166 protein-coding genes, 3 tRNA genes and 5 pseudogenes are annotated in these 221,712 nt (G+C 68.9%); 103 read left to right on the top strand and 71 right to left on the bottom strand.

The window, feature by feature from the left end:
- Positions 1-313: pseudogene (locus tag NM961_RS12040) on the top strand (ABC transporter ATP-binding protein); the annotation flags it as partial.
- Positions 314-328: 15 nt separating this feature from the next.
- On the opposite strand, the gene NM961_RS12035 reads toward NM961_RS12040, so the two are convergent.
- Positions 329-877: a TfoX/Sxy family protein gene (locus tag NM961_RS12035; RefSeq protein ID WP_255914620.1), complete on the bottom strand. Its 549-nt coding sequence runs from the start codon at positions 875-877 to the stop codon at positions 329-331.
- 160 nt (positions 878-1,037) lie between these two features.
- On the opposite strand from NM961_RS12035, the gene NM961_RS12030 reads away from it, so the two are divergent.
- Complete coding sequence (locus tag NM961_RS12030; RefSeq protein WP_255914618.1) at positions 1,038-2,189, top strand: GGDEF domain-containing protein; 1,152 nt, start codon at positions 1,038-1,040, stop codon at positions 2,187-2,189.
- A 125-nt stretch (positions 2,190-2,314) separates the two neighbouring features.
- Here the strand turns inward: NM961_RS12030 and NM961_RS12025 are convergent, their stop codons facing one another.
- From NM961_RS12025 to rpsB, 4 genes are all read right to left on the bottom strand, one after another.
- Positions 2,315-3,445 carry a hypothetical protein gene (locus NM961_RS12025; RefSeq protein WP_255914617.1) on the bottom strand — a complete coding sequence of 377 codons (1,131 nt, stop codon included), beginning with the start codon at positions 3,443-3,445 and terminating at the stop codon, positions 2,315-2,317.
- Between the two features lie 267 nt (positions 3,446-3,712).
- A complete protein-coding gene (locus NM961_RS12020) occupies positions 3,713-4,864 on the bottom strand; it encodes a hypothetical protein (RefSeq protein ID WP_255914615.1) in 1,152 nt (383 codons plus the stop codon).
- A gap of 532 nt (positions 4,865-5,396) precedes the next feature.
- Positions 5,397-6,275, bottom strand: coding sequence for a translation elongation factor Ts (tsf, locus tag NM961_RS12015; protein ID WP_255914614.1), 879 nt, complete (start codon positions 6,273-6,275; stop codon positions 5,397-5,399).
- Positions 6,276-6,399: 124 nt separating this feature from the next.
- Complete coding sequence (rpsB, locus tag NM961_RS12010) at positions 6,400-7,284, bottom strand: 30S ribosomal protein S2 (RefSeq protein WP_255914613.1); 885 nt, start codon at positions 7,282-7,284, stop codon at positions 6,400-6,402.
- Positions 7,285-7,663: 379 nt separating this feature from the next.
- On the opposite strand from rpsB, the gene NM961_RS12005 reads away from it, so the two are divergent.
- The 13 genes and pseudogenes from NM961_RS12005 (at position 7,664) to NM961_RS11945 (ending at position 28,477) form a co-directional block, all read left to right on the top strand.
- Complete coding sequence (locus tag NM961_RS12005) at positions 7,664-10,186, top strand: hypothetical protein (RefSeq protein ID WP_255914609.1); 2,523 nt, start codon at positions 7,664-7,666, stop codon at positions 10,184-10,186.
- Between the two features lie 125 nt (positions 10,187-10,311).
- On the top strand, positions 10,312-11,079 hold the full coding sequence (gene map, locus NM961_RS12000) for a type I methionyl aminopeptidase (protein ID WP_255914608.1): 768 nt from the start codon (positions 10,312-10,314) through the stop codon (positions 11,077-11,079).
- A gap of 198 nt (positions 11,080-11,277) precedes the next feature.
- Positions 11,278-13,860 (top strand): annotated as a pseudogene (glnD, locus tag NM961_RS11995) ([protein-PII] uridylyltransferase); the annotation flags it as partial.
- Complete coding sequence (gene dapD / locus NM961_RS11990; RefSeq protein ID WP_439334210.1) at positions 13,799-14,776, top strand: 2,3,4,5-tetrahydropyridine-2,6-dicarboxylate N-succinyltransferase; 978 nt, start codon at positions 13,799-13,801, stop codon at positions 14,774-14,776. The pseudogene glnD and the gene dapD, both read left to right, overlap by 62 nt.
- A 1-nt stretch (position 14,777) precedes the next feature.
- Positions 14,778-15,134 carry a Spx/MgsR family RNA polymerase-binding regulatory protein gene (locus NM961_RS11985; protein ID WP_255914601.1) on the top strand — a complete coding sequence of 119 codons (357 nt, stop codon included), beginning with the start codon at positions 14,778-14,780 and terminating at the stop codon, positions 15,132-15,134.
- 4 nt (positions 15,135-15,138) lie between these two features.
- A complete protein-coding gene (gene dapE / locus NM961_RS11980) occupies positions 15,139-16,272 on the top strand; it encodes a succinyl-diaminopimelate desuccinylase (RefSeq protein ID WP_255914600.1) in 1,134 nt (377 codons plus the stop codon).
- On the top strand, positions 16,265-18,238 hold the full coding sequence (locus NM961_RS11975) for a hypothetical protein (protein ID WP_255914598.1): 1,974 nt from the start codon (positions 16,265-16,267) through the stop codon (positions 18,236-18,238). Before dapE ends, NM961_RS11975 begins: the two co-directional genes overlap by 8 nt.
- Positions 18,239-18,369: 131 nt before the next feature.
- On the top strand, positions 18,370-20,295 hold the full coding sequence (locus tag NM961_RS11970) for a hypothetical protein (RefSeq protein WP_255914596.1): 1,926 nt from the start codon (positions 18,370-18,372) through the stop codon (positions 20,293-20,295).
- Positions 20,296-20,388: 93 nt separating this feature from the next.
- On the top strand, positions 20,389-22,260 hold the full coding sequence (locus NM961_RS11965; protein WP_255914595.1) for a hypothetical protein: 1,872 nt from the start codon (positions 20,389-20,391) through the stop codon (positions 22,258-22,260).
- Complete coding sequence (locus NM961_RS11960) at positions 22,260-22,940, top strand: hypothetical protein (RefSeq protein WP_255914594.1); 681 nt, start codon at positions 22,260-22,262, stop codon at positions 22,938-22,940. The genes NM961_RS11965 and NM961_RS11960 overlap by 1 nt, the downstream gene beginning before the upstream one ends.
- A 50-nt stretch (positions 22,941-22,990) precedes the next feature.
- Complete coding sequence (locus NM961_RS11955; protein ID WP_255914593.1) at positions 22,991-24,184, top strand: hypothetical protein; 1,194 nt, start codon at positions 22,991-22,993, stop codon at positions 24,182-24,184.
- Positions 24,185-24,311: 127 nt separating this feature from the next.
- Complete coding sequence (locus NM961_RS11950) at positions 24,312-26,384, top strand: hypothetical protein (RefSeq protein WP_255914591.1); 2,073 nt, start codon at positions 24,312-24,314, stop codon at positions 26,382-26,384.
- Positions 26,385-26,443: 59 nt separating this feature from the next.
- Positions 26,444-28,477 carry a hypothetical protein gene (locus NM961_RS11945; RefSeq protein WP_255914590.1) on the top strand — a complete coding sequence of 678 codons (2,034 nt, stop codon included), beginning with the start codon at positions 26,444-26,446 and terminating at the stop codon, positions 28,475-28,477.
- Between the two features lie 381 nt (positions 28,478-28,858).
- Here NM961_RS11945 and NM961_RS11940 read toward each other — a convergent pair whose 3' ends face one another.
- Positions 28,859-31,246 carry a penicillin acylase family protein gene (locus NM961_RS11940; RefSeq protein ID WP_255914589.1) on the bottom strand — a complete coding sequence of 796 codons (2,388 nt, stop codon included), beginning with the start codon at positions 31,244-31,246 and terminating at the stop codon, positions 28,859-28,861.
- A 52-nt stretch (positions 31,247-31,298) separates the two neighbouring features.
- Complete coding sequence (locus NM961_RS11935; RefSeq protein ID WP_255914588.1) at positions 31,299-32,255, bottom strand: LysR family transcriptional regulator; 957 nt, start codon at positions 32,253-32,255, stop codon at positions 31,299-31,301.
- 133 nt (positions 32,256-32,388) lie between these two features.
- On the opposite strand from NM961_RS11935, the gene NM961_RS11930 reads away from it, so the two are divergent.
- The 3 genes from NM961_RS11930 to NM961_RS11920 all read left to right on the top strand — a co-directional run bounded on the left by NM961_RS11930 (position 32,389) and on the right by NM961_RS11920 (position 37,896).
- Positions 32,389-33,021 (top strand): RNA polymerase sigma factor, encoded by a 633-nt coding sequence (locus tag NM961_RS11930; RefSeq protein WP_255914587.1) that lies wholly within the window; start codon positions 32,389-32,391, stop codon positions 33,019-33,021.
- A gap of 174 nt (positions 33,022-33,195) precedes the next feature.
- Positions 33,196-34,809: a serine/threonine protein kinase gene (locus NM961_RS11925; RefSeq protein WP_255914586.1), complete on the top strand. Its 1,614-nt coding sequence runs from the start codon at positions 33,196-33,198 to the stop codon at positions 34,807-34,809.
- Between the two features lie 90 nt (positions 34,810-34,899).
- Positions 34,900-37,896, top strand: a complete 2,997-nt coding sequence (locus tag NM961_RS11920) for a CHAT domain-containing protein (protein WP_255914585.1) — start codon at positions 34,900-34,902, stop codon at positions 37,894-37,896.
- 597 nt (positions 37,897-38,493) lie between these two features.
- Here the strand turns inward: NM961_RS11920 and parC are convergent.
- Positions 38,494-40,734 (bottom strand): DNA topoisomerase IV subunit A, encoded by a 2,241-nt coding sequence (gene parC, locus NM961_RS11915; RefSeq protein ID WP_255914584.1) that lies wholly within the window; start codon positions 40,732-40,734, stop codon positions 38,494-38,496.
- A 135-nt stretch (positions 40,735-40,869) separates the two neighbouring features.
- Positions 40,870-41,262, bottom strand: coding sequence for a fluoride efflux transporter CrcB (crcB, locus tag NM961_RS11910; RefSeq protein ID WP_255914583.1), 393 nt, complete (start codon positions 41,260-41,262; stop codon positions 40,870-40,872).
- A 171-nt stretch (positions 41,263-41,433) separates the two neighbouring features.
- On the opposite strand from crcB, the gene NM961_RS11905 reads away from it, so the two are divergent.
- Both NM961_RS11905 and NM961_RS11895 read left to right on the top strand, forming a co-directional pair.
- A complete protein-coding gene (locus NM961_RS11905; protein ID WP_439334209.1) occupies positions 41,434-42,147 on the top strand; it encodes a UPF0149 family protein in 714 nt (237 codons plus the stop codon).
- 80 nt (positions 42,148-42,227) lie between these two features.
- On the top strand, positions 42,228-43,454 hold the full coding sequence (locus NM961_RS11895; protein ID WP_255914582.1) for a multidrug effflux MFS transporter: 1,227 nt from the start codon (positions 42,228-42,230) through the stop codon (positions 43,452-43,454).
- 43 nt (positions 43,455-43,497) lie between these two features.
- Here the strand turns inward: NM961_RS11895 and NM961_RS11890 are convergent, their stop codons facing one another.
- On the bottom strand, positions 43,498-43,740 hold the full coding sequence (locus tag NM961_RS11890; RefSeq protein ID WP_255914581.1) for a hypothetical protein: 243 nt from the start codon (positions 43,738-43,740) through the stop codon (positions 43,498-43,500).
- Between the two features lie 146 nt (positions 43,741-43,886).
- Positions 43,887-45,692: a M2 family metallopeptidase gene (locus NM961_RS11885; RefSeq protein WP_439334208.1), complete on the bottom strand. Its 1,806-nt coding sequence runs from the start codon at positions 45,690-45,692 to the stop codon at positions 43,887-43,889.
- Positions 45,693-45,840: 148 nt separating this feature from the next.
- Here NM961_RS11885 and NM961_RS11880 point away from each other — a divergent pair, with 148 nt between their 5' ends.
- From NM961_RS11880 to NM961_RS11870, 3 genes are all read left to right on the top strand, one after another.
- A complete protein-coding gene (locus NM961_RS11880) occupies positions 45,841-46,047 on the top strand; it encodes a hypothetical protein (RefSeq protein ID WP_255914580.1) in 207 nt (68 codons plus the stop codon).
- A 37-nt stretch (positions 46,048-46,084) separates the two neighbouring features.
- On the top strand, positions 46,085-46,669 hold the full coding sequence (locus NM961_RS11875; RefSeq protein WP_255914579.1) for a rhomboid family intramembrane serine protease: 585 nt from the start codon (positions 46,085-46,087) through the stop codon (positions 46,667-46,669).
- 328 nt (positions 46,670-46,997) lie between these two features.
- Positions 46,998-47,501, top strand: coding sequence for a response regulator (locus NM961_RS11870; protein WP_255914578.1), 504 nt, complete (start codon positions 46,998-47,000; stop codon positions 47,499-47,501).
- Between the two features lie 126 nt (positions 47,502-47,627).
- Here the strand turns inward: NM961_RS11870 and NM961_RS11865 are convergent, their stop codons facing one another.
- Positions 47,628-49,784 (bottom strand): M3 family metallopeptidase, encoded by a 2,157-nt coding sequence (locus NM961_RS11865; protein ID WP_255914577.1) that lies wholly within the window; start codon positions 49,782-49,784, stop codon positions 47,628-47,630.
- Positions 49,785-50,257: 473 nt separating this feature from the next.
- Between NM961_RS11865 and NM961_RS11860 the strand changes: the two genes are divergently transcribed.
- A complete protein-coding gene (locus NM961_RS11860) occupies positions 50,258-51,355 on the top strand; it encodes a heparan-alpha-glucosaminide N-acetyltransferase domain-containing protein (protein WP_255914576.1) in 1,098 nt (365 codons plus the stop codon).
- Between the two features lie 462 nt (positions 51,356-51,817).
- Here the strand turns inward: NM961_RS11860 and NM961_RS11855 are convergent, their stop codons facing one another.
- On the bottom strand, positions 51,818-53,170 hold the full coding sequence (locus tag NM961_RS11855) for a DEAD/DEAH box helicase (protein WP_255914575.1): 1,353 nt from the start codon (positions 53,168-53,170) through the stop codon (positions 51,818-51,820).
- Between the two features lie 474 nt (positions 53,171-53,644).
- Here NM961_RS11855 and hisS point away from each other — a divergent pair, with 474 nt between their 5' ends.
- The 4 genes from hisS to NM961_RS11835 all read left to right on the top strand — a co-directional run bounded on the left by hisS (position 53,645) and on the right by NM961_RS11835 (position 58,114).
- Positions 53,645-55,018, top strand: a complete 1,374-nt coding sequence (hisS, locus tag NM961_RS11850) for a histidine--tRNA ligase (RefSeq protein ID WP_255914574.1) — start codon at positions 53,645-53,647, stop codon at positions 55,016-55,018.
- 28 nt (positions 55,019-55,046) lie between these two features.
- Positions 55,047-56,939 (top strand): HAL/PAL/TAL family ammonia-lyase, encoded by a 1,893-nt coding sequence (locus NM961_RS11845; protein ID WP_255914573.1) that lies wholly within the window; start codon positions 55,047-55,049, stop codon positions 56,937-56,939.
- A 315-nt stretch (positions 56,940-57,254) separates the two neighbouring features.
- Positions 57,255-57,566 carry an ArsR/SmtB family transcription factor gene (locus NM961_RS11840; RefSeq protein WP_255914572.1) on the top strand — a complete coding sequence of 104 codons (312 nt, stop codon included), beginning with the start codon at positions 57,255-57,257 and terminating at the stop codon, positions 57,564-57,566.
- Positions 57,567-57,586: 20 nt separating this feature from the next.
- Positions 57,587-58,114, top strand: coding sequence for a rhodanese family protein (locus NM961_RS11835; protein WP_255914571.1), 528 nt, complete (start codon positions 57,587-57,589; stop codon positions 58,112-58,114).
- 64 nt (positions 58,115-58,178) lie between these two features.
- Here NM961_RS11835 and NM961_RS11830 read toward each other — a convergent pair whose 3' ends face one another.
- On the bottom strand, positions 58,179-60,578 hold the full coding sequence (locus tag NM961_RS11830) for a M14 family zinc carboxypeptidase (RefSeq protein ID WP_255914570.1): 2,400 nt from the start codon (positions 60,576-60,578) through the stop codon (positions 58,179-58,181).
- Positions 60,579-60,883: 305 nt separating this feature from the next.
- A complete protein-coding gene (locus tag NM961_RS11825) occupies positions 60,884-62,710 on the bottom strand; it encodes a 7TM diverse intracellular signaling domain-containing protein (protein ID WP_255914569.1) in 1,827 nt (608 codons plus the stop codon).
- Between the two features lie 1,082 nt (positions 62,711-63,792).
- Between NM961_RS11825 and NM961_RS11820 the strand changes: the two genes are divergently transcribed.
- The 11 genes from NM961_RS11820 to NM961_RS11770 all read left to right on the top strand — a co-directional run bounded on the left by NM961_RS11820 (position 63,793) and on the right by NM961_RS11770 (position 73,986).
- A complete protein-coding gene (locus tag NM961_RS11820) occupies positions 63,793-64,194 on the top strand; it encodes a YerC/YecD family TrpR-related protein (RefSeq protein ID WP_255914568.1) in 402 nt (133 codons plus the stop codon).
- Positions 64,191-65,090, top strand: a complete 900-nt coding sequence (hisG, locus tag NM961_RS11815) for an ATP phosphoribosyltransferase (protein ID WP_255914567.1) — start codon at positions 64,191-64,193, stop codon at positions 65,088-65,090. Before NM961_RS11820 ends, hisG begins: the two co-directional genes overlap by 4 nt.
- Positions 65,087-66,397 carry a histidinol dehydrogenase gene (gene hisD / locus NM961_RS11810; RefSeq protein WP_255914566.1) on the top strand — a complete coding sequence of 437 codons (1,311 nt, stop codon included), beginning with the start codon at positions 65,087-65,089 and terminating at the stop codon, positions 66,395-66,397. The genes hisG and hisD overlap by 4 nt, the downstream gene beginning before the upstream one ends.
- On the top strand, positions 66,394-67,455 hold the full coding sequence (gene hisC, locus NM961_RS11805) for a histidinol-phosphate transaminase (protein ID WP_255914565.1): 1,062 nt from the start codon (positions 66,394-66,396) through the stop codon (positions 67,453-67,455). Before hisD ends, hisC begins: the two co-directional genes overlap by 4 nt.
- The gene (gene hisB, locus NM961_RS11800) at positions 67,455-68,549 is read left to right on the top strand and encodes a bifunctional histidinol-phosphatase/imidazoleglycerol-phosphate dehydratase HisB (protein WP_255914563.1); all 1,095 of its coding nucleotides are present in this window, start codon (positions 67,455-67,457) and stop codon (positions 68,547-68,549) included. The genes hisC and hisB overlap by 1 nt, the downstream gene beginning before the upstream one ends.
- Positions 68,546-69,139, top strand: coding sequence for an imidazole glycerol phosphate synthase subunit HisH (gene hisH, locus NM961_RS11795; RefSeq protein ID WP_255914562.1), 594 nt, complete (start codon positions 68,546-68,548; stop codon positions 69,137-69,139). Before hisB ends, hisH begins: the two co-directional genes overlap by 4 nt.
- Entirely contained in the window at positions 69,136-69,864 is a 729-nt protein-coding gene (locus tag NM961_RS11790; RefSeq protein WP_255914561.1) for a 1-(5-phosphoribosyl)-5-[(5-phosphoribosylamino)methylideneamino]imidazole-4-carboxamide isomerase, read from the top strand. Before hisH ends, NM961_RS11790 begins: the two co-directional genes overlap by 4 nt.
- Positions 69,858-70,628, top strand: coding sequence for an imidazole glycerol phosphate synthase subunit HisF (hisF, locus tag NM961_RS11785; RefSeq protein ID WP_255914560.1), 771 nt, complete (start codon positions 69,858-69,860; stop codon positions 70,626-70,628). The genes NM961_RS11790 and hisF overlap by 7 nt, the downstream gene beginning before the upstream one ends.
- Positions 70,625-71,233 carry a bifunctional phosphoribosyl-AMP cyclohydrolase/phosphoribosyl-ATP diphosphatase HisIE gene (gene hisIE, locus NM961_RS11780; RefSeq protein WP_255914559.1) on the top strand — a complete coding sequence of 203 codons (609 nt, stop codon included), beginning with the start codon at positions 70,625-70,627 and terminating at the stop codon, positions 71,231-71,233. Before hisF ends, hisIE begins: the two co-directional genes overlap by 4 nt.
- Before the next feature lie 227 nt (positions 71,234-71,460).
- Positions 71,461-73,125 (top strand): sensor domain-containing diguanylate cyclase, encoded by a 1,665-nt coding sequence (locus NM961_RS11775; protein WP_255914557.1) that lies wholly within the window; start codon positions 71,461-71,463, stop codon positions 73,123-73,125.
- A 204-nt stretch (positions 73,126-73,329) separates the two neighbouring features.
- Positions 73,330-73,986 carry a Dph6-related ATP pyrophosphatase gene (locus NM961_RS11770; RefSeq protein WP_255914556.1) on the top strand — a complete coding sequence of 219 codons (657 nt, stop codon included), beginning with the start codon at positions 73,330-73,332 and terminating at the stop codon, positions 73,984-73,986.
- On the opposite strand, the gene NM961_RS11765 is transcribed toward NM961_RS11770, so the two are convergent.
- From NM961_RS11765 to NM961_RS11750, 4 genes are read right to left on the bottom strand one after another with little or no spacing between them, the layout of a single operon-like run.
- Positions 73,956-75,089: a C13 family peptidase gene (locus NM961_RS11765; RefSeq protein WP_255914555.1), complete on the bottom strand. Its 1,134-nt coding sequence runs from the start codon at positions 75,087-75,089 to the stop codon at positions 73,956-73,958. The genes NM961_RS11770 and NM961_RS11765 overlap by 31 nt on opposite strands.
- Positions 75,090-75,091: 2 nt before the next feature.
- Positions 75,092-75,772 (bottom strand): acireductone synthase, encoded by a 681-nt coding sequence (mtnC, locus tag NM961_RS11760; RefSeq protein ID WP_255914553.1) that lies wholly within the window; start codon positions 75,770-75,772, stop codon positions 75,092-75,094.
- A gap of 51 nt (positions 75,773-75,823) precedes the next feature.
- A complete protein-coding gene (locus NM961_RS11755) occupies positions 75,824-76,369 on the bottom strand; it encodes a 1,2-dihydroxy-3-keto-5-methylthiopentene dioxygenase (protein ID WP_255914551.1) in 546 nt (181 codons plus the stop codon).
- Positions 76,366-77,007, bottom strand: a complete 642-nt coding sequence (locus tag NM961_RS11750; protein WP_255914549.1) for a methylthioribulose 1-phosphate dehydratase — start codon at positions 77,005-77,007, stop codon at positions 76,366-76,368. The genes NM961_RS11755 and NM961_RS11750 overlap by 4 nt, the downstream gene beginning before the upstream one ends.
- A gap of 160 nt (positions 77,008-77,167) precedes the next feature.
- On the opposite strand from NM961_RS11750, the gene NM961_RS11745 reads away from it, so the two are divergent.
- Positions 77,168-77,491, top strand: coding sequence for a high-potential iron-sulfur protein (locus tag NM961_RS11745; RefSeq protein ID WP_255914547.1), 324 nt, complete (start codon positions 77,168-77,170; stop codon positions 77,489-77,491).
- A 648-nt stretch (positions 77,492-78,139) separates the two neighbouring features.
- Here the strand turns inward: NM961_RS11745 and NM961_RS11740 are convergent.
- Positions 78,140-79,615: an amino acid permease gene (locus tag NM961_RS11740; protein WP_255914546.1), complete on the bottom strand. Its 1,476-nt coding sequence runs from the start codon at positions 79,613-79,615 to the stop codon at positions 78,140-78,142.
- A gap of 277 nt (positions 79,616-79,892) precedes the next feature.
- Here NM961_RS11740 and NM961_RS11735 point away from each other — a divergent pair, with 277 nt between their 5' ends.
- Positions 79,893-80,345, top strand: a complete 453-nt coding sequence (locus NM961_RS11735) for an NUDIX hydrolase (protein WP_439334213.1) — start codon at positions 79,893-79,895, stop codon at positions 80,343-80,345.
- Positions 80,346-80,995: 650 nt separating this feature from the next.
- Here NM961_RS11735 and efpL read toward each other — a convergent pair.
- From efpL to NM961_RS11715, 4 genes are all read right to left on the bottom strand, one after another.
- Complete coding sequence (efpL, locus tag NM961_RS11730; RefSeq protein WP_255914543.1) at positions 80,996-81,559, bottom strand: elongation factor P-like protein EfpL; 564 nt, start codon at positions 81,557-81,559, stop codon at positions 80,996-80,998.
- A 126-nt stretch (positions 81,560-81,685) separates the two neighbouring features.
- Positions 81,686-82,453 (bottom strand): SDR family NAD(P)-dependent oxidoreductase, encoded by a 768-nt coding sequence (locus NM961_RS11725; RefSeq protein ID WP_255914541.1) that lies wholly within the window; start codon positions 82,451-82,453, stop codon positions 81,686-81,688.
- Positions 82,454-82,535: 82 nt separating this feature from the next.
- Positions 82,536-83,018, bottom strand: coding sequence for a GNAT family N-acetyltransferase (locus NM961_RS11720; RefSeq protein ID WP_255914540.1), 483 nt, complete (start codon positions 83,016-83,018; stop codon positions 82,536-82,538).
- A gap of 46 nt (positions 83,019-83,064) precedes the next feature.
- Positions 83,065-83,874 carry a cyanophycinase gene (locus tag NM961_RS11715; RefSeq protein ID WP_255914538.1) on the bottom strand — a complete coding sequence of 270 codons (810 nt, stop codon included), beginning with the start codon at positions 83,872-83,874 and terminating at the stop codon, positions 83,065-83,067.
- Positions 83,875-84,047: 173 nt separating this feature from the next.
- On the opposite strand from NM961_RS11715, the gene NM961_RS24180 reads away from it, so the two are divergent.
- A complete protein-coding gene (locus tag NM961_RS24180; protein ID WP_255914537.1) occupies positions 84,048-87,692 on the top strand; it encodes a DUF4132 domain-containing protein in 3,645 nt (1,214 codons plus the stop codon).
- 230 nt (positions 87,693-87,922) lie between these two features.
- Here the strand turns inward: NM961_RS24180 and NM961_RS11705 are convergent, their stop codons facing one another.
- The 5 genes from NM961_RS11705 to NM961_RS11685 all read right to left on the bottom strand — a co-directional run bounded on the left by NM961_RS11705 (position 87,923) and on the right by NM961_RS11685 (position 92,854).
- Positions 87,923-88,816: a hydroxymethylglutaryl-CoA lyase gene (locus tag NM961_RS11705; RefSeq protein ID WP_255914536.1), complete on the bottom strand. Its 894-nt coding sequence runs from the start codon at positions 88,814-88,816 to the stop codon at positions 87,923-87,925.
- Complete coding sequence (locus NM961_RS11700) at positions 88,813-89,463, bottom strand: hypothetical protein (protein WP_255914535.1); 651 nt, start codon at positions 89,461-89,463, stop codon at positions 88,813-88,815. Before NM961_RS11700 ends, NM961_RS11705 begins: the two co-directional genes overlap by 4 nt.
- Positions 89,463-91,469, bottom strand: a complete 2,007-nt coding sequence (locus tag NM961_RS11695; protein ID WP_305119144.1) for an acetyl/propionyl/methylcrotonyl-CoA carboxylase subunit alpha — start codon at positions 91,467-91,469, stop codon at positions 89,463-89,465. The genes NM961_RS11700 and NM961_RS11695 overlap by 1 nt, the downstream gene beginning before the upstream one ends.
- A gap of 109 nt (positions 91,470-91,578) precedes the next feature.
- Positions 91,579-91,968, bottom strand: a complete 390-nt coding sequence (locus NM961_RS11690) for a VOC family protein (protein WP_255914532.1) — start codon at positions 91,966-91,968, stop codon at positions 91,579-91,581.
- 85 nt (positions 91,969-92,053) lie between these two features.
- Positions 92,054-92,854, bottom strand: coding sequence for an enoyl-CoA hydratase-related protein (locus NM961_RS11685; RefSeq protein WP_255914531.1), 801 nt, complete (start codon positions 92,852-92,854; stop codon positions 92,054-92,056).
- 224 nt (positions 92,855-93,078) lie between these two features.
- Here NM961_RS11685 and NM961_RS11680 point away from each other — a divergent pair, with 224 nt between their 5' ends.
- The 3 genes from NM961_RS11680 to NM961_RS11670 are packed head-to-tail and all read left to right on the top strand — an operon-like array spanning position 93,079 to position 95,494.
- Positions 93,079-93,327 (top strand): FeoA family protein, encoded by a 249-nt coding sequence (locus NM961_RS11680; protein ID WP_255914529.1) that lies wholly within the window; start codon positions 93,079-93,081, stop codon positions 93,325-93,327.
- Positions 93,324-95,159, top strand: a complete 1,836-nt coding sequence (feoB, locus tag NM961_RS11675; RefSeq protein ID WP_255914528.1) for a ferrous iron transport protein B — start codon at positions 93,324-93,326, stop codon at positions 95,157-95,159. The genes NM961_RS11680 and feoB overlap by 4 nt, the downstream gene beginning before the upstream one ends.
- Positions 95,156-95,494, top strand: a complete 339-nt coding sequence (locus NM961_RS11670; RefSeq protein WP_255914527.1) for a DUF6587 family protein — start codon at positions 95,156-95,158, stop codon at positions 95,492-95,494. The genes feoB and NM961_RS11670 overlap by 4 nt, the downstream gene beginning before the upstream one ends.
- Positions 95,495-95,620: 126 nt before the next feature.
- Here the strand turns inward: NM961_RS11670 and pbpC are convergent, their stop codons facing one another.
- Positions 95,621-97,981, bottom strand: coding sequence for a penicillin-binding protein 1C (pbpC, locus tag NM961_RS11665; RefSeq protein ID WP_439334207.1), 2,361 nt, complete (start codon positions 97,979-97,981; stop codon positions 95,621-95,623).
- A 106-nt stretch (positions 97,982-98,087) separates the two neighbouring features.
- Entirely contained in the window at positions 98,088-103,019 is a 4,932-nt protein-coding gene (locus NM961_RS11660; RefSeq protein ID WP_255914525.1) for an alpha-2-macroglobulin family protein, read from the bottom strand.
- 240 nt (positions 103,020-103,259) lie between these two features.
- Here NM961_RS11660 and NM961_RS11655 point away from each other — a divergent pair, with 240 nt between their 5' ends.
- The 3 genes from NM961_RS11655 (at position 103,260) to dbpA (ending at position 108,504) form a co-directional block, all read left to right on the top strand.
- Positions 103,260-104,681 (top strand): cryptochrome/photolyase family protein, encoded by a 1,422-nt coding sequence (locus tag NM961_RS11655; protein ID WP_255914524.1) that lies wholly within the window; start codon positions 103,260-103,262, stop codon positions 104,679-104,681.
- 294 nt (positions 104,682-104,975) lie between these two features.
- Complete coding sequence (locus tag NM961_RS11650) at positions 104,976-106,781, top strand: WS/DGAT/MGAT family O-acyltransferase (protein ID WP_255914523.1); 1,806 nt, start codon at positions 104,976-104,978, stop codon at positions 106,779-106,781.
- A gap of 349 nt (positions 106,782-107,130) precedes the next feature.
- Positions 107,131-108,504: an ATP-dependent RNA helicase DbpA gene (dbpA, locus tag NM961_RS11645; RefSeq protein WP_255914522.1), complete on the top strand. Its 1,374-nt coding sequence runs from the start codon at positions 107,131-107,133 to the stop codon at positions 108,502-108,504.
- Positions 108,505-108,729: 225 nt separating this feature from the next.
- On the opposite strand, the gene NM961_RS11640 is transcribed toward dbpA, so the two are convergent.
- Positions 108,730-109,041, bottom strand: coding sequence for a hypothetical protein (locus tag NM961_RS11640; protein ID WP_255914521.1), 312 nt, complete (start codon positions 109,039-109,041; stop codon positions 108,730-108,732).
- Positions 109,042-109,170: 129 nt separating this feature from the next.
- On the opposite strand from NM961_RS11640, the gene kdsB reads away from it, so the two are divergent.
- Both kdsB and NM961_RS11630 read left to right on the top strand, forming a co-directional pair.
- Positions 109,171-109,929, top strand: coding sequence for a 3-deoxy-manno-octulosonate cytidylyltransferase (gene kdsB, locus NM961_RS11635; RefSeq protein WP_255914519.1), 759 nt, complete (start codon positions 109,171-109,173; stop codon positions 109,927-109,929).
- Positions 109,926-110,378, top strand: a complete 453-nt coding sequence (locus NM961_RS11630; protein ID WP_255914518.1) for a low molecular weight protein-tyrosine-phosphatase — start codon at positions 109,926-109,928, stop codon at positions 110,376-110,378. The genes kdsB and NM961_RS11630 overlap by 4 nt, the downstream gene beginning before the upstream one ends.
- A gap of 124 nt (positions 110,379-110,502) precedes the next feature.
- Here the strand turns inward: NM961_RS11630 and NM961_RS11625 are convergent, their stop codons facing one another.
- Positions 110,503-110,673, bottom strand: a complete 171-nt coding sequence (locus NM961_RS11625; RefSeq protein WP_255914517.1) for an Lrp/AsnC ligand binding domain-containing protein — start codon at positions 110,671-110,673, stop codon at positions 110,503-110,505.
- Positions 110,674-110,875: 202 nt separating this feature from the next.
- Here NM961_RS11625 and NM961_RS11620 point away from each other — a divergent pair, with 202 nt between their 5' ends.
- The 12 genes from NM961_RS11620 (at position 110,876) to NM961_RS11565 (ending at position 132,034) form a co-directional block, all read left to right on the top strand.
- Positions 110,876-111,250: a VOC family protein gene (locus NM961_RS11620; protein WP_255914516.1), complete on the top strand. Its 375-nt coding sequence runs from the start codon at positions 110,876-110,878 to the stop codon at positions 111,248-111,250.
- Positions 111,251-111,398: 148 nt separating this feature from the next.
- Positions 111,399-112,826 carry a redoxin family protein gene (locus NM961_RS11615; RefSeq protein ID WP_255914515.1) on the top strand — a complete coding sequence of 476 codons (1,428 nt, stop codon included), beginning with the start codon at positions 111,399-111,401 and terminating at the stop codon, positions 112,824-112,826.
- Between the two features lie 90 nt (positions 112,827-112,916).
- A complete protein-coding gene (uvrC, locus tag NM961_RS11610; protein WP_255914514.1) occupies positions 112,917-114,746 on the top strand; it encodes an excinuclease ABC subunit UvrC in 1,830 nt (609 codons plus the stop codon).
- A 118-nt stretch (positions 114,747-114,864) separates the two neighbouring features.
- Entirely contained in the window at positions 114,865-115,452 is a 588-nt protein-coding gene (pgsA, locus tag NM961_RS11605; protein WP_255914626.1) for a CDP-diacylglycerol--glycerol-3-phosphate 3-phosphatidyltransferase, read from the top strand.
- Between the two features lie 57 nt (positions 115,453-115,509).
- Positions 115,510-115,585, top strand: a tRNA-Gly gene (locus NM961_RS11600).
- A 78-nt stretch (positions 115,586-115,663) separates the two neighbouring features.
- Positions 115,664-115,737 (top strand) — tRNA-Cys (locus tag NM961_RS11595).
- Between the two features lie 26 nt (positions 115,738-115,763).
- Positions 115,764-115,839: transfer RNA gene (locus NM961_RS11590), tRNA-Gly, on the top strand.
- Between the two features lie 415 nt (positions 115,840-116,254).
- Positions 116,255-116,965, top strand: a complete 711-nt coding sequence (locus tag NM961_RS11585; RefSeq protein WP_255914513.1) for a response regulator transcription factor — start codon at positions 116,255-116,257, stop codon at positions 116,963-116,965.
- Positions 116,966-117,042: 77 nt separating this feature from the next.
- The gene (locus tag NM961_RS11580) at positions 117,043-118,452 is read left to right on the top strand and encodes a sensor histidine kinase (protein WP_255914511.1); all 1,410 of its coding nucleotides are present in this window, start codon (positions 117,043-117,045) and stop codon (positions 118,450-118,452) included.
- Positions 118,453-119,263: 811 nt separating this feature from the next.
- The gene (locus NM961_RS11575; protein WP_255914510.1) at positions 119,264-127,750 is read left to right on the top strand and encodes a beta strand repeat-containing protein; all 8,487 of its coding nucleotides are present in this window, start codon (positions 119,264-119,266) and stop codon (positions 127,748-127,750) included.
- Positions 127,751-127,761: 11 nt separating this feature from the next.
- Positions 127,762-130,611 (top strand): CLIPPER-2 domain-containing protein, encoded by a 2,850-nt coding sequence (locus tag NM961_RS11570; RefSeq protein ID WP_255914509.1) that lies wholly within the window; start codon positions 127,762-127,764, stop codon positions 130,609-130,611.
- A 952-nt stretch (positions 130,612-131,563) separates the two neighbouring features.
- On the top strand, positions 131,564-132,034 hold the full coding sequence (locus NM961_RS11565) for a hypothetical protein (protein ID WP_255914508.1): 471 nt from the start codon (positions 131,564-131,566) through the stop codon (positions 132,032-132,034).
- A gap of 438 nt (positions 132,035-132,472) precedes the next feature.
- On the opposite strand, the gene NM961_RS11560 is transcribed toward NM961_RS11565, so the two are convergent.
- The 3 genes from NM961_RS11560 to NM961_RS11550 form a co-directional block, all read right to left on the bottom strand.
- Positions 132,473-132,919: a hypothetical protein gene (locus NM961_RS11560; RefSeq protein ID WP_255914507.1), complete on the bottom strand. Its 447-nt coding sequence runs from the start codon at positions 132,917-132,919 to the stop codon at positions 132,473-132,475.
- Between the two features lie 295 nt (positions 132,920-133,214).
- The gene (locus tag NM961_RS11555; RefSeq protein ID WP_255914506.1) at positions 133,215-133,502 is read right to left on the bottom strand and encodes an EF-hand domain-containing protein; all 288 of its coding nucleotides are present in this window, start codon (positions 133,500-133,502) and stop codon (positions 133,215-133,217) included.
- A 437-nt stretch (positions 133,503-133,939) separates the two neighbouring features.
- Positions 133,940-135,934: a DEAD/DEAH box helicase gene (locus tag NM961_RS11550; protein ID WP_255914505.1), complete on the bottom strand. Its 1,995-nt coding sequence runs from the start codon at positions 135,932-135,934 to the stop codon at positions 133,940-133,942.
- Positions 135,935-136,131: 197 nt separating this feature from the next.
- On the opposite strand from NM961_RS11550, the gene NM961_RS11545 reads away from it, so the two are divergent.
- Positions 136,132-137,055: a lipase family protein gene (locus NM961_RS11545; RefSeq protein WP_255914504.1), complete on the top strand. Its 924-nt coding sequence runs from the start codon at positions 136,132-136,134 to the stop codon at positions 137,053-137,055.
- Positions 137,056-137,188: 133 nt separating this feature from the next.
- On the opposite strand, the gene NM961_RS11540 is transcribed toward NM961_RS11545, so the two are convergent.
- Complete coding sequence (locus NM961_RS11540; protein ID WP_255914502.1) at positions 137,189-137,920, bottom strand: acid phosphatase; 732 nt, start codon at positions 137,918-137,920, stop codon at positions 137,189-137,191.
- A 116-nt stretch (positions 137,921-138,036) separates the two neighbouring features.
- On the opposite strand from NM961_RS11540, the gene NM961_RS11535 reads away from it, so the two are divergent.
- Positions 138,037-139,293 (top strand): winged helix-turn-helix domain-containing protein, encoded by a 1,257-nt coding sequence (locus tag NM961_RS11535; protein ID WP_255914501.1) that lies wholly within the window; start codon positions 138,037-138,039, stop codon positions 139,291-139,293.
- Positions 139,294-139,348: 55 nt separating this feature from the next.
- On the opposite strand, the gene NM961_RS11530 is transcribed toward NM961_RS11535, so the two are convergent.
- Positions 139,349-139,801 (bottom strand): hypothetical protein, encoded by a 453-nt coding sequence (locus NM961_RS11530; protein ID WP_255914500.1) that lies wholly within the window; start codon positions 139,799-139,801, stop codon positions 139,349-139,351.
- 139 nt (positions 139,802-139,940) lie between these two features.
- Between NM961_RS11530 and NM961_RS11525 the strand changes: the two genes are divergently transcribed.
- Positions 139,941-140,495, top strand: coding sequence for a hypothetical protein (locus NM961_RS11525; RefSeq protein ID WP_255914499.1), 555 nt, complete (start codon positions 139,941-139,943; stop codon positions 140,493-140,495).
- 36 nt (positions 140,496-140,531) lie between these two features.
- Here NM961_RS11525 and NM961_RS11520 read toward each other — a convergent pair whose 3' ends face one another.
- Positions 140,532-140,981, bottom strand: coding sequence for a DUF6265 family protein (locus NM961_RS11520; protein ID WP_255914498.1), 450 nt, complete (start codon positions 140,979-140,981; stop codon positions 140,532-140,534).
- Between the two features lie 210 nt (positions 140,982-141,191).
- On the opposite strand from NM961_RS11520, the gene NM961_RS24175 reads away from it, so the two are divergent.
- The 3 genes from NM961_RS24175 to NM961_RS11505 all read left to right on the top strand — a co-directional run bounded on the left by NM961_RS24175 (position 141,192) and on the right by NM961_RS11505 (position 143,076).
- Positions 141,192-141,752, top strand: a complete 561-nt coding sequence (locus NM961_RS24175; protein ID WP_255914497.1) for a DUF1232 domain-containing protein — start codon at positions 141,192-141,194, stop codon at positions 141,750-141,752.
- A 103-nt stretch (positions 141,753-141,855) separates the two neighbouring features.
- Entirely contained in the window at positions 141,856-142,347 is a 492-nt protein-coding gene (locus NM961_RS11510; RefSeq protein WP_255914495.1) for an FKBP-type peptidyl-prolyl cis-trans isomerase, read from the top strand.
- Between the two features lie 168 nt (positions 142,348-142,515).
- Positions 142,516-143,076 (top strand): NADPH-dependent FMN reductase, encoded by a 561-nt coding sequence (locus NM961_RS11505; protein WP_255914494.1) that lies wholly within the window; start codon positions 142,516-142,518, stop codon positions 143,074-143,076.
- 76 nt (positions 143,077-143,152) lie between these two features.
- Here the strand turns inward: NM961_RS11505 and NM961_RS11500 are convergent, their stop codons facing one another.
- Both NM961_RS11500 and NM961_RS11495 read right to left on the bottom strand, forming a co-directional pair.
- Entirely contained in the window at positions 143,153-143,665 is a 513-nt protein-coding gene (locus NM961_RS11500; protein WP_255914493.1) for a C40 family peptidase, read from the bottom strand.
- Positions 143,666-143,676: 11 nt separating this feature from the next.
- On the bottom strand, positions 143,677-144,243 hold the full coding sequence (locus NM961_RS11495; protein ID WP_255914492.1) for an N-acetylmuramoyl-L-alanine amidase: 567 nt from the start codon (positions 144,241-144,243) through the stop codon (positions 143,677-143,679).
- A gap of 86 nt (positions 144,244-144,329) precedes the next feature.
- Between NM961_RS11495 and NM961_RS11490 the strand changes: the two genes are divergently transcribed.
- From NM961_RS11490 to NM961_RS11460, 7 genes are all read left to right on the top strand, one after another.
- A complete protein-coding gene (locus tag NM961_RS11490) occupies positions 144,330-144,881 on the top strand; it encodes an alpha/beta hydrolase (protein WP_255914491.1) in 552 nt (183 codons plus the stop codon).
- Entirely contained in the window at positions 144,878-147,016 is a 2,139-nt protein-coding gene (gene rlmKL / locus NM961_RS11485; RefSeq protein ID WP_255914490.1) for a bifunctional 23S rRNA (guanine(2069)-N(7))-methyltransferase RlmK/23S rRNA (guanine(2445)-N(2))-methyltransferase RlmL, read from the top strand. The genes NM961_RS11490 and rlmKL overlap by 4 nt, the downstream gene beginning before the upstream one ends.
- Before the next feature lie 302 nt (positions 147,017-147,318).
- Entirely contained in the window at positions 147,319-147,786 is a 468-nt protein-coding gene (locus NM961_RS11480) for a hypothetical protein (RefSeq protein ID WP_255914489.1), read from the top strand.
- A 200-nt stretch (positions 147,787-147,986) separates the two neighbouring features.
- The gene (locus NM961_RS11475) at positions 147,987-148,643 is read left to right on the top strand and encodes a class I SAM-dependent methyltransferase (RefSeq protein WP_255914488.1); all 657 of its coding nucleotides are present in this window, start codon (positions 147,987-147,989) and stop codon (positions 148,641-148,643) included.
- Positions 148,644-148,928: 285 nt separating this feature from the next.
- Entirely contained in the window at positions 148,929-150,332 is a 1,404-nt protein-coding gene (gltX, locus tag NM961_RS11470) for a glutamate--tRNA ligase (RefSeq protein WP_255914487.1), read from the top strand.
- Between the two features lie 36 nt (positions 150,333-150,368).
- On the top strand, positions 150,369-150,722 hold the full coding sequence (locus NM961_RS11465; RefSeq protein ID WP_255914485.1) for a hypothetical protein: 354 nt from the start codon (positions 150,369-150,371) through the stop codon (positions 150,720-150,722).
- A 227-nt stretch (positions 150,723-150,949) separates the two neighbouring features.
- Complete coding sequence (locus NM961_RS11460; protein ID WP_439334212.1) at positions 150,950-151,294, top strand: DUF4870 domain-containing protein; 345 nt, start codon at positions 150,950-150,952, stop codon at positions 151,292-151,294.
- 270 nt (positions 151,295-151,564) lie between these two features.
- Here the strand turns inward: NM961_RS11460 and NM961_RS11455 are convergent, their stop codons facing one another.
- The 5 genes from NM961_RS11455 to dnaE form a co-directional block, all read right to left on the bottom strand.
- Complete coding sequence (locus NM961_RS11455) at positions 151,565-152,485, bottom strand: polyprenyl synthetase family protein (RefSeq protein WP_255914483.1); 921 nt, start codon at positions 152,483-152,485, stop codon at positions 151,565-151,567.
- Positions 152,485-152,739, bottom strand: coding sequence for an exodeoxyribonuclease VII small subunit (locus NM961_RS11450; RefSeq protein ID WP_255914482.1), 255 nt, complete (start codon positions 152,737-152,739; stop codon positions 152,485-152,487). Before NM961_RS11450 ends, NM961_RS11455 begins: the two co-directional genes overlap by 1 nt.
- Before the next feature lie 10 nt (positions 152,740-152,749).
- Positions 152,750-154,123: a tRNA lysidine(34) synthetase TilS gene (tilS, locus tag NM961_RS11445; RefSeq protein WP_255914481.1), complete on the bottom strand. Its 1,374-nt coding sequence runs from the start codon at positions 154,121-154,123 to the stop codon at positions 152,750-152,752.
- 30 nt (positions 154,124-154,153) lie between these two features.
- A complete protein-coding gene (locus NM961_RS11440) occupies positions 154,154-155,110 on the bottom strand; it encodes an acetyl-CoA carboxylase carboxyltransferase subunit alpha (protein WP_255914480.1) in 957 nt (318 codons plus the stop codon).
- Between the two features lie 85 nt (positions 155,111-155,195).
- Positions 155,196-158,759: a DNA polymerase III subunit alpha gene (gene dnaE, locus NM961_RS11435; RefSeq protein WP_255914479.1), complete on the bottom strand. Its 3,564-nt coding sequence runs from the start codon at positions 158,757-158,759 to the stop codon at positions 155,196-155,198.
- A gap of 208 nt (positions 158,760-158,967) precedes the next feature.
- On the opposite strand from dnaE, the gene NM961_RS11430 reads away from it, so the two are divergent.
- Both NM961_RS11430 and NM961_RS11425 read left to right on the top strand, forming a co-directional pair.
- Positions 158,968-161,823, top strand: a complete 2,856-nt coding sequence (locus tag NM961_RS11430; protein WP_255914478.1) for a penicillin acylase family protein — start codon at positions 158,968-158,970, stop codon at positions 161,821-161,823.
- Between the two features lie 261 nt (positions 161,824-162,084).
- Positions 162,085-163,734, top strand: a complete 1,650-nt coding sequence (locus NM961_RS11425) for a tetratricopeptide repeat-containing sulfotransferase family protein (protein WP_255914477.1) — start codon at positions 162,085-162,087, stop codon at positions 163,732-163,734.
- A 186-nt stretch (positions 163,735-163,920) separates the two neighbouring features.
- On the opposite strand, the gene NM961_RS11420 is transcribed toward NM961_RS11425, so the two are convergent.
- From NM961_RS11420 to NM961_RS11405, 4 genes are all read right to left on the bottom strand, one after another.
- A complete protein-coding gene (locus tag NM961_RS11420; protein WP_255914476.1) occupies positions 163,921-164,526 on the bottom strand; it encodes a M15 family metallopeptidase in 606 nt (201 codons plus the stop codon).
- Positions 164,527-164,686: 160 nt separating this feature from the next.
- Positions 164,687-165,244, bottom strand: coding sequence for a PH domain-containing protein (locus tag NM961_RS11415; protein WP_255914474.1), 558 nt, complete (start codon positions 165,242-165,244; stop codon positions 164,687-164,689).
- Positions 165,241-165,435 (bottom strand): type II toxin-antitoxin system antitoxin, encoded by a 195-nt coding sequence (locus tag NM961_RS11410; protein ID WP_255914472.1) that lies wholly within the window; start codon positions 165,433-165,435, stop codon positions 165,241-165,243. Before NM961_RS11410 ends, NM961_RS11415 begins: the two co-directional genes overlap by 4 nt.
- A 5-nt stretch (positions 165,436-165,440) precedes the next feature.
- Positions 165,441-166,307 carry an SPFH domain-containing protein gene (locus tag NM961_RS11405; RefSeq protein ID WP_255914471.1) on the bottom strand — a complete coding sequence of 289 codons (867 nt, stop codon included), beginning with the start codon at positions 166,305-166,307 and terminating at the stop codon, positions 165,441-165,443.
- Positions 166,308-166,434: 127 nt separating this feature from the next.
- Between NM961_RS11405 and NM961_RS11400 the strand changes: the two genes are divergently transcribed.
- Complete coding sequence (locus tag NM961_RS11400) at positions 166,435-167,553, top strand: NAD(P)/FAD-dependent oxidoreductase (RefSeq protein WP_255914469.1); 1,119 nt, start codon at positions 166,435-166,437, stop codon at positions 167,551-167,553.
- 129 nt (positions 167,554-167,682) lie between these two features.
- Here NM961_RS11400 and NM961_RS11395 read toward each other — a convergent pair whose 3' ends face one another.
- Positions 167,683-168,588, bottom strand: a complete 906-nt coding sequence (locus NM961_RS11395) for a hypothetical protein (protein ID WP_255914468.1) — start codon at positions 168,586-168,588, stop codon at positions 167,683-167,685.
- Positions 168,588-170,018 (bottom strand): transglutaminase-like domain-containing protein, encoded by a 1,431-nt coding sequence (locus NM961_RS11390; protein WP_255914467.1) that lies wholly within the window; start codon positions 170,016-170,018, stop codon positions 168,588-168,590. The genes NM961_RS11395 and NM961_RS11390 overlap by 1 nt, the downstream gene beginning before the upstream one ends.
- A 157-nt stretch (positions 170,019-170,175) precedes the next feature.
- Between NM961_RS11390 and purT the strand changes: the two genes are divergently transcribed.
- The 3 genes from purT (at position 170,176) to NM961_RS11375 (ending at position 173,460) form a co-directional block, all read left to right on the top strand.
- Positions 170,176-171,360, top strand: a complete 1,185-nt coding sequence (gene purT / locus NM961_RS11385) for a formate-dependent phosphoribosylglycinamide formyltransferase (protein WP_255914465.1) — start codon at positions 170,176-170,178, stop codon at positions 171,358-171,360.
- Between the two features lie 304 nt (positions 171,361-171,664).
- Positions 171,665-173,179 (top strand): FMN-binding glutamate synthase family protein, encoded by a 1,515-nt coding sequence (locus NM961_RS11380; RefSeq protein ID WP_255914461.1) that lies wholly within the window; start codon positions 171,665-171,667, stop codon positions 173,177-173,179.
- Entirely contained in the window at positions 173,176-173,460 is a 285-nt protein-coding gene (locus NM961_RS11375; protein ID WP_255914459.1) for a hypothetical protein, read from the top strand. Before NM961_RS11380 ends, NM961_RS11375 begins: the two co-directional genes overlap by 4 nt.
- A gap of 618 nt (positions 173,461-174,078) precedes the next feature.
- Here the strand turns inward: NM961_RS11375 and NM961_RS11370 are convergent.
- From NM961_RS11370 to NM961_RS11340, 7 genes are all read right to left on the bottom strand, one after another.
- Positions 174,079-174,369, bottom strand: coding sequence for a hypothetical protein (locus NM961_RS11370; RefSeq protein ID WP_255914457.1), 291 nt, complete (start codon positions 174,367-174,369; stop codon positions 174,079-174,081).
- Positions 174,370-174,804: 435 nt separating this feature from the next.
- Positions 174,805-175,680, bottom strand: coding sequence for an arginyltransferase (locus NM961_RS11365; RefSeq protein ID WP_439334211.1), 876 nt, complete (start codon positions 175,678-175,680; stop codon positions 174,805-174,807).
- Positions 175,571-176,041, bottom strand: a complete 471-nt coding sequence (locus tag NM961_RS11360) for a DUF421 domain-containing protein (protein WP_255914456.1) — start codon at positions 176,039-176,041, stop codon at positions 175,571-175,573. Before NM961_RS11360 ends, NM961_RS11365 begins: the two co-directional genes overlap by 110 nt.
- A gap of 162 nt (positions 176,042-176,203) precedes the next feature.
- The gene (locus NM961_RS11355; protein ID WP_255914455.1) at positions 176,204-176,656 is read right to left on the bottom strand and encodes a hypothetical protein; all 453 of its coding nucleotides are present in this window, start codon (positions 176,654-176,656) and stop codon (positions 176,204-176,206) included.
- A gap of 45 nt (positions 176,657-176,701) precedes the next feature.
- Positions 176,702-177,565 carry an acyl-CoA thioesterase II gene (gene tesB, locus NM961_RS11350; protein ID WP_255914453.1) on the bottom strand — a complete coding sequence of 288 codons (864 nt, stop codon included), beginning with the start codon at positions 177,563-177,565 and terminating at the stop codon, positions 176,702-176,704.
- A 61-nt stretch (positions 177,566-177,626) separates the two neighbouring features.
- Positions 177,627-178,289: a DUF502 domain-containing protein gene (locus NM961_RS11345; RefSeq protein WP_255914451.1), complete on the bottom strand. Its 663-nt coding sequence runs from the start codon at positions 178,287-178,289 to the stop codon at positions 177,627-177,629.
- Positions 178,289-180,541: a bifunctional serine/threonine-protein kinase/formylglycine-generating enzyme family protein gene (locus tag NM961_RS11340; protein ID WP_305119132.1), complete on the bottom strand. Its 2,253-nt coding sequence runs from the start codon at positions 180,539-180,541 to the stop codon at positions 178,289-178,291. The genes NM961_RS11345 and NM961_RS11340 overlap by 1 nt, the downstream gene beginning before the upstream one ends.
- A 134-nt stretch (positions 180,542-180,675) precedes the next feature.
- Here NM961_RS11340 and NM961_RS11335 point away from each other — a divergent pair, with 134 nt between their 5' ends.
- The gene (locus NM961_RS11335) at positions 180,676-181,281 is read left to right on the top strand and encodes a P-loop nucleotide/nucleoside kinase family protein (RefSeq protein WP_255914449.1); all 606 of its coding nucleotides are present in this window, start codon (positions 180,676-180,678) and stop codon (positions 181,279-181,281) included.
- Between the two features lie 50 nt (positions 181,282-181,331).
- Here NM961_RS11335 and NM961_RS11330 read toward each other — a convergent pair whose 3' ends face one another.
- The 3 genes from NM961_RS11330 to NM961_RS11320 form a co-directional block, all read right to left on the bottom strand.
- Positions 181,332-181,790, bottom strand: a complete 459-nt coding sequence (locus tag NM961_RS11330; RefSeq protein WP_255914447.1) for a DUF4442 domain-containing protein — start codon at positions 181,788-181,790, stop codon at positions 181,332-181,334.
- A 16-nt stretch (positions 181,791-181,806) separates the two neighbouring features.
- On the bottom strand, positions 181,807-182,664 hold the full coding sequence (gene trxA / locus NM961_RS11325) for a thioredoxin (protein ID WP_439334206.1): 858 nt from the start codon (positions 182,662-182,664) through the stop codon (positions 181,807-181,809).
- A gap of 293 nt (positions 182,665-182,957) precedes the next feature.
- A complete protein-coding gene (locus NM961_RS11320) occupies positions 182,958-184,259 on the bottom strand; it encodes a metal-dependent hydrolase family protein (RefSeq protein ID WP_255914443.1) in 1,302 nt (433 codons plus the stop codon).
- A gap of 182 nt (positions 184,260-184,441) precedes the next feature.
- Between NM961_RS11320 and leuS the strand changes: the two are divergent.
- The 12 genes and pseudogenes from leuS to tldD all read left to right on the top strand — a co-directional run.
- Positions 184,442-185,519 (top strand): annotated as a pseudogene (gene leuS / locus NM961_RS24170) (leucine--tRNA ligase); the annotation flags it as partial.
- Between the two features lie 191 nt (positions 185,520-185,710).
- A pseudogene (locus NM961_RS24165) lies at positions 185,711-187,174 on the top strand (class I tRNA ligase family protein); the annotation flags it as partial.
- A 1-nt stretch (position 187,175) separates the two neighbouring features.
- Positions 187,176-187,679 carry an LPS-assembly lipoprotein LptE gene (locus NM961_RS11310; RefSeq protein ID WP_255914441.1) on the top strand — a complete coding sequence of 168 codons (504 nt, stop codon included), beginning with the start codon at positions 187,176-187,178 and terminating at the stop codon, positions 187,677-187,679.
- An 8-nt stretch (positions 187,680-187,687) separates the two neighbouring features.
- A complete protein-coding gene (gene holA / locus NM961_RS11305) occupies positions 187,688-188,710 on the top strand; it encodes a DNA polymerase III subunit delta (protein WP_255914440.1) in 1,023 nt (340 codons plus the stop codon).
- Entirely contained in the window at positions 188,707-189,369 is a 663-nt protein-coding gene (gene nadD / locus NM961_RS11300; protein ID WP_255914439.1) for a nicotinate-nucleotide adenylyltransferase, read from the top strand. Before holA ends, nadD begins: the two co-directional genes overlap by 4 nt.
- A 349-nt stretch (positions 189,370-189,718) precedes the next feature.
- Positions 189,719-190,081, top strand: a complete 363-nt coding sequence (gene rsfS / locus NM961_RS11295; protein ID WP_255914622.1) for a ribosome silencing factor — start codon at positions 189,719-189,721, stop codon at positions 190,079-190,081.
- Positions 190,082-190,112: 31 nt separating this feature from the next.
- Entirely contained in the window at positions 190,113-190,583 is a 471-nt protein-coding gene (gene rlmH / locus NM961_RS11290) for a 23S rRNA (pseudouridine(1915)-N(3))-methyltransferase RlmH (RefSeq protein ID WP_255914438.1), read from the top strand.
- Positions 190,584-190,596: 13 nt separating this feature from the next.
- Complete coding sequence (locus tag NM961_RS11285) at positions 190,597-191,166, top strand: Maf family protein (RefSeq protein ID WP_255914436.1); 570 nt, start codon at positions 190,597-190,599, stop codon at positions 191,164-191,166.
- Positions 191,167-191,284: 118 nt separating this feature from the next.
- On the top strand, positions 191,285-192,769 hold the full coding sequence (gene rng / locus NM961_RS11280; protein WP_255914435.1) for a ribonuclease G: 1,485 nt from the start codon (positions 191,285-191,287) through the stop codon (positions 192,767-192,769).
- 57 nt (positions 192,770-192,826) lie between these two features.
- On the top strand, positions 192,827-196,717 hold the full coding sequence (locus NM961_RS11275) for a YhdP family protein (protein WP_255914433.1): 3,891 nt from the start codon (positions 192,827-192,829) through the stop codon (positions 196,715-196,717).
- A 39-nt stretch (positions 196,718-196,756) separates the two neighbouring features.
- A complete protein-coding gene (locus NM961_RS11270; protein WP_255914432.1) occupies positions 196,757-197,221 on the top strand; it encodes a macro domain-containing protein in 465 nt (154 codons plus the stop codon).
- An 86-nt stretch (positions 197,222-197,307) separates the two neighbouring features.
- On the top strand, positions 197,308-198,750 hold the full coding sequence (gene tldD, locus NM961_RS11265) for a metalloprotease TldD (RefSeq protein ID WP_255914430.1): 1,443 nt from the start codon (positions 197,308-197,310) through the stop codon (positions 198,748-198,750).
- A 13-nt stretch (positions 198,751-198,763) separates the two neighbouring features.
- Here the strand turns inward: tldD and yjgA are convergent, their stop codons facing one another.
- Positions 198,764-199,312: a ribosome biogenesis factor YjgA gene (yjgA, locus tag NM961_RS11260; protein ID WP_255914429.1), complete on the bottom strand. Its 549-nt coding sequence runs from the start codon at positions 199,310-199,312 to the stop codon at positions 198,764-198,766.
- 39 nt (positions 199,313-199,351) lie between these two features.
- Here yjgA and pmbA point away from each other — a divergent pair, with 39 nt between their 5' ends.
- Positions 199,352-200,704 carry a metalloprotease PmbA gene (gene pmbA / locus NM961_RS11255; RefSeq protein ID WP_255914428.1) on the top strand — a complete coding sequence of 451 codons (1,353 nt, stop codon included), beginning with the start codon at positions 199,352-199,354 and terminating at the stop codon, positions 200,702-200,704.
- Between the two features lie 208 nt (positions 200,705-200,912).
- On the top strand, positions 200,913-201,407 hold the full coding sequence (locus tag NM961_RS11250; RefSeq protein ID WP_255914427.1) for a transcriptional repressor: 495 nt from the start codon (positions 200,913-200,915) through the stop codon (positions 201,405-201,407).
- Between the two features lie 99 nt (positions 201,408-201,506).
- On the opposite strand, the gene NM961_RS11245 is transcribed toward NM961_RS11250, so the two are convergent.
- Positions 201,507-205,643, bottom strand: a complete 4,137-nt coding sequence (locus NM961_RS11245) for a G8 domain-containing protein (protein WP_255914425.1) — start codon at positions 205,641-205,643, stop codon at positions 201,507-201,509.
- 178 nt (positions 205,644-205,821) lie between these two features.
- On the opposite strand from NM961_RS11245, the gene NM961_RS11240 reads away from it, so the two are divergent.
- Positions 205,822-206,229, top strand: a complete 408-nt coding sequence (locus NM961_RS11240; protein ID WP_255914424.1) for a hypothetical protein — start codon at positions 205,822-205,824, stop codon at positions 206,227-206,229.
- Between the two features lie 142 nt (positions 206,230-206,371).
- Here the strand turns inward: NM961_RS11240 and NM961_RS11235 are convergent, their stop codons facing one another.
- Entirely contained in the window at positions 206,372-208,363 is a 1,992-nt protein-coding gene (locus NM961_RS11235) for a TonB-dependent receptor (RefSeq protein ID WP_255914422.1), read from the bottom strand.
- 117 nt (positions 208,364-208,480) lie between these two features.
- Here NM961_RS11235 and NM961_RS11230 point away from each other — a divergent pair, with 117 nt between their 5' ends.
- The 3 genes from NM961_RS11230 to NM961_RS11220 all read left to right on the top strand — a co-directional run bounded on the left by NM961_RS11230 (position 208,481) and on the right by NM961_RS11220 (position 210,390).
- Complete coding sequence (locus NM961_RS11230) at positions 208,481-208,951, top strand: MerC domain-containing protein (protein ID WP_255914421.1); 471 nt, start codon at positions 208,481-208,483, stop codon at positions 208,949-208,951.
- A gap of 60 nt (positions 208,952-209,011) precedes the next feature.
- The gene (locus NM961_RS11225) at positions 209,012-210,142 is read left to right on the top strand and encodes a cation diffusion facilitator family transporter (RefSeq protein WP_255914419.1); all 1,131 of its coding nucleotides are present in this window, start codon (positions 209,012-209,014) and stop codon (positions 210,140-210,142) included.
- Positions 210,143-210,216: 74 nt separating this feature from the next.
- On the top strand, positions 210,217-210,390 hold the full coding sequence (locus NM961_RS11220) for a 30S ribosomal protein THX (protein ID WP_255914417.1): 174 nt from the start codon (positions 210,217-210,219) through the stop codon (positions 210,388-210,390).
- A gap of 113 nt (positions 210,391-210,503) precedes the next feature.
- On the opposite strand, the gene NM961_RS11215 is transcribed toward NM961_RS11220, so the two are convergent.
- The 4 genes from NM961_RS11215 to hutI form a co-directional block, all read right to left on the bottom strand.
- The gene (locus NM961_RS11215; protein ID WP_255914416.1) at positions 210,504-211,895 is read right to left on the bottom strand and encodes a hypothetical protein; all 1,392 of its coding nucleotides are present in this window, start codon (positions 211,893-211,895) and stop codon (positions 210,504-210,506) included.
- Entirely contained in the window at positions 211,892-213,064 is a 1,173-nt protein-coding gene (locus NM961_RS11210) for a caspase family protein (protein ID WP_255914414.1), read from the bottom strand. Before NM961_RS11210 ends, NM961_RS11215 begins: the two co-directional genes overlap by 4 nt.
- Positions 213,065-213,070: 6 nt before the next feature.
- Entirely contained in the window at positions 213,071-214,231 is a 1,161-nt protein-coding gene (locus NM961_RS11205; RefSeq protein ID WP_255914413.1) for a DDHD family phospholipase, read from the bottom strand.
- A gap of 198 nt (positions 214,232-214,429) precedes the next feature.
- On the bottom strand, positions 214,430-215,656 hold the full coding sequence (gene hutI / locus NM961_RS11200) for an imidazolonepropionase (RefSeq protein WP_255914412.1): 1,227 nt from the start codon (positions 215,654-215,656) through the stop codon (positions 214,430-214,432).
- A 129-nt stretch (positions 215,657-215,785) separates the two neighbouring features.
- Here hutI and NM961_RS11195 point away from each other — a divergent pair, with 129 nt between their 5' ends.
- Positions 215,786-217,147, top strand: a complete 1,362-nt coding sequence (locus NM961_RS11195; protein ID WP_255914411.1) for a formimidoylglutamate deiminase — start codon at positions 215,786-215,788, stop codon at positions 217,145-217,147.
- Positions 217,148-217,393: 246 nt separating this feature from the next.
- Here NM961_RS11195 and NM961_RS11190 read toward each other — a convergent pair whose 3' ends face one another.
- A complete protein-coding gene (locus NM961_RS11190; protein ID WP_255914409.1) occupies positions 217,394-218,677 on the bottom strand; it encodes an alkaline phosphatase family protein in 1,284 nt (427 codons plus the stop codon).
- Between the two features lie 135 nt (positions 218,678-218,812).
- Between NM961_RS11190 and hutU the strand changes: the two genes are divergently transcribed.
- Together hutU and NM961_RS11180 are read left to right on the top strand one after the other, a co-directional pair.
- On the top strand, positions 218,813-220,483 hold the full coding sequence (gene hutU, locus NM961_RS11185; protein WP_255914408.1) for a urocanate hydratase: 1,671 nt from the start codon (positions 218,813-218,815) through the stop codon (positions 220,481-220,483).
- Positions 220,484-220,566: 83 nt separating this feature from the next.
- On the top strand, positions 220,567-220,941 hold the full coding sequence (locus NM961_RS11180; protein WP_255914407.1) for a VOC family protein: 375 nt from the start codon (positions 220,567-220,569) through the stop codon (positions 220,939-220,941).
- A gap of 131 nt (positions 220,942-221,072) precedes the next feature.
- On the opposite strand, the pseudogene NM961_RS11175 reads toward NM961_RS11180, so the two are convergent.
- Positions 221,073-221,712 (bottom strand): annotated as a pseudogene (locus tag NM961_RS11175) (hypothetical protein); the annotation flags it as partial.

Here is a 221,712-nt window from a genome sequence, read left to right as displayed (position 1 = left end):
GCGCCCGACGCCGCGCGGCGGCGCCCGCGGCAGCGGCGCCGCCGCCAAGCCCGCGGCGCCCGCGCCCGCGGCGGCGCCTGCACCGGCGGCACCGGCGAAACGCAAGCTCAGCTACAAGGAGCAGCGCGAGCTGGAACAGCTGCCGCAGCGCATAGAGCAGCTGGAAAGCAGCATTGCCGCGCAGACCGCGGCGATGAACGAATCGGCATTTTTTCAACAGCCGGCCGGTGCCATCGTGGCTGCCAACCAGAAGCTGGCCGATACCCAGGCCGAGCTGGATGCGGCCTATGGGCGGTGGCAGGAGCTGGAGTGAGGACTGCGGGCTGATCTAGGCGGCGGGGCCGGGTTTCTTTGCGGCGCCGGTTTTTCGCAGCGTGCCCGATTGCCTGGCCGTGCCGGACTGTTTCGCGACGCCTGATTTCTTCGCCGCTGCGGGTTTCTTCACGGTGGCTGCCTTCTTCGCGGCTGTTGCCTTCTTCGTAGCCGCGGCCGGCTTCTTGGCTGCCGCTTTTTTCGCGGCCAGCGGCTTCTTCGCCGGTCTGGGCGCATTCGCCTTGCGCAGCGCCGCCGCATAGGCGCGCCGCGCCCAGGGCGTCATGGCTTCGGCCGAGTCCATGGCTTCGTCGGGCACCGACCAGTAGCCCATCTCGATGGGCTTGCCCTTGCCGCCGTACGTCCAGACCTCGCAGCCCGCGGCGGCGAAATCGGCGCGGGTCAGGTCATCGACCTTGAGATAAGGACGCTGCTCGACCACGACCGCGATCATCAGCCCGTCGTGGTAGATGCCATGGCCGCCGAACATGCGCCTGGCGCTGACCGGACCCAGGCCGGACAGCAGTTCCAGCAGGTAGGCGATATGGTCCGGGTCTGTCTGCATGGGGGCAGGGAGATTCGGGATTGGGATTCAAGATTAGCAAAACGGGATTCGGGATTCGGGATTGACAAGAGCAGGCGTGGCGGACCGGGTTGGTTGTCGCTCTTCACTGCAGGAGCGAACCGCGAACGCTCAATCCCGAATCCCGACTAGACTCGCCGCCATGGACCCCACGACCGCCTTCCTGATCGCCGCATTGATGATGCTGCTCAACGGCGGCGTGCTGGGGCTGATGCATGGCGACCTGCCGGCGGCGCTGCGGCCCAGCGCGATCAGTTGGCGCATAGGCACCCTGCTGCAGGCCTGCGGCTGCATCCTGTTCGCCGTGCAGCAGTTCATGCCGGCAGAGCTGGTGCTGCCGCTGGGCAATGGCCTGGTCATGCTCGGCGTCGCCGGCTGCTGGCGTGCGATGCGCCAGTTCTACGGGCTGCCGGACCGCTGGATCCTGCTGCTGCCGGCGCTGCTGGGTACCCTGGGCATCTGGTGGTTTGCCGGGCCGCAGCCGGATTTCATCGCGCGCATCGTCATCGCTTCCCTGGCCTGGTGCGTCATGCTGGTCGCCGCCGCCTGGACCGTGCTGGCCGCGACCCGCCGCGAGCAGGCGCTGAGCGCGCGCGTGCTGGCCGGCATCTTCGCTGTGCTGGCCCTGTTCATGCTGCTGCGCGGGGTGTATTTCGTCGTCATGCCCGGTGCGGCTGGGACCATCGTGGACCGCTCCAGCTGGATCAACGCACTCACGCCGATGCTTGCCGCGGTGCTGCCGGTGATAGGCACTACCGGCTTTCTGCTGCTCTGCTCGGACCGTATCCGCCGGCAGTGGGAACGGGCCGCGTCCACCGACTATCTCACCGGCCTGGCCAACCGCCGCACCATCGCGGCGCTGGGCGCGCAGCGCCTGGCACAGGCTGCGCGCGGCAGCGGCGGTTTCGCCCTGGCCCTCGTCGACATCGATCACTTCAAGGCCATCAACGACCGGCACGGCCACGAGGCCGGCGACCTGGCCCTGCAGCAGGTCGCGCGCCTGTTGCAGGCGGCGGCCGGCAGCGGCGATCTGGCCGGGCGCCAGGGCGGCGAGGAATTCGTCGTGCTGCTGGCCGCGGCGGGCGCGGCCCAGGCATTGGCTGCGGCCGGGCGCCTGCGCGAAGCGGTTCGCGCACAGCCGCTGCAACTGGGCGCAGCGCCGGTGGCGATCACCGTTTCCATCGGTGTTGCGGTGGCGCAGGGCGAGCACAGTCTGGACGATCTGCTGCGCCGGGCGGATGCGGCGCTGTACCAGGCCAAGGCCGCGGGGCGCGACCGGGTCGAGCTGGGCTAGCCTGCAAGCCCCGGAGGGCGCATCCCTGCGCAGGGGCAATCGGTCCTTCCCAACAATCTCCCCATGTCGCCGGGAGCGCGTCTGGCACAAAAAGCGGGCGCCGCATGGCGCCCGCCGGTACGGCCTCAGTTCTGCCAGATGCCCTGCTGGCTGCCGGTCTTCTGGTTCTGGATCGGATTGCTGCAGGTGGGCAGGCTGCAGGCCGAGGTGGTCGGCGTATCCAGCGGCGCGTAGAGGATATTGAGGTAGTAGGTCTGGCCGGCCTGCAATTCGCAGCGGCTGGTCAGGCCCGTGGCGCCCCAGGCCAGCGCATTGCTCATGGCGCCGCGGTTGAGGATGCACTTGGTCGTCATCGGATCGGTCGGCGTGGTGCTGAAATCGCCGCAGGACTGGCTGATGGTCATGGACACCAGCGAGGGGCGGTCGGGCTGGTTGGTTTCCTCGTTGCGGTAGCCGCCCTGGGTGGCGCTGGTGAAATTCGACGGCACGGTGAATTTCAGCGCCACGTAGCCGTTCTTCGGCATCAGGATGCGCTGGGTCAGGTTCATGGTGCCGGGGAAGGTGCGCAGGGTGCTGCTGTTGGGATCGTGGCCGAACACGTTTTCGAACAGGGTGAGGTCCGCGGTGCGCGAGGCGCCGTCGTTGTACTTGACCGTGCCCGAGGTGAGGCGGGTCAGGCCGGCCGGTGCGATGCAGCCCGCCGGCGGCGTGTTGTTGACCGATACGACGCGGGTGGAAATCGCCGGATTCGCCGCGCCCGCCTTGGTGCAGGTGAGCTTGAACGTATAGGTGCCGGTCTGGGTGAAGGTGATCGGCGCCGAATGATTGCTGGCGCAGCCGGCAGTGGTGGAGCAGCCGATGGCGCCCGAGCCCGAGGTGGGCCAGTTGGGCAGGCTGACGGGGAAGGTGCTGCCGGCGTAGGTGCAGGTTTCCGCATCGGCGGCCCAGTTCACCGTCGTGGTGCTGTTGACCAGGACCTGCTCGGGCAGCTCGCTCAGATCCAGTCCGTCGGTGATTACCGGATCGGGCACCGTGCCGCCGCCGCCGGCGGGGCAGTTGCTCGCGGCGAAGCTGCCGGTGAGGCTCAGGTTGCCGGTGGCCGGGTCGACGCTGACGCCGTCGTCCGTGCTGGTGATGACGCAGGTCTTCTCCGGGCTGCCCCATTTCACATGCAATTCGACGCCGGCGCCCAGCGCGATGGACGAACCTGCCAGCGTTATCAGCAGGGCGGAAGTAGTGAGGCGCGGTGCGCGCATGGGCAGAACTCCAGCTAGAACGAAAGACGAAGTGAATCTTGGCGGCGGGCGCGACCTGAAGCGCTAAGCGTTGGTTAACCGTCGCGCCGGATATCGCGGGGCCGCGGGCGGGTTGCCGGGCGGCGCAGCGGCACCTCCGGCGCGCTGCGCAGGCACTGCGACGGCGGACGGAGGGCTGCATCTGGCGCGCCGTGCGTGGGCATCAGGAACACAGCACGGGGCATACCGCCTGCTGCCCGCGCGCCGGTGCGCGCGGGCCGGCGGTGCTCAGGGTGAGGCAGGCGTGCCCTGCCAGATATGGCCGGTCGTGGGGCCGGTCTTGCGGTTGAGTATCGGCGCGCCGCAACTGCTGATATTGCAGCCTGGCGTGGTCGGCGCATCCAGCGAGGCGTACAGGATATTGAGGTAATAGGTCTGGCCGGCCTGCAGCTGGCAGCGCGCGGTGAGGCCGACATTGCCCCAGGGGATGGAGCCGTTCAGCTCACTGGCGTTGAGGATGCAGCGGTCGGTCATGGGGGCGGCGGCCGTGGGCCTGAAATCGCCGCAGCGCTTGCTGATGGTGATGGAGACCTTGTCCGGGCGGTCATTCACCGCACTTTCCTCCAGCGCGTAGGCGCCCTGGGTCGCGGTGTTGAAGTTGTCCGGCACGGTGAATTGCAGGGCGACGTAATTGTTTTCCGGCAGCATGATGCGCTGGGTCAGGTTGATGGTGCCGGGGAAGGGGCGCAGCGGGCCGTCGTTCTGGTCGTGGCCGAACACGCTCTCGAAGCGGGTCAGGTCGGCCGTGCGCGCCGGATACGAGGCTGTGCTGTTGTAGCGTACCTGTCCGCTGAGCAGGCGGCGCAGGCCGGCGGGCGCGATGCAGCCGCTGGACGGCTGCTCCGTCACGCTCACGCTGCGCGTGGAAACCGCCGGATTGGCCGCGCCGGCCTTGCTGCAGGTGAGCTTGAACGTATACGTGCCGGCCTGAGCGAAGCTGAGGTTCACGGCGTGGTCGGCGGCGCAGCCCGCGGCGCTGGAGCAGGGCGTTGCGCCGGCGCCCGAGGTCGGCCAGTTCGCAAGCGTGCCGGGAAAGCTGCTGCCGGCATAGCTGCAGCTGTCCGCATCGGCGGACCAGTGCACCGTCGTGCTGGCGCCGACCAGGACTTCGGCCGGCAGCTCGCTCGCGCCGAGATCGTCGGTAATCACCGGGTCGGTGACTGTGCCGCCGCCGCCCGGACAGTCCGTTGCCGCCGCGGTGCCGTTGAATTCCAGTGCGCCGTCGCCGGCCACGGAGACGCCGTCGGCGTCGGTGCGGATGACGCAGATCCTGGGCGGATTGCCCCATTTCATGCGCAGCTCCACGCCCGGCGTCTGGGCAGTGGAAGGCGCAGCGAGCGCGAGCAGCAACAGGGGCAAGGGCAGGCGCAGGTTGCGCATCGAGCAAGGTTCCGGTGGCTGGCGGGGGCGCGAATGTTGAATCCGCCGGCTCCGGGTTGCGCTAAACGCGGGTTAATCGCTGCGGTTAGCGTGTTTTTTACGTGCGGGTGGTGTTGCGTTGAATCGGGGTTGGCGAGGTATTTGGAAAAATACGGAAAATTTCAATTGCGAGAATGGCATCCGCACCACTTCGGCCGCTGCGAAAGGACGGCGATTGCCGCGGCAGCGGACGCCGGGGTGTCGCAGGGCCGCGAAACCAGAGTGCGGCGTTTTGTCCCAGCTGCGAAACGGGAATGAGCGCATTCTGTACGCCGGGAAGACGGAGGCCGGGAGCTTGGCGGCGACAAACGGGACGGCCGCGGTGCCCTGCGGCGGAAAACGCGAAAACGCCGCGGCTTCCGCGGCGGCAACAAAAAGAGCCGCGGTTTCCCGCGGCGACAAAATAAAAAGGGCTGCGGTCTGCCGCGGCGACAAAATAAGAAGGGCCGCGGTCTCCCGCGGCCCTTGCATGCACCAACGTGCAGCAGTGCGATCAGGCCAGGCCGGCCTGCTTCATCACTTCGGCGGCGTAGTCTTCCACCACCTTTTCGATGCCTTCGCCGACGGCCAGACGCTGGAAGCCGACCACGTCGGCGCCTTCCTTCTTCAGCACGGCTTCGACGGTCATATCCGTGTTCAGCGCATAGGGCTGGCCGGCCAGGGTGACTTCGTTGATGATCTTGGCGATCTTGCCGCTGATGATCTTTTCCAGGATTTCGGCCGGCTTGGCCTTGTCCTTCTCGCTCATCTTGGCCAGCTCGATTTCCTTCTCCTTGGCGATGAATTCGGCCGGGACGTCGGCCGCCTTCACGTACGGAGGATTCATCGCGGCCACGTGCATGGCGATGCCGCGGGCCAGCTCTTCGTTGCCGCCCTTGAGTTCCACCAGCACGCCGATGCGGCCGCCGTGGACATAGCCGGTGACGATGCCGCTGCTGTCGACCTTGGCCAGACGGCGCACCTGCACGTTCTCGCCGACCTTGGCCACCAGGGCCTGGCGGGCTTCCTCGACCGTGCCGCCGTTGCCGTACGGAGCCGCCTTGAGGGCGTCGATGTCGGCAGCGCCGGAATCCAGGGCGACCTGGGCGACGGTGTTGGCGAACTTGACGAAGTTCTCGTCCTTGCCGACGAAGTCGGTTTCGGAGTTGATTTCGACCAGCACGGCCTTGCCCGGGGCCTGGGCCAGGGCGATGCGGCCTTCGGCGGCCACGCGGCCGGCCTTCTTGTCAGCCTGGGCCAGGCCCGACTTGCGCAGGTATTCCATCGCTGCGTCGATGTTGCCGGCGTTCTCGGTCAGTGCCTTCTTGCACTCCATCATGCCGGCGCCCGAGCGCTCGCGCAGTTCTTTGACCAGACTCGCGGTGATTTCCATGTAATCCTCGATGGTTGCGGCGGCGACACAGGTCGCGCCGGGAAGCGGAATCTTGTTGCTGCATCACGACAGGGCCGTGACGCGCCGGAGCGCAGCGGACTGCGCTCCGGCTGTTGCATGCTGCTTACTCGCCCTGCGGGGCCGGACGGCCGCCGCCGTTGCGGCCGCGCGGCGCGCCGCCCGGACGCTGGCCCGGCTTGGCGCCCGGCTTGCCCCGCGGCGGAGCCGGCTTGCGGCCGCGCGGGTTGTCGTCGGTGGCGGCCTTGACGTGGCCCTCGGCGTCGAGTTCGACGAACTCGTCCTTGTCGCTGACGGCGACCTGCGGCGCGGCGGCCTTGCCTTCCAGCACGGCGTCGGCGGCGGCGCGCACGTACAGCTGCACGGCGCGGATGGCGTCGTCGTTGCCCGGGATGGCGTAGTCGACCAGGCTGGGGTCATAGTTGGTATCGACCACGGCCACGACCGGGATGCCGAGCTTCTTGGCTTCCTTGATCGCGATATCTTCGTGGCCAATGTCGATCACGAACAGGGCGTCCGGCAGGCGGGTCATGTTCTTGATGCCGCCCAGGGACACGTTCAGCTTTTCCGATTCGCGCTGCAGGCCCAGCACTTCACGCTTGACCAGACGCTCGAAGCGGCCGTCGGTGGCCATGGCTTCGAGTTCCTTCAGACGCGCGACCGACTGCTTGACGGTGCGGAAGTTGGTCAGCGTGCCGCCCAGCCAGCGGGCGGAGACGTGCGGCATGCCGCAGCGTTCGGCTTCTTCCTTGACCGCGTCGCGCGCCGAGCGCTTGGTGCCGACGAACAGGATGGTGCCGCGCTTCTGCGCCAGGCCGGACAGGAAATTCATCGCGTCGCCGAACAGCGGCACGGTCTTTTCCAGGTTGATGATGTGGATCTTGCCGCGCGCGCCGAAGATGTACGGCGCCATCTTGGGGTTCCAGTAGCGGGTCTGGTGGCCGAAATGGACGCCGGCTTCCAGCATCTGGCGCATGGTGACTTGAGGCATGGTGGTATAGCTCCTGAAAGGGGCGCGCACGGAAACTCGGTTTGCAGTGCAGCGGCCCGGGGTTGTCGTCCTCCACGTCCCCCCGCGACCGACTTCTTGCGAAGCACCCCGGAGCGGTGACGGAACGTGTGTGGATTCGGCAGGATTGCCGTGGTGGCGGGACTTGCTCCGCGCCTGGATTTGCCGTCCTGGGCCTGGGGCCCGGGCGGAAAATCCGCGGAAGAATAGCGGGTCTGCGCGGGGCAAGGCAAGCGGCCGGGCCATCCGGCCGGTTCGGACGCCGCTGCGAGGGCGGGGCCGTTTCCGCCGTCAGGCGTTTAGAATCCAGGCTGATCGCCCCCAAGGCTGCCTTATGCGCGCAATACGATGGATTGCTTTCATGTTGTGTGGCCTGGCCGCGGCAGAGGCCGCAGCCGCGCAGCTGCCTGCGCTGCAGGCCGACCTGGTGAAGGATCTGGCGACGCAACCGTCCGGCCGCGGTTCCTCCCCGCATTCGTTCAGGACGCTCGGCGACCGGATCTATTTCGCTGCCACGGACGCCGCCACCGGAACGGAGCTGTATTCCACCAATGCAACGGGCGATCTGCGTTTTCTGGCGGATATCGCACCGGGCACGGCGGGCTCGCGCCCCGAACCCGTCTCGCTGCAAGGCAGCCGGGTCATCGTTTCGGCCGATGACGGCACCGGACTGCAGTTGTGGTCGCTGCCGGTCGAGGGCGGGCAGGCCACGCGGCTGACTTCGCTGGGTGGGCCTGTGTACCGCACGGCAGCGGTGGGCAGTCGCACGATTCTCGGCATTTCAGGCGGGAAGATCCTGTCGACGGATGGCACGCCACAAGGAACCATTCCGCTGCCCGGCGGCCCTGATTTCCCCATCGATTCCATTTCGACAAGCTGCGCAATCGGCAGCGACGTGATCCTCAGCGGCTCCGGCCGGTCGATGCTGGAATCCCTGGTGCGCACCGACGGGATACCCGGCCACAGCAGCGTCTTGACGACCTTTCCCATGTTTGCCCGCGCGGAGGCGAGCGCGAAGATGGGCAATTACTGCTATTTCGTCGTATCGCTGGCCATACAGAGGCAGATCTGGCGCTCCGACGGAACAGTTGTGGGAACTGCGAAAGTCACGGAGCCACGGGATTTCTCCGGCGACCTCGCTGCCCTGGGCGGCGCCTTGTACATAACGGAAACCACCGGCGGCGCCACGCGGCTGTTGCGCCTTGCAGAAGGAGAGTCCGAGCCGCAGACCGTCGTCGAGATAGCACCTTCGGAGCAGTCGGCGACGCAGCTCGTCCTCCACGACGGCCGACTGATTTTCGATGCGTACATCGGCACGGGCGGCCTCTCCGAGAAGGCCGTCTACATCAGCGACGGAACCACGGCGGGAACTCTCCGCATCCCTTCGTCAGAAGAAAACCCGGCGGTTGCGCAAGGCCGCTTCTATCCGTTGAACGGTTCCATCGTATTTGACCACTACGGGGGCGATCTGGCGATCGGACTCGCCGACGGCATCGTGACCAATCTGGGCACCGGCGCACTCGATTTCAGCGAATCGGCGCTGCTGGGCAATGTGCGCATCAGCAGCGGTGAAAGCGGCGAGGGGCGGGAAGTATGGATCAGTGACGGCAGCGCGGCCGGCACTCGCCGCCTGCACGACATCTGGCAGGAAACCCGCAGCGGTATTCGCACCCCCGACCAAAGCGCGGACTGGGTCAGCGTGGATGACGTGCTGTTTTTCAATCACGCGCTGGCGCCCGGCAGCGATGTTCGTGCAGGACTCTGGCGCACCGATGGCAGCGAGTCGGGGACTGCGCCGCTGGGGCTGGACTTTTATCCTGGTCAGGCTGCTGTTGATCTGGAGCGGTCAGGCTCCGGACTGATGTTCCTGACGCGATCCTCGGGCCCCAGCAGCGTGTACTACACGGATACCCTGTTCAGCAGTGTGCACGAGGTTGCCAGAGCAGACAGCTCATGGCTTTCGTGGCTTGCCCCGACCGGCGGCGGCACCGGTGTCTTGTTCGCCTGCGAACCGTTTCCCGGGCTGTGCAGGGCTGATCCGGACAGCAGCAGCATGGTCGGCAATGCGGATTTCCTGGACGTGCGGGCCGTTGGCGAGATCGGCGGCGCAGCTATCCTGTATCGGCAGCAATACCGGGAATTCTGGCGCAGTGACGGAAGTTTTCCCGGCACGCACCTGCTGCTGTCGGGACGCGAGCTGCGCGGCCTGCCGGACCGCACCCAGGACATGGTGCTGAACGGCAGGCTGTTCTTTGTGTCGTGCATCAGCGACAGTTTCTGCAATCTGACGTCGACGGACGGAACTGTGCCCGGCACCGCGCTGCTGTCGCAGGTGCCTTCGGTCGGGCTGAATGCCGCTGCGCGCGCGGGCGACCGCCTGGTTCTGGGGTTCGGCGCCGGTTACGACGGCCAGCTCTGGTCCACGGACGGCACCGCGGCCGGCACGCACATGCTGCTTCATTCGCCGGTATCGGGGTTCGCCGCTGCAGGCGGATGGGTGCACATGAAGGCTGAGTGTGCGGACTGCGCGCATCGCTACCTGGTCACCGACGGCACTCCGGCCGGAACGCGGCCCGTCGCACTGCCGGGCATGTTGCAGGCCAGCGGCAACTTTATCGCGGCGGTGGGCGAGGATGCGGTGGTGTTCTCGTGCGGGGACGACCTGCGCGGCGAAGAGCTGTGCGTCGCCAATGCTGCCGGCACGGCGGCGGGGCCTTTGCCGGAAATATTTCCCGGCGAGTACTCCGCTGCGCCGCGCCCGATCGGAGCGACGCGGTCAGCGGTCTACTTCAGTGCCGAGGACGGCCGTCACGGCCGCGAGCCCTGGCAGATCCGCCTGCTCGAAGCGCCGCTGTTTGCCGACGGATTCAACGGACCGTTGTGACCGCCCGGAGCCGCGGGCTTGTATTGCCCGCGGCCGGCGCCATCTGGTCCTGGACCGGCCCCCGGCCGCCGTCCTGCTATCATCCCCAGACCGCCCCGCCCGGGCCGGTCCCACCCGAGGAAGCCATGCCCGTAACGATCAAGACCCCGGAAGACATTGCCAAGATGCGCATTGCCGGCGCGCTCGCCGCCGAAGTGCTGGAAATGATCGGGCAATACGTCAAACCCGGGGTCTCGACCGAGGAACTGGACCGGATCTGCCACGACCATATCGTCAAGGTGCAGCAGTCGATCCCGGCCAACCTGGGCTACAAGGGCTTTCCCAAGACCATCTGCACCTCGGTCAACCACGTCATCTGCCACGGCATTCCGGATCCGCGCAAGATCCTCAAGGATGGCGACATCATCAATATCGACGTCACCGTGATCCGCGACGGCTTCCACGGCGACACCAGCCGCATGTACTACGTGGGCAAGCCCGAGGTGCGCGCCCAGCGCCTGTGCACCATCGCCTACGAGGCCATGATGCTGGGCATAGAGCAGGTGCGTCCCGGCGCTCATCTGGGCGACATCGGCCATGCAATCCAGAAACACGCCGAAGGCGCCGGTTTCTCGGTGGTGCGCGAGTACTGCGGCCACGGCATAGGCCGTGTCTACCACGAGGAACCGCAGGTGCTGCACTACGGCAAGCCGGGCGCCGGCCTGCGCCTGGAAAAGGGCATGTGCTTCACGGTCGAGCCCATGATCAACGCCGGCAAGGCGGCGACGCGGCTGATGCCCGACGGCTGGACCGTGGTCACGCGCGATCATTCGCTGTCGGCGCAGTGGGAACACACGGTTACGGTGACCGACGACGGCTTCGAGATCCTGACGCCCTGGCCCAAAGCGGCGTAGCCGCTTCGGGCGGGATTCGTGATTGGGGGATTCGGGATTGCAGCGCGCCGCGGAAGGCCGATGCGCTGCGAAAATGACGGATCGTGGCGTCTGCCTGCGCCGTTGCGAATCCCCAATCCCCGCTCTCATAGCCTTGCAGCTCAGGCGACCGAGCCGCTACCGTAAGTTCCAGCCCCCCTCCCGTCCCGCCGAGCCCGCATGAGCGAATTACCGGCCCGAGCTGCGTTGCCGCGCCTGCCGGCGGCCCTGCCGCGGTCGGGCATCTCGCCCCAGGCGCGGCTGGCCCTGCGCCAGTGGCTGGGGGACGCGGACCGCTGGTTTGCCGATGCGTTCCGCGACGGAGCCGGCGCCGACGAACTGGTACCGCTGCGCGCGGCCGCGCTGCAGCAGCTGATGCGGCATATCTGGACCGCGATCGTCGGCGAGGCTGCCGGTGCGGCGCTGTATGCGGTCGGCGGCTTCGGCCGCGGCGAGCAGTTCCCGCGCTCGGACATGGATCTGCTGGTGCTGGTGGAAGCGCCGCCGCAGGGTTCGCTGGCGCGGTCGCTGGAAACCCTGTTCACCTGCCTGTGGGATTTCGGCCTCAAGCCCGGCCACGCCGTGCGCACCCTGGCCCAGTGCCGCGAGCTGGCGGCGCGCGACGCCTCGGTCTATACCAGCCTGCTCGACGGCAAGCGCATCGGCGGCAGCGACTGTTTCGACGCGGCCTGGAGCGAATTGCTGGCCGATGCGGCGCTGTGGCCGCCGGCCGACTACCTCAAGGCCAAGCGCGAAGAGCAGGAGCAACGCCACGCGCGCTACAACGACACGGCCTACAACCTCGAACCCAATCTCAAGGACGGCCCCGGCGGCCTGCGCAGCCTGCACGTGATCGGCTGGCTGGCGCGGCGCCTGTTCGGCCTGGCCGACTGGCGCGGACTGCAGCAGTCCGGCCTGCTTGCCGCGGCCGAGGTCGCCGCCATCGATGCGGCGCGCGCGGTGCTGTGGCGCACGCGCTTCGCCCTGCACCTGCTGGCGCGGCGGCCGGAAGACCGCCTGCTGTTCGACTACCAGCGCGAGCTGGCGCGGCGCCTGGGCTATGAGGACGAGCACGCGCAGAACCTCGGCGTGGAGCAGTTCATGCAGGATTACTTCCGCGCCGCGATCACGCTGGAACGGGCCAATTCGGCCTTCCTGCAGCGCTGCGAAGAATCCCTGGCCGAGCCCGTGCTGTTCGCCGCCGAACCCGTGGGCGAACATTTCCTGGCCATAGGCGAGCGCCTGGACCTGCGCGACCCGCAACTGTTCGAGCACCGCCCGGCGGCGCTGATCGAAATTTTCATTGCGCTGGCGGAAAACCCGGCGCTCAAGGGCCTGCGCGCGCAGGCACTGGCGCGGCTGCAGGCGGCGCTGGAGCGGCAGAGCCAGGCCCTGCGCGACGATCCGGCCGTACAGGCCGCCTTCCTGCGCCTGCTGCGCCTGGGCGCGGCGGCGGTGCCGGCGCTGGCGCGCATGAGCCGGCACGGTCTGCTGGCGCAGTACCTGCCGGCCTTCGGCAAGGTCGTCGGCCGCATGCAATATGATCTTTTCCACGTGTATACCGTGGATGAGCACACCCTGCGCGTGCTGCGCATCGTCGCGCGCTTCGCCGCGGCCGAGACCAGCCGCGAATTCGCCCTGGGCTTCGAGATCTACCAGCGCCTGGCCAAGCCCGAGCTGCTGCTGCTGGCTGCGCTGTTCCACGATATTGCCAAGGGCCGCGGCGGCGATCATTCGGAACTGGGCGAGGTCGAGGCGCGCGCCTTCTGCTATCGCCTGGGCCTGCCGGCCAGCGAGGCCGAGCTGGTCGCCTGGCTGGTGCGCTGGCACCTGCTGATGAGCGTGACCGCGCAGCGCCAGGACATCACCGATCCGGACATCGTGCACCGCTTCGCCGTGCAGGTGGGCGAGTGGGAGCGGCTGGACCTGCTGTACCTGCTGACCTGCGCCGATATCGCCGGCACCAGTCCGAAATTGTGGAATTCGTGGAAGGACCGCCTGCTGGCCGATCTCTACGTCGCCGCGCGCTACGTGCTGCGCGCGGGACTGGAGCGGCCGCCGCAGACATCCGCCCAGGTCGCCGAATGCCAGGCCCAGGCGCTGGAGATCCTGCGCAGCGACGGCGTGGAACAGGCCGGCGTGCTGGCCCTGTGGGCGGATTTCCCGGAACAGGCCTTCCTGCGCTATCACCCGGAACAGCTGGCCTGGCAGACCCGCGCCATCCTCGACACCGATCCGGCGGAGCTGCCGCTGATCACGATTCAATCCGACGGCGTGCGCGGCGGCAGCGAGATCTTCGTCTACGCCGCCGACCACGACGGCCTGTTCGCCACCGTCGCCGCGACCCTGGACCGGCTCAACCTGTCGGTGCAGGAAGCGCGCGTGCTGACCACGGCCTCGGGCATGAGCCTGGATACCTTCCTGGTGCTCGACAGCCACGGCCGCGCGCTGGACGACGCCGAGCGGGTGGAGCGCGTGCGGCGCGAACTGGCCCGCTGCCTGGCGCAGCAGCCGTACCGGCCGCAATTGGCGCGGCGCCCGCTGGCGCGGCCGCTGAAGCATTTCCAGATGGCGCCCAAGATCAGTTTCCGCCCCGACGGCGCCACCGGCCGCACCCAGCTTTCCCTGGTCTGTTCCGACCGGCCCGGCTTGCTGGCCATGGTGGCGCTGGCCCTGCGCGAACAGCAGGTGCGCGTACACGATGCGCGCATCGCCACCTTCGGCGAACGCGCCGAGGATTTTTTCCAGATCACCGACCAGAACGACCGCCCGCTGCCGGCGGCCGCCGAGCAGGCCCTGCTCAAGGCCCTGCAGGCGCGCCTGGACAACGCAGGCGGCAATCCCAAGGAGAGTCATGCAAGCACTTGAACACCTCATCGACCAGGCCTGGGAAGGCCGCGCCGAACTCAGCCCGGGCAAGGCCGATGCCGCCGTGCGCGACGGCGTGGAGCAGGCCCTGGCCCTGCTCGAAAGCGGCGAGCGCCGCGTGGCCGAGCCCGACGGCAGCGGCGGCTGGCGCGTCAACCAGTGGCTGAAGAAAGCGGTGCTGCTGTCGTTCCGCCTCAATCCCAACCAGGTCATGGCGGCCGATCCGGCGCCGTATTACGACAAGGTCGGCCTGCGCTTCGCCGGCTTCGACGAGGCCGCCTTCCGCGCGCTCGGCGCGCGCGCCGTGCCCGGCGCGGTAGTGCGCCGCGGCGCACATATCGGCCGCGACGTGGTGCTGATGCCCAGCTTCGTCAATATCGGCGCCTATGTCGGTGCCGGCACCATGGTCGATACCTGGGCCACGGTCGGTTCCTGCGCCCAGATCGGGCAGGGCGTGCACCTCTCCGGCGGCGCCGGCATCGGCGGCGTGCTGGAGCCGCTGCAGGCCGGGCCTACCATCATCGAAGACGGCTGTTTCATCGGCGCGCGCTCGGAAGTGGTCGAGGGCGTCGTGGTCGAGCGCGGCAGCGTGATCGGCATGGGCGTGTTCCTGGGCCAGTCCACCCGCATCTACCATCGCGCCAGCGGCGAGATCAGCTACGGCCGCGTGCCGGCGGGCAGCGTGGTCGTGGCCGGTTCGTTGCCGGCGGCCGACGGCAGCCACAGCCTGTACTGCGCGGTCATCGTCAAGCAGGTGGACGAGAAGACGCGCTCCAAGACCTCGGTCAACGAACTGCTGCGGGGCGACTGAGATGACGGTGAAACTGTACGGTCTGGAAAAATGCGACACCTGCAAAAAGGCGCGCAACTGGCTGCAGCGGCACAAGGTCGAGCATGAATTCGTCGACTACCGCGAACAGCGCGTGCCGGCCGAGACGCTCAAGGCCTGGGCCGCCGCGGTAGGCGGCTGGGAAAAGCTCGTCAACCGCGCCTCCACCACCTGGCGCAGCCTGCCCGAGGCGCGCAAGACGCCGGAATCGGCGCCGGAGTGGACCCTGCTGATCAAGGAGCATCCGGCCATCGTGCGCCGGCCGGTGCTGGTGACCGGCGACGGCCAGGTCAGCGTCGGCTTCAACGACAAGCAGTTCGCCCAGCGCTTTGCGGATTGATGCCGTGTCGGACGTGCTCGAACTCACCCGTGAACTGATACGCCGCGCCTCGGTCACGCCGCAGGACGCCGGCTGCCAGGCGCTGCTCGCCGCGCGCCTGGCCGCGGCAGGCTTCCGCATCGAACACCTGCGCTACGGCGAGGTCGACAACCTGTGGGCGACCCACGGCCAGGGCGGGCCGGTGCTGTTCTTCCTCGGCCATACCGACGTGGTGCCCAGCGGCCCGCCCGGGGATTGGCACAGCCCGCCGTTCGAGCCGTCCCTGCGCGACGGCCTGCTCTACGGCCGCGGCGCGGCGGACATGAAGGGTTCGGTCGCGGCCTTCGTGCTGGCAGCGGAACAGTTTGTCGCGCGTCATCCGCATCACGCGGGAACGCTGGGCGTGCTGCTGACCAGCGACGAGGAAGGCGTGGCCCGCGACGGTGTGCGCCGCGTCGCCGAGACCTTCCGCGCCCGCGGCGAGCGCCTGGACTGGTGCGTGGTCGGCGAGCCGTCCTCGGCGCAGCGCCTGGGCGACCTGATCCGCGTGGGCCGGCGCGGCTCGCTCAGCGGGCATCTGCACGTGCGCGGCATACAAGGCCATGTGGCGTATCCGGAAAAGGCGCTCAATCCCATTCATGCCTTCGCCCCGGCTCTGGCGGAACTGGCGGCGACGCGCTGGGACGAGGGCAATGCGGATTTCCCGCCGACCTCGTTCCAGGTATCCAACATCGCCGCCGGCACCGGCGCCGGCAACGTGATCCCGGGCCATCTCGACGTGGTGTTCAATTTCCGCTTCAGCACGGAGAGCAGTGCGGACGGACTGCGCGAGCGCTGCGAGGCGCTGCTGCGCCGGCACGGAATCGCGTTCGACCTGCGCTGGGAACTGTCCGGCGAGCCCTTCCTGACCCGCGGCGGCCCGCTGCGCGAGCAGACCATCGCGGCTATTGAAACCGTCTGCGGCATTTCAACCGAATGCAGCACCGGCGGCGGCACCTCGGACGGGCGCTTCATCGCGCCGCTGGGCGTGGACGTGGTGGAGCTGGGGCCGGTCAATGCCACCATCCACAAAGTGGACGAGTGCATCGCCGTGGACGACCTGGAGCGGCTGCCGCGGCTGTACCTGGAACTGGCCGAGCGCCTGCTGCCGCATGCGTGAGCGCCTGCGCCGGATCGTGCTGCTGCTGGCGGCGCTCGCTGCGCTGCCGGCGTTGAACCACGCGCGCGCTGCGCAGGGCGGTGCCGATCCGGCCCAGGCGGCCGGCGAGACCACGCTCTGGTTCAACCAGGGCGCGCTGGCGCCGCTGGGCCTGGAGATTGCACGCAGCGAAGGCGAGCGCGGCGGCCGGGAACAGGCCGTGGCCGACTACCGCGAACTGCGCTTCGCCCTGCGGCCCGACAGCGCGCTGCGCTGGCGCGCCGATGCCCAGGGCCGCTTCGCCGCGCTGGAGCCCGGCAGCGCCGGCCATGCCGGCGGCTTCGTGCTGCGCCTGCGCGGCGGCGGCGAAGTGGACCTGCGCGGCTTCCGCCTGCGCCACAGCGGTGCGGCGCGGATAGGCCTGGAGCTGAGCGACGCCCGCGGCCAGGCCTGGTTCGTGCTGGATCATGCGCACCATTTCGTCGGCGCCGGCGGCGTGCTTGCGCTGCGCCATATGGACCTGCGCCTGGCGCCGGCGCTGGCGCAGCGGCTGGGCCGGCCCGAGCTTGCCGGGCACCTGGTCGGCGGCGCGCAGACCGAAGGCGCGGCGACGGCGGCCGCCTTCGTGCGGCGCGAGGCCGCGGCGGATCCGGCCGGCGTCTGCGTGGCGCAATGGCCTTCGGACCAGCACAAGGTCGACGTGCGCATGCTGCGGCTGGCCTCCAACTGGGAAGAACGCCAGCCCGACGGCGTCAATTCCTACCGCTGCGGCCGCAGCGACGGCGCCGGCGGCCATACGCGCATCTGCACCGCCGACAGCAGCGACGGCCTGGTCGTGCTCGCGCCCGACGCCAGCCTGCGCAACGAAGGCACCGCGGCGGTGGCCTGGCATCCCAAGTTCTCCGCGCCCTCGGCGCCGTATGCCAACGACCAGCATCCCTACCTGGTGTGGAACCTGTACCGGCTCGACGCCGACGGCACGCTGCAGCAGATCGGCGTGTCCGCGCTCAAGCACGCCTTCCACACCATCAACGCGGCCTGTGCCTGCGAGGAAGGCGAGGTGCTGTATCCGGGCTGCGAGGACACCTACGGCGGTTTCAGCAACGATTTCTCCAGCGGCCTGGCGCCGCGCAGCGAAGTGATTCCGTACACCGCGCGCTGGGGCCGCTGTGGCTCGCTCTACGACAAGGACTGCAACGGCGTGCGCGATGCCGACCAGGGCCTGCTGCCCGACGATGCCTACAACCCGGCCAAGCGCCTGGGCGTGCGCGAAAGCGAGATCGCTCCCGCACTGCATCCCGGCGCGCGCTGGTTCCTCGAATACTGGTACGTGGTGCGCGACGAGGACCAGCCCTGGAACAATCTGGGCCTCATGGAAATCCTGCCGGCCAAGGTGCGCGGGCAAGGCACCGATCCGAATGCGTACATCTGGCGCTTCGAGGTCGGCGATTTCCACAACGGCGGCATGCTCGCGCGCTGGCAGGAACTGGCGCCCGCCGGCGCCTGGCAGCGCCAGGCCGTGCTGCGCACCGGACTGGGCCGGGCCGTGCTGGCCGCGCGCGTGCAGCGGCTGGCCGACGGGCGCTACCGCTACCAGTATCAATTGTTCAACTTCGACCTGAGCCTGGCGCGCACCAGCGGTCAGGAGCCCAACCTGCGCGTGCTGGAAAACCGCGGACTGGAGCGCTTTGCGGTCTGGGTGGATCCGGCTGCGACGCTGCAGGACACCGAATTCGCCGCCGTCGCCGGCAGCGGCGTGGCCTGGAGCGCGGCGCGGGCCGACGGCCGCCTGGCCTGGCGGCGCGGCAGTGCGGCCGCGCTGGACTGGGGCCGCAGCTTCCGCTTCGGCTTCGTCAGTGATCGGCCGCCGCAGGACAGTGCGGCGCTGCTGGGGGTGCAGGACCAGGAATGGAGCGTGTCCACCCTGGCGCCGGTCGCATCGCCTGTATCGCCACGGCCGCGGCGGACCGATCCGCCGCCACGTTGAGCCCGTCATCGCCTGCGCCCATAGGTCTAAATCGACGCAAACGCATAGGCCTGCAAGGCATAAGCTGTGCTACCGTCCGCGGCTTGAGGGGGACAGATGACAGCCCCGTCGCAGTCCAGGGGACAGTGCGGATGCAGTGGAAAGGGGAGTGGCTGGCGCGCGGTCGCGGTGCCCGGAGCCTGCTGGCAGGCCTGGCCGCCGCCTTGCTGTGCGGCCTGATTGCCGGCGCGCCCGCCCTTGCCCTGGATTTCACGCCCCACGGCACCCAGCCGCCGCTGAAGACCACGCTGGAAAACAGCAGCGGTTGCCAGGGCTGCCACCGCGGTTTCAGCGCGCCGCACAACGGTTTCATGCCGCACAGCACCTGGAGCGGCTCGATGATGGCCAACGCCACCCGCGACCCGCTGTTCTGGGCCGCGCTGGACGTGGCCAACAAGGATCTCCCCGGCGTCGGCGACTACTGCCTGCGCTGCCATACCCCCAACGGCTGGCTCGGCGGCCGCGTGGTAAAGAACGGCGGCGCCGGCCAGCCGGCCAACGGCGCCATGGGCTGCCAGCTCCAGGGCGACTATAACGACGACGACGGCTCCGCCAACGACTACAGCGGCATAGGCTGCCATTTCTGCCACCGCGTCATGCCGCACGGTCCACAGGGGCCGCAGAGCCAGCCGTTCGCCATCGGCAATGGCAATGTCTGGGTCGACGACGAAAGCCTGTGCACCGCGCCCAACGGCCAGTTCTACGGCGGCCCCTGCCGCCGCGGTCCGTATACCTATGTCAATTTTGAACTGGAGCCGCCGCATGGCTGGCAGCCTTCGGCGCTGCATTCCAGTTCCGAGTTCTGCGGCACTTGCCACGACGTGTCCACGCCGGACACCGACCAGGGCCCGCTCAAGACCCTGATCCTGGAAAACGGCACGGCGACCACGCGGCCGTTCCCGATCGAGCGCACCTACAGCGAGTGGAAGCGCAGCCTGTTCGCCGATCTGATCTTCCGCGACGGCCTGCAGAGCGCAGCCGGCAGCGAGCTGCCGGCCCTGGCCAAGGGACAGACCTGCCAGAACTGCCACATGCCCAATTCGGACGACCCGCTGGCCCAGGCCTGCGGCATGAATCCGGAAGGGTCGCGCACGGGCAACCTGCCCACGCACCGCCTGGTCGGCGCCAATACCTGGATTCCGGCCATGATCAAGACGCTCTACGCCGGCGCCAGCGGTTTCAACCGCGCCGCCGATTTCGACCGCACCATCGCCTGGGCCCGGGCCATGCTGCAGTCCAGCGCCAGAGTTACGGCAACGATCACCGCCTTCACCGCGCCCGCACCCGGTGCGCCGGGCCAGGTCAGCGTGCGCGTGCGCACCACCAATCTCAGCGGCCACAAGCTGCCGACCGGCTATTCCGAAGGCCGCCGCATGTGGCTCAACCTGAAGGTGTTCAACGCCGCCAATGCCCTGGTCGCCGAGAGCGGCGCATTCGATGCGGCCACCGGCGTGCTGACCGAGGACAGCCAGATCAAGATTTACGAAGTGCTGCAGGGCATCTGGGACCCGGTACAGCCCGGCGTCTGCCGCACCGAGGCCGGCGGCAGGAAGGTGTTCCATTTCGTGCTGAACAACTGCATCGCCAAGGACAACCGCATCCCGCCGCTGGGCTTCCGCCCGGCCGCGCCGGGCGATGCCAACGGGGACGAAGTGCGCCCGGTCAACTACAGCTATGCGCAGACCGCGCCGGGCTCGGGCGAACTGGTCAACTACGACGACACCGTCTACAGCTTCGTGCTGCCGGCCGGCACGCCGCTGCCGGTGCGCGTGGAAGCGAACCTGCGTCACCAGATCGCGAGCAAGGAATACATCGAGTTCCTGCGCGACCAGGCCGTGGCGGCGCCGGCGGTGCCGGCGGAGAACACCCTGTGCGCGGGCGCGCCGGGGCGGCCGTTCGACGTGGGGCCGCAGTCGCTGTCGCGCGGCGAGTTCATGCACGCGCTGTGGTCGGATCCGGCCTACGGCAAGTCGCCGCCGGAAACGGCGGCCAGCGCGACGGTGGTGACGGGCAACTGACGCGGCCGCGTGGGGCGGCGCGGCGGTAAATCATACAAAAGTGCGGGATGCACTTTTCCACTCGGCGCGGAGGGCGCCGGCCTGGGGGTGTGCGTGGTTGCAGGGTATTGGCGTGCGTTGGTTTTCCTGGCGCTGGGCGCGGCATCGCTGGCGGGCGTGCGGCCGGCCGCCGGCATCGATTACACCCCGCACGGCACCCAGCCGGGTCTGCTGTGGAACATAGAACCGGCGGATTCCTGCGAGGGCTGCCATCGCGGTTTCTCCGGCGCCGACGCGCCGCAGCTGCCGTACAACGCCTGGGCCGGCTCGATGAAGGCCAATGCGGCGCGCGATCCGCTGTTCTGGGCTGCGCTGGACGTGGCCAACCGCGATCTTCCGGGTGTCGGCGACTACTGCCTGCGCTGCCATTCGCCTATGGGCTGGTTCGGCGGCCGCGTGTCCAAGACGGCCACGCCGGGCAGCACGGTCAACGGCGAGAACGGCTGCCTGCTGCAGGGCAACTACGCTCAGCCCGATTACAAGGGCAACGACTACGGCGGCATCAACTGCCAGTACTGTCACCGCATGACGCCCAAGGGGCCGGCCGGGCAGAGCACCGCCATCGGCAGCGCCCGCGTATGGCTGGACGACGCGACCGAATGCACCAACCCGGACGGCAGCACCTACGGCGGCCCGTGCCGGCGCGGGCCGTACCGCTACAACTCCGGCAACGATGCGCTGGAGCCGCCGCATGGCTGGGTGCAGTCGTCCTTCCATTCCTCGGCCGAGATCTGCGGCAGCTGCCACAACGTCGATGCGCCGGAAACCACGGCCGGCCCGGTCAAGACCCTGATACTCAACGACGGCACCGACACCGGCGTGACCTTTCCGGTCGAGCGCACCTACAGTGAATGGCTGCGCAGCGAATTTTCCGACCTGATCTACCGCGACCGCTTCGGCGGCGACGCGCTGCCCGGCGGCGCGCCGGCCATTGCCCGCGGCGAAACCTGTCAGGATTGCCATATGCGTGTGTCCCTTTCGCCGGACGCCCGTGCCTGTGTCAATAATCCGCTGGGCTCGCGTACGGGCACGCTGTCGGTGCATGAGTTCGTCGGCGCCAACACCTGGGTGCCGAAGCTGCTCAAGGCCAAGTATGGCGCGCCCGACCAGCTCGACCGCGAAAGCGCGTTCGACCGCACCATCGCCTGGGCGCGCGAACTGCTCACCGATCACAGCGCCGAGGTCGCCGTCACGCTGGAGCCTTACAGCGCCGGCCAGGCCAACCTGGTGGCCAAGGTCAAGGTGACCAATCTCAGCGGCCACAAGCTGCCCACCGGCTATGCCGAGGGCCGCCGCATGTGGCTGAACGTGGTCGCGCGGGATGCATCCAACCAGCTGGTCTTCGAGAGCGCCGCCTACGACGCGGCCACCGCCGTGCTGACTGAAGACCCGCAAGCGCGCGTCTACGAGGCGCTGCAGGGTATCTGGGACAGCGCCAGCGCCAGCTGCAAGGTGACCGATGCGCTGGGGCGCAAGAAATTCCATTTTGTACTCAACAACTGCATCGCCAAGGACAGCCGCATTCCGCCGCTGGGCTTCCGCGGCGGCGGCGATCCTTCGCTGCGCCCGGTGGGACTGAGCTATCCGCCCGTCGCGCCCGGCGATGCACGCCTGGTCAATTACGACCTCGCCACCTATACGATCCCCGTGCCGCCCGGCACCAGCCTGCCGATCACCGTGCGCGCCACGCTGAAGTACCAGGTTTCCAGCCGCGACTACATCGAATTCCTGCAGCGCGAATCCGCTGCGGCGAACATCCCGGCGGAGAACACCTTGTGCAGCGCCTCGCCCGAGCGGCCCTTCGATGCCGGCCCGCAGAACGTCAACCGAGGCCAGTTCCTGTACGACCTGTGGAACGACCCTGTACTCGGCAAATCGCCGCCCGAGGACATGCGCAGTGCAGCGGCGAGCACCGGAACCCGTTGATGCCGATTTTCCTGCCGCCGCGTTTTCTTTTCCCGCTCGCCGCCGCGGGCCTGCTTGCCGCCTGCGCCGCAACACCGCGCAAAGCCGAGGCGCCTTCCGCCGCAGCGGCGCCTGCGGCGGTGCCGGCGAAGCCCGGCGCGCTCAAGCCGCTGTCGGGCACGGCCGGCGAGGCCGGTCCCGGGCTCAGCGCCTCGCGCGCTTCGCGCGACATCCAGCTGCCGGCGCGGGTGACGATCCGCCGCTACGACGACGTGTTCCGCGAGAACGGCGCCGACGTGCCGGTTACCGTGGAATACGCCTGGGACTACCAGCGCGGCCTGGGCGTGGAGCAGGTGTATACCCGCGACGGCATACCGCGCAGCCGGCGCGACCTGCCCGGCCACACCATGAATTTCACCGATCTGGAAATGGAGCTGGCCTTCGCCCTGGCGCGCGAACACGCCCAGCTCGGTCCGCTGCTGCGCGAGTCCGGCCTGAATTTCTACGGCGGCTTCGCCTATTTCGATGCCTCCGACGCCGACTGCCGCCAGGGTTCGCGCTGCGTGCACGTGATCGTCTCCGGCGGCGACGACGGCCAGCGCCCGGTCGCCCACGCCATCGTCGACCTGATGCAGCGCAAGGTCGTGCATCCGTTCTACGGCCCGGACAACCCGGCGCCGCCACCTCCGGCACAACCGTGAACCGCCGCTACGTCATCCCCCCATCGCCATCCCCGAACCGAGGAACGTCCGTGAAGACAGTCCATTTCGTCCGCGCCCTGAGCCTGCTGCTGCTCGGCGGAATCAGCACCGACCTGCTGGCTGCCCATGCCGACTGCAGCGTGGCCGGCGGCACCCTGCTCAAGTGGCCGGCGACCGGTCCCGCCGTATGGGAAATGTGCTGGCTGTCGCCGGCGCAAAGCTCGGGCGTGCAGGGCTCGGGCCTGGAAGTGCGCGATGTGCACTACAAGGGCATCCTGGTGGCCAAGCGCATCCACTCGCCCATCCTGTTCGCCGAATACCGCAACGGCGCCGGTGGCAACTGCTACCGCGACTGGAAGGACGCCAATGCGCGCTTCGCCGCCACGCCGGCCGTACGCAACCAGCTCGGCGTGCCGGGCAGCTTCGTCGCCACCACCACCTGCGATGTCTCCAAGAGCGCGACGGCCTCCCACGGCAGCTGCCCGTTCAGCAATCTCTCGCCGAATCCGTTCACCAACGCCGACTGCATGAATTCCGGCGTGGCGATCGAGGACATGACCAATCAGAAAATCCCCAGCGAAAGCTATGTGCTGCTGACCACGCAGTACTCGGCCAGCTGGTATCAGTACGCCAGCCGCATCGCTTTCTACGCCAACGGCGACATCAATCCGGAATTCGGCTACGGCAATTCCAACGGCACCTACAACAACGTCACCCACTGGCATCACAACTACTGGCGCATCGACTTTGACATCGACGGCGCCGAGCATGACCAGATCTCCGCCAACGGCGTACTCAAGCCCACCGAATTCACCGACCTGCGCAGCCTTACCGGCGGCCCCGACGGCGGGCCCACCCACTGGGAAGTCAGCGACTCGGTGCAGAACTTCGGTTACCGTGTCACCTCGGGCGCCAGCGACTACACGCCGGTCAACGAATCCGGCCGCGGTCTGCACCTGGCTGATGTGATCGGCACGCGCTTCATCAACAACGAGTATTCCGACAAGGTCGACAACAACCTCAACGACTGCGAGATGGCTGCCACCAACCTCGCCAACGGCGAAAGCATCGCCGACACCGACGTGGTGCTGTATTACACGGCCAGCGTGCGCGATTCCACCGCCAACAACTGGCCGACCTCGGCCAATCCGGTGCCGCAGGACTCGATGGTGTGCAAGAAGGTGGGCCCGCTGATCACGCCGGTCGGCGACTGGCCCATCTTCCGCGACGATTTTGCGGGATGAGTGCAGGTTTCAGGGGATTGGAAACGTCGTAAATTTTCAGAAGGACGGCCGGCGCGGCGTAAAGCCGCGCCGGCAGTGCCAGGGATAGTGCCTGAGGCAGGCGTGCAACTGATTGCCGAGGCTTGCAATGAACAAACTGTCCCACGCATGTCTGCTGGCCCTGGCGCTGGGGGCGCTGTCGGCGGCGGTGCCCGCGCTCGCCGGCGAGACTCCGGCGATGCAGACCTGGACCGCCTTCGGCGGCGACCTGGGCTTCATCTGGAACGAGGATCTGCTGCGCGATCTCGGCGTGTCGATCAAGGATCGCGCCGGCGTCGGCCAGCCCGACGCACGCGGTTTTGCCGCCGTGCCGCTGAGCGGGCAGACCGGGCTCAGCTTCGCCGTGACGCGGACCAATTTCGACCATTTCACTGAAGGACGCCTCAGCCTGCGCGGCGGCTTCCGCCTGCGCACGCCGGACGGCGAGCTGTCGCTGATCGACGCTGCGCTGCAGCCGCGTGCCGGCGATGCGCAGACCCTGGACCTGGTCGATAGCCAGGGCAGGACCTGGTTCTATCTGGACAAGCTGATGTACGCCGTGTCCGACGACGGCCGCGTGATCGACGTGCAGACCATGGACCTGCGCCTGCATCCGGATCTGGCCGCGCGCCTGGGCAAGCCCCAGGCTGCCGACTGGGCGGTGGCCCAGCTGCGCATGAACCTGGACGTGCGCGCGCGCAACGGCGAGTACATCCGTGTGGAACGCGGCACGCCGGTATGGCCGGGCATGCCGGTGCCGGAAGCGCCGGGGCAGACCTACCAGGCCGACGTGTTCATGCTCAGCTTCAGCGCGCAGTTTTCGCGCTGCACCAGCTCGCTGGCCAATCCCAACCTGAGCTGCGACGGCCCCGGCGGCGCCACCGACGGCTATGCCGTGTTCACGCCGTCCTCGACGCTGCGCAACAATGTCAACAATGGAACGCCGGCCGTCACCGTGCCCGGCGATCCCAACGGCACCAGCAGTGCGCTGTACACCGCCGACGTGGCCTGGTACCGAAAATTCACGGCGGCGCGTCCGCCCTACGACAACGACCAGCATCCCAACCTGATCTGGAACATCTACCGCATCGACAGCGCCGGCCGCATCGAGCAGATCGGCCGCTCCGGCATGAAGCACGCCTTCGTCACCACCAACGGCGGCTGCGCCTCGGGCCCGGGCAGCGGCGGCAGCACCGGCAGCATTCTCGGCCGCTCCTGTTCCGACACCTACGGCACCGGCAACAACGACAGCAACAACGACCTGGGCCCGCGCAGCGAGCTGGTGCCCAATACGGTGCAATGGGGGCGCTGCGGCTCCATCTTCGACAAGGGCTGCGACCTCGTCGCCGATGCCAGCAACGGCAATACCAACTACAGCCAGCGCCTGATCGTGCGCGAATCGCAGCTGACCCAGCCCGGCAGCACGTATCTGTTCGAGTCCTGGTACATCGTCCGCGACGACATCAACATCTACAACACGATGTCGACCAAGCCGGTGACCTTCAGTTTCAGCGGCAGTGGTCCCTGGAGCATCGGCAACGGCACGCCGACCCTGCTGGGCCCGGCCATCAACCGGTGGATGGATCCGGCCAGCAGCGATCCGAACAAGAAGAATGTCGAGATCGACAGCCCCGAAGGCCATGCCCGGGTCGCCGTCGCGGTCACCGCCCTGGGCAAGGGCCAATGGCGCTACGACTACGCCGTGATGAACCTGGACTTCGCCCGCGCCCGGACCAGCGGCACGGACAAGTACAGCGACGACGCCGATCCGCAACAGCGCTTCCGCGTGATCCACAACATGGGCTTCGACCGCTTCAGCGTGCCGCTGCCGGCGGGCGCCAGCGCGGCCACGCTGGAGTTCAGCGACGGCGACCTGGATGCGGACAACGACTGGAGCGCCGCCATCGCCGATGGCCGTCTGACCTGGAGCGCACCGGCCAATCCGGCCCCGCCTGCGGACGTGCCGGCGGTGCGCAACACCCTGGACTGGGGTACCTTGTACCGTTTTTCCTTTGTCAGCAATGTGGCGCCGCAGGCGCGCGCGGTCGATCTGCACGTGGCCGAACCCGGCACGCCCGAGGCCGGCCGGGAGGGCTTCAAGCCGGCACACTACAGCGCTACCGTGCTCGGGCCGGAAGCGCCGGACGCGCTGTTCGCGGATGATTTCCAGCCCCCCGAGTGAAACTTCCGCGCGGCGGTGCCGAGCCGCCGCGCGGTCCTCTCTCTTTTCTGGATGAAGCGATGAGACCGATGTTGTACCGCAGCCTGTTTGCTCTGAGCCTGGCCGCCCTGGCCGGCGCGGCCTGCGCCGCCGCGGAAACCCCGGCAACCGCCGAAATTCCGGCGAACTGGACCGCGCTGGGCGGCGAACTGGGCTTCATCTGGAATACCGACCTGCTGCGCGACATCGGCATCACCTCGCTGACCGCCGACGCGGAGCGGCGCGACCGGCGCGGTTTCACCCTGGTGCCGCTACGCGATCAGGCCGGCCTGCGCTTCGCCGTCAACCGCCTCAACTTCGACCACTTCATCGATGGCCGGCTCACCCTGCGCGGCGGCTTCACGCTGACCCTGCCCGATGGCGCGATCTCGCTGGCCGACGCCAGCCTGCGCCCGCGCGCCGGCGATGCGCAGACGCTGGATTTGGTCGACGCCCAGGGCAATACCTGGTTCTACCTGGACAAGCTCATGTACGCGATCGGCCGCGGCGGCCGCACGCTGGAAGTGAAGACGCTGGACCTGCGCCTGCACGCCGACCTGGCCCGGCGCCTGGGCAAGCCGCAGACGGCCGGCCTCACCGTGGCCCAACTGCGCATGCAGCTGGACGTGACCGCGCAGAACGGCGAGTACATCCAACTGCGCGGCAACCCGCCGGTATGGCCGGGCACAACGGTTCCTAACGCGCCGACCCAGCACTACCAGGCCGACGTGTTCATGCTCAGCTTCTTCGGCCAGTACTCGCGCTGCACTCGCAGCCTGGCCAATCCCTTCCAGTCCTGCGACGGCCCCGGCGGCGCCACCGACGGCTATGCCGTGTTCACGCCGTCCTCGACGCTGCGCAACAATGTCAACAATGGAACGCCGGCCGTCACCGTGCCCGGCGATCCCAACGGCACCAGCAGTGCGTTGTACACCGCCGACGTGGCCTGGAACCAGATGTTCAGCGGCAGCTACCCGCCGTATGACAACGACCAGCATCCTTATCTGATCTGGAACCTCTACCGCCTCTATGACGGCAAGATCGAGCAGATCGGCCGCTCCGGCATGAAGCACGCATTCCTGACCACCAACCAGGGCTGTTCCGCCTCGCCGGGCAGCGGCGGCAGCGACAGCCATATCCTGGGGCGCTCCTGTTCCGACACCTACGGCACCAGCAACAACGACAGCAACGAGGATCTGGGCCCGCGCAGCGAAGTGGTGCCGGCGACGGCCGAGTGGGGCCGCTGCGGCTCCATCTACGACAGCGACTGCGATCTCAACTGGAACCCCGGCGGCAACAACGACTACAGCCAGCGCATGATCGTGCGCGAATCGCAGCTGGCCCAGCCCGGCAGCACGTACCTGTTCGAGTCCTGGTACATCGTCCGCGACGACATCAATATCTACAACACCATGGGCACGCTGCCGGTAACCTTCTCCTACAACGGCCTGTGGTCGCTGGAGAACGGCACGCCGTTCCGGCTGGGCCCGGCGATCAACCGCTGGGTCGATCCCGCCGCGAGCGCGCCGGACCGGCGCAATGTGGAACTTTCCAGCCCCGAGGGCCGCGCCCGCGTCGCGGTGATCGCGCAGGCCGCCGGCGCCGGCAGCTGGCGCTACGAATACGCCGTGATGAACTTCGACTTCGCCCGCGCCCGCACCCAGGGCACGGACAGGCACGGCGACGACGGCGATCCTGCGCAGCGCTTCCGCGTCATCCACAACATGGGCTTCGACCGCTTCAGCGTACCGCTGCCGGCCGGCGCCAGCGCCGCCCAGTTCGAATTCTCCGACGGCGACCTGGACCCGGCCAACGACTGGACCGCCAGCGTGGCCGACGGCAAGGTCACCTGGACCGCGCCGGTCAACCCCACGCCGCCCGCCAATGTGCCGCCGGTACGCAACCCGCTGAGCTGGGGCACGCTGTTCCGCTTCCGCCTGGTTGCCAATTCCGCACCCGCCGACGCCGCACTGGACCTGCACGTGGCCGAAAGCGGCACACCCGCTGCCTATTCCGTCACCGTGCTCGGGCCGGCGGCGGTGGATGCGATCTTTGCCGATGATTTCGAGGGTTGAGCGGGGCGGGATTCGAGATCCGGGATTCGAGAATCAGGAGTCGGGAATCGGGAATCGCGGGGCATGTGCGGCGGAATCCGAGATTCCCGCCAAATGAATTTACCGGCTTCCGCCAAGAAACAGCGGGAAGCTCCCTCTCTCCCGAGCTTGCTCGGGGGAGAGGGCTGGGGTGAGGGGGCAACGATCAACGCGCCTCTCCGTTGGATTTCCGGTGAAATCGTCAATCCCCGAAGATCAGCACAAAAGCCAAAACGCCTGACCGGCTAAAGTGCCGCTCTCGTCCAACTTCCCGGCGCATACAGAAAGCGCTTGGGGCCGGGGCGAGGGGCGATGCCGTAGTTGCCCTCTACGTTTGCATTCGTGCGGAATATTTCAACACCCCTATTCCCGCTTCACCAGCCTCAACTCGTGAACCGCAGCCCCCGGCAACAACGGCGTAGGCCGTCCCCGTACCCAGTCCTCGTGCCCCGCACCATGGAACGGCGACAGCGGATGCCCGCTCTGCCCGCCGGGCATCATCAGGAAACTCGCGGCCTCGCGGCCCGGAGCGATGGCAAAGCGCTCGGAGGCGCCGAAATCCGGCCCCTGCACCCGCGGCATGAACGAGTCGCCGGGCAGCGCCTGGGCCGGCATGTCGAGGTATCCGGCGAGGAAATCCGGCAGCGCGCGCGACAGCGGATGGCGGATGCGCGCCTGGTTGCGCCGGCCCCAGCTGGCCTGGGCCAGCGGACCGGCTGTGGCCAGGTCCTTGGCCGCATCGCGCGCAGCGCTGAGCAGCAGTGCGTTCCAGTCGCCGTGGCGCGGATCCAGCAGGTGCGGCGGACGCGCCTGCAGCAGGGCCCAGACCGGCGCCTCGTAGGTCTGCGCCGAAGGCAGTTCAAAATCCGCGAAACGTGACTTGACCGCGGCTTCAAACGGCGCCAGCGCCGCGGCGATCACGCGGCGGCGGAATTCGCGCACCAGCAGGTAGTCCACGGCTTCCACGCTCGCGCGGCCGCTCCAGCTCGCGCTGAGGCGCTTGAACTCGGCCAGTTCGGGCTCGCTGTTCGGCGCCAGGGTGGCGCTGAGCAGTTCATGCCAGGGCGCGAGGAACAGGGCGCGGTCGTCGAGCTGGATGGCGAGCAGGTCGGCCGGGGTGAAGCGTTCGTGCGCGAGCAGGCCATCGCGGATCTGCTGCTGGCGCGCGCCGAGGTCGTAGCCGCCGTCGCCGACCAGGGCCAGCCAGGGTGCATCGGCCACGCGCGCATTCGCCGTCCACAGGCGCGCCTGGGGCGGATCGAGGATCTGCGGGAAATCCTCCGCCTCGGTCCAGCCATTCCAGCCGCGGCCGGGCTCGCTCCAGTCGGCCGGCAGGCTGGGGTCGTAGCCTTCGCGCCGGGGCAGGGCGTTACCGGTCAGGGTCCAGCCTATGTGTCCGGCGCTGTCGCCGACGACGAAGTTCTGCACCGGCATGCCCATGCGCGGCGCCAGGGCCAGTGCCTCTGCTGCACTGTGCACGGTTTCCAGTTGCAACAAGTTCAGATTTACTGCGCGCGGCTGGTGCGCGGTCCAGGCCAGGGCCAGCGGCGTACCGTCGGTATCGCTGGCCAGCAGCGGCCCCCAGCGGGTTTCCTCCACCGTCAGGGTTTCGTCGGCGCCGCCTTTGACGCGCAGGGTTTCCACATGCCGCTGCAGCGGTTCCCAGCCCTGCGGCGTGCGGTAGCGCGCCGGGTCCTGCGGATCGCGCTGCACGCGCACCCAGTCCAGCCAGTCGCCGTAGGAATTGGTATAGCCCCAGGCGATATGGCCGTTGGAGCCGGCCAGGAAGGCCGGCGTGCCGGGCAGGGTGACGCCGTTGAGATCGACCTCACGGCTGGCGTCGCGCGGATCCGGATAGCGCAGGCGGGCGCGGTACCAGATGTTGGGCACGCGCAGGGTCAGGTGCATGTCGTCGGCGACCAGTGCGGCGCCATCGGCGGTGAGCGCGCCGGCGACGGCGAAGTTGTTGCTGCCGGGCAGGGGATCCTGCTCCGGCGGCAGCAGCGCGTATTGCCGGCCGTCGCCGCCGCCGCTGCCGCGGCCCTGGCGCAGGTCGAATTCCTGCGCCGTGGGCAGCGGCGCGGCGGCCAGGGCCTCGCCGCGCAGCGGTGCGTCCCAGCGCGAGCCGGGCTGCACCAGGAAGCGGTACAGCGCCTCGGGCACGGCGGCCTTGAGCCGGGCCAGGTTGAGTTCGCGCTTGTTGGCGCCGTCGCCGTTGAGGTCGAAGAACATGGCGAACATCACCAGGGCTGAATCCTCGGCCTGCCAGGGCGCCGGCGCGGCGCCGAGCAGCAGGTATTCCCAGGGCCGCACGCGCAGATCGTCCAGCCCGGCGTTGACGCCCTGGGCGTAGAGCGCCATCTGTTCGCGCTGCTCCGGCGCGAGCCCGGCCAGCGCGGTGTGGGCGCGGCTGCGGAAGCGGTGTACGCGGTGGCGCCGGTCCAGCGGCAGCGCTGCGGCGCCGACCAGTTCGGCCAGCTCGCCCGCGGCCGAGCGGCGCAGCAGGTCCATCTGGAAGAAGCGCTCCTGGCCGTGCACGTAGCCGAGAGCGAAGGTGAGGTCGCGCCGGCTGTGCGCGCTGAGGGTCGCCGTGCCCAGGGCATCGCGCTCGATCCGCACCGGCTGCTGCACCGCCGCGGCGCGCTCGCCGTCGAGGCGGGCAAGGCTGCCCCAAAGCAATGCGGCGGCGGCGCCGAGCGCGGCGACCAGCAGGACTAGCGTGTATTTCAGCAGACGGCGCAGGATTCGCATGGAGGATCCCGGAAACGGTTAGCGGGCAGGGGAAAAGCCTGAGCCAGGAAATTTACTGCTGCGCGCGCTGGCGCTGGCGCGACTGCGCCGCCATCAGCGCATCGTCGGCCACCGCGCCGCCGGCCGGCACGCCGATACGGTCGGTGCGCAGCAACGGCGGGCAGTGCAGCAGCAGGGTCTCAATCACCGCCTGCTGCAGCCGTGTGTAATAGGGCTGGTGGTGATAGTGCAGGAATACCGGCACCTCGAACGGGCGGAAGCCGGGCACTACGCGCACATCCATGTCCGGGCGCAGCAGATGCACCGGCACCACGGCGCGGCCCACGCCTTCGGAGACGGCGTCGATCAGGCCGTAGATATCGTCGAAGTAGGCGCGCTCCATGCGCGGCACGGTGGAGCCGGTCTGGCTGAGGAAGAACTTCTCGGTGAAGTTGTCGCGCGGATCGTGGTCGATGTAGCAGGAACCGCGCTCGCTGTAGCGCGAGGATTCGATCAGCACGTCGCGCTCAATGCCGATCTGCACGTTCTCTATGCCGGCGCGCTCGCATTCGGACAGGCTGATGCAGAAGTCGACCTTGCCGTCGATCAGCATTTCGTGCAGCACCTCGACTTCGGCCTTGAACGCATGGCAGGACATCTTGGGATTGGCCCGCAGCAGATGGCCCAGCGCCGGCAGCACGATGGGGCGCAGCGCCGAGGAGAAGGTGACGATGCGGAAAAAGCCGGCGATCTGGCCGGTGCGCTCGCCGACCAGGCTGGCGAGCAGCTCGGTTTCCTGGTGTTCCAGCGCGGCGCCGTAGCGCTGCAGGATGCGACCGCTCTCGGTCAGTTCCAGCGCGCCGTACTGGCGGATCAGCAGGGACTGGCCGAGCAGGGATTCGAGGTTCTGTATGCGCTTGGTCAGCGCCGGCTGGGTGATATGGAGCAGGTCGGCGGCGCGCGAAAAGTTCAGCTCGCGCGCGAGGACCAGGAAGGATTCCAGCAGCGGTGAGGAAAGGGGAAGGCGCATCCGATTGGCAGTCCACGCATGAACTTGCGCACACTATAACTTCAGGTTATCGGCGGATATACAGCTTTCATTGGTCGGCGCCGGAAGGCGTGTGGCATTGTACAAATCGGGGCTAACTACGGGTGAGGGTGCGATGTCCGCTTCCAGTCTTGCACAGGTTCTTCCGTTCGGCCGCCGCAATGGCGAGAGGCCGGCGGCAACGGGCAGCGAACCGACCGAGGTACTGATCCGCCGCGTGCGCTCCGGCGAAAACGTCGCCCGCGATGCCCTGGTACGCCGCTTCCTGCCGCTGCTGCGGCAGTGGGCCCACGGCCGCCTGCCGCGCGCCGCGCGCGACCTGCACGAGACCGAGGACCTGGTCCAGCTCGCCCTGATGCGCGCCCTGCGCCAGATCGACCATTTTGAAAGCGAAGGCCCGGGCAGCTTCCTCGCCTACCTGCGCCAGATCCTGCTCAACCAGGTGCGCGACGAAGTGCGCCGCCTGATGCGCCGGCCCGAGTCGGCCGAGATCGACACCGAGATGCCGGATACCGACCTGCCCTCGCCGGTGGAGCAGCTGGTCGGCCACGAACGCCTGCGTGCCTACGAATCGGCCCTGGCCAGCCTGCCCAAGCGCCAGCAGGGCCTGATCGTGATGCGGCTGGAATTCGGCATGAGCTATCCCGAAATCGCCACCGAGGTCGGCAGCACGCCCGACGCGGTGCGCGTCATGGTCGCCCGCGCCCTGGTCCAGCTGGCCACGGCGCTGAAGCCGCACCAGGCCTGAGCGGCCGCACGCCGACGGCGGCGCCGTTCCATGCCGCGCCGCCGCGTCCGCCCGCGACCTGCTTCGCGCGTTTTGCGTGACGTACGTAACACTTTTCCGCCCCGACATGTTCTGATGAACCGCCCGCCAGCGTTAGAAGGTGGGACGCCCGCACAGCACGGGCAGGGGGTGTTGATGGCAGGCGACAAGCAGGATCTGGAGCGGATCGCCGCCGGCATTGCCGACGACGCGGCATTGGACTGGCGCCTGCTGGCGCGGCTGGACGGCGACGACGCCGATGCCGGCGACGGTCTGCGCGAGTTGTCGCAGCTGGCCCAGGTGTTCCGCGGTCTGCAGATACGGCCGGAGCGTTCCAGCGCCAGCCGCGTGCAATTCCGTTTCGCCGGCCTGGATGTGCTGGAGAAACTCGGCGAAGGCGCCCAGGGCGAAGTCTGGCGCGCCTACGATCCCATGCTCGACCAGGAAGTCGCGCTCAAGCTGCGGCGCAGCGATTCCGATGCGCTGTCGCACCAGTTCCTGGCCGAAGGCCGGCGCCTGGCCAAGCTGCGGCATCCGAATATCGTCAGCGTCTACGGCGCCGCCGCCCAGGACGGCCGTGTCGGCCTGTGGACCGAACTGGTGCGCGGCCGCAGCCTGGCGGAAGTGCTGGAAAGCGAGGGCGAATTCAGCGCCGCCGACGTGGTGCAGGTCGGCATAGAACTTTGCCGCGGCCTCAGCGCCGTGCACCGCCTGGGCATGGCCCACGGCGACGTCAAGGCGGAGAACGTGCTGCGCGACGTGAGCGGGCGCATCGTGCTGGCGGATTTCGGCGCCGCGCGCGAATTCGAGCGCGACGGCCTGTTCGACGCGGTATCCGGCACGCGCCAGTACCTCGCGCCGGAAGTGCTGGCCGGCGACAACCCGGGGCCGGCATCCGACCAGTTCGCGCTGGGCGTGCTGCTGTACCGCCTGCTCACGCGGCGCTATCCCTATACAGCCGACGATCTCGACCAGCTGCGTGTGCAGCAGCTCGCCGAGGCGCGCGTGCCGCTGCGCGACCTGCGGCCGGACTTGCCGCGCAGCCTCACCCGCGCGGTGGAGCGCGCGCTGGCGCCGAATCCGGCGCGGCGCCACGCCGGCGTGCTGGTGCTGCTGGCGGCGCTGGAAGCCTCGATACGGCCCTGGCGCATGCAGGCGCTGCACTGGGCCGGGCTGGCGGCGGTGCTGTTGGTCGGCGCGGCCGCGCTGCTGTGGCAGCTGCGGCCGGTGCAGGAGTTCAAGCTGGAGAGCCGCTTCTACCGCGACGGCGCCGGCACGCGCGAACCGCTGCAGGACGGCATGCCCATCGCCCTGGGCGACAAGCTGCGGCTGGAGATCGCCGCGGCCCAGCCGACCTGGATCTACGTGTTCAACGATGACGGCTCGCCCGAGCCCACCGTGCTGTATCCGCTGCCCGGCGTGGCGCCGGGCAATCCGCTCACGCCCGGCACGCGCTGGCAGCTGCCCGGTCACGATGGCATCACGGGGCTGAGCTGGCAGGTGGACAGCGAAGCCGAGCGCGAAACCTTCGTCGTCATCAGTTCACCGAAACGCCTGAGCCAGGTCGAGGACAGCATCGCCCAGTGGCGGCACGTGGTCAGTCCCGACAATGCCCTGGTCGCCCGCGGCGTGGGCCGGCTGGCCCCGGCCACCGCGCCGGTGCCGGGCGAAGGCGTCAGCCTGGCCGCGTTGCTGCAGCGGCTGGGCTGCGACAAGGCGGAGGCGGCGCTGCGTTGTGAGCGCTTCGTGTTTCCGCACGCGCCGCGTTAGGCGAAGATTCCCCCGGGGAAACACGGCTTCCGGCGACGGCACGCAATCCTGCGCTGCCGCCGCGGCCTGCCGCCCGCCCGAGGATTACTGATGCCGCGCCGTCCGCTATCGCTGCTGCTGTTGCTCCTGGTTCTGTTCGCGCCGCTGTCGCAGGCGGCCTCCGTCACCGAACGCCTGGACAGCCTGATTCCGCGCGAAGCCTATGCCGAAGCCAAGGCGGTAGGCCTGCCCGCGCTGGCCGATGCGAAGGAACACGATGCCGTCGTGGCACTGCTGTTCAACCTGGCGCTGGAAAGCCCGCCGGATTTCAGCGAAGCCGAATGGACGCCCTGGCGCGATGAACTCGACCGGAAGCGCCGCGCCGTCGACGGCCCCCAGGCGCGTTCGCTGGCCACGCTGGCCATGTGGCGCGCGCAGCAGGCCTGGCAGAAACGCGACGTGGAAGGCGCCAATGCCGCCGTCGCCGAGGCGCTGCAGTTGCTGCGCGAAGGCAAAGGCCGCATCGCGACGGTGGAACAGGTCTATGTGCTGGCCGTGGCGGCGCAGCTGCGCGGCATGCAGGGCGGTTATGCCGAGGGCAGCCAGCTCGCCGACGAGGCAGTCAAGCTGCTGCCCGCGCCGCGCAGCATGCTGGAACGGGTGCGGCGTCTGCGCGCACTGTATTTCTACAGTCTGTTCGAAGATCGCCTGGGGCACTACGAGACCGCCATCGCCACCGCGCGCCAGGGCATAGCCGAAGCCGATCAGTTGGGTGTGCCCAACAACGCCTTCCGCCGCCGCCTGGTCGGCGCGCTCAGCGAAAGCCTGATCTCGCGCGGCGACTTCGCCGCGGTGCGCGAGCTGATGCGGCCCGAACTGGAACGCCTGCGCCGCCTGCCCGATGCCTCGCCGCGGGACCTGGCCATGGTGCTGGGCCATCTGGGCGAGGCCGAGCGCCAGCTCGGCGACCGCGAGCAGGCGCTGCAGCTGTACCAGGAATCCGCCGCGCGCGCGGCCACCGATCCGGGCCTGGTCGCTTCGGGCAGCTACGCCGCCATACTCGGCAATCTCGGTTCGCTGGCCTACGAGATGCAGCGCTATGCCGAGGCCGAGACGGCACTGGTGCAGAATCTGGAACAATTGGAAAAAATGTTCGGCGGCGACAGCCTGCGCGTGGTGCCGCCGCTGACCGTGGCCGGCGAGATCGCACTGGAGCGCAATCTGCCGGACGAGGCGGAGAACCGGTTCCGCCGCGTGCTGGCCATCGTCGCCACCCAGCTCGGCCCGCAGCATCCCGAGGGCGCGCCGGCCCTGCGCGGCCTGGCCCGCATCAGCCTGCGCCGCGGCGACGCGGTCCAGGCAGCGGCCCTGCTCAAGGGCGCGCTGGCGCAGCAGGAAGCGGCTATCGGCACCGAACATCCGCAGCTCCTGAGCTGGCGCTGCGACCTGGCCGATGCGCTGGCGCAGAGCGGCGACAAGGCGGGCGCCTTCGCCAATGCGCTGCTGGTGGAACAGCGGCGCAGCCGCCTGGTCGGCGCGGTGGCGCCGGTGCTCGGTGAAACCCAGGCACTGGAATTCAAACGCGGCCTGGGCCGCTGCAGCGAACGCCTGCTGGCCCTGGCCGCCGGCGGCGGCGATGCGCAGCAGGTCAGCGCAGCCTGGAACGAGATCGCCGCGGCGCGCGGCCTGGCCACGCGCCTGGCCGGACAGCGCCTGGAGGCGGCGCGCCAGGGCCTGCAGGGCGAGGAAAAGCAGCGCTGGGAACAGTGGTCCAAGGCTGCCTTGTCGTATGCCGATGCACTGCGCGGCGGCGCCGATGCGGCCACCCTGGCCGGCCTGCGGCGCGAACTCGATGCTGCGGTCGAAGCACTGGGCGCGGCCACGCCGCTGCTGCCGCTCAAGCGCCGTCCGCTGGCGGAACTGCTGCAGTCGCTGCCGGCGCAGGCCGGCCTGGTGGCGTATGCGACCGGCGCGGGCGCGAAGGCGCCGCACCTGTACGCCTTCGTCGCCGAAGCCGGCGCGCTGCCGCGCCTGCTCGACCTGGGCGAACAGGCCGCCCAGGACGCCCGCGCCGAACGCTGGTACCGGCTGATGCGCGAACCCGGGCGCGAGGACGAACTGCGCGCAGCCGGCCAGGCCGTGCGCCGCGAGCTGTTCGACGCGCTGAAGCTGAAGAATCCGGGCGGCCGTCTGTTCGTGATCGCCGAAGCCGGCGTGCACCGGCTCAATTTCGCCGCGCTGCCCGATGGCGAGGGCTTTCTGATCGAACGCGGCCTGCGCACGCATCTGCTGGAGACCGAGCACGATCTCGCCGCCGCCGCGCCGGCGGGCGAACGCCGCCACCTTCTGCTGCTGGGGGTGCCGGAACTGGCCCGCGCCGACAAGAGCGACCTGGGCCGGCTGCGCGGCAGCTGTCCCGAACTCGACGAAGCCTTCGCCGCCCTGCCCGGCGCAGAGCGCGAGATCGACACGCTGGCCGAGGTCTCCCGCGCCGCCGGCCGCGCTGAAGTCACCGCGCTCAAGGGCAGTGCCGCCACCGTGGCCGCGCTGCGCCGCAGTGCGCCGCAGGCGGGAATCATCCACTTTGCCACGCATGCTTTTGAAATCGGCGCGAGCTGCGCGCAACAGGCCGCCGCGGTTCGCCGCGGCGTGGGCCTGCGGCGCGACGATGCCGGCGCGGCGGCCAGCGCGCGCGCCGCGCTGGCGCGCGAAGCGGGACTGGTGCTCAGCGGCGAGGGCGGGAGCAACGGCCTGCTGCTCGGCGCCGATGTGAGCACGCTGGCGCTGGACGGCGTCGGCTGGGTGGTGCTGTCGGCCTGCGATACCGGGCTGGGCGCGCGGCTGGACGACGAAGGCGTGTTCGGCCTGCGCCGCGCATTCCGCCTGGCCGGCGCACGCACCGTGGTGATGAGCCTGTGGCCGGTGGACGATGCGGCCACGTCGGCATGGATGGAGGCGCTGTACCGCTCGCGGCTGGAAAAAAAAAGCGACACCGTAGACGCCGTCGCGGCGGCGGACCTGGCCGTGCTGGACGCACGCCGGCAGCGCGGAGAGTCGGTGCATCCGTTCTATTGGGCCGGCTTCGTAGCCAGCGGAGATTGGCGCTGAGGCTGGCGCATTGTGTTGCGGGGCGCCGGCGGTGCGGTGCTCAGAGCGCTGCGGCCGGGATGCGGGTTGCGGTTGCCGGTCTGGGCGCTGATCTGTGTCGCTGATGGTGAGTGCTGATCGGGAGTGCCGATCGGGAAAGCTGATCGGGAGTGCCAATCCGAGCTGATGATCCGGGGTGGCGACTTGAGGTGAATATCTGGGTTGAAGCGCCGGGCTGGCGCTCCAGGTCGCCGATTGCGCCTGGACTGGACCCTCTCACCAAGCGCGTTTACGCGCTTGGTGAGAGGGTTGGGTGAGGGGGCGGCGCTTCAGTTTGCGAAGAACTTCGGTTTTCGCGGTGTTCTTTGCGTGTTGAAGGTTTTGGCGGAAATCCAAAGGGCGAGGCGCGTTGATCGTTGCCCCCTCACCCCGGCCCTCTCCCCCAAGCGAGCTTGGGGGAGAGGGAGCTTCCCGCTTTTCCTCGAAGAAATCCGGCAAATTTCACTTGCCAGAAACCTCGGATTCCGCCGCACACTCGCTGCGAATCCCGAATCCCGAATCCCGAATCCCGAATCCCGAATCCCGAATCCCGAATCCCGAATCCCGAATCCCGAATCCTCAGCCCGTGGTCTCCAGCCGCTCCACGCGCTGCAGTCCGCGCGGCAGCAGGCCGCCGCGGCCGGCGCGGTTGCCGCCGTATTCGACCAGGTCGGCCCAGCGCAGGGTGAGTTTGCGGGCACCGGCGTAGAGGGTGACTTCGCCCTTGCCTTCGGTGACGACGGTGATGCCGGCAACACGTTCGCCTTCGGCGAGCCTGGCCTTGGGAATCTCGATCAGCTTGTTGCCCTTGCCGCCGTTGTCCAGCTCGGGCAGTTCGGCGACGGAGAACATCAGCAGGTGGCCGGCGTTGGTCGCCACCACGATGCGGTCGCGGGCGGGATCGGCGACGTAGGCGGGGGCGAGCACCTTGGCGTTGTCGTCGATGTTGAGGATCTGCTTGCCGGCCTTCTTGTTGCCGATCAGGTTGGCGAAGCGGGTGACGAAGCCGTAGCCGTAGTCGGAAGCCAGTACCAGGCGCGTATCGGCCTCGCTCATGGCGACGGCTTCAAAGCGTGCGCCGGCGGGGGGAGCGAAACGGCCGGTCAGCGGCTCGCCGTTGCCGCGGGCCGAGGGCAGGCTGTGGGCCGGCGTGGAGTAGCTGCGGCCGGTGGAGTCGATGAAGGCGACCTGCTGCGTGGTGCGGCCGCGGGCGTAGGCCTGCAGCGCGTCGCCTTCGCGGTAGCTCATGCCGGCGGGATCGACTTCATGGCCCTTGGCGGCGCGGATCCAGCCCTTCTGCGACAGCACCACCGTGGTCGGTTCGCTCGCCACCAGCGCGGCTTCGTCCAGCGCCTGGGCGACCTGGCGTTCGACGATGGGCGAGCGGCGCTCGTCGCCGTATTTCTTCGCGTCGTCCTTCAGCTCGTCCTTGATGAGGGTCTTCAGGCGCTGCTTGGAATTGAGGATGACGTTGATGCGCGCGCGTTCCTCTTCCAGCTGGTCGCGCTCGCTGTTGATCTTCATTTCTTCCAGCCGTGCAAGCTGGCGCAGGCGGGTTTCGAGGATGTAGTCGGCCTGTTCCTCGCTCAGGCGGAAGCGCGCCATCAGCACCGGCCTGGGCTCTTCCTCGGTGCGGATGATGCGGATGACCTCGTCCAGGTTGAGATAGGCGATGCGCAGGCCTTCCAGCAGGTGCAGGCGGCGCTCGACCTTGCCCAGGCGGAAGTTGAGGCGGCGCGTCACCGTGTCGCTGCGGAAGCGCAGCCACTCGTTCAGCACCTGCTTGAGGTTCTTGACCTGGGGCCGGCCGTCCAGGCCGATGATGTTGAGATTGACGCGGTAGCTCTTTTCCAAATCGGTAGTAGCGAACAGATGCTGCATCATCTCGTCCGCGTCGACGCGGCTGGAGCGCGGGATCAGCACCAGGCGTATCGGGTTCTGGTGGTCGGACTCGTCGCGCAGGTCTTCCAGCATCGGCAGCTTCTTGGCGCGCAGCTGGGCGGCGATCTGCTCCAGGATCTTGGACGGCGACACCTGGTAGGGCAGCGCGGTGATGACGACGTTGCCGTCTTCTTTCTGGTAGATGGCCCGGGCGCGCACGCTGCCGGTGCCGTTCTCGTACAGGGCCTGCAGTTCGGCCTTGGGCGTGATGATCTCGGCGCGGGTCGGGTAATCGGGGCCGAGCACGTGTTCGCACAGGTCGCGCACGGTGGCGTCGGGGTCGTCCAGCAGGCGGATGCAGGCGCTGGCGATCTCGCGCAGGTTGTGCGGAGGGATGTCGGTGGCCATGCCCACAGCGATGCCCATGGAGCCGTTGAGCAGCACGTGCGGCACGCGCGCGGGCAGCCACGAAGGTTCTTCCTGGCTGCCGTCGTAGTTGGGCGAGAAATCCACCGTGCCCTGGCCCAGTTCGTCCAGCAGCAGCGCGGCGATGGGCGAGAGCTTGGCCTCGGTATAGCGCATCGCGGCGAAGGACTTGGGATCGTCGGGCGAACCGAAGTTGCCCTGGCCTTCGATCAGCGGATAGCGGTAGGAGAACGACTGCGTCATCAGCACCATCGCCTCGTAGCAGGCGCTGTCGCCGTGCGGATGGTATTTGCCGAGCACTTCGCCGATGGTCAGCGCCGATTTGCGCGGCTTGGCGGTGGCGGCGAGACCCAGCTCGCTCATGGCGTAGACGATGCGGCGCTGCACCGGCTTGAGCCCGTCGCCGACGAAGGGCAGGGCGCGGTCCAGCACCACGTACATGGAGTAATCGAGATAGGCGCGCTCGGCGTATTGCTTGAGCGGGATCTGTTCGAAATTGGATTGCAGGCTCATCGGCGTTCTGGGCTGGCGCGCAGGGGGCGCGCGCAAAGCGGGTATTGTGCCGGAATTGCCGCGGCGGGGCGCGATCCCCGGCTCAGGTGCTTGTCACGCAAGGATTCTTTGCCGTCCGGCGGTGGCGCGCCCGGCTCAGAGCTGGCCGCGCAGCAGGGCCCGCAGCAGCAGCCAGCCGGCCAGCGTGGCGGCGATGGAGCCGGCCACGTGCACAATCACCAGGGCGCCGGCCCAGGTGTATTCACCGCGTTCCAGCAGCGCGCCGGCCTCGCCGGAAAAGGTGGAGAAGGTGGTCAGGCCGCCGAGGAAGCCGGTGCCGGCAAACAGGCGCAGCTCCGCCGGCCAGTCCGCGTGGGCTTCCAGCAGCGCCATCAGCAGGCCCATGAGCAGGCCGCCGATGAGGTTGGCCGCCAGCGTGCCCAGCGGCAGATTGGCCAGCAGCGGGTTCAGCCACAGGCCCAGGCCCCAGCGCAGCCAGGCCCCGAGCGCCGCGCCCAGGCCGATGGCAAGCAGGGAAATCCAGGGCATGGCGGTTCTCCGGGCGGCGCGGCACAGCGGCGGATTCTAGCCGCCGCGCCGCGGCTCGGCCCGGTCAATTGGTATTTGCACCGCGCGTGAGCAGCGTGCATGGTGCATCATTGCCGGCTGGCCGGCTTTTTTCGCCGCCGCTTTCCCGCCTCACTCGACCGGATGCTTCCCATGACCCGCAAACACGAACTGCAGCAGCCCCTGAGCGAACAGGAAGTCCAGACGCTGTCGCGCTTTCTGGATACCCACGCAGTCGAGCGCGACGGCATGAGCTTCGAGATGCTCGACGGCTACCTTACCGCGGTACTGTCCAGCCCCGACACTATCCTGCCGTCGGAGTGGGTGCCCCTGATCTGGGTCGGCGAGGAAGAGGGCGAAGGCCAGGCCGAGGTGTTCGAGAGCGAGGACCAGGCCCAGGCCATGCTCGGCCTGATCATGCGCCACTACAACCACATTGCCACCGTGCTGAGCCAGGGCGGTGCCGAGTTCGAGCCGTGGATAGGCGAGGTCGAACTGGAGGGCGGCGAAGCCGCCGCCTTCGGCCAGGAATGGGCGCTGGGCTATCTGCGCGGCGTCGGTCTGCGCGAAGAGGACTGGGACGATCTGCTGTCGGATCCGGACTGGGAGGAAGACATCGAAGCCGTGGACCTGCTCGCGCGCGGTCCCGACGACGAGGAGACCGGCGCCGAAGTCGCCACCCAGGAACAGCGCGATGCGCTGATGGAGACCATGTTCGGCTTCGCCCTGGATGCGCACGACTACTGGCTGGAGCAGCGCCTCACGCCGGCCACGGTGCGGCGCGAAGGGCCCAAGGTCGGCCGCAACGATGCCTGCCCCTGCGGCAGCGGCAAGAAATACAAGCAATGCTGCGGCAGCGGGCAATGAAGCCCGGCGGTGCGCGGCGCGGCCCAGGCCGTGCCGCGGCGCCGCGTGCGTCCGCCGCCGCGGCGTGATGACGAGAAACGATGAACGCCACTGCAAAACCTGGCTTGACCCTGTTGCTCGCCGGCCTGGCCATGTTCGGGCCGTTCGCGATCGACACCATGTTCCCGGCGTTCCCGGCCATCGCGGCGGAATTCGGCGCCGACGATTTCGCCATGCAGCAGACGCTGTCGATCTATCTGGTCGCGCTGGCGCTGATGTCGCTGGTGCACGGCCCGCTGTCGGATGCGCTGGGCCGGCGCCCGGTGGTGATGGGCGGCGTCGCGCTGTTCACCCTGGCCTCGGTCGGCTGCGCGCTGACCTGGTCCATAGAAAGCCTGTGGTTCTTCCGCGCCCTGCAGGGCGCGGTCGCCGGCGCCGGCTGGATCGTGGCACGCGCGATCATGCGCGATCTCTACGAAGGGCCGCGGGTGCAGCGGTTGATGTCCAATGTGTCCATGCTGTTCACCGTCGCGCCGGCGCTGGCGCCGATGATCGGCGGCTGGGTGCTGCTGATGGGGCACTGGCGCTGGATCTTCTGGTTCCTCGCCGGCTGGGGTGCGCTGCTGCTGGCCGCCTCGGCCTGGCGCCTGCCGGAATCGCATCCGCCGGCGCGGCGCATACCGCTGCGGCCGCGGGCGTTGCTGCAGGGGTATCTGGAAATGCTGCTGGACCGGCAGTTCTGGCCGCTGGCCATCGCCGGCACCATGAATTTCAGCGCCATGTTCCTGTACATCTCCTCGGCGCCGGCCTTCGTGGTGAACCTGCTCAAGCTGGGACCGCAGCAGTTCGGCTGGCTGTTCGTGCCGGCGGTCAGCGGCATGTTCCTGGGGTCGCTGCTGTCCAGCCGCCTGGCCGGCCGCTACAGCTTGGCCCAGACCGTGGGCCTGGGCTATCTGATCATGCTGCTTGCCTCGGGCGTCAACGTGACGGTGGCCTTGTTGCTGCCGCAGCCGCAGGTTCCCTGGTCGGTGCTGCCGATAGGCCTGCACGCGATCGGCATTTCGCTGTCTTTCCCCGCCCTGACCGTGCTGCTGCTGGACCGCTTCCCGCTGCACCGCGGCGGCGCATCCTCGCTGCAGGCTTTTGTCAGCCTGGTATTCAACGCGGTGCTGGCCGGGCTGGTCTCGGTGGTGGTGTCGGTCAGCGTGTTGCGCATGGCGCTGGCCTCGGCGCTGCTGACCGTGATCGGCGGTGTGGCCTGGCAGGTGTACAAGCGCAAGGCCGCGCGCGAAGCCGCGCTGCTGGCGGCCGAGGCGCAGGCGCAGTAATTGGGCCGGTTCGCCGCGGCCGGCGGCCGCGGCGCGGTTTTCTTCAGCCCGCCGCCGGCGCGGGTGCGCCGAGGATCTGCTTGAGCACGGCCAGCACTTCTTCCTTGCCGGCCATCAGGGTGATCTGTTCTTCGCGCGCCAGGCCGGTGCCGATATTGACGTTGTAGCCCTGGCCCAGGTCGTTGCCGTCCTCGTCGATGCGCGGATAGGTTTCCACCTTGCCGATGTACATGATGCGGTTGGCGTCGACGAAGCGGCCGTCGGGCAGTTTGATCCAGCGTTGCATCGGAGTCCCTCGGTGGCGGTGGCGACGGGCGCCAACATAGCATGCGCGCCGCGCTGTGCGGCACGCAGACGCGAAGGCCGCCCGGAGGCGGCCTTCGGAAGTGCAGGGCTGCGCCGCGGCGTGCAACGGCCGCGGCGCAGCGCCGATCAGTTCCAGCCGCAGGACTTGCCCTTGTTCTGCTGCTTGAGCCAGGCGTGCAGCGGAGCGAAGTAATCCAGTATGGCCGAGGCGTCCATCTCGCCCTTGCCGGTGAGTTCCTTCAGCGTGTCCTGCCAGGGCTGGCTGGAGCCTTTTTCCAGCATGGCCCAGAACTTCTTGCCGGCTTCCTTGTTGCCGTAGATCGAGCATTCGTGCAGCGGGCCCTTGTAGCCGGCGGCCTTGCACAGCTCGCGCTGGAACTGGAACTGCAGGATGTGGGCGAGGAAGTAGCGCATGTACGGCGTGTTGCCGGGCACGTGGTACTTCGCGCCGGGGTCGAAGTTCTCCTCGCCGCGCGCGACGATGGGCGCCACGCCCTGGTATTTCTTCTTCAGCGCCCACCAGGCGGCGTTGTAGTTTTCCGGCTTGATGGAGCCGTCGAACACGCCCCAGCGCCATTCGTCGATCAGCTTGCCGAAGGGCAGGAAGGCGATCTTCTCCAGCGCCTGCTTCATCTGCGCATTGAGCACGGCTTCCTTGCTCTGCTTGGATTCGCCGGCCAGGCCGATCTGGCCCAGATAGCCCGGCGTCAGGTTGAGCTGGATGGTGTCGCCGATGGCTTCGTGGAAGCCGTCGTGGGCGCCGGTCTGGAACAGGGGCGGCAGCTTGTTGTAGGCCAGGTAGTAATAGATGTGGCCCAGCTCGTGGTAGACGGTGCGGAAATCTTCCTCGTTGATGTTGATGCACATTTTGATGCGCACGTCGCCTTCGAGGTTGAGGTCCCAGGCGCTGGCGTGGCAGACCACGTCGCGGTCGGCCGGGCGGGTGAGCTGGGATTTCTCATAGAACGACTTGGGCAGCGCCGGGAAGCCGATCGAGGTGTAGAAATCCTCGGCGCGCTGCACCATGGACACCGGCGTGTACTGCTTCTGCTTCAGCGCCGCATCCACGTCCAGGTTGGAGGCGTTCGGATACGGCTGCAGCAGCGGATACAGCGCCGACCAGTCCTGCGACCACATGTTGCCGGTGATATGTGCGGGGATGGTGCCGTCTTTCGCCAGCTTGCCCGGGTACTGCGCGTCGAGCTTGGTGCGCGCGTAGCACTGCAGGTCCTTGTACAGCGGCTGCACCTGCTGCCACAGGCGGTCGGTTTCCTTGCGCAGGTCGGCCGCGCTCATGTCGTAGCCGGCGCGCCACATTTCGCCGGCGTTGGCATAGCCCATCTCGCCGGCGCCTTCGTTGACCAGCTGGGCGAAGCGCACATAGTCCTTGCGCATGCCGCGGGCGGTGTTGTGCCAGGCGGTCCAGGCTTCCAGGTCGGCGTCCCAGTCGCGGTTTTCCGCCAGCACCTTGCTGAGCTGGTCGAGGTTGCGGCAGGTCTCGGGCCTGGCCTCGTCGGTGCAGGACTTGCCGGCGCCGTAGGCGGCGTTGAGGCGGGAGGCGATCTGGGTCAGCTCCGACAGCTTGGCCGGATCCTTCGGCGCCGGCATCGCGGTCTGCAGCTTGAGCAGGTCGATGCCGCGGCGGGTCAGCGGCGAGATGCCGGCGAGGCTGTCGAACTGTGCGGATTTCTCCACATTGGCAGAAAGTCGCGCAAGGGCGCGTTCGTTGGCCTTGGCCACCAGTACTTCGGTGTCGCCGTTGATGTAGGTTTCCGAGACCCACTGCGCTGCCGTGACCTCGACATAATTGTCGCGGATTTCCTGGTTGATGCCGGCGATGAAGGCGTCGGCGTCCGCCGGTGTGGCGGCGTGCGCGCCGGCGGCTAGCGCAATACTCGTGGCCAGCGCAAGTGCGCAAGGAATGGCTTTCACAATGATGTCTCCCCGGTGGGTTGCAGCCTGAGCAAGAGGCGGCAGGCTAGTCCCCGCTGCCGGCGAAAGCAACCGCGCCGCTTGAATTTCCCGGGCGGCGGCAACATCTGCCAAGCTATCGCGACTATTCCCCAGGGACCACAGCACGATGAGCACAGGACAGGGTTCGGCCGGCAATGTCATCGCCGCCATTTGCAGCTTCTTCATTCCCGGCCTGGGCCAGCTGGTGCAGGGCCGCCTGCTGATGGCGCTGGTGCAGTTCGTGCTGGCCGCGGTGCTGTGGGTGATCCTGCTGGGCTGGGTGATCCACCTCTGGTCCATCCTCGACGCCGCCCTGTTCAAGCCGCGCGGCTGACGCGGCTGCCACCGCCCCATCCCGGAGCCGAGCGCGCATGTTTGTCACCCTTATCCTGATCGGCCTGACCGTGGCCGTGTCCCTGGCCGCCTTCAGCAATCCGCGCCTGCAGCAGCAGCTGGTGCTGTGGCCGCCGGCGGTCAAGCGCAAGAACGAATACTGGCGCCTGTTCTCCTACGGCCTGGTGCATGCAGACGGCATGCATCTTTTTTTCAACATGTTTACTTTGTTCTTCTTCGGCCGGGCGATGGAGCTGGTGCTGGGCCAGGCCATGGGGCCGCTGGGCCTGCCGCTGCTGTACCTGGGCGGCCTGCTGGTGTCCATCCTGCCCAGCTATATGAAGCACCAGAACGATCCTAACTATTACAGCCTGGGTGCCTCGGGCGCGGTGTCGGCAGTGCTGTTCGCCTACATCCTGGTAGCGCCGGGTTCGCAGATCCTGGTGTTCTTCTTGCCCATGCCGGCGATTTTGTTCGGCGTGCTGTACCTGGCCTATACCTGGTACATGGACCGGCAGTCGCGCGACAACGTCAACCACAGCGCGCACCTGTGGGGCGCGGGCTTCGGCCTGCTGTTCATGGCGCTGCTGGAGCCGCGCCTGGTGACGCGCCTGCTGAGCTGAAGCCGCGGCCCGCGGCCATGCGCAGTGGGGCCAGCTGTGGAGGCTGGCCTGCGGTGCCTCCCGGCCGCGTCGGCGGCAAGATCGCGAGAGCACGGCGGCGCTGTTTGCGCGGATGCTGGCCGAATCTGCGCCACCCGGCACGTTTCCGGCTTTGGTCCTGCGGCGCCGCGTTGGCCGCCGGCAGCACTGAAAACGCGCTGCGGCAGGCATCCGGCGCGCTTTTCCGGCGCCGCCGGGCCGCATTCCGCCGCGGTCAGGTTTGACCCGCCCGCGCGTAACCCCGAAACTTCCGGGCCAGGGGTTCGCGGGGCAGGGGAGCTGGAAAGGTATGTTCGGATTTCTGCGAAGGATTTTCGGTGGCCAGCCGGCCGCGGCCGAGCGGCGCGACAAGCCGCGCATCAATGCCCGCGAAGGCACCCGCGTCCTCATCGTCGACGATTCACCGACCATCGTCGCCCTGCTGCGCAAGCTGCTGCAGCAGAACGGCTACGCCACGCTGGAAGCCGGCGACGCCGAGGAAGGCATACGCATGGCCCAGGCCGAGGCGCCGGACCTGATCTTCCTGGACATCGTGCTGCCCGGCATGAACGGCTTTGCCGCGCTGCGCCAGCTGCGCCGGGATTCGCGCACCAAGGACATCCCCATCATCATGATCAGCGGCAATGAACAGGCCACCGAGCAGTTCTACGCCCAGCGCATCGGCGCCGACGATTTCATGAAGAAGCCGTTCTCCCGCGCCGAGGTGTTCATGCGCATCGAACGCCTGCTCAATGCGGACAAGATGCCGTACCGCACCTCGCAGAGCGGTGGCGGGGTACGCCGCGACGTCTGATCGCCGCGGCGCGCCGGCCGCGGCAGCGCTGCTCCCGCTACGAAAAAACCCGCCCCGGCGCGAACCGGTGCGGGTTTTTCATTTGCAGCGTGGTCCGGCCGCCGTGGCGGCCGGACGCAGCGTGGCTTACTTGGCGGTCAGGCCGCGGCGTTCCAGCAGCGGCTTGACGTCCGGATCGCGGCCGCGGAAGTCCTTGAACAGCTGCATCGCATCGACGCTGCCGCCGCGCGAGAGCAGGGTCTTGCGGAAGTGGTCGCCGTTCTCGCGCTTGAGGCCGCCGTTCTCCTTGAACCATTCCACGCTGTCGGCATCCAGCACTTCGCTCCAGATGTAGGCGTAGTAGCCGGCTGCATAGCCGCCCATGATGTGGGAGAAGTAGGCGCTGCGGTAACGCGGCGGCACCGGCGCGAAGTCCACGCCGGCCTTCTTCAGCGCGGCGGCTTCAAAGCCGAGCACGCCATCGGCATTGGGTGCCTGTGCCGGCGTGATCTGGTGCCAGGCCTGGTCGAGCAGGGCCGCGCCCAGGTATTCGGTGGTGGCGAAGCCCTGGTTGAACTTCTGCGCCGCGGTGACCTTGTCCACCAGTTCCTGCGGGATCGGTTCGCCGGTCTTGTAGTGCTTGGCGTAGTTCTTGAGGATTTCCGGCCAGGTGGTCCACATTTCATTGACCTGGGACGGATATTCCACGAAATCGCGCGGCACGCTGGTGCCGGAGAAGCGCGGGTACTTCACGTTGGAGAACATGCCATGCAGGGCATGGCCGAATTCGTGGAAGGCCGTGTTGACTTCGTCGTAGGTCAGCAGGGTCGGCTCGCCCTTGGGCGGCTTGGGAATGTTGAGGTGGTTGGCCACCACCGGATGCGTGCCGAACAGGCCGCTCTGGGACACGTATTCATTCATCCAGGCGCCGCCGCGCTTGTTGTCGCGGGCATACCAGTCGACCAGGAAGATCGCCAGCGGCTTGCCGTCGGCGTCGGTCACGTCGAACACGCGCACGTCCGGATTGTAGACGGGCAGGTCGGTGCGTTCCTTGAAGCTCAGGCCGTACAGCTTGTTGGCAGCGAAGAACACGCCGTTCTTGAGCACGCTGTCGAACTCGAAGTACGGGCGCAGCTGGCCTTCGTCAAAACTGTACTTTTCCGCGCGCACCTTTTCCGAATAGAACGACCAGTCCCAGGCGGCGAGCTGGAAGCCGCCCTTTTCCTTGTCGATCATGCTCTGCAGGTCAGCCGCTTCCTTCTTCGCATTGGCCACGGCCGGCGGCGCCAACTGGGCCAGGCGGTCGTTCACGGCCTTGACCGTCTTGGCGGTCTCGTCTTCCAGGGTGTAGGCGGCGTGGTTGTCGTAGCCCAGCAGCTTGGCGCGCTCGGCGCGGATCTTGGCGACGCTGGCGACGATGGCGCGGTTGTCGAATTCGCCGCCGTGGCTGGCGCGCTCGACCGAGGCCTTCTGCAGGCGCTCGCGCAGGGCGCGGTTTTCCAGCTGGGCCAGCGCCGGCTGGCCGCTGGTGTTCTGCAGCGCGATGACGTACTTGCCTTCGAGCTTGCGCTGCTTGGCCGCTTCGGCGGCGGCGGAGATGGCGGCGTCGGACAGGCCCTTGAGTTCTTCCTTGCTGTCGACGATCACGGCCGAGGCGTTGTTCTCCTTCAGCATGTTCTGGCTGAAGCGGGTCTGCAGCGTGGCCAGCTCGGCGTTCATGTCCTTGAGCTTGGCCTTGTCGGCGTCGCTGAGCTTGGCGCCGGCGCGCACGAAATCGGTGTAGTAGCGTTCGACCAGGCGCTTGCTTTCCGGATCGAGGCCCAGCGAATCGCGCTTGTCATACAGCGACTGCACGCGGGCGAACAGCTTGGAATTGAGGTAGATCGCGTCCTGGTGTGCCGACAGCTTGGGCGCCATCTCGCTCTGGATTTTCTCTATCGCGTCGTTGGTATTGGCGCCGCTGAGATTGAAGAACACCGTGGTGGCGCGGTTGAGCAGCTGGCCGGAACGCTCCATCGCGACGATGGTGTTTTCCAGCGTGGCGGCGTCCTTGGAGTCGGCGATGGCGTCGATTTCGGCGCGGTGTTCGATCATGCCGGCTTCCATCGCCGGGACGAAGTGCTCGTTCTTGATCTTGTCGAACTGCGGGTACTGGAACGGCAGCGTGCTGGGCTTGGCGAAGGGGTTGTTGGTCATGTCGGGCTTCACGGCGGCGCTCGCGGCGGGAGCCGCCTTGTCGGCGGCATAGAGCGGCGCCGCGATGCCCAGGGCGAGGGCCAGGGCGATGGCAAGACGGTTCTTCATGAAAACGCACTCCGGACAGGGAAACGGGCGCCGATGCTAAACCGGATCCGCCGGGGGCGCCCATGACGGAAGTCCCGGCCGCGTTGCAGGCCTGAGCGGCAAGGCCGCGGCTGGCGGCGGACGGGGCGGGAGGCGCCGTGGCGCGGACTGGAAAGCGGGGTGCCGAAGGGTTTGCGGTGGCTGAAAGAAGCGGAGGGGTTAGGCCGTTTGGCGGTCTCTGCGGATCGGCGTGGCAGCGGGGTGTGGCAGGGCGCGGTGTGGCGCGGCGGAGGCGCGGAGGAGCGGCATAGGGCATGGCGGCGCGGCGGTGGCGCGGTGAGGCGGGGCTGTCGGTGCCCGCGCCGACGCCGGCTGGTCGTCGCGGTGGCCGGGCGGCCTGGCGCGAGAATGCGGCGCAACGGGAATCAGCGTCATAACGCGCCGCCGCCCGGATATGCGAGGCTGGGACTTCCGCCGCCGCGCCACGGACCGCCATGCCCGCTGCAACCGCGCCACGCTTTGCCTCGGTCGACATCCTGCGCGGCCTTACCGTCGCGGCCATGCTACTGGTCAACAACGCCGGCGACTGGGGCCATGTCTTTCCGTGGCTGGAACACGCCGCCTGGCACGGCTGCCAGCCGGCGGATTACATCTTTCCGCTATTCCTGTTCGTGGCCGGCGCCTCGCTGAGCCTGGCGCTGGAACCCCAGCTCGCCCGCGGCGCCGAGCCGGCCGCGCTGCGCCGCGCCGTGCTGCTGCGCGCACTGCGTCTGGTCGGCGTGGGCCTGCTGCTGCATCTTGCTGCGGCGCTGCTGATTCCCGAGCGCGCCTTCCGCCTGGCCGGCGTGCTGCAGCGCATCGGCCTGTGCCTGGCCGTGGCCGGACCGGCCGCGCTGTACCTGCGGCCGCGCGGGCAGTGGCTGCTGTTCGCCGCCCTGCTGGCCGGCTATTCGCTGCTGCTGTTCTTCGGCGGCACGGCCCAGGCCGACAACTGGAATGTGCGCGTGGACAGCGCGCTGCTGGGCCGCTACGCCTACCAGTTCGATCCCGCCAGCGGCCGCGCCTTCGATCCCGAAGGCGTGCTCAGCACCCTGGGAGCGATTGCCAGCACCGTGCTCGGCCTGCGCGCCGGCAGCTGGCTGCGCGCCGGTGCGGTGGCTGCGGGCGGATCCCGCATCGCCAGTCCTCTGCTGTATGCCGGCGTCGCCGCGGCCGCGGCCGGCCTGGCGCTGTCGTTCTGGCAGCCCTTCAACAAGGCGCTGTGGACGCCGGGCTATGTGCTGTGGACTGGCGGCGCCGGCCTGCTGCTGCTGGCCCTGCTGCATCGCCTGGTCGACCTGCGCGGGTTGTGGCTGCCGGGCCGCGCGCTGGGACTCAACGCCATCCTGGCCTATGCGGGTTCCTGGCTGATGGTCTGCCTGCTGGCCGCCTTCGGTGCCGACACTTGGCTGTACCAGCACGCCTTCGCCAGCTGGATCACGCCGCTGGCCGGCCCGCGCGCGGCCTCGGCGGCCTGGGCCTGCGCCGTAGTGGCGGTATGGTGGGGCGTCGCGGTGTGGCTGCACCGGAGGCGATGGTATTGGAAGGTGTGAGGTGAGGCGCGTGGTGAGGCGGCGCGCGGTGTCGCGGGCTTGCAGGGGCGCTGTCCTGTGGCGTTGCAGTCCTGCCTGGTTAGCGCCTTGCAGCATCGCAACCTCGCAAGGATGCGGCGTTGCAGAATTGCGGTCCCGCGGAGTTGCAGCTTGGCGCAGTTGCGGCGCTCTGGGATCGCAGTCTTGTGGAGGTGCAGCTTTCGCGAGGCTGCGGTCTTTTTGGGATGCAGTCTGTGGAGCTGCAGCTTCGCAGGGTTGCAGTCTCGTGGAGTTGCAGTACCCCGGGGTTGCAGCGAGTTACGGCGCACGCAAACAAAAAGCCCTCTCCCCCGGCGGAGCCGGGGGAGAGGGCGTATTGCGGCTGCTTTGAGCGGCTACGCCGGGAGTGATCGGCTACAGTGACTCCCGGCGCGGCAAACGTCTATCAGCGTAGCGAATGACCGTCAGCGCGGCGAATGTCTATCAACGCGGCGAATTCTGCCCGCGCCCGCCGCCGCCTCTCCCATCCGAACGCCGCCCGTTCTGGCCGCCGTTGCCGCCGCCGCGGCGCTGGTCCTTGCCGGCGTGGTGCTTGCCGCCGCCGCTGGGCTGGGCCACGTGCGGGCGGCGGGCGCCGCGGTTGCCTTGCTTGGGCTTGCCGGCGCGCTGGGCATCGGCGCCGGTGCGCAGCGGCACCTTGGGTTCAAAGCCTTCCAGCACGGCAATGTCGATCTCGCGCTTGAGCAGGCGCTGGATGTCGTTGAGCAGGCCCTGTTCTTCGCGGCAGACCAGGGACAGGGCCAGGCCGTCGCAGCCGGCGCGGCCGGTGCGGCCGATGCGGTGCACGTAGTCGGCGGCGACCATGGGCAGGTCGTAGTTGATCACCACCGGCAGCTGGTCGATATCCAGCCCGCGCGCGGCGATGTCGGTGGCGACCAGCACGTTGATGCGGCCTTCCTTGAAATCCTTGAGCGCGCGCTGGCGCGCGTTCTGGCTCTTGTTGCCGTGGATCGCGTCGGCCTTGAAGCCGGCCTGGCTGAGCTGGCGGGCGAGGCGGTCCGAGCCGTGCTTGGTGCGGCCGAACACCAGGGTCTGGCGGCGGCTGTCATGGGCCAGAATCTCGATCAGCACGTCCTTCTTGCGATCGTTGTCGACCGCGTAGACGCGGTGCTCGACCGTGGCCGCGACGCTGTTCTGCTGCGCAATCTGGATCTGCGCCGGATCGTTGAGCAGCTCGGCGGCGAGCTTCTTGATGTCTTCGGCATAGGTGGCCGAGAACAGCAGGTTCTGGCGCTGGCGCGGCAGCTGGCCGAGGATTTTCTTGATCGCCGGCAGGAAGCCCATGTCGAGCATGCGGTCGGCTTCGTCCAGCACCAGGATCTCGATGTCGCGCAGGTTCAGCGTGCGCTGGTCCAGGTGGTCGATCAGGCGGCCCGGCGTGGCGACGATGATGTCCATGCCGCGCTTGAGCGCCTGCACCTGGCCGCCCATGCCGACACCGCCGAAGATAGTGGTGGAATTGAAACGGATGTTCTTGCCGTAGGCGCGGATGCTGTCGTGCACCTGCACGGCCAGCTCGCGCGTGGGCGTGAGCACCAGGGCGCGCACCTTGCGCGGCTGTTCCAGGCGCAGCGCGCCGTTGGGGTAGAGCCGCTCCAGCATGGGCAGGGCGAAGGCGGCGGTCTTGCCGGTGCCGGTCTGGGCGCCGGCCATCAGGTCGCGGCCGGCCAGCACCAGCGGAATGGCCTCGGCCTGGATCGGCGTGGGCTGGGTATAGCCTTGTTCATTGAGGGCACACAGCAGTGCGGGCGACAGCCCGAGCGTGTCAAAGGACATGGGATTGCTCCTAACGTGAAACCCAGAGCGTTCCCGACGACCATCCAGTGGCCATGCATCCGCGCTGCAGGTAATGAATTTCGACGGCGGGCCGCAGGCTGCGGCCGCTGGCCGTATTTTTCGTGAGGGCCGGTGGAGGGAGAAACTGGTACGTGCCGCGCAAGGAAGAACCCGCTCGCCACGTCAGGAATCCGGTAGGGAAGCCGGAGAGTCCGCACGTAAAACTCGTCAAGCATACGGGAAATCAAGGCTGAAAGCGAATCGGCTGTGACGGATGCCGCACGGGTACCTGCGCCGGGCGCCGTGGAATCCCGCTGCCGCCGCCGGCAGAACCGGCACGGCGAAGCGCCGGCGGCGGGCTGCGCGGGCATTGTTAGAACCGGTTATTACATGGCCGGGACGGCGCCTGACCATCTGCTAGGCTATGCGCCCTTCGCGCGCCCGGACGCGCTTTGCGAACCGTATGAGGACCGCATGGCCTTGACTGCCCCCCGCACGCCGCCTGGTGTGCTCGAACTGCTGCCGCTGGACCAGATCGCGTTCCAGGACATGCTCGACACTATCCGCCGCGGCTTCGAGCGCTTCGCCTTCCTGCCGGTGGAAACGCCGGTGATGGAACTGACCGAGGTACTGCTGACCAAGGAAGGCGGCGAGACCGAGCGCCAGGTGTATTTCCTGCAGTCCACTGGCAGCCTGGAAAAAGGCGGTCCGCCGGAACTGGCGCTGCGCTTCGACCTCACCGTGCCGCTGGCGCGCTACGTGGCCGAGCACGAGCACCAGCTCAACTTCCCGTTCCGCCGCTATCAGATGCAGCGCGTCTACCGCGGCGAGCGTCACCAGCGCGGCCGCTTCCGCGAGTTCTACCAGTGCGATATCGACGTGATCGGCAAGGATGCGCTGTCGATCCGCTACGACGCGGAACTGCCGGCGGTGATCTACCAGGTGTTCCGCGATCTGAAGATCGGCCCGTTCACCATCCAGCTCAACAACCGCAAGCTGCTGCGCGGCTTCTTCGAGAACCTGGGCCAGGCCGATGCGCAAAAGCAGGCGCTGATCCTGCGCGAGATCGACAAGCTGGACAAGGTCGGCGCCGACAAGGTTGCCGAAAGCCTGCGCGGCGGCGACTTCGGCCTGAATGACGCGGCCATCGCGCAGATCCTGCATTTCGTGCAGATCCGCTCCAGCGGCCACGACGACGCGCTGGCCAGGCTCGATTCGCTGGGACAGGGCAGCGAAGCCTTCAACCAGGGCATAGCCGAGCTGCGCGAAGTGCTGCAGCTGATCCGCGCGCTGGGCGTGCCGGAAGCGTTCTATGCGCTGAACCTGTCCATTGCCCGCGGCCTGGACTACTACACCGGCACGGTCTACGAGACGCATCTGGTCGACCACCCGGGCATAGGTTCGATCTGCTCCGGCGGCCGCTACGAGAACCTGGCCGCGCATTACACCAAGTCGCACCTGCCCGGCGTGGGCATTTCCATAGGCGCATCGCGGCTGTACTGGCAGCTGCGCGAAGCGGGACTGATGGGCACCGGACGCAGTACCGTGCAGGTGCTGGTCACGCAGATGGACGAGGCCGAACTGCCGCGCTATCTCGCCATCGCCAACGAACTGCGCCAGGCCGGCATCAATACCGAGGTGGTGCTGGAGCCGGGCAAGCTGGCCAGGCAGTTCAAATATGCGGAGAAGGCCGGCATCGCCTTCGCCATCGTGGTCGGCAGCGACGAGATCGCCAAGGACACGGTAGTGGTCAAGGATCTGCGCCGGCGCGAGCAGTTTGAAGTGGCGCGCGCCGAGCTGGTCCGCGCGCTGCGCGTGGAATTGGAACAGGCCCAGGCGATGGGCTGATGCCCGCGCCCCGTCACCAGGAATTGCCATGACTACTTCGACCATCCTTCTCGACGGCTCCTCGCTGAGCCGCGCCCAGGTCGCCGCCATCGCGCATGAGCGCGCGCGCATCGCGCTGGATCCGGCGCAGCTTGCGCGCGTGCAGCAGGCGGCGGATTTCCTTGCCGACAAGGTCAGCTGCGGCGAGCCGATCTACGGCGTCACCACCGGCTTCGGCAGCAATGCCGACAAGCTGCTGGGGGCGCACCGCGCCCGCGACGAACTGCCCGGCGGCAATCCGGAGCAGCGCGACGGCACGCTGATGGAAGAGCTGCAATACAACCTCGTCGTTACCCATGCGGTCTGCGTGGGCAAGCCGTTCGCGCCGGAAGTGGTGCGCGCGATGCTGGCCATCCGCGTCAATACGCTGATGCGCGGCCATTCCGGCATCCGCGTGGTGACCTTGCAGGCCCTGGCCGACCTGCTCAATCACGACGTGATCCCGGTGATTCCGGAGAAAGGCTCGGTCGGCGCCAGCGGCGATCTGGCGCCGCTGTCGCATCTGGCCATCGTGCTGCTCGGCGGCGGCGAAGCCTTCGTCGGCGGCGAGCGCCTGCCGGGCGCGCAGGCATTGCAGCGCGCGGGCCTGAAACCGCTGCGGCTGTCGTTCAAGGAAGGTTTGGCGCTGAACAACGGCACCACGCAGATGCTGGCCACCGCGGCACTGGCCCTGCATCGCATGGAGCAGCTGATCCGCACCGCCGACCTGGCCGCGGCCATGACGCTGGATGCCTTCGCCGGCCGCACCGGCGCGCTCAAGCCGGAAGTGCACGCGCTGCGGCCGCATCCGGGCCAGGTCGAGGCGGCGGCCAATCTGCGCCGCCTGCTGGCGGGCTCCAGCCTGGCCGATATTCCGTACCACCTGGTGCCGCGCTTCCGCACCTGGCTGGCCAGCTCCTGGAATCATGCGGAGGATCAGTCCGCCCGCTTCGACATCAGCTGGGACTACGTGCCGCCGGCGCAGCGCCACGGCAAGGAATCCTTCTACGCGCGCTTCCTGCCGTTCAAGGGCGGCAAGAAGCACCAGCCCCAGGATGCGTACTGCCTGCGCTGCTCGCCGCAGGTGCACGGCGCGGTGCGCGACGCCTGGGCCCAGGCCTGCCGTGTGATCGACATTGAGCTGAACGCGGTCACCGACAATCCGCTGATTTTTCCGCAAATGGAAAATGCGGCAGTTATCGAGGATCAGGTCGTCTCCGCCGGCCATTTCCACGGTATGCCGCTGGCTTTGGCCATGAGCTATCTCAAGGCGGCGATTCCGGTGCTGGCCTCGATCTCGGAGCGGCGCCTGAACAAGCTGGTGGATCCGGCCAACAACGACGGCCTGCCGGCCTTCCTCATCGGCAACGAGGACGCCACCGATTCGGGCTTCATGATCGTGCAGTACACCGCCGCGGCCCTGGTCAACGACCTGGCCACGCGCGCGCATCCGGCCTCGGTGTATTCGATACCGACCAGCGCGAATGCCGAGGATCATGTGTCCATGGGCGCCAACGAGGCGCGCCATGTGCTGGAAATGACCGAGGACCTTTCCCACGTGCTGGCGCTGGAAATCTATACCGCGGCGCAGGCGCTGGAATACCGCCAGGACATGCTCAATGCGGCGCGCCGCCTGGCTGCCCGCGGCGACTGGCGTGCGCTGGCCGCCAAGGTCGCCGGCGCGCCGGCGGAAGGTCATGCGGACTATGCCCAGTTCCAGGCCGAGGTCACCGCGCTGATGCAGGCGCTGAACGATGCCGGCGAATTCCGCGCCGGCGACGCCGTGCGCAAGGCCTTCGCCGCGGTGCGCGGCGTGGTCGGCTTCATGCAGCGCGACCGCGCCATGGACGCGGAAGTGCGGCGCATGTGCGAGCTGATCGCCAGCGGCGCGCTGCTCGCCTGAGCCTTGCCCTGATCCGGCGGCGCAGGCAGTGCTGCGCCGCCGGATTTTCCCGCCGCATGCGTCCGTAGCGGCCGGCCGCAGCGCCGGCGGCAGCGGCATCTTCAAGCCGCGCCTGCGCGGCGGACGGACGCCTGCGCGGAGATTCATTGCGTCGAAGCGCGCAGCGCGGCCGGAACAGCCGTGCTCGTCGGCGCAGTGGCCAATCACAGGCTGCGCCATTTCCCGCCGTCCTCGTTGATCTGGTCTTGCATGGCGCGGCTTGGCCCTTATATCAGGAAATGCTAATTTAGATTGACCTGAAATAGAGCCGACTTCATGGCGCTGACAGAGCAAGACCGGAAATTCCTGCAGCAGGGCGCGGCCCAGGCCGCGGCGCTGCTGCGCGCCGTCGGCAACGAGCACCGCCTGCTGGTGCTGTGCCTGCTGATCGAGCACGGCGAAATGAGCGTGGGTGCGCTGCTGGAGCGCCTGGAACTGGGCCAGTCCGCCCTTTCCCAGCATCTGGCGCGCATGCGCGAGGAGGGCCTGGTGACGTTCCGGCGCGAGGCGCAGACCTTGTACTACCGCATCGACAACCCGGCTGTCGCGAAACTCATCGCGACGCTGAAGTCCATCTTCTGTCCCTGATCCCGCCGCGGAGCCTTGCCATGTCGCCGAAAACCGTTTCCGTCCATGAAGCGCAGCAGTTGCTGCAGCGTGGTGCGCTGCTGGTGGATATCCGCGCCGCCGACGAGTACGCGCGCGAGCACATCGCGCAGGCGCGGCATATGCCGATGGAAACCCTGGCCGGCGGCGGTAGCGTCCCGGCCGAGGTGGCGATCTTCCATTGCCGTTCCGGCAATCGCACCCGGCTCAACGCCGCGGCACTGGGCGCCTGTGCGCGCGAAGCCTATGTGCTGCAGGGCGGACTGGACGCCTGGAAGCAGGCCGGCCTGCCCGTGGTTGCCGATGCGGCCCAGCCGCTGGAACTGCAGCGCCAGGTGCAGATCGTCGCCGGCTCGCTGATCGTGCTGGGCGCCGTGCTTGGCGCGGCCGTATCGCCCTGGTTCCACGCCCTGTCGGGCCTGATCGGCGCCGGCCTGGTGTTCGCTGGCGTCTCCGGTTTCTGCGGGCTGGCGCGCGTGCTGATGAAAATGCCCTGGAACCGCCGCGCTGCAGCGGCGGCCGGCGGCTAGACAACAGGGCGATCCGGGATCCGCCATCGCGAATCCCGAATCCTCTCCATTCCCGATCCCGGCGCTACCCCTGGAAGCCGTCGTCGAAGATCCGGTCCGCCGCATTGCGGCAGGCATCGCCGCCGGCTTCGACCTTGATGTTGTCGATGGACCAGCCTTCGCGTACCTCGCTGGTATCCGAAGTCAGGCGGAAGCGCAGCTTGACCGTGGCGCTGCCGTTCGCGGCGGCGGGCAGGGTGATGCGCTGGTTGGTCCAAGTGGTGTTGTTGCCGTCGCAGCGGGCCAGTTCGGTCCAGCTGGGCGAGCCGGCGGCAGCGTTGGTGGAGATTTCCACAATGCCGTAGTCGTAGCCGGCCTCGGTCACGCAACGCTGGTCGAAGCTGAGCACGGCATCGGCGTAGCCGCTCAGGTTGAGCAGCGGCGACGTCAGGCTGGTGTTGACGCTGTTGCCGTAGTTGCCGGCCGGGCTGTCGGTCCACACCTTGCTGGTATTGCCGCTGACCGTAGTGCTGGTGCCCCAGGGCGACTGCGCGGTCCAGCCGGGATTGGCGCCTTCGACATCATCGGCGAACACGCTGCAGTTGGGCGCGAGCAGGAAATCCCGCGTGCTGTCGCTGCCGCCGGACAGGTTCACCCCGCTCACCCGTTCGGTCATGTGGCCGGGCGCGCTGACCTCGAAATCGACCGTGCCGGCGCGCAGACTCCTGCTGTAGGCGCCGGCGGCGCTGGCCTGCACGGTGGCGTCACCGATCTTCACGCTGGCGGCCAGCGGCGCATTGGTCTGCGCATCGCGCACGATGCCGTGGACGGTGGCGATCTCGTTGGCCTGGGCCACTTCGATGAACACCGCATTGGGCGGACCGGCGGAGCCGGCGCTGTCCGTGCCCTGCACGTAGACCAGGTGCTTGCCGCTGGCCAGGCCGCTGGTGTCCAGATCCAGGCCTACGGCTTCGCTGCCGCTGTTGAAGCTGCCGTCGATCGCGCTCATGGCCTGGAAGGCGGCGCCGCTTTCCCAGGGCAGGCTATCGACATAGGCCCGGGCCGAGGCCACGTTCTGCGTGGTCGGCGGCGGCGGCGCGCCAGCCTGGGGCTGGGCGGTGCGGTTGAGGCGGGAATCGTCGATGCGTGCTTCGATGCGTACCGGCGTGCCGGCGACGACCAGCTGCGGCGAGGCGGTGATCTCCAGCGCGTCCGGGCCGGACGGCAGCTTGTACGGCGCGGCCAGACTGCGCGCGGTATAGCGCAGCGCGTCGACGTTGCGCGGATACGTGCTGGATTCGAAGCTGGCGCAGTTCTCGAAGAAGGCGACGCCGAGCTCGATGGTATAGGCCGGTACGCCCAGCCTGCCGTAAGCGGTGTCGTCGGTGGTGCCGCTGGTCGCGTACAGGCCTACCGACTGCTGCGGATCGTAGTTGTTGAACCAGCCTATGCGCCGGCCGAGCATTTCCAGCGCGGCGGAGTTCGGCGCCAGCGTGGTGGTATCGCCCCAGGGCCAGAGTACCAACTGGGAAAAACTGTGGATGTCCAGGAATACACCCTGGGTGGTGTCCGGCGCCGGCGTGGTGGTGTCGTCGGGGCGCAGGTCCGGATAGATGCTTTCGACGTAGTTCACCACCGCCTGGGTTTCCGGCTCGGACGCCGCCGCGGGGCCGCGGTAGGTGTCATCGCACTGGGAATTGCTTGCGCCCGGACCGCCCCAGTGGAAGGGGAAGTTGCGGTTGAGGTCGGCGCCGCGCGAGTTGCTGGTGCTGCCGCAATAGGCGGTGTTGGTGTTCTTGCGCCAGGACAATCCGGTCTCGGCCTTCTTGCGGCCGTCCGGATTGGACTGCAGCAGGAGGTGGAATTCGTTGTGGTCCAGCAGCCAAGTGGCTTCGGGGTCGCTGCCGTAGCCGTTGACCAGCCATTCGGCGAAGCGGGTGTTGAGTTCGGCCGTGGTGTACTCGCGCGCGTGGATCGCGGTCATCGCGAACAGCTTGGGCTTGGGGCCGGGAATGGCGGAATTGGTCAGCTTGAGCACGACCAGGTCATAACCGGGATTGCCGCCGGCGGTGACCTTTTCCCAGGAATCGCCAATGTCGATCTTGCTGGCCAGCTGCGGGTGCGCGGCGATCAGCGCGTCCACGCTGGCCTGGGTCTCCTCCACCGTGCGGTAGCAGGCGAAGCCGGGGATGCTGCGCAGGGAGCGGCCCTCGGTCTGCGCCTGCAGCGCTGCGCTGGCGTTCTTGTCGACCTGGAATTCCACGCGCTGGGCGCGCAGCCATTCCAGGTCGGCGCTGCCGGCTTCAAACATCGCCACGCCTTTGCGGCGGTCCACATGGACATGGCCGAAGCGGTCGCCCAGTTGCTGGATCAGCGCCTGTTCGCGCGTCTGCACCACGACGACCTGCGGCGAGGCGTCGGCGGCGGCGGCCTGCTGCAGGCCAAGTGCGAGCAGCAGGCTCGCGATCAGGTAACTACGTTTCATTACTGCCATTCCCTCCCCGGAATCGGGCCAGCCGAGGATCGTAGAAGCTTGTTGCGCCGCGTGCGCGTTGGCGCACTGCAACAATATGTGACGCAAGTCACAAAGTTTCGCTGTTTTGCCTGGCCGGATGGATACGTTCCGGTACGGTGTCTGCTGCGGGTTACGGTCGCCGCAGCTGCGCTCATGTGCCGTCTGGGCCGTGAAAAGCAGCGCGGAACCGGGTATTCCTCGCCTGGCGGCCGCTACGCCGCCGGCCCGCGAGCGGAGCCCGGGCGGTGCAGGATCGCATCCGCTTCCGGCGCGGCCTAGGCCGCCGCCGTGCCCTGTACCACGCGGTTGCGGCCGTTGCGCTTGGCCTCGTACAGCGCATCGTCGGCGCGCCGCAGCAGGGCGGCGGGCTCGGTGACGGCACCGGTGCTGTCGCTGGCTATGCCTATGCTCACGGTCAGGTGCAGGCGCGTACCGTCCTCCAGCGCGAATACCTGGGCGGCGATGCGCTGGCGTATTGCCTCGGCGGTGCGGCGCGCACCGAGTTCGTCCACGCCGGGCAACAGCACGGCGAACTCCTCGCCGCCGAAGCGGGCGACGCAGGCCGCCTCGCCGGCGCAGTGCTGCAGGGTGGCGGCGATCGCGCGCAGGCAGTCGTCGCCGGTGAGATGGCCGTGTTCGTCGTTGACCCGCTTGAAGTGGTCCAGATCGGCCAGCAGCAGCGAGAACGGCCGCTGCGTGGCCTGGCACTGGGCCAGCAGCGGAGCGAAGTTCTGCTCGAAATGGCGCCGGTTGAAGACGCCGGTGAGGCCGTCGCGGGCGCTGTGCTCGCGCAGGCGCGCATGCGCCTCGCCCAGTTGCTCCAGTGCGCTGGAGAGTTCGCGCGTGCGTTCCTCCACCCGCTGTTCCAACTGCTCGGCGGCCTCCTGGGCGATGCGCTCGTTTTCGCGCCGCAGGGCGGCCCAGCGGTAGGCCAGGGCGAAGGAGAGGAAGATCATTTCCGCTGCCGAACCCACCTGCATGCCGTATTCGGTGGCGAAGGTCTTGGGCAGCAGGCCGAAGGAAACCAGGGCATACACCGCCGTGCCGCCCAGCAGCATGGCCCAGGCGAACAGGAACAGCAGCGCCGGACGGAAGCCGCGCCGCGCCACCAGGAAGGCCGCGGCGATCACGCCCAGCACGCCGGGGAAGACCAGTGCCGTGCCTGTCATCACCGCGCTGCGGTAGCCCAGCAGCGGGCTGGCCAGCAGCATCAGCGCATGTACGCCGATCAGTCCCAGCAGCAGGCGGTTGGCCAGCGGCGCACGCCGCGGCAGTTCGAGGAAATCGCGCGCGAACAGCAGCATGGCCAGCATGGCAAAGGCCATGGACAGCGGCACCGCCGCGTTGGCCAGCCAGGTGCGCTGCGGCCAGAAATATTCAAAGGCCAGGCCGTTGAGGCAGAACAGCACCAGACCGAAGCCGAGCACGTGCAGGCTGTAGAGAAAATGCGAGCGGTCGCGCAGGGAGAAGAACAGGATCAGATTGTAGAAAAGCAGCGCCAGCAGGATGCCGTAGTAAACGCCCATGCCCAGCTGGGCGTCGCGCGCCAGCTCGATGAAGGCGCCGGGCGTGTACAGCACCAGCGGCACCTGCATGGAGCTTTCGCTCTGCACGCGCAGCAGCAGCTCCAGCGGTTGGCCGGGCTGGATCTGCAGCCAGAAATTGGGATGGCGATAAGCCACGCCGCGCAGGGTGAAGGGGCGGCGGTCGCCGGACTGCAGATGCTGGATGCTGCCGTCGGCCTGGCGCACGTAGAGATCGACGTAGTCGAGCAGGGCGTATTCCAGCACCAGCAGCCAGCGCGTGTCGGCGTGGTTGGCATTGGCGACGCGGGCGTAGAACCAGTGCGCCTGATCGACGAAGCCGAAGGCGGTACTGTCCGCCGGCAGCGGCTGGAAGCCGCCGGCTTCGGCGCGGGCGAACATGGCGGCGGCATCGTCGCCGGAGTCCACCGCATAGCGGGTGACCGCGTTCAGCGGCGCACGGGTCTGGCCGGCGGTGAGGTCCAGTACTGGCGGCGTGGCGGCCGCCCAGGAGGCGCAGGCCAGCAGCCCGAGCAGCAGGCCGGCCCGTATCAGCAGACGTAGCAGCGCTTGCACCACCCATCGGCTCCCCTGACGGCTGGCTGGAGAAACGGCGGACCGGTCTCCAACCGAACGGCGCAAGCCGTGCTTGCGCGCCTGACCGGGAAACCATCGCTGGCGCGACCGGCTCCCGGGCGATCCGTCCCTGGACCGCGCCGTCAGGCTGTCCTTCGACAACCCGGCGGCGCTCGGATCGCCAGCAAGTATCGGGCCGTAGCGCCGCAGTGCCGGCGATCGGCCGCCGGGACTGACGGAGCAGACGCACGACAGTCCATTGGAGCCGGCGCTGTTGCGATCTGCTTTTTTCTGTACGGCCAATTACTTCGGGCGGTTTGGCGTAAACCTACTGAGAAACTTGCGGTAAGTATCTGTTTCGTTGTTGGAGCTGGCAAGGTGTTGCTGCGGGGGCGGGCGATGTAGCGGGAAAGGTGCGCAGCGGGAAGGGTGGCGCAACGCGGGAACGGGGTCAGGGTTGCCGCGATACCTGATTGGCAGATATCGCTGTGGGTGCCGTGCCCGACCGGCGATCGGTCCGGACGATGCGTGGATCCGGGAAGAATTCGTCTTTCGCCGACGCCTCGTTTGTTGAAAATTTCATAGAAAATACAATGAAAGCCATTGCCCACCGCTCCGAACTGCTTTGCTCCCTCTCCCCCAAGCTCGCTTGGGGGAGAGGGCCGCGGTGAGGGGGCGACGCCGAAACCCCCTTGCCGCAAGGGTTTTCGCCTCAGCCCGCGCTTGCCGATCCACAGGAAGTTTGACCGCAAAGCGCGTCCAATACATCTCTTCACGCCCCCTTCCCGCCGATGCAGAACATGACGAAGGCGAATACTGGGTAGAGGGTGCCGGTGTCCTCGCGACAATGTGGTGAACAAGCAGGCGAATGTGCCTGCAGAGTCGGCCGCATATCCCCGCTGGCGCTGTTTTGCCGGCCAACTCCCGATTCCTGGTCTCCAGCTCATACGGCCCTGCCTCCGGCTGCGGGAGCCCCAATCCGGCGCCTAGGACCACGAACCGTGAATCCCAAACAACCCGTTTACATCCCCACCACCACTGCGTTACGCTTTCGCCATTGTTCTAATGCGTTATTACATTGAGCCATGAAGCGACGTTTCCTGGAGCCTGAGAACACCCCGGTGCCGGCGGACGAAAGTCTGTGCCGGGCACTGCTTTCGCTGGATACGCCGGCCGAGATGCTGGCTTTCCTGCGCGACCTGTGCACGCCGGCCGAGCTGGAGGCCCTGGTCGACCGCTGGCGCGTGGTGCCTTACTTGCTCGCCGGCTACGCCTACCGCGAGATCCACGACCGCACTTCCGTCAGCGTCACCACCATAGGCCGCGTCGCGCGCTTCCTGCAGCAGGGCAACGGCGGCTATCTCGCCGTGGTCGCCCACGAAGCCCTGCCGCCGCTGCCGCGGCCGCCGCGCCGGCGCAGCGGCATGCCCAGCCCCCTGACCAAGACCGCCGCGCAGGCTGCGCGCCGCGGCGGAGACAAATCATGAAGCCGCGTGATCGCCTGCGTGTGGCGGTGCAGAAATCCGGCCGCCTGTCGGAACACTCGCAGGATCTGCTCGCCCGCTGCGGCCTCAAGTTCCGCCAGAGCCGCGACAAACTTTTCTGCTTCGGCGAAAGCCTGGCCATAGATCTTCTGCTGGTGCGCGACGACGATATTCCCGGGCTGATCGCCGACGGCGTCTGCGATCTGGGCATAGTCGGCCGCAACGTATTGGCCGAGCAGCAGGCCGCGGCCGCGGCGAGCGGCGAAAGCGCGCTGTTCGGCGAGATCCTGCCGCTGGGCTTCGGCCGCTGCCGCCTTTCCATCGCCCTGCCGCAGGAGCTGGACTACGCCGGCCCGGGCACATTGGGCGGTCTGCGCATTGCGACCACGTACCCGGCGCTGACGCGGCAATGGCTGGCCGCGGCGGGCGTGGAAGCCAAGGTCGTGGTGCTGTCCGGCTCGGTGGAGATTGCGCCCAAGCTGGGCACGGCCGATGCCATCTGCGACCTGGTTTCCAGCGGCGCCACCTTGCAGGCCAATCAGCTGCGCGAAGTCGCCGGCATCCTCGACAGCGAAGCCGTGCTCGCCGGCGCATTGCAGGCGCCGCAGGACGAGCGCGGCGAATTGCGCGACCTGCTGCTGCGCCGCATCGAGGGCGTGATCCAGGTGCGCGAATCCAAGCTGGTGCTGCTGCAGACCACGCGCGCGGCGCTGGCCGGCGTCACCCGCCTGCTGCCGCCGGGGCAGCAGCCGACCATCACCAGCATCGAAGGCAGCAGCGACGAGGTCGCACTGCAGGCGGTCTGCCACGGCGCCATCACCTGGCAGCACCTGGAAGACATGCGCCGCGCCGGCGCCCGCCGCATGCTGGTATTGCCCGTGGAGAAGATGCTCGCATGAAGTGGCTGGTATGGAACGAACTGGACGCGGCCGGCCGCGCCGCCGCGCTGGCGCGGCCGGCGCAGTCGCAGTCCGAGGAACTGGTCGCCGGCGTGAGCCGGCTGATCGCCCAGGTGCGTGCCGACGGCGACGCCACGCTGCGCGCGCTGACGCGGCGCTACGACGGCTGCGAACTGGCTTCGCTGCAAGTCAGCGCCGAGGAATTCGCCGCGGCCGAACCGCAGGTCGGCGCGCAACTGCGCGCGGCGATCGCCGACGCGCGCGATCGCATCGCCGCCTTCCACCGTGCCGGCGCGCCGGCACCGCTGCGTCTGGAGACCGCGCCCGGCGTGGTCTGCGAGCGCGTGCTGCGGCCGTTGCAGCGGGTCGGCCTGTATGTGCCCGCGGGCACGGCGCCGCTGCCCTCGACCGTGCTGATGCTGGCGGTGCCGGCGCGATTGGCCGGCTGTGCCGAGGTCATCATGTGCACGCCGGCGAATGCCCGCGGCGAATGCGATCCCGTGGTCTTGTATGCGGCGAAGCTCTGCGGCGTGGACCGGGTATTCAAGCTCGGCGGCGCCCAGGCCATCGCGGCCATGGCCTACGGCAGCGAATCGGTGCCGCGCTGCGACAAGCTGTTCGGCCCGGGCAATGCCTGGGTGACCGAGGCCAAGCGCCAGGTCGCCGCCGACGCCCACGGTGCGGCCATCGACCTGCCGGCCGGGCCGTCCGAAGTGCTGGTTATCGCCGATGCCGCCGCGGACGCGGACTTCGTCGCCGCCGATCTGCTGTCCCAGGCCGAACACGGCAGCGATTCCCAGGCCCTGCTGCTGACGCCTTCGGCCGCGCTGATCGCCGCGGTGGAGGCGGCGCTGGAACGCCAGCTCGGCGTGCTGCCGCGGGCTGCGCTGGCGCGCCAGGCGCTGGCGCACAGCCGCCTGATCCAGACGGCGGACCTGGCCCAGGCGCTGGAACTCAGCAATGCCTACGCGCCCGAGCACCTTATTCTCAATGTGGAAAACGCCAGGTCCTGGCTGGACGGTGTAAGCAACGCCGGCTCGGTCTTCCTCGGCGCCTGGTCGCCCGAAGCCGTCGGCGACTACTGCAGCGGCACCAATCACGTGCTGCCGACCTACGGCTATGCACGCGCCTGGAGCGGCGTGTCCGTGGCCAGTTTCGTCAAGCAGGTGACGGTGCAGGAACTCAGTCCCGCCGGCCTGCGCGGCATCGGCCCCTGTGCGCAGACCCTGGCCCGGGCCGAACAGCTGCACGCGCACGAGCGCGCGGTCGGCCTGCGCCTGGAAAAGCTGGCGGAGAAAGCGGCATGAGCGTGCTTGCACTGGCGCGCGCGGAGATCCGCGCGCTGACCCCGTATTCCTCCGCGCGCATGGAAGCCAGCGGCGGCCAGGTGCTTCTGAACGCCAACGAATCGCCGTGGGCGCCGGCGGCGGAGCTGGAACTGAACCGCTATCCCGATCCGCAGCCGCCGCGGCTGCGTGCAGCCCTGGCCGCGCTGTACGGTGTGGAGCCGGCGCAGCTGCTGATGGGCCGCGGCAGCGACGAGGCCATAGACCTGCTGCTGCGCGCATTCTGCCGCGCCGGTGAGGACGCCATCCTGATTTCGCCGCCGACCTTCGGCATGTACGCCGTCGCCGCGGCGGTACAGGGCGCGGCCGTGCTCAAGGCGCCGCTGGACGCGCAGTTCGGCCTGGATGCGGCAGCGCTGCGCGCGCAGCTCACCCCGGCGGTAAAGCTGGTCTTCGTCTGCACGCCGAACAATCCCAGCGGCGCGCTGGTGCCGCTGGCGCTGATCGACGAACTCGCGGCGGAGCTGGCCGGGCGCGCGCTGCTGGTGGTCGACGAGGCCTATCTGGAATTCGCCGGCGCGCCCAGCGCCGCGACGTTGCTGGCGCGGCACGAGAACCTGGTCGTGCTGCGCACCTTGTCCAAGGCGCATGCCCTGGCCGGCGCGCGCGTCGGCGTGCTGCTGGCCGGCGCGGAGATCGTCGAGCTGCTGCGCCGGATCATGCCGCCGTATCCGCTGCCCACGGCCAGCGTGGACGCGGCGCTGGCCGTGCTGCAGCCGGCGGCGCTGGCGCAGACGCGGGAACGCATCGCCGTCGTGCTGCAGCAGCGCGAGCTGCTGCGCGCGGCGCTGAGTGCATTGCCGGCGGTGCGCGAAGTGCTGCCCAGCGCGGCGAATTTTCTTTGCGTGCGCTGGCGCGACGCGGCAGGCACCTATGCGCGGCTGCTGGCGGCCGGCATCGTCGTGCGCGATGTGACGCGCTATCCCGGCCTGCACGACTGCCTGCGCATCAGCGTGGGCACGCCGCAGGAGAACCAGCAGCTGCTTGCGCTGCTGCGCGGCATGGCGGAGGCGGCCTGATGAAAAAATACCTTTTTGTCGACCGCGACGGCACCCTGATCGCCGAACCGCCGGACCAGCAGATCGACGCCTACGACAAGCTCGCCTTGCTGCCCGGCGTGATTCCGGCGCTGCGCCGCTGCAGCGAAGCCGGCTACGAACTGGTCATGGTGACCAACCAGGACGGCCTGGGCACGGACAGCTTTCCCGAGGCGCAGTTCTGGGGGCCGCACAAACTGATGCTGCAGATTTTCGAGTCCCAGGGGGTACGCTTTGCCGACACCCTGATCGACCGCAGCTTCCCGCACGAGAACCTGCCCACGCGCAAGCCCGGCACCGGCCTGATGCACAGCTATCTGGCCGACGACGGCTGGAGCCGGCGCGCCTCGGCCATGGTCGGCGACCGCGCCACCGATCTGCAGTTCGCCGCGAACATCGGCGTGCGCGGGTTCCAGCTCGGCGAAGGCCTGTACGACTGGGACGAGATCGCGCGCGTGCTGTGCGAGGCGCCGCGGCGGGCCGAGGTGGAGCGCGTCACGCGCGAGACGCGCATCCGCGTGCGCGTGGACCTGGACCGGCCGGGCGCCGCGACCATCGCCACCGGCCTGGGCTTCTTCGATCACATGCTGGAGCAGATCGCCAAGCACGCCGGCATAGGCCTGAGTCTGGAATGCGCCGGCGATACGCATATCGACGAACACCACACGGTGGAAGACTGCGCCCTGGCTCTGGGCCAGGCCCTGCGCCAGGCGCTGGGCGACAAGCGCGGCATAGGCCGCTACGGCGCCGCGCTGGAGCCGGCCGAGGCCGCCGCAGCGATCGTCCTGCCCATGGACGAGAGCCTGGCGCGTGCCGCGCTGGATCTGTCCGGCCGGCCGTATTTCGTCTTCGACGGCAGCTTCCCGCGCGAGCGCGTGGGCGAACTGCCCACCGAACTCGTGCCGCATTTCTTCCGTTCGCTGTGCGAAACCCTGGGCGCCAACCTGCATCTGGCGGTGCGCGGCGACAACGCCCATCACATGGTCGAGGGCTGTTTCAAGGCGGTCGCGCGCGCGCTGCGGCTGGCGCTGCGGCGCGAAGGCGCGGAGCTGCCCAGCACCAAGGGGATGCTATGAGTTGCCCGGTACTGGTGGATTCCGGCGGCACCAATCTGGGTTCGGTGCGCTACGCGCTGCAGCGCCTGGGCGTGGATGCGCCGCTGGCGACGACGCCGGCGCAGCTGCGTGCGGCCAGTCACGTGATCCTGCCCGGCGTGGGCGCGGCCGGCCCGGGTATGCAGCGGCTGCGCGAGCTGGAGCTGGTGGAAACCCTGCGCGGGCTGGGCCAGCCGGTGCTCGGCGTGTGCCTGGGCATGCAGCTGCTGTTCGACGCTTCCAGCGAAGGCGGCGAAACCTGCCTGGGCGTGATTCCGGCGCGGGTGGAAAAACTCGCCGCCGCACCCGGCCTGCGCGTGCCGCACATGGGCTGGAACCGGCTGCTGCACAGCGGCGGGCACCGCCTGCTGCGCGGCCTGGACGCTGACGCCCATGCCTATTTCGTGCATAGCTACGCCGCGCCCGTCGGCCCCTGGACCCTCGCGGCCGCCGAGCACGGCCAGCGCTTTTCCGCGGTTGTGCAAAAAGATAACTTCTACGGCATGCAATTCCATCCGGAGCGCTCCGGCGCCGCCGGCGCGCTACTCCTGCAGAATTTCCTGAGCCTGTGAACTTCAGCCTGATTCCCGCCATAGACCTGCGCGACGGCAACGTGGTCCGTCTGCGCCAGGGTGATTATTCCCAGCAGACCAGCTACCAGGTCGATCCGCTGCGCCTGGCTCTGGATTACGCCGCGGCCGGCGCACAGTGGCTGCACGTGGTCGACCTCGACGGCGCGCGCGGCGGCACCCTGGCCAATTTCCGCCTGATCGAGGCCCTGGCCGGCACGGCGCTGCAGGTACAGGCCGGCGGCGGCGTGCGCGGCGAGGACGATCTGCAGCGTCTGTTCGACGCCGGTGTCGCGCGCGTGGTGCTGGGCAGCGTGGCCATACGCGAGCCCGGGCGGGTGATCGCCTGGCTGGACCGCTACGGCCCCGAGCGCCTGGTGATCGCGCTGGACACGCGCGAGGAGGGCGGCGCCTGGCGCCTGCCCAGCGCCGGCTGGACCCACAGCGAAGCGCCGACCCTGGACGAACTCGCGCCGCGCTACGCCGCTGCCGGCGCGGTGCACGTGCTGTGTACCGACATCCACCGCGACGGCATGCTGAGCGGTCCCAATCTCGCCCTGTACGCCTATCTGCGCGCGCTGGCGCCGGCGCTGCGCATCCAGGCTTCCGGCGGCGTGCGCGATCTCGACGATGTGCGCGCCGTGCGCGCGGCCGGACTGGCCGGGGTGGTGCTGGGCCGCAGCCTGCTCGAAGGCCGCCTCAGCCTGCGGGACGCGCTGGCATGCTGACCCGGCGCATCATTCCCTGCCTGGACGTGAAGGCTGGCCGCGTGGTCAAGGGCGTGCGCTTCCGCGATCACGTCGATATGGGCGACATACTCGACCTGGCCCTGCGCTACCGCGCCGAGGGCGCCGACGAACTGGTGTTCTACGACATCGGCGCCAGCCCCGAGCAGCGCCGCGTCGACACCGCCTGGGTAGCGCGCGTGGCGGCGGCCATCGACATTCCGTTCTGCGTCGCCGGCGGCATAGACAGTGTGGAAAGCGCCCGCGCCGTATTGCAGGCCGGTGCGGACAAGGTTTCGGTGAATTCGCCGGCGCTGGCGCGGCCGGCCCTGATCGGCGAGCTGGCCGATGCCTTCGGCGTGCAGTGCGTGGTGGTCGGCATCGACAGCCTGCGCGATGCAGACGGCGCCTGGCGCGTGCGCCAGTACAGCGGCGATCCGGACAAGACCCGCGCCCTGGCGCAGACCACGCTGGACTGGCTGGACGAAGCCGTGCAGCGCGGCGCCGGCGAGATCGTGCTCAACTGCATGGGCTCCGACGGCGTGCGCAGCGGCTACGACCTGGAGCAGTTGGGCGCGGCGCGGGCCCGCTGCGCGGTGCCGCTGGTCGCCTCCGGCGGCGCCGGCGCGGCGCAGCATTTCGTCGACGTGTTCCGCAGCGCCGATGTGGACGGCGCGCTGGCGGCCAGCGTATTCCATTCCGGCGCGGTGGAAATCGGCGCCCTCAAGCAGACCCTGCGCAGCCAGGGCGTGGCGGTGCGGCCATGAGTCTGGATCCGGCCAGCCTCGACTGGGACAAGGGCGCCGGCCTGCTGCCGGCCATCGTGCAGGACAGCCGCAATGGCCGCGTGCTGATGCAGGGCTGGATGAACCGCGAGGCATTGCAGCAGACTCTGCAGACGGGAAAAGTAACTTTCTATAGTCGCAGCAAACAGCGCCTGTGGACCAAGGGCGAAAGCTCCGCCCACTGGCTGCTGCTGCGCGGCGCGGCGGCCGATTGCGATGCAGACGCCATCCTGCTGCAGGCCGAACCGCAGGGGCCGACCTGCCACCTGGGCACGGCCAGCTGCTTCGGCGAAGGTGCCGCTGCGGTGCCGGGTTTCCTCGGCCGGCTCGATGCCCTGGTCCAGCAGCGCGAGCGCGAGCGTCCGGCCGACAGCTATACCACCCGCCTGTTCGAGGCCGGCCTGCGCCGCATCGCCCAGAAGGTGGGCGAGGAGGGCGTGGAAACCGCGCTGGCCGCCGTGGCCCAGGATGAAAAGGCGCTGGTCAGCGAGGCGGCCGACCTGCTGTTCCATCTGACCGTGCTGCTGCGCGCGCGCGGCCTGGGCCTGGCCGATGCGGTGGCCGAGCTGGAGCGGCGCCACGGCTGAGCGGCGCCGCGGCATGCCGCAGCGTTGACTCTGACGAGGCCTTGCGGCGACCGCGGCGGGCGTTTCCGGACGCCGGGCGCGCAGTGCGGTGCCGCGTCTGCGGTCCGCCGGCATTGTCCGGCACCGCCGTCTGCGCACGTTTGCAAAGCATCGCAAAGCCGCCCGCGTCGCGTTGCGGCGTCCCCGCGTCTTGCTAGACTGGGCGCGCAGGGCCGTATTGGGGGGACATGTCGCATCCCGATGCCAGCGATGCCGGCCGCAACGGCCGCGAACGCGAGGAGCGCCAGCTCGCGCTGATCCATCGTATTGCCCGCCTCGGCACCCAGCCGCTGCCCCTGCGGCAGAAGCTGCAGCAGATCGTCGACCTGCTCAAGCAGCACCTGGACTGTGCCTTCGTCGCCTGCGCCGCCATCGACTTGCGCCAGGGCCGCTTCCGCTGCGAGGCGCTGGCCTCGGACCTGCCCAGCGCGATCTTCGTCGGCTACGGTCGCGAGCTGGGCAGCGGCGTGGTCGGCGAGGTCGCCGTCAGCGGGCGCACGCTGCACGTGCCCGATGTCAGCCTGCATCCGAATTACGTCGAAACGCTTCCCGGCGCGCGCGCGGAACTCTGCGTGCCAGTGCGCTACAACGGCGAGACCATGGCCGTCATCAATGCCGAGGCCACCACGGCCGGCGCCTTCGGCGATTGTGTCGACCTGCTGGAAACCGTGGCCGAGCAGGTCGCCGGGCTGTTCGCGGTAGACCGCCTCAGCGACGAGCAGCGCCAGCGCGTGGAGCTGCTGGGCATGCTCAGCGACCTGTCGCGGGCGGCGATAGAAGCCGACGGCCTGGACGAGGTGCTGTACCGCATCGTGCACTTCCTGCGCGACCGCTTCCGCCTCGAATCGGTGGGCGTGCTGCTGGCCGACACCACCGCTGCGGACAAGCTGCGTTTCAGCGCCCATGCCGGCAATTCCGTCTTCCACGGCCGCAGCGGCGGCGACTGGCCGGCGACGCTGGGCGTGATCGGCCGTGCGTTCCGCTCCGGCCAGGCGCAATACGTACCCGATGTGATCGAGGATCCGGACTACGTGCTGGGCAACCCCGCCGTGACCTGCGAATTCGTGCTGCCGGTGCGCGCGCGCGGCCAGTTCCTGGGGCTGTTGAACCTGGAGGCGGTGGATCCGGAATGCCTGAGCGATTCCAACCGGCAGATGCTCGCCGCGCTGGCCGAACAGGTGTCTGGTGCGCTGCATCTGGCGGTGACCAATGCGCGGCTGCGCGAGATCAACCGCCTGGTCGAGGAAAAATCCGCCGCGCTGGCCCAGGCCAACCTGCGCCTGCGCCAGGCCAACGAATTGCTGGAACGGCTGTCGCACCGCGACGGCCTCACCGGCATCGCCAACCGGCGCCGCTTCGACGAAATGCTGGTGACCGAATGGTCGCGGGCGCAGCGCCACGGCCACTCGCTGGCCCTGCTGATGCTCGATATCGACGATTTCAAGAGCTACAACGACGGTTACGGCCACGTCGCCGGCGACGAAGCGCTGCGCCAGGTGGCCCGTGTGTTGAGCGCGGCGCTGGGGCGCGGCGAGGATTGCATCGCCCGCTACGGCGGCGAGGAGTTCGCCGCGCTGCTGCCGCATACCACGCTGGTCGAAGCGCTGCACGTTGGCGCGCATATCGCCCGCGCGCTGGCCCATCTGGCGCTGCCGCACGCCTATTCGCGCGCGGCGCCGGTGCTCACGCTGAGCATGGGCGCTGCGGCGCTGGTGCCGCAGGGCGAGCTGGATCCGTGTGTGCTGGTCGATCAGGCCGACAGCGCGCTGTACCGGGCCAAGTCGCAGGGGCGCAACCGCATAGAAACGCCGCCGATCTCGCTGCACTCCCGTGTCGCGAATGCAGCGAAGTGATTGCGGTGCAGTGCGCGGCAGGGGCCCGTTGCGGCGGATGCCATACCACATACGTGCTTTCCCGTTGCGCCGGGTTCGCGAGGAAATCCGGCTGGGCCTGGCGGCGGAAGCCAGTCCGGCCCGGTGCCTGGCCGCTGCTGCGCCCGCGCCCTGGCCGGCGCGGGCGGTGCGCGGCAGAATCGGGTTTTTCCACGGGGATTGCCCATGCAGCAGCGCTACGTCGTGTCCTGGAGCGGCGGCAAGGATTCGGCCCTGAGCCTGTGGCGGCTGTGGCAGCGCCTGGGGCCGCCGCAGGCCCTGCTCACCACGCTGGACGAAACCGGCGCGCATACGCTGTCGCACCGGCTGCGTCCCGAGGTGTTGCGCGCCCAGGTCGCCGCGATCGGCGTGCCGTCATTGGAAGTGGCGACCAGCCGCGCCGACTACCGGCGCACGTTCAGCGCCGCCCTGGCGCAGCTGCGCGACGAGCAGGGCGTGACCGCGGCCGTGTTCGGCGACATCGATCTGGAAGCCCACCGTGTCTGGTGCCGCAGCGTCTGCGACGAGCTGGGCCTGGACTGCCTGCACCCGCTCTGGGACGAACCGCGCGAAGCGCTGCTGGGGGAGTTCCTGGCCGCCGGTTTCGTCACCCGCCTGGCCGCGGTGCAGGAGGACAAGTTGGACCCGGCCCTGCTGGGCCAGGTGCTGGATATCGTGATGATCGACCAGTTCCGCCGCGCCGGCATCGATCTCTGCGGCGAGGCCGGCGAATACCACAGCGTCGTCGTCGATGGCCCCTGTTTCCGCCAGCCGTTGCGCCTGCGCGAGGCCGGCCGCGTGCGCGCCGACGGTTATTGCTTTGTGGATTTCTCGCTGGACTGAGCCGTGCCGGCAACCTGGAAGGTCTGCGGCGGCCCCAGGCGGATGCCGCGGCGCCAGTCGTCCAGCTTGGCCTCGATCAGCGGCGTGCTGGCGATCTGCGGTTCGGACGGCGTCTGCTTGTCGCGTTCCTCCCATTCGGCGATGAGCTGGCGCGCGATCTCGAAGGCGCCGCGGAAGGAGTCGGTCTGGTTCAGTCCCTGCACCAGGAAGGCGTCGCCGAAATAGGTGATGTCCGATTCGGCGCCGCAGCCAAAGGAAGTGCGGTCCTTGCGCGCGGCGGTGATGACCATGCTGGTGGAATTCTTCAGCGTGTCGATGAAGCCGCCGGAATAGCAGGCCGAGATAATGCTCACTTTCCAGCGGAACGGACGCGCGTTGAGGATGCGGGCGAGGTCGTCCGCGCCTATCCAGTCCAGCGGCAGGTCGTCCATGCCGACGTAGAGGTAGTGATCCTCGCCGCCGTGGCTGGTCATGAACAGCAGCAAGATGTCCTCGTCCGGATCAAAACGGTTGTGCTGCAGCAGGCCGTCCAGCACCAGCTCCAGATTGCTCCAGGTGGCCAGCGGGCGCTGTTCCAGCGTGTGCGGATTGTTCTGCAGCACCACGACCCGGCCGGCCGCGTCGAAGCGCCGGGAAAACAATTTCTCCACATATTCGGTCTCGTTGCGGAACACGTTCTCGCCGCCGTCGCCGGCGAAGGCGACGACGTAGAGATCGGTCTTGCCGCGGGTCTGCGGCCGCAGCGCGGCCAGCGCCGCGTCGACCAGGCGGTGCTGGTCGTACAGCACGCGCTCGGCGCTGTAGTCCACGCCGTCATCGGACGGCGCTGCGGGCAGCAGGCCCGGCAGCCACTCGCCCACGAACGAGTAGAGAGCATGGAGATTGGCCATGACCTGGACCTGGGTTTCCGCCCGGGCCCGGAGCGCGGCGGGATCGTCGCCGGAATCCGTGGCGGCTGCCACGGTAGCCGGCGCGGCGACGGCGGGCGGCGCGCCGGCCGGCCCCGCATCGCGCGGCGCGGGGAATTCACGCCCCAGCAGCAGGCCCAGGCCCAGCCCGGCCAGCAGGGCCAGGACGGTGCGGCGAGCCTGCCCCTGCGCCATGCTCAGGGCGTGATGGCGTCGAAATCCGCGACGCAGGCGTGGGCCGGATCGGCCGGGCAGGCCAGCGGCGGACGGCACAGCCAGGTCGTGCGCAGGCCGCTGGCGCGGGCGGCGTCGAGTTCCTCGACGATATCGGAGAGGAACAGGATCTGCCCCGGCTCCAGCCCGATCTGCGCGGCGATGCGCGCGTACGAGGCGGCTTCGCGCTTGCCGCCGATCTCGGTGTCGAAGTAGCCGCTGAACAGCGGGGTGAGATCGCCGGCCTCGCTGTAGCCGAAGAACAGCCGCTGCGCCGGTACCGAGCCCGAGGAATACACGTACAGCTCCAGCCCCTGCGCCTTCCACGCCGCCAGGCGCGCGGCGACTTCGGGATAGACGTGGGCGCGGTAGGCGCCGCTGGCATAGCCGTCGGCCCAGATCAGGCCCTGCAGGGCCTTGAGCGGGGTGATCTTGCGGTCTTCGTCGATCCAGCGCTGCAGGGTGGCGACGATGCCGGCGTGGTCGTCCGGCGCCAGGCCGGCCTCCTCGGCGGTCGCCGCCAGCCAGCGCGCCACTTCAGGCTGCCCGCCCTGGGCCGCGACGAAGGCGGGCAGCTGGGCGCGGGCGTAGGGGAACAGCACATCCTTGACGAAGCTGATGGAGCTGGTCGTACCTTCGATATCGGTGAGTATGGCGCGGATCATCAGGGGCGGGCTTCGCAATGGGCGCACCGGCCGCGCAGGCCGGCGCGGGGATCAGGCTTCCAGGCGCGGGAACTGCGCCGCGATGTCGCTGCCGGTGAAATTGGCGACCCAGCCGGCGGGATTGCTGAACAGGCGGATGGCGACGAAGTAGGGCTGCTCGCTCATGTCGAACCAGTGGCGCGTGCTGTCGGGCACGCCGATCAGGTCGCCCTGGGTGCACAGCACTTCGTAGACCTGGTCGTCGATGTGCAGGGTGAACAGGCCGCGGCCGGCGACGAAGAAGCGCACCTCGTCCTCGGAATGGGTGTGTTCGTTGAGGAATTTCTGCCGCAGTGCGGCCTTGTCCGGGTGATCGGCATTGAGGCTGACCACGTCGACGGTCTGGTAGCCCTCTTCGCGCATCAGGCGGTCGATGTCGGCGCGATAGGCGGCGATCACCGCTTCCGGCGCGGCGCCGGGCTGGATGTCGGCATTCGCCTGCCAGCGCTCGAAGCGCACGCCGACCTTGCCCAGCTCGGCGGCGATGGCGGCGTGCTCGCCGCTTTCAAAGCGGATCGCCGCCGGGTCGCTGTCGGAAAAGATGCGCAGTCGGCTCATGCTCCCAATCTCCTCAGATCCAGTGTCACGGCCAGCAGGAACTCGAAGGCTTCGAGATGCCGCCTGGCTTCGGCCATGGTGCGTCCCCAGGTATAGATGCCGTGGCCGTCTATCAAGTAGCCGTGCAGCGGCTTGCCCGCGTCCAGCCAGGCGTCGACCTGGGCGACCAGCTCGGGCATGTCCTGGGTGTTGGGGAAGACCGGCAGGTCCAGGTCGCTTTCATGCGTGACATAGCCGGTGATGGCTTTCTGCAGCTCCCAGCCGCTGAAGCGGATCACGCCGGCCGCGGCGTACAGGCGCGAGGCGACGGTCTGGTTGTGCGAATGCGTGTGCAGCACGGCGCCGACGGCCGGATCGCGCCGGTACATCTGCACATGCAGCAGGGTTTCCGCCGAGGGCCGCGCCGTGGTGGCCACGGCCTGGCCGGCGAAATCGACCAGCATGATGTCGTCCACGCCCAGGCGGCCCTTGTCGCGGCCGGAGATGGTGACGGCGGCGTGGGCGTCGTCGTAGCGCATGGAGAAATTGCTGCTGGTCGCGGGCGTCCAGCCGCGCGCGCCGAGTTCGCGTCCGGCGTCGGCGATCTCGCGCGCGCACTGCGCCAAGCGTTCGGAATCAACCTGGATGGGATGGGCCATGGTGGGTAGGGCGTGAGCGGGCGGCCACTATAACTGAGCTGCGCTGCAGCATCGAGAAAGCGCAGGCATGTCGAAATGGCGGAGCCGGCGCCGGGTTTGGTTAGGATGGCGCTCCGCGCCGACTGTCGCGCGCGGCAACCACGACCCGCCAGGACTAGCCATGTCTCAGCCAGATTCGTTCACCCGGCGCCGCCGTTTCCTCCAGGCCGTTTCCGCGGCGACCGTCGCGGCGGCCCTGCCGCTGTCCGCCGGCGCCGAAGAGCTTCCTGCACTCAGCGCGGACGATCCCACCGCCAAGGCGCTGGGCTATGTCGAGGACGGCGCCAAGGCCGATGCGGCGCGCTTCCCCGCGCATAAGGCCGGCCAGGATTGCCTCGGCTGCAACTTCTACCAGGGCAAGGCCGCACGCGGTCCGTGTTCGCTGTTCCCGGGCAAGTCGGTGGCCGGGAAGGGCTGGTGTTCGGCGTTCGTGGCGCGGAGCTGAAGCTGGGCAGAAGTGGAGATCCGGCTCCCGCGGATCGGTTTGCGGGATGGATCAATCCCGAATATCGGATCCCCGCTCCCGCCCATGGCGTTTCACGCGCCGCTTTTACGTCCTGACTACGGAGCGCACAGATTCGGCGCCGGCGCGCAGGAATGCGGCGCACGCAATCGCATGCCGGGAGCAGGAAAGAAGGGGAGAACTGCGAAGGAAAGCCGGGAGGAAAGTCGCTGCCCGGGCGCGTCCAGACCGAGGAGCTAACCCGTCTGAACGCACCCGAGCCGCATTCCGAGGGGCCCACTGCCAAGTGTATTTCCCGCGGACCTTGATCATAACCGCTGGCGGAGGCGGCAGCTAACCCGGGCTTGTGGATAAGCCGTGGATTGCTTGTGGGAGTTGGCCACAAACCATTTTTCTTTCAAGGTATTGCAGGATTTTCATAGCCTGGGCCAAAACTGTGGGCAGGCTGTGGCCTATTTCGTCCCTAGTGCGCGGGACGCGGCTAAGTGATTGAGTACAAAAGGGACTTGTTGATAAGCCGGGGCGCGCTGCAAAGGCCGGGGTCAAGTCATTGAATTTACAGGAAGCCGGCGCCGCGGGCGCGGCCGGCGAGGCAGCCGGGACCGGCCTGGGCCGGCCCCGGCGCAGGGCTTACTGGCGCCGCGCGAGTTCGCTGTTGCGCATGCCGTAGGCGGCGTAGAGCGCCAGACCGATCACCGACCAGACGGCGAACACGGTCAGGGCCTTGGCCGAGAGGTTGACGAACAGCAGCACGCAGCCGGCCACGGCCAGCGGGCAGACCAGCCACACCAGCGGGGTGCGGAACGGACGCGCGCGGCCCGGCTGGGTGCGGCGCAGGATCATCACGCCGATCGCCACCATGATGAACGCGAACAGCGTGCCCGAGTTGGACACGTCGGCCAGGATGCCGACCGGGAACATCGCCGCGAACAGCGACACCACCACGCCGGTGAGCATGGTGATGATGTGCGGCGTGTGGAAGGTCGGATGCACCTTGGAGCAGACCGCCGGCAGCAGGCCGTCGCGCGACATCACGAAGAAGATGCGGGTCTGGCCGTAAATCATCATCAGGATGACCGAAGGCAGGGCGAGGCTGGCGGCCATGCCCACGAGATAGGCGACGGTGTTGTGATCCAGGCTGCGCAGCACATGGGCCAGCGGCTCCTTGCTGCAGACCAGCATGGAGGAATTGGCGCAGGCGGCGGCGAGTGCTTCGGAACCCGGCTCCAGCAGGGTGCCGGCGGCGTCGTACATGGGCTGGGCGCCGTCGGCGCCAACCGCGCCGTAGCCAACCAGCAGATAGAACACGGTGCAGACCGCCAGCGAGCCGATCAGGCCGATGGGGATATTGCGGTTGGGATTCTTGGTTTCTTCCGCCGCGGTGGAAACAGCATCGAAGCCGACGTAGGCGAAGAAAATCGAGGCCGCGGCGCCGAGGACGCCGATGCCGCCCATGGGCGTGCCCCAGCCCGTCGGCAGGAAAGGCTCGAAATTCGGCGCCTTGGCGGCGGGAACCGCTATGACGACGAAGGCGATCAGGGCGGCGATTTTGATGGTCACCAGCACCGCGTTGACCCAGGCGCTCTTGGAGGTGCCGATCACCAGCAGGCCGGTAATGACCAGGGAGATCAGGCAGGCCAGCAGATTGAAGCCGCCGCCGTCGTAGGGACCGGTCTGCAGGAAGGCGGGCAGGCCCATGTTGGCCGCGTTCATCAGGCCGTTCACATAGCCCGACCAGCCCACCGCCACCGCGCCTGCGGCGACGGCGTACTCCAGCACCAGCGCCCAGCCCACGATCCAGGCCAGCGCCTCGCCGAGTACTGCATACGTATAGGTATACGCCGAGCCCGACACCGGCACCATGGACGCGAGTTCCGCGTAGGCCAGCGCGGCCAGGCCGCAGACCACCGCGGCGATCACGAATGCGACCATCATGCCGGGGCCGGCCTTCTGCGCGGCCTCGGCGGTCAGCACGAAGATGCCGGTGCCGATGATCGCGCCGATGCCGAGCATGGTCAGCTGCAGCGCGCCGAGCTGGCGCTTGAGGCTTTTCTTCTCGGCGTTCTCAAGAATCTGGTCGAGCGGTTTTACGCGCCAGAAAATCATTCCATCCCCTCCCGCAAGTTTCTGGATCCGGCACTACCCGGCAGCGGGGCTGCGCGCGTGGGGCCGGACAACTGCTTCCCCCACGGCGTGGGGCATGAATAAACCGGGCTAAAATACGCGACCCACACTAGGCCAGCAAGCGGCGCGCATGAGCACCAGCAGCAACGATGTCACCCCCCCGCCGGCCCCCTGGCAGCTGGAATGGCTGCGCGCCGTCGATGCGTATGCCATACGTCACGCCGACGAGGCGGAAAGTGTTGCCTTGTTCCGCGATTTCATGCTGCGCCACAGCGACGCGGCGCAGCGCGAGCTGCTGCACGGCCATTTGACAGGATCCGCCTGGCTGGTCAGCCGCGACGGACGCCGCGTACTGCTCACGCATCACCGCAAACTGCAGCGCTGGCTACAACTGGGCGGACATGCCGACGGCGATCCGGATATTGCCGCAGTGGCCTTGCGCGAGGCGGAGGAAGAATCCGGCTTGACCGATCTCACTGTCGAGGCGGAGATTTTCGATCTGGACCGGCATTGGATTCCCGAACGCGGCGAGGTGCCGGGGCACTGGCATTACGACCTGCGTTACGTGGTGCGGTGCCGGGGATCTGAGGAATTTGCGGTCAGCGAGGAGTCGCTGGCGCTGGCCTGGCGCGAGGTGGCGGAGTTGCTGGGGGAAGGGGATGAGTCGGTGGGGAGAATGGCGCGGAAATGGGTGGGCAGGGGATTTTCATAGTTATACTTTTTTGCGGACGGCAGCATCGCCGCGGCTTGTGGGGGCGGTGGGGCAGCGCACAAGCAACGGAACAGCACAGCAAGAGCTGCAGGCACGGCACAGCTACAGCAAGAGCCACAGCTACTGCACGAGCTAACGCTGAGTAAGAGCTATCGCAAGGTATGAGCCCGCGCACAACCACGAGCAACGGCAACGGCGTCGCGTTGAGGGAGCGAGCTGATGAACGTGCTCGCCGAGGATGCGCCGGCGGCCGACGCCAGTAACGGACTGCGAGTGACGGCGGGAAGGTGCCAGCTTTTCCGGCGAGGGTCGCCGGTTTCGCGTCGCCGAATCCGGCTGCAAGGAAAGCCCTCTCCCCCAAGTGCGTTTACGCGCTTGGGGGAGAGGGTTGGGTGAGGGGGCGGCGCTTCAGTCGCGAGGAATTCCGGCTTTCGCCAGCGCTTCGCGTGTTGAAGATCTTGGCGAAAATCCAAAGGGTGAGTCGCGTTGTTCGTTGCCCCCTCACCCCAGCCCTCTCCCCCAGGCGAGCTTGGGGGAGGGGGAGCTTTCCGCTTTTTCTTGAAGAAATCCGGCAAATTTCACTTGCCAGAAACCGCGGATTCCGCCACGCACTCCCTGCGAATCCCGAATCCCGAATCCCGAATCCCGGCTCACTCGCGCCCGGAATACTCGCCGGTCACGGTGCTGACCAGAATGCGCGAACCGTTGACGATATATTCGGGAACCTGGATCTCGATGCCGGTTTCCAGCTTGGCGGGCTTGGGGCGCTTGGTGGCGGTGGCGCCTTTCATTTCCGGGGCGGTGTCGACGACGGTCAGGGTGACGGTGGCGGGGAGCTGCACGGCGACGGGCTGGTCTTCGATGAGCTGGACGTAGCAGGTTTCCATGCCTTCGATGATGAAGCCGGCGGAGTCGCCCAGGGCGCTGGCGTCGAGCATGTACTGGGTGTAGTCCTCCATGTCCATGAACACGAAGGTGTCGCCTTCGCGGTAGGAGTAGCTGGCCTGGCGGCGCGAGAGTTCCACTTCGCGCAGTTCATCCTCGGCGCGCAGGGACAGGTCCAGCTTCTGGCCGCCGGGCACGCTGTACATGCTGAAGCGGTAGGTCACGTTGCCGCCGCGGCCCTGGGGCGAGCTGCGTTCGATATCGCGGACCTGGTAGACCTTGTTGTCGTGCTCGACGACGTTGCCTTTCTTGATTTCGCTGGCTTTCATGGCGGGGGTTCGTGGTTCGTGATTCGGGATTGGAGATTCGTAACAGGGCGGCTGGGCCGGAAACCGAGGACTGCGCGGGACCGGCGGGGATTCGCGCCTGGTTCGCAACGCATCCCCCACCCCGGCTCACTTGGGCTGCAGGCGGATCGCACCGTCGACGCGGATGGTCTCGCCGTTGAGATAGCGGTTCTGCAGGATGAAGGCGACGGTCGCGGCGAATTCCTCGGGCTTGCCCAGGCGCGAGGGGTAGGGCACTTGTGCACACAGCGACTGGTATACGTTTTCCGGCATGCCGTCGACCATGGGGGTGTGGAACACGCCGGGAGCGACGGTCATCACGCGCACGCCGATGCGGGCGAATTCGCGCGCCATGGGCAGGGTCATGCCGATCACGCCGCCCTTGGAGGCGGAGTAGGCGGCCTGGCCGATCTGGCCCTCGTAGGCGGCGATGGAAGCAGTGTTGACGATGACGCCGCGTTCGCCGTCTTCGCCGGCGCCGTTGTGCTGCATCAGGTCGGCGGCGCCCTTGGCGACGTTGAAGGAGCCGACCAGGTTCACCATCACGGTGGTGGCGAAGTTCTTCAGCGGCATGGGGGCTTCCTTGCCCAGCACGCGGCCGGCACCGAGGATGCCGGCGCAGTTGATCGCGGCGTTAAGGCCGCCCAGGGCCTGCTGCGCTGCCTTGAGGTTGGCGACGACTTCTTCCTCGCTGGTGACATCGGTGCGGAAGAAGTGGGCGCGTGCGCCCAGGGCAGCGACGGCTTCGGCGCCCTTGTCGGCGTTGACGTCGAACAGGGCGACGGCGCCGCCCTGGCTGACCAGGTGCTGCGCAACCGCGTAGCCCAGTCCCGAGACGCCGCCGGTGATGACGGCCTTGACCTGATTGAGTTCCATTGCGTGCGCTCCGTAGCTGCTGCGCCGGCATGGCGCAAAGGCCGGATTGTAATTCAGCCGCCGCGCAGGCGGCTTCGGTACTTCACAGTTCGCGCAGGTAGTAGCGGTCGCAGCTGAAATGGCCGGTGCCGCCGAGCGGGCCGTCGATCGGGCGGAAGCCGGCCTTGAGGTAAAGCGCCTGGGCCGCGTCCATGCCGGTCAGGGTTTCCAGGTAACAGCGCCGGTAGCCGAGTTCCCGCGCCGCCTCCAGGCAGCGGCCGATCAGGGCGCGGCCGGCGCCCAGGCCGCGCAGCTCGGGCAGGAAGTACATCTTGCGCAGCTCGCAGGTGTCCGCGTCTCCGCCGATCAGGGCGGCCACGCCGCCGCCGCCGGTGACGCGGCCCTGCTGTTCGATCACGAAATAGGCGGCACCGGGAATCGCATACGCCTGCGCCATGGTGTCGACTTCGGCATCGTGTATCGCAAAGCCCGGGCCGCTGGCGCCGAACTCGGGCATGACGGTGCGGATGATCGCGGCGACGGCCGCGTTGTCGGCTTCGGTGATGGGACGGATGGCGTAAGGCATGGGATTCGGGGTTCGTTGTTCGGGATCGGCAGCGGCGCGCCTGCGCTCAGAGCGGCCGGCGGAAATCCAGGTCGTAGCGCGTGCCGTGCACCAGTACGTGCAGGTGCAGGTTGGTGATGGAGATGGGCGCCTGCGGGCCGGCTTCGGTGATGTTGGACGGGCCCACGTCGGCCGGATCGATCAGGGTGATGCCGCCGTGGCCTACGGCTTCGAGCACGTTGTCGGGGCCGACGAAGGCGGCGGTGTCGGCGTCCAGGCCCAGGCCCAGGGCGAAGGGGTTCAGCGCCAGCGCGCCCAGCAGGCGGCCGATACGGTCGCTGGCCGCGCCGCCCTGGTCGATGACGACGCGATTGGTCAGGCCCAGGCCCGGCGCCAGCGTCACCGCACCCAGGCGCGGCGTGATGCCGGATTCGCCGGAGGCCAGCATGTGCTCGGCCAGCACTGCCGCGCCGGCGCCGAGGCCGGCGATGGGCGTGCCGTCGGCGTTCCGGCGCCGCAGCAGCTTGGCCAGGCTGGTGCCGCCGACCAGGGTGGTGAGCTTGAGCGGATGGATGGTGGCCAGCACGACCAGGTCGGCGTTTTCCACCGCGCCCAGGGTTTCGCTGCGCTCGGCGTCGGCGCGGGCGGCCAGCAGAACGCGGCGCACGCCGCCGGCACCGCTGGCGAGCAGGGCGGTCTCGATCTCGTCCAGCGGGCGCAGGTCCAGCTCGCCGGCGATGAGGAAAAGAATTTGTGCGCGTTGTGGACAGATGGACAGCAGGCGGCGGGTCAGGCGCTGCTCGGTGTCCAGGCCGGCGAAGACGCCGATGGCGACCAGATGGCCGCGGGATTGATCGGGAGAGAGGCGGGCGGGCACGGCGGATCCGGGGCGGCTGTGGACGCACCGATGGTAGCAGCGCCGCGCGCCGCCGCGCGCGGTTGACAAATCGGCCGGTACGCCGGCGGGACGCTTGCGTATGCTTGCGCTCCGCCGGCCGGCCTGGCACCCGGACCGGCGATGCGCACAGACGACAAGACAGGGGATGAGTTGTGCAGGATCTACGTGACGAGGCGATTGGAGAACTGACTTCCCAGGGCCGCAGCGAGGCCGGCTTCCTGGCGGCGTTGCAGCAGGCCTACGGCCTGTTCGGCATCGGCCAGGCGCTGGATTTCGCCGCCGTGGCGGCCTACTGGCAGGGCGCGCCGCTGGCGCCGGAATGGCGCCGCGAGCTGGCTGCGCATACGCGCCTGGACGAGCGCGAGAGCGGCTGGCGCGGCCGTTCCCTGTGCGCGGCGCTGCAGCCGTGGATGCTGCAGGACCAGCCGCTCGCGCTGTGGCCGCAGATCGGCGAACGCTGCGTGCTGCTGCTGGCGCCGTTCCTGGGGGCGGCGGAGCTGATGCAGCTGTTTTCTCCCGGCCAGACCGAGAGCGTGCCGCGGCGGCGGCCGCAGGAATGGCATGCGGTGGGCGCCGCAGCCGTGCGCGACTGGGTGCAGGCGCTGGTGCAGGGGCGCGGGGACTGGGCGCCGCTGGCCGCCGCGTACCGGGCGGTCGGCGCAGATCCGGCCGTCGTGGCCGAGGTGCTGGCGCGGCTGGCGCCGGAGCAGTGGAACAGCGGCGACTACCGCAGCGAGAACCTGCTGCGTCCGCTGGTGCATGCGCAGTTGGCCGGCCTGCTGTTGCGCGAGCAGCTGCTGTGGCGCGATACGGTCGATGGCGACTGGGCGTTCGAGCTGTTGTCCGAGCTGACCCGCTCGCACGAACTGGAGGTGCCGGAACTGCTGTGCGAAAGCGCCGGCGAGATCGACGTCATCGCGCTGCTGCTGCGGCCGCTGACCCGCGCTGCTGCCGACAGCGCGGCCCTGCGCGCCGCCTGTGCCGCGCATACGCACAGTTATCGCATCTTCCGGCATACCGGCCTGCTGGACGAACTAACTACCTCGCCGCAGCGCTGGCAGGCCTTCCTCGACGGCTGCTGCGACGAGATGCTGAGCTGGATGCCGCGCACGCGCGAATTTGGCCAGCGCCATCCGGAGCGGCTGCTGCAGCTGGACCAGCTGTTGTGGAAACGGGCGAAGAAATTCAGCGACGCGCGGCTGGAAACGCCCGCGGCGCTGGCCTGGTATCGCAGCGTGCTGTCCGAACTGACCGAGCGGGATTTCGAGGATGCACTGACCCGCGTGGCCGGGCATTGCGATGCCGCCGCCCTGCGGGCGCTGATCGACAGCGAAGTGCTGGCGCGCAAGCGCGACCTGCCCTGGGCGGTGGCGCGGATGGTGGAGGACTGCGCCGATCTGGTGCGCTACATCGACAGCGGCAGGAAAAACGTCGCGGCGCAGGCGGCCTCGCAGCTGGTGCTGCGGGCGCTGGACGATGAGCGGCCGGGTTGGCCGCACGAGCCGTACTGGTCGGCGCTGCTGGCGCTGGGGCCGGCGCATGCGGATCTGCTGATCGAGCATACGGTGGATTCGTACTCCGCCGCGTCCGACAGCATGGCGCGCTGGGAAGCGCTGTTCCAGGCGGCACGGCAGCCGGATTCGCGCCGCCGCGTCGTCGACCAGTGCCTGCGCGCGCTGGCCGACGACGAGGCACGCGAAGCGCGCGCTGCCGTGCTGGCGCTGTGCGAACACCTGTATCGGCAGGATCCGGCGATCTTCCACGCCCTGATCGCCAACGACGAGGTCGAGGCGCGGCCTTTCAATGCCAGCCTGCGCGATGCCCAGTCGCCACTGCATGAGCTGGTCGCCAGCGTCAGCGCGGCTTATCTGTGCCGCGCGCGCTGGTTCAGCGGTATGCCGCAGGGGCTGGATCCGGCGCCGGTGCGCGCAGCGCTGGCGATGCATCCGCAGAGCTATGCGGCGCTGACGGAAAAGCACCGCCTCAAGCTGGTGCCGCTGATGGATGCGGCGGCCGTTGCCGCCTGCGGCGCCAGCGTGGCGGAACTGATGAGCGCGGCGGGCAAGTTGTCCAGCCCGGTGCTGGTCGACCTGATCGCGCGCACGCCGCTGGCGGCGCTGCAGCAGGGCGGGCTGCTGGATGTGCAGGACCGCACGGCGCGTCTGCTGCTGTTGACCGGCCTTGCACTGAACAGCGATCCCGCGGCGCCCGGCTGGGTGGCGGCGGCCATCCACGACAAGGCGCATGATGATTACAGCCGCGGCCTGAGCCTGGACCTGCTGCAGCGCAATGGGCATTCGCTGCAGGAGCTGGATCCCTGGGCCGGCGCCAGTCTTGAGCAGATGCAGGCGCTGGCGGCCAAGCAGAAGATCACTGCCGCGGCGCAGAAAGCCTGGACCGAGGAAACAGCGAAACTGCTTGCACCGCTGGGCGAGGCCCTGGGCCGCTGCCTGCTGCAGGTGCTGATCAACGCGGGCGAGGAACTGCCGCGGCGCGCGCGCCAGATCCTCGACCAGCTGCCGCCGGCGCGGCGCACGGATTTCGCCGCCTACGGCGTGAAGGTGTGGATTGCCGAGAATGGCGCGGACAAGTTCGGCTGGTTGCTGCTGCCGCTGGCGGTCTATGGCGACGAGCGCGTCGCCAACGATCTGGTGCGCGCGGCCAAGGCCTGGATGAAGACGCGCAAGCAGAAGGCCAGCGCGGTGATGCATCTGCTGTGCCGCGTGCCCGGCATCTACGGCATTGCCCAGGTGCGCGAGATGTGGGAAAGCCGCAAGTTCTCCGAATCCATCCAGCACAACGCGCGCGAGGCGCTGAGCGCAGTGGCCGCGCGCGAAGGACTGGCGCTGGCGGAATACCTGGAACAGCTGGTGCCGGATTTCGGTTTCGAGACGGACGGCCTCAAGCTGAACCTGGGCTCGCAGGTCTGCCGCGCCCAGCTGCGCGGCGATTTCGGCATCGTCGTCGTCGATGCCGCCGGCAAACGCGGCAAGTCGCTGCCGCGGGCCAGGCCCGGCGATGACAAGGACCTGCGCGGCGTGGCGGAAAACCAGCTCAAGATGCTGGCCAAGAATCTCAAGCCGCTGTTCAAGCAGCAGTCGCAGCGCCTGCTGCGCGCGCTGCAGACCGGCAAGAGCTGGGACGCGGTCCAATGGCGCAGCCTGTTCGTCGCACATCCGCTGCTCAGTGCCCTGGCCCAGTCCGTGGTCTGGTCGGTGTTGGACGAGCAGGGCGGATCGCTGCAGCGCCTGCGTCCCAGTGCCGGCGGCGAGCTGGTCGATGCGAATGACTCACCGTGCACGATCGCCGGCGGCCTGCGCATTGCGGTGGCGCATCCGCTGCAGATCCCAGGGCAGGAACTGGAAGCCTGGCGCGCGCAGTTTGCCGATTACGAGCTGATCTCGCCGTTCGCCCAATTCGATATTCCGGTCTACAGCGCCAGCGCCGATGAACTGCAGGACAGCCTGGTGCGCCGGGCCGACGGCTACCGCATGAACCGCGCGCGCTTCGGCAGCCTGGTGGAGAAATGGGGCTATCTGAAAGGACCGGGCGAGGACGGCGCCATGATCAACGAACACTACTGGCAGGCGAACGACGACTGGCAGGTGACGCTGAACCACAGCGGCATCTCGGTGTTCTTCGACGTGGACGAGGAGGTCACGGTGGAGGGCCTGCATCCCACCCGGCGTGGCGAGGATGGCCGCTATGAGAACGTGACCCTGGCCGAACTGCCGGCACCGCTGCGGGCGACGCTGTTGCAGCAGGCGGAGGCGTTGAAGGCGTTGGCGGAGTCTTGAGCTGTGGGGCTCAAAGCCCTCTCCCCCAAGCGCGCTTGGGGGAGAGGGAGTTTTGCGCTGTTTGCCGGAGAGGCTGGCGGATGTTGGAGCCGGAAAGCAGGAGCAGGAGCAGGAAAGCAAAAGCAGGCTCCGCTTCAGCCCACAGTCCCACAGCCTTCAGTTCGTCAACATCACCAGCTTCGCCAGAATTTCGCCAACTCCACCCGCCCGCGCATTTCGGCAACTCCGCTTCAAGCCGCCGCCTTGCCCACCTTGCTGCCGGTCTCGCGGCCCAGCTGCGCGGCCAGCCATTGCCCGGTCGCGATCAGTTTCGGCAGGTCGATGCCGGTGGCTATGCCCATGCCTTCGAGCATGAAGACCACGTCCTCGCTGGCCACGTTGCCGCTGGCGCCCTTGGCGTAGGGGCAGCCGCCGGTGCCGGAGACGGCGGCGTCGATCACGGCCACGCCCAGGTCCAGGCAGGCCAGGATATTGGCCAGGGCCTGGCCGCGGGTGTCGTGGAAATGGATCGCGAGTGCGCTCATGGGGACTTCGGCCGCGACGGCGGCCAGCATGGCCTTCGCCTTGAGCGGCGTACCTATGCCTATGGTGTCGCCCAGGGAGATCTCGTAGCAGCCGGCGCGGTGCAGGCGGGTGGCGACGCGGACCACGTCGGCCAGCGGTACGTCGCCCTGGTAGGGACAGCCCAGCACCGTGGACACATAGCCGCGCACCTTCACGCCATCGGCGCGGGCGCGTTCCAGCACCGGCTCGAAGCGGGTGATGGATTCTTCGATGCTGGCGTTGATATTGGCCTTGCTGAAAGCTTCCGACGCGGCCGCGAACACGGCGACTTCTTCCGCGCCGACGGCACGGGCGCGCTCGTAGCCCTGCACATTGGGCACCAGCACCGGATAGCTCACGCCGGCGCGGCGGGCGATGCCGGTGAATACTTCGGCGGCGTCGGCCAGCTGCGGGATCCATTTCGGGCTGACGAAGCTGGTCGCTTCGATGCTGCGCAGGCCGGTTTCGCCCAGGCGGTCGATCAGTTCGATCTTGACCGCGGTGGGAATGATGGCCTTCTCGTTCTGTAGCCCGTCGCGCGGGCCGACTTCGACGATGCGCACCTGTTGCGGCGTAGTCATGGCTGTTCCTTGCGCTGAGCCTGGATCAGGTCTTTCTCCAGGCTTTCCACCGACTGCTCGCTGCGGCGCAGCTTCATCGGCTTGCTGCTGAATATGGCGTTGTTGCGCACGATTTCCAGCATCTGCTGGCGGTTGCCGCGCACATAGACATGCAGCTCAGTGGCAGTCTTGCTGATGGTGCCTTCGATCTTCGCATCCAGGATCAGCCTGGCGACGCGCTCGCTGTCCACCTCGAACAGTTCCAGCTGGTCGCCGCGCAGGCGGTAGCGGGCGAAGAAGAAGGATTTCTCGGGCGCAGGTGCCACGCCGTAGGGCGGGTCCAGCTTGACCAGTCCCTTGAGCTGGGCATCGGAGACGACGACGTAGTGGTTGCCGCCGTCGTGCACGAAGTTCACCGGAATATGCACCTGCTTGAACGGTGCGCCGCGCTCGGGTTGGTCCAGTACGTGGAAACGGCATTCGTGGTCGACGAAGAAGGCGGCGTCGGCGGCTTCGTCCTTGCGTTCCTCGTCGGGCACCCACAGGCCTTTCCAGGCCACGTCGCAGGTTTCGATGTTGTCGCCCAGCGGCGATTCAAAGCGGGTTTCGTTGCAGCCGGCCAGGGCCAGCGTGGCCAGGGCGGCGAACAGCAGGCGGGCGGTGCGCATCAGTTCTGCTCCAGGCGGATCAGTACGGCGTCGGCTTCGACGAATTCGCCCGGCTGCACCTGCACCGCGGCGATCACGCCGGCGCGCGGCGCGCGCAGGGTGAGTTCCATCTTCATGGCTTCCATGATGGCCAGCTCCTGGCCTTCGGAGACGCTGTCGCCGGCGTTCACGCGGGTCAGCACGATGCGGCCGGGCATGGGCGCGACCACGCGGTCGCCGCCGCCGCTCTTGCTCGCGCTGTAGGCGAAGGCGGCGGCGCGTTCAAAGCTGTGGCGGGCATTGCCGTCGTGCAGCAGCACGTGGCCGCCGTCCACCGCAGCGCGCAGGCGGCGCACGGTGCCGTCGATCTCGGCACTGAGCCAGCCGCCGTCCAGGCGCGCGTTGCGCACCTGGGCGTGGCCGCCCTTCCAGTCCAGGCTGTAGTCGCCGGCGCTGCCGTGGGCGGCCAGCTCCAGGCGCTCGCCGGCGTGCAGCAGCGCCACGACGCGCTTGCCCGGATGGCCCAGGCGCCAGCCGTCGGCGCTGGCCCAGGGCGAGTAGGGATCGCTGCCGGTCGCGGCCAGGGCCGGCGCGGCGCTTTCCTGGTCCAGCAGCACGGCGCAGGCCGCCGCGGCGAGCAGGTGCGCCGGCGCTTCCGCGGCGGCGGGCAGGAATTCGTCCAGGTGCCGGTCGAGATAGCCGGTGTCGATGCTGGCACCGGTCACGGCCGGATGGCGCACCAGGCGTTCGAGGAATTCCACATTGGACTTGGGACCGACGATCTCGGTCGCAGCCAAGGCTTCGCGCATACGCTGCAGCGCGGCTTCGCGCGTGGTGTCCCAGACGATGAGCTTGGCGATCATCGGGTCGTAGAAGATCGACACCACATCGCCTTCCACCACGCCGCCGTCGATGCGCACATGGCGCGAGGGTTCCGGCAGGCGCAGCGTGGTCAGCTTGCCCGAGCCGGGCAGGAAGTTCTGCGCCGGATCCTCGGCGTACAGGCGCAGTTCGATCGCATGGCCGTCGGCGGGCACGGACTTGTTGCGCACCAGCGAAGCGGGCAGGGCTTCGCCCGCGGCGACGCGCAGCTGCAGTTCGACCAGGTCGAGGTTCAGCGTCAGCTCGGTGACCGGATGCTCCACCTGCAGGCGGGTGTTGATTTCCATGAAGTAGAAATCGCCGCCCTGTCCCACGATGAATTCCACCGTGCCGGCATTGCTGTAGTCGATGGCGCGGGCCGCGGCCACGGCGGCCTCGCCCATGCGTGCGCGCAGCTCGGTGCTGACGAAGGGCGAGGGTGCTTCCTCCAGCACTTTCTGGTAGCGGCGCTGGGCCGAGCACTCGCGCTCGTTCAGATGCACGATATTGCCGTGGCGGTCGCCGAATACCTGGAATTCGATATGGCGCGGCTTCTCCACGTAGCGTTCCAGCAGCACGCGGTCGCGGCCGAAGGCGTTGCGCGCCTCGCGCTGGCAGGATTCGAGATTGGCGGCAAATTCCCCGCTGCTGCGCACGATGCGCATGCCCTTGCCGCCGCCGCCGTGGGCGGCCTTGATCATCAGCGGGAAACCGATGCGCTCGGCCTCGCGCGCGAGCAGGGCCGGATCCTGGTCCTCGCCGGTATAGCCCGGCACCACCGGCACCTTGTGTTCCTGCATCAGGATCTTGGCGCCGGCCTTGGAGCCCATCTTGCGCATGGAGGCCGCGGCGGGGCCGATGAAGACCAGGCCGGCGGCCTCGACCGCGTCGGCGAAATCGGCGTTTTCCGACAGGAAGCCGTAACCGGGATGGATGGCCTGGGCGCCGCTTTTTTTCGCCACGTCCAGGATGACATCGCCGCGCAGGTAGGAATCGGCCGGGCGCGAGCCGCCGATGGGCCAGGCTTCATCGGCCAGGCGCACGTGCTGGGCGGTGGCATCGGCCTCGGAATACACCGCGACGGTCGCGATGCCCAGGCGGCGGCAGGTGCGGATCACGCGGCAGGCGATCTCGCCGCGGTTGGCTATCAGTACCTTGGAAAACAGTCCTTGCATCGTTCGCCTTCCCGGTCGGTGGGTTCGCTGCGCGCGGCCTGGCCGTGGCGAGGTCTGCGCGCATCTGGAATTCAGTCGGTGCTGCGCCTTGGCCGCGGCCTTACCCGGGCGCGTGGCAGACGGCTTCGATATTGTGGCCGTCAGGGTCGATGACGAAGGCGCCGTAGTAGTCCGGATGATAGTGGCTGCGCAGGCCGGGCGGACCGTTGTCGCGCGCGCCGGCGGCGAGGGCGGCCTGGTAGAACGCATCCACCGCCGCGCGGTCGGGCGCCTGCAGCGCCACGTGCAGGCCGTTGCGGGTGGCTTCGGCGCCGGTGCCTATCCAGAAATCCGGCTTGCCCTTGCCGAAGCCGGCGTGGCGGGCATCCTTGCCGGTCATCTCCGGCGTCACTTCCATCACCAGGCCGTAGCCCAGCGGCGCGAGCACGGCCTTGTAGAAGGCCAGGCTGCGCGCGTAGTCGCTCACGCTGAAGCCGAGGTGGTCGATCATCGGTGCTCCTCCTTGCTGCGGTGGGCGGCCGGGACAGCTAGCGGCCGCCGGGCGGGATGAAATACGGGTGTGCCGGCTGCGGGAATCAGCCCTGTGCCTCGCGGGCCCAGTCCGGCGCGCGCTTGTCCAGGAAGGCGCCCAGGCCGTGCTGGCCTTCGGGCGAGACGCGCAGGCGCGCGATCAGAGCGGCATTTTCCCCATCGATATTCTGCTGCGCGGCCTCGGTCATGCCGGACATGGCCAGGGCCAGGCGCTTGGCCTCGGCCTGGGCCTGCGGGCCGCCCTTGCCCAGCCAGTGCAGGCTGCGCTCCACCGCGGCGTCGAGCTGATCGGCGGCGATGGTCTCGTGCAGCAGGCCGATGCGGTGCGCCTCGGCGCTGTCGAACACTTCGCCGGTGACGAACAGGCGGCGCGCCTGGCGCGCGCCGATCGCCGCGATCACATACGGCGAGATCACCGCCGGCACCAGGCCCAGCTTCACCTCGGACAGGGAGAACTTGGCCCCCTCCACGCCGATGGCGATGTCGCAGCAGGCGATCAGGCCCACGCCGCCGCCGTAGGCCGCGCCGTTGACCCGGGCCAGGGTGGGCTTGGACAGGAAATTCAGCCGGCGCATCAGGCTGGCCAGCTTGATCGAGTCGGCGCGGTTATCTGCCTCGCTGGCCTTGGCCATGGAGCGCATCCAGTTCAGGTCGGCGCCGGCGGAGAACGAGGCGCCTTCGCCGGTCAGCACCACGGCGCGCACGGCCGGGTCCGCTTCGGCCCGGTCCAGCGCGGCGGCCAGCTCGGCGATCAGCTGGTTGTCGAAGGCGTTGTGCACGCCGGGGCGGGACAGGCGGATCTCGGCGACAGAGGCACGGACTTGCAGGACTACGGACGCGGTCATGGGCGGGCTCCGGCAAACCTGCATGATAACGGGGCCGGGCGGGGCGGGCCGAGGCGCATGTCTGGACAAGCCATGCCGGCACCGTGTGGCCCGGGCCGGCCGCCGCCGCGCGGCCTGCGCCGCCGGCTCGGCGCCGGAACTGCACCGTGTCTTAGGTCTAGAGGCCGCCTGCCGCCGATTCTGCATATAATCGCGAACCATTCTTATTCAGTGCGTATCTACCTGTGCGACTTTCCGAACTGGTTCCTGGCAACACGGCCGTGGTGCACGAGGTCGAGAACATGGGCAATGCCGATCCTATCGCCCGCCGCCTGCGCGACCTGGGCTTCGTCCGGGGCGAGACCATCAAGCTGGTCGCGCAGGGGCCGGTAGGCGGCGATCCCATCCTGGTCCAGATTGGATTCACCCGTTTCGCCCTGCGCCGCAGCGAAGCGGCACGGGTACGCCTGCAGCCGGCCGGAGAGACCGCATGAGTACGCTGGAATCCGCCCTGCGCATCGCCCTGGTCGGCAACCCCAACTGCGGCAAGACCGCGCTGTTCAACCAGCTCACCGGCAGCCGGCAGAAAGTGGCCAACTACGCCGGCGTGACGGTGGAGCGCAAGCAGGGCCGCTATACCGCGCCTTCGGGCCGCACGGTCGATCTGCTCGACCTGCCGGGCGCCTACAGTCTCGATGCGGCCAGTCCGGACGAGGCGATCACGCGCGATGTCTGCCTGGGCATTGCCGCGGGCGAGCGCCGTCCCGACCTGCTGGTCTGCGTCGCCGACGCCACCAACCTGCGCCTGCACCTGCGCTTCGTGCTGGAAGTGCGCGCGCTGGGCCTGCCGGTGGTGCTGGCGCTGAACATGATGGACGCGGCTGCCCGGCGCGGCATCCGCATCGACATTGCCGCGCTGGAGCGCGAACTGGGCCTGCCGGTGGTGGAGACGGTCGCGGTCCGCCGCGCCGGCGCCCAGGCCCTGGTCGAGCGCCTGGACCGCGCGGTGGCGCCGTCCGCGCTGCCGGCGCCGGAGGACCTGCATGTCGAGGTGCGCCGCCTGCTCACGCTCTGCGTGAGCATGCCCAGCAGCACGGCGGCGACCGACGACGCCATCGACCGCGTCGCGCTGCATCCGGTCTGGGGTCTGGTGCTGCTCGCGGCGCTGATGTTCCTGATCTTCCAGAGCGTGTTCTCCTGGGCGGAGCCGCTGATGGAGGGCATAGAAGGCGGCATCAAGGCGCTGGGCGAGTGGAGCGTGCAATCGTTGCCGCAGGGACCGCTGCGCAGCCTGCTCAGCGACGGCCTGTTCGCCGGCCTGGGCAGCGTGCTGGTATTCCTGCCGCAAATCCTGATCCTGTTCCTGTTCATCCTGGCGCTGGAGGAATCCGGCTATCTGCCCCGCGCCGCATTCCTGCTCGACCGCCTGATGTTCAAGGCCGGCCTCAGCGGCCGTTCCTTCATCCCGCTGCTGTCGAGCTTCGCCTGCGCCATTCCCGGCATCATGGCCACGCGCAGCATCCAGGATCCGCGCGACCGCCTGACCACGATCATGGTCGCGCCGCTGATGACCTGTTCGGCGCGCCTGCCGGTATACACCTTGCTGATCGCCGCCTTCATTCCCGAGCAGACCGTGGCCGGCGTGTTCAACCTGCAAGGCATCGTGTTGTTCGGCCTGTATATCGCCGGCATCGTCAGCGCGCTGGTGGTGGCCTTCGTCACCAAGCGCCTGTATCGCGACCGCAGCGAGCACGTGCTGCTGTTGGAACTGCCGTCCTACCGTGTGCCGCATCCGCGCGACCTGCTGATCGGCCTGTGGGAGCGCGCATGGATCTTCCTGCGCCGCGTCGGCGGCATCATCCTGGCGCTGACCGTGCTGCTGTGGTTCCTGTCCAGCTATCCGGCGCCGCCGGAAGGCGCGGTCGGCCCGGCCATCGATTACAGTTTCGCCGGCCGCCTGGGGCGCGGGCTGGAATACATCTTCGCGCCGATCGGCTTCAACTGGCAGATCAGCATTGCCCTGGTGCCGGGCCTGGCCGCGCGCGAGGTGGCGGTGTCGGCGCTGGGCACGGTGTACGCGCTGTCGGGCTCGGACGAGACCATCGCCGCCGAACTGGGCCCGCTGATCGCCGGGCAGTGGCCGCTGGCCACGGCGCTGTCGCTGCTGGTGTGGTTCATCTTCGCGCCGCAGTGCCTGTCCACCCTGGCGGTGATCCGGCGCGAGACGAACTCCTGGCGCAATGTCGCCATCGCCGCGGGCTATCTGTTCAGCCTGGCCTACGTGGCCTCGTTCATCACCTACCAGGTGACGCGGGCACTGACATGAACGCAGCCGCGCCGGATTCGCTGTGGTGGCAGTACCTGATCATCGGGATCATCGTCGCCGCGAGTGCGCTCAGCGTGCTGCGCAAATACCTGCCTTCCGTGTGGGGCCGCGGGCTGGCGCTGGGGGCGGATGCGCTGGAACACCGCCGCGCGCCGGCCCTGCTGCGCCGCGCCGGCGCGCTGCTGCGGCGGCGTATCCCGGCCAGCGTGGGCGCGGCCTGCGCCAGTTCGGGCGGCTGCAGCAGTTGCGGTGCCTGTGCCTCCACGCCGGCCGCGGGCGAGCCGGCCCCGCCGGTCATGGTGCTGGCCGAGCCCAGGCCGCGCCGGCCAGATTGAAATAGTCGCGATAATTTCACCGTGGCCGATCGCCGGCCTGCGCCGGTCGCGGTCTTGACGGCCGAGCAGCGACCCGCTGGCACCGGCCATATGAAAACGCCGCGGCGATTCCGCCAGGCGCCGCCGCTACGGCAGCACCTGCACTTCCAGCCGCGCGAAACTGCCCGCGGCCGTCATCGCCGTGATGGCCTGCGGGCCGGGTTGCTCGAAGTCGTGCTCGAAGGGCCTGGCCGCATCCAGCGCCGCGATCAGGCGGCCGTTGACCAGCCATTGCACCGCGCCCTGGGCGCCGAGCGCGCGCAATGACAGATGCGGCGCGCGCGTGCTGCCGGGCGCGCGCAGCAGGGTGCTGCCCGGCGCGGCGCCGGCGATGCGCAGGCTGGCAGCTGCGTCGAGACCATCGTCGGCACAGCCTGGACGCAGCGGCGGCAGTTGCGCGGCCTTGCGCTGCGCGCCGCTGAGCCAGGGCTGGGCCAGGGCCGGCCAGCGCGCCACCCAGTGTTCGCGTTCGTCCGCGGCCTGGCAGCCGGCGCTGAGGCGGCGGCCCTGCGCATCCACGCGCAGGCGCAGCAGCGCGCTGCCCCATCGGCCGGCCTCGCGCTCGGGCAAGGTCGGCGGCAAGTTGCCGTCGAGTACCCAGGCCTCGCGTTTTTCCTGGCACAGCTGCGGCTGCTGCGCATCGTAGGCATCGCCCAGCGGCCAGCAGATTTCCCGCGTGGAAACACTGGCGGGTGGTGCCGCGCCGCTGCTGTCCTGGGGCGAGCGCGGCAGGCTGTCCACGGCCTGGAACAGCAACGGCAGGGCGGTGATCGCACCGTACTGGCCGGGCACCGGCGTGCCGTCGGGGCGGCCTACCCAGACGCCCAGGGTGTAGCGCCGCGTCGTGCCCAGGGCCCAGGCATCACGGAAGCCGTACGAGGTGCCGGTCTTCCAGGCCAGGCGCGCGCTGCGGCCCGGATCGAAGGTATCGCGCTGCTGGCCCGGACGTGGATTGGCTTCCAGCATGCTGCGCACGATCCAGGCTGCGCCGGCGCTGAGCAGGCGGCGCTCGGCCAGCGGCTGCTCCGGCCGCAGCCGCACCGCGCCGGCGAGGCCGCCGCGGTTGAGGGCAGCATAGGCGCCGACCAGATCCTCCAGCCGTGCGCCGGTGCCGCCCAGGATCAGCGACAGATTGGGCCCGGCGCCGCGCGGCCATTGCAGTTGCAGGCCGGCATTGGCCAGGCGCGCGGCAAAGCGCGCGGGGCCGACGCGATCGAGCAGATCCACTGCCGGCACGTTCAGCGACAGGCGCAGCGCCTCGGCCGCGCCTACCGGCCCGTTGAAGGCCAGGTCGAAATTGCCCGGCCGGTAGTCGCCGAAGGATTGCGGCGCATCGACCAGCAGGCTTTCCGAATGAATCAGGCCGTCGTCCAGGGCCAGCCCGTACAGGAACGGCTTCAAGGTGGAGCCCGGCGAGCGCGGCGCACGCACCATGTCCACATGGCCCAGGCGCTGCGCATCGCCGAAGGCGCCGGAGCCGACATAGGCCAGGACTTGCAATGTGGAATTGTCCACAAGCAGCAGGGCTGCCGAGGTGCGCTCCGGCAGGCGCGCCAGATAATTGGCGACGCGCGCCTCCAGCGCCGCCTGCAGTTCGCGGTCGATGCTGCTGCGGATGCTGCGCTCGCGCGGCGCCGCGGCGCGCAGGCGTTCGGCCAGCAGCGCGGCGTGCAGCGGCGGCTCCAGCGTGCGCGCAATCACGCTCTCGCGCTGTGCATCGCTGACCGTGGCCGCGTCCCAGCGCTCCAGGGACTGCATGCGCGCGAGCAGCTTGTCGCGGTAGCGCTGGGCCAGCGCGGCGTGGCGGTCCGGCCGCAGGCGGCTGGGCGCCTGCGGCAGCACGGCGAGCAGGGCGGCTTCCGCATGGCTCAGGCGCCGGGCCGGCTTGCCCAGATAGGCCCAGGACGCCGCCTCCACGCCCTGGATGGTGCCGCCGAAGGGCGCGTGGTTGAGATACAGGGCGAGGATCTCGTCCTTGCTCAGATGCCATTCCAGCTGCAGCGCGCGCAGCAGCTGGCGCAGCTTGCCCAGGGCGCTGCGCGACTGCGGTTCCAGGATGCGCGCGACCTGCATGGTCAGGGTGGAGCCGCCGGACACGGCGCGGCCGTGGCGCAGCAGCTGTCCCGCCGCGCGCGCCAGGGCCAGCGGATTCACGCCGGGATGGCGGTAGAACCAGCGGTCCTCGTAGGTCAGCAGCGCGTCCAGATACAGCGGCGAAACCTGGTCCAGCCGCACTGGATAGCGCCAGATGCCGCCGGCATCGGCGAAGGCGCGCAGCGGCGTGCTGTCGCGGGCGAGCACCACGGTGCTGCCGGCGTCCGGATCGGGCAGGGGCAGTGGGAACAGGCGGTCCAGCAGCAGCGCGGTGCACAACAGCAGCAGCGTGGCAATGCCCAGCCGGCGCAGCCAGCGGCCGCGCCGCCGTTGCAGAAATTCGGGAATTTTCAACACGCGAACCCCGGCGTACCTCCCGCCGGCGCGCGGTGGCGGGGCACTGCGCCGCCGCGCGGCAAGGCCGCGGCAGCACCGCCGTGGCCCTGCCTGCGCCCGCGGCTCACTGTGGCGCCACCACCGTCACCCGCTCCGGCGTGGCCTTGCCTATGCCGCGGATCTCGGGCCGGTACATGTCCTCCACCGTGGTCGGCGGCACGCGGTAGTCGCCCGGCGAGACCGCGCGCAGCAGATAGAACACGTGCGCGGTCTGGCCCTTGCGCAGGTGCAGCGCGGCCACGTAGCGGTCGTCGCGGAATTCCTCGTGGCGCAGTTCGGCGGCGTAGCTGCGTTCGCTCAGGTTCACGCCGTCGATGACGATATCAGCCCACTGCCTGGCATCGGTGAGATTGAAGTTCTCGATCTCCAGCCCGCCGGGCAGCAGATCGGTCAGCAGCGCGTCGCGCATTTCCTCCTTGGCCTGCAGGCTGATGCCGACGATCAGGCCCTGGCCTTCCTTGAGTGCGCCGCCTTCCCAGGGTGTGCCATCCAGTGCATACCACTGGCGCTTGATCGCGACGTGGCGTTCGTCCGCCGGCGGCGGCGTGCGCGGCACGCCGGCGACGTCTTCGCTTACGTACAGCGGCGCGCCGGCATTGGGTGTCACGCGCACGCCGGCGCGCAGCGCGGCGGCGTCGAAGCTGCGGCTCCAGATCACGGCGGGTTCTAGCGCCGTGGTCGTGCCGCCGAGGCTGACGCTGCCGCCGACCTTGGCCGCGCCGTCGCGCACCAGCTGCTTGCCCAGGCGTGCGATCGCGCTCTGTTCCTGGGTGCTGAGCCAGCGCAGGCCGTTGTCGCGGCGGCGTGCGGCCAGTTCGCGGCCCAGTGCGATCACGCGCTCGTCGAACTCGGGCCTGGCGCGCTTGAACTGGTGGCTGAGCGCGACCATCAGCGCGGCGTCGCGCAGTTCCGAGCCATAGTCGCCCAGCCACTGCGGACGCTGGTCCTGGTGCGCAAAGGCCTCGGCCAGGGCCTTGTCGCCGCGGGCGGCATCACCCTGCAGGCTCAGCGCCAGGCCGAGGTGGAACAGGGGCAGGGCGGTCAGCGACTTGCTGCGTTCGGTGTCGTACAGCGTGCGCAGGGTGCCCAGCGGCGCGCGCTGCACGCGGGCGAGCACGTAGGCCGACCAGGCCTGGTCGGCGAAGCGCAGGTGATCGGCCTGGTCGTAGCTGTAGTAGTAATGGCCGCCGGAGAGCAGATCGTCGCTGAGCCGTTTCAGCGCCTTCTGCAGCACGTTATCCGGCACGGCGAAGCCGGCTTCCTGCGCGTCGAGCAGGAATTCGGTGAGGTAGGGTGTGAGGAAGGTGTCGGCCGAACCTTCGCCGCTCCAGGTGGAGAAATGCCCGGATGGCACCTGCAGCGATGAAATGCGGCTCAGCGCTTCGCCGATCAGGCGCTGGCGCTGCGCCTCGTCCAGCGGCGTGATGCCGAGATTGCGCGCATTGTCCGCATCCAGCAGCAATACGCCGTAGCCGCGGCTGGCGACCTGTTCCACGCAGCCGTAGGGATAGCCCAGCAGGCCGCGCAGCGAACTGGCGAAGGGCAGCGGCGGCAGCGCGCTGACGCTGAGGCTGGCGTTGACCGAATCCGCAATCAGCCCTTCCATTGCGCCCGTGCCCAGGCCCAGGCCGGCGCCGGGCGGCAACACCTGCGGGCTGGAGCGCAGCACCGCCGGCCAGGCCGGCCGCACGGCGATCTCGTAGCGGCGCTGCAGCGCGATGTCGCCGGCTTCGACCTGCAGGCGGAAGCGGCCCACGCCCATGCCTTCGTCGGCGCTGAGCTGGAACTGCAGGGTGCGCTTCTCGCCGTCGGCCAGCTTCTGCGTGCGCTGGGCCTCGGCGATGCGCAGCGGCGCATCGGCTTCCAGGCGCAGGCGCAGTTCGCGTTCGCTGCCGGAGAAGTTGCTCACGTCCAGGGTGAGGCTGGCCGTGTCGCCGGGGGCGAGTACGCGCGGCGTGGATACTTCGGCCACCAGCGGCGCGCGCACCACGGTTTCGGTTTCGGCGCCGCCGTAGCGGTCCTCGCCGAAGACCAGGCCGCTGACGCGCAGGCTGCCGTTGAAATCCGGTACGGGCAATTCAAGGCGCGCATGGCCCTGGGCATCCAGCTTCACCGCGCCGGAGAACAGGTCCACGGTCTGCACCTTGGCCGTGGGCCGGCGCGACTGCGGCAGCGCCACCGGCGCCATGTCGCCGCCCCAGCGCAGCCTGGCCAGGGCGCCGTCGAAGCTTTCGATCAGGCGGCCATAGAGATCGTAGGCATCCACGCCCAGTCGGCGCTGGCCGAAGAACCAGGCAGCGGCGTCGGGCCGCGCGAAGCGCGTGATGTTGAGTATGCCCAGGTCCACCGCCGACACCGTGACATAGGCGGTCTTGCCGGCCAGCGCCGGCGCCTTGACCTCGACCGGCAGCGGCGTATCCGGCTTGGCCTGGGCAGGCGCGGTCAGCTCCACTGCGATGCGGCGCTCTTCCCGGTCCATGCGTACATGTGCCACGCCGACGGCGCGCGCCGGCGTGACCTTGCTCGCGGCCGAGCCGCCGCGCAGCACCAGGGCACTGAGATAGACGTCGTGGCGTTCCCATTCCGGCGTGACCGGAATCTCGAACACAGCGGCGTCCTTCACTTCGATCGGCTTGGTGTAAAGCAGCTTGTCGCTTTCCACCAGCAGCAGGCCGCTGCCGGCCTGGGGCGCGGTGACGGTGACCTTGAGCGTGTCGCCGGCGCGGTAGCGTTCCTTGTCCAGTGCCAGCTTGATCTTGTCCGGGCGCGCTTCCTTGCCGCGGTTCTCGTCGTCCCAGCTCCAGCCGGCGGTGAAAGGGTAGCGCAGGGTCAGGCCGGTGGCCGGGTCCAGCACTTCGATGCGATAGCTGCCCCATTCCACGGGCACGTCCAACTTCAGCGCCTGGCCGGCCGTGGTGGCGAGATCGCGGCTTTCCACGGTGACGAAGCTGCGCGTGTAGTCGAAGCGCCAGCCGCTGGCCTTGTCGTAGGTCCAGTGGTAGTCGCGATTTTCCCGCACCAGGCTGAGCTTGAGGCCGGAGGCCGCGAGCAATTCGCCGTTGGCATCGGCGCGGATCAGCTCGAAGCCCACGCGGCTGTTGGCATTCGCGCCGTCCCTGGGATCGAACAGCGGGCGCACGCCGACCAGTGCATCGGCCGGCCATACGGTACGGCGCAAGGTGCGCGTGACGCTGCGGCCGCCGCTTTCGTACACGCTGCCCGAGAGCAGCGCGGCAATTGGCGCCTGCGGCTTGAGTTCGCCGAGCACGTCGAGCGTGGATTCGAGCCTGCCCGCCGCATCGAGCGTGGCGTCGACCACGTCGCGCGCGTCCTTGGGCAGCTCCAGGGTGGGATCGCCGAAGAAGAAATCCTTGTGGCTGTCCAGCGGGTGAGCGTCGTTGGCGAGGCTCAAGGTGGCGCTGAAGCGGTTGCCCGCGGCGGGCGCGCCGTAGAGGTAGTCGCCCTGCACGGTGAGCGCGAGCTTGTCGCCGGGGCGCAGGCGTTCCTGCTTGCTGCGCAGATCGAGCTTGAGCCGTTCGGGCAGGAACTCCTCAATGCGCAGGCTCAGCGCCTGGTTGGCTTCCTTGGCCGCGGGATCCAGGCGGAATTCCACCTGCCAGCGCCCGGTCGGCGCATCCGCCGGCAGGGACTGGCTCCATTCCAGATAGCCCAGCTCGCGCGGCTCCAGTTTCGTCTGGCTCCATTGCTGGCCGCTGGGCTGCTTGAGGGTGAGGAATACCGGCTGCGGCGGTATCGGCTTGCCGTCGCCGTCGCGCAGCAGGGCCGCTACGCGCACGGTCTCGCCGGGGCGGTACAGGTCGCGGCCGGACCAGGCGAACACGTCGAACCATTCCTGGCGCCGGCCGGCGACGGCGAAATCCGACAGATCCAGTGCCGGCTGGTTGAACGGCAGCAGCGACACATCCTTGCCGCTGCGCGCGACCAGCACCTGGTCGGCGGCAAGGCGGTAGTTGAGCAGGGCATTGCCGTCGGCATCGGTGGCGGCCTTGAGCACGCTCTCGCCCTTGGCATCGACGATGGAAAGCTCCACGCCGGCCAGCGCCGCGCCGCTTTTCAGCGAGGCCGTGTGCACGAACAGCTGTTCCTTGTAGGCGCGGGTGTGCAGGCCTATGTCGCTGACGAAGAAGAAGCTGGTCTCCCACTCGCCCTGGAAGGTGCCGGCGCGCTTCATCACGGCGAAATACAGGCCGGGTTCGGCCAGTTCCGGCAGGTTCTGGATCGGCAGATAGGTCAATGTGCGCTCGTTCTCCTTGCCGCCCAGGACGAAGCGGTTGGCATAGACCGAATCGGCGATGCTGGTCAGCGGCGCGCCCTTGCGCTGCCACCAGCCGCTGGCGTCCAGGTCGTAGCTGGAGCGGCGCTCGCTGCCCTGGTAGCCGGCGAAGAAACGCGACAGCTCCTTGTCGCGCACGCGCAGGAATTCGACATCGACTTCCTTGACGTTGACCGAGACCACAGGAATCCCGCGCGAGTCGCGCGCCGGCAGCACGCTGCCCTGGGAGGCGAAGCCGACGGCGGGTTCCAGCGGGCCGGTGAACACATCGCGCCTGAGCGCCTCGGGCAGGTTCTTGCCGTCCACCGCCGCCAGCGCGGCGCCGATGGCGACGGTATAGGTCTGGTTGGCCTGGACGTACGGAAAGCGCAGGGTCTTGCCGTCCTCGTCCAGCGCCCAGCTGCCGCTGACCACGCCACCCTTGGCGTCCTTGACCGTGATGAGTTCGTCAAAGGCCTGCGCGCCGACCAGGGGCTGGCTGAATTCCAGGCTCAGTGCGAGCTGTCCCTGGTACTGCTGCGGCACGGCCGCGACCAGGCCGAAACCGTGTACTGCAGCGGGTTTTTCCGCGGCCTGCGCGGCCGGCGTGCCCTGGGCCTGGGGCAGGCGCGGTTCGGAGCGGTCGCAGGCGGCGAGGGTGAAGACGGCGGCGAACAGAAGCAGCGCGAGGCGCCGGCGCGGGGAGGTGGCCGTTGCGGTCATCGAAATCATCCGTTGGCGACGGTGGCGGCGGGCAGTATACGGCGCGGATTCTGGCGTTCTGCGGGCGGATTCCGGTGCAGCGGGCGACCTGTTTCGCGTTTTCCGAGGGCCGCGGCGATGCGGATGTGCCCTGCGCAGGTGCGCGCGGTCCGGTGCAGCGCGGCTTCTTCTTGATCCCGCGTTCGCAGCCGCGAAACTACGCTTGCGCGAATCTCCAATCCACCATCGCGAATCCCGCCCGTGACCACCGCCATCCTCTGGTTCCGCCGCGACCTGCGCCTGGACGACAACCCTGCGCTGCAGGCTGCCCTGCGCGCGCACGAGCGCCTGCTGCCGGTCTATATCCATGCGCCGGACGAGGCGGCGCCGTGGCAGCCGGGCGCGGCCAGCCGCTGGTGGCTGCACCATTCGCTGACGGCGCTGCAGGCACAGCTGCGCGCGCGGGGCGTGGAACTGCAGCTGGCCCGCGGCGACAGCTTGGCCGTACTGCGCGATCTGCTGCGCACCAGCGGCGCCGAAGCGGTGTACTGGAACCGCCAGTACGAACCCGCGGCGATCGCGCGCGACACGCGCATCAAGCAGGCCCTGCGCGAGGACGGCTGCGCCGCGCACAGCTTCAACGCCAGCCTGTTCGTCGAGCCCTGGGACATACGCACCGGCCAGGGCGGGCCTTACCGCGTGTTCACGCCGTACTGGCGCAACGCGCGCGCGCAACTGCAGCCGCGGCCGGGCGCGGCGGCGCCGGCGCGGATCACGCCGTGCAGCGTGAACGCGCGCCACGCCGTGGCCGATCTGGCATTGTTGCCGCGCATCGCCTGGGATGCCGGGCTGCGCGAATCCTGGCGGCCCGGCGCCGCGGGCGCGGCTGAGGCGCTGGAGGATTTCTGCGCCGGCGCGCTGCGCGGCTACCGCGAGCAGCGCGACTGGCCGGCGCAGGCGGGCACGTCGCGGCTGTCGCCGCACCTGCATTTCGGCGAGATCTCGCCGGCGCAGATTTTGTGGAAACTGGAAGAAACCGGCCGCGACGCCGGCGCGGCCTGGCGCGAAGCGGCCGAGCCGTTCCTTCGCGAACTGGGCTGGCGCGATTTCTCGCATCATCTGCTGTACCACTTTCCGCATACGCCGCTGCAGAACCTCAATCCGCAGTTCGACGCATTTCCCTGGCGCGAGCCCGATGCGCAGCAGCTGCAGGCCTGGCAGCGTGGCCGCACCGGCATTCCCATCGTCGATGCCGGCCTGCGCGAGCTGTGGCATACCGGCTGGATGCACAACCGCGTGCGCATGCTGGTCGCAAGCTTCCTGTGCAAGAACCTGCGCCTGCACTGGCTGCACGGCGCGCGCTGGTTCTGGGACACCTTGGTCGATGCCGACCTCGCCAACAACACCCAGGGCTGGCAGTGGACCGCGGGCAGCGGCGCGGATGCCGCGCCGTATTTCCGCATCTTCAATCCGGTGACCCAGGGCGAACGCTTCGATCCCGACGGCGCCTATGTGCGGCGCTGGCTGCCGGAGCTGGCCGGACAGGGTTTCAAATCCATCCACTCGCCCTGGCGCGAACCGGCGCTGCTGGCGCGCAGCGGCTACCCGCAGCCGCTGGTGGATCTGGCCGCCTCGCGCGAAGAAGCGCTGGCGGCGTATCAGGCGATGCGGAGCATGGGCTAGCGCCGCGGCCTTCTGCGCGGCGCCGCGGTCTGCGCAACCCGAATCAGCCGTGCGGCGGACGGAGCGGCAGCCGGCCGTCCTGTGCGGCCGGTGCAGGCCGCTGCTCCAAGGCAAGGGCCAGCGGCCTGACGCGGATCTGCGCCGGACTGCTGCGCGCCCGGCACAGGGCGGCCGGTGCCGCTGCACGGCCGTTTGCGGCCGGCCGGAGGCGCCGGCATCCGCATTGTTTTTTTCCCGGCCTGCGCCGATGCTACGACGCGGAGACCGCGGCCAGACCGCGGCGGGGAGAAATCGATGTTCGAGGTGTTGCGTGGCAAGCGCGATGCGATGTCCAAGGTCGACACGGCCTGGCTGCGCATGGAGAGTCCGACCAATCTGATGATGATTACCGGCGTGCTCATGTTCGAGACCCGTCTCGACCTGGCCGCGCTGAGGAAGCTGATCGGCGAACGCTTCCTCGCCTTCCGCCGCTTCCGCCAGAAGGCGGTGGACAACGGCAGCTCGGCGGCCTGGGAGATCGACAAGGATTTCGACCTGGACTGGCACGTGCGCCTCACCGCGCTGCCCGGCGCGGCGGACAAGCTGGAGCTGGAGCGCCTGGTCAGCCAGCTCGCCTCCAGCCCGCTGGATCATTCCAAGCCGCTGTGGCAGTTCCATGTGGTGGAAAATTACCGCGGCGGCAGCGTGCTGATCTCGCGCATACACCATTGCTATGCCGACGGCCTGGCCCTGGTCCAGGTACTGCTGTCGCTGACCGACGCCTCGCCCTCGGTGGAGCAGCATGCGGAACTGGCCAAAGTCTGGCTGAAGAAGGACCAGGGCAGCGTGATGGACCGCCTGCTGCAGCCGACCAAGGCCGGCTTCGCCAAGGCCCTGGTGGCCGGCGAGAAGGTCATCGGCAAGGGCCTGGAAATGTGGAAAGATCCTGCGCTGGCGGCCGAACTCGCGCGCGAGGGCGGCGAGATCACACGCGAGCTGGCCATAGCCCTGTCCCTGTCGGACGATCCGCCCACCGCGTTCAAGGGCCCGCTGGGCGTGAGCAAGCGCGTGGCCTGGGCCGAGCCGCTGCCGCTGGACGACGTCAAGACGCTGGGCAAGGCGCTGGGCTGCACCGTCAATGACGTGCTGCTGGCCTGCGCCGCCGGCGCCCTGCGCGGTCATCTGGTGGACAACGGCCAGGCGGCCGACGGCCTGACCATACGCGCCACCGTGCCGGTCAACCTGCGCCCGCTGGAACACGCAAAAAAGCTGGGCAACCACTTCGGCCTGGTGTTCCTGGACCTGCCCATCGGCGAGGCCAACCCCATGCGCCGGCTGGAGCGCGTCGCGGCCAACATGCGCGAACTCAAGCGCTCGCGCCAGGCCGCGCTGACCTTCGGCCTGCTCGCCGCGGTGGGCATGGCGCCGGCGGCGGTGCAGCGTGCCGCGCTGGAACTGTTCAGCCGCAAGGCGACCGCGGTCGCCACCAATGTACCCGGCCCGCAGATGCCGCTGTACCTCGCCGGCGCGCGCGTGCGCGAGCTGATGTTCTGGGTGCCGCAGAACGGCAGCATCGGCATGGGCATTTCCATCCTGAGCTACAACGGCAACGTGCATTTCGGCCTCATCATCGACGCCAAGCTGGTGGGCGATCCGGAATCCGTGGTGCAGCGCTTCGCCGGCGAATTCGAGAAGCTGCTGCTGTCCACGCTGATGGAGGACTGGGACGGCGAGCTGAGTTCGGGCGATGTGGCGGCGACGTACCGGCATTTCGTGCCGGGCGGCGGGGGCGCGGCGGGGCAGGCGGCGAAGGGCGGCACGTCCGCCAAGCCTGCCAAGCGCAAAGCGGCCGCTGGCGGCAAAACCGCGGCGGCAGCGGCCGAAGCCCGGCAGGCGCATGAGCCGGTCGCGGCAGGCGCCGGTCCCGCCGCGCGGGCGCGCCGCAAGCCCGCGCTGCGCCGCGCCGCCAGCGAAAGCGCCGCGCCGGTGCGCAGCGAGACCGCCGCAGCGCCGCGGGCGAAGCCGGCCCGTGCCGCGGGCAGATCCACGCCCGCCGCCGGCGACGCTTTCGGCGCCGAACTCCAGCGTTTCCGCAGCCGGGCCGGCAAGCGCAGGTCCTAGCGGGCCGGCCTTGTGCCGCTGCGCCGTTCGGGCGCTGGCGGCAGCAGCCGGTCCGGGTTTCGGCTTCGCTCCGGATCGTGCCGCGCGGCGCGCCGGCCGCCGTCGTGCCGTGTGTTCCGGCGTGCTGTCTGCACGCCGCTGCACACGTGCCGTCCCGGCCATCCTGGCGGATTGTCCGCACCGTGGTGCGGACAATCCGCCGTACGCGCGGCGCGCTGCCGGCCTGCCGCTGCACAAAACTCCGCAGCCTTTCTCCGCAGCGGCGCCCGCCGCCCGCCAAGCGCCGCCGCGCCGCTGCGGCTAAACTGCGCGGTCCCGCGGCCCGGCCGCCTGGCCGGAAGCCGCCGCCATGACCGATTTTTCCTCCCTGTCGCTGCCGCAGCCGCTGCTGCAGGCGCTGGACGCGCTGGGCCATACCCAGGCCACGCCGGTGCAGGCGCAGAGCCTGCCCGGCCTGCTCGCCGGGCGCGACGTGATCGCCCAGGCGCGCACCGGCAGCGGCAAGACCGTCGCCTTCGGCCTGGGCCTGCTGGCGCGGCTGGATCCGGCCCTGGGCGCGACCCAGGCCCTGGTGCTGGCGCCCACGCGCGAGCTGGCCGACCAGGTGGGCAAGGTGCTGCGCCAGCTCGCGCGCTTCCTGCCCAACCTCAAGCTGTCGATACTCTGCGGCGGCGTGCCGCTGCGGGTGCAGGTGGAATCGCTGGCGCACGCGCCCCAGGTCGTCGTCGGCACGCCGGGGCGCATCGTGGAACATCTGGAAAAAGGCAGTCTGGAACTTTCCGCCCTGCGCGTGCTGGTGCTGGACGAGGCCGACCGCATGCTCGACATGGGCTTTTCCGATTCCATCGCCGCCGTGCTGCGCTACGTGCCGCGGGAATGCCAGGTCAATCTGTTCTCGGCCACGTTCCCCGACGAGATACGCGCGCTCAGCGGCGACTACCAGCGCGATCCGCTGGCCGTCACCGTCGACAGCGGCGAGGCCGCGCCGGATGTGGTGCAGCGTTTCTACGAGGTCGAGCCGGCGCAGAAACTCGACACCGTGGCCTGGCTGCTGGGCGAGCACAAGCCCGAATCCTGCGTGATCTTCTGCAATACCCGGCGCGACACCCAGGACGTGGCCGCGGCGCTGGACCAGCGCGGCTTCTCCGTGCTGGCGCTGCACGGCGACCTGGAGCAGCGCGACCGCGACGAGGTGCTGGTGCGCTTTGCCAACCGCAGCTGCTCCATCCTGGTCGCCACCGACGTGGCCGCGCGCGGCCTGGATATCGAAGACCTGCCCGTGGTCATCATGTACGACATCGCCAGCGACGCCGACACGCATGTGCACCGCAGCGGCCGCACCGGCCGCGCCGGCCGCAGCGGCCTGGCGCTGACCCTGTGCAGCTCGCGCGAGATGGGCCGGGCCAAGGCCATCGAGGAACGCCTGGGCAGCCTGCGCTGGGAAACCGCGAAGACATCGCCGGCGCGGCTGCGCAGCGGCCAGCTCGCGCCCATGCAGACCCTGGTCATCGACGCCGGCCGCAAGGACAAGCTGCGTCCCGGCGACATCCTGGGCGCGCTGACCGGCAGCGCCGGCCTGGCCGCCGCCGACGTGGGCAAAATCGCCATCTTCGACGTGCGCGCCTATGTCGCCGTCAGCCGCGGCATTGCCGACAAGGCGCTGGCGCGGCTGCGCGAGGGCAAGATCAAGGGACGCAGCCTGCGTGTGCGCAAGCTGGTCTGAACAGAAGCCGCGGCGGGTCGGGTGACCCGGCCGGTTTGTGTGCATGCGTCGCGATGGCCAGCCGGGACAGGCCGGTCCGGGCAGGTGGTTCCGCGCAGAGCGATTCGCCGCGCTTTCTATGAACGCGCAGATCCCGGCAGCCGGATCCGCGCTCACTGGCTCCGCTGAACGGGCTGCTGCCGCCAGCCCGGTCTGGGCAGCCGGATTCCGCCAGGCGGCCGCGCTTCAGCGATAGCGGTTGGGGTCCAGCCCGCCTTCCACCCGCTGCACCTCCGCCGCTGCGTCGCCGCGGCCGCGTATGCACAGCTCCTGCACGTTCTTCTTCTTGCCGTCGCTGCCGCGCAGCAGCAGTGCGGTGCCGACCGGGTCGGAGAACAGCATCAGGCTGCCCTCGGGCCGGGCGTTTTTCAGCCGCGTGGCCTTGAGGCAGTCGCGCACCACGGCGCGGTAGTGCTCGTCCCAGGCCTCGGGCGTCGAAGCCGCGGCCGGCACGGCGGACAGCAGGAAAAGCAGCGGCAGCAGAAGTCGGCAGTTCATGCGAATCCTCGGAGGCGGAACCGGCGGGAATTGGAAAGCCGGCAAAGTCGGCAGTACGTGAAAGCGCGCCGGCGCGGCCGCCGCTTGCTGCTACCATTTTCTGCCACTTCGTCCGGGGTTCTCCGCTGCATGTCCGATTTCGTCGTTGCCATTCCGGCCCGCTACGCCTCCACGCGCCTGCCGGGCAAGCCGCTGAGCCTGATCGCCGGCGAACCCATGATTGTCCACGTGGCCCGGCGTGCTTTCGCCGCCGGTGCGCGCGAAGTGGTTGTGGCGACCGACGATGCGCGCATCGCCGCGGCCCTGGGCGGCCAGCCGGTGACGGTCTGCATGACGCGGACCGACCACGCCTCCGGCAGCGACCGCCTGGCCGAATGCGTGGAGCAGCGCGGCTGGTCCGACGATACCGTCGTGGTCAATCTGCAGGGCGACGAACCGCTGGCGCCGGCCAGCGGCATCCGCGCGGTGGCCGAAGTCCTCGTCGCCAACGACGCGCCCATGGCGACGTTGGCCACACCGCTGGCCAGCGCCGAGGAGCTGTTCAATCCCAATGTGGTGAAACTGGTCGCGGCCGGCGAACTGGCGCTGTATTTCAGCCGCGCGCCGCTGCCCTGGGCGCGCGACGAGTTCGCCGTCTCGCGCGAGCATCTGCCGGCGGGCGTGCCGTTCCTGCGCCATATCGGCATCTACGCCTACCGTGCCGGTTTCCTGCGCCGCTACACCGGCCTGGCGCGCACGCCGCTGGAGGCGGCCGAATCGCTGGAGCAACTGCGCGTGCTGGAACATGGCTACCGCATCGCCGTGCGCCTGGCGCCCGAGGCTTTTCCGCCGGGCGTGGACACGCCCGAAGACCTGGCCCGGGTCAATGCGCTGCTGGCGCCGGCATGAAGATCCTGTTCGTCTGCCTCGGCAACATCTGCCGTTCGCCGGTGCTGGAAGCCGTGCTGCGCCAGCAGGCCCTGCGCGCCGGCCGTCACGACTGGCGGATCGCCTCCTGCGGTACCGGCGGCTGGCATGCAGGCGAAGCCGCCGATCCGCGCAGCTGCGCCTCGGCCGCGCAGCGCGGCTATTCGCTGGACACGCACCGCGCGCGCCAGCTCTGCGCCGCCGACTACAGCGACTACGACTGGCTGCTGGCCGCCGACCGCGACAACCTGGCCGAGATCGACCGCCGCCGCCCGGCCGGCGCCAGCGCGCGGAGCAGCCTGGCGCTGGCGTTTGCCGGCCTGGCGTCGCCGCAGGAAGTGCCCGATCCGTACTACGGCGATGCCGCGGGGTTCGACCGGGTGATCGATCTGGCCGAGGAATTCGCGCGGCGGGTGCTTGGGCGGGATTAGTGGTTCGGGATTGGTGATCCGGGGTTTTGGGAATCCCGTGGTTTGCGAATGGCGGTTTCCAGACGCAGGAAACACGTCGGCGTACCGCCGCCGCATCGCGCATTTGCGGATCCCCGATCCCGAATCACGAATCCCGCAGCGGCACCAACGTGCCGGTCTTCACCCGCTCGAACACCACCTGCGTGGTGAAGCCGCGCACGTTCGGATCGTCGACCAGGTTGCGCCGGGCGAAGGCATCGACGGCCTGCATGTCGGCGGCGAGCACGATCAGCACGAACATGTCGGGCGTGTGCAATGCGGTTCGGCCGCAGGCGGCCGGGCGAAAACGCGGCCTGGCGACGGGGCGGCGCGCGTAGCCTACGGCATTGCGGAGCCGGGATTGGTGATTCGGGATCAGGATTCGTACGCGCGCGCTGAGGCCGCCTGTACGAGTCGCGCCGCCCGGACGCTCTCCCGCGAATTCCGAATCCCGAATCACCAATCCCGAGCACTCCCCAATGATCGATCACCTGGAACTGCTGGTCGCCGACACTGCCGAGTCGATCCGCTTCTTCTCCGCCGCGCTGGCGCCGCTGGGCTATGCCTTGCACGTGCAGGGGCCCAGCAACGGCTTCGGCACCGGCATGGACGCGCTGGATTTCTGGCTCAAGCCTGGCGGACCGTCCGCGCCGCGCCCCCACGTGGCCTTCCAGTGCGCCGACCGCGCCGCGGTGGACGCGGCCCATGCCGCCGCGCTGGCCGGCGGCGGCAGCGACAACCGCGCGCCTGCCGTGCTCGCCCATATCCATCCGAACTACTACGCCGGCTTCGTGCATGACCCGGACGGTCATCTGATCGAGTTCGTCTGCCACCGCGCGCCCGCGGGTGCCTGAGCAGGCCGGCGCCGGCAACCGCGGGGCAGGGCAGGCTTGCCGCTGCCGCGGGTCCCGCTGACGTCCGCCGCTTGCGGCGGCGTCCAGGTCCGAATCCCCGACCGGCCCCCGTATACTCGCGGCTGTTCCGATCACAGGACCGTACGCCATGGGCCAGCAGGCCGAAGTCTTCGAGTTTCCGCCCGGGCTGGAATGGGTCAATACGGACCAGGCGCCGGCCGCCGCGGCGCTGCGCGGGCGGGTGACCCTGCTGTATTTCTGGACCTTCGACTGCGTCAACTGCATCAACCTGCTGGCCGAGCTGGACTGGCTGCAGAACCGCCATCACGACGGCCTCTGCGTGATCGGCGTGCATGTGCCGCGCTATACCGGCCAGCGCGACGGCGCGGCGGTGCTCAAGGCGGTCAACCGCCATCAGCTGCGCCATCCGGTGGCCAGCGACCCGGGCTACGGCCTGTGGCAGAAATTCGGCCTGCAGGCCTGGCCCAGCGTGGTGCTGCTGGATGCGCAGGGCCGGGTAGTGGCCATCCACACCGGCGAAGGCCATCGCCAGGAGCTGGACCGGCGCATCGCCGCCCTGCTGGAGGACGCGGTCGGCCAGGACAGCCGCGTCTACGAGGCCTGGCCGGCCGTGGGCCGCAACGAGCCGCGCCTGCCGCTGGCCTTCCCGGCGCGCGTGGTCGCGACCGAGCAACATTTGTACATTTCCGATACCGCGCATCACCGTGTGATCGAGACCACGCTGGACGGCACCTTGCAGCGCCAGTTCGGCGCCGGCAACGCCGGCTACTGGGACGGCCATCTGCGCGACTGCGGCCTGTCCTCGCCCCAGGGCCTGGCAGTGGGGCGGGAATACCTCTACATCGCCGACAGCGGCAATCATGCGATCCGCCGCGTCCACCTGCTCTCGGGTGGGGTCGACACCGTCGCCGGCACCGGCAAGATGGGGCGCGATCGGCCGCAGCAGCACCCGGCGCCGACCACGGTCAGCCTGTGCATGCCGGTGGACCTGGCCCTGCACAACGAGCATCTGTATTTCAGCGTGGCCGGCCAGCACCAGATCTGGGATCTGGACCTGAACCGGCGCAGCCTGGATATCCTGGCCGGTTCCGGCCGCTTCGGCATGGAGGCGGGCAGCGGGCTCTACGCCAGCTTCGCCCAGCCGGCCGGCCTGGCCGTGCTGGCCAACGCCCTGATCGTGGCCGATGCCGGCGCCGGCGCGATCCGCGCGGTGCGCCTGAGCGACCGCCAGGTCACTACCGTGGTCGGCGCCGGGCCCTGGGATTTCGGCGATGCCGCCGGCGCGCGCGAGGCGGTGCGGCTGCAGCATCCGCTGGGCGTGGCCACCGATCCGCGCGGACTGATTTTTGTCGCCGACAGCTACAACAGCAAGCTCAAGGCGATCAACCTCAAGAGCGGCGAGACGCGCACGTTCAATCTGCCCTGCACCCTGCGCCAGCCCGAAGGCGTGAGCTGCAGCCAGGGCGCGCTGTGGGTGGCCAATACCAATTCCCACGAGATCGTACGGGTGGACCTGGCCAACGGCAGCTGCCGGCCCATCGCGGTGAGCGAATGAAACCGCCGCGTCCGCCGGCCGGCGCCGCGGGGGCTTGATTCGGCCGCCTGAGCGCACATAAGTGCTGTCCGGACCCCGCACGCGCAAGACATGGAATCCAGCCCCGCCAGCCCGCCCTTCGACGGCAAGGCCTTCGTACGCCATCTGAGCAACTCGCCCGGCGTCTATCGCATGATCGACGAGCGCGGCGAGCTGCTCTATGTGGGCAAGGCGCGCGACCTCAAGAAGCGCGTCGGCAGCTACTTCCTCAAGCCGCGGCTGGAGCCGCGCATCATGGCCATGATCAGCCAGATTGCGCGCGTGGAAACCACCCTGACCCGCACCGAGGGCGAGGCGCTGATCCTGGAAGCGCAGCTGATCAAGTCGCTCAAGCCGCGCTACAACATCCTGCTGCGGGACGACAAAAGCTATCCGTATATTTTTCTCTCCGCCGGCCCGGAAGCGCCGCGCATGGGTTTCCACCGCGGTGCCAAGAACGAGAAGGGGCGCTATTTCGGCCCCTTCCCCAGCGGCTACGCCGTGCGCGAGAGCCTGGCCCTGATGCAGAAGCTGTTCCTGGTGCGCCAATGCGAGGACAGCTATTTCCGCAACCGCTCGCGGCCCTGCCTGCAGTACCAGATCAAGCGCTGCAGCGCGCCCTGCGTGAACCTGATCGGCGCGGACGACTACGCCGCCAGCGTGCGCCACGCCGCACTGTTCCTGGAAGGCAAGAGCACCCAGGTCATCGACGAACTGGTCGCGCGCATGGAGCAGGCCAGCCGCACGCTGGAATTCGAGAAGGCCGCCGCCCTGCGCGACCAGATCGCCACGCTCAAGCAATTGCATGCGCGCCACTACGTGCACGGCGCCAGCGCCGACATGGACGTGCTGGGCTGCCGCATCGACAACGGCCTGGCCTGCGTCTCGGTGCTGTTCTTCCGCAACGGCATCAGCCTGGGCTCGCGCGATTTCTTCCCGCGCCTGCCGCTGGATGCGAGCGAGGCCGATGTGCTCGCCGCCTTCATCGCCCAGTACTACCTGGAGCGGCCGCTGCCGGAGGAAATCATCGTCAGCCACGCCGGCGAGGAAATGCCGCTGCTGGCCGAAGCCCTGGCCAGCCAGGCCGGGCGCAAGGTCGAGATCAAATCCCAGGTACGCGCCGAGCGTGCGCGCTTCCTGGAACTGGCGCAGAAAAACGCCGCCGCCGCACTGGCCGCGCGCCTGGCCAGCCGCCAGACCGTGCGCGACCGTTTCGAGACGCTGCGCGAACTGCTGCAGCTGGACGAAGTGCCGGCACGTATCGAGTGTTTCGACATCAGCCACACCATGGGCGAAGCCACGGTGGCTTCCTGCGTGGTGTTCGGCCCCGAGGGCGCGGAGAAGTCGCACTACCGCCGCTTCAATATCAGCGGCATCGCCCCGGGCGACGACTATGCCGCCATGCACCAGGCGCTGGAGCGGCGCTACAAGCGCCTGGCCGCCGGCGAAGGCCTGCTGCCCGACATCCTGCTGATCGACGGCGGCAAGGGCCAGGTGGCCCAGGCCCTGGATGTGCTCGCCGGGCTGGGCGTCAGCGGCGTGCAGGTGGTCGGCGTGGCCAAGGGGCCGGAGCGACGCGCCGGTCACGAGACCCTGATCCTGGGCGCCAGCGGCCAGTCCATCTGGCCGGGGCCGGATTCGCCGGCCTCGCACCTGATCCAGGCCATCCGCGACGAGGCCCACCGCTTTGCCATCACCGGCCACCGCCAGCGGCGCGAGAAGGCGCGCGAGAAATCCAGTCTGGAAGAGATCCCCGGCGTGGGCGCGCGGCGGCGCTCGGCCCTGCTCAAGCAGTTCGGCGGCATAGGCGGCATCGCCGCGGCCGGGGTGGAGGAACTCATGCAGGTGAAAGGCGTCAGCAGAGATCTCGCCGAGCGCATCTATGCCCGCTTTCATGGCTGATCCACGGGCGGGCGTGTCACACTCGGGCCGTTCCGGCCGGGCGTGCGCCGCCGCCGCCGCAACGCGCCGGCTGCGGCGCCGCAACGACTACTCAAACTAAGGAAGCCTGGTGCGACCGATACGTCTGACCTTGCCGACGCTGCTGACGCTGTTCCGCATCGTGCTGCTGCCCGTCATGGTGATCGTCTTCTACCTGCCGGTGGCCTGGGCCAACCTGGCGGCGGCAGGCATCTTCATCGCCGCGGCGCTGACTGACTGGCTGGACGGCTGGATCGCGCGCCGCTACGGCATGACCTCGGCCTTCGGCGCGTTCCTGGATCCGGTCGCCGACAAGCTCATGGTCGCGGTCACCCTGTTCCTGCTGGTGCAGCAGAACCCGACCGAACTGCTGGCGGTGACCAGCGCCGTCATCGTCGGGCGCGAGATCAGCATTTCCGCGCTGCGCGAATGGATGGCCGAGATCGGCCAGCGTGCGAAAGTGCGCGTGGCTGCGGTCGGCAAGATCAAGACCGTGGTGCAGATGATCGCCCTGGTCGTGCTGCTGCATCAGCACGAATTCCCCGAGCTGCGCCTGTACCGCATCGGCGAATACCTGCTTGTGGCCGCGGCCGCGCTGACGATCTGGTCGGCACTGGTCTACGTGCGCGCAGCCTGGCCGGTGCTGCGCGCGCGCGACGAGGCGGGCGAGCAGCACACCGAGCAATAAATTCGCCATCAAGTGTTGACATCGTTTCCCAACTCCCTAAAATGCGCGGTCTCCGGTGCGGGAATAGCTCAGTTGGTAGAGCACGACCTTGCCAAGGTCGGGGTCGCGAGTTCGAGTCTCGTTTCCCGCTCCACGATTTCCTCAAAACCTCGGTTCACCGAGGTTTTGTTTTTTCGGGAAGCCGTTTCGGCGTGGCCCGGATGCGAAAGTTGGCCTGGTGGCAGAGTGGTCATGCAGCGGCCTGCAAAGCCGTGTACGCCGGTTCGATTCCGACCCAGGCCTCCACCTTTCGCACGCTGACAATTAAATACGCGGGAATAGCTCAGTTGGTAGAGCACGACCTTGCCAAGGTCGGGGTCGCGAGTTCGAGTCTCGTTTCCCGCTCCAGTTTCACTTCAAACCCCGGCCTGGCGCCGGGGTTTTTGTTTTCCGCCCGAGTGGGAAATGCCGTGCCGGTTGCGCTTTCCCGTGCGCGCAAAAACGAAAAAGCATTTCGCCATAACGCCGCCGGGCAGGGCGAGCGCAGTGCAATTGCGGCAACGTCGGCGGCGGGAAGCGGGCGGAAAATATCCGCCGTGGTCCGCAACCGGAGCGGGCATCATGCAGGCAAGTTCGGCGCGCGAGCGGCGCTGCCAACAAAGTGAAATATTCCCTTGCCCGCGCCGCGTGTCCGCAGCGCGAAAACAGGTGCGGCGTCCGCATAGGCCGGAGGGGCATAAGTGTCCTTGCTCAGGGCGGCCTGACACGATTCGCCACACCGTCCGGGGTGGTATCAGGGCAGGCGAACTTCTAATATCGGCGCATGAATTCGTCGGCCGCGGTGTCGTTGCTTCCGTCCCTGCATGTGATCCTCGTCGAGGATGATGTGGAACTGCGCGACGTGATCTTGCAGCCGGCGCTGCGCGCCGCCGGCTGCAGCGTCGCCGTCGCCGGCAGCGCGGCGGAACTGTATCGCGCCATGGTCGAACGCAGCCCTGCCGTGGTTGTGCTCGACATCATCCTGCCTGACGAGAGCGGTTTCGAGGTCGCGCGCCACCTGCGTGCGAATTCCGGCGTGGGCATCGTGATGCTGACCGGCCGCGGTACCAGTGCCGACCGCGTGCGCGGCCTGGAGATCGGCGCCGACGCCTACCTGACCAAGCCCATCGACGCCGAAGTGCTCTGCGCCACCGTGCGCAGCGTGGCACGCCGGCTCGCGCCCGTGCCGGCGCCGGGCCGCGGCCCCTGGCGGCTGGAGGCGGATGGCTGGCGCCTGGCCTCGCCGGAAGGGCTGAGCACCGACCTGAGCGCGAGCGAGCGCGTGCTGTTGCGCACGCTGTTCGCCGCGGCGAATGCGACGGTACCGCGGGAAAGCCTGATCGCCGGCCTGACCGAGGATGCCGAGGCCTTCGATCCGCACCGGCTGGACATGGTCATGCATCGCCTGCGCCGCAAGCTGGCCGAGGCCGGCATGGCCGCCCTGCCGCTGCATACCGTGCGCGGCGTGGGCTATGTGCTGGTGCCGGGAGGCTAGGGCGGCAGACGGCGCGGCAGAGGTGGGGATTTTGCGGCGACGTTCGTCGCATCCGGGTACAGGGAGCTGGAACCGCTATGGCCGAGGGATTCTCCATCATGCGCCGCGTGCGCGACTGGCTGCGCGCCGTACCGGTGGCCGACGCCGTGGACCGGCGCAACGCGCCGACGCTGCAGGTCGTACTGCTGATGCTGGCCGGGCTGCCGCCGCTGGCCTGGCTGCACCGGGTGTTGTTCACCGAGCGGCCGTGGCATCCCACCGAAACCGGCGCCATGCTCGGCAGCCTGGGCCTGAGCCTGCTCGCCGCGCTGTGCGTGGCGCTGATACGCCGCGGCCGCTATCAGCTCGCGCTGCATCTGATGCTCGGCGCGATCGCCGTGCTGATGATGGATGCGTATGTGAAACAGGGCATGACGGCGAACATGTTCGAGCTGCCGCTGCAGGCCGCCTGGCTGGTGGTCGCCGGTCTGATGGCGGGACGGCGCGCGCTGTGGCTGCTGTACCTGTGGCTGGTACTTGCCTTCGCCGCCGGCAGCGTGACCGATTTCCACGTGCGTCCCGGCATGGATACATGGGGCGCGCTCGCGTCCTTCGCCCTGGTCATGGCGTCGATCTTCCTGTTCATTACCGTCGTGGTCGACCGCGGCGGTGTGGCGCTGCGCGAAAGCCTGACTGCCGAGCGCGCACGCGGTGACGAGCTGGCCGTGGCCAAGACGCGGCTGGAAGCGGAGATGGCCGAGCGCGAACGCCTGCACCAGCAGCTGATCCATTCGCAGAAGGTCGAAGCCGTGGGCCGCCTCGCCGCCGGGGTCGCGCACGACTTCAATCATCTGCTGACCCTGATCCTGGGCTACGCGGCCCGCGGCGCGGCCGCCGAGGACCGCGACCAGGTGCGCGCCGCCCTCGACGGCGTGGAATCCGCCGCGCGCCGCGCCAGCGCGGTGAGCCGCAAGCTGACCTCGTTCAGTCACCGCGGCATGGGGCTGGCCGAGGTGTTCGATCTCAACGCCGCATTGGCCGAGATGCAGCCCATGCTGCGCCAGCTGTTCAATCCTGACGTGCGCATCGCCTTCGCGCCGGCGCCGCAGCCGGCGCAGGTGCGCATGGATCGCGGCGAGTTCGAGCTGATCGTGCTCAATCTCGCCGCCAACGCCAATTACGCCATGCCCGACGGCGGCCGCTTCGACATCCGCGTGGAACCGCTGGCCGACGACCGTGTGCTGCTGTCCTTCGGCGACACCGGCCACGGCATGGACGAGGCAGTGCGCCAGCGTCTGTTCGAGCCTTTCTTCACGACCCGTCCGGACGGGCAGGGCAGCGGCCTGGGCCTGGCCGTGGCCTACGATGTGGTTACCGCCACCGGCGGCGCTCTCTCGGTGGAAAGCGCGCCCGGCCGCGGCACCACGTTCCGCCTGGAGCTGCCCCTGGCCGGCAGCGCCGGCGAAGCGAGAGCAGCGGCGGAAACAGTGCGCGCCGGCGTTCCATAGGACTGCCGGCGGCGCGGCCGGCGCGGTACGCGCGAGCTGGCTGGTTTTCGCCGCAAGCCTCGGACGCCGGCGCGTTCGCCTGCGGCGGATTCGCGTGCCCGCGACGGCGCGGATTCCTCACGCGGATTTCCCTGGTCTTCACCGCGAATCCCGCACCCTCACGGTGTATTTCGCGTTTTTGCCACAAATTCCCATTTCCCGGCGCCGGCCCGCGCAGGGCTTTGGCCGCTCCGCGCGGCTGCCAGTCCCCGCCGTATGCGTGTCTGCGGGCCTGTGTTCTTGCACCGGTTGCCGCGATACCTGACGGCCGATCCGCTGCGCGCCGTGCGCGTTCTCGCGCAATGCAGCCGCAACTGTGCTGCAAAACTGCGATGCGCCACGCAGACGGCGGGCATGCAGACAATGAAAAGTACATAACAATTGCAACAGAGTGCACCGCTCGCCGCGATCCGGCCCCGGTGCAGAGCACCGCCGGGATCCGCTTGACGCTTCGCCGGTGTGTGCAGGGAGTAAAGGTTTTTCCTTGAAGTTCCGATGGTTTCCTTCGCGAACTTGCGCTATGCGGCCACTGTCCATCTGACCCCGGCCCAGCCTCCGGAGCGCACCCACGTGAGATTGTGTGAGATTGCGTGAGGCAGCGTGCATGGCCGCTCTGTAACTAATTCACGATCCTTCTGCCCGAAGTCGCCGCTTGAACTGCGCGATTGTCGCAACTTACAGAGGGATCGAACTTATGCCGTCGACCAGAGCCGCCGGGAGCGCGCCGCCGCCCCCAGGACGCCGTTGTCTGCGTGCGTTGCTTGCACTGCTGATGCTGCCGATTTCCACGGCGGCCTTGGCCGAAGGAAGCCGCACGCTGTATCCGTCCACCTATCCCGCCGGCGGTACGCGCGGCGTCATGGACGCCAGCAATACCAACACGTTCGCCGGCGTCGCTGCCGGCAACCAGTTCCTCTACGTCTACGCCCAGGCCGGCGAATACATCCTGCTCGGCTCGCGCAACCGCAGCAACGGCGGCGACGTGCTGGTCTATAACCCGCAGTCGTTCGGCCCCAAGGGCATGGAGACGATTCCGGGCACGGCCAATTTCGCCTGCAGCAGCCAGGCCAACCGCGGCACCATCGCCACCCGCGCCGAGGAACTGGCCGGTCCCGACAATGCCAGCGCCTCGGGCGCCGTCATCGGCGGCTTCGCGCCGTGCTGGTACGTGGCGCCCAGCACTGGCATCTACGGTGTGCGCTTCACCGGCGCGACCAGCGGCGGGCAGACCAACAACGCCTCGGTCGCCACGCCGCAGGTCCTGGGCGGCAACCTGACTTCGGCCTGGGACGTGACCGTGCGCAGCAGCGCGACCTCGGTCACCGACCTGAACGGGCGCCTGTTCACCTACGCCTGGACCATCTACAACAACGCCAACGGCCGCCGTATCTACAACGACCTGTACTACGTGTCGCTGGACGGCTACCGCTACCGCCAGAGCTTCCGCGGCCTGGATCCTAACCGCGCCGCGTTCTACGCCAACGCCTCGGGCTTCATCGACACCAACGGCGCGGCCCTGTATCACGACTTCCGCGGCAGCAGCCAGCTGGTCACCAACGGCCCCTCGGGCGCCGCCGGCATCACCGCGCAGCCGCCGCAGTACCCGATCTTCTTCAGCGATGTCTCCCCCGGCGGTCCGGCCAATACCGAAGTCAACCGGGTACTGACCGCGCTGGCGATCCCGACCACGCCCACGGCGCCGCAGCTGAATTCGCCGAGCTTCGTCGGCAACCTCGGCGGCAATACCTCGACCTTCTCCACCGGCGGCACCTTCACGTTCAACACGGTCAACACGCTGACCTATGAAATCGTGATCAGCCGCAACGGCGTCGACTACGATCCGGCCAACCCGCTCAACCGCGTGCTGACCGGCACCGCACTGACCGGCAGCCACAGCGTGCTGTGGGACGGCCGCGACAACAACAACACGCCGTTCCCGGCCGGCAGCTACAACTTCCGCATCGTCGGCCGCAACGGCGAAATCCATTTCCCGATGCTGGACGTGGAAGGCAACCTCAGCGGCGGCCCGACCCTGGCCAAGCTCAACGGCTCGCTGGGCACCACGGTCTATTACGACGACCGCGGCTACCGCGCGGCCAACGGTACGCTCATCGGTGCCCTCAACGCCCATCTCTGCGGCGCCGGCAGCGCCATCGCCCAGCCCGTCCCCAGCTATTCGCTGCTGGGCGTGGATTCGGCCGATGCCAACCTTGCCGGCAGCGGCAACTACTACCGGTCCTGGGGCGGCTCCAACGACAACAACACCGACTGCAACAACAGCGCGAACGAATACTTCGGCACCGCCAAGGGCCTGGATCTCTGGGCGCTGGAGAAATCCGCCGAGTTCATCGAGCCGGTCGTGATCGTGCCGCCGACCACCGGCGTGGACGTCACCACCCAGGTCAATGTCACTTCCTCGGTAATCAGCGGCGGCACGGCCTACGGCAGCTTCGTGTTCAGCAATGCCGGTACTGCGACGGCGAACGGCGTGACCTATTCCGTCGTGCTGGGCAATCCGGCCGTGCCGGCTACCTGTCCGGCGTCGATCACTTTCACCCAGGTGCCCGCGGGCGTGACGCCGACCTACAACCCGGCACCGGCCTGCACGATCACCTTCACCGGCATGCCGACGTCGCTGACGACGGGCCAGTCGCTGACCTTCAACTTCAACTACGTCGTCGCGCCGACCAACCCCGGCCCGATCCCGCTGACGACGACGATCGCCGCCACCAATGAAACCGCCGGTGCGCCTGCGCCGAACACCGCCACCGCGCAGACCGTGGTGGCCAAGCCCGTAATCAGCGTGGTGAAGAGTTCCACGCCGGCCGCCGGCACGCAGGTGAATGTCGGCACCGTCATCACCTATACGCTGAGCGTGACCGTCGCGAACGCGCCGACCACGTCCATCCTGAGCCTGGCCGATACCCTGGGCACGGGCCTCACCTTCGGCAGCGTGACCAGCGCGGGCAGCTTCAGCTGCAGCGGCAGCCTGACCTGCACCCTTCCCGCGGGTACGGCCACCGGCACCTACAGCCTGACCTATACCGCGACGGTGAACAGCTCCGCCGCCGGCAGCGTCGCGAACAATGTCGTGCCCACGGGCGGCGGCGGCACCAACCCGCCGAGCTGCGGCCCCTGCAGCGTCAGCCATCCGCTGCCGCCGCCGGTGATCTCGGTAGCCAAGACCTCCAATCCCGCCAGCGGCACCACGGTCGCCGCCGGCCAGACCATCACCTATACGCTGACCGCGACCGTCACCGGCGGCACGCTGAGCAGCCCGCTGGTACTGACTGACACGCTGACGGCAAACCAGACCTTCGGTACGGTCACCAGCGCCGGTGCCTACACCTGTACCGGTTCGGTGCAGTGCACCTTGCCGGTCGGTACGCCGCCGGGCACGTATGCGGTCAGCTACACCGCGACGGTCAATAACAACGCGACCGGCAGCGTCGGCAACAGCGTCGTCGCCACGGGCGGCGGCGGCACCAACCCGCCGGACTGCACGACGTGCAGCACCACGCATCCGCTGAATCCGGTGGTGTCGGTGGTGAAGACCTCCAACCCGGCCACGGGCACCACGGTGGCCGCGGGCCAGACCATCACCTACACCCTGACCGCGACGGTCTCCAGCGCGGCGCTGAGCAGCCCGCTGGTGCTGACCGATACGCTGAGCGCCAATCAGACCTTCGGTACGGTCACCAGTGCCGGTGCGTATTCCTGTACGGGTTCGGTGCAATGCACCTTGCCGGTCGGTACGCCGCCGGGCACGTATGCGGTGAGCTACACGGCGACGGTGAACAACAACGCGACCGGCAGCGTCGGCAACAGCGTCGTCGCCACGGGCGGCGGCGGCACCAATCCGCCGGACTGCACGACGTGCAGCACCACGCATCCGCTGAATCCGGCGGTGTCGGTGGTGAAGACCTCCAACCCGGCCACGGGCACCACGGTGGCCGCGGGCCAGACCATCACCTATACGCTGACCGCCACGGTTTCCAGCGCGGCGCTGAGCAGCCCGCTGGTGCTGACCGATACGCTGAGCGCCAATCAGACCTTCGGTACGGTCACCAGCGCCGGTGCCTACACCTGTACCGGTTCGGTGCAATGCACCTTGCCGGTCGGTACGCCGCCGGGCACGTATGCGGTGAGCTACACGGCGACGGTGAACAACAACGCGACCGGCAGCGTCGGCAACAACGTGGCCGCCACGGGCGGCGGCGGCACCAATCCGCCGGACTGCACGACGTGCAGCACCACGCATCCGCTGAATCCGGTGGTGTCGGTGGTGAAGACCTCCAACCCGGCCACGGGCACCACGGTGGCCGCGGGCCAGACCATCACCTACACCCTGACCGCGACGGTCTCCAGCGCGGCGCTGAGCAGCCCGCTGGTGCTGACCGATACGCTGAGCGCCAATCAGACCTTTGGTACGGTCACCAGTGCCGGTGCATATTCCTGCACGGGTTCGGTGCAGTGCACCTTGCCGGTCGGTACGCCGCCGGGCACGTATGCGGTCAGCTACACCGCGACGGTCAATAACAACGCGACCGGCAGCGTCGGCAACAGCGTCGTCGCCACGGGCGGCGGCGGTACCAATCCGCCGGACTGCACCACGTGCAGCACCACGCATCCGCTGAATCCGGCGGTGTCGGTGGTGAAGACCTCCAACCCGGCCACGGGCACCACGGTGGCCGCGGGCCAGACCATCACCTATACGCTGACCGCCACGGTTTCCAGCGCGGCGCTGAGCAGCCCGCTGGTGCTGACCGATACGCTGAGCGCCAATCAGACCTTCGGTACGGTCACCAGCGCCGGTGCCTACACCTGTACCGGTTCGGTGCAATGCACCTTGCCGGTCGGTACGCCGCCGGGCACGTATGCGGTCAGCTACACCGCGACGGTCAATAACAACGCGACCGGCAGCGTCGGCAACAGCGTCGTCGCCACGGGCGGCGGCGGCACCAATCCGCCGGACTGCACCACGTGCAGCACCACGCATCCGCTGAATCCGGTGGTGTCGGTGGTGAAGACCTCGAACCCGGCCAGCGGCTCGTCCGTCGATGCCGGCCAGACCATCACCTACACGCTGACCGCCACGGTTTCCAGCGCGGCGCTGAGCAGCCCGCTGGTGTTGACCGACACGCTGACGGCGAACCAGACCTTCGGTACGGTGACCAGTGCCGGTGCGTATTCCTGTACCGGTTCGGTGCAGTGCATCTTGCCGGTGGGCACGGTGCCGGGCACCTATGCGGTGAGCTATACCGCGACGGTCAATACCAACGCGACCGGTACCGTCGGCAACAACGTGGCCGCCACGGGCGGCGGCGGCACCAATCCGCCGGACTGCACCACGTGCAGCACCACGCATCCGCTGAACCCGGTAGTGTCGGTGGCGAAGACCTCCAATCCGGCCAGCGGCACCTCCGTCAACGCCGGCCAGACCATCACCTACACGCTGACAGCGACGGTAGCGAATGCCGCGCTGACCAGCCCGCTGGTGCTGACCGATACGCTGACGGCCAACCAGACCTTCGGTTCGGTCACCAGCGCCGGTGCCTACAGCTGTACGGGTTCGGTGCAGTGCACGCTGCCGATCGGCACCGCGCCGGGTACCTACGCGGTGAGCTACACCGCGACCGTGAACGCCAACGCCACCGGCACGGTCGGCAACAGCGTCGTGGCCACGGGCGGCGGCGGCACCAATCCGCCGGACTGCACGACGTGCAGCACCACCCATCCGCTGAACCCGCTGGTTTCCGTCGTCAAGACATCAAACCCGGCCAGCGGCACCTCGGTGAATGCGGGTCAGACCATCACCTATACGCTGACCGCGACCGTGGCCAATGCCGCGCTGACCAGCCCGCTGGTGCTGACCGATACGCTGACGGCGAACCAGACCTTTGGTTCGGTCACCAGTGCCGGCGCCTACAGCTGTACGGGTTCGGTGCAGTGCACGCTGCCGATCGGCACCGCGCCGGGTACCTACGCGGTGAGCTACACCGCGACCGTGAACGCCAACGCCACCGGCACGGTCGGCAATAGCGTCGTGGCCACGGGCGGCGGCGGCACCAATCCGCCGGATTGCACGACGTGCAGCACCACCCATCCGCTGAACCCGCTGGTTTCCGTCGTCAAGACATCAAACCCGGCCAGCGGCACCTCGGTGAATGCGGGTCAGACCATCACCTATACGCTGACCGCGACCGTGGCCAATGCCGCGCTGACCAGCCCGCTGGTGCTGACCGATACGCTGACGGCGAACCAGACCTTTGGTTCGGTCACCAGTGCCGGCGCCTACAGCTGTACGGGTTCGGTGCAGTGCACGCTGCCGATCGGCACCGCGCCTGGTACCTACGCGGTGAGCTACACCGCGACCGTGAACGCCAACGCCACCGGCACGGTCGGCAATAGCGTCGTGGCCACAGGCGGCGGCGGCACCAATCCGCCGGACTGCACGACGTGCAGCACCAGCCATCCGCTGAACCCCGGCATCGTCGTGGTGAAGACTTCCAACCCGGCCAGCGGCACGGCCGTCGCGGCGGGCCAGACCATCACCTACACGCTGACGGCGACCGTGGCCAATGCCGCGCTGACCAGCCCGCTGGTGCTGACTGACACGCTGAGCGCCAACCAGACCTTCGGTTCCGTCACCAGCGCCGGTGCCTACACCTGTACCGGTTCGGTGCAGTGCACGCTGCCGTCCGGCACCGCGCCGGGCACGTATGCGGTGAGCTATACCGCGACGGTCAATACCAACGCGACCGGCACGGTCGGCAACAACGTGGCCGCCACGGGCGGCGGCGGCAGCAATCCGCCGGACTGCACCACCTGCAGCACCACCCATCCGCTGAACCCCGGCATCGTCGTGGTGAAGACCTCCAACCCGGCCAGCGGCACGGCCGTGACGGCGGGCCAGACCATCACCTATACGCTGACCGCGACGGTGGCGAATGCCGCGCTGACCAGTCCGCTGGTGCTGACCGACACGCTGAGCGCCAACCAGACCTTCGGTTCCGTCACCAGCGCCGGTGCCTACACCTGTTCCGGTTCGGTGCAGTGCACCCTGCCGTCCGGCACCGTTGCAGGCACCTATGCGGTGAGCTACACCGCGACGGTGAACAACGACGCCACCGGCACGGTCGGCAACAGCGTGGTGGCCTCGGGCGGCGGCGGCAGCAATCCGCCGGACTGCACCACCTGCAGCACCACGCATCCGCTGAATCCGGTGGTGTCGGTGGTGAAGTCCTCCAACCCGGCCAGCGGCACTTCGGTGACTCCGGGGCAGACCATCACCTATACGCTGACGGCGACGGTGGCGAATGCAGCCCTGACCAGCCCGCTGGTGCTGACCGATACGCTGAGCGCGAACCAGACCTTCGGTTCCGTGACCAGCGCCGGCAGCTTCACCTGCACGGGTTCGGTGCAGTGCACACTGCCGTCCGGCACCGCGCCGGGCACGTATGCAGTGAGCTACACCGCGACGGTCAACAACAACGCGACGGGCAGCGTCGGCAACAGCGTCGCCGCCACGGGCGGCGGCGGTACCAATCCGCCGGACTGCACCACCTGCAGCACCACCCATCCGCTGCAGGCCAACGTCAGCCTGGTCAAGACGCTGACCGGTGAAGACGGCACGGCCGCGGGCATCGCCGAAGCCGGCGAGACGCTGACCTACACCATCACGCTGAGCAACAGCGGCGGCGTGGCCGCGACCAATGTCGGCGTCACCGATCGCATGGATCCGAACGTAACCTTCGTCAGCGCCAGCAACGGCGGCACCGCCGCGGCCGGCAACGTCACCTGGAGCGGCCTGACCGTCCCGGCCGGCGGCACGCTGGTCCTGACCGTGCAGGTGCGGGTGGCCTCGCCGCTGCCGGCCGGCGCCTCGCAGGTGAACAACCTGGCCTATGTGACCGGCACAACGCCGCCGGCCTGCCCGCCGGGCGGACCGCAGTGCGTGGTGACGCCGACCGCCGCCAACATCAGCGTGACCAAGGCGCTGTCGGGCGAAAGCATCACGGCCGACGGCGTGGCCGAGCCGGGCGAGGAGCTGACCTATACGATCACCGTGCGCAACGAAGGCGGCACCGCGACTACCGGCACCCTGGTCAACGAGACCGTGCCGCAGCACACCAGCTTCGTCACGGGCGCACCGCTGTGGAGCTGCGCGGTGGGTTCGCCCGCCGGCACGGCCTGCGACGCGCTGGTCAACGTGCCCGCCCACAACGGCGTACAGCCCGGCGTGGCCACGCTGACCTTCACCGTGCGCGTGGCCGATCCGCTGCCCTCGGGCGTGACCGCGATCGCCAATGCGGTGGCGCTGGACGACGGCACTCCGCCGGACTGCACCGTGACGCCGAACCATCCGGCCTGCGTGGTGGTGCCGACGGTGAACCTGCGCCTGACCAAGACCGTCGCCTCGGTCACTGCGACCGGTCCTTCGGCCTATCGCGCCAACTACCAGATCGAGGTGGTCAACGTCGGCGGCGCCGCGGCGACCTATACGCTGACCGACACGCTGCAGTTCACCCCCAACGGCGTCGTCTTCACCGGCAACGCCCAGGTCACCACCAGCGGCGGCACGGTCAATCCGGTGCTGAGCGGCGGCCAGTTCGCGCCGGTCAACGGCGTGGCGGTGCAGCTCTCCGCCGGCAGCGTGAGCGTGGCGGCAGGTGCGACGCATACCTATACGGTGAGCGTGCCCATCGGCGTGCAGCCCGGTTCGCTGCAGAACGCCAGCTGCAGCGGCGCGCCCGGCAACGGCCTGTACAACGCGGCGGCGATCAGCGGCAGCTTCGACCTGGACAGCTCGGCCTGCGCGCCGGTAAACGCCGACGTGGCGCTGATCCGCCTGGTCAAGACCGTCACCCTGCAGCAGGACAACAACGGCAACCGCTACGGCGATGTCGGCGATGTGCTGGGCTACCGCTTCACCATCCGCAACCCGGGCACGGTGCCGCTGACCGCGGTGCAGCTGTTCGATCCGCGCGTGCAGAACCTGCAGTGCGAACCGCTCACCGCCAACGGCACGCCGTTCCGCGTGCTGCCCGGCGACGAGCTGTTCCACGGCGCCTTCGATGCACTGCTCGGCGGTGCGCTGGTTCCGGGTGATTCGATCGAGTGCACGGCCAGCCATACTTTGACCGCGGCCGACGTGGCGCTGCGCCGCGTGGTGAACTCGGCCACGGCGACCGGCACCGGCCCGGCGGGCCAGGTGGTCACTTCGGTGGGCACGGCCGTCTTCACCTCGTTCCGCTGAGGACAATGGACATGACCAAGTACAGAAAAACACAAAGCAACCGTTTGCTCGTCCTCGCCGCGGCCCTGGCCGCGGCGGCAGCCGCGCCGGCGGCGCTGGCGGGAACGCTGCGGGTGACGCCGAACGGGCAGGGCGTTTCTGTCCCGCCGCGTGCGGCGGCCGGCGAGTTCGGCTTCAGCGTGAGGAATGAAGGTGCGGGCGGCTTCGCCGCCGTCCGCATCCTCGCGGACAAGGGCTACGCGGCGGAGTGCGCCGCGTTCACCAGCGGCGGGCAGGCCTTCGCCGCCGACGGCGCGCTGCGCGCTGGCGACAGCGTGAGCTGCGTGGCCTATCCGGTCACGCAGGTGCGCCGGCGCAATGCCAGCCTGGTCGTCGCGGTGCGCGACGACGCCGGCAACCGCCACAGCCGCGCACTGTCGTTCGCGCCGCGCGGCAGCCTGACGCCGGCGCAGGGCGTGGCCGTGCTGTCGGCCGGCGGCATCCACAACGATGCCAACGGCGACGGCGAGCTGCAGGCCGGCGAAACCATCGCCTACGACTACACCGTGCTCAATGCGGGCACGCTGGCGCTGTCGGCGCTGGCCGTGACCGACCTTGCCGGCGCGGTGTCCTGCCCGCAGACCACGCTCGCCGTCGGCGCCTGGATGCGCTGCACCCGCAACTATGCCATCACGGCGCCGGATGACACCGCCGGCTTCGTTTCCAACACGGTCGAGCTGAACGGCAGCGCCGCGGATGGTTCGTCCGTGCAGGCCGGCGATCTGGTCTACACGCAGGACTACGGCGGCAACGCCGGCGTGCGCGTGGTCAAGAGTCCCTTGCTCCTCGACGACGCGGACAACAGCGGCTATGCCAGCAGCGGCGATAACCTGCGCTATACCTTCGTGGTCAAGAACGACGGTGCGCAGACGCTGACCGCGGTGAACCTGGTCGAGCCCGACCCCAGCCTGATCGACGCCGCGATCGCCTGCGCCCCGACCACGCTGGGCGGCCAGCCCTTCGCCGGCCTGGGCAGCGGCGTGCTGCAATCCAACGATGCGGTGCTGTGCACGGCGACGCATGTGATCGTGCCGGCCGAAGCCGCGGCCGGCGTCGCCCTCAACCTGGCCGAAGCCAGCGGCCAGCCCGGCTTCGGCGGCGCGGTCGGCGGCAGCGGCGCTTCGGCGGTGGTGATCCCCGCGCCGGCCAGCGTCACGATCAGCAAGGCGCTCAGCGCCGAGAACGGCAGCCAGCCCGGTATCGCCGAACCCGGCGAACGCCTGAGCTACACCATCACGCTGAGCAACAGCGGCGGTGCGGCGGCGCTGAATGTCGGCGTGACCGATCCGCTGGATGCGAACGTCACCTTCGTCAGCGCCGACAACGGCGGTTCGCTCACCGGCAGCACGGTGAGCTGGTCGGGCCTGACGGTGCCGGCCGGCGGTACGCTGGCGCTGAGCGTGGTGGTCGACGTGGCCGATCCGCTGCCGGCAGGCGTGACGCGCGTAATCAATCTCGCCTCCGTCACCGGCACGCCGCCGCCGGACTGCACCCAGGCGCAGCTGCCGCCGAACTGCGTGGTCACCTCCACGCCGGGCGTGATCGCCCTGAGCAAGGCGCTGATCGCCGAAGGCGGCAGCCGCCCGGGTATCGCCGAGGCCGGCGAGACGCTGAGCTACGCGATCACCCTGAGCAACAGCGGCGGCAGCGCGGTCAACGGCTTCGCGGTCAGCGATCCGCTGGATGCGAACGTGGTGTTCGTCAGCGCCGACAACGGCGGCGCGCTCGCCGGCAGCACGGTGAACTGGACCAATCTCAGCATTCCTGCCGGCGGCAGCCTGGTGCTGAACGTGGTCGTGCGCGTCGCCGATCCGCTGCCGGCCGGCGTGAGCCAGGTCATCAACCTGGCGCACGAAACCGGCACCACGCCGCCGGACTGCAGCAGCACGCCGCTGCCGCCGGTCTGCGTGGTGACGCCGACGGAGGCCAGCGTCGCGGTGAGCAAGGCGCTGAGCGGCGAGGACGGCAGCCAGGCCGGCATCGTCGAACCCGGCGAGACGCTGACCTACACCATCACGCTGAGCAACAACGGCGGCAGCGTGGCGAACAATGTCGGCATCAGCGACCGCATCGACAGCAACACCACCTTTGTCAGCGCCGACAACGGCGGCACGTTTGCGGCAGGCCTGGTCAGCTGGAGCGGTCTCAGCGTGCCGGCCGGCGGCACGCTGCAGCTCAGTGTCAGCGTGCGCGCGCCCGACCCGATCCCGGTCGGCGTGACGCAGATCGCCAACCTGGTCTACCTCAGCGGCACCACCCCGCCGGCCTGCCCGCCGGCAGGGCCCCAGTGCGTGCTGACCCCGGCGGGCGAATCGCCGCGCCTGCAAGTGAGCAAGACGGTGGATTCGGCCACGGTGCTGCTGGGCAACAGCGTGAACTACACGATCACGGTGACCAACGTGGGCACGGTTCCGGCCAACAATGTCGTGATCGACGATCCGCTGCCGGCCGGTGCCGACAGCTTCAGCTGGAGCTGCAGCGCCAGCGGCGTCGCCTGTCCGACCGCCAGCGGCACCGGCGCGCTGCACGAGACCGTGCCGGTGCTGCCGCCGGGCGCCAGCCTGATCTACAGCGTCAGCGCGCGCATCATCGCGCCGGTGGGCGGCAGCGTGCTCAATACCGTGACCGTGTCGCCGGCGACCAATGCCGTGTGCATGCCGGCGGCCGTGCCGGGTCCGTGCAATGCCAGCACGCCGGTGCGCGTGATCGGCATTCCGCTGGGCGAACCGCGCCCGGCGCCGACCCTGGGCCGTATGGGCATGTTGCTGATGATGCTGGCCCTGGTCGGCATTGCCTGGCAGCGGCAGCGCCGCATGCAGTAACGCCCGGCCGCGGGCTGATCCGAGCGCACCGTCCGCCACTGCGGCGGGCGGTGCGCCGCGCGAAGCCGGGCGCGGCTGTTGGCTTGAACATCCGCATCCGCGCCGTCCGCCCGGACTGGCGCGGATGCTATAGTGCCGCCCGCTGGCTTTCGCGGGCGTGGCGAAACCGGTAGACGCAACGGACTTAAATCATTGAGTGCTCCGGAGGAAACTCCGGATGCAGAACTGCTCAAAGTCGGGGAAACCTTGCCCGGGCCTTTCCCGCCGACAATGCGAAAATTTCCGCAGTGACACTGCCGCCGGTTCGCGCCGCGGAGCACCGCAGCAATGCGGCGCCGCGCGGCGGAAACCCGCGGCTGGACGGCGGAAGCGTTCGAGGTGCCGGCGGAACGGATACTGGCGTGGCAATCCCGAGCCAAGCCCGGCGACGGGAAGGTGTAGAGACTAGACGGGCAGCACCTAAGGCCGGCCCGGCGGCTTGTCGCAGCACAGCCCGCCGGGACGAAGTGCGATCCGGCGCAAGCCGCTGGATCGCCCGGACGGCGCCGCTGCGGCGCGCCGGCGGAACGGGAAACGGATGGCAAGGCATTTCCGCTTTCCGGCTAAGGTGAAGGGATAGTCCAGACCACAAACGTCCGCAGGGACGGCGGCGAAAGCCGTAGCTGGTACGAAAATCCGTCAGGCTTGTCCTATGGGGGTTCGAGTCCCCCCGCCCGCACCATCATTACGCTGAAGCGCCCGCCGCGGACCTGTTCGCGGCGGCGCGTGGATGCGTGCCGGACATGTCGCGGAATGCATGCGGGAAGCGTATCCGGGGTTCCGCCGTGGTGGTCCGGCAGTGCCGCCGGCTATGCTGCCAAGAGCGGTGTGATCACCGGTTTACGGTAGCCCTGGTAGAGGGCGATGCGCGCCGGCGGCGGCCTGATCTGCGATGAACCACAGGGGATTACCGATGCTGATGCAATGGCTTGGCAGCGAAACCCGCGGCGGCGCCGCGCTGCGCGCGGTCTGCGCAATGGTTGCGGTATGGCTGATGCTGTTTTCCTGGTCGGAACTGATGACGCGCTTCCTGCTCTCGGACAGCTCGACACGCTATATGAACTACGTCAAGGCGCGGACCAAAGGCACCGGCTGGTACGACACGATTGCCGAACTGCCGACTTATGCCACCGGCATGCTGGTGGGCCTGGCCGTGGGCCTGCTGCTGGCGCTGATCTTCCGCCAGCGCCCCGCGCGCGTGGCGGCAGCCACATCGGTACTGCTGCTGGCGCTGCTGGTCTTCACCTATTTCACCGGCGGTGTCGTGGAGACGACCACTCAGCTGCGCTTTCTGCTGCTGGGATTGGTCATGGCCGCCGGGCTGTTTGTGGCGCCGTGGTTGATGCAGCGGTGGCGCGGGCGAGGGCAGAGGCTTGGTGCTTGAGGTCCGGATCGGGAATCGAGACCCGCGTTCTGAGAGGGGAAGTGCGAGAGCGGGGGATCTGATAGTGGCAATCGGGACAAGGATTCGAGATTGCGGATCTGGCGGAATTGTTCCGCGCAAGCCGGAATTCCTTGCGCGCGACAGAAGTGCATCGCCTTCAAAAACGCGATCACTCCCTCTCCCCATATCGCCCGGGGGAGAGGGCTGGATGAGGGGCAAACGCCAACGTTCCTCAGCGTTGGATTTTCGCCTCAATATTCAACAAGCGATAAGCCGCGAAACCCGGATTTGCCGCGACCGGAAACATTACTCCCTCGTCCAACCCTCCCCCCCGGGCAGGCCCGGTGGAGAGGGCTGAGACTTGCTTCGAATACAGCTGCACGCTACAGCAGCCGGCCCGATCTGCGCCGCAGCGATCATTAACATCCGGCTTGCAGATCACCCTGGCACCTGTGCCGGATAGATCAGCCGCTCTATCGCCATCGGCAGATAGCGCCGGGCGAAGACCGGCCGCTGCGGTTCCAGTGCGGCCATGGCGCGGCTGCAATCCTTGTCGGTGGGGGCGTAGACGAACAGGAAGGCGCCACCCTGGCGCGCCAGCTTGAGATCGTCGTCGATATAGCCGGCCTCGGTGCCGACGGCGCGGGAAATCTGCATTTTCATCCGGTCGATGAAGCCGGCATCTTCCATGGATTCGAGCTGATCGACGACGAAGCTGCCGGTGGCGGAACGGACCTCGTCTTCGGCGAAGCCCTGGGCCAGTAGTTCGCGTTCGGCGTCCAGCGCCCGCTCTATGCTGTCGAAGCCGGCGAGTATGTAGTGGCGCGGATAGAACATGCCGAAGGAATGGTCGCCTTCCTTGAAGAAGTCCCAGTGCGATTTCATGTCTGCCTCCGTTGGCGTTTGCGTAATGGGCGCCGGCTGTGGGCGGCCAGTGCGTGCGGGTTTACCGGTCAGAAGACGGCGGATGCGGCGTGGAGCGGCAGCCTGATGGCCGATGCCGGCCCGGCGTGACTGCGCCGGCGCTCCGATACAGCCTTGCCTGGCCGGGCCACTCAGCCGCGAGCGTTCGCACAAGCCGGCGCTTGTCAGCAGATGCGAACGCCGTTTCCGGCAGCGGGCTGCGCGCGGTCTCTGCCGCTTCGAGCGCGGCTGTCCGTTGCCGTCGCTGTGGCCGGCGTCAGCGTTTCTCCGCCTGGTAGCGGGCGAATTCCTCAGCGTCGAGCTTGCCGTCGCTGTTCTGGTCCAGGCGGCTGAACTTGCCGGCCAGTTCGTTGCCGCTGGGCACTTCGGACTTGTCGATGTAGCCGTCGCGATTGACGTCGAGCTGGGCCATGGACGTCATGGCATTGGCGGAAGGATCCAGCGAGGACGGCGGTGGCGGCGTCTGCGGCGGCGTCTGGGCCAGGGCGGCGCCGGACAGTGCGAGCAGCGCGGCGGGCAGGGCGCGGTAGGCAGTGCGGAACATGGGCTCACCTCGACGGCTGTAAGGTCTTTCCGGTGACGCAGAGGCCATGCCAGCCTGGGCGGCGGCCGCTGCGCGCCGGCAACTGCCGGTGCAGTCTGGATTTCCCGCGCCTGCAGGCGCGGCGGCCCTGGCAGACACGGCCGCGCAGCCTGCATGCCCCGGTGCGGGCGTCGGGCGCTTTGCATGCGGCGCGGTGTGGTTTGGTCGAGGCCGCCATTGGCAGGCGGTCGACCGATGGCGGGTGCGGTTATAGGCCCGGTCCTGTTGCCAAGGCTGGCGGCGGCCGGGCGATGTGCCGCAGGCGCTGCGGCGGCTGTTTTGCTGGGGCTGCCGGCCCGGTCAATCTCCGGGCCCGGAGGATCCGGTCCGCAGCCCGCCGGCGCAGCGAACAGCTATCTGCGCGGGCCGGCGAACGCGACGGGCCGGCCGCAGCGGTCTCAGCGCCGCTTGAACGGCGGCTTGCGCGGGGCCCGGTCGGGACGCGCGGAGTCGCCTTCCTCGGCGCGGCTGATGCGCAGCTGCTGGCCGGAGACCCAGACCCGTTTCAGGTGCTTGAACACGTCGCTGGGCATGCCTTCGGGCAGATCGACCAGGCTGTAGTCGTCGCGGATGTCGATGCGGCCGATATTGGCGCTGTCCAGGCCGGCTTCGTTGGCGATGGCGCCGACGATATTGGCCGGTTTCACGCCGTGGCTGTGGCCGACCTCGATGCGGAAGGTCTCCATGCCGTGCTCGGCCTTGCCTTTTTCCTTGCGCGGGGCGCGCTCGCGCGGCGTGTCGTCCAGGCGTTCGATGCGGTGGGCTGGGGCTTCGCCGCGGGCGGGCTTTTCCCGCGCCGGGCGCTCGGCGCGCGCGGCTTCTTCGCGGTATTCGCTCAGCGGCGGTGCGGCGTGTTGCGGGGCCTCCGCGCGCGTCTCGCGCGGCGGCGCGGCCGGGCTGGACGGGGTCGGGTGGCGCGGGCGCGGCGAGGCGGCGTTGGATTCGTCGCGTTCGCGCCGCTCCGGCCGGCGGCCGGGGCGGTCCTCGCGGACTTCGCGCGGGCCTTCGCGGCGGCCGGCCCATTTCTCGCGCTCGTTGCGCTCGAATTTCTGCTCCGGCTCCAGCAGCAGCGGCGTCTCGCCCTGGACCAGGCGCGCCAGCGCCGCGGCGATCTCGATGGCCGGGACGTCGTGCTCGGTCTCGTACTGCTCGATCAGCTGCTGGAACAGTTCCAGTCCGCCGGCGGCGCGCGAATCGCTGATGCGCTGCTTGAAGCGGGCGATGCGCTGGTCGTTGACCGCTTCCACGGTCGGCAGGGTCATGGGTTCGATCGGCTGGCGCGTGGCGCGCTCGATCGCGCGCAGCATGCCGCGCTCGCGCGGCGCCACGAACAGGATGGCGTCGCCGCTGCGGCCGGCGCGGCCGGTGCGGCCTATGCGGTGGACATAGGCCTCGGTGTCGTAGGGAATGTCGTAGTTCAGCACGTGGCTGATGCGCTCTACGTCCAGCCCGCGCGCGGCCACGTCGGTGGCCACGAGGATGTCGATCTGGCCGTCCTTGAGGCGCTGGATGGTGCGCTCGCGCTGCTGCTGCTGGATGTCGCCGTTGATCGCCGCGGCGGCCATGCCGCGCGCGGCGAGCTTTTCCGCCAGTTCCTCGGTCGCCGCCTTGGTGCGGGCGAAGATGATCATGGCATCGAAGGGTTCGGCTTCGAGGATGCGGGTCAGCGCGTCGAGCTTGTGCACCCCGCTGACCTGCCAGTAGCGCTGGCGGATATTGGTCGCGGTGGTGGTCTTGGCCTTGATGGTGACTTCGGCCGGATCCTTGAGGTGGGTCTGGGCGATGCGCCGTATCGGCGCCGGCATCGTGGCGGAGAACAGCGCGATCTGGCGTGTGGGCGGGGTCTTCTGCAGCACCGCCTCGACATCGTCGACGAAGCCCATGCGCAGCATCTCGTCGGCCTCGTCCAGCACCAGGCAGCGCAGGGCGGACAGGTCCAGCGTGCCGCGCTCCAGGTGGTCGATCACGCGCCCCGGCGTGCCGACCACGACCTGTACGCCGCGACGCAGCGCATGCAGCTGCGGGCCGTAGCCCTGGCCGCCGTAGATCGGCAGCACCTGGAAGCCGGGCAGGTGGGCGGCGTATTTCTGGAAGGCCTCGGCCACCTGGATCGCCAGTTCGCGCGTCGGCGCGAGCACCAGGGCCTGGGGCAGGCGCTGTTCGGGGTCTATGCGCGCCAGGATGGGCAGGGCGAAGGCGGCGGTCTTGCCGGTGCCGGTCTGGGCCTGGCCCAGCACATCGCGGCCGGCCAGCAGCGGCGGGATGGTCGCGGCCTGGATCGGCGAAGGGGATTCGTAGCCTACGTCGTCCAGCGCGCGCAGCACGCCGGCCGGCAGGTCCAGGTCGCGGAAGGTCAGGGGAGCCGGCGTGGCGTTTTCGGTGTCGTCGGTCATGGGCTGGCTCGCGGCGGGGCGGCCTATTGTCGCCGATAAGGCCGCGAAATGCTTGATAGGTCTTCGTTTCCCCTTGCGCTTGCTGTGCTGGCGCGGGAAAAGGCGACAAAGGAAAAATTGCGCTACAGTCCGGCCGCGCCCGGGCCTGGCGCCGTTCCGCCGCGCCGCGCGCGGCATCCGCAGACGAGGATCAGGCAATGACGGCAACGTTCAGTACCAGCGGCAGCGGCGATGCGGTGGGCCAGGTCGGCATGACCCTGGCGTCCATCGCCTACGCGCCGGACCAGGCCACCATCGCCAGCCTGCTGGCGGATACCAGCATCGCCACCCAGGGCAACTGGAGCCTGGCCTGGTATGCCAGCGACAGCGGCAACCAGGTGTTCGTGGCGCAGGACAAGACCAGCGGCCAATACGCCATCGCCATCCGCGGTTCGGTCACCGATCCGCGCACACGCGCCTTCTGGATCGACTGGTTCGGCCAGGATCTCAGTGTGTTCCGCTCGGCCCTGTGGCCCTACGGCGGCGCGCCGGAAGGTTCGCGCGTCGCGCGCGGCTCGCTGCAGGGGCTGGGCAGCCTGCTGACCTTGAAGAACAGCGACGGCACCACTCTGGTCAGCTTCCTGCGTGCCGCGCAGCGGCCGTATCTCACGGCCGTGGTCGGCCACAGCCTGGGCGGGGCGCTGGCGACGATGCTCGCGGCCTATCTGCACCAGGAATTCTCGCCGGACCAGAACGTGCTGGATTTCTGGCCGGTCACCTTCGCCGGCCCCACCGCCGGCGACGCGGCCTTCGCGGGCTGGCTGGAAACCCAGTTCGCCATGACCAACAGCCGCTACTACAACAGCGACGACGTGGTGCCGCATGCCTGGCAGGCGCTGGACTGGATACGCCATTCCTTTCCGGGCGGGCCCAGCCTGCCGCTGCTGCTGGTACCGCCGCTGGACGGCATCGAGGGCGTGCTCAAGCTCGAAAAGGTCGGCTATACCCAGCCGGGCCCCGGCGTGGTGCTGCAGGGCGTGATCAACGCCGGCGACGACTGGTTCGCCGAAGCCGGCCTGCAGCACAGCGGGCAGAACTACCTGGCGCTGCTGGGAGCGCCGCCGGTCAACAACGGAACCTGAGGCGGTACCGGCCCAGCCCGCGGCGGCGCCAGGGCGCTACGCGGAGCCGCGCTTCGTTTCCCGCGGCCCGGGATTCCCCGCCGCGATTCCTGACAAGAACCGCGGCGCTGCCGGCCGGCAGCGCCGCCACGCATCACGGCGCCGCCGCCTTGGCTGGCTGCCAGGCGGCGAGTTCTTCCCGCGCCGCGGCGAAATCGCTGCGGAATTCCTCCTGCCGGCGCAGCTCGGCCAGGATCACGCTGGCGGCGATGGCGCCGGCCTCGATGTCGCTGGGGTAGTGCACGCCCAGCACCAGGCGGCCGCGGGCGAAACGGTCGGCGCGCTCGAAAATGGCGCGGCGCTGTGCCGGCAGCAGGTCCGACAGCACCAGCGCGTACAGCCGCGCCAGGGCGCCGTGGCCGCTGGGATAGGTGGCACCGTCCGGGCGCTGCTGCGGCTGCACGGCGCTGGAGGCGAGGAAGGGACGCGGGCGGTTCCAGTGATCCTTCACGGGATTGACCTTGGCGCCTATCGATTTGGTCAGGCGCTCGAACAGCGCCGCGGTGCGCGGCAGCCGCGGCGCGCTGAATCCCTCGCCCAGCGTATCGGCGAAACGGAATACCGAGGCTTCCGCATCGGCCCTGGCCAGGGCCAGTTCGGCTTCGCTGCGCGACTGCTGTATCGCCAGCACCTGGGCCAGGTCTTCCTTGTCCGCGGCAGAACCCGCGGCCGGCGGCGGCGGCAGCAGGGTGACCAGATCCAGCGTCGCCTCCAGCACATAAGGCCTGGGCGGCTCCGGCGCCTTCTGCGCGAATGCGGGTACGGCGGCGAACAGCAGCGCGGTCAGCAGACCTTGCACAAGACGGGGCAGGGACAGGACGGTCACGGCGGGCTTCCGGTGGCGGCGGCCATCCAGTGTGCCATGGCCGCGCACGGTTCTGTCCTCATTTGCGCGCGCGCACTGCGCTTACACTGCGGCGGATTCCGTCGCAGGGAGCGCCTATGTCCGCCGTCGATCCGCCGCTGCATCTGAACCTGCGCCAGGCGCGTCTGCTGCACCTGGCGGCGCAGGGACTGCTGGTGCCGCCGCGGGCCCGGCCCACGCCGGCGCGGCTGGTTGCGGCGATTGCGCAGATGCAATTGCTGCAGATCGACACCATCCATGTGGTGGCGCGCAGTCCGTACCTGACCTTGTTCTCGCGCCTTGGCAGCTATCCGGCCGAATGGCTGGAGCAGGTGCTGGCGCAGGGACGCATCTTCGAGACCTGGGCGCACGAAGCCTGTTTCGCGCCCATGGCCGATCTGGATTTGCATACGGCGTATCGTCCCGCGCGATTGCAGCACTGGGCCCTGCGCCATGCCCAGCGCGTGCGCGCCTCGCACCGGCGCGAGACCGACGATCTGCTCGCCCATGTGGCCGAACGCGGCGCGGTGCGTTCGGCCGATTTCGCGCGCCAGGACGGCCAGGCCAGCGGCGGCTGGTGGGGCTGGAAGGCGGAAAAGCGCTGGCTGGAGGCGCTGTTCGGCACCGGCGAGCTGATGGTCGCGCGGCGCGACAATTTCCAGCGCGTCTACGATCTGCGCGAACGCGTGCTGGCCAAGGCGCAGCGCTACCGCGTGGCGCGGGCCGAGACCGCGCCGGACGCGGTCAAGCAGGAATGGATCGCGCGCTCGGTCAAGGCATTGGGAGTGACCCAGGCGCGCTGGATTGCCGACTATTTCCGCCTGGGCCGCCAGATCACGCCCGCAGAGCTGGCGCCGCTGCTGGAGCGCGGCGAGATTTTCCCGGTACAGGTCGCCGGCTGGGACAAGCCCGGCTATGTGCACGCCGACCACGCCGCGCTGGCCGCACGCGCCGCGCGCGGCCGCCTGCGCGCAACCCACAGCAGCCTGCTTTCACCGTTCGATCCGGTGGTGTGGGACCGCGACCGCGCCGCCGCCCTGTTCGGCTTCGACTACCGCATTGAGTGCTATACGCCGGAACCCAAGCGCCGCTACGGCTATTTCGTGCTTCCTATCCTGCAGCGCGGCCGCCTGGCCGGGCGGCTGGATGCCAAGGCGCACCGCAAGGAGGGCGTGTTCGAGGTCAAGGCGATCTTCCTCGAAGAAGGCGTGGAGCCCGACGAACAGCTGCTGCAGGACGTGGCCGAAGCGATCCGCCGTTGCGCCGGATGGCATGGCACGCCGACGGTGAAGCTCGGGCGCAGCGAGCCGCGCGGCCTGGCTGCCAAGTTGCGGAAGGCGGTGATTCGGGATTAAGGATCCGGGATTCGCAACAGCGCGCCTCGCCCTGCTGTTACGAATCCCGGCACTTCTAGAACAGATCGAACCGCAACCCCTCGCGCTCGTTGTCCCAGATCGTGCTCACCACCCACCAGCGTGCGCCGTCGTGGAACAGCTGTATCGAGTTGGCGCCGCGCTTGAGCAGTACCGGCGAGCCCGGCGCGGGGCGGGCATCGTAGCGGCTCCAGACGTGGGCGACCTGGCCGAAGCGTTCGATGCGGCAGGCGGTCTCGACCTCGAAGAAATCGTTCTGGGCAAAGAACGGCGTGACGTTGAGGATGTATTCCTCGACCGTGAAGCTTTCGGCGCGGGGCCTGCCGTCGGCGTCGATGACGGTGCGCAGGCTGCGCGAATCGGGGCGGTGCAGGGCGCGGAAGCGGTCCCAGTCGCGCGGGGCGCCGGCGGCGCCGGAGATGCAGGCATAGATCGCCGGCACCAGAGTTTCGATCTGTTGTGCGTCCTGCCAGGCCTGTTCGTGTCGCATGGTCGTCGTCGTTCCTGCGGGGAGTGCTGAGCCTGTTGCGCGCGCGCGGCCGCTCCCAGTGCTGGAAGTCGGGGCTGCGTTGCCGCCGCGGCGGGCCTGCACCACCATACGGCGCGCGCCATCATTTCTGGAGAACCGCATGTTTGCTTCGCGTAGTCTTGCCGGCCTGTTGCTGCTGACCCTGGCCCTTTCCGCCGCGGCCGAGGACGGCCATCTGCTGCGCAAGCAGCGTTTTGCCGGCAGCGCCCACGTAGGCCCGGTCCAGCTGCAGCCGGTGCAGTTCGAGTTCGCCTGCCATCCGGCCAAAAATGGCGCGCTCAGCGTCAGCGTGGTGCTGAGCAAGGGCGACAACGCCGGCGGCTTCGCGCTGGATGCCTACGAAGGACCCGACGGTGCCGGCGAGCAGGGCGACGTGGCCGAGTGGAGCGTGGATACCCGCGGCGACGGTCTGCAGGTGAAAGGGCCGATCAGCGGCTGGTATGGCGTGGACGGCGACGGCTTCATCGTTGCGCGCTCGCAGCCCAATGCCAGGCCCGGTGCACTGGGAAGCTTGGTGAAGGCCGTGGTCGATGCCCAGTCCAGGCGCCTGCGTCTGTCGGTGGCCGCGCCGGGCAAGGGCGAACCGCTGCAGGCCGAGCTGCTGCTGGACGGCAAGCAGGAGGCGATACGCGAAGTGGTGGCGGCCTGTCTTTGAGTCCGCTGCCGCAGGCAGCGTCAGCCGTGCCCCCGGCTAGCGGCCGACGCGGCGGTAGTTCCAGCGTTCCTCGCGCGGCTTGCCGTTCTGGCTGCCTTCGACGCGCGCGGCCAGCTCGTCCGCGCCGCGGCGCTCATAGACGATGCGCTGCGGAAAATCGTGCGCGGTGTTTTCAAACTCGATGCTGTCCGCGCCGGCCTTGACCGCGCGGAATTCGGTCGGCTCGCGGCCGCCGGGTTGGGCGATGTAGTACAGCGCGCCGGCACGCTGTTCTATGCGCACGAATTCAAAGAACGGCCGCTTGCCGCCGGTGGTGCGGCTCATGCCGGTCATCAGTCCCTGCGCCGGCGCGAGCCAGACTTCGTCCGTGCTGCGGCCCGCGCTTTCCGTGCGCCAGTGGCCGGCCAGCCACTGCGGCAGTTCCAGGGCGGAAACCGGCTGGGCGAGCAGGGCCAGCGACAGGGCGGCGCGGCGAAGGGCATGCATGGACAAGCTCCGGCGGCGGGAACCAGGCGTGCCTGCATGCTAAGTCATGTGCCAGCCCGCTGGGACACCTGCCCGACGCTTACCCACACCACTATCGCAGCAGCGGCTGTCGCGTTCGCGACTCCCGCCCCCGGCCGAGCCCGCAGACGGAGCCAACCCCGGACCAGCGGCTTTTGACGCTGCCGGCCGGCGCGCGTAGGCTCGTCGATTGTGCGCATCACCTTTGTACTCGAAGCCGAAGATATCGCCCGCTTCCAGGCGGCGCTGGCGCGCGCCGAGCGCCTGGCCGAGTGCATGGACGAGTGCGAAGTGGTGGAAACCGCCAAGGAAGCGCTGAACACCCTGCCGCTGGCCAGCACGCCGCGCTATGTGCGCCAGCGCCTGGTCTGCGTGCAGCAGATGATCCTGATGCTGGAAGACGAGGACTGGTGCCTGCCCGCGCAGGAGCGCCGCGAGGTGCTGCGCACGCTGATCTATTTCGCCGATCCGGAAGACCTGATTCCCGACGAAGTCGCCGTGATCGGCCTGCTCGATGACGCCATCATGCTGGAGCTGCTGCTGCGCCGGCTGCGCCATGTCATCGCCGCCTATGTGGATTTTTGCGATTACCGCCGCGGCCTGCTCGCCAGCGGCGAAGGCGCGCTGCAGCGCCAGCAGCTTGGCCGCCTGCTGGCGCGCCGGCGCGATGCGCTGCGTGAACGCATGCGCCGCCGCATCGCCCGTCTGGAAGCCGCTCCGGCGCTGGCCCAGCCCGGCCTGGCCCAGGGCTAACTCCCCGCAGTGCAAGGAATTTCGCCGCCGCCGCCGCGGCGCAAGGTGACGCGCCGCGGCGCGGCCGCTACCATGCGCGCCCTTTGCACCCGCAGGGTTATCCATGAACGCCGAGAAGAACAAAGTCGTCAGCTTCCACTACACCGTCGTCGGCGAAGACGGCAACGTGGTCGACAATTCGCGCGAGCGCCCGGCGCCGCTGTCCATCCTGCTCGGCCACGGCAATATCATCCCGGGCCTGGAAAAGGCGCTGGAAGGCCGCGCGGTCGGCGACAAGTTCGAGGTCGAGCTGAGTTCGGAAGAGGCCTACGGCCCGCGCAATCCGGATTCCAAGCAGCGCGTGCCCAAGAAGTATTTCAGCGGCGCGCAGAAGCTCAAGGTGGGCGACGTGACGGTGCTCAGCCTCAAGGGCGGCGGCCACCGCGTGGTCACCGTACTCAAGGTCGGCATGACCGCGATCGACGTTGACCTGAACCATCCGCTGGCCGGCCAGAAGCTCAAGTTCGACGTGGAGCTGACTGGCGTGCGCGATGCCCAGCCGGAAGAGATCGCCCACGGCCACGCCCACGGTCCGGGCGGCAACGAACACGGTTGATCCAGGAAACCGCGGCCGGGCAGGGTTGTCTGGCCGCGTTTCTGTTTTGGCCCCGGGCGGATTTCGCACGCGCCGGCGCGCGGAAAACTTCTGTGCACGGCGCTCGCTGCGTGGCCGCGTGCGCTAGGCTGATCAGCCTGTTTCTCTCCTCGGCTACGGCGTATCCCCATGAGCGAAACGCGCATACTCGGTATCTGCGGCAGCCTGCGCAAAGCGTCCTACAACCGCCGCCTGCTCAACGTGGCGCGCGAGGAACTCGCCGAAGGCTCGCAACTGGAAGTGGCCGACCTGGCCGGCATTCCCATCTACGACGGCGACGTGGAAAAAGCCGGCTTGCCGGCGGCGGTGCAGCGCCTCAAGCAGCAGATCCGCAGCGCCGACGCGCTGCTGATCGTCAGTCCCGAATACAACTATTCCATTCCCGGCGTACTCAAGAACGCAATCGACTGGTGTTCGCGCCCGCCCCAGGACAACCCGTTCCGCGACAAGCCGCTCGCCATCATGGGCGCCAGCGCCGGCCTGCTGGGCACCGCGCGCTCGCAGTACCACCTGCGTCAGGTCGCGGTGTCGCTGGACATGCATGTGCTCAACCGCCCCGAAGTCATGGTCGGCCAGGTCGAAACCAAGTTCGACGCCGAGGGCCGGCTCACGGATGCGAAGACGCGGGAACTTGTGCACAAGTTGATGGTGGCGCTGGCGAACTGGGCGCAGCGGCTGCATGTGGCTTGAGAGTTGGGATTGGTGATCCGGGATTGGGGATTCGCAAAAGCGGACTCGAATCCCGAATCCTGAGTCGCGAATTCGGCTACTGCAACACGCGCTTCGCCCCGGCGTAGTGATCCCGCCAGTAGTCGCCGTCCAGCGCATCCAGCCGCACCGTGCCGCCGCTGCTGGGCGCGTGCACGAAGCGGCCTTCGCCTACATAGATGCCGATATGGTTGATGCGGCCGCTGTCGCGGAAGAACACCAGATCGCCGCTGGCCAGCTGTTCGCGCGGCACCTTGGGCGCAGCCAGGTCGGCGATGCCGTCGGCGCTGCGCGGCAGGCGCGCGCCGGCCACGTCGCTGAATACGTAGCCGATCAGTCCGCTGCAATCGAAGCCGCCCTGGGGCGTGTTGCCGCCGTAGCGATAGGGCGTACCGACCAGGCTGATCGCGCGGAACAGCACATCGTTGGCGCTGGCGCGGATGGGCGGCAGCGGCGTGCTGCCGCGGGCGGGAACGCGCGCGCCGCAGCCGCTGAGGACGAGGGCGATCAGCAGCAGGATCAGACACAGCGCTTTTTTCGTGCGGCGGCCGTTCGGCAGGGCGTGTTTCATCCGCGCGGAATTCATTGCGCCGGCGCCAGCCGCTGCAGGCCGCTGGCCTGCAGCCGCGGCCACGGAAACAGCGGGCCGGGATCGCGCTTGCGCCGCACGCGCAGGCCGGCATCGTCGCTGGCAGCCACTTCGCTGGTATCCAGGTCCTCGTGCCCGGCCAGCCAGCGCAGCTGCGGATGGCGTTCGCGCAGATGCTGCAGCAATTGCAGCAGGCGCTGGATCTGCGCTTCGGTATACGGTTCGTCCATATGCTGGCGGCGCGAATCCAGCCAGTCCGGCCAGCGGCCGCGGTTGCTCAGTTCTATGCCGATGGAACGTTCGTTGTAGCCGCGGGTGTGATGGGCGACGCGGTCGTCGCTGACGTAACGGTAGATGCTGCCGTCGTAGTCGATGTAATAGTGGCCGCTGTTGCCGGTGCCGGAGGCGTAGCGCACTTCCTCGCCGTAGCGCCGCGCCGTGGCCAGGTCGGGCAATTCCGTGCAGTGGATCACGACCAGGTCGATCGCGCTGGCCGGGCGGGCCGCCAGGCTGGCCACGTAGGGCAGGGGCTGGTCGTGTATGGCGAGGTCGGCAGGCATGGCCGCAGTCTGTCATGCGGCACGCGCGGCTGCCAACGCCGTGCGTGCTAGCATGCGCGCCCGATCCGCGCTGCCGAGGAGAAGCGATGAAAGGTCATGTCGTCCTGTCGCACGGCTCCGACAGCGGGCCCGAAGGTACCAAGGTCCAGGCCCTGGCCGCGGTGGCCCAGGCCTGCGGCTGGCGCGCCAGCCGCGCCGACTACCGCGACCTGGATGCGCGCGGCATGCTGGCCTGCATCAACCCGCGCATCGCCCGCCTGCGCCACAAGGTGCGGCCGAACGAGCGCACCATCCTGGCCGGTTCGAGCATGGGCGCGTTCGTGTCCGGTCTGGCTTCGCTGCAGGCCGATGTGGCCGGCCTGTTCCTGATCGCCACGCCGCTGGAAATCCCCGGCTACGAATCTGCGTTTGATGCGGCCCATGTGCCCATGGCGCTGGTACACGGCTGGAACGACGAGCTGTGTCCGGCCTCCGAGGCCATCAGCTTCGCGCGCCAGCGCCGCGCCACCTTGCTGATGGTGCCGGATTCGCACCGCCTGGCCGATCACGTCGATCTCATCGCCGAACATTTCCGCCTGTTCCTGGGCGCGATCGAAGCCCAGCCCGACCTCGGCGCCCTGGCCGACATTCCCGAATGAGTGTGCTGTTGAAGCTGTTTGCGACCTGCCCCAAGGGCCTGGAATACCTGCTGCGCGATGAACTGGCCGCGCTGGGTGCGGCGGACGCGCGCGAGGCGCTGGCCGGCGTGCACTTCAGCGGCAGCCTGGAAACCGCCTACCGCGCCTGTCTGTGGTCGCGCCTGGCCAGCCGCGTGCTGCTGCCGCTGGCCGAATTCGATGCGCCCGACGGCGAGGCCCTGTACGAAGGCGTGGCCGCGGTCGATTTCGCCGCCCATCTGGCCGCCGAGGGCAGCTTCGCCATAGACGCCGTCGGCGCCACGCGCGGCATCAGCCACAGCCACTACGCCGTGCAGCGGGTCAAGGACGCTCTGGTCGATCAGTTCCGCCAGCGCCTGGGCACGCGGCCGGCGGTGGATACGGAACGGCCCGATGTGCGCTTCAACCTGCTGCTGCGGCGCGAGCGCGGCACCTTGTCGCTGGATCTCTCCGGCGCACCGCTGCACCAGCGCGGCTGGCGCCAGGGCCACGGCCGTGCCTCGCTGAAGGAAAACCTGGCCGCGGCGCTGCTGTTGCGTGCGCAGTGGCCGGCGGTGCATGCGGCCGGCGGCGCGCTGGTCGATCCGCTGTGCGGCTCGGGCACCTTGCTGATCGAGGCGGCCTGGATGGCCGCGGATGTGGCGCCGGGCTGGAAGCGCGACTACTACGGCGTGCTGCGCTGGGCGGGCCACGATGCCGCGCTGTGGCAGCGCCTGCGCGAGGAAGTCGCCGCGCGCGCCCAGGCCGGCCTGAGCGTTCTGCAGGCCAGATTCTTCGGCTTCGACCAGGATGCGCAGGTGCTGGAAGAAGCGCGCCACAACGCCCAGCACGCCGGCGTGGCCGGCTTCATCCATCTGGGCCGGCAATCGCTGGCGCATCTGAAGAAACCGCACGAATGCACCCAGCCGGGACTGGTCATCACCAATCCGCCCTACGGCCAGCGCCTGGGCGACCGCGACACGCTGCAGCCGCTGTACCGCCTGCTCGGTGAAAAGCTCGACAGCGAATTCGCCGGCTGGCGCGCCAGCGTGATTACTTCGGAAGCGGACCTGGGCCGTGCCATCGGCCTGCGCGCGGTCAAGCGCTACGCGCTGTACAACGGCGCGCTGGAATGCCAGCTGCTGAACTTCGAGCCCGGCGCTTCGGCCGTGCAGGAGCCGCGCGAAGCCAAGCCGCTGTCCGCCGGCGCGCAGATGCTGAAAAACCGCCTGGACAAGAACCGCCGCCACCTGCGCAAGCGGCTGGAACGCGAAGGCGTGCAGTGCTACCGCATCTACGATGCCGACCTGCCCGAATACGCCGCGGCCATCGACGTCTATGCCGACCATCTGCATATCCAGGAATACCAGGCGCCGTCCAGCATCGACGAGGACACGGCGCGCCAGCGCTGGCGCGAGATCGTGCGCGTGGCGGCGGAAGTGTTCGAGATGCCGCGCGAGCGCATCGCACTCAAGCAGCGCTATCGCGGCAAGGGCGGCGAGAAATACGGCCGCATGGATCGCCGCGGTGAATTGCTGACGGTGCAGGAAGGCGGGCTGCAGTTCCTGGTCAATCTGTGGGATTACCTGGATACCGGCCTGTTCCTGGACCATCGCCCGTTGCGCGCGCGGGTGCGCGAGCTGGCGCGCGGCAAGCGTTTCCTGAACCTGTTCTGCTATACCGGCGCGGTCAGCGTATATGCCGCGGCCGGCGGCGCGGCGGGCACGACCAGCGTGGATCTTTCCACCACGTACCTGGAATGGGCTTCGCGCAATCTCAGCCTGAATGGTTTCACCGGCGCGCGCCACCGCCTGGTGCAGGCCGATGCGGCAGCCTTCCTGCAGCAGGATGACGGCGAGTACGAGCTGATCTACGTCGATCCGCCGACTTTCTCCAATTCCAAGCGCGCCGAAGACTTCGATGTGCAGCGCGACCATGTGCGCCTGCTCGGCCTGTGCGCGCAGCGGCTGGCGCCGGGCGGGCTGATTCTTTTTTCGAACAATTTCCGCCGTTTCCAGCTGGATGCGGAAGCGCTGCCTGAACTGGAATTCAAGGAAATCAGCGCCAGCACGATTCCGTTCGATTTTGAACGCAATCCGCGCATACACCGGGCCTGGGAAATCCGCCGCCGGGGCTGAGGCGCCTGCCGCGCAGCGCGGGCAGCCCAGCGAGCAGGCCCGTTCGTCCAGCTGAACCGCCGCCGCGGAATGCGCGTTGCAGCACAGTGCGAGCGGGATGGCCCGCACGGACGCCGGCGCCGCGCACAGCCAAAGTGTGCTGGCAGTAAGGAGGGCGCAGCCGCCGGTTTCATCCCGTGCGGCCGCGCTTTTTGCGGCGGGCAATCCTCAACTTTCTGTTGACAATGCCTTGACGATCCGATAAGCGCGTATTCAGCCGCTGAACCGCAGCATTCGGGTCGCAATCGTGCAGGACCATCATCATGAATGCCCAATCCAAGACTTCGTTGCGCCGTCTCGTCCTCATCCTCGTTGCACTGACCGCGCTGGCCTTCGGCTCCGCCGCTTCGGCCCGTGACCACTACAGCATCAGCATCGGCGGACCGGGCTACGGCATCAGCTATTCCAATTCCCACTGGGGCAATCACTGGAACGGCTATGTCAGCGGCGGCTGGGGTTACAGCAGGCCGTACTACAGCGGTTATTACGGCGGCTATCGCGGCCCGTACCGCGGCAGCTACCGCTACTACAGCCCGGGCTACAGCTATTACGACCCGTATCCGCGCTATCGCACCGTGGTCCATCACCACCGGCCGGTGGTGCGCCGGGTGGAAGTCCGTCATGTCGACCGCTACTACGATGACGACGACTACTATTACAGCCGCGCCAACGACCGCTACTACGATCGCGACGACCGCTACTACGACCGCGACCGCTATTACGATCGCTAAGCCGCCCGCCGCGACGGCCGGGACTTGAGTCCCGACCGCCGTCCACAGCCCCGCCAGCTTCACCGGATGAAGCGGCGGGGTTTCTTTTTGTCCGGCGCTTTGCCACTGTGTCCCGGCTACCGGCCCGGACATGCCGGGAGGCCGTCGCGCGCACGCGCGGCCTCGTGGTACAAAGGGCGCCGTTTCCGACGGTAACCTCAATGCAACATCGCGCCAAACCGGCTGGCGGTGGCAATGGCAGCGGACCATCTGCGACCCTGACCTTCTTCCGCCAATGGCTCAAGAACCCGCTGTCCGTCGCGGCGCTGTCGCCGTCGGGCAAGCAGCTGGCGCGTCTGATGGTGCGCGAGCTGCCCGACACGGCGCAGCGCGTGGTCGAGCTGGGCGGCGGCACCGGCGTGTTCACCCAGGCCATGCTCGATAGCGGCATCAAGCCCGAACACCTGCTCGTGGTCGAATTGAACGAGGAACTGCACAAGTTCCTGCAGAACCGTTTTCCCGATGTCGGCGTGGTCTGCGGCGATGCCCGCGAACTGGCCACGCTGATCGAGCAGCAGCCTGCCTTCGCCGGCGCCGGTCCGGTGGACGCGGTGGTCAGCGGTCTGGGCCTGCTGTCCATGCCGCGCACCCTGCAGCGCGACATCCTTCGCGCCGCTTTCGCCGTGATGCCGGCCGAGGGCCGCATGATCCAGTTCACCTATGGCCCGGTCAGCCCGGTGCCGCGGGAGACCCTGGACGAACTCGGCCTCACCGTGCGGCGCGGCGGCTTCGCCTGGTGGAACATCCCGCCGGCCTCGGTGTTCGTGTTCCAGCGCAGCCGCTCCAAGCCCATTCCGCCGGTGCGGCGCGGCGGCTAGCTGCCGGCCTGGCGCATCGACGCGACAGCGCGCGGCGGAGCCGCGCGCGCGGGCAGCGCCCCGGTGCGGGCCAGTCCTGATTCGCTTCGCGGGACAGCGCAGACGCATTGCGGTCTGCGCCCTGTCCAATCCCTGGTTTCCTTTGCTCGGACAACACAGGCCCGCCGGCTTCCTGCCTGTGCCGCGCCGATCGCCGCCCCGGCGTTTTTGCGCAGCCGGCCGCTCTTCCTGGCCCCGCGCAGCGGTTTGCTACCATACACGCCCTTTTGAGCCGTGATGCCTGCAATGACCGTTCGTACGCGCTTCGCTCCCAGTCCCACCGGCTATCTCCATATCGGCGGCGCCCGCACGGCGCTGTATTGCTGGCTGGAGTCGCGTCATCGCGGCGGCGAATTCATCCTGCGCATCGAAGACACCGACCGCGAACGTTCCACCGATGCGGCGGTGCAGGCCATCCTCGACGGCATGAAGTGGCTGGACCTGGGCCATGACGAAGGCCCGTACTACCAGACCCTGCGCATGGAGCGCTATCGCCAGGTGGCCGAGGAAATGGTCCGCGCCGGGAAGGCCTACTACGCCTACGAGACCAAGGAAGAACTCGAGGCCGTGCGCGAGCAGCAGAAAGAGGCCAACCTCAAGCCGCGCTACAACGGCTACTACCGCGACCGCAACGAGCCGCTGCGCGACGATCCCAACCGCGTGATCCGCTTCAAGAACCCGCAGGGCGGCTCGGTCGTGTTCCACGACAAGGTCAAGGGCCGCATCGAGTGGAGCAACGACGAGCTGGACGATCTGGTGATTTTCCGTTCCGACGGCTTCCCCACCTACAACTTCGCCGTCGTCGTCGACGACATCGACATGAAGATCAGCGATGTGATCCGCGGCGACGACCACGTCAACAACACGCCGCGCCAGATCAACATTTACCACGCGCTGAACGCCGCGCCGCCGAGCTTCGCCCATCTGCCCATGATCCTGGGGCCGGACGGGCAGAAGCTGTCCAAGCGCCACGGCGCGGTCAGCGTGATGCAGTACCGCGACGACGGCTTCCTGCCGCATGCGCTGCTGAACTATCTGGTGCGCCTGGGCTGGTCCCACGGCGACCAGGAAATCTTCTCGCGCCAGCAGCTGATCGACCTGTTCGACGTGACCGACGTGAACCACTCGGCCGCGCGCTTTGACCTGGAAAAGCTGTCCTGGCTCAACCAGCAGTATCTGAAGAACGACGATCCGGCCAGCCTGGTGCCGCACCTGCAATGGCATCTGGATGCGGCCGGCTACGACCTCTCCACCGGCCCGGCGCCGGCCGACGTGATCGTCGCGCTGCGCGACCGCTGCCGCACCCTGAAGGAAATCGCCGAGAAGGCCGCGATCTGGTATGGCCCCATCCAGGCCTGGGACGAGGCCGCCGTGACCAAGCACCTGGGCACGCCTACCGCCGTGCCGGCGCTGCAGGCCGTGCACACCACGCTGGCCGCGCTGACGGAGTGGAAAGTGGAACAGGTGCACGGAGCGATCGAAGCAGCCGCGGCGGCGATAGGCGAGGGCATGGGCAAGGTCGCCCAGCCGCTGCGCGTGGCCATGACCGGCACCCAGGTCTCGCCGTCGATCGACCACACCGTCTACCTGGCCGGTCAGGCGCGGGCGCTGGCGCGCATCGAGGATGCGCTCAAGCGCGCCGGCGCCTGACGGGGCGTACCGGCGCGGCGCCGAGCGCTTTCTGCCATGGATGCCTGGCTGCAGAAGCTGCTGGAAGGCCTGGATCCGCAGGCGCCGGATCTGAGCTGGCAGATATTCCTGCGCCTGATGGGCTGGGTGGACTGGTGGCTGCTGTTCTGGCTGTCGCTGCTGTTCATCGCCGTCGGCGGCGTGATCGGCTGGGCGCGCGGCAGCTTCTGGCGCGATGTGGGGCTGGCCGCAGCGCTGGGGCCGCTGGGCTGGGTGATGTCATTCCTGCTGCCGCCGCCGTCGCGGCCCTGCGCCGCCTGCCGCAAGCTCAATCCGGTCTCCGCCTTGCGCTGCATGCGCTGCGGGGCCGTGCTGCGCACGCCGCCCGGACCGAGTAATCCGTCTACATAGATGCACGCCGCAGCATTGCAAGCCCTTACCTTCGTCGCTTGCTTGACGTGGGCCGCCGCCGCGACGATGGTAGCGCCACAACGCACAGGAGCCACCGCATGAGTACGAACGAAACCGGTCCCGATCTGCCTCCGGTGCAACCGCCGCCGCCGCCCCAGGCTGCGCCGCCGCCGCCGCCCCCGCTGGAATCCGGGGCGGCAATCTCGGCCGAGGAACGCCAGTGGGCCATGTTCGCGCATCTGTCCGCGCTGCTGGGCGGCATACTCACCGGCGCATTCGGCGGCCTGGGCGTATTCATAGGGCCGCTGGTGATCTGGCTGATGAAGAAAGAAACAATGCCCTTTGTGGATGACCAGGGCAAGGAAGCGCTGAACTTCAACATCACCGTTGCCATCGCCTGCCTGGCGCTGGTCGTGCTGTCGGTGGTCACCCTGGGCATAGGTCTGCTGATCGCCGTTCCGCTGTTCCTGGTCATCGCCGTTGCCTGGCTGGTGTTCACCATCATCGCGACGATCAAGGCCAACGAAGGCGTCGCCTATCGCTATCCGCTGTGCCTGCGGCTGGTGAATTGAAGCTGGCGGAATAGCCCGGGATCAGCGCGCGCAGGAAAAGCGCTGGCGGTGTGCAGCGCGCGGAGCCGGCGCGGGGAATCCGGATCGACGCCGCCCGGCGTTACCCGGCGCCGGCCGATCCCGCTGCTTCGCCTGCGCCGATTTGCCTGTACTGAACTGAACCTGCCGCAATCAAAAACGGCCGGTCTGCCCTGCAGCCCGGCCGTTTTTACGTCTGGACGTCGATCTGGCAGCCGATCCGGCCTCGCCGGTGCAGCCGACCGCGCCGGCTCAGCTCGCGCGTTCGGCCACGAAGCGGGCCAGCTGGGTCAGTTCGCCGGCACGGTCGCCGAAGCCGGCCAGCGCGGCGATGGCTTGGTCGGTGAGTTCGCGCAGCAGGCGGCGCGATTCTTCCAGGCCGTGGATGGCCGGGTAGGTGGGCTTGTCATTGGCTGCATCCTTGCCGGCGGTCTTGCCGATGACTTCGCTGTCGCCCTCGATGTCGAGAATGTCGTCGCGGATCTGGAAGGCCAGGCCTATGCAGTGGCCGTAGCGCTCCAGCGCGGCCAGTCCGGCCGGATCGTCCAGGCCGGCGGCCAGCGCACCCAGGCGTATGGAGGCGCGGATCAGCGCGCCGGTCTTGTGGCAGTGCATGCGTTCCAGCGCGGCCGCATCCAGGCGCTGGCCGACCGCGGCCAGGTCCAGTGCCTGCCCGCCGGCCATGCCATGGGAGCCGCAGGCGGCGCCGAGCACGCGCAGCATTTCCACGCGCACCGCCGGGCTCACGTCCAGCGAGGCATCGGCGGCGAGCAGTTCAAAGGCCAGCGCCTGCAGCGCGTCGCCGGCCAGGATGGCCATGGCTTCGCCGAAGACGATATGGCAGGTCGGCCGGCCGCGGCGCAGGGCGTCGTCGTCCATGGCCGGCAGGTCGTCGTGGGCCAGCGAGTAGGCGTGGATGATCTCCACGGCGGCTGCGGCCGCGTCCAGCTTCTCCAGCCCGGCGCCCAGGGCGCGGCCGGTGGCGTAGACCAGCATCGGCCGCAGGCGCTTTCCGCCGCCGAGCACGGCGTAGCGCATGGCGCGGTGCAGTTCCACCGGCGCCTGGTCCGGCGGCGGCAGCAGGCGGGCAAGCTGGGTTTCGGCGCGTTCGGAATAGGCCAGCAACCCGGCCGGCAGGGCGGCGGGGGCGGGCGGCACGGCGGTGGAAGTCATCAGGGCATTTCGGACTGGAACGGGGTGCCGCTGTCCGGATCCGACGGATCCAGCAGCAGGCGCACGCGCAGTTCAGCCTGTTCCAGCGCGTTCTGGCAGTTGCGGTACAGCGCTACGCCGCGTTCAAAGGAGGCCAGCGAGTCGTCGAGACTGAGATCGCCGTGCTCCATGCGGGTGACGAGTTGTTCAAGCTCGTCCAGCGACTTCTCGAAGTCGATGATCTGGTTCGGGGTCTGGCTGACGGCGTTGGGCATGGCGGGAAAACTAACGTAGTGACTGTGGGCGGTCAATCGCGCGGGCGGACGCTTCTGTCTGGAGCGTGACGCAGGGCCGCCAGCGCAGCCGCGACGCCCCCAGCCGGCGGCTGCCTTCGACGCTGAGCCAGAGGTCGCCGACGGCGAGCAGCTCGCCGCCGGCGTACAGCAGCGGGATGCGGCAGCGCAGCCAGGGCGGTATGCCGGCCTGCTGCAGCAGGTCGCGCAGCTCGCGCGTATGCGCGTCGCCGGGGCGGCGCAGCTGTTCGCCGCCGCGGCGCAGGCGCAGGCGCAGCGCCAGGCCCTGTTCGGGCGGCGGATCCAGCCATATCTGGCCGAGGCCGGCCGGCAGCGCGGCTTCGCCGCGGCCGTCCCAGGCTTGTTCCCAGTCTGCTGCCAGCGGCGGCAGCGGTGCCAGCGCGTAAAGCAAGTCGCGGTAGCGGCGCAGTTCGGCGCCGGCCCAGCTCACGCGCGGATTGCGGTCGCCGCCGGCCTGGTCCAGTTGCTGCTGCAGTTGGTCAATGTGGACATGTTCTGGCGTCGGCAGGCACAGCCCGCGCAGCCAGCGGCGCAGCACCAGCGGGCGCAGGGCGTCGGACAGGCCCAGCCAGTCCTGCCAGCGCAGCGTGGCCGGGTCCAGGCCCTGGATCTGCGCCAGGGCGAGTTCCGCATCGGCGTCCAGCTGTTCGGCCGCCGCGGCCTGCCAGCGCGCGCTGTGGCCCAGGGCCGTATCCAGCCGCGGCCAGCGCGCGCGCAGCACCGGCAGCACGCTGTGGCGCAGGAAATTGCGCGCATGGCGCGGGTCGGCGTTGCTCGGGTCGTCAATCCAGTCCAGCCCCTGCTGCTGGGCGTATGCCGCCAGCTCGGCGCGCGCCAGGCCCAGCAGCGGACGCCACAGCCGCCCCGCACCGAAAGGGCGCAGCGGGCGCATGCCGCGCAGTCCTTCGGGGCCGGCGCCGCGCAGCAGTTTCAGCAGCACGGTCTCGCTCTGGTCGTCGGCATGGTGGGCCAGGGCGAGCACGCCGCCGGCGGGCAGATGCTGGCGGAAAGCGGCCTGGCGCGCGGCGCGGGCGGCGGCTTCCAGGCCTTCGCCGCCGGCGCGGGCGACGGCGACACGCACGATGCGCAGCGGCAGTTGCAGTGTTGCGGCAGTCAGGCGGCAGTGCTGCGCCCAGTCGGCGCTGTCGGGATGCAGGCCGTGGTCGACATGGATCGCGGCCAGGCCGCGCGCGCGCGCTTCGGGCAGCACCGCGAGCGCATGCAGCAGGGCCAGCGAATCCATGCCGCCGCTGTAGCCGACCCAGAGCGGGCCGGGCGGCAGCGAGGCCAGGGCGTCCTGCAGGTGGGAGATCAACGGTCCGGTGTGCGGCGGGCTGGCGTGCATGGGAACTCCGGCCGGCTGCGCTGTGCCGTCTCAGCCCTTGTAGGCGCCGTACTTGCGCAGGCGCTGGTAGCGCTGTTCCAGCAGGGTGGGCGCGTCCAGCCGTTCGAGCAGGTCGAGCTGGCCCAGCAGCACCTGCTTGAGCTTTTCCGCCATGGCTTGCGGATCGCGGTGCGCGCCGCCCAGCGGTTCGGGCACGATCTGGTCGATCAGGCCATGTTCGAGCAGGCGCGGCGCGGTCAGGCCCATTACCTCGGCGGCGTCCTTGGCCTTCTCTGCACTTTTCCACAGGATGGAGGCGCAGCCTTCCGGCGTGATCACCGAATACGTGCTGTATTCCAGCATCAGCGTGCGGTCGCCCACGCCTATGGCCAGCGCGCCGCCGGAGCCGCCTTCGCCGGTCACGGTGCAGATGATGGGTACACGCAGTTCCGACATTTCCAGCAGGTTGCGCGCGATCGCCTCGGACTGGCCGCGTTCTTCCGCGCCCACGCCCGGATAGGCGCCCGGCGTGTCGATGAAGGTCAGGATGGGCAGGCGGAAGCGTTCGGCCAGCTTCATCAGGCGCAGCGCCTTGCGATAGCCCTCGGGCCGCGGCATGCCGAAGTTGCGCCGGATCTTGGTCTTGGTGTCGCGGCCTTTCTGGTGGCCGATGATGACGACGCTGCGGCCGTCGATGCGGCCTATGCCGCCGACGATGGCGGCGTCGTCGGCGTAGGCGCGGTCGCCGGCGAGTTCGACGAATTCCTCGCACATGGCGCTGATGTAGTCCAGCGTGTACGGACGCGACGGATGGCGTGCGAGCTGCGAGACCTGCCAGGGCGTGAGGTTCCTGAAGATCTCCGCGGTCTTGAGCTTGAGCTTCTCGCGCAGGCGGCCGATCTCCTCGTCGATATTGAAGGCCTGGCCATGGCTGGCATGCCGCAGCTCCTGGATCTTTCCGTCCAGTTCGGCGATAGGCTGTTCAAAGTCGAGGAAGTTGGGATTCATGCGTGCAACGGGGCCGGACAAAGGCGCGCAGTATAGCGGCTTGCCGGGCCGCCGCGAGGGTTGCCGCCGCAGCGGGGCCGGCGGTTCATTCGCCGCCGCCGTTGCCGGCGGGCTGGGCGCGCACCAGCACCAGGTTGGCATCGCTGGTGCCGGGCAGCTGGCGCAGCGCGCGCACCAGGGTCGGGCCGGCGCGCACGCGCCAGTCCGGGCCCAGGTCCAGCTTGGCGAATACGCCGCGCCGGCTGGTGTATTCCAGCCGCACCGGCGTGTTGCCGCCGCGGTAGCCCAGCAGCGCGGCCTTGAGCTGGTCGATGTAGTCGGGGCCGGTTCCGCGCACGTGGATGTGGAAGCCGCGGGCGAAGCGCTCGCAGGCCTGCTCCAGCGTGACCACGCTGCGCGCGCGCAGCTGGTTGGCGTTGGAGAATTCGTCGTAGGACAGGCCGCCCTCGATCACCAGGATGGCGTCGCGGGTGAGCAGATGGCCGAATTCGGCGTAGGCGTCGCGGAAGAAACTGGCCTCGATGCGTCCGCTCCAGTCCTCCAGGGTGACGAAGGCCATGGAGTCGCCGCGCTTGCGCAGCGCCACCACCTGGCCGGCGATGGTCCAGGGCGTGTCCGGGCCGCGGCGGAAGCGGCTGTCGCCCTCGTCGTCCTTTTTCTTGAATTTGGGCGGGGTGAACTTGCGCTCGATCTCGCCCAGGGGACAGGTACCCAGTTGCAGAAGTTGATCCTTCCACGAATCGGTGGGATGGCCGGACAGGTAATGGCCCAGGGTCTCGCGCTCGCCGGCCAGGCGCTGTTCCAGCGGCCATTCGTCCACGTCCGGCGGCATCTGCACCGCGGCCGGCGTGCCGAAGCCGGCGCTGAAGATGTCGACCTGGCCGCTTTGGCGGTCCTTCAGCGCCTGCTCGGCGGCCTTGGTCGCCTCGGGCAGGTGGCTCATCAGGGTCGCGCGGTTCTTGCCGCCCAGGCCGTCCAGGGCGCCGGAATTGATCAGCGCCTCCAGCACGCGCTTGTTGAGCTTCTGCGCGTCGACGCGGCGGCAGAAGTCGAGCAGGTCGACGTAGTCGCCGCCGTTGCGGCGCTCCTGCACGATGTTCTCGCAGGCGCCCTGGCCCACGCCCTTGATCGCGCCGAGGCCGTAGCGGATGGCGCCGTCGTCCAGCGCCTCGAACATGTACTGCGAGCCGTTCACATGCGGCGGCAGCACGCGGATGTTCATGGCCCGCGTTTCGTCGAGGAAGTTCACCACCTTGTCGGTGTTGTCCATGTCCGAGGACATCACCGCGGCCATGAACTCGGCCGGGTAGTGCACCTTGAGCCAGGCAGTCTGGTAGGCGACCAGGGCGTAGGCGGCGGAGTGCGACTTGTTGAAGCCGTACTCGGCGAATTTCTCCATCAGGTCGAAGATGGACGAGGCCAGCTGCGCCTCGACCCCGTTGGCCGCCGCACCGGCCTCGAACTTGGTGCGCTCCTTGGCCATCTCCTCGGGCTTTTTCTTGCCCATGGCGCGGCGCAGCAGGTCGGCGCCGCCCAGCGAATAGCCGGCCAGCACCTGGGCAATCTGCATCACCTGTTCCTGGTACACGATGACGCCGTAGGTCGGCGCCAGCACGGGCTCCAGCGAGGGATGCGGATAGGTCACGGCGGCGTTGCCGTGCTTGCGGTCGACCCAGTCCTTGTCCATCCCCGAGCCCAGCGGGCCGGGACGGAACAGCGCGGCCAGGGCGATGATGTCCTCGAAGCGGTCGGGCTTGGCGCGCTTGAGCAGCTCGCGCATGCCGCGGGATTCAAACTGGAACACCGCAACCGTGTCGCCGCGGGCGAACAGCTTGTACGACTCCGCATCGTCCAGCGGCAGCGCGGTGATGTCGATGGCCGCCTCGCCCTTGCGCGCGCGGCGGGCGTTGATCGCCTTGAGCGCCCAGTCGATGATGGTCAGCGTGCGCAGGCCGAGGAAGTCGAACTTGACCAGGCCCACCGATTCGACGTCGTCCTTGTCGAACTGGGTGACCACGCCGGTGCCGCCGGCCTCGCAGTACAGCGGCGCGAAATCGGTCAGCTGCGAGGGCGCGATCACCACGCCGCCGGCGTGCTTGCCGGCGTTGCGGGTGAGGTCTTCCAGCTCGCGCGCCAGATCCAGCAGCGCCTTCACTTCCTCTTCGGCGTGATAGCGCTGGATCAGCTCGGCCGAGGCCAGCGAGGAGTCCTTCTTCGCCGCGGCGGATTCGCCCAGGGCATCGTCCAGGCTGATGCCCAGCGTCATCGGGATCAGCTTGGCGATGCCGTCGACGAAGCCGTAGGGATGCCCCAGCACGCGGCCGCAGTCGCGCACGGCGGCCTTCGCCGCCATGGTGCCGTAGGTGATGATCTGGCTGACGTGGTCGCGGCCGTAAGCCTGGGCCACGTAGTCGATCACGCGGTCGCGCCCGTCCATGCAGAAGTCGACGTCGAAGTCGGGCATGGACACACGCTCGGGATTGAGGAAGCGTTCGAACAGCAGGTCGTAGGGCAGCGGATCCAGGTCGGTGATGCCCAGGCTGTAGGCCACCAGCGAACCCGCGCCCGAGCCGCGCCCCGGTCCCACCGGGATGTCGTTCTGCTTGGCCCAGTTGATGAAGTCCGCCACGATCAGGAAGTAGCCGGGGAAGCCCATCTTGACGATGACGTCGACTTCGATCTCCAGGCGCTCGGCATAGTCCTGGGCGGTCTTGCCCGGCGCCGGATCGTGCTTGGCCAGGCGCGCGGCCAGGCCCTTGCGCGCCTGGTCGCGGATGTAGCTGTCCAGGGTGTGTTCCGGCGGCACCGGGAAGGCGGGCAGGTAGTAGGTGCCAAAGGAAAGTTCCAGGTTGCAGCGTTTTGCAATTTCCACGCTGTTGTGCAGCGCCTCGGGCAGGTCGCTGAACAGGGCCTCCATCTCGGCCGGCGATTTGAGGTACTGCTCCGGCGTGTAGTCGCGCGGGCGCTTGGGATCGGCCAGCACGCGGCCCTGGTGGATGCACACGCGCGCCTCGTGCGCCTGGAAGTCCTCGCGGGCGAGGAAGCGCACGTCGTTGGTCGCCACCACCGGGCAGTCCAGCGCCGCGGCCAAGTGCAGCGCGGCCTCGTTGAACACGGCTTCCTGGGGATGGCCGGTGCGGACCAGCTCCAGGTACAGGCGGTCGTCGCCGAACCATTGCAGCCACTGGCCGCAGCGCAGCGCGGCCTGTTCGCTGTTGCCGGCCTGCAGCAGCTGGCCCACGTCGCTGTCGCGGCCCAGCAGTACGATCAGGCCGTCGCTCTGGCCCTGCAGCCAGGCGGGCTCGACCTGGGCGAAATCGCCATGCTGGCCTTCGATATAGGCGCGCGAGATCAGGCGCGACAGATTGAGATAGCCGGCGCGGCTGGAACACAGCACGGTGGCGCGGGTCGGCTTGTTGCGGTCGGCCGGGTTGGCCATCCACAGGTCGGCGCCGGCGATGGGCTTGAGCCCGGCCTTCTCCGCCTCCTTGTAGAACTTCACCAGGGCGAACAGGTTGACCTGGTCGGTCAGGGCCAGCGCCGGCATGTCGGCTTTGGCGCAGCTCGATACCAGGGAGCCAATGCGGATGGTGGAGTCGATCAGCGAGTATTCGCTGTGGACATGGAGATGGACGAAGCGTGCGGTCATCGCGGCCGGGCAGTGGCGCCCCAGAGGGTGGGGCAGGTTAGCCCCGCACGCCGGCGCGGACAAGGCTTGACTATGCCGCGGCGAGCGCGCGCCGGGCGCCATTCAAACGTTCGTGTTGCAGCGCCGAAAGCTCCCCAGGGCCTGGCCGTATACCATCGGGATTCGCCGCGGCGACCGTGTGCAGGCGGCTCAAACAGGGAGAACCGAAATGCTTCCAAACCGTGTGCGAGGCGGCCGCGGCCGTCGACTTCTGGCGCTGGCCCTGGCGGCTGCGCTGTGCAGCGCCGCCTGGGCCGAGCCGATCAAGGTGCCGGAACTGCTGGCGCCCGGCAGCGTTGCCGTCGGCGCCGAAGGCATTCCCCTGATCAAGGCCCAGAACGAGCACGACCTGGCCTTCCTGCAGGGCTACGCGCATGCGCGCGACCGTTTCTTCCAGATGGATTACAGCCGCCGCGGCGCCAGCGGCACCATCGCCGAATTGCTGGGCCAGCCCGCGCTGGCCAATGACGTGCAGACCCGCACCCTGGGCCTGCGCCGCGCCGCCTGGGCGACCTGGCAGGCGGCCAGCGCCGACACCCGCGCCTGGCTCAAGGCCTATGCCGATGGCGTGAACTACTGGCTGCGTTCCACGCCCAGCCTGCCGCCGGAATACCAGGCGCTGGAAATCAGCCAGGTCGAGCCCTGGTCGCCGGTGGACAGCATCGTGATCGGCAAGGCGCTGGCCTTCCAGCTTTCCTTCGACCTGGACATCCAGGCCACGCTCGAAGTCGGCGGCTACCAGCAGGCCGGCCAGGCCGGCGGCTTCGACGGCGCCGCGCTGTACTTCGGCGACACCCACCGCTTCGCGCCGCCGGACAACCGCGTCACTATCCCGCCGGCTTCCGGCGCCGCGCTCAGCGCATCCGAACTCAAGGCGCAGGCCGAGGCCGCCCGCCTGCCGGCCATCGACGCGACCACGCTGGAACTGGCCCGCGCCTACCGCGACAAGATCGCCGACCATCCGCTGATCTCGCCCCATCTCAAGCGCCGCGAAGACCGCGCCGGCTCCAACGAGTGGGTGGTCGACGGCAGCATGACCGTGTCGGGCAAGCCCATCCTGGCCAACGACCCGCATCTGAGCCTGGCCCTGCCCTCGGTGTTCGTCGAGCAGCACCTGAGTTCCACTTCGCCGGCGATCAACGTCACCGGCGTCACCGTGGCCGGCGCGCCCGGGGTGATCCAGGGCTGCAACGACCGCCTGTGCTGGGGCACGACGACCAATCCGCTCGACGTCACCGACGTGTTCCAGGAAACCCTGGTGCTCAACAGCTACGGCCTGCCGTACGCGACCAGGCACGGCACGGTGGAAGAGCCGGTGGAATGGGTGTTCCAGAATTTCTACGTCAACAAGACCGGCGATGGCGTGGCCAACAACCTCAGCCGCGACAACTCCATCGGCTATACCAACGGCGCGGTGACGGTGCTGGTGCCGCGGCGCAACCGCGGGCCCATCGTGCAGATCTCCGGCAGCAGCGGCCTTTCGGTGGCCTATACCGGCTGGGGCGCGACCAGCGAACTGGAAAGCTTCCGCCGCATCAACCGCGCGCAGAACCTCGCCGAGTTCCAGGACGCGCTGACCTATTTCGACGTCGGCTCGCAGAACTTCGCCTACGCCGACGTCGACGGCAACATCGCCTACTTCACCAGCGCCGAGGCGCCGCTGCGCACCGACCTGCAGACCCAGAACGCGCCCGGCGGCGGCCGTCCGCCCTGGCTGGTGCGCGACGGCTCCGGCGCGCTCAAGCACGACTGGCTGCCGCTGCAGAACCGCCAGCCCAACCAGGCCGTGCCGTTTGAAGTGCTGCCGGTCAGCGAAATGCCGCAGGTCATCAACCCGGCCGCGGGCTACTTCGCCAACGCCAACAACGATCCCGTCGGCACCACGCTGGACAACAACCCGCTCAACCAGTTGCGCCCGGGCGGCGGCCTGTACTACCTCAACTTCAACTATTCGGCCTACCGCCAGGGCCGCATCGCGCGCACCCTGGAAGGCTACAAGGCCACCGGGCAGAAGCTCACCGTGGCCGACATGCAGAAGCTGCAGGCCAACAACCGCCTGATGGATGCTGCGCTGGTCTCGCCGCACCTGACCAATGCGCTGGGCCGGGCCAAGGCCGCCGGCGCCTGGGCGCCGCTGGCCGCGCTGGCCGCCGATGCCCAGGTCAACGAGGCGGTCGCGCGCATCGGCGCCTGGGATTTCAGCACGCCCACCGGCGTGCCCGAGGGCTACGACCCGGGCGACAACCCCGCCGCGCTGGCGGCACCCAGCCAGGCCGAGATCGACAACAGCGTCGCCGCCAGCCTGTTCGCGATCTGGCGTTCCTACGCCATCCGCAACACGGTGGACGCGACCCTGACCAAGGTCGGCCTGGGCTCGGCCCTGCCGGACAGCTCCGACGGCTATGCCAGCCTGAAATTCCTGCTCGACAACTTCGGCCAGCTGCGCGGCAAGGGCCTTTCCGGGGTGAACTTCTTCGCCCTGCCGGCCGCGGTCGGCGCCGCGCCCACGCCGGAGGACGCGCGCGACTACCTGCTGCTCAAGAGCATGAAGGACGGCCTGGACCGCTTCGCCAGCAGCGAGTTCGCGCCGGCCTTCAGCGGCTCGACCAACCAGGCCGACTACCGCTGGGGCAAGCTGCACCGCATTGTCTTCGCCCATCCGCTGAGCGGTCCGTTCAGCCTGCCCGGCGCGAATCCTTATGGATTTGTGAACTATTCCGCCGCGCTGCCAGGCGTGCCGCGCTCCGGCGGCTTCGACGCGGTGGATGCGTCCAGCCACAACGCCCGCGCCAACACCGTCAACGGCTTCATGTACTCCAGCGGCCCGGCGCGGCGCTTCGTCGGCGAGATGCTGCCGACGATTGCGGCGACCGAGATCATCCCGGGCGGGCAGAGCGCGGTGCTGGGCAGCCCGCTGTATGCCAGCCAGCTCGGCCGCTGGCTGACCAACAACTACCACGCGCTGCCGGTGAACCTGGCCGCGGCCACGGCGGCCTCGCCGACGGTGACGGAGTTTGCGCCCTGACGGGGCGTTAGGGACTGGGGATTCGGGATCCGCGCCCGCGGATCCCGGGTCTCAGGGCTTTCTGAGATGGCAGGCACCGGCGGTTGGCGGTGTCTGCCAATCCCAATCCCGGCGCTCACGGATCCGGGAAATAGCAAGTGCCTGCCGTCAGCGGCTCTTGCCAATCCCGAATCCCGAATCCCGACTTGTACATACAGTCGCCGCGACGATAATGCGCGTTCGGGTTGCGCCGGGCGCAGCCGTTGCCGCAGTTGATTCCGCATGAGTTTGAGTTCCGAACAGTATGCCGTCGCCATGGGTGACTTCCGGCGAGGCATAAGCCTGGGCCAGGTGGGGCCGGCCCTGCAGCAGTTCCTGGGCCGGCTGGACGCCGGCAAGGCCGGCATCCAGCAGTGGATACAGAGCGCCGAGGATCTGCTGCGCAGCGGCCATGCCGTGCCCGCCGGGCTGCTGCTGGAGGCGGGACTGAACCGCTGGGCGACGGCGACCACGCTGCGCTATCTCTACGGCGTCGCGCTGCGCCTGAGCGGCCATATGCGCGAGGCCGAGCAGATGTTCCGCGAGGTGATCGCGGCCGAACCCAGCCACGCCGACGCGCCGCTGGCGCTGGCCTTCATGCTGCGCGAACAGGGCCGCCTCAAGGCCGCCTGCGAATCCGTGCTGGCGCTGTGGAAACGCCATCCGCGCACGCGCATGGGCGATGCGCGCACCCTGCATTTCCTGCAGGAATGCCAGCGTCACGCCGAGGCCGAGGAAATCTCGCAGAGCGTGCTCGATGCCAACCCGCGCGATGCGGAGCTGCTGGCCATGACCGGCGAGATCTCGCTGGCGCTGGGCCGCTTCGGTTCCGCGCGGCGGCGTCTGCGCCTGGCGGTGGAGCTGGATCCGCGCATGGCGGCCGCCTGGCTGCGGCTGGCCTACACGCACAAATTCACCCGCGCCGACGATCCCGATCTGCAGCTGCTGCAGGAAGCGCAGCAGCGCGGCGATCTGGGCGAAAGCGCCTATCTCTGCGCCGCCTTCGGCCTGGGCAAGGCGCTGGACGACCTGGGCGAGCGGCGCCAGTCCACCCAGGTGCTGCGCAAGGCCAATGCACAGTGCCGCGCCCTGTTTCCGTGGGATGCGCGCGGCTGGCAGCGCTTCGTCGAGATGCAGCTGCGCACGCGCGTGCCGCTGCCGGTGCCGGTGGACGAGCGCCTGGTGCCGGTGTTCATCGTCGGCCTGCCGCGCTCGGGCACGACCCTGGTCGCCAGCCAGCTCGCGCGTCATCCCGAGGTGTGCAACCGCAGCGAGTTGAACTGGATCTCCGCGCTGGCCGCCAAGCTGGGCCCCGCGCCCAGCGCCGGCGCGCTGACCACGGCCTCGCACGTCTACCGCGCCCAGCTGCGCCAGGACGATGCGCCGGTGCGCTGCTACATCGACAAGAACCCGCTGAATTTCCGCCATCTCGGCTTGATCGCGGCGATGTTTCCCAACGCGCGCATCATCCATTGCCGGCGCGACGTGCGCGACACCGCGCTATCGCTGTGGGGCCAGCATTTCGCCCACGACGACATGAACTGGGCCTACGATTTCGCCGACATCGCCTCCTATGCGCGCGGCTACCAGACGCTGATGGAGCACTGGCGCAAGGTGCTGCCGCTGCGCGTGCTGGAGCTGGACTACGAAAGCCTGGTCAGCAACACCGCGGCCAACATGACCCGGCTGTACACCTTCCTCGGCCTGCCCGCGCCGCCCGCCGCGGCACCGGCCGGCGACAAGCCCGCACGCAGCGCCGACGCACCGCGCGATGCCATCGCCACCGCCAGCGTATGGCAGGCGCGCCAGGCGGTGTATGCGAGTTCGGTGGCGCGCTGGCGCGGTTACGCAGAGTTCGTGCCGGAGATCGAGCAGGTGTTCGGCGGCGCCTGAGGCCGCGCGTTCCGCGGCGACGCCGTTGCATGATCCGACGTGCGGCGGAATTCGTGCGCAAGACCGATCCCGCGCGAGCCCGCGCTGTCCGTGGCGGGCAATGCCGTGCTGGCCGCTGCCGCAGTAGCGGCTACGAACAGATCCTGCGCCGCAGCCGCGAAACCGGCGTGGCGCGCCGCATCCGGCCTACGCGCGCGGCGCCGCGTGCCAGCACCAGTGCCAGGGCTCGTAGGCGATGCCGTGCGGATTGCCGCGCGGGAACGACAGCCGGAAGCCGTAGTCCGCCGCGTTGTGCTGCAGCCAGCGGAAAGCCGGCGAGTGTTCGAATTCCTCTTCCAGTGCAGCGAAGCCCGGCGTGGTCAGATCCAGCGCGCGGCCGGAATGGTGTTCGCTGTAGCCCGGCGCGGCGCTGACTTGGAGTATCTGCGCCATGGCTTGTCCGCGTGCCAGCTTGCGTTCGATCAGGCCGACCTGGTACTCGACCGAGCGGAAGGCCGAGACCAGCTGCAATTCCACCTGGCCCAGCGCGGCGGCGTGGCGCAGGCGCAGCCAGGCGCGCGCGGCGCGCGGTGCCAGCCACTGCGGGCGCTGGTGGATGTCGTAGCCGACGAAGGCGAGTTCGCGCGGTTCGCGCACCTGGGCGAGCCGGCGCTGGCGGCCGTAGTCGGCCGGGATGCCCAGTTCGCGTGCGCGCTGGCGCAGTTGCGCGCGCAGTGCCGTGTCGGCGCGGACGGGCGGTTGCAGGTCAGGCGGAGGCGTGGTCGGCGGTGCGGCGTTGCGGCGCGGGCTCATGCGGGGATGGTAGCGTGCCTGCGGTCGCGCGACCGGCCGCTGCCCTGGGGACCGCGGCGGCGAACCGGCCGCGGCAGGCGGGGATCTGCGCAACGGGAAAGGCGTTCGCGCCCGGCCAGCCGGTTTCCGGTTCCGCCGGCCGCGGTTTCCGCCGGCATGCTCAGGCCTGCCCGCGCAACTGTTCCAGCGCCGCCTGCGGCTGCTGCACTTCCAGCAGCAGGTCGTAGCCCTTGCGCGTGGGAATCCACAGCACGCGCGCGCCGCTGGTCATGCAGACGAAGCCGCGGCGGCCGTTGCCCAGCAGGAACCAGCCGCTGCGGAAGCCGGGCAGGCCCATGCCGAACAGTTTCAGGCGCGGGCGCAGCTCGCTGCGCTCGGCCAGATCGACCACGCGGGCCCGGGCCAGGTCCAGCTCCGCCAGGGCGATGCGCCGCCGGTGCAGCGCGCCGGTGATCTCCAGGACGCCGCCGGCCAGGTTGGCCGCCTGGCGATTGAGCAGGCGCGCCGTGATGAACCACACCGCCAGCATGATCGCCACGCTCAGCGCGAACGCCGCCAGCGGCATGCGGGCGCCCTGCTGCGGCGCGCGCGCCGTGACCATGCCCAGGGCGATGCCGGCGATCAGCAACGGCACGGCGAAGGCGAGCACGAACAGCCAGATCCGCGCCAGGCGCGGCGGCGGCACCAGGGCCAGGGCAGTGCCGGGACGCGGCTTCATGCGCCTTCCTCCTCGTCGGGTCTGGCCGCCGCGCGCGGCAGGCGGCCGTTCCTGCGCAGCGCCTCGCGCAGCACGTATTCGATCTGCGCGTTGAGCGAGCGCAGTTCGTCGTCGGCCCAGCTCTGCATCGCCGCGAGCACCGCCGCGTTGATGCGCAGCGGATAGGCCTTCTTGTCGCTTTTTTCGCTCACGGCGATCAGTGGTGCAGGGTGCCGGTGTTCACCACCGGCTGGGTGGAGCGTTCGCCGCAGAGCACGACCAGCAGGTTGGACACCATCGCCGCCTTGCGCTCCTCGTCCAACGCGACCACGCCGCGCAGGCTGAGCTGCTCCAGCGCCATCTCCACCATGCTGACCGCGCCTTCGACGATGCGTGCACGCGCCGCGATGATGGCGCCGGCCTGCTGCCGCTGCAGCATGGCCTGGGCGATTTCCTGCGCGTAGGCCAGATGGGTGATGCGCGCCTCGACCACGTCCACGCCGGCCTTGCCCAGGCGTTCCTGGATCTCGTCGCGCAGGTGCTGGTTCACTTCTTTGCCATGGCTGCGCAGGCTGGGCGCGCCGGAATCGTGCGAATCGTAGGGATAGCTGGTGGCCATCTGGCGCAGCGCGGCTTCGGACTGGATCTGCACGAAATTCTCGTAGTCCTCGACCTGGAACGTGGCCTCGGCCGTGTCCACCACCTGCCATACCACCACGGCGGCGATCTCGATGGGGTTGCCGTCGTTGTCGTTGACCTTCAGGCGCGAGGATTCAAAGTTGCGCACGCGCAGCGAGACCGTGCGCTTGGCATAGAACGGGTTGGTCCAGCGCAGGCCCTCGTCGCGGACGGTGCCGGCATAGCGGCCGAACAGCTGCATGACCTTGCCCTGGTTGGGCTGCACCTGGAAAAAGCCCTTGCTGAGGAAGCTGAGCAGGAAGAACAGGATCAGCCCGGCCGCCGGACCCGCTGCGTTACGCTCGGTCGCGCCGCCGATGAACAGGTAGCCGGCCAGCAGGTAACCGAGAATGAGCACGAGCAGGAAGGGAATTCCGGGCAGGGACCGGGCAGGGACTTCGTTCATGGCGGCGCTCCGTGGTTGAGGCTTGAATATATCAATCTGATATCAGATTGCCTAGGCGGTCCCGCCCGCGCTTGCCGCAACGCCGCGCTGGCGGATACTGCGCGCCCCCGGCCGTGGAGACAGACAGGTGCAGGCAATCGTCGAGGATTCGCTCTGGCGCGACGGGCGCGACCTGGATCTGCCGCCGCTATTGGGCGAGCGGCGCACCGAGGTCTGCGTGATCGGCCTGGGCGGCAGCGGCCTCAGTGCGATCGAGGTGCTGCGCGAGGCCGGCGTGGCCGTGATCGGCCTGGACGCGGGCCGCATCGCCGCCGCCGCGGCAGGGGCCAATGGCGGCTTCCTGCTGGCCGGCCTGGCCCAGTTCCACCACCACGCCGTCGCCCGCTTCGGCCGCGAGCGCGCGCTGGGCCTGTACGCGCTGACCCGGCGCGAGCTGGACCGCCAGTTCGCCGGCGGCGACCCCAGCTGCCGCCGCACCGGCTCGCTGCGCATCGCCGCCGATGCCGCCGAGGAAGCCGACTGCGCGCGCCAGATCGACGTCATGCAGGACGACGGGCTGCCTGCCCATCCCTATGTCGGTGCCGAAGGCCGCGGCGTGCTGATTCCCGACGACGGCGTATTCGATCCCGGTCTGCGCTGGGGCGCGCTGGCGCGGCGGCTGCAGGCGGGCGGGGCGGAACTCTACGGCGCCAGTCCGGTGCTGGCCTTGGAGCAGGGGCAGGTGCAGACGCCGCAGGGCCGCGTGCACGCGCAGCAGGTGCTGGTCGCCGTCGACGGTGGCCTGGAAACACTGCTGCCGCAGCTCGCCGGCCAGGTGCGTTCGGCGCGGCTGCAGATGCTGGCCACGGCGCCGGCGCCGCAGTGCACGCTGCCGCGGCCGGTGTACTACCGCGACGGCCACGACTACTGGCAGCAACTGGGCGACGGCCGCCTCGTGCTCGGCGGCGGCCGCGATATCGGCGGCGACGCGGAATGGCAGCTCCACGGCGTATCGGCGCCGGTGCAGGAACATCTGCACACGTTGCTTGATGGAAAACTGGGCGTCACGGCCGCGGTGACTCACCGCTGGTCGGCGCCGGTCGCCTTCACCCGCACGGGTTTGCCGTGCTTCGGCCGGCTGCAGCCGCAGCTCTGCGTGACCGGCGCCTACAACGGCACCGGCAATATCCTCGGCGCATTGTGCGGCCGCGCGCTGGCGCAGCAGCTGCTGGGCCAGGACAGCGAACTGGCGCGGCTGCTGGCCTGAGCGCGGCACCGGTGCACCGCGCGTTTCAGCCGGTGCGGTTGTCGGCCCGGGCGCGATGCCTCGCATGCCATGCGTTTCAGGCGGCGCGATTGCCGGCCCGAGTACATGGCCCCGTACGCACCGGACGTTTCAAGGCGGCGCAATGTCGATGCGCAACAGCGGCGCCGGCCAGCGTTCGCCGCTGAGATAGATCGCTGCGCCATCGTAGGAAACCGCGACCGCTTCGGCCTGCGCCAGCAGGCCGAACGGAAACACCTGCGGCTTGCGCGCCAGCGCCTGTTCCCAGGATTCCGCCGCCGCCCGCGTGTAGCGCCAGACCGAGGCATAGGTCAGCACCACCGCGCTGCGCCCGTCGCGGCTGATGGCAAAGCCGGTGGGGCGGCCCGGTTGCAGACGGCGCTGGAACGCCGCCGCCGGCACGGCTTCGCCGGAAACGGCCAGGTCGCCCAGGTGCTGCGCCACCTGTTCGGCGTCGCCGGCCGGCCGCAGCGGTAGCGACCACAGCTGCGGCGGATCGGTGCGCTTGGTCAGCAGCAGCACGCGCTTCGCTGCGGCGTCCACGGTCACGGCTTCGACATCGTGTGGCGCGTCGGCGTAGCGGAAGCGGATGCGCCAGGCCGGCGCAGCCTGCAGTTCCTGCGGCGCGGCGGCGGCGCGGAACGACGGTTCCTCGATCACGATCAGTTCGCTGGATTTGCGCACCGCGCCGTTGTCGCCGGTGTCGGCGATCAGCAGATAGGGCTTGCCGTCGAGCGTGAACGAGGACATGTCTTCCCAGTCCAGCGGCTTGATCCCGGCGATCAGCACGCGCGCCAGCAGCGCGCCCTTCGTATCCACGGCGAACACCTCGGCGCGGTTGCCCGAATCGTTGTGCAGCCACAGCCGCGCGCTGTCGCGCTGGGACACGGCCAGGCCGCTGACCTCGTCCAGGCGCGCATCGCGCAGCAGGCCGGCGATCTGCGGCACCACAGCGGCGCGTGCCGCCGCCGCGCCCAGCAGCGGCGCCAGCAGCACGGTGGCGGGAAACGGCCGCATCAGTTGGCCCGTGCGGCCTCGACCTTTTCCAGCGTCAGATTGCCCAGCGTGCCCACGCCGGCATAGAAGCGCCAGGGATCGCCGTCGCCCACGCCCAGCGTGATATGGCTGCTGTCGAAGCGGCCCAGTGCGGCGTCGTAGCTCTGCCAGCGGCCGTCGATCCAGGCCTGGGCCCAGGCATGCGGCACGAACACGCGCTCGGCGCCGCCGAATTGCTCGATATAGGCCAGGCCGGTGGCAACCCGGGTGGGAATGCCGCGGGCGCGGCCCAGTGCGGCCAGCAGCAGGGCGTGTTCGGTGCAGTCGCCCTGGCGCGTGCGCGCGGTCTCCAGTGCGGAAGCGTAGCCCACGTTCAGGCTTTTCTTGTCGATGTAGCCGAACACGAACTTCTCCAGCTCGCGCATGCGTTCGGCATCGCTCTTGCCTTCGCCGGGCGAGGCTTCGTTGGCCAGGCGCACGATCTCGCTGGCGCCGGACTGCAGCCAGTCGTTGGGCTGGGTGTCGGCCGGTGCGGGTTTCTCCGTGCCGTTGCTGCGTGCTTCGGGAATCACGGTCAGCAGCACGCTGTCGCCCTCGCGCTGCACGGTCTGTTCGTCGGTGGCCGGGATCTGCAGCGCGCGGCTGCGGTCGCGCGGGCTCAGGCGATAGCGCAGCGGCGCGGCGAAGGATTCGCGCTCCAGGCTGCGCGGTGCCTGCAGCAGGGCCTGCGAGAGACTGTCGCCGGACTGGTTGGGCGCCCTGGCGCAGGCTTCGTCGCAGGCCAGCACTTCGAGTTTGAGGCCCAGCTGCGACATCACTACTTTTTTCACATTGAGATCTTTGTCGATCCAGTCCGTGCTTTTGAGCGGCAGGCCGGGCAGGGCCAGCTCGTGTTCCACCCGCACCAGTTCGCGCCGGCCCTCGGGAAGATAGACGCGCTCAGGCGGCAGTATCGTGGTGCTCAGGGGAAAGGCATCGAGATTGAGCGCCTGGAAGGCGAGGCTCTCATAGCGCGTGCCGGGCTTGAGCCCGTGCCTGAGTGCATCCAGGCGCAGGCCCTCGCTGAACAGCGCGCCCGCGGGCCAGGCCAGGGTCTTGTTCTGGCTGATGCCGCCGACGCTGCTGGTGACCTCGATCCGGCCGCCGGCGACGCGGCCGACCGAGGTCGATTCCACGCCGGACATGCGCGAGCGCGTGCGGAAGCCCAGCGGCTCGCCGGCGGCGGTTTCCTCGTGGGTCTCGCTGACTTCCAGCGCGATGCTGATGCCGGCGCGCTCTATGCTCATGCTCATTTCCTGGGTCGTCGTCACCCTGTCCGGCGTGGCTTCGCGGCGGTTGTGCAGATGGCCGATCTTGCGGCCTTCCAGGGTCACGCTCATCCAGGTGTCTTGCACCGCGGCCTGGGCGGTGGTGGCGGCGAGCAGCAGGCAGGCGAGCAGGAAACGGCGCATGGGCGGGGGCGGTCCTCTACAGATGAGCGGCTATGGCGCCACAGGCGGGCTTGTGCGGCGGTGAAACGCCGCCGGCCGGGCGCGGGCCGCAGCATTGTGCCAAAGCCGGGCACCGAAGTTCCCCTTACAATTGCCGGCTTTGTTCAGGAGATTCCGTATGAAGCCCTTTGGCACACCGCATTCGCCCGGCGCGCTGCGCCTGTTGCTGCTGGGCTCGGGTGAGCTTGGCAAGGAAGTGGCGATCGAGGCCCAGCGCTATGCGGTCGAGGTGATCGCGGTGGACCGCTATGCCGACGCGCCGGCCATGCAGGTAGCGCATCGCAGCCACGTGATCAACATGCTCGATGCGGACGAACTGCGCCGCGTGATCGCGCTGGAACAGCCCGACCTGGTCGTGCCCGAGATCGAGGCCATACACACGCCGACCCTGGTCGAGCTGGAGCAGGCCGGCCTGCGCGTGATCCCGACCGCGCGCGCGGCCTGGCTGACCATGGACCGCGAAGGCATACGCCGCCTGGCCGCGGAAACCCTGCAGCTGCCGACGTCGCCGTACCGCTTCTGCGATACCGAGGCCGAATACCGCGCCGCCGTCGCCGCGCTGGGCCTGCCCTGCGTGATCAAGCCGGTAATGAGTTCCTCGGGCAAGGGACAGAGCGTGATCCGCAGCGAAGCGGATATCGCCGCGGCCTGGGACTACGCCCAGCGCGGCGGCCGCGCCGGCCAGGGCCGCGTCATCGTCGAGGGCTTCGTCGCCTTCGACTACGAGATCACCCTTCTCACGGTGCGCCACCGCGATGGCACCGCATTCTGCGCGCCCATAGGCCATCTGCAGATCGACGGCGACTACCGCGAATCCTGGCAGCCCCAGCCCATGTCCGCGGCGGCCCTGCGCCGCGCCGAGGACATCGCCCGTGCGGTGACGGAAAACCTCGGCGGCTGGGGCGTGTTCGGCGTGGAGCTGTTCGTGCGCGGCGACGAGGTGATCTTCTCTGAAGTGAGCCCGCGCCCGCACGACACCGGCCTGGTCACGCTGATCAGCCAGGAGCTGTCGCAGTTCGCCCTGCACGTGCGCGCTATCCTCGGCCTGCCGGTGCCGCAGATCCGCCAGCTTGGCCCTTCGGCCTCCTGCGCCGTGCTGGTCGAAGGCGAAGGCCGCGCGCCGCGCTATCACGGCGTGGCCGAGGCCCTGGCCGAACCCGACACCCAGCTGCGCCTGTTCGGCAAGCCCGCCGTCAGCGGGCGCCGGCGCATGGCGGTGACGCTGGCGCGCGCGCAAAGCATCGACGCGGCGCGGGCCAAGGCCTGTGCTGCGGCGGAAAAGATTTCCGTGCAGCTGGATTGATGCGGCGCCGGAACGCAGCGGATGAGCGCGGTCCATGCGGGGCCGCGCAGTCGTGGCGGTGGGTGGTCGCCGGATGTCCGCAGATCGACCCGCGATCGCCGGATTGAAAAAATGGGTGTCCGTTCTTCTTCCGCCGGATCTTCTGCGCAAGCGACGCGGCGTGGGCGCAGGAATTCGCTCATGCAACCGCCGCCGCTGTCGCCGGCGGCAAGCATCCGTTCCCGAGCAAGACGCAGGAATTGCCCGATGGCTATTTGCGGGGCATGACACTAGCATCGGCCCCTACTGCAAGGAGCCCGCATCTATGCAAGCGAATCTTGCCGGCTGGGTCATCGGCACCATAGAGCTGATGGCGGCGCTGTTTCTGTTCGTGGTCGGCTCGGTGGTGCTGGCGACGCTGGTGTTCTTCATCGTCGACCGCAACCAGACGCGCAGCGCCGTGCTGCGCAATTACCCGGTCATAGGCCGCTTCCGCTACTGGTTCGAACACCTCGGCGAGTTCTTCCGCCAGTACTTCTTTGCCATGGACCGCGAGGAACTGCCGTTCAACCGCGCCCAGCGCACCTGGGTCTACCGCGCGGCCAAGAACATCGACAACACCCGCGCCTTCGGCTCCACCCGCGACCTGCGTCCCGAAGGCACGGTGTTCTTCATCAACACCGCGTTTCCGACCCTGGACGAGGACGCCGTCGCGGCGCAGCCGCTGCTGATAGGTCCCTACGCGCGCGAACCGTATGCGCATGCGGCCTTCTTCAATATCTCGGCGATGAGCTTCGGTGCGATCTCCGCGCCGGCGGTGCGCGCACTCGCGCGCGGCGCGCAGAAGGCCGGCATCTGGCTGGATACCGGCGAAGGCGGCCTGTCGCCGTATCACCTGGAGGGCGGCTGCACCATCGTGTTCGAGATCGGCACGGCCAAGTACGGCGTGCGAACCGACAGCGGCGGCCTGGACGACGACAAGCTGCGCGCGATCGCGGCGCATCCGCAGGTGAAGATGTTCAACCTCAAGCTGGGCCAGGGCGCCAAGCCGGGCAAGGGCGGCGTGCTGCCCGGGGCCAAGGTCACGCCGGAGATCGCCGCGATCCGCGGCATTCCCGTGGGCACGGATTCGATCAGCCCGAACCGGCATCCGGAAGTGGACAGTGTGGGCGAGCTGCTGGACATGATCGGCCACATCCGTGACGTCACCGGCAAACCCACTGGCTTCAAGGCGCCGCTGGGCGACCTGGACTGGATTGCTGAACTTTGCCAGGAAGTACACCGCCGCGGCCTGCCCAGTGCGCCGGATTTCATCGTCGTCGATGGCTCCGAAGGCGGCACGGGGGCGGCGCCGCAGTCGCTGATGGACGGCGTCGGCCTGCCGCTGCGCGAAGCCTTGCCGCGGCTGGTCGATACCTTGACCCGGGCTGGCCTGCGTGAACGCATCCGTGTCGTCTGCTCGGGCAAGTGCATCACGCCCTACGAAGTGGCCTGGGCCCTGGCCATGGGCGCGGATTTCGTCAATTCGGCGCGCGGCTTCATGTTCGCGCTGGGCTGCATCCAGGCGCTGCAGTGCAACCGCAATACCTGTCCCACCGGCATTACCACGCACGATGCGCGCCTGCAGCGCGGCCTTGTGGTCAGCGACAAGGCCGAGCGCGTGGCCCACTACGCCAGCAACCTGATGTACGAAGTCGGCATCATCGCCCATGCCTGCGGCGTGCGCGAACCGCGCCAGCTGCGCCGCTGGCACGCGCGCGTGGTCGGCGACGATGGCCTGTCGCGCCGGCTGGACGAACTCTATCCCTACGCCGCCGATCCCACCGGAGCCCCGCCGTGAGCGAAACCTCGTACGCCGTTTTCTTTTTCCCGCAGGCGCTGGAAGCGCTGGGCGACCCGGTCAAGCCCTACCTCGTGGACGGCCCTGGCGGCGCACACATCGTCTGCGCCGAAGTCGATACCTCCGGCCCGCTGTTCGGCATGACCCTGACCGGCAAGAACGAACGCGGCCTGCCCAGCGAACTGGAAATCATGGTGCCCCACGCCATGATCCGGCTGGTGATGTCGGTACATAGCGACCATGGGATTGGGTTTGCGGTGGCGGATAGGAGTCAGGATTAGGGTTCGGGATTCGAGGTTCGGAGTTCGGCATTCTGGGTTCGGAGTTCGGGATCCGAGGTTCGGGTTTGAGGTTCGAGGTGTGAGGTGTGAGGTTTGAGGTTTGAGGTTTGAGGTTTGAGGTTTGAGGTTCGAGGCTTGTGATCGAAGTTGTAGATTGTGATTCGAGGTTTGGCGCTGCGGATCCGACGTTCCGGATCCGCCGGCATCGGAGACTCGAATCCTCGATTCCGGCCGGGAAAAGCCCTCTCCCCCAAGCGCGTTTGCGCGCTTGGGGGAGAGGGTCGGGTGAGGGGGCGGCGCGTCGGTCGCGAGGAGTTCCGGTTTTCGCCAGCGCTTCGCGTGTTGAAGATTTTGGCGAAAATCCAAAGGGTGGGGCGCGTTGGTCGTTGCCCCCCCTCACCCCAGCCCTCTCCCCCAAGCGGGCTTGGGGGAGAGGGAGCTTTCTGCTTTTTCTTGAAGAAATCCGGCAAATTTCACTTGCCAGAAACCTCGGATTCCGCCCCACGCTCCCTGCGAATCCCGAATCCCGAATCCCGAATCCCGAATCCCGAATCCCGAATCCCGAATCCCGAATCCCGAATCCCGAATCCCGAATCCCGAATCCCGAATCGCCGCTCCTCACATCGCCGCGCCGTCGATGCGGTCGGCCAGCACGATGATGCGGCTGTACTGCTGGGCGGTCAGTTCTATGCTGCCGTCGTCGTTGCAGGCGGCGACGATGCCGGAGACGGTCTGGCCGTTGAGGAACAGGGTCACGCCGCGGCGGTTGGTGTGGCTGGCTTCGAGCAGGGCTTTGAACGGGCCTTTGCAGTTCACGGCAGTGGTTTCCTTGGCAGGGGTGGTCTGGGCATTGGCGCTGGCGCCGGCGAGCAGCAGGGCGGCGCAGGCGGCGAGGGACTGTCGGTACATGGTGGTTTTTCCTGGTTGGAATCGAAGTGGTTGCGCAGGAAAACGCCGGCGGAGAAGGCAAGCGAACAAACCGCGGGGATGAGGCCGCGCTCAGGCCGTGCGCGAGCGGCGTGCTCTGCGCCGTCCGACAGCGTCGCAACGATGTCCGGCCATGGTGCGCCGGGGCGTATTCGGCGGGATCGGGAAAAAAAGCCCACCGCCTGCAGTCGCAACGATCTCCGGCCACGGCACACCGGGGCCTACGTTGCCTGTCGAGCTCGTTGACCTGGAATGATCCGCGGTCGCGGCAAAAACGACTGCCGCGCATCGAAAGAGGCTGGACGATGCCGCCGCGACGACAGCAGCTTCGATCCAGGTGCGATTGCCGTGACGGCGGCGCTCGTGGCGGTCTACGGCATCGTCGACCGTCGCCGATGCAATGCCGCCGACGCCGGTCTACGCGCCCGCAAACGCCACCCAGTTTCCCTGCAACAACACTTCCAGCGGCTGGAAGCGGCGCTTGTAGTCCATCTTGGGATGGCCGTCGATCCAGTAGCCCAGGTATACGTGCGGCAGTCCTTCGCGCGCGGCCCAGTCCAGCTGGGACAGCACGGCGAAGGTGCCCAGGCCGCGGGCGGTTTCGGCCGGGTCGTAGAAGGTGTAGACGGCGGAAAGGCCCTGGGCGCAGATGTCGATCACGGCCACGGCGAGCAGGCGGCCATTGCGGCGGATTTCGAGAAAGCGGGTGGGGCTCCACTCGGTGTACAGAAAGCGGCTGAAGTCTTCCTGCTGCGGCGAATCCATGCCGCCGCCCTTGTGCCGGCCGCCGAGGTAGCGCTGGTACAGCTCGAAATATTCCTCGCTGTAGCGCGCCGGCTGCAGGCGCAGTTCCAGATCGGCGTTGCGTGCGCGGCAGCGGCGCTGGCTGCGGTCGGGCGTGAAGGCGTCGACGACGACGCGGCAGGGCACGCAGGCGCGGCAGCCGCTGCAGTGCGGGTGGTAGACGTGGCCGCCGGCGCGGCGGAAGCCGCGGCTCAGGGCCAGGCCATAGACCGCATCCAGGTGCGGTGCGCTGGGGTCTATGACCAGGTTCTGCGCGATGCGGCCGGAAAAATAGCCGCAATCGTGGGGCAGGGTCTGGAACAGGCGGACCACATCGGATTTCATGCGCGATTCCCGGCGCCGGTCGGAGCTGATTCTACCCGGGTGCGGACGCCGCCCATCACGCCTTTTGCCGCGCCTGCACCGAAATGCCGCCGTTGGTCTCCAGCACGGCAAAGGCCACGTCGTCGGGATGGAAGATGCCCTGGCGGCGCAGCGCGGCGTTGAGATCGTCCAGCGACAGGTGATTGCGCCGCAGCACCTCGGTGTAGATGCGGCCGTCGTGGATCAGCACTTCGGGGCGGCCTTCGAGCAATACCTCGGCCTTGCGGCTGCGGCTGGCCAGCCAGCTCAGCGCGAAGTTCCAGGCCAGCAGCACCACGGCGACCAGCAGGCCGCCGGGCAGCGAGCTGTCGCTGCCGACCATGGCGTTCTGCACCGCGTTGGAGATGATCAGCAACAGCAGCAGGTCGAACGGAGTCAGCTGGCCGACCTGGCGCTTGCCGCTGAGGCGGAACAGCAGGAACAGCACCAGATAGACCACGCTGCCGCGCAGCAACAGCTCCCACCAGGGTTCGCCCAGCTGCCACATGGCTCAGGGAATCCCCGCACACGCCGGAATCCGGATTGGATTGCCGCAGTCCGCCTGCATCAAGCGCGCGGCCACAGGCTTTTGCAGCCTGCGTCCGGCGAGGCTGCGGAGCCGAGAGGAAGGGCACAGGAGCCGCGCCGTGGACACGGATTCAGGCCTTCCTCAATGCGTGGTGACCGGGACGACCTGGCGCTGCGGCTGTTGCGGCGGCACCTGTTCCCGGGAGACGGCGCAGCTGCGCAGCGACAGCAGCACCGCGGCGACGGCGACCAGGCTCAGCGCGACCATGCGCATGCGGCTGGCGACGGCGCGGTGGCGCGCGGTGCCGGTCAGCGGCTCGCGCGTGGCCGCGGCCAGTTCGTCGGCGTAGCGCACCGGCGGTTCTATGCCGGCTTCGCGCAGCAGTTCGCGCGCGCGGGTCTGGTCGTTGGCGTTGACCACCCAGACCTGGGGCCAGGTGCTGGCGTCGGGGCGGTTGGTATAGCTGAATTTCTTCCAGTCGCCGCCCTTGTAATTGCTGCGGTTGGTGATCGTGGTTTCTATGCTGTGCTCGTCCATCAGCGCGGTCACGCGGTCGATGTTTTCCTGGCGCAGCGAGGTGTAGATCTGTCTCATGGGGGCAGTGTAGCCGCGCGGTGGCGCGTAGCAGTAGCGGCGGGGTCAGCGGGTCAGGCGGATCAGGCCTTCCTGGGCGGTGCTGGCGACCAGCACGCCGTGGCGGTCGTAGATCAGGCCGCGGGCCAGGCCGCGGGCATTCTGCGCGGTGGGGCTGTCGCAGCTGTAGAGCAGCCAGTCGTCGACGCGGAAGGGGCGGTGGAACCACAGCGCGTGGTCCAGGCTGGCCATCTGCACCTTGGGCTGGAAATAGGAAATGCCGTGCGGGAAGGTGGCGGTGCCCACGAGGTGGAAGTCCGAGGCGTAGGCGAGCAGGGTGCGGTGCAGCTCCGGCGAATCCGGCACGGCGTCGGTGAGGCGGAACCAGACCTGCTGGTACGGCGGCCGCTTGGGCGGATTGAATTCGTCGCGCGGATAGACGTGGCGGAATTCGAACGGCCCCTTCATGCCCAGCCAGCGCTGCAGCTTGACCGGCACGTTCTCCAGCTGTTCCGGCGGAATCGGCGCGGGCGCGGCCAGGTCCTCGGGCTTGGGCACCTCGGGCATGGACAGCTGGTGTTCCACGCCTTCCTCCTCGATCTGGAAGCTGACCGAGCAGGTGAAGATGGGCTGGCCGTGCTGGATCGCCACCACCCGGCGCACCGAGAAGCTGCTGCCGTCGCGAGTGCGTTCCACCGAGTAGACAATGGGCGCGTCTATGTCGCCGGCGCGCAGGAAATAGGCATGCAGCGAGTGGGCGTTGCGCGGCTCGTCGACCGTCTTCTGCGCCGCCGACAGGGCCTGGCCCAGTACCTGGCCGCCGAACACGTACTTGGTGCCTATGTCGCGGCTCTGGCCGCGGAACAGGTTGTCTTCCAGGCGCTCCAGCGCCAGCAGGTCGATCAGTTCGGAGACTACGGCGTGGCTCATGGTCGGGCAGGCTGGGGTCGAAAAGAACGTGATTGTAGCCTGCGCCCAGGCAGTGGCGGGCTCAGCCCGGCGGCCCGGGCCGCGGCGTCAGCGCGGGGAACGCCGCATCCGGCGCTACCGCGCCCACCGACAGCACGAAGGCCATGGCCTGGTCCACGCTCCAGTCGGTGGCGATGAGCTGGTCCATCGGTACGATCTCCAGATAGCCGCCGGTCGGGTTAGGCGTGGTGGGCACGTAGACCGCGGCCAGCGGCGTGCCGTCGGCGGCTTCAAACACGCGCGTGACGAAGCCGATGGATTTCAGGCCCGGCGAAGGAAAGCCGATCAGCACCACGCGCTGAGTGCCGCTGGGCTTGCTCTGCAGCATGCCCATCAGCTTCTTGGTGCCGCCGTAGATCGACTGCACCAGCGGTATGCGTTCCATCAGCGCATCGAACGCGGCCAGCAGGCGCTGGCCCAGCACGCGGTTGGCGACCAGGCCGATCAGGTACAGCAGCAGCAAGGTGGCGACGAAGCCGATGCTGTTGATCAGCCAGGATTCCTGCAGCAGCGTGCGCAGGCCCGGGAACAGCGGCTCCAGTCCGGCGAACACCGCGGCGATCAGCGGCGAGCCGAATTCCGCCAGCAGCGAGGCGATGAAGCGGAACACCATGATGGTAATGAGCAGCGGCACCGCCGTGAGCACGCCGGTGATCAGATAGCGGCGCAGGTGCAGGCGCGGCATCAGTGGGCGGCCGCGGCGGCGCGGGCCGGCTCCAGTTCGCGCAGCAGGCGGAAGCCGACGGTGGTATAGCCGGTGTCGGTGCTGCCGGCGCCGCGGCGGCTGCTGGCGGTGTCGTCGGGGCCGTCGCGCCAGGAGGTGCCGCGGAATACGCGCTCGTCGCAGGCGCTGGATTGCAGCAGGCGTTCCAGCGAACCGGGCTTGTCGCAGCTCAGGGTCCATTCGCTGGCATTGCCGACCAGGTCGTAGATGCCCAGCGCGCTGGGCTTGTAGCGCGCCACCGGCGAGGTATGTGCGCGGCCGTCGCTGCATTTGTGCCGGCTGGCCAGGGTCCAGCGCGAACCCATGCTGGCATCGGCCACATTGCCCTGTTCGCACACGCCGCCGCGCTGCAGGCTGGCGGCGGCGTGCTGCCATTCGGTTTCGGTGGGCAGGCGGTAGGTCGCGCCGGTCTGGCTGCTGAGCCAGCGCGCATAGGCGTTCGCGTCCAGCCAGCTGACGCAGACCACGGGCTCGTCCTCGTCCTGGGCGAAATCCGGGTCGCGCCATTCCAGCTTCTTCAGCCGCGACAGCGGCCGCAGCGGCTCGCGGCAGCGCGAGGCCGGGCGATTGGTGGCGCGCACGAAGCGGGCGTATTCGGCCCGGGTCACTTCGGTGCGGCCGATCTCGAAGGCATGGTCCAGGCGGTGGCCGTCGACCTCGGCCGGCACCAGTACCAGAGCCGGCTCGGCCTCGCTGGATTTGGGCGTTTCCGCCTGGGCCAGGCCGCGCAGGGCTTCCTGCCAGGCGGTCAGCAGGTCGGCCTGGTCCTGCGCCAGCAGTTCCGCCGCCGGCTTGAGCGCGCCGACCTGCTCGGCCGAGGCGGCCTGCACCGCGGCCTGCAGGCGGTGTTCGAAGGCGCTGCGGCGGGCGGCGAGGAAATCGCTCCAGACCTTGCTGTCGCGCAGGGCGCCGCGGTCGGCCAGCATGCGCGCCTGCTCGTACTGCACGCGCAGGGCTTCGTCGTCGCGGGCGTTGAGCGCCTGGTCCAGGCCGTTGCCCAGGGCGGTCAGGACCCGGCCCAGGCCATCGCGGGCGGCGCTGTTGGCCGGTTCCAGCGCAAGTACGGTGAGATAGCTCTCCGCGGCGTTGTCGCCGGCCGGCGCGAGCAGGCGATTCTGCGCGAACTGCTGCGCGGCGGCGGCGAGGCGGCCGGCAATGGTTTCGACGGCGGATTCCGGCGAGGGCGGATCCGCCGCCGGCAGAGCCAGCTCGGCGGCGCCGGCGGCTGGCGTGGCAGTGACGAAACGGCCCGGCGCCTCGTCACCGCGCGGCCAGAACAGCATGGCCAGCAGCACCAGGGTGCCGGCGACGGCGGTGATGCCCACCCAGATGCTGGCCGGCAGTTCGGCCAGGCGCCGGCGCCAGGCCTGTACCGGGTTGCCGCGCTCGCGCTGGCTGAGTTCTTCCTCGACGTCGTCCAGGCCCTGCAGCAGTTCCTCGGCATCCTGGTAGCGCTGGGCCGGATCCTTGGCCAGGCAGCGGTCCATGAAACCTTGCCACTGGCGCCGCATCGGCGGCAGCCGCGGCACGGGCTGCTCCACATGGGCCAGCGCCACCGACAGTGCATCCGGGCCGTGGAAGGGCAGGTCGCCGGTCAGCAGCTCATAGGCCATCACGCCCAGGCTGTAAAGGTCGGAACGGCCGTCCAGGGCCTGGCCGCGGGCCTGCTCCGGGCTCATGTAGCCGGTGGAGCCCAGGGTGGCGCCTTCGCGCGTCACGCGCACGTCGGAATGACGCGCCAGGGCGATGCCGAAATCGGTCAGCAGCGGCCGGTCCAGCTTGTCGAACAGCACGTTCTCGGGCTTGACGTCGCGGTGGACGATGCCGTGCTGGTGGGCATAGCCCAGGGCCTGGGCCAGGCAGCGCAGGATTTCGGCGACGCGGCGCGGATCCTGGGTGTCGGCCCGGCCGGAAAGATCGCCGTTGGGCAGGTAGGGCAGGGTGTAGTACAGGTGTCCGCTGGAGGCCCGGCCCACGTCGTAGATACTGACGATGTGCGGGTGGTCCAGCCGCGCGATGGTGCGGGTTTCGTTCTCGAAGCGCTTGATCAGGTCTTCGCTGGGCGCGCGGTCGGCGCCCAGCACCTTGACCGCGACTTCGCGGTCCAGCGCGTTCTGGTGAGCCAGGTAGACCGTGGCCATGCCGCCCTGTCCCAGCGGGCGGATGATGCGGTAACCGGGGATTTCGAAAGGAATGCCCGGATTGGCGGTCATCGGCCTTGATGAGGGAAGTCGGAAGCGGCGGCCATTCTATCGGAAGCAATGTACAAGAATGGTTGCGTTGACGGCATATCGCAGGGCGTCCGCGCCGGTGGCAAGGCCGCCCGGGGCGTGGCAGGCTAGGGCGGATGAGCTTTTCGCCCACTCCGGTTCCCGAGAGCCGCTCCGCGCCCGCCCTGCCGCCGCCTGCGCGCCGTGGCAAGCCCGTGGTCGTGGCCCTGATCGGCCTGCCCGGCGCGGGCAAGAGCGTGGTCGCCCGCGCCCTGGCCGACCAGCTGGACTACCGCCGCATCGACCGCGACCTGATCCGCCACGCCATGTTCCCGCGCTGCAGCTACAGCTTCGTGGAAAAGCGCGCCTCCTTCCGCGCCTTGTTGCTGGCGCTGGAAGTGAACTGCATGCTGGGCGAATCCAGCGTGCTCGACGGCTGCACCTTCTCGCGCCGGGCCGACCTGGCCCGGGTCGACCAGGTGGTGCGCCAGCACGGCTATACCGCCGTACCCATCTTCCTGGACTGCCCCTCGCCGCTGGCACGCGAGCGCATCGCCCGCGACATGGCCGGGAACCGCCACCTGGCCCGCGACCGCACGCCGGACGTGGTCGGTGAGGTACTGGCGCGCATGGAACCGCCGCCGCCCGGCGCGCTGAGCATCGACGCGCGCCTGCCCGCGGCCGAGGTCTGCCGCCTGGCGGTGGATGCGGTGGCGCGGATCGCCGGCATAGAGCGGGACTGAGCCCTGCCGGCGCGGCCGCTGCGGCCCTGCCGCCGCGCCGCGCGCATCGTTCAGGCCGCGCCGTCGCGCCGCTTGCGCCGCACGTAGAGCTGCTTGCGCACGCGCGCGATCAGCTCGCCGCCGGCGGTCTTCACTTCGGTATCGAACCAGCGCAGGTATTTCTGGCCGCCGGCGGTGGCCGCGCGCAGTTCCTCCAGCACGGCTTCGTCGACCTGGAATTCCGCGTACACGTCCTCGCGCCCCGGGGCGACGAATTCGATGCTGCCGGCCTGGTCCCAGACCACGTAGTCGCGGCCCAGGCATTCCATCACCAGGATCATCCAGAACGGATCGGTCATGGCGAACAGGCTGCCGCCGAAATGCGTGCGCACGTAATTGCGGTTGTACCAGGCCAGCTTCAGCCGCACCCGCGCGCTGCGCCAGTCCGGCGCGACGTGCTGTACGCGGATGCCGCTGAACAGGAACGGCGGCCACAGGTTCATGAAACGGTGCAGGCGCGCCGGGGTCATGCGCAAGACGGCGGCCTCAGAACAGCACCGCGGCCATCTTGCGCCGGTAGGTGCTGACCAGGTCGGCGTCGTCTAGCACGTTGAAGGCGGCGATCAGGCGCTTCCTGGCCTGGCCGTCCTGCCAGTCGCGCTGGGTCTTGAGGATGTGCAGGAACTGGTCCAGGCCGGCGGCGGCGTCGCCGGCCAGCAACAGGCGCACGCCGAGCAGGTCGCGCGCGGCGAAGTCGGCCGGCTCCTGCTCCACCCGCGCGCGCAGCTCGGCCAGAGCCGGCGCGCCTTCCAGGGCGCGGGCGAAATCCAGCTGGCCGCGCAGGCGCACGGCCTTGGCGTCGCTGGCGAACTTGGCCGGCAGGCTGTCCAGCTCGGCCTCGGCCGCGGCGGCGTTGCCGGCCTGCATCAGGGCCAGGGCCAGGTCCAGCTTGAGTTCGGGCTTGTCCGGCTGGGCGGCGATTTCCTGCTGCAGGCGGTTGACCGCCTCGGCCGGAGATTCATCGGTGTCGATGCGTTCGACGTCGGGCTCGGCCTCGCCCGGAACGATGCCGTGCTTGGCCAGGAATTCGCGGACATGGCCTTCGGGAACGACGCCCATGAAGCCGTCGACCATCTGGCCTTCCTTGAGCAGCACCACGGTCGGCAGCGAACGGATGCCGAAGATCGAGGCCAGCTGCATCTCGGCATCGGTATCGACCTTGGCCAGGCGGAAGGCGCCGCCGTACTCGTCGGCCAGCTTTTCCAGCACCGGCTTGAGCTGCTTGCAGGGGCCGCACCACTCGGCCCAGAAATCCACCAGCACCGGGGTCTGCAGCGAGGCCTGGATCACCTCGCGCTCAAAGTTGGTCTGGGTTGCGTCGAATACGTGGCTGGACTCGGCCATGAGGGGCTCCTTGAAAGGTCGTCGCGATGTAGGTTCGCGAGGGTACCTGTTCAAGGCGGGGATTCGGGATCTGCGCCGCGCGGCAACACCGACTCCCTTTCCCCAGGCTTGCCTGGGAGAGGGTTGGGGAGAGGGGGGAGGCGCCAAATCCCGGCGCAGCGTCTGAATTTCGCTCCAGTGTCAAACAAGCGATCTTCTGCCGGAAACTCCGGCCATCTCGCACCCTGATGCGTTGCCCCCTCACCCAACCCGCTCCCCAAGCGCGTAAACGCGCTTGGGGAGAAGGCCTTTGTTTACGGCTGGCGATAGACCACGCCATCCTTCATCACGAAGCTCACCCGCTTCATCACGCTGATGTCCTCGACCGGGTTGCCCGGCACCGCGACCAGGTCGGCCAGCTTGCCGGCTTCCAGGGTGCCCAGGTCGGCGCTCTGGCCCAGCAGCTCGGCGGCGTGGGTGGTGGCGGACTGGAGGGCAAACATGGGCGGCATGCCGGCGTCGACCATCAGCTCGAACTCGCGCGCGTTCTGACCGTGCGGGAATACGCCGGCATCGGTGCCGAAGGCGATCTTGACCCCGGCCTTGTAGGCCGCGCCGGCCGTGCCCTTGATCTTGGGACCTATGGCCAGGGCCTTGGGCCGCACGATTTCCGGGTAGTAGCCGGGTTCGGCCGCCTTCTCGGTGACGAAGGCGCCGGCGATGATGGTCGGCACGTACCAGGTGCCGTGCTTTTTCATCAGCGGGAACAGCTCGGCATCCATGTGGGTGCCGTGCTCGATCGAGGTGACGCCGCCGACGATGGCGCGGCGCATGCCTTCCTTGCCGTGGGCGTGGGCGGCGACGGTATAGCCGTAGTCCTTGGCGGTGGCGACGATGGCCTGGATCTCCTCCACCGTGAACTGCGGGTTGTCGCTGCTCTTGGCGTAGGAGAGGACGCCGCCGGTGGCGGTTATCTTGATCAGGTCGGCGCCGTCCTTGTAATGCTGGCGCACCGCCTTGCGCGCGTCATCGACATTGTTGACGACGCCGTCCTCGGGGCCGGGATCGGGCAGCAGGCCGCGACGGGCGCCGTTGGTCGGGTCCGCATGGCCGCCGGTGCTGGCGATGGACTTGCCGGCGCTGAACATGCGCGGGCCCTTGAGCATGCCCTGGTTGATCGCGTTGCGCAGCGAGATGGACACGCCGCTGCCGCGCTCGCCCAGGTCGCGCACCGTGGTGAAGCCGGCGAGCAGGGTGCGCTCGGCGAACACGCTGCCCTTGAAGGCGATGTCGGCATCGTTGTTGCGGAACCCTTCGGAATACGAGTCGCGGCTGGTTTCCGAGGTCAGGTGGGTGTGCATGTCCATCAGGCCGGGCAGGCAGGTGCTGCCGGCGGGCAGGGCGATGACCCGGGCGCCCTCCGGCGCGGCCTGGCCGGGGCGGACCTCGCGGATGCGGTTGCCTTCGATCACCACCGTGCTGGCGCCGGCCAGCTTGCCGGCAGCGGTGTCGACCAGGGCCGGGCACTGCACCGCCAGGACTTCCGCCAGGGCCGGCGCGGGCAGGGCGGCGGCGATGGCCAGCCCGAGGAGAGCGTACGGAACCGAAAACCTCATGCTTCACCCCAGAATGCACATGAAAGTCCCGATCATAGCCAGCGGTGCCGGTCTAGCCTGTGTCTTTAGGCAGGGGTAGGGCGGGGCCAGGCTTGGCGGAGGTTGCTGCGCTGCGGTAGTCTGCGGCGACTTTCCCTGATCCGGCCCGCGGCGCAAAGCCGTGCGGCCCGCCATTGCCCTCCATGCACGAAACCTATGAACCCGGCGCGGTCGAGACCGCGGCGCAAAAATTCTGGAACGACACGCGCGCCTTCGAAGTGAAGGAAGACCGTTCCAAGCCCAAGTATTACTGCCTGTCCATGCTGCCTTATCCCTCGGGCGCGCTGCACATGGGCCACGTGCGCAACTACACCATAGGCGACGTGATCAGCCGCTACCAGCGCATGCAGGGCAGGAACGTGCTGCAGCCCATGGGCTGGGATGCCTTCGGCCTGCCGGCCGAGAACGCCGCGATCAAGAACAACACCGCGCCGGCGACGTGGACCTACGCCAATATCGAACACATGAAGGCCCAGCTCAAGCGCATGGGCTTCGCCTACGACTGGTCGCGCGAAGTGGCGACCTGTAAGCCGGACTACTACCGCTGGGAACAGCAGATGTTCACCCGGCTGTTCCGCCAGGGCCTGGTCTACCGCAAGATGAGCGTGGTGAACTGGGATCCGGTGGACCACACCGTGCTGGCCAACGAACAGGTCATCGACGGCCGCGGCTGGCGTTCCGGCGCGCTGGTGGAGAAGCGCGAGATCCCGCAGTGGTTCCTGCGCATCACCGCCTATGCCGAGGAACTGCTCAACGAGCTGGACAACCTGCCGGGCTGGCCGGATGCGGTCAAGACCATGCAGCGCAACTGGATCGGCCGCTCCGAGGGACTGCAGATCCCGTTCGGCATCGAAGGCAGCGATGAAAAACTGGAAGTGTTCACCACCCGGCCGGATACGCTGCTGGGCGTGACCTTCGTCTCCATCGCCGCCGAGCACCCGCTGGCCCTGGCCGCGGCGAAAGACAATGCCGACCTGGCGGCCTTCATCGAGGAATGCCGCCATGGCGGCACCGCCGAGGCGGAGCTGGAAACCCAGGAAAAGAAGGGCGTCTTCACCGGCATCTACGCCGTGCATCCGGTCAGCGGCGAGCGCGTGCCGGTGTGGGCGGCGAACTTCGTGCTGATGGGCTACGGCACCGGCGCGGTCATGGCCGTACCCGGCCACGACGAGCGCGACAACGAATTCGCCCGCGCCTACCACCTGCCGATCAAGCTGGTCATCGTCAGCCAGGACGTGCGCGACGCGATCGAGGAACTGCAGCGCGACGTCGCCGCCGGCGGCGATGCCATGAGCGCCGCCCTGGGCGGCAGCCCCGCCCGCGACGTATACGAGCCTTCCGCCGCGGTGCAGCTGATCGAGGAATTCCAGCAGCGCGTGCTGTCCGAAGGCGCCTATACCGAGCGCGGCTACCTGGTGAATTCCGGCGAATACGACGGCATGGACTACGACCAGGCCTTCGCCGCCCTGGCCGAACGCTTCGGTGCCGACGCGCGCAAGGTCAACTACCGCCTGCGCGACTGGGGCGTGAGCCGCCAGCGCTACTGGGGCTGTCCCATCCCCATCATCTACTGCCCCAACTGCGACGCCGTGCCGGTGCCCGACGAGCAGCTGCCGGTGGTGCTGCCCGAAGACGTGGCCTTCAGCGGCGTGGTCTCGCCGATCAAGGCCGATCCGGAATGGCGCAAGTGCACCTGCCCGCAGTGCGGTGGCCCGGCCGAGCGCGAGACCGACACTTTCGACACCTTCATGGAGTCCAGCTGGTACTACGCACGCTATACCTCGCCCGGTGCCGCCGGCCAGGTCGACGAGCGCGCCAACTACTGGCTGCCGGTGGACCAGTACATCGGCGGTATAGAACATGCCATCCTCCACTTGTTGTATTTCCGCTTCTACCACAAGCTGCTGCGCGACGCCGGCCTGGTGGCTTCGGACGAACCGGCGACCAACCTGCTGTGCCAGGGTATGGTCGTGGCCGAGACCTTCTTCCGCGACGAGGAGAACGGCGGCAAGACCTGGTTCAACCCGGCCGACGTGAGCATTCAGCGCGACGAGCGCGCGCGCATCATCGGCGCATTGGCGGGCGACGGCCTGCCGGTGCAGATCGGCGGCATCGAGAAGATGTCCAAGTCCAAGAACAACGGCGTCGATCCGCAGACCATGGTGGCAAGCTACGGCGCCGACACGGTGCGCCTGTTCTCCATGTTTGCCTCGCCGCCGGACATGTCGCTGGAATGGAACGAGGCCGGCGTGGAAGGCATGGCGCGCTTCCTGCGCCGCGTGTGGAACCAGGTGCATCGCCATGTGAGCGCGGCGCCGGTGGCCGAATCCCAGGCCGCCGCGGCAGCCCTGGCGCGCGGCGAGATCGCGCTGGATGCGGAACAGAAAGCCGTGCGGCGCAAGCTGCACGAAACCATCGCCAAGGTGTCCGACGACATCGGCCGCCGCCACGCCTTCAACACCGCCATCGCCGCGGTGATGGAGCTGCTCAACGTGCTGGCCAAGTTCGACGACGACTCCTCCGCCGCGCGCGCGGTGCGCCAGGAAGCTTGGGAGGCCGTCACCCTGCTTCTGAACCCGATCACGCCGCATTTCAGCCACGCCCTGTGGCAGGCCCTGGGCCACGCGGAAAGCCTGATCGAGGACCAGCGCTGGCCGGTGGCCGATGCCAAGGCACTGGAGAAGGACGCGCTGGTGCTGGCGGTACAGGTCAACGGCCGCCTGCGCGGCCAGATCGAGGTCGCGGTCAACGCGGCCAAGGACGAGTGCGAGCGCCTGGCCCTGGCCGATCCGGTCGTGGCGCGCTTCCTCGAAGGGCAGACGGTGAAGAAAGTCATCGTGGTGCCGGGCAAGATCGTCAACATCGTGGCGGGCTGACATGCGCAAACTCGTGCGTACCGTATTGCTGAGCGGCTGCCTGCTGCTGGCGGGCTGCGGCTTCCATCTGCGCGAACAGGCCGAAGTGCCTGATGCGCTCAAGCGCGTGCGGCTGGAGATCGCCGATCCCGGCAGCCTGCTGTACCGCGACCTGCCCGGCGCGCTGCAGCGCGCCGGCGCCAGCGTGCAGGAACAGGCTGGCAGCGACGTGGCCACGCTGCGCATCCCGGTCAGCACCTTGGGCAGCGAGGCGCTGTCGGTGGGCGCGACGGCGCGGGTGCGCGAATACACCATGCGCTACCGGGTGGAACTGGAAGCGGTCGATGCCGCCGGCACCGTGATACTGCCGCGCCAGGTGATAGAGCTGAGCCGCGACTACACCTTCGACGAAACCCAGGCCCTTGGCGTGGCCGCGCAGGAAGACGAGCTGCGCAAGCAGCTGCAGCGCGACATGGTGCAGGCCATCCTGCGCCGGCTGGAGGCGCTGGGCCGCGCGGCCGGCTGAGCGCGCGCATGAGCCTCAGCCTCGCACAGCTGCGCCAGCATCTGGCCGGCGATGTGCTCAAGCCGGTGTATTTCCTCGCCGGAGAGGAACATCTGCTGCTGATCGAGGCGGCCGACGCGCTGCGCGCGCGGGCGCGCGAGCTGGGCTATCTGGAGCGCGAAGTGCTGGATGCGGAATCCGGCTTCGACTGGGACGACCTGGCCCGCGCCGCCAGCGGCATGTCGCTGTTCGCCTCGCGCAAGCTGATCGACCTGCGCGTGCCCACCGGCAAGCCGAACAAGGACGGCGCCGCGGCCATCATCGAATACTGCGGGCGTCCGCCGCCGGATACGGTGCTGCTGATCACCTCCACCCAATGGAGCAAGCAGCACCATGCGGCCTGGGTCGATACGGTCGAAAGCGTGGGCGTGTTCGTGCCGCTGCCGCCGCTGCGGCCCGAGGATTTGCCGGCCTGGATAGGCCAGCGCATGGCCAGCCGCGGCATCAAGGCCGGGCGCGACGCGATCGACCTGCTGGCCGAGCGGGTGGAAGGCAACCTGCTCGCCGCCGCGCAGGAAGTGGACAAGCTGGCCCTGCTGGCCGGGGATCGCCTGCTCGACGCGGCCACGCTGGAAGACCTGGTCGCCGACAGCGCGCGCTACGATGCCTTCAAGCTCACCGACGCCGCGCTCGGCGGCGACGCGGCGCGGGCGCTGCGCATCGCCGCCGGCCTGCGTGCCGAGGGCGAACAGGTGCCTGGGCTGATGGGCCTGCTGCTCTATCAATTGCAGATCATGGTGCGCCTGGCCGCGGCGCCGAATCCGGCCCAGGCCTTCCGCGCGGAGCGCATCTATCCGGCGCGCGAGGCGGTTTACCGCAAGGCGCTGCAGCGCGGCAATCTTTCCCATTGGGAACAATGCCTGGCCCAGGCCGCGCAGATCGACCGCATCAGCAAGGGCCGCGGCGCCGGCGACGCCTGGGTGGAGCTGGAACGCCTGCTCGCGGCCATGGCGCTGCCGCGCAGCTCGCACCTGCTGGCCGCGATCACTTGAATACGCCGCGGCCGCTGGCCCTGCTCGGCGGCACCTTCGATCCGGTGCACTTCGGCCACCTGCGTGCGGCCTGGGAAGCGGCCGAGCAGCTCGATGCCGAAGTACACCTGCTGCCGGCCAATGTGCCGCCGCACCGGCCGCAGCCGGCGGTGGACGCGGCCGGCCGCGTGGAACTGCTGCGCCTGGCCCTGGCCGGCCAGGAGCGGCTGCGCCTGGACACGCGCGAACTGCAGCGTGCCGGCCCTTCGTACACGGTGGATACGCTGTACGAACTGCGCGCGGAGATCGGCCCACAGCGGCCGCTGGTACTCCTGCTGGGCATGGACGCCTTTGCCGCCCTGGCCAGCTGGAACCGCTGGCTGCAGCTGTTCGAGCTGGCACATATCGCGGTGATGGACCGGCCCGGTCCCGCGCCGGCGTTTCCTGCGGAGCTGCAGGCCCAGGTCGCCGCGCGCCGCGCCGGCCTGGACGGCGACTGGCGCGGCCACGGCGCCGGCCGCGTACTGTTCCTGGACGTGACGGCGCTGGAAATTTCCGCCACCGCCGTGCGCGGTCAGCTCGCCGCCGGCCTTTCGCCGCGCTATCTCGTGCCCGATGCCGTGCTCGGCGAAATCCAGCGCCGCGGCTGGTACCGCGGCGGCAGCGGCGCCGGCGACTAGGCCGCCGCAGGCCGGTGGCTGCGGGCGGGCGGGCCACGGCCTATACTCCGCCCCAATCCGCCATCGAGGTAATGCACGCTTGGCCACCAAATCGACGAAGTCCCCGACCGCCACCGAGCCCAAGACCCGTTCCGCCGCGCGCCCGGCCGCCAAGAAAGCCGCCGTCGCCAAGAAAGCGCCGGCTGTGAAGAAAGCCGCCGCGAAGAAGACCGATGCCAAGGCCGTGCCGGCGCGCAAGCCGGCCGCCAAGGCTGCGCCCGCGGGCAAGCCCGCCGCAAGGAAGGCTGCGCCCGCCGCCAAGTCCGCGGCACCTGCCCAGCCCAAGGCGCGCAAGTCGGCCAAGCCGGCCCTGCCCACGGACATCGTCGAGCGCCTGCGCCTGGAAGTGCGCCGTGCGCTGGAAGAACTCAAGGCCAAGGACATCGTCGAGCTGGACGTGCGCGGCAAGACGTCCATCGCCGACTACATCGTCGTCGCCGGCGGCACCTCCAGCCGGCATGTGCGCTCCATCGCCGACGAAGTCATCAAATACTCCAAGAAGGCCGGCATGATCCCGCTGGGCGTGGAAGGCCAGCGCGAGGGCGAATGGGTACTGGTCGACCTCGGCGACATCATCATCCACGTGATGCTGCCGCGCGTGCGCGAGTTCTACGGCCTGGAGCGGCTGTGGTCGGTGGGCGGCGACGAGTCCGCCGAAGCGGCCTACGCCTGATCTACGTACCGCTGCAGCCACGGCAGGTCCCATGCGCGCGCGCCTGATCTCGGTCGGCGAGCGCATGCCGGCCTGGGTCAGCGAAGGCTTCGCCGAATACAGCAAGCGGCTCTCGCGCGAGCTGCCGCTGGAGCTGGTCGAACTGCGCCTGGGCGACCGCGGCAAGGGCCGCGACCTGGCCCGTGCGCTGGAAGACGAAGGCGCGGCCATGCTTGCAGCCATCCCGCGCGGCAGCCACGTCGTCGCCCTGGACGGCCGCGGCAGGACCTGGTCCAGCGAAGATCTCGCCGCCCAGCTGGCCAACTGGCGCATGGCCGGGCGCGACCTGGTATTCCTGATCGGCGGCCCGGACGGCCTGGCCGGCGCTGCGCTGGCGCGGGCAGACCAGCGTTTCTCGCTGGGCGCGCTGACCTTGCCGCACATGCTGGTTCGCCTGATCCTGGCCGAGCAGCTCTACCGCGCGGTCAGCCTGCTCGGCAATCATCCCTATCACCGCGCCTGACGGATCCGATCCCATGCTGTATCTCGCTTCGCAATCGCCACGCCGGCGCCAGCTGCTGGAACAGCTGGGGCTGAACTTCGCCGTGCTCGATGTGGATGTGCCGGAGCAGCGCGAGCCCGGCGAGCCCGCCGCCGATTACGTCAGCCGGGTGGCGCGGGAAAAGGCCGGTGCCGGCCTGCTGCAGGTGGCCGGCGTGCCCGGCGCCGTGGTGCTGGGCGCGGATACCGAAGTGGTGCTGGACGGCGACGTGTTCGGCAAGCCGGCCGACGCGGCGGCGGCGGCAGCCATGCTGCAGCGCCTGCAGGGCCGCAGCCATACGGTGATCTCGCGTGTATGGCTGGTCAGCGCCGGCCGCGAAGAGCAGGCGCAAAGCGATTCCGACGTGCATTTCGCGCCGATGGACGAGGCCGCCATCGCCCGCTATGTCGCCAGCGGCGAGCCCTACGGCCGCGCCGGCGCGTACGCCATCCAGGGCCTGGCCGCGGCACATATCCGCCATCTCAACGGCAGTTACACCGGCGTGATGGGCCTGCCGCTGTTCGAGACGGCGCAGCTGCTGCGCCATTTCGGCCTGCTGGCCTGAGCACCGCGGCTGCGTGCGGCAAGCCGCGGCTGCATCGACAAGTTCACATGGGCGCGGCTATAACCCCGTACCCCAGGTACTGTGGCGCGGTTCAGCCGCCCGCTGACAAGGTAGTCCGGTGAGCGAAGAAATCCTGATCAACGTCACTCCGCGCGAAACCCGCGTCGCCGTCGTCGAAAACGGCATGCTGCAGGAAGTGCATATCGAGCGCGCACAAAAGCGCGGCTACGTCGGAAATATCTACAAGGGCAAGGTGAGCCGGGTCATGCCCGGCATGCAGGCCGCCTTCGTCGAGATCGGCCTGGACCGCGCCGCCTTCCTGCATGCTTCCGACATCGTGCGCGCCGCGCCTTCGCTGGTCGGCGACGCCGCCGAGAGCAGCGCCTCGCCCGGCCCCACGCCGCCCATCCTCGATCTGGTGCGCGAAGGGCATGAACTCGTGGTGCAGGTGGTCAAGGATCCGATCGGCAGCAAGGGCGCGCGCCTGACCACGCACCTGTCGATTCCCTCGCGCTACCTGGTGCTGCTGCCGTATTCGCGCATGGTCGGCGTGTCGGTGCGCATCGAGGACGAGGCCGAGCGCGGACGCCTCAAGGAAATCCTGCAGCAGCTCGGCCGCGACGGCAGCCTGGGCTTCATCGTGCGCACCAATGCCGAAGGCCAGACCCACGAAGCCCTGGCCGAGGACGTGGATTACCTGGGCCGCCTGTGGCAGGCGGTGCAGGAAGGCATCAGCCAGGCCCGCGTCGGCACGCGCATCTACGAGGATCTGCCGCTGTCGCTGCGCGCGCTGCGCGACCTGATGCGGCGCGATATCGAGAAGGTGCGTGTGGATTCGCGCGAGACCTTCGACAAGATCCACAGCTTCGCTCAGCAGTTCATGCCCGACATGGTCGAGCGCATCGAGCACTACCCGGGCGAGCGTCCCATCTTCGACCTGTACGGCGTGGAAGACGAAATCCAGCGCGCCCTGCGCAAGGAAGTGCCGCTGAAATCCGGCGGCTACCTCATCGTCGACCAGACCGAGGCCATGACTACGGTCGACGTCAACACCGGCGCCTTCCTCGGTCACAGGAACCTCGAAGAAACCGTCTACCGCACCAACCTGGAAGCGGCCCAGGCTGCGGCGCGGCAGCTGCGCCTGCGCAATCTCGGCGGCATCATCATCATCGACTTCATCGACATGACCGACGACGAGCACAAGCGCCAGGTGCTGCGTACGCTGGAAAAGGCGCTGCTGCGCGACCATGCCAAGACCACGGTCTACGACATGTCGCCGCTGGGCCTGGTCGAGATGACGCGCAAGCGCACCATGGAGAGCCTGGAGCGCCAGCTGTGCGAGCCCTGTCCCGAATGCGGCGGCCGCGGCAGCCTGAAGACCGCCGAGACCGTCACCTACGAGATCTTCCGCGAGATCACCCGCGCCGTGCGCCAGTTCGACGCGGAGAAGCTGCTGGTGCTGGCCGCGCCGAAAGTGGTCAGCCGCATCCTGGAAGAGGAGTCCGCCGCGGTGGCGGAGCTGGAGGAATTCATCCGCAAGACTATCCGCTTCCAGCCCGAGGAACATTATTCGCAGGAGCAGTTCGATGTGGTCCTGCTCTGAGCGGCGCTGCCGCATTGGCCACAAGGCGGCATTGTTCCTGACCGCAGGACGCTGCGCGTGACACCGTGGCGCCGCCGGCTGCGCCGCCTGCGCATTGCGCTGACCGTCGGCTGCGCCTGCCTGATCATCCTGGCGGCGGTGCTGGTCGGCCTGCTGCGCCTGCTGCTGCCGCAGGTGGGGCTGTATCCGCAGCGCGTGGCGGCGTTCCTGTCGGAACAGTTGCAGCGGCCGGTCAGCGTGGACCAGGTCGAAGGCTACTGGGGCGACGGCGGCCCGCTGCTGCGGCTGGAAGGCGTGCACGTGGCCGCGGCCGATCCGGCTGCGCCGCCGCTGGTGATCCCGCAGGCCGAGCTGGGCCTGGATCTGGGCGCCTGGCTGGGCAGCCACCGGCGCTGGAGCGAGTTCCGCATCCGCGGCCTGGACCTGACCTTGCAGCACCAGGAGAACGGCAGCTGGCAAGTGTCCGGCCTGGTCGGCGGCGATGGCGGCGGCAGCGGCGACAATCCTTTGCTGCTGCTGGGCGCGCTGGTGCTGCGCGACAGCCGCCTGCGCGTGATCGACGCGGCCAATGCCGTCGACATTGCCGTGCAGATCGGCGAACTGCGCCTGCTCAACGATGGCGACGACCACAGTCTGCGCGCGCTGCTGCGCCGCGATGCGGCCGATGCAGGGCGGCTGCTGCTGATGGCGGATTTCAACAGCGCCCGCCGTTCCGGCCAGGTCTATCTCGGCGGCGAGGCGCTGGATCTGGCCGGCCTGAGCCAGGGCCTGGCCTGGCGCGGCCAGCAGCTGCGCGCGGGCAAGGGCCGGCTGCAGCTGTGGGCGCGCCTGGACAACGGCCAGGCCAGCTCGGCGCATGCGTCCTTCGACCTGGCCGGCATCGAGATCACACCGCTCGCGGCCGGCGAGCCGCCGGCGCCCGGCGCCGGCCTGGCCCAGCTTGCCGGCGTGGCGCGCTGGCAGCGCGACGGCGCCGGCTGGAACCTGGACCTGGCCGGGCTGCGCGCCGCCCAGGCCGGCTCCAATGCCGTGCCCACCGCGCTGCAGTTGCGCCGCGACGACGCCGGCTACCGGCTGCAGGCTGAACAAGTGGATCTTTCCACCGTCGCTGCGCTGCTGCCGCTGCTGCCCGAGCAGCGCGGCAGCTGGCCGGCCCGGGCCGGCCTGCAGGGGCAGCTGCGCAACATCCATCTGCGCTATGCGGCGAAGGAGGATTTCGACCTCGACGCGGAGCTGGCCGGGCTGAGCTTCCTCGCCGTGGACAAGGTACCGGGCCTGACCCGCCTCAGCGGCAGTCTCAGCGCCGACGCCGGCGCCCTGGTGCTGGAACTGCCGCCGCAGACGACGACGTTGAATTACCTGCGCAAATTTCGCCAGCCGCTGCCGCTGCAGCGCCTGGCCGGGCGCATCGCCGCGTTTCCGCTGGAGAGCGGCTGGCGCGTGGAGACCGACGCGCTGGACGTGGACGGCCCGGGCTACGCGGTGCAGCTGCGCGGCGGCGTGGAACTGCTGCCCGACGCCGGCAAGCCGGTGCTGGATCTCTACGCCGTCGTGCTGCCCAGCGACGTGCCCGCGGCCAAGCAGTTCTGGCCCATCGGCGACATGGCGCCGCGCGCGATGGAGTGGCTGGACCGCGCCCTGGTCGCCGGCACCATCGTCGGCGGGCGCGCCGCGATCCACTGCGATCTGGATGACTGGCCCATCCGCAATTACGCCGGGCAGTTCAAGGCCCGCGCCGAGATCGAAGGCCTCACCCTCGATTACAACCCGCGCTGGACCCGCGCCGAGAACGTCGCCGTGGCCGCCGAGTTCCTCAATTCCAGCATGAAGGCCGAAGTCAGCACGGGCACGGTGCTGGGCGCGAAAATCGTCCACGCCGCGGCCGACATCCCCAGCTTCAAGGACGCCGTGCTCGCGCTGGATGTGGCGGGCGAGGGCAGCGGCCCGGACCTGGTCGCGATCATCACGGCCTCGCCGCTGGGCACGCGCTTTGCGAGCCAGCTCAAGGGGCTGGAGATCGGCGGCAGTGCGGCGGTGAAGTTCCGCCTGGACCTGCCGCTGTCGCCCAACCGCGACGACAGCACCACGCGCGGCGAGGTCGAACTGCGCGATGCCCGCATCCGCGCGCAGAAATGGGATATCGATTTCGCCCACAGCAGCGGCAGCATCCGCTTCAACGACGGCGGTTTCAGCGCCGGTCCGCTGAGGCTGGAGCACGGCGGCCAGCCGGCCCAGTTCTGGCTCGCCGTCGGCGAGGACGTGGCCGACAAGCGCAACGCCGCCGAGGCGCGCCTGCAGGGCAATTTCCCGCTGGACCTGGTATTCGCCGGCGCCCAGGCGCTCAAGCCCTGGTGGGAGCGCGCCTCGGGCCGTTCCGAATGGACCGCCGACCTGGCGGTGCCGCGCGAGGACGGCCAGCCGACCCGGCTCACCATGCGCTCGGAACTGCGCGGCACTGCGCTGGACCTGCCCGCGCCGCTGGACAAGGCCGCCGGCGATGCCCTGCCGGTGGCGCTGGCCCTGCAACTGCCGGCCGAAGGCAGCCCGCTGACGGTGGAAGTGGCCGATGTGCTGCGCCTGCGCGCGCGCCTGCCGGATGCGCAGCGCGAGTTCGCCGGCAACCTGGCCCTGGGCGAGACCATGCCCGAACACGTGCCCGCCAGCGGCCTGGACGTGAGCGGCCACGGCCGCCGCCTGGACCTGGCTGGCTGGGCGGCGATCGGCCTGGGCGCGGGTGCCGGGCCGGGCCTGCTCAATGCGGTCGACATCCGCGTGGCCAAGGCCAGCCTGGGCAGCCGCGTGCTGGAAGACCTGGGCCTGGTGCTGGCGCGCCAGCCCGACCAGGTCGGCATCAGCTTCAGCGGTGCCCAGGCCCAGGGCACCTTGCAGATTCCGACCAGCGATCTGCTCAAGCGCGGCATCACCGCGCAATTCGAGCACCTGTACTGGCCCGACGCACCGCGCCCGCCCGGCGCGGAGAACGCCGACATGCCCGATCCACTCGACGGCGTAGTGCCCTCGACCATTCCGCCGCTGCACCTGTGGATAGGCGATTTCCGCCTGGGCTCGGCCCATCTGGGCGAAACCCGGCTGGAATCCCTGCCCAGCGGCGAAGGCATGCGCATAGAGCAGTTCGAGACCCATTCGGCCGACATGGACATGCACGTGCGCGGCCAATGGAACGGTGACGGCAAGCGCCACCGTTCCGATATCGACATGGACCTGACCTCGGAAAACATCGGCCGCATGCTCACCGCGCTGGGCTTTTCCGGCCTGTTCGACGGCGGCCAGACCCTGGCCCACCTGGATGCCTACTGGGACGGCTCGCCGGCCTCTTTCGCCCTGGCGCGGCTGGAAGGCAAGCTCAAGCTCAATATCAGCGCCGGCCGCATCCTCGATGTGGAGCCGGGCATGGGCCGCCTGTTCGGCCTGTTCTCGGTGCGCGAGATTCCGCGCCGCCTGGCGCTGGATTTCGGCGACTTCTTCCGCTCCGGCATGAGCTTCACCGCGATCAGCGGCGATTTCGCCCTGGCCGGCGGCAACGCCACCACCAGCAACCTGCTCATCACCAGCCCCGCCGCCGATATCCGCATCCACGGCCGTACCGGCCTGAAAGCGCGCGACTACGACCAGCAGATGGTGGTCACGCCGCGCGTGGGCGGCGCCCTGACCGTCGTCGGCGCCCTGGCCGGCGGCCCCGCCGGCGCCGCCGCCGGCCTGGCCGTGCAGACCCTGTTCAACAAGGCCATCAACCAGGTGACCACGGCGCGCTACCACGTCACCGGCAGCTGGGACAAACCCGAGATCACCCTGGTCTCGCGCGAAGGCGGCCGCCGCGGCAGCACGCCGCGCGGCAGCCCGGCCGAAACGAAGACGGAGCCGGAACTGCACGGGCCGCCCGCAGGCGACGCGCAACCGATACCGCCGCGGCCGAATGATGGCGGCTGAGCGGGGTCTTGCTGTTTCCACCAGCAAGCGGAACGCCTCATGCAAGCCGAAATCGTATATGGCGACCTGCTCGACCAGCCGGTCGAGGTGATCGTCAACGCCTGGAACCGCAACTGGATTCCCTGGTGGCTGCTGCTGCCGCAGGGCGTTTCCGGCGCGATCAAGCGGCGCGCCGGGCTGGGCCCTTTCCGGGAAATCGGCCGTGCCGGTCCCCTTGCGCTGGGCGGCGCCGTCGTGACCGGGGCGGGGCGCCTGCCGCACAAGGCCATCATCCATGTCGCCGGGATCAACCTGCTCTGGCGCGCTTCGCCGCGTTCCATCCAGGATTCCGTGCGTTCGGCCCTTGCGCTGGCCGCGGAGCGTGGTTTCCGTTCCCTCGCGTTTCCGGTGATCGGTGCGGGTTCCGGCGGTTTTGCCGAGGCCGCAGCGCTGGAGCTGATGATCCAGGCGCTGGCCGGGCTGGATCATGCGGTTTGCGTGCGCATCGTCCGCTTTCGCCGCTGACGGGCCTGTCCGGCTTGCCTGGACTTGCCTTGTAGCCTACCGTTCCCGCCCTTATCTCCCCGCCACTGTCCTTTGCGGAATACCTGATGAATTCGATGATCGCGCAAGCGAGCGAACGCCTTTTGCGCCCGGGCGGACTGTCCGTGAACGAGCTGGAGCGCGTGTTTACGCGTCTGATGGGGCCGGGCATCGATGCGGCCGACCTCTACTTCCAGCATGCGCGTTCCGAGCACTGGGTGCTGGAGGACGGCATCGTCAAGGAAGGCAATCATTCCATCGAACAGGGCGTGGGCGTGCGTGCCCTGGCCGGCGAGAAGACCGGCTTCGCCTATTCCGACGAGATCGTGCTGCCGCAGCTGCTGGAAGCCGCGGGCGCGGCGCGCAGCGTGGCGAAGACCGGCGCTGCCGGGGTGGGCCTGCCGCTGGCCCTGGGCGGCGGGCGCAGCCTGTACCGGCCGGTGGACCCCATCGACAGCCTGGACAGCGCCGGCAAGATTGCGCTGCTGCGCGAGATCGACGCCTACACCCGCGCGCAGGATCCGCGCGTGACCCAGGTCATCGTGAGCATTTCCGCCGGCCTGGACACGGTGCTGGTCGCCGCGGCCGACGGCACCCTGGCCGCCGATGTGCGGCCGCTGGTGCGTTTCCATGTGCAGGTCATCGCCGAACAGAACGGCAAGCGCGAAGGCGGCAGCGCCGGCGGCGGCGGCCGCTACGACTATGTGGAACTGCTGGCCGACGACAAGGCGCGCAGCTGGGCACGCGAGGCAGTGCGCCTGGCCCTGGTCAAGCTCGACGCCGTCGACGCTCCTGCCGGCGCCATGCCGGTGGTGCTGGGCCCGGGCTGGCCCGGCGTGCTGCTGCACGAGGCCGTGGGCCACGGCCTGGAAGGCGATTTCAACCGCAAGGGCACCTCGGCGTTCTCCGGCCGCATCGGCCAGCGCGTCGCCGCGCCCGGCGTCACGGTTGTGGACGATGGTACTTTGGCCGGACGCCGCGGTTCGCTCAATGTGGACGACGAGGGCGTGGCCAGCGAATGCACCGTGCTGATCGAGGACGGCATCCTGCGCGGCTACATGCAGGACAAGCTCAACGCGCGCCTGATGGGCGTGCGTCCCACCGGCAACGGCCGGCGCGAATCCTTCGCCCATCTGCCCATGCCGCGCATGACCAATACCTACATGCAGCCCGGCGCGCATGATCCGGCCGAACTCATCGCCTCGGTCAAGCGCGGCCTGTACGCGGTGAATTTCGGCGGCGGCCAGGTCGATATCACCAACGGCCGCTTCACCTTCTCCGCCAGCGAGGCCTACCTGATCGAGGACGGCAGGATCACCCGCCCGGTCAAGGGCGCGACCCTGGTCGGTTCCGGGCCGGAGGTGATGAACCGCATCAGCATGATCGGCAACGACCTGCGCCTGGACGAAGGCGTGGGCGTCTGCGGCAAGGAAGGACAGAGCGTGCCCGTGGGCGTGGGCCAGCCCAGCCTGAAGATCGACAGCATCACCGTGGGCGGCACCGCGGCGTGAAGCGGCTGCGCGCCTATTCCTCTTCCTCGCTGTGCGGCGCCGCCGCGAACAGTTCGCGCAGCTCGCGGAACAGTTCGCGGAAGGCGTGCGGCGGGCGGTTCTCGTGGCGTTCCACCTTGGCCTGGCGCGCCAGCTGGCGCAGGTGCTGGCGATCGGCGGCGGGATACAGCTTGAGTAGTTCGCCCAGCGCCTCGTCGCCCTGGTCGATCAGGCGCTCGCGCCAGTCTTCCAGCCGGTGCAGCTCGGCGGTCTCGCGCCGCGACACCTGGCGGTCGTGGTCGAGTGCGGCCCGCAGCGGCGGCAGTTCGTCCTCGCGCCGGCGCAGGATCTTGGCCAGGTACTGGATCTGCCGCTTGCGCGCGATCTGCTGGGTCACCCGGCGGGTTTTTTCCACTTCGGCGCGCAGGTCTTCGTCCAGCGGCAGATGGTCCAACTGGGCCTCGGTGAGGCTGACCAGGCGCTCAGCCAGCTCGAACACCGCCAGCGCATCGCGCCGGCGCTGGCTGCGGCTGGGGGCGTCGTCCGCGTCGTCATCAAACAATTCGTCGTCGTGTTCGCGCATGAGCGGGCCCGCTGCCGGCAAAGAACGGAAGGATAGGCTGTGAGTACAGAGATCGCCAACAAGGACACCAGCCAGGCCGAGCTGGACCGTCTCGCCGAAGTCGCCGCCGATGTGCTGCGGCGCTGCAAGGCCGCCGGCGCGGATCAGGCCGAAGTGGCCGCCAGCATCGACGTGGGGCTGAATGTCAGCGTGCGCCTGGGCGACGTGGAGACGGTGGAGCACACCCGCGACCGTTCCTTCGGCGTCACCGTGTATTTCGACAAGCGCAAGGGCTCGGCCAGCACTGCCGATCTCAACGCCGATTCCATCGCCAAGACGGTGGAACAGGCCTGCGCCATCGCGCGCTATACCGAGGCCGATCCGGCCTCCGGCCTGGCCGACGCCGCGCGCATGGCGCGCGAGTTCGGCGAATTCGACCTGTGGCATCCCTGGGACATCAGCGTCGAGGACGCCATCGCCCTGGGCCTGGAGATCGAGGACGCCGGCCGCAGCGTGGCCGGCATCAGCAACTCCGAAGGCGCTTCGGTGCAGGCCGGCCAGGCCCTGGCCGTCTACGCCAATTCGCACGGTTTCGTCGGACGTGAGCGCGGCACCCGCCACATGCTGTCGGTGTCGCTGCTGGCCGAGGACGCGGCCGGCATGCAGAGTGCCTACTGGTACGACTCCGTGCGTGCAGCCAGCGATTTCGGGCCGGCCGCCGCGATCGGCCGCAAGGCCGCCGAGCGCGTGCTGTCGCGCCTGGGCGCGCAGACCTTGACCACGCGCCAGTGTCCGGTGCTGTTCGCCTCTGAAGTCGCCCGCGGCCTGATCGGCCACCTGCTCAACGCGGTCAGCGGCGGTGCGCTGTACCGCAAGGCCAGCTTCCTGCTCGACGCCTGCGGCCAGCGCCTGCTGCCCGAATTCGTCGACATCATCGAGGACCCGCATCTGCGCCGCGGCCATGCCTCGGCCTCGTTCGACGCCGAAGGTGTCGCCACCACACGCAGCGCCCTGGTCGAGCGCGGCGTGCTGCAGCGCTACCTGCTGTCGAGCTATTCCGCGCGCATGCTCGGCCTGGAAAGCACCGGCAACGCCGGCGGCATCCACAACCTGCTGGTGCGCGGCGGCGACGATGATTTTCCTGCCTTGCTGAAGAAGATGGGCACCGGCCTGCTGGTCACCGACCTGATGGGGCAGGGCGTCAACACCGTCACCGGCGACTATTCCCGCGGCGCCGCCGGCTACTGGGTGGAAAACGGCGTTATCGCCTATCCGGTGGAGGAAATCACCATCGCGGCCAACCTGCGCGACATGTACGCCAATATCGTCGCGATCGGCAGCGACGTGGACCCGCGCTCGCATGTGCTGACGGGCTCGATCCTGGTGGAGCGCATGACGGTCGCGGGCGCCTGAGGCGCTGGCGACGGGATTGGGTATTCGGGATTTGCCCAGGCAATGGGTACGGGAACAGTACTGCGGGATTTGTAGCGGCTGTTGCAGCCTGCTGCCGCCGATGGGTAATTCCGCACGTCCGTCTTGTGCGCACCCTCATGACCTCCCTGGATCCGCTGTTGCGAATCTCCAATCCCGAATCCCGAATCCCATCGCTTATCATGCGGCCATGAACACTTCCCACGAGCACGACCATGCGGAACACAAGCACGGCGCGCACCGGCACAAGCACGATGCGGCCGCCTTCGTGCGCACCGTGGCCGATGCCTGCGAGCGGCGCGGCCTGCGCCTGACGCCGCTGCGGCTGCGCGTGCTGGAGATGGTTGCGGCCAGCGACAAGCCGGTGAAGGCCTACGATCTGCTCGACCAGCTCAAGGACGAACGCGCCGGCGCGGCCCCGCCCACGGTCTACCGCGCGCTGGATTTCCTGCTGGAAAACAGCTTCATCCACAAGCTGGAATCCATCAACGCCTATGTCTCCTGCCATCACCCGGAAGAAGCGCACCAGGTGCCGTTCCTGATCTGCGACGTCTGCGCCGGCGCCATCGAGATCTGCGACGAACGCGTCGCCGCACTGCTGGCCGGCCAGGCCCAGGAACACGGCTTCAAGCCGCGGGCGCAGACGCTGGAAGTGCACGGCGTGTGCGCGAACTGCGCAAAATAGCTGCGTCATTCAGCGTCCGGCCGGCAGGCCGCGGCGAGGGGCAAACGCGACTGACACTCCGCGCGCAGCACGCCGGTGCGGCGTGCTGCGCGCACTGGCTCAAGGCTGGGCCGGTGTCAGCAGGCTGATGCCGAAAAGCAGCTGGAAATTCTGCGTACAGCCGCCGCACTGCAGGTCGGTGGAGTCATGCCGCAGCTCGACCGACTCGAGCCGGCCGGGGAACCGCGCCGGCAGGCTGAAGGTATCCACGACTTCCTGACCGATGGTCGCGCTGCCGAGCAGCCGCTCCTCGCCGCTGCTGAAGTGGGCTATCACATCGAAGGTCGGCCCCGAGTGCTTGATGCGCAGGCGGTTGTAGCCGGTCAGACTCTGTGCCGGTGTCAGGCGCAGCCAGTAGCTGGCCTTGTCCTCGACGGGCGTCGGCGCGACCTGCGGCAGCGCAAAGAAATTGATGTCGTCCATGCCGTTGTCGCGGGCGAACACGGCGGACTGCCAGGCGTTGTGGGCCGGCAGCGGCGGCAGGCCGGGCTGGACGACGCTGCCGCGGCGGTCGACGCCGTCCTCGTAGTCGGCAAGCTGGCCGTCGCGCATGAGATGGAAGGTCAGCGCGTGCTTGTTGGTGGTGACCGTGCCGTCGCCGAGCACCAGCGCAATTTCCACATCATGGCGTCCCTGGCTCCAGCCCGACAGGTTTATCGGGCTGCCGCTGACCGCACCGTGGTCGATCACCGCCGGCGGATTGACGCGGGTTTCCAGCAACCTGAAGCTGGAGCCGGACGGCATCGCCGCGGTGTTGTGCAGCGTATAGACCAGCTGCGGAGCGGCGCCCGCATCCAGCGTCTGGTCCATCTGCGGTGTGCTGATGTTCACGCGCGCATCGGTCTGGCCGACGAAGATCTGGCCCACGGCGGTGTAGGTCTGTCCGTCGCCGTTGGTGGCGACTACGCGCAGCGGATAGCTCCCCGGCTCGGTGACGCTGACCAGGAAATTCGTCGTGACCTCCTTGGGCAGCTGCAGCGGAGGTTCCGGCGCGAAGTTCTGCGGCTCGCTGGCCTGCTCGCCGATGAAAGCGATGGCCGAGCGGATGCCGCTGGCATGCTCCATCATGGCGCTGATGGTGATCGCGCCGGTGGCCACATGGGCGCGGTCGGCCGGGCTTTCGATGCGCACGCGCGGCGGTGCCGCGGTGCGGCTGCGTGCGCCGCACTGGCCATCCGGATCCGGCGGCCCCATGCACACGTTGACCGTCTGCCACGCATGCCAGTTGGCCGATGAAGGACAGCCGCGCAGCTTCACCAGCAGCGAGCTGGAGGCCGCGTTGTACCAGTATTCGTGCGCGCTGTTGCTGCGCAGGTCGGCCAGGCTGGCGGCTTGCGTCCACTGCGTGGCATGGCCTGAACACTCGAGGCCGGGCACGAACGTGAAATCGGCGGGAACGTCGAGCAGCTCGTGGATCGACGTCTCGTTGGCGAACGCATTCATCAGCCCCAACTGAACATTGTTGCGCGCTATGCCCGCATCGAAACGGTAGGTGTAGCGGTAGTCCGCGTCGGCCATGAACTCGTAGATGAACCGCGTGGGCAAGTGCTGGCTGCTGCCATACTCGCCGTCGCTGCGTTGAACGGTGACATAGGTCGGGCTGGGATAGCGCTCGGTCGCGCCGAGTTTCGTGTCCAGGCTGAAATGCGCGTAGCGGTAAGGGCAGGTGTAGCCGGAAATGCCGTCGCCCGGCGCGCGGCTGCAGTACTTGTCATAGGCCAGCGGGTGATTGGATACCACCGCACGGATCAGACCACCCGTGAAGCTGCCGTCCAGATCGTGGATTACGTCGCCCCACACCGACGGCCCGGCCTCGGGGCTGACGCGGCGGTCCATGTCGATGAAGCGATTGGGCGCGTTGTCGAACGTCAGTCCGCTCACGCGGTTGCTGGCCAGCTTGTGCGCACCGCCGCCGCCGCGGAACACCGACATGGTCGGCCGGTCGTAGTTGACGAAATGCACGCGGTCGAACAGGAAGCCCTGGTCGTAGATCTGCACGGCATGGAAGCGCGAGTCGACGTTGGGCGCGACGCGCGGCGGCGGATTGGCCGAATAGCCGATGAAAACCGAATCCTTGAACTTGGTCGGCGACGGCGCCTGCATGCCGTTGTCGGTGTTGGCAACGATGGCGCGGCGGAACACTGAGTTTTCCACGGACACGGGCTCCGCGCAGGGCCAGATGCCCTGTTCGGTGTCGGTGACCATCAGGCGCTCGATCAGCACGCCCGGTGATTCCAGGCCCTTCAGTCCGCCTCCTTCTTCTTCACAGGTGGAATAGCCCTGGCGGCTGGCGCGCACGCGGTTGTCGCGGAACACGCCGAAGGGTTCGCGGCGGGGATGTATGGTGAATCCGGGGAGCTGCAGGACGAAGGACCATCCTTTCACTTTTTCCTCGGTGTGATACCAGAAACCCGTGCCTTCGGAACCGGCCGCTGCATTGTTCACAAAAGTATTGGTGGGGTTGGAAATCCAGAACACCGCCGGCCCGTTGGACGCGGGCGTTTCGCGATAGTCCGTTTCCAGCGGCAGATCGCCATCCGGCGGCAGCGGACTGGGCCTTGCCGGCCGGCGCGCCCAGATGCCGAGATTGCCGTCGAACACGTTGTCGCGTTCGATGCCGTCCTCGAGAAAATAGCCATGGCCGATGAAGTCGTAGCAGACGTTGCCGGCCACGCGCACCTGGTGCGTGCCGTGTACGGTCACGCAGCGGTTGTAGCTCTCGTACACGCTGCTGTTCTGGATGTACTGGCCCGGTGCCTCGAGTGCGAGGTGCCAGTGGAACGGATAGCGTGCCAGCTTGTTCTTCTGGCCCATGCGCCGCAGTTCCAGGCCCGAGGCGTGGATAGTGCTGCCCTCCATGGTCATCATGTGGCCGCCATAGCCGTCCACGGCGGATCCGGTATCGCCCTGGATGCGGATGTTGCGCGTGAGCAGGCCGACTTCGGCACGCTCGTCCAGGGTCCAGGGCGTGCGTTCGTTGGAGATGCCGTTGCCGGCTGCGTAGTCGGTAGTCGTTCCCAGATGAGTGAAGCGAAGTACGGGCTCGATCTCCAGTGTGCTGCCGCCCGCCAGCACGCTGCTGATGGTGACGACTTCGGCCTCGTTGACCGGCAGGTTGGTGGCAGCGTCGCGGCGCCACACCGTAGGCGCGATGACGATGCGGTCATCCTCGCGCCAGTCGACCGCTGTGGCCAGCTGCAACGTGTCGCTGCCGGCGGACGCGGTGGCGGCAAGCTGTGTCCAGCTAACGCGCTGCTCGCCGTGCAGTTCGATGACGCCGGGTGCCGCGGCGGCGAGGAATTTGTTGCCCATGCCCACACCGGAACCGTTGTCGGTGCCCGGATCGGTGCCGCTCAGGGTCAGCTCGAACTGATGCGTATAGGGATGCGACGGCGCGCCGCAGATCAGCCGCCCGGTGACCAGCACCGATGTGGCGTCCAGGCGGATGTCGCTGTCGGCGCAGTGCAGTTCGCCGTCGATGTTGATGGACTTGAATTTGGGCACCACGGCCGGCGCCACGTCGACGATGATGTTGGCATCCTCGGGAATCAGCACGCGGTCGTCGGCCTGCGGCACCTCGCCTCCGATCCAGGCTGCGCTGTCGGACCAGCGGCGTGCATTGCCTTCGATGGCGTAGAGGTTCACCGCGTCGATCAGCACGGTGTTGTCGGCGCCGTCCAGCGCCTGGAACTGCAGGGTGTTGTTGCCCTGGGAGAGAAGCAGCGCATCGAAGCGGTAGCGGCTGAAGCTGCTGTCGGCGGGCTTGACGATGCCGACCTCGACACCGTTGATGCTGATACGCAGGCGCTGGCTGTTGCCGGGACGCTGCGCGGCATAGAACACCAGCCCATGCCGGCCCGCGGGCACGTTGACGGTCTGGGTGATGGTTGCGCCGGAGCCCTGCAGGAATGCGATCTTCTGCCCTTCCGGCGCGGCGATGCTGGTCCAGGCGCCCGGCGCCGGGTTCACGCCGGCATTGACGAAGGTCCAGCCCGGCCCCGTCGCGTCATGGCCGGCGCCGGTATACGTGGACTGCTCGAAGCCGGCGTTGAGCGTCAGGTTCGTCGCGGCCGGCGCGACCGCGGCGACACGCAGTGTCTGCGCTGCCAGCGGCAGTGGCAGCAGCAACGGCAACAGCAACGGCAACAGCAGCCGGGTGCCGGCCAGGCCGGCGCTGGGGCGTGAATGGGCAGGCATGATGATCCTCATTGCAGGCGGGGAAGGGCAGCTGTGGGCTCACTGCCGCGGTGTAATCGAAAAAGCCTGATGAGCAGGATCAGCTCGTTACTTGCGGCGACTGGTTTAGGATCTGCCTCCCGCGCGTTCGCCGACTGGCGGAACGCATTCGTCCCGTCGGAAATGGAAGCTGCCTTACATGGAGAAGCCCAGGCTTACCTGGCCGCTGCTGGCCGCGCTTGCGGTCTGTCTGCTCAGTCTGATCTTCGTCGTGCTGCAGATAGTGCTGACGCAGCCAGTCGTGCTGCTCCTGCTGGAACCGGTCGCAGGCGGCAGCCTCGGCCAGCGCCTGATGCTGCTGTCGCCGCTGATCGCGCTGTATCTTTTCGCTACGTTTGCCTGGTTCTGCCTGGTACGCATCTTCCTGCGCCGCTCGCGCCAGACGGCGCGCCTGTTTCTGCTGGTGCTGGCGCTGTTGCTTGCCGTGGCGTTCCCGTTCGCCTGGCATGAACTGGGAGTAGGGAGTCTCTGGCTGGCGCTGTGGTTTGCGCTGGTCGTCGCGCTGTTCTTTGCGCAGGGGCGCGGTGAACGGGCCGCGGCGCATTGATTGCTGCGCGGAAAACAAAAAAGCGGAGCACCGACGGCGCTCCGCTATCCGGTAATCCGTGTGGAGGGAACGGAGCCCGGAATCCGCTGAAGGGGGAGAAGCGCCGGTCGGCGTTGCAGCGCCGCCGGCGGGATTGTCGTTGTCAGAAGAACGCGCGCACGCCGAACGCAATCGCGCGGCCGGGCAGGGGCGCCTTGTCCTTGATGTACGAGGTGGCCAGGCGCGCGGTTTGGTTGGTGAGGTTGGTGCCGTCGGCGAAGAATTCCCAGCTGGTGGCGGTGCCGGAATCCAGCGTGTAGCTCAGATGCGCGTTGACCAGGGTGAAGCCGTCGGTCGGGGTTTCGAATGCGGCGGTGCGGTCCTGCTCGAAGTAGCGCACGGCGCCGAGGCTGGCGCGCCAGGCGTCGGCCGACCATTTCAGGTCCACGCCGGCGCGGCCCGGGGCAATGCGCGGCAGGTTGCCGCCGGCATCGAGCTTTGCCCGCACGGTGTCGCCCCAGAGGCGCAGGTCGTAGTGGCCGGATGCGCCTTCGGACAGCTTGAACAGCGCTTCGCCTTCAAAGCCATGGAAGCGCGTATCGGCCTGCGACCACTGGCGCACGGGCAGATCGTCCTCGATCTCGCCGGTGTCGGCGAGGTAGATGTAATCGGTGAAGCGGTTGCTGTAGCCGGAGACCTTCGCGTCAACGAAATCGCTGTGGTAGTGCAGGCCCAGCTCGACCTGGTTGGAGGTTTCCTTGCGCGCGCCGGGCAGGCCGATCTCGAAGGATTCGGTCGCCACGTGCGGGCCGTTGGCGAACAATTCCTCCTCGGCCGGTGCGCGCTGGGCGCGGTCCAGATTGAGGTTGAGGTGCCAGCCTTCGGCCAGCTTGAAGGCCAGGCCGGCGGAGAAACTGGTGGGCGAGAAATCGCGCTTGGGGCCGTCTTCCGGATCGCTGGAGTGGCGGTCCACGCGGGCGCCGAGGTCCAGCTTGAAGCGCTGCCACTCGCGCTGTTCCATCGCGAACAGGCCGTAGCTGCGGGTCAGCGTCTGCGGCACGAAGGCTTCTTCGCCGATGGTGCGGAAATCGCGACGCAGGAACTGCAGGCCGAAGGCGCCGCGCCAGCCGCCGATCTCGCCCTGCACCAGTTCCAGGCGGCCTTCGTTGGCCTGGCTCAGGAACACGGTGCCGATCTCGTCGCCCTCGAATTCGGTATGGCTGTAGTCGGTGTGGCTGAAGCTCAGGCGCGCGGCTTCCAGGGCACCGGCGTCGAGATTGATGCCGCTCTTGAGGTCGTAGCGCGTCTGCGCCAGCTTGAGCGTGACGCCGGCTTCGCCTTCGGCCGGATCGCCGGGTTCGGCGGGATTGCCGTAATGATCGAGGAAGCGCGATACCGCCATGCCGACGAAGCCCGCGTCGCCTATCCACGAGCCGCCGACCGCGCCGGACTTGGTGGTGAGGAAGCTGTTGGCGATCTTGCCGTCGGGGCCGTCGTAGTCGCCGGTGTCGCGGTAGGTGCCGTCGGCGTGCAGCACGAAATTGCCGGCGCCGAGGTCGATGCGCGCCATGCCGGTGCGTTCGTCCGCGGCGTCGTTGCCGCGCAGTTCGGCGCGGCCGGAAAGCGTGCGTTCCGGCAGTTTTTCCGGAATGCGGCCGTCAACCACGTTGACCACGCCGCCGATCGCGCCGGAGCCGTAGAGCAGGGTGGCCGGCCCCTTGAGCACTTCGATCTGGTCGGCCAGGAAGGGCTCGATGGAGACGGCGTGGTCCTGACTGACGGTGGACACATCGCCGGAACTCGCGCCATTGGACAGCACGCCGACGCGGGCGCCGTCCAGGCCGCGGATCACCGGGCGGCCCACGCCGGGGCCGAAATAGGTGGTCTGCACGCCGGGCTGCTTGGCCACGGTCTCGCCCAGGGTGCCGGCCTTGGCATCGTCCAGGGCGGCGCCGGCGAGCACGCTGATCGGCGCGATCACTTCGTCGGCGCTCTGCTTGATCGGCAGGGCGGTGACCTCCACCTGATCCAGCTTGTGGGCTTCCTCGGGCGAATTGCGCTCGCCACCATCGCCGGAGGCCTCGCTGACGGCGGCCGCCTGGGCGCCGGCCGACAACAGGGCCGCTATGGCCAGCGCAAGCAGGGTCTTGTTCATGCACAACTCCGGAGCAGGGGATGCGGGGATTGATCGATATGTTATACTGTATCAATTAACCGGCCGGCAACGTCTGTCGGAAGTCATGCTCTACACTGCCGCCCCCGGATGCCGCCCATGCTGTATGAGGTCGCTGAATTGAGTTCGACCGATCCCTCCGCCAGACCGCCGGCCCAGCCCGGCTCGCGCTTCGGCCGCTTTGCCAACCTGGCCGACCGCTTCGGCGCGACGGCGTCGTTCCTGTGCGCCATCCACTGCGCCCTGCTGCCCTTCGTGATTGCCGTGCTGCCGGCGCTGGGCCTGGCCTTCCTGGCCGACCATGCCATCGAGCGCGGCTTCGTCGTTTTCGCCTGCGTGCTGGCGGCGACCATGCTGCTGCTGGGGTATCGCCGCCACCGGCGCCCCAATGCGCTGCTGCTGCTGTTGCCGGCGGTGCTGTTGCTGCTGGCCGGAGTGATCGTGGATTTCGAGCAGTCGGCCGTGGCCCATGCCTGGCTGGTCAGCACCGGCGGCAGCCTGCTGGCGCTGGCGCATCTGGTGAATCTGCGGCTGTCGCATGTACATGATGCGAACTGCAGCCATGGGTGATTGTGTAACCGCTACCGCGGTTCCTAGCATGCGCCGATTCCCGCCGTACACGTCTATTCGATGATGCATTCAAACCACACCGGCGGTTCCGGCCGCCCTGGCGACGGGCACGCCGCCAGGCCGGGGACGGGCCATGAGCACGGCGCCGGGCACGCGCATGGCGATCACGCCGGTCATGACCACGACCACGATCATGACCACGATCACCGTGCCGCCCACGCCGGCCACAGCCATGCCGAACTCGACGACGAGGCGCGCCGCCACGTAGCCGGCTACAGCGGCGACAAGCGCCGCACGCGCAAGCTGATGCTGGCCTTTGCGCTTACCACGCTGATGATGGTGGCCGAGGCTGTCGGCGGCTGGTTGTCCGGCTCGCTCGCCCTGGTTGCCGATGCGGGGCACATGCTGGTCGATGCGCTGGCCCTGCTGTTCGCCTGGCTGGGCGCGCATTTCGCCCAGCGTCCGGCCGATGCGCGGCGCAGTTTCGGCTATGCGCGGCTGGAGGTGCTGGTCGGCTATACCAACGCGCTGTCCCAGTTCGTGCTGGTGATCTGGATTGTGTACGAGGCGGTCAAGCGCTTCGCCGCGCCCGAGCCCATCCTCTCCGGCATGATGCTGCTGGTGGCGATCATCGGCCTGGGCGTGAACCTGCTGGTGCTGAGCACCCTGGGCGGACACGACCACGACGATCTCAACACCGCCGGTGCGCGCCTGCATGTGATCGGCGACCTGCTCGGTTCGCTCGGCGCGGTCAGCGCGGCGCTGCTGGTGCGCTATTTCGGCTGGCTGTGGGCAGATCCGGCGATTTCCGTGTTCGTTTCGCTGCTGATCCTCAACAGCGCCTGGCGCCTGCTGCGGCGTTCGGCGCATATCCTGCTCGAAGGGGTGCCGGAAGGCGTGGAGATCGCCGCCGTGGTCGAGGGCCTGGGCCAGGATGTGCCCGGCGTGCGCGATGTACACCATGTGCATTTGTGGCAGCTGGCCGGCGGCGTGCGCGTGGCCACCCTGCATGCGCGTCTCAACGACGGCATCGAGCCCGATGCGGCCATCCTGGCGGTGGGCCGCGCCCTGCGCCGGCGCTTCGGCATAGAACACGTGACCGTGCAGCTGGACGGCGTGACCTGCCATGCGCCCGAGTGCGAACCGCCGCGGGAAATCGCGCCGGCGGGCGGCTGCGGCCATTCCCACTGAGGCCGCGGTTTGCGCCGCGCCCGCGCGCTGGTAAGCTACGCGGCCATTGCAAGCAATTCCTGGAGTGATTCGAGATGGGCAAGGGCGACAAGAAGACCCGCAAGGGCAAGACCTATTCCGGCAGCTACGGCAACATCCGTCCGCACGCCATCAAGACCGACGCCGCGAGCAAGAGCGTGGCCAAGTCGGCGGCCAAGAAGGCCGCTCCGGCCGCCAAGAAGCCTGCCGCGAAGAAGCCCGCCGCCTGATCCCCGCGGATCACCGAGCGAAATCAGAAACCCCTGCTCAGGCAGGGGTTTTTTCTTGTCCGCGCACAGGCTGTGCCGGCGCGATCGGGGCGGAGATCCGGCCCGTGCGCCGGTCAGCGCGGAATGCTGCCGAGCAGGAACACCGCGTCGGCCGGCGCCACGGCGGCGGGTTCGGCGGCGTTGCGTGAGCGGTCCACGTTCGTCGCGGACGGTCCGGCCGGGGGATAGGGTTTTGCGGTTTTTTCCTTTACCGATGCAGGCCGGCCCGGCGGCGTTGCGGAATAGCGCAGCGCCGGGTCCAGGCGATGCCGGCGCGGTGCGCCCGGCATGCCAACCCACTGCAATGCGCTGGGTTCGTCGGGATGGCGGCCGTAGAAGCTGGCCGCCGCGCCGGCCCAGGCGCGCGCGGCGCCCAGGGCCATGACGCGGGCGTAGTCCGGGTTTTCCGCGCGCTTGCCGCTGCCGCGCAGCAGGGCGGCGTTCTCCTGCAGCAGGCTCACCCCTTCGCCGAAGACCGGCCAGCCGCGCTCCAGGCATTCGCCGAACAGCTTGCGCACCGCGCGCCGGGCCGGCGCATCGCGCAGGCCTTCGCGCAGCATCCGGGTGCAGTAGACGATGGCGGCATCGGGCAGCCAGCGGAATTCGCGGTAGAGGTTCTCGTACCAGTCCAGCGGCTGGTTGTGCTGCGGATTTGCGCGCAGCAGGTAATAGGCGCCGGCGACCGCGGAAACCGGGTCGGCCAGCTTGGCGGCGAACAGTTGCTGCGCCAGCGCGGCCGAGCCGGCCAGCGTCTTGGCCGAGCGCAGCGCGTCGCGGGCAAGGAATTCCAGCAGGGTTTCCGCTTCGCCGCGGTGGCTGGTGACGACGACCTTGAGCGCGTCGGCGCGCGGATCGTCCGAATCGCGCGGCGTAATCAGCACCCGCGCCGGTCCGCCGCCGGGCAGGGAGATGAAACGCCAGATCACCTTGGAGCCGCCCAGCTGCAGCAGCCAGGCTGCGGCATCCAGTTCCAGATCCAGCTGCCAGGCGGTGTCGTTGCGGTAGGTGGCCTGGGGCTGCAGGGGCTGCAGCGTCCACACGCCGCCGGCGAATTTCCACAACCGCAGCCAGACCTTGTCGAAACGGGCCAGCTCCAGGTCCAGATTCAGGCGGCTGCCATGGCGCAGCAGCGGCGTCTGCGGATTGAGCTTGGGTATGGCCCAGGCCGACCATTCATTGGCGGCGATGCGGCTGTCGCTGAACTCCACGGAGTAGGCTTCCTCGCCGCTGCGCAGGGCGAGGCGCTGGGTCTCGGTGCGGCCGGAGGGCCAGGTCAGGCGCACGAACACCTGTTCCTGGCGGTCGTCGGTCTGCAGCACGGCGGGCTGGTCCACGCTGGCTGCGCCTTCGGCCAGCACGGCGCCTTCGGCATCGAGCAGGCGCACGGGGAAGGTCGGCGTCGCGCTGACTCCGTCCGGGCCCTGGCTCATGCTGGCGTAATTCAGGCGTACCGCGATCTGTTTCATGGTTCGCACCGCAGGGTCAGCGCGTAGGCCGGCGGCATCAGTTCTTCCTCGGCGTGCAGCAGTGCCGGCAGGACGCCGCTCGGGTCCAGCGCGCCCACATCATAGAACCCGCGCGGCAGGTCGACACGGAAAACCTGGTCCAGCAGGCTCTGCGCCACCCGGCCGCCCTTGAGCGATTCCAGGTACAGCTCGTAGCGCGGCCGGTACTGCTGCGGCGCCAGGTCCAGCATCACCCGCACCTGCGGCACGCGGTTCAGGCGCAGCAGGGGCACCGCCGTGCCGCTGACCTGCTGTTCGCTGACCTGGGGGCGGCCGGGGCTGAGCAAGGCTTCGAATTCGAGCAGGCTGCGCACCGCCGTGGCCAGGTTTTCGCCGCTGACATTCCACGAGGCCGAGCCCGCCTCGCGTATCCCGCAATAGCCCGACAGCGCGCCGACCAGCGCCGCGGTGAAGCGCGATACTTGGCCGCCCTGGGGCGCGAAGGCCAGTTCGCCTTCGCCGGTGGCCAGGATCACGGTCTGGGACTGGCGGCTCAGCTTGCGGCTCAGGTCGGCCGCGAGCAGGGCGTGCGGATCGGCGCCCAGGGTCATGGCCACGTCGCGGGAGATCTCGCGGCAGGCGTCGATGAAATAGAACACGCTGCCGGCGATTTCCCGCTCCACCGCGCGCACGGTATTGCTGAAATCGAAGGCGTTGAGCCAGGGCAGGCCGGCGTGGCGACCGAAATCCTCGGCCAGCAGGTAGTGATCGGAAACCTGGATGCCGTGGCCGCAGAAATAGAACACGCCGATGTTGTCGGCATGGCTGCGCAAGCGTTGCAGCCAGCGCTCGAAGGCGTCCTGGATATTGTCGCGCGTGGCGGTATCAACCTGCTGCGCGCCGCCGGGCGTGTCCAGCAGCAGCGGCTGGGCGGAGGAAACCAGGGCTTCCACGCTGGCCAGCGGCGCACCCGCGTTGCTGAAGCCGCTGCCGGCGGCGGCGTCGGCCGGCGCGAAGCACCAGCGCAGGAAATGCTGCAGCGACACCGGCGGCGACTGCAGCTGCTTCAGCCCCAGCGGCCGCGCGGCGAGCCTGCCGTCGCCGCCCAGCAGGTGCGGATAGCGGCCCACGCCTATCGCCAGCACATGGGTGCCCGCCGCCGGCTGCACCTGCTCGAAGATCAGGCTCATGCGGCCTCAGGCCTGGGCCAGGCGCGCGGCCAGACGGCGGTAGAAGCTGGGCCGCTCGAAATAGCCGCCGTGGGCGCCCAGTGCGCTGTAGCCGGTGTCGTAGACGAAGTCGCTGACGCCGGCGACGACCGGTTCCAGCCGGTAGGCCAGCACGTCGTTGGTATCGAACACGTTGAGCCAGCGCCTGACCGCGGCCGGCCGCGCCAGCCGGCCCTGGGGCGGATCCGGCGGCAGCTGGACGTCGCTGGCGAGGTACAGCTTGAGTTCCTCGAACAGGCCGACCTGGGAACCGACCGTGATCAGGCAATCCACGCGCAGCTGCGGTGCGAAATGGCTGAGGATGTCGTACATGATCTCGCCGCCGAAGCTGTGCGCGATCACGATGAGCTTGTCGTCCTGGGCGCTGCGCGCCTGTTCGGCCTGATGCAGGGCGTCGAGCACGACCTGCACTATGGGGCCGTTGCTGCCGTCCTCGTTGCGGCGCCGCGCCAGGTAGGTGAAGGCGTCGCCGATAAATGTGGTCAATGAGGCATTCAGGCTTTTGCGCACCAGCCGCACGGCCAGGCTGGAAGCCTTGTCCGGCACCGCGTGCGCCAGCCGCGACAGGCCCTCCTTGAGCCGGTCCAGGATGCCGCCGGCGCCGAAACGTTCGTCGCCGCCGTCTTCGGCGGCGTAGAGCAGCTGATCGGCGAAATTGCCCGGTGCGGCCTGGGCCAGCCAGGCGGGTCGCGGGTTCTGCTCGGCGTAGCGCGCGCAGGCCAGGTAGGCGCGGGCCAGTTCGCGTGCATCGTTCTCGTCATCGGCGCCTGCTGCGGCGGCGGCGAACAGCAGCTCGACGGCGGCGGGGAAATCGCGCTGTGCGTCGGCGAGGATGTCGCCGCTGAGCGGCGAAGTCGCGAGCAGGCCGGCGACGCGACCCCGGGCCTCGGCTTCGGCATCGCCGCCGAAGGCCTCGAAGCCCGCGCCGGTCTCGGGCAGCACGGCCATGTTCCAGGCGAAGCGCGCGCCGTGCAGGCCCCAGTAAGGGCTGATGAGCGTGAGCTGGTCGGCGCCCAGGCCCAGCTTGGGCGCGACCACCTCGCGCAGGAACCCGTTGCGGCTGAGTGCATTCTCGCGATAGCTGTCGCCGTCGCGGTTGTTGACGCCGTGCACGAAAACGATGGGCATTTGTGAAGCTCGGGATTGGTGATTGGGGATTCGCAAAAGCAGAACTGGCTACTTGTACCAATCCTGCACTCAAATCCCAATCCCGTTGTTACAAATCCCGGAGCTGCATCGCGATTCCCGGCTTTCGTCGAGCCGGGCCGCGTAACTCCCGACGCCGGCTTTTACGAATCCCGAATAACGAATCCTCAATCCCGGCCTTCAGACCAGCCGGCGTCCCGCCGCATACACCCGGCTGGCCGGTGCACCGCCCAGCCAATAGCACAGCTCGGCAGGATGCTGGATATTCCACACCGCCAGATCGGCGCGCAGGCCGCGCACCAGCCGGCCGCGATCGCCCAGGCCCAGGGCGCGGGCGGCGTGCAGGGTGGTGCCGCGCAGGGCTTCTTCCGGGGTCAGGCGGAACAGGGTGCAGGCCATGCTCATGGCCAGGCGCAGCGAGAGCAGGGGCGAGGTGCCGGGGTTGAGGTCGCTGGCCACGGCCATGGCCACGCCGTGTTCGCGCAGGGCGTCTATCGGCGGCAGGCGGGTCTCGCGCAGCACGTGGAAGGCGCCGGGCAGCAGCACGGCGACGGTGCCTGCCTGGGCCATGGCTTTGACGCCGGCGCTGCTGGTGTATTCGATATGGTCGGCGGACAGGCCGTTGAACTCGGCCGCCAGTGCGGCGCCGTGCAGGTCGCTGAGTTGGTCCGCATGCAGCTTCACCGGCAGGCCCAGGCCGCGCGCGGTTTCCAGCACGCGGCGGGTTTCGCTGGGGGTGAAGCCGATCTTCTCGCAGAACGCATCCACCGCATCGACCAGGCCGGCCGCGGCCAGCTGCGGCATCATGTGGATGCATACTTCGTCCACATAGGCCGACTGGCGGCCGGCGAATTCCGGCGGCACCGCGTGCGCGCCCAGGAACGTGGTGCGCACGCCCACGCCCAGTTCATCGCCTATGCGCCGGGCAACTTCGAGCATCTTGCGCTCGCTGGGCAGGTCCAGGCCGTAGCCGGACTTGATCTCGATGGTGGTGACGCCGTCGGCAAGCAGGGCGCGCGCCCGCGGCAGCGACTGGGCCAGTAGTTCGTCGGCGGAGGCGTCGCGCGTCTGCCGCACGCTGGAGACGATGCCACCGCCGGCGCGGGCGATTTCCTCGTAGCTGGCGCCGTTGAGGCGCAATTCGAATTCGACCGCGCGGTCGCCGGCGAAGACGAGGTGGGTGTGGCAGTCGATCAGTCCTGGCGTGACCCAGGCGCCGTGCAACGATTCCACCGTGGCGGCGAGCCGTTCCGGCGCCGCGGGCAGTTCGGCGCGCGGGCCGGCGTAGGCGATCAGGCCGTCTTTCCAGGCGATCGCGGCCTCTTCCATGCGCCCGTAGGGCTGGCCGTTGTCGACCAGGCTGGCGAGGCGGCAATCCAGCAGCAGGCAGTCCCAGTTCGTATCCATGCGCCGATGGTAGCAGCGTCGGCGGCGCGCTCTGTGTCAATGCATTGCTACGCTGCACTTGGCGCGGCCGGGCCAAACCCGCACCATGCGCGCCTGATCCGCCCGCCGGGCTGCGAAAAGGAATACGCGATGACGATTTACCGCGCCGATACGGCCTGGCTGCCGCAGGGATGGGAAGGCGAGGCCGTGCTGGAGGTGCGCGATGGCTGTTTCGCCGCGGTCGATGCCGAGCGCACCGCCGCCGCTGCGCAGCCGCTGGGCCGCTGGGTGCTGCCGGGCATGCCCAACCTGCATTCGCATGCCTTCCAGCGCGCCATGGCCGGCCTGGCCGAGCGCCAGACCCATCCCGAGGACAGCTTCTGGACCTGGCGCGAAACCATGTACGCCTTCGCCGGCCGCGTAGGCCCGGACGAACTGCGCGCGATCGCCGCCCAGCTGTACGTGGAAATGCTTGAGGCCGGCTACACCCAGGTGTGCGAATTCCACTACCTGCACCACCAGCCGGATGCACAGCCCTATGCCGATGCGGCGGCGATGTCGCTGGCGCTGATCGAGGCCGCGCAGGAAACCGGCATAGGCCTGACCCTGCTGCCGACCCTGTACCAGACCGGCGGCTTCGACGGCCGCCCGCTGGCCGAACGCCAGCGCCGCTTCGGCCACGCCACCGACGCCTATCTCGCCCTGGTGCAGCGCCTGCGCGCGCTGGAAGGGCCGAACCTGCGCGTCGGCGTTGCCCTGCATTCGCTGCGCGCGGTGCCGCAGGCGGCGCTGCAGGCCGTGCTGGACAGCGGCCTGGTCGATGCCGCACCCATCCACATCCATATCGCCGAGCAACTGGGCGAAGTGCAGGACTGCCTGGCCCTGCGCAACGCGCGGCCGGTGGAATGGCTGCTGGCCAATGCGCCGGTGGACGCGCGCTGGACCCTGGTCCATGCCACTCATCTGACCGAGCAGGAAACCGCGGCGCTCGCCGCCAGCGGCGCGGTGGCAGGCTTGTGCCCGACTACCGAGGCCAATCTCGGCGACGGCCTGTTTCCGCTCAAGTCCTACCTCGACGCCGGCGGTGTGCTCGGCATCGGTTCGGACAGCCATATCTCGGTCTCGCCGGTGGAAGAATTGCGCTGGCTGGAATACGGCCAGCGCCTGGTCACGCGGCATCGCAACATCGCGGTGTCGGAATCCTCCAGCAGCGTGGGCGAGACGCTGTGGGGCGATGCCCTGTTCGGCGGTGCGCGCGCTGCCGGCCTGGCCCTGGGCGCGCTGGAAGCCGGTGCCCGCGCCGATCTCATCGTGCTCGATGAGAACGCCGCGCAGCTGGCCGGACGCGGCCGCGAGCACCTGCTCGACAGCTGGCTGTTCTCCGGCAACCGCAATCTGGTCAAGGACGTGATGGTCAACGGCCGCTGGTGCGTGCGCGACGGCCGCCATCCCGCGCGCGAGGCGATCGCGGCGCGCTATGCCGCGGCGATTGCGGCGATAGGGGCGGTGTAGCGCGGGCAAGCGTGCGCGGCGCTTGCGTTCAACGCAGCCTGTCGTGGCGGTTTCGCCAGCGTGGCGTTGCGCTTGCGCCGGAGAGCGGCGGCGTGCGCCGGTTGCGCCTGATGCTACGGGCCTGCGTCCGGTCGAAGGCGTTGGGCAGGTTCCACGCGCATGTGCTGCCGCGGAAGTGCGCGGCGGACGTTCCCGGCTGGTGAAATTCCGGGAAATAATTCAACTTTTGTGCGGCCGCGGTTCAGTTCAGTCCGCGGTGCCCGCCGGCTCGTGCACCCGCAGCATGCGCTGCATGGTCTTGCTGCTGCCGTCGTTGCGCGCCGGCCGTATGCCCAGCAGGTGGGCGAGCAGTGGATAGACGTCCACATTGTCGAACTCCGGCACGCGCACGCCGCGGCGGAAGGCCGGGCCGTTGGCCACGAACAGGGCGCGCATTTCCGGCAGCTGATTGTCGTAGCCGTGCTCGCCCAGGGAGAGATCGTCCGGATGGCCGTCCAGCCATTCGGAGTTGGTGATCACCCAACCCTTGGACGCCAGGCAGATGATGGGCGGTACGCGCGGATTGGAGCCATAGCGCAGGCGCTGCGGGATGCGGTTCTTGCGCCAGCACTGCATATGCGGATGGCGCTTGAGCAGCTGGCGGTCGGCGTAGTCCTCCTGGCCCGGGCGCGGCTCGAAGCCGGCGACCACGCCGTAGTTCACCGCGCGCACGTGGTCCAGGTCGACGAGCTGGTCGATCAGGATGATGCGTTCGCGGCTGGCCGCGGCTTGGCCGTGGTCGGACACCACGACCAGGTTGACCTTGTCGCGCAGCCCGCGTGCGGCGAGGCCGTCGAGCAGCGATCCCAGCGCGGTGTCCAGCTGCTGCAGCGCCTCGTCGACCTCGGCCGAGTCGGGGCCGAAATCATGTCCGTTGCGATCGACCTGTTCGAAATACAGGGTGATGAAATGCGGCCGCTGCGCCGCCGGCAGGTCCAGCCAGCCCAGCACCGTGTCCACGCGCGCCTGCGGCGGGAAGTCGGTGTCGAACGGCTTCCAGTAGCTGGGGCGCACGCCGTCTATGGCCACGTCCGAGCCCGGCCAGAACATGGTCGCCGCGCGCACGCCCTGGCGTTCGGCGCCGACCCAGATCGGCTCGCCGCCCCACCAGCGCGGATCGGCCGTGGTGTCGGGCTTCTTGTAGATGAAGGTGTCGTTCTCGCCTTCGCGCTCGATGCGGTTGTGCACTATGCCGTGGTGATCTGGATACAGCCCGGTGACCAGGGTGTAGTGATTCGGAAACGTGAGCGAGGGGAAGGCCGGCCGCATGGACTCGGCCTGCACGCCGCCGGCGGCCAGCGCGGCCAGATGCGGCGTCCTGCCGCGCTGCAGGTAGTCGGCGCGGAAGCCGTCGATGGAAACCAGGATCAGGTATTCGTCCGGCCTGGTATCGGCAGCACGCCGCGGCGCGGTGCCGCAGGCGCCCAGCAGCAACAGGCAGACGAGGAGAGTCAGGCGCAGGCAGTGCGCCGGCAGGAGGAAACGAGGCATGCCCGGAGTATGCCAGTCATTGCACAAACTCATATGTCCTTTTGGTCGGGCTTGCGTTCCAGTGTGCTAGCACAGTGCCACCCGGGGCCGGGCGGGGCCGGCCTATAATCGCGGCTTCCCTCTACGGAGCCGGTCATGAACGCCCCTACCCGCATCGACACGACGCGCGTGATCCGCGCGCCCCGCGGCAACAGCCTGAGCTGCAAGAGCTGGCTGTCCGAGGCGGCCTTCCGCATGCTGCAGAACAACCTCGACCCGGAAGTGGCCGAGAACCCGGCCGAACTGGTCGTCTACGGCGGCATCGGCCGCGCCGCGCGCAACTGGGAATGCTTCGACGCGATCCTGCGTTCGCTGCGCGAACTCAACGACGACGAGACCCTGCTGATCCAGTCCGGCAAGCCGGTCGGCGTCTTCCCCACCCATGCCGACGCGCCGCGCGTGCTGCTGGCCAATTCCAACCTGGTGCCGGCCTGGTCGACCTGGGAACACTTCAACGAGCTGGATCGCAAGGGCCTGATGATGTACGGCCAGATGACGGCCGGCTCGTGGATCTACATTGGCAGCCAGGGCATCGTCCAGGGCACCTACGAAACCTTCGTCGAGATGGGCCGCCAGCACTACGGCGGCAGCCTGCGCGGCAAATGGATACTGACCGCGGGCCTGGGCGGCATGGGCGGCGCCCAGCCGCTGGCGGCCTCGCTGGCCGGCGCCTGCTCGCTCAATATCGAATGCCAGCAGAGCCGCATCGACTTCCGCCTCAAGACGCGCTACGTCGATGAGCAGGCGACCGATCTCGACGACGCCCTGGCGCGCATCGCCAGGTACACCGCCGCCGGCGAGGCCAAGTCGATCGCGCTGCTGGGCAATGCCGCCGATGTGCTGCCTGAACTGGTGCGCCGCGGCGTGCGTCCGGATGCGGTCACCGACCAGACCAGCGCGCACGATCCGGTCAACGGCTATCTGCCCGGCGGCTGGACCGTGGAACAGTGGTTCGAGCGGCGCAAATCCGATCCGGAGGGCACCCGCGATGCCGCCAAGCGCTCGATGAAGGTGCATGTGGAAGCCATGCTGGCCTTCCACGCCCAGGGCATTCCCACCTTCGACTACGGCAACAACATCCGCCAGATGGCCAAGGACGAGGGCTGTGCCAATGCCTTCGATTTCCCCGGCTTCGTGCCGGCCTTCGTGCGGCCGCTGTTCTGCCGCGGCGTGGGGCCGTTCCGCTGGGTCGCGCTGTCGGGGGATCCGGAAGACATCTACAAGACCGATGCCAAGGTCAAGGAGCTGATCCCCGACGACGCCCACCTGCACAACTGGCTGGACATGGCCAGGTCGCGCATCAGTTTCCAGGGCCTGCCGGCGCGCATCTGCTGGGTCGGCCTGGGCCTGCGCCACAAGCTGGGCCTGGCCTTCAACGAGATGGTGCGCAAAGGCGAACTGAAAGCGCCCATCGTGATCGGCCGCGACCATCTGGATTCCGGCTCGGTCGCCAGCCCCAACCGCGAGACCGAAGCCATGCGCGACGGCAGCGATGCGGTGTCGGACTGGCCGCTGCTGAATGCACTGCTCAATACTGCCGGCGGCGCGACCTGGGTCTCGCTGCACCATGGCGGGGGCGTGGGCATGGGCTACAGCCAGCACTCCGGCGTGGTCATCGTTTGCGACGGCTCCGAAGCGGCCGACCGGCGCCTGGCCCGGGTGCTGTGGAACGATCCCGGCACCGGCGTGATGCGTCACGCGGACGCGGGTTATGCGATCGCGCAGGAATGTGCACGCGAGCAGGGCCTCAAGCTGCCTATGCTGTAAACCCGTCGCGGCGGCAGGGCCGCCGCGCAACACCGCCGCCCGCGGCCGTTGCCGCCCGGGCGGCGATTTTTGGAGGATTTGGCATGATTGGCTATGTAACCCTGGGCGTTGCGGACATGCAGCGCGCGATCGCGTACTACGACGCCTTGCTGGGCGAGCTGGGCGCCAGCCGGACGATGACGTCGGAGCGTTTCACGCTGTGGTCGGTGACCCCGTCCAAGCCCGGCCTGGCCGTGGCGCTGCCCTACGACCAGAAGCCGGCCACCGTCGGCAACGGCTGCATGACCGCGCTGGTGGTGGACAGCCAGGAAAAAGTCGATGCGCTGCACCGCAAGGCGCTGGAACTGGGCGGCACTGACGAAGGGGCCCCGGGGCCGCGCGGCTACGGCTTCTACGGCGGCTATTTCCGCGATCTGGACGGCAACAAGCTCAATTTCTTCACCATGCTGAGCGCTTGAGGCGGCGGGCTTTTCCGGCCGCGGCCGGCTGACTGCGTGCGTTCTCCTATGCGGCGGCGCGCTCCGCGTCCTGCAGGCAATTCGCCAAAATGAAAAACCCCGCCGGTGCGGGGTTTTTCATTGCGCGACTTTTAGCGATTGCCGCCGCGATTGCCGCCGCCGCCGCGATTGCCGCGGTTGCCGCCGGGCGGACGGTTGCCGCCAGCGGGACGATTGCCGCCAGGACGATTGCCGCCCGGACCCGGCCGGTTGCCGCCGCCGGGGCGATTGCCGCCGGGGCGGCCGCCCGGGCCGCCCTTGCGCTCGCCGTAGGGCGAGGCGCCGCGTTCGTTGAAGCCGCCGCGGTTGCCCGAGCGTTCGCCATAGCCCTGGCGTTCGCCGTAACCGGAACGCTCGCCGTAGCCGATGCGGTTGCCATTGGGTTCGGCGCGGTTGCCGAATTCGCCGCCGGGATGGCCGTAGGGCAGGGAAGCGCGGTTGCCGCGCGCGTCGTCGGCGCGGTTGCCGCGATTGCCGCGGTTGTCATTGTTGTCGCTGCCCCAGGGACGCCCGCCGCTTTCGCCACGGCCGCCTTCGCCGCGCGGGCCGCGCGCCGGACCACCGCGGCCCGGGCCGGCACCGCCGCCGGGGCGAGCGCCGCCGCCAGGACGGCCGGTACCGCGGCCGGCGCCGCGGTTGAATTCATCGCCGGCCGACCAGGTACGCGGCATCACCACTTCCTGGCCGGGCGCGGCGCCGCGGCGTGCGGGACGGCGCTGCGGCTTGTCGGTA

Source organism: Tahibacter harae (assembly GCF_024437735.1).
GTDB classification, from domain to species: domain Bacteria; phylum Pseudomonadota; class Gammaproteobacteria; order Xanthomonadales; family Rhodanobacteraceae; genus Tahibacter; species Tahibacter harae.
This window is presented reverse-complemented; position numbering and strand designations above follow the sequence as displayed.

Coding starts and splice junctions, on each gene's coding strand:
- NM961_RS11225 (WP_255914419.1), top strand. CDS start 209,012: ATGATGCATTCAAACCACACCGGCGGTTCCGGCCGCCCTGGCGACGGG.
- NM961_RS11835 (WP_255914571.1), top strand. CDS start 57,587: ATGTCGCCGAAAACCGTTTCCGTCCATGAAGCGCAGCAGTTGCTGCAG.
- NM961_RS11620 (WP_255914516.1), top strand. CDS start 110,876: ATGATCGATCACCTGGAACTGCTGGTCGCCGACACTGCCGAGTCGATC.
- NM961_RS11685 (WP_255914531.1), bottom strand. CDS start 92,854: ATGACCGCGTCCGTAGTCCTGCAAGTCCGTGCCTCTGTCGCCGAGATC.
- NM961_RS11535 (WP_255914501.1), top strand. CDS start 138,037: ATGTCCGCCGTCGATCCGCCGCTGCATCTGAACCTGCGCCAGGCGCGT.
- NM961_RS11615 (WP_255914515.1), top strand. CDS start 111,399: ATGGGCCAGCAGGCCGAAGTCTTCGAGTTTCCGCCCGGGCTGGAATGG.
- NM961_RS11525 (WP_255914499.1), top strand. CDS start 139,941: ATGTTTGCTTCGCGTAGTCTTGCCGGCCTGTTGCTGCTGACCCTGGCC.
- NM961_RS11775 (WP_255914557.1), top strand. CDS start 71,461: ATGTCGCATCCCGATGCCAGCGATGCCGGCCGCAACGGCCGCGAACGC.
- hisD (WP_255914566.1), top strand. CDS start 65,087: ATGAAGTGGCTGGTATGGAACGAACTGGACGCGGCCGGCCGCGCCGCC.
- NM961_RS11430 (WP_255914478.1), top strand. CDS start 158,968: ATGCTTCCAAACCGTGTGCGAGGCGGCCGCGGCCGTCGACTTCTGGCG.
- NM961_RS11890 (WP_255914581.1), bottom strand. CDS start 43,740: ATGCAACGCTGGATCAAACTGCCCGACGGCCGCTTCGTCGACGCCAAC.
- NM961_RS11425 (WP_255914477.1), top strand. CDS start 162,085: ATGAGTTTGAGTTCCGAACAGTATGCCGTCGCCATGGGTGACTTCCGG.
- NM961_RS11545 (WP_255914504.1), top strand. CDS start 136,132: ATGACGGCAACGTTCAGTACCAGCGGCAGCGGCGATGCGGTGGGCCAG.
- hisF (WP_255914560.1), top strand. CDS start 69,858: ATGCTGACCCGGCGCATCATTCCCTGCCTGGACGTGAAGGCTGGCCGC.
- purT (WP_255914465.1), top strand. CDS start 170,176: ATGAAGCCCTTTGGCACACCGCATTCGCCCGGCGCGCTGCGCCTGTTG.
- NM961_RS11230 (WP_255914421.1), top strand. CDS start 208,481: ATGCTGTATGAGGTCGCTGAATTGAGTTCGACCGATCCCTCCGCCAGA.
- NM961_RS12005 (WP_255914609.1), top strand. CDS start 7,664: ATGTTGTGTGGCCTGGCCGCGGCAGAGGCCGCAGCCGCGCAGCTGCCT.
- NM961_RS11960 (WP_255914594.1), top strand. CDS start 22,260: ATGCCGATTTTCCTGCCGCCGCGTTTTCTTTTCCCGCTCGCCGCCGCG.
- NM961_RS11840 (WP_255914572.1), top strand. CDS start 57,255: ATGGCGCTGACAGAGCAAGACCGGAAATTCCTGCAGCAGGGCGCGGCC.
- NM961_RS11235 (WP_255914422.1), bottom strand. CDS start 208,363: ATGAACAAGACCCTGCTTGCGCTGGCCATAGCGGCCCTGTTGTCGGCC.
- NM961_RS11880 (WP_255914580.1), top strand. CDS start 45,841: ATGAGCACAGGACAGGGTTCGGCCGGCAATGTCATCGCCGCCATTTGC.
- rlmKL (WP_255914490.1), top strand. CDS start 144,878: ATGAGTGTGCTGTTGAAGCTGTTTGCGACCTGCCCCAAGGGCCTGGAA.
- holA (WP_255914440.1), top strand. CDS start 187,688: ATGAGCCTCAGCCTCGCACAGCTGCGCCAGCATCTGGCCGGCGATGTG.
- NM961_RS11390 (WP_255914467.1), bottom strand. CDS start 170,018: ATGCGCCGTTTCCTGCTCGCCTGCCTGCTGCTCGCCGCCACCACCGCC.
- NM961_RS11975 (WP_255914598.1), top strand. CDS start 16,265: ATGCGTGAGCGCCTGCGCCGGATCGTGCTGCTGCTGGCGGCGCTCGCT.
- NM961_RS11560 (WP_255914507.1), bottom strand. CDS start 132,919: ATGAAATCGCACTGGGACTTCTTCAAGGAAGGCGACCATTCCTTCGGC.
- rlmH (WP_255914438.1), top strand. CDS start 190,113: ATGCGCGCGCGCCTGATCTCGGTCGGCGAGCGCATGCCGGCCTGGGTC.
- NM961_RS11195 (WP_255914411.1), top strand. CDS start 215,786: ATGACGATTTACCGCGCCGATACGGCCTGGCTGCCGCAGGGATGGGAA.
- NM961_RS11475 (WP_255914488.1), top strand. CDS start 147,987: ATGCAACATCGCGCCAAACCGGCTGGCGGTGGCAATGGCAGCGGACCA.
- NM961_RS11575 (WP_255914510.1), top strand. CDS start 119,264: ATGCTGCCGATTTCCACGGCGGCCTTGGCCGAAGGAAGCCGCACGCTG.
- NM961_RS11335 (WP_255914449.1), top strand. CDS start 180,676: ATGAGCTTTTCGCCCACTCCGGTTCCCGAGAGCCGCTCCGCGCCCGCC.
- NM961_RS11460 (WP_439334212.1), top strand. CDS start 150,950: ATGTTCGCGCATCTGTCCGCGCTGCTGGGCGGCATACTCACCGGCGCA.
- NM961_RS11865 (WP_255914577.1), bottom strand. CDS start 49,784: ATGAAGAACCGTCTTGCCATCGCCCTGGCCCTCGCCCTGGGCATCGCG.
- mtnC (WP_255914553.1), bottom strand. CDS start 75,772: ATGATCCGCGCCATACTCACCGATATCGAAGGTACGACCAGCTCCATC.
- NM961_RS11520 (WP_255914498.1), bottom strand. CDS start 140,981: ATGCATGCCCTTCGCCGCGCCGCCCTGTCGCTGGCCCTGCTCGCCCAG.
- rpsB (WP_255914613.1), bottom strand. CDS start 7,284: ATGCCTCAAGTCACCATGCGCCAGATGCTGGAAGCCGGCGTCCATTTC.
- NM961_RS11765 (WP_255914555.1), bottom strand. CDS start 75,089: ATGGCGCAGGGGCAGGCTCGCCGCACCGTCCTGGCCCTGCTGGCCGGG.
- NM961_RS11210 (WP_255914414.1), bottom strand. CDS start 213,064: ATGAGCCTGATCTTCGAGCAGGTGCAGCCGGCGGCGGGCACCCATGTG.
- NM961_RS11190 (WP_255914409.1), bottom strand. CDS start 218,677: ATGCCTCGTTTCCTCCTGCCGGCGCACTGCCTGCGCCTGACTCTCCTC.
- NM961_RS11905 (WP_439334209.1), top strand. CDS start 41,434: ATGACCCGCAAACACGAACTGCAGCAGCCCCTGAGCGAACAGGAAGTC.
- NM961_RS11240 (WP_255914424.1), top strand. CDS start 205,822: ATGGAGAAGCCCAGGCTTACCTGGCCGCTGCTGGCCGCGCTTGCGGTC.
- NM961_RS11585 (WP_255914513.1), top strand. CDS start 116,255: ATGAATTCGTCGGCCGCGGTGTCGTTGCTTCCGTCCCTGCATGTGATC.
- NM961_RS11500 (WP_255914493.1), bottom strand. CDS start 143,665: ATGAAACACGCCCTGCCGAACGGCCGCCGCACGAAAAAAGCGCTGTGT.
- NM961_RS11830 (WP_255914570.1), bottom strand. CDS start 60,578: ATGAAACGTAGTTACCTGATCGCGAGCCTGCTGCTCGCACTTGGCCTG.
- NM961_RS11490 (WP_255914491.1), top strand. CDS start 144,330: ATGAAAGGTCATGTCGTCCTGTCGCACGGCTCCGACAGCGGGCCCGAA.
- NM961_RS11700 (WP_255914535.1), bottom strand. CDS start 89,463: ATGCGCACCGCCCGCCTGCTGTTCGCCGCCCTGGCCACGCTGGCCCTG.
- NM961_RS11895 (WP_255914582.1), top strand. CDS start 42,228: ATGAACGCCACTGCAAAACCTGGCTTGACCCTGTTGCTCGCCGGCCTG.
- hisG (WP_255914567.1), top strand. CDS start 64,191: ATGAAGCCGCGTGATCGCCTGCGTGTGGCGGTGCAGAAATCCGGCCGC.
- NM961_RS11745 (WP_255914547.1), top strand. CDS start 77,168: ATGTCTCAGCCAGATTCGTTCACCCGGCGCCGCCGTTTCCTCCAGGCC.
- hutU (WP_255914408.1), top strand. CDS start 218,813: ATGAACGCCCCTACCCGCATCGACACGACGCGCGTGATCCGCGCGCCC.
- NM961_RS11480 (WP_255914489.1), top strand. CDS start 147,319: ATGAATGCCCAATCCAAGACTTCGTTGCGCCGTCTCGTCCTCATCCTC.
- NM961_RS11550 (WP_255914505.1), bottom strand. CDS start 135,934: ATGACCGACGACACCGAAAACGCCACGCCGGCTCCCCTGACCTTCCGC.
- NM961_RS11935 (WP_255914588.1), bottom strand. CDS start 32,255: ATGCGCCTTCCCCTTTCCTCACCGCTGCTGGAATCCTTCCTGGTCCTC.
- NM961_RS11380 (WP_255914461.1), top strand. CDS start 171,665: ATGCAAGCGAATCTTGCCGGCTGGGTCATCGGCACCATAGAGCTGATG.
- NM961_RS11875 (WP_255914579.1), top strand. CDS start 46,085: ATGTTTGTCACCCTTATCCTGATCGGCCTGACCGTGGCCGTGTCCCTG.
- NM961_RS11530 (WP_255914500.1), bottom strand. CDS start 139,801: ATGCGACACGAACAGGCCTGGCAGGACGCACAACAGATCGAAACTCTG.
- NM961_RS11925 (WP_255914586.1), top strand. CDS start 33,196: ATGGCAGGCGACAAGCAGGATCTGGAGCGGATCGCCGCCGGCATTGCC.
- dbpA (WP_255914522.1), top strand. CDS start 107,131: ATGACCGATTTTTCCTCCCTGTCGCTGCCGCAGCCGCTGCTGCAGGCG.
- NM961_RS11920 (WP_255914585.1), top strand. CDS start 34,900: ATGCCGCGCCGTCCGCTATCGCTGCTGCTGTTGCTCCTGGTTCTGTTC.
- NM961_RS11370 (WP_255914457.1), bottom strand. CDS start 174,369: ATGTACCGACAGTCCCTCGCCGCCTGCGCCGCCCTGCTGCTCGCCGGC.
- hisC (WP_255914565.1), top strand. CDS start 66,394: ATGAGCGTGCTTGCACTGGCGCGCGCGGAGATCCGCGCGCTGACCCCG.
- NM961_RS11495 (WP_255914492.1), bottom strand. CDS start 144,243: ATGCCTGCCGACCTCGCCATACACGACCAGCCCCTGCCCTACGTGGCC.
- NM961_RS11205 (WP_255914413.1), bottom strand. CDS start 214,231: ATGCCCATCGTTTTCGTGCACGGCGTCAACAACCGCGACGGCGACAGC.
- NM961_RS11750 (WP_255914549.1), bottom strand. CDS start 77,007: ATGGCCCATCCCATCCAGGTTGATTCCGAACGCTTGGCGCAGTGCGCG.
- NM961_RS11395 (WP_255914468.1), bottom strand. CDS start 168,588: ATGCGGCCGTTTCCCGCCACCGTGCTGCTGGCGCCGCTGCTGGGCGCG.
- NM961_RS11950 (WP_255914591.1), top strand. CDS start 24,312: ATGAACAAACTGTCCCACGCATGTCTGCTGGCCCTGGCGCTGGGGGCG.
- NM961_RS11940 (WP_255914589.1), bottom strand. CDS start 31,246: ATGCGAATCCTGCGCCGTCTGCTGAAATACACGCTAGTCCTGCTGGTC.
- NM961_RS11310 (WP_255914441.1), top strand. CDS start 187,176: ATGCGCAAACTCGTGCGTACCGTATTGCTGAGCGGCTGCCTGCTGCTG.
- uvrC (WP_255914514.1), top strand. CDS start 112,917: ATGGAATCCAGCCCCGCCAGCCCGCCCTTCGACGGCAAGGCCTTCGTA.
- NM961_RS11630 (WP_255914518.1), top strand. CDS start 109,926: ATGAAGATCCTGTTCGTCTGCCTCGGCAACATCTGCCGTTCGCCGGTG.
- NM961_RS11505 (WP_255914494.1), top strand. CDS start 142,516: ATGAGCGAAACGCGCATACTCGGTATCTGCGGCAGCCTGCGCAAAGCG.
- NM961_RS11640 (WP_255914521.1), bottom strand. CDS start 109,041: ATGAACTGCCGACTTCTGCTGCCGCTGCTTTTCCTGCTGTCCGCCGTG.
- NM961_RS11770 (WP_255914556.1), top strand. CDS start 73,330: ATGCAGCAGCGCTACGTCGTGTCCTGGAGCGGCGGCAAGGATTCGGCC.
- NM961_RS12035 (WP_255914620.1), bottom strand. CDS start 877: ATGCAGACAGACCCGGACCATATCGCCTACCTGCTGGAACTGCTGTCC.
- NM961_RS11215 (WP_255914416.1), bottom strand. CDS start 211,895: ATGAAACAGATCGCGGTACGCCTGAATTACGCCAGCATGAGCCAGGGC.
- NM961_RS11820 (WP_255914568.1), top strand. CDS start 63,793: ATGAAGCGACGTTTCCTGGAGCCTGAGAACACCCCGGTGCCGGCGGAC.
- NM961_RS11970 (WP_255914596.1), top strand. CDS start 18,370: ATGCAGTGGAAAGGGGAGTGGCTGGCGCGCGGTCGCGGTGCCCGGAGC.
- NM961_RS11720 (WP_255914540.1), bottom strand. CDS start 83,018: ATGCCTTACGCCATCCGTCCCATCACCGAAGCCGACAACGCGGCCGTC.
- NM961_RS11860 (WP_255914576.1), top strand. CDS start 50,258: ATGCCCGCTGCAACCGCGCCACGCTTTGCCTCGGTCGACATCCTGCGC.
- trxA (WP_439334206.1), bottom strand. CDS start 182,664: ATGGCCGAGTCCAGCCACGTATTCGACGCAACCCAGACCAACTTTGAG.
- NM961_RS11845 (WP_255914573.1), top strand. CDS start 55,047: ATGACTACTTCGACCATCCTTCTCGACGGCTCCTCGCTGAGCCGCGCC.
- hisS (WP_255914574.1), top strand. CDS start 53,645: ATGGCCTTGACTGCCCCCCGCACGCCGCCTGGTGTGCTCGAACTGCTG.
- NM961_RS11320 (WP_255914443.1), bottom strand. CDS start 184,259: ATGAGGTTTTCGGTTCCGTACGCTCTCCTCGGGCTGGCCATCGCCGCC.
- tsf (WP_255914614.1), bottom strand. CDS start 6,275: ATGGAAATCACCGCGAGTCTGGTCAAAGAACTGCGCGAGCGCTCGGGC.
- NM961_RS11660 (WP_255914525.1), bottom strand. CDS start 103,019: ATGACCGCAACGGCCACCTCCCCGCGCCGGCGCCTCGCGCTGCTTCTG.
- tesB (WP_255914453.1), bottom strand. CDS start 177,565: ATGAGCCACGCCGTAGTCTCCGAACTGATCGACCTGCTGGCGCTGGAG.
- NM961_RS11565 (WP_255914508.1), top strand. CDS start 131,564: ATGCTGATGCAATGGCTTGGCAGCGAAACCCGCGGCGGCGCCGCGCTG.
- NM961_RS11855 (WP_255914575.1), bottom strand. CDS start 53,170: ATGTCCTTTGACACGCTCGGGCTGTCGCCCGCACTGCTGTGTGCCCTC.
- NM961_RS12030 (WP_255914618.1), top strand. CDS start 1,038: ATGGACCCCACGACCGCCTTCCTGATCGCCGCATTGATGATGCTGCTC.
- NM961_RS11690 (WP_255914532.1), bottom strand. CDS start 91,968: ATGATCGACCACCTCGGCTTCAGCGTGAGCGACTACGCGCGCAGCCTG.
- NM961_RS11245 (WP_255914425.1), bottom strand. CDS start 205,643: ATGCCTGCCCATTCACGCCCCAGCGCCGGCCTGGCCGGCACCCGGCTG.
- NM961_RS12020 (WP_255914615.1), bottom strand. CDS start 4,864: ATGCGCAACCTGCGCCTGCCCTTGCCCCTGTTGCTGCTCGCGCTCGCT.
- NM961_RS11250 (WP_255914427.1), top strand. CDS start 200,913: ATGAACACTTCCCACGAGCACGACCATGCGGAACACAAGCACGGCGCG.
- hutI (WP_255914412.1), bottom strand. CDS start 215,656: ATGGATACGAACTGGGACTGCCTGCTGCTGGATTGCCGCCTCGCCAGC.
- NM961_RS11360 (WP_255914456.1), bottom strand. CDS start 176,041: ATGTGGCAGCTGGGCGAACCCTGGTGGGAGCTGTTGCTGCGCGGCAGC.
- map (WP_255914608.1), top strand. CDS start 10,312: ATGCCCGTAACGATCAAGACCCCGGAAGACATTGCCAAGATGCGCATT.
- NM961_RS11220 (WP_255914417.1), top strand. CDS start 210,217: ATGGGCAAGGGCGACAAGAAGACCCGCAAGGGCAAGACCTATTCCGGC.
- NM961_RS11755 (WP_255914551.1), bottom strand. CDS start 76,369: ATGAGCCGACTGCGCATCTTTTCCGACAGCGACCCGGCGGCGATCCGC.
- kdsB (WP_255914519.1), top strand. CDS start 109,171: ATGTCCGATTTCGTCGTTGCCATTCCGGCCCGCTACGCCTCCACGCGC.
- NM961_RS11510 (WP_255914495.1), top strand. CDS start 141,856: ATGAACGCCGAGAAGAACAAAGTCGTCAGCTTCCACTACACCGTCGTC.
- NM961_RS11650 (WP_255914523.1), top strand. CDS start 104,976: ATGTTCGAGGTGTTGCGTGGCAAGCGCGATGCGATGTCCAAGGTCGAC.
- NM961_RS12025 (WP_255914617.1), bottom strand. CDS start 3,445: ATGCGCGCACCGCGCCTCACTACTTCCGCCCTGCTGATAACGCTGGCA.
- tilS (WP_255914481.1), bottom strand. CDS start 154,123: ATGCACGCCAGCCCGCCGCACACCGGACCGTTGATCTCCCACCTGCAG.
- NM961_RS11330 (WP_255914447.1), bottom strand. CDS start 181,790: ATGACCCCGGCGCGCCTGCACCGTTTCATGAACCTGTGGCCGCCGTTC.
- NM961_RS11450 (WP_255914482.1), bottom strand. CDS start 152,739: ATGCCCAACGCCGTCAGCCAGACCCCGAACCAGATCATCGACTTCGAG.
- hisB (WP_255914563.1), top strand. CDS start 67,455: ATGAAAAAATACCTTTTTGTCGACCGCGACGGCACCCTGATCGCCGAA.
- NM961_RS11985 (WP_255914601.1), top strand. CDS start 14,778: ATGACGGTGAAACTGTACGGTCTGGAAAAATGCGACACCTGCAAAAAG.
- NM961_RS11555 (WP_255914506.1), bottom strand. CDS start 133,502: ATGTTCCGCACTGCCTACCGCGCCCTGCCCGCCGCGCTGCTCGCACTG.
- hisH (WP_255914562.1), top strand. CDS start 68,546: ATGAGTTGCCCGGTACTGGTGGATTCCGGCGGCACCAATCTGGGTTCG.
- parC (WP_255914584.1), bottom strand. CDS start 40,734: ATGAGCCTGCAATCCAATTTCGAACAGATCCCGCTCAAGCAATACGCC.
- NM961_RS11440 (WP_255914480.1), bottom strand. CDS start 155,110: ATGAATCCCAACTTCCTCGACTTTGAACAGCCTATCGCCGAACTGGAC.
- NM961_RS11670 (WP_255914527.1), top strand. CDS start 95,156: ATGAACGCAGCCGCGCCGGATTCGCTGTGGTGGCAGTACCTGATCATC.
- NM961_RS11415 (WP_255914474.1), bottom strand. CDS start 165,244: ATGAAGCCGCGTCCCGGCACTGCCCTGGCCCTGGTGCCGCCGCCGCGC.
- NM961_RS11420 (WP_255914476.1), bottom strand. CDS start 164,526: ATGAGCCCGCGCCGCAACGCCGCACCGCCGACCACGCCTCCGCCTGAC.
- feoB (WP_255914528.1), top strand. CDS start 93,324: ATGAGTACGCTGGAATCCGCCCTGCGCATCGCCCTGGTCGGCAACCCC.
- NM961_RS11580 (WP_255914511.1), top strand. CDS start 117,043: ATGGCCGAGGGATTCTCCATCATGCGCCGCGTGCGCGACTGGCTGCGC.
- gltX (WP_255914487.1), top strand. CDS start 148,929: ATGACCGTTCGTACGCGCTTCGCTCCCAGTCCCACCGGCTATCTCCAT.
- crcB (WP_255914583.1), bottom strand. CDS start 41,262: ATGCCCTGGATTTCCCTGCTTGCCATCGGCCTGGGCGCGGCGCTCGGG.
- efpL (WP_255914543.1), bottom strand. CDS start 81,559: ATGAAAGCCAGCGAAATCAAGAAAGGCAACGTCGTCGAGCACGACAAC.
- NM961_RS11405 (WP_255914471.1), bottom strand. CDS start 166,307: ATGAACGAAGTCCCTGCCCGGTCCCTGCCCGGAATTCCCTTCCTGCTC.
- NM961_RS11870 (WP_255914578.1), top strand. CDS start 46,998: ATGTTCGGATTTCTGCGAAGGATTTTCGGTGGCCAGCCGGCCGCGGCC.
- NM961_RS11340 (WP_305119132.1), bottom strand. CDS start 180,541: ATGACCGCCAATCCGGGCATTCCTTTCGAAATCCCCGGTTACCGCATC.
- NM961_RS11930 (WP_255914587.1), top strand. CDS start 32,389: ATGTCCGCTTCCAGTCTTGCACAGGTTCTTCCGTTCGGCCGCCGCAAT.
- NM961_RS11945 (WP_255914590.1), top strand. CDS start 26,444: ATGAGACCGATGTTGTACCGCAGCCTGTTTGCTCTGAGCCTGGCCGCC.
- NM961_RS11345 (WP_255914451.1), bottom strand. CDS start 178,289: ATGCCGCGCCTGCACCTGCGCCGCTATCTGATCACCGGCGTGCTCACG.
- NM961_RS11270 (WP_255914432.1), top strand. CDS start 196,757: ATGCAAGCCGAAATCGTATATGGCGACCTGCTCGACCAGCCGGTCGAG.
- NM961_RS11705 (WP_255914536.1), bottom strand. CDS start 88,816: ATGACTACGCCGCAACAGGTGCGCATCGTCGAAGTCGGCCCGCGCGAC.
- NM961_RS11740 (WP_255914546.1), bottom strand. CDS start 79,615: ATGATTTTCTGGCGCGTAAAACCGCTCGACCAGATTCTTGAGAACGCC.
- NM961_RS11570 (WP_255914509.1), top strand. CDS start 127,762: ATGACCAAGTACAGAAAAACACAAAGCAACCGTTTGCTCGTCCTCGCC.
- NM961_RS11455 (WP_255914483.1), bottom strand. CDS start 152,485: ATGACTTCCACCGCCGTGCCGCCCGCCCCCGCCGCCCTGCCGGCCGGG.
- dnaE (WP_255914479.1), bottom strand. CDS start 158,759: ATGACCGCACGCTTCGTCCATCTCCATGTCCACAGCGAATACTCGCTG.
- NM961_RS11725 (WP_255914541.1), bottom strand. CDS start 82,453: ATGGAACTCAATCAGGTCAAGGCCGTCATCACCGGCGGCGTCTCGGGA.
- NM961_RS11735 (WP_439334213.1), top strand. CDS start 79,893: ATGCTGCGCCACAGCGACGCGGCGCAGCGCGAGCTGCTGCACGGCCAT.
- NM961_RS11355 (WP_255914455.1), bottom strand. CDS start 176,656: ATGAGACAGATCTACACCTCGCTGCGCCAGGAAAACATCGACCGCGTG.
- tldD (WP_255914430.1), top strand. CDS start 197,308: ATGAATTCGATGATCGCGCAAGCGAGCGAACGCCTTTTGCGCCCGGGC.
- NM961_RS11180 (WP_255914407.1), top strand. CDS start 220,567: ATGATTGGCTATGTAACCCTGGGCGTTGCGGACATGCAGCGCGCGATC.
- dapD (WP_439334210.1), top strand. CDS start 13,799: ATGCGCGCATCGCCACCTTCGGCGAACGCGCCGAGGATTTTTTCCAGA.
- hisIE (WP_255914559.1), top strand. CDS start 70,625: ATGAGTCTGGATCCGGCCAGCCTCGACTGGGACAAGGGCGCCGGCCTG.
- yjgA (WP_255914429.1), bottom strand. CDS start 199,312: ATGCGCGAACACGACGACGAATTGTTTGATGACGACGCGGACGACGCC.
- NM961_RS11465 (WP_255914485.1), top strand. CDS start 150,369: ATGGATGCCTGGCTGCAGAAGCTGCTGGAAGGCCTGGATCCGCAGGCG.
- NM961_RS11285 (WP_255914436.1), top strand. CDS start 190,597: ATGCTGTATCTCGCTTCGCAATCGCCACGCCGGCGCCAGCTGCTGGAA.